Raw genomic sequence first — 177,760 nt, 5'->3', positions numbered from 1 at the left:
TTCGCCGTCATGCGTGGTCTTTCGTCGACGCGGAATCCGCAGACCCATCGGATCGGTTACGAGACAATCCTTTCGCTTTTCGAAGGTGGCGGCGCGGTCGCGGAAATGACCGATTTCGACCGCGCATATCTCTCAGCACTCTACAGCGGCAGCAACGGATTTTCCTTCGATCAGAAGACGCGGCAGATCGCTCAAGAGGTGGCTGCGGAATCCGAGTAGTTGGGCTGGCCCACTTACCGCGACCTCCTGACGAACGCGCTGCACTCGATCCCTGGCCTGTGCGGACTTCGCTATCGGCTTGAACCCGATGTATCTCGCCGACTTATTGATCGACGCCCTTGATCTTGCCCCACTGGCGCGCTGCGGTGTAACCGAGGTAGCCGGTGCCGAATAGCGCGTAGAGCGGCTCGGGCAGACCGCCGAGATAGGAATTCATGCCGGACGCGATATCCTGCGCCATTGCCGGTTTGAACGCGGCGAGCACGCCCATCGGCAGCGCCCACAGGATCATCACATACATCACGTAAAGGAAGCTCGGGCGGGCGCGGCTGGTCCACGGGTCGGCGGAATTGGCTTCTGCGACAATCGCTGTCATCCGCGCCTCGATGGCCTGCAATTCCTGCGTGCCTTCCAGTTGCAGCAATTCCAGTTTGGCCCGGGCGCGGGCTTCCTTGTCGGGGATGATCTTGTCAATGATCAAGGCGATCGGGCGGATAAGCGATTCGAGAATTGGCATTGGCTGCTCCAATAGTGCGATTCGCGCTATCGGATAACCATATCGGTTCGTGTAGGAAAATTGATTAGCCAAACCGCCACGCGATTGTAGCCGTGTATCGGTCTACCCCGCCGGGCTGCGCACTGCGCGCTTCATTTGGGGGGCTTGTAAGCAGGAATTCTTCCACTGGTCGGGACGAGAGGATTCGAACCTCCGACCCCCACACCCCCAGTGTGATGCGCTACCAGGCTGCGCTACGTCCCGAACCGGTGGAGCGGGCGCCTATATGGCGGTTGCTCCGACATGGCAAGGCTCACGAACACGCTGCGTCACGCAGCACCGCTGTCTCGGCGGCTTTGCCGCGTTGCTCTGGCGAAACTAAGGTGCTAGGCGCGCGCTTCTATACGCCGGGAGTGCGGCAGGACTGCAAGAACTTGCGTTTCCTTCAGGCTCTCCCCACCTTGCTGCCTCACGATAAACAGGTTCCTTCGATGATTGATTTTCTTGCCGCAGCTGCCAGCGCAGAAGCGCCGCCTGCCTGGATCCAGTTCCTGCCGTTGGTGGGGATGGGGCTTATTTTCTGGTTCCTGATCATTCGCCCGCAAATGCGCCGGCAGAAAGAACATGCGACCAAGATCGCCGCGATCAAACGCGGCGACCAGGTTATCACCGCGGGCGGATTGCTGGGCAAGGTCGTCAAGGTTGACGAAACCTACGCGGAAATCGAACTGGCGCAGGGCGTCCGGGTGAAGGCGGTCAAGAGCGCCATCGGTGATATCGTACCGCCTGCCGGTTCAGCAGCAAACGACTGAGCGAAGGCACCAAGATGCTCGAATTTCCGCGCTGGAGAAAAATCTGGCTTTGGTCGGTCACCCTGATCGCCATCGCCTGCGCACTTCCGTCGATCCTGTCGATGAGCAATTTGCGCTGGCCCGATGCTTTGCCAAGCCCGACCGTCAATCTCGGTCTCGACCTCGCGGGCGGCAGCCATATCCTGCTTGAAGCCAATCCGGCGCAGGTCGCCGAACAGCGCCTCGAGAACATGGAGGAAGCGGTTCGCAACACCATGCGGCAGGCGGAACCGCGGATCCGCATCGGGGATGTGTCGACCAGTGAAAACCAGCTCGGTTTCATGGTGGAAAGCGCAGCCGACGTCGATCGCGCGCGCGAATTGCTGCTGCCCCTCGTCAACGGCACCGGGCTCACCCGCGAATGGAACCTGTCGGTAGTCGATCAGACGCGCTTCGTGCTCGAACCCACCGCTGACGGCATCAGCAATGCGGTCACTGACGCGATGGACAGCGCCACCGAAGTCGTCCGCAAGCGGATCGATTCGCTCGGCACGCGGGAGCCGACCATTATCCGTCAGGGCGACACACGTATCGTTGTCCAGGTTCCAGGTCTTCAGGATCCGGATCAATTGAAGGCGCTGCTCGGACAGACCGCGAAGCTCGAATTCAAGCTGGTCGACCAGACCGCGCTGCCTTCCGATTTGGAACAGGGCATTGCGCCTCCGGGTAGCCAGATATTCCCTTATGCCGAGGGCAGCGATTTTGCCGGAAGTTCGATCGCCGTTCGCCGGCTCGGCGGGATCAAGGGCGATTCGCTGACCAATGCGCAGCAATCGGTCGATCCCCAGACCAACGAAGCGGTGGTCTCGATTACTTTCGACCAGGCAGGCGGCGCGAAATTCGCCCAGCTGACGACCGAAAACGTGAACAAGCCTTTCGCCATCATCCTCGATGGCAAAGTCCTGTCAGCGCCGAATATCAACGAACCGATCCGCGGCGGCAGCGCACAGATTTCGGGCAACTTCACTACCGAAAGCGCGAACGCGCTGGCTATCTCGCTGCGCTCCGGCGCGCTGCCGGTCGACCTGACGGTGGTCGAGGAACGCACGGTCGGCCCCGATCTCGGCGCCGATTCGATCAAGAAGGGCCTGCTCGCGATGGGCATCGGGTCCTTGCTGGTGATCCTGCTGATGGTCTTCACCTATGGCCGGTTCGGGATCTACGCCACCGCTGCGCTGGTGCTCAACGTGTTGATGCTGCTGGGGATCATGGCGGTGTTCAACACCACTCTGACCTTGCCGGGGATTGCCGGCTTCGTGCTGACGATCGGCGCCGCGGTGGACGCCAACGTGCTGATCAACGAACGTATCCGTGAAGAACGCAAACGTGGCCGGCGTGTGGTCGCGGCGGTGGAAAATGGCTATAAAGAAGCCAGCCGCGCGATTTACGATGCCAACATCACCAACTTCATTGCGGGTGTGCTGCTGTTCATCTTCGGGTCCGGCCCGATCCGCGGGTTCGCCGTGGTGCTGATCATCGGCCTGTTCACCAGTGTCTTCACCGCCGTCACCCTGACGCGCCTGTGGGTAGCCGGCTGGTTGCGCAAGGCACGTCCGCAAGACTTGAACATCTAAGGGGATAAGGGAACATGCGACTGCTGAAACTCGTCCCTGACGATACGAACCTCAAGTTCCTGCGGTACCGGATGCCGTTCTACGTGGTCAGCCTGCTGCTGATCGCGGCGAGTTGGGGCTTGGTTATGACCAAGGGCCTCAATTACGGCGTTGATTTCGCCGGCGGACAGGAAGTCCGGCTGACTTTCTCGGAACTGGAAGAGGCCCCGATCCCGTCGCTGCGCGAACAGATCGGGGCGCTGGGATTCGGCGATCCGGTGATCCAGCGGTTCGGTGACGCCAACCAGGTTTCGATCCGCGTCCGCCTGCCGGAAAATGTCGAGAACACCCCCGGTGCGGCGACCGCAATCGGCAACCAGGTAATCTCGACCATCGAATCCACTTACGAAAACGTGATCCGGGATGGGAACGACACCGTTTCCGGGAAAGTCGCGGGCGAATTTCGCGAGAAGGCGGTGTTGGCTTTGCTTGCCGCGATGCTGGCGATTTCGCTGTATATCTGGGTGCGTTTCGAATGGCAGTTCGGCGTGGGGGCCCTGTTTGCGCTGGTCCACGACGTGTCGCTGACGCTGGGGATGTTTGCGCTGTTCCAGATGGAATTCAGCCTTCAGATCATCGCCGCGATCCTCGCGATTATCGGGTATTCGCTGAACGATACGATCGTCATTTATGACCGTATTCGCGAAAATCTGAAGAAATACCGCAAGATGCCGCTGCCCGAATTGCTCGACCTGTCGGTCAACGAGACGCTTGCCCGCACCGTCATGACATCACTGACGCTGCTGATCGCGCTGGTTCCGTTGCTGCTGTTCGGACCGGCCAGCCTGTTCGGGCTGGTGGCCGCGATTACGCTGGGCATTTTCGTCGGAACTTACAGTTCGGTGTACATGGCGGCACCGATCTTGATCTGGCTGGGGGTGAACTCGAACAGTTTCATCCCGCAGGAAGGTGTTGCGGACAAGCAGGAACGGATCGCTCGCGGCGAATCCTGAGCTGTGCGTCAGGCGCAGATCAGGCGGCGGTAATATTCGGCCAGTGATGCGGCGTTTTCGGTCCAGCTGAACCGCTCGGCCGTTTTCGCCACCGCTTCCCGAGGGGGAGGGTTCGCCAGTATTTGGCGGATGCCTTCCGTTACGCCGGACACGCTACGTTCGACGATCAACCCCGCTTCGGGAACGGTGACCACCTCACGCGCGGCGCCAGCATCGCAGATCACCAACGGAGTGCCGCAAGCCAGCGATTCCACCCAGGCGTTGGCGAGGCCTTCATGCGAGGAAGGCAGGACCATGGCGTCCGCCGCTGAAAGGATGATCGGCAGGAGATCGTGATCCACGATGCCCGCAAAATGCACCCGGTCCGCCACACCCAGCGACCGCGCCTGCGTTTCCAGTCTTTCCCGGCTTTCGCCCGATCCAACCAGCAGCATTTGGACTCCGGGTAGCGCGGGCAGGCTTTCGATCACCAGTCCCTGTCCCTTGCGCGCGGTGAGCGCGCCGACGGTCGCCAGCAACGGCTGGTCGTCCGATAGTCGGAGGCCGAGTTCTTCACCCAGCCGTCTCCTGATGCTGGCGTGATCCAGCGGGCGGAAGCGGTCGCGGTCGAGGCCGGTGCGGTTGAGGACGATCTTGCCGCGGTCCATGCCCAGCCGGACCATGTCTTCGGTCAGCGCGTCCGAAACGGACAGCAATCCCGCCGCCTGATCGCCCGCCGCCAACATGGCGCGCCGCGCGAATTGCCGATGACTCCAATAGGAAATGTCGGATCCCCGCGCCTTGATTGATAAGGGCAGACCGAGATCACTCGCGATGCGCGCTGCAGCGGGACCGTCGGGGAAGAAAAACTGCGCATCCACCAGGTCGAACGGAGACTCCGCGTGAAGCCTTCGCGCAAGGGCGCGCACCGATCGCGCGATGAGGGCGGGATTGAAACGTACGCCGAACCGCGGGATCAACGGGAACGTCGGGCGATAGACCTGCACCCCGCGTTCAGTCCCGTCCACCGCTGCAGCGGCAAGCGCGCGGTATTTCCCGAACGCGACAGGCGGCACCCCGATCGGGTTGATGAGTGTCACCTCCCAATCGCCGCGCGCGGCCAGAGCCTCCAGCGATCGGGCGACGAATGTGCCGAAGCGCGGGGTGTGCGAATTGGGAAACAGCGTCGCGATCGACAGAAGGCGGTTCATAATTTCCGGACCAGCATCTCGGCGACCGCAATCCACGGCGGATCGTCGACCACCTGCTGTTTCTGGCCGGCGCCGGGTGGCAGGACGCCGACCATGGTGCCCTGGCGGTCGATCAGTCGGCCAAATGCAAAGCGGCCGCCTTTGCGCGGGACGAGCACGTCGCGATTTATCGCGCGGGCCGTATCCTCGGGGCCGAGTTGCCGTAGCCAGATCTGGTCGCCCGGGCGATACTCGCCGCTGCTTTCCTCGACACTCAGGACCATTAGCGGACGGTCTCCGCCCAGGTCCGTCGCCAGGATAGCGTCTCTCGGCGCGCGCAGGGCCTCGGCGCCGGATTGGCCCAGCGTGGCCACGACCTGGGGGTGGGCGGCGGCTTCCGACCGGACCAGCAATTCGGGCTCGATCTCCAGCGCGGCGGCAATCCGGTCCATCCATTTGATCGACAGGTTCCGCATCCCGGTTTCCAGCCGGCCGATGGTTTGCGCGGTCGTGGGCGGATCGCAGGCTTCCGCAAGATCGGCGAGGGTCCAGCCCTTTTCTTTGCGGATATCCCGGATACGGTTGATCACGCGAAGTTTCCCTTTTTAACCAGATCGGTTTTTTCTTTCCTACAGGTGGTTCGTTTTGGCAAGCGCGATTTACCGTGATGGTCAAGGGGAACTGCAATGCGCCGACACTTAGCGACTCGCGAATTAACCGCCGAAGGTCCGCGCCGGGGAACCGCGGGTGCGAATGCGCGCACCCGCAGCGTGACCGTCAACCTGGCTGAATCGCCGCTCGCATGGCTGCACGCCCGCGGCCATCTGGACGACCGTCTGTTCGATGCGAGCGAGCGGCTACGCGCGGATTACGAGCGCGCCAGCCTGGGTCCGTCGGTTACAATGCGGTGGGATGCCGTGCGGATCAGGGGGAGCGGAGATAGCGGCCTCAGCGCAACGGAGCGGCAGATTGCGGCCAAGGCGCGCTTCGACGGAGCCATGGCCGCGGCCGGCGGCGGGCTATCCGACATCCTGTGGCGGGTCGCTTGCGGATGCGAGAGCCTGCCCGATGCGGAGAAGGAATTGTCCTGGCCCGCGCGCAGCGGCAAGCTGGTGCTCAAACTGGCGCTGGAGCGGGTGGCGGATTTTTACCGGCTCAGCTGAGTGTCCGGCTGACCATGTTGCGCAGGACCGGCAGCACCTCGGGCTCGAACCAAGGATTCCGGCGCATCCAGATCGTGCTGCGCCACGAGGGGTGCGGCAGCGGCAGGAAGTCGGGCAGGAATTCGGTGAAGCGCCGAATTCGCTCGGTCATGGTCCATTTCGCGGTGTCCGGCAGATAGCGGGCTTGCGCGTAACTGCCGACCAGCACGGTCAGTCGGTCGGATGGCAGCACTTCCATCACGAGGTCATGCCACCTTGGCGCGCATTCGCGGCGCGGCGGCAGGTCACCGCTGGCGCCTTTGCCGGGGTAGCAGAACCCCATCGGGACCAGAGCAACCTGCGACGGATCGTACATCTGCTGTTTCGAAAGTCCGGTCCATTCGCGCAGCCGGTCGCCGCTGGCATCGTCCCACGGGATACCGCTTTCGTGCACCTTGGATCCGGGGGCCTGTCCGATAATCAGTAGCCGCGCGCTTGCAGAAAATTGCGCGACGGGCCGCACGCCGCCGGGCAGGTGGTCCGCGCAAATCCGGCACGCGGCGATCTCCTGCGCAAGTGTACTCACCCTTCGGCCATCTCCGCCAATTCCAGCCAGCGTTCTTCGGCGGCCTCTTTTTCGGCGCGGGCGTTCTCGATGCCCTGGCTGATATTGGCGAATTTCTGGGGGTCTGCGGTGTAGAGTGCCGGATCGGAAAGGATTTCCTCGCCCTTGAGGATGGCCGCTTCCAGCGCCTCGATCCGGGCAGGCAATTGCTCGAGATCGCGCTGGTCGCGGTAGCTGAGCTTGGCGCTTTTGGGGGCAGGAGGTGCGGGCGGGGCTGACGCATCCGACTTGCCGGACTTGGCCTTGCCCGGTTCGCTGCGCTTGGTCCGCTGCGCTTCCCAATCGGCATAGCCCCCGGCAACGATATCCACCGTGCCGCTGCCGTCGAGGCCGAGCGTGATCGTCACCGTCCGGTCGAGGAAGTCGCGGTCATGGCTGACGATCAGGACCGTGCCTTCGTAATCGGCGATGACTTCCTGCAACAGGTCGAGTGTTTCCAGATCGAGATCGTTGGTCGGTTCGTCCAGCACCAGCAGGTTCGATTTGCGGGCAAATTCGCGCGCCAGCAACAGGCGCGAGCGCTCGCCGCCGGATAGCGTGCCGACCTTGGTATCGACGAGGCCCGGGTCGAACAGGAATTCCTTGAGGTATCCCTGCACGTGCTTGCGAACCCCGCGCACGTCGATCCAGTCGCCGCCCTCGGCCACGATGTCGCGGACGGTTTTTTCCGGCTTCATCAGGCTGCGTTGCTGGTCGATCATCACGCCGGTCAGCGTCTTGGCGATGGTCACCGTGCCGCTATCCGGTTCCAATTCGCCGGTCAGCAGCTTTAGCAGCGTGGTCTTGCCCGCGCCGTTGGAACCGACCACACCGATCCGGTCACCACGCTGGATGCGCAGGGTGAAATCCTTGATGATCGGCCGGTCGCCGAAGCTCTTCGAAACCTTGTCCGCGACAATCACCGACTTCGATTTGTTGCTGTCGTCTGCTGAAAGCCCGAGTTTGGCGGTCGCGCCGGGAGTAATCATGGACGCGCGGACGGCACGCATCTTGTACAGCGCCTCCAGCCGGCCCTGGTTGCGTTTCCGGCGCGCGGTAACGCCCCGTTCCAGCCAATGCGCCTCGATCTTCAGCTTCGCGTCCATCCGGTGCGCGTTGCGCGCTTCCTCGGCATAGACCTGCTCTTCCCATGCCTCGTAACCGCCGAAGCCAACGTCCTTGCGGCGGATGGTCCCCCGGTCGAGCCAGATGGTCGCGTTGGTCAGGCGTTTCAGGAAGGTCCGGTCATGGCTGATCACCACGAACGCGCCCTTGTAACGGGTCAGCCAATCTTCCAGCCAATCGATCGCGGCGAGATCGAGGTGGTTGGTCGGCTCGTCCATCAACAACAGGTCGGGGTCCATCGCCAGCGCGCGCGCAATCGCGGCGCGGCGGCGCTCGCCCCCGCTGGCACCGGCAGACGGAGTAGTCATGTCAATCCCGAGTTGATCGGCAATCGCCTCGACCTCGTGCTCCGCAGGTGCATCGCTTCCGCCGAGCGCAAAATCCATCAAGGTTTCATACGGCGCGAAGTCCGGTTCCTGTTCCAGCACCACGATTTTCGTGCCGGGTTTGACCTTGCGTATTCCCTTGTCGGCTTCGACCTGGTCCATGATCATGCGGAACAGCGTGGTCTTGCCCGCGCCGTTACGCCCGATCAGCGCCAGCCGGTCGCGCGGGCCAATATGCAGGTCCAGCCCCTGGAACAGCCAGCGGCCGCCCTGCTGCAGGCCAAGCTGCTCCCAGCTGAGGATCGGGGGTTGGGCCATGGGCGCGGCGCTTAGCGGGGCGAGGCCGTGCGGTCCAGCATACAAACATCAATCAGGAACAACGTGGTGCCCTGGGCAGTTCATTCGGGCGTAATGTGTTGCGTTCCATGCAACCACTTCACAACAGGAGTTCACTCAATGAAGAATTACCTCATCCCCGCTCTGATGCTTGGCGCAGTCGCACTTCCGGCCTCTGCCGCCGAGGTGCAGATCCAGGCGACCGGTCCGGTGGTCGAGCTGTCCGTCAATGAAACGGTGAAGGCGAAACCCGACCTTGCGACGATCAGCGCCGGCGTTTCGACGGAAGCCCCGACGGCAGTGGCCGCGATGCGCCAGAACGCGAGCGAGATGGATGCGGTGATCAAGCGGATCAAGGCGCTCGGAATAGCCGATCGGGATATCCAGACTACCGGCATCAACCTCAGCCCGCGTTACGATTACGACCAGCCGACGCAGCGGCAGGTCTTTCGCGGATATTCCGCATCCAATCGGGTCAGTGTAATCCTGCGCAAGGTCCCTGACACGGGCAAGGTTCTGGATGCGCTGGTCGAAGCGGGTGCGACCGATATCGGCGGTCCGCAGTTCTCGATCGACAACGATACTGCCGCAAAGGCGCAAGCCCGCAAGGCGGCGATGCAGAACGCGCAGGCGCAGGCGATGGAATATGCGAAGTGGGCCGGATACACCGGCGTACGTCTGCTCGAAGTGAGCGAAAGCATCATGTCCAACCAGCCGATGCCGATGATGGAGCAGTCCATCGTAGTGACCGGCTCCAGGATGAAAACACCGGTCGAACCTGGAATGGTCGGCACCGGGGTCAACGTCACCGTGAAGTACGAAATGACCCGCTAGGACGAAAACCGGCTTAACCGCGGCAGCGAGGCGCATTCACACCTTGTTCAATGCCCCAGCCTTAGACAAGGTGGCATCATGACCAAGACACTTGCCCTCCTGCTCGCGGCTACGCTGATGGTAACCGGCTTCACGGCCTCGCCGTCGCTGGCCCAGTCGCGCAACGACCAGGGTGAAGCGCGCAAGGAAATGAGGGCGGGTAATGTTCTTCCGCTGCGGGAAATCGAGCGGCGGGTGGTTACCCCGTTGCAGGCGCAGGGACACGAGTACCTCGGCCCGGCGTACGATTCGACCGCGATGGCTTACCGCCTCAAGTTCATCAAGGACGGGCGGGTCAGCTTCGTCGATGTTGATGCGCGAACCGGCCGAATTCTCCAGCGCAGCCGGTAACTCTTGCCCGGCACCCGGGCAAAAGTCGGCACCATTCATAACCGCGTGAGTTGACGCGTTTCTCACAAAAGCCCACTTAGCGCGAACGCCATTGGGCTCATTATTAGGGGAATTGGTCAGCATGCGGATATTGATTGTCGAGGATGAACCAACTCTCGGCCTGCAATTGAAGTCCACTCTGGAGCAAACCGGCTACGCGGTGGATTTGTCCACCGATGGCGAGGATGGGCACTATCTCGGCAGCACCGAAGATTATGATGCGGTGATCCTGGACCTTGGTCTGCCGGAAATCGACGGACTGACCGTGCTTGGTATGTGGCGCAAGGAAGGCAGGACCTTCCCCGTGCTGGTCCTGACCGCGCGCGACAGCTGGTCCGACAAGGTCGCCGGGCTCGATGCCGGGGCGGACGATTATCTCGCTAAGCCGTTCCAGACCGAAGAATTGATCGCCCGCCTGCGCGCGCTGATCCGCCGCGCTTCGGGCAACACATCTTCCGAACTGATGGCCGGCGATGTCCGGCTCGATACGCGTTCCGGCCGGGTCACGCTGGGCGGCGAGCCGGTCAAGCTGACAGCGCAGGAATACAAGCTGCTCAGCTACCTGATGCACCACAAGGGCAAGGTGGTCAGCCGGACCGAATTGATCGAACATATCTACGACCAGGATTTCGACCGCGATTCCAACACTATCGAGGTGTTCGTCACTCGTATCCGCAAGAAGCTGGGTGCCGATGTGATTACCACCATTCGCGGGCTCGGCTACAGTCTCGACGACCCGGCCGACCAGCCGCGCGCTTCCTGAAGCCGGTTTGCCGATGGGCGCAGACGACAGCCAGCCTGACAGGCCGCGGATTGATCAAAGCGCCACGATAGCCGCGCCGCATACTGGCAGCCTGTCGCGCCGGATGATGCTGATCGCCGCGGGCTGGATCAGCGTGCTGCTGCTCGCCGGCGGGTGGGCGCTCGACCGGACGCTGACCAATCTGGTGGAGGACAATTTCGATTCGCAGCTGGGCTATCTGCTCAACACGATGATCGTGGTGTCCGAAATCGGCCCCGATGACGAAGTTTTCTTCAACCGCCCGATCGGTGAGCCGCGGTTCCTGGAACCCGGCAGCGGCCTTTACTGGCAGATCAGTGCGGAAGGGCGCGAGGGGTTCGGGTCCTATTCGCTCGAAACGAAGCCTTCGCAATCGCTGTGGGACCGGACGCTTGAACTGGGCCCGCATCACGACGACGCCGATCCCCACTTCTATGACAGTTTCCAGTTTCCCGACGAACCGATCCGGATCGTCGAGCGGACGGTGATCCTGCCCGACAGCGACACCCGGTGGACCTTCGCAGTGGCGTCAGCGCGGGAGGAACTCGATTTCCAGATCAGCCGGATCCGCTCGATCCTGGCTTACAGCTTCGCCATTCTCGGCCTGGGGCTGTTCGTGATGGCCATGCTGCAGAGTTATTACGGCCTGCGGCCCCTGCGCCGGGTGAAGGAAGCGATCCAGACCATTCGAACGACCGGATCGAACCGGGTTACCGATCCATTGCCGCTCGAAGTCCAGCCGCTGGTGGAAGAACTGAACGCGCTGCTGGCGCACTCGCAAAAGCAGGCGGAGGAAGCGCGCACCCATGCGGGCAACCTGGCCCATGCGCTGAAAACGCCGCTGACCGTGATCAACAACGCCGCCACCGCCAAGGCCGCCGACCTGCCCGACACCGTCATCCGTGAAGCCACCACAATGCGCCGCCATGTCGACCATCACTTGGCCCGCGCCCGTGCAGTCGGCCGGCGCGCGGTCGGCCATGCGCAGACGCAGGTGTGGGAAAGCGCGGAGGCCGTGCGCCGTGCGGTCGAGCGACTGCATCCCGGCGGCCGCTTCGACCTCGATGGGAACCGCAACGCGCGGGTCGCGATCGAACGGCAGGACCTCGACGAAATTCTTGGTAATCTGATCGAGAACGCGGCGAAATACGGCGGCGGCAGCGTGTTCGTAACCGTGGATGCGGAGCCCGAACGGGCGCAGTGCGTCATCTGGGTCGAAGATGACGGAATGGGCATTCCCGAGGACAGCCGGACCGCAATTTTCGACCGCGGCGCCCGGCTCGACACCGGAAAACCCGGCACCGGGCTCGGCCTCGCCATCGTGCGCGATGTGGCCGAGATTTACGGCGGCGGGGTGGAACTGGACGAAAGCGAAGACCTCGGCGGCTTGCTGGTGAAACTGATCCTGCCGCGTGCGGGGTGATCGCGGGCTACGTATAAACGCCGGTCGCCCAGCGCTTGGCAAAGATCCGGTCTTCACGAACACGGACCTTGCTCAGCCGATCATGTTGCTGGCGGATTTCCTGCAGCGCCTCCGCGCTGACATCCTCTTCGAATGCGAGGCCGACGCACCGCCCGTCGCGGCGCACGATACAGCACAATACGTCGAGCCCCATGCATTGGAGCACGCCCGTCGCGCCCGGATCTACGGCCGCCGCCTCGCAGTGCACCCGCGCGCCGGTCTGGGAGATATCTCCAACTTCGCAGGTATAGCTGCCGCCCAGCAGGATCAGCCTGCCGGGAATGGTCACCCGCAGGCGAGCGGCGGCGCGGCGTCCGGTACGGTTATCGGTGGCGGCCGCTTTGGCCCCGGGGGTTGGATAGGAAAACATGAGGGCACTGTGACCCGTCATGGTGAATCCACAGTGGCGGGCCGGCTAAGTACGAATACCTACGGCGCCAGTCGGTTCGCTTAGTCGCCGCGCGCCTGGTGGTGGTGACGGATCACCTCGTCGATGATGAACCGGAGAAACTTCTCAGAAAATTCCGGGTCAAGCTGCGCTTCTTCGGCTTTCATCCGCAGCCGAGCGATCTGGCGCTCTTCCCGTCCGGGATCGGAGGGGGGCAGGTCGGTCTTCGCCTTGTACGCGCCCACCGCCTGGGTGATGCGGAAACGCTCTGCCAGCATATGGATCAGCGCGGCATCGATATTGTCGATACTGCGCCGGAATGCGGCCAACTGCGGATCAGCCGGAATGGGGGCCGGATTCGCCGCGAGAGGGGTGGTGTTGTCGGTCATCGCCGTTCGCTTATCACGGTCACCGGAAGGAATCCAAGCTTGCCAACCGAGTTTGCCGCCCCCATGTCCCACAGCACTATGATTGCACCCCGATTATGACTGCAGAGATCGTCCCCCTCCCGCGCAAGCAGCCAGGCGGAAGTTCGTCGGATAAACCGACCCTGGACCCGATGCTGGGCCTGACCGCTTCGGGGATGAACGCGGTGAACGCCGTCATTCTCGACCGGATGCAGAGCGAAATTCCGCTTATTCCCGCATTGGCGGGGCACCTGATTTCCGGCGGCGGCAAACGGCTCCGCCCGATGCTGACACTGGCAGCCGCGCAACTGGTCGGGTACCAGGGAAACCGGCATTACAAGCTCGCTGCGTCCGTAGAATTCATCCACACCGCAACACTGCTGCATGACGATGTGGTGGACGGGTCGGACCTGCGTCGCGGCAAGGCGGCAGCAAATATCATCTTCGGCAACCCCGCTACCGTGCTGGTCGGGGATTTCCTGTTCAGCCGCGCTTTCGAACTGATGGTCGAGGACGGCAGCCTCAAGGTCCTGAAAATCCTCAGCAGCGCCAGTGCGGTGATTGCGGAGGGAGAAGTCGACCAGCTTACCGCCCAGCGGCAGATCGAAACCAGCGAAGAACGCTATCTCAATATCATCGGTGCGAAGACCGCCGCCCTGTTCGCCGCAGCCAGCCGGATTGCTGCCGTGGTCGCCGAATGCGACGAGCGCCAGGAACAGGCGCTCGACGACTACGGACGCAACCTCGGCGTGGCGTTCCAGCTTGTCGATGACGCGATCGACTACGATTCCGAAGCTGCCGAAATGGGCAAGGACCAGGGCGACGACTTCCGCGAGGGCAAGATGACCCTGCCGGTGATCTTCGCCTACGCCCGCGGCACCGAAAGTGAGCGCAAGTTCTGGAAAGACGCCATATCGGGCCGCCGGACGAACCACGACGATCTGGCCGAAGCGGTCGAATTGATCGGCAAGTATGACGCGGTCGAGGCCACCCGCGACCGTGCCCGCCATTTCGCCAACCGCGCGATTGGCTCGCTGTCGATCTTCCCCGACGGAAAAGCCCGCGCCGCGATGGCAGAGGCCGCCGAATTCGCTGTCGCACGGGGCTATTGATACCGATGTAAAAAATATTTGACATGAGGTCCGGAGCGATCTAGCAATGTCAAATATCTTTTACATGAGAGGATCATCATGTCGTTTCGCGAAAAATCTGCCTGGACCATGGCCGCGGTCATGCTGGTCGCGGGAGTATTCTATGCCTGGCTGGTGTCGCACGGCCCCGGCGCGCCGGTTATCGGACCGCTCGTTCCCTATGTGATGCTGGTGATCATCCTGTCGGTCGCGGTGCAGATCGTGCTCGCGGTCACTTCGCCCAAGGAAGCGCAGGCCGCTGCCGACGAGCGGGAGCGGTTGATCCTCTGGCGCGCGGGGCAATTGTCGGGGATAGTCCTGGCGGTCGGGCTGGTTGCCAGCGGTGCGGTCTATGTGATGCTGCCATCGGGCAATATGCTGTTTCACCATGTCCTTGGCGCGCTGATCGTGGCGCAGATCGCGGAATACTTGCTGCAGGTCTATTTCTTCCGGCGCGGTCATTAGGGTGCCAAAACGGCCGCCGATCACCAACCGGGTGCGCGAACTGCGCGAACAGCACGGTCAGATCAGCCAACAGGCGCTGGGTGATGCCGTGGGGGTAACCCGCCAGACAATTATCGCCATCGAACAGGGCCGCTATTCGCCCAGCCTCGAAACCAGCTTCCGGATCGCGCGCCAGTTCGGTGTCGGGGTGGAAGATGTGTTCGGGTGGGAAGGCGAATAGCCAGTGGCAGGTAACCTTCCGATCCATGCGGTGCTGCCAGAGGTGCTGGACGCGTTGGCCAACCACGGCGCTACGGTGCTGGTCGCGCCGCCCGGTGCGGGCAAGACCACCGCGGTGGCCCCGGCACTGCTCGATCAGCCATGGTGCACGGGAACGGTGATCCTGCTCAGCCCGCGCCGGGTCGCCGCGCGGGCGGCGGCGGAGCGGATGGCGGAAACGCTGGGCGAGAAACCGGGTGAAACCATCGGCTACCTGACGCGTCTCGATACGAAGCAATCCGCCAAGACCCGTGTGCTGGTGATGACCGAGGCTATCTTCGTGAACCGGATTGTCAATGATCCCGAACTGGCCGGGGTCAGCGCGGTGTTGTTCGATGAAGCGCATGAGCGGCATCTCGACAGCGATCTCGGGCTCGCGCTGGCGCTGGAAACGCGGGCAATCCTGCGCGAGGATCTGCGCGTCTGCGTGATGTCCGCCACCATCGATGGCGCACGGTTCGCGCGGCTGCTGGGCGGCGATGCGCCGGTCATCGAAAGCGAAGGCAAGGCCTGGCCGCTCCGGATCGAATGGCTCGGCGCGAAGCCGGGTCTGCGAACGGAAGATGCGATGGCCACCGCGATCATCACCGCATGGCGCAGCGAAACGGGTGATGTGCTCGCCTTCCTGCCCGGCGTCCGGGAAATCGAGCGGGTGCGCGAACGGCTCGAGCCGAAATTACCGGGCACGCCGATCCTGCCGCTGCACGGCCAAGTCGATCCCGCGGCCCAGCGCAGCGCGATCCGCCGCGACCGCGATGGCCGCCGCCGGATCGTGCTGGCGACGGCGATTGCCGAAACCTCCCTGACGCTCGACGGGGTGTCTGTGGTGGTCGACAGCGGGTTGTCCCGCCGCGCAGAATTCGACCGGGCGGCAGGCACCACCCACCTTGTCACACACCGTTCCAGCCAGGCCGCAGCGGCCCAGCGTGCAGGGCGCGCCGCACGGCTGGGGCCGGGCGTAGCCTATCGGTTATGGGAACAGGCCGCGCACCCCGGGCGTCCACCTTTCGATCCGCCCGAAGTGGAAACCGCGGACCTCACCCCGCTCATGCTGTCTTTGGCGCGGTGGGGCACTGCCGACCCTGCGTCGCTCGCGTGGCTCGACCCGCCGCCGACCGCGTCCGTGGCGGCAGCGCGGGACCGGTTGGCGAAGCTTGGCGCGCTGGACGACAGCGGACGAATTACCGATTGGGGCAAGCAAGTTGCCGCATTGCCGATGGACCCGGTCCACGGTGCGATGGTGCTGTTCGGCGCCAAGGCCGGACAAGCGAAAGACGCGGCGCGGCTGGCGCTGTTGCTGCAGGAACGCGGGCTGGGCGGGCAGGGGGAGGACTTGCTTCACCGGCTGGGCGGGTGGAATGCGGACCGCTCGCCGCGCGCGGCTGCCTCGGCCAAACTGGCGGACCGCTGGGCGCAGCGGGCCAAGGAACTGGTCCGCGGCAACGAGGGCGTGGATCTGAACCCCGGCCTGTTCCTCGCCCGCGCTCTGCCGGACAATATCGCCAGGCGGCGCGATGCGGCGGGGGAAAACTGGCTTTCCGCTGGCGGCCGCGGATATTTCCTCGATCCCGCATCCTCGCTGGCGCGGGCCGAATGGCTGGTTATCGGCGACGCGCAGGGTCAGGCAAAGGGTGCGCGGATCACCGCCGCCGCCGCGTTGACCTCGCAGGAGGTGGAAGAACATCTCGCCGACCTGATCGAGAAGCGCTCGGTGCTGAACTGGAACGGCGCGGAAGCGCGGGTGGAAGCGCGACTGGAACGGCGGCTGGGTGCGATCACGCTCGCGACCGGGCCCGATGCATCGCCGGACCGGGGGAGGGTGGCCGAATTGCTGCTCGCCAAGGCGCTCGAGGATTTGCCCGCCCTGCTGCCCGCCAGCCTGATGGCGCGTGCCGGGCATGTTGGCCTCGCGGCGCTGTCGGCCGCGCATTTGCAGGACAGCGCCGAACAATGGCTCGCGCCCTTGCTTGCTGGTCGCCGCGATCTTGCGGTTCCGGCTGGAAAACTGACCGAGGCGCTGCTGAACCTGCTCGATTGGGATAGCCGCCAGAAGCTCGACCGGCTGGCCCCGCGCGAATTCACGTCGCCCGCCGGAACGCATCATCCGATCGACTATGCCGGGGCTGATGCGCCTTCGGTGGAGGTGCGGGTACAGGCGCTGTTCGGCCTCGACAGCCATCCGGTGATCGGCAGCACTCCGCTGCTGGTCAAGCTGACCAGCCCGGCGGGCCGCCCGCTGCAGGCCACCCGCGACTTGCCCGGATTCTGGCGCGGCAGCTGGCGCGATGTGGTGAAAGACATGAAGGGCCGCTATCCCCGGCACCGCTGGCCGGACGAACCATGGACCGAAAAGCCGAGCCTGAAGACCAAGAACGCCTTTTCAAGGGAGCAAAGCTGAATTAAGGGCCTTCATCATGGCAGCACGTATTTATCAGATCCCGAAAAACGCGATGCAGTCCGGTCGGGCGCGGACCGACAGCTGGATGCTCGAATTCGAGCAGTCCGAGGCACGTTGGCCCGATCCGCTGATGGGATGGACCGGAAGCTCCGACACGCAGTCCCAGGTGCGGCTGACGTTTCCGGACAAGGACGCGGCGAAGGCCTACGCGGAAAAGTACGGCATCGCGGCGCGGGTGTATGCCACTCCGCCCAAGACCCTGAAGATCCAGGCCTACGCCGACAATTTCCGATAGGCCAATTTTCGGAGCGGTCGTTCCGAGGCTTGAAATCATCCGGCAACCCCGCCATATGCCCGCCCGGGAGTCGGGTGGACGTTTGCGTTCGCCAACCTGGTCAGGTCCGGAAGGAAGCAGCCACAACGATTTGCGGCGGGTCGCCCGGCTCCTTCACGATTTTGCCCAATAAATCGCATCCCCCCTTCGACAAGCACGCGGTGACCGCCTACCTACCGGGTAATGGCTGATTCACCCGATCCCGAAATGCACGAAACCGGTCCGACCGCCGAGGAGCTCGAGGCTGCGGGCCAATCGGCGATGTTCGGCGGAGCGGCGGAAACGCCAGCCGTGAAACCCGTGCCCGCGACCCCTTCCGACGCCCAGCCTTACCGCGTTCTCGCCAGAAAATACCGGCCGCAGACCTTTTCCGAACTGATCGGGCAGGAGCCGATGGTTCGCACGCTTGCCAACGCGATTGCGCGCGACCGGCTGGCGCATGCTTTCCTGATGACGGGCGTTCGCGGGGTCGGGAAGACCTCGACCGCGCGGCTGATCGCGAAGGCGCTCAATTGCATCGGGCCGGACGGGAAGGGCGGTCCGACGATCGACCCCTGCGGCGAGTGCGAACCGTGCGTCGCGATCGCGGCAGGGCGGCACATGGACGTGATCGAAATGGACGCGGCCAGCCACACCGGGGTGGACGACGTGCGCGAAATTATCGAGGCGGTGCGCTATTCCGCCGTCTCGGCCCGGTACAAGATCTACATCATCGACGAAGTCCACATGCTGTCCCGCAACGCTTTCAATGCCTTGCTCAAGACACTTGAGGAACCGCCCGCGCATGTGAAGTTCCTGTTCGCGACCACCGAAGTCGAAAAACTGCCGGTCACCGTGCTCAGCCGGACGCAGCGATTCGACCTGCGCCGCATCCATGCCGAGCAGCTGGAAGTGCATTTCCGGATGATCTGCGAGAAGGAAGGCGTCGAAGCGGAAGCGGAAGCGTTGCACATGATCGCCGCCGCCGCCGAGGGTTCGGTGCGCGACGGTCTATCGATCCTCGACCAGGCGATTGCCCATGCCGATCTCGATAAGGCGCATGAGGATGGCGGGAAAGTCACCGCGGCCCGCGTGCGCAGCATGCTCGGGCTGGCGGACAAGACGGCGCAGCGGCGGTTGCTCGGCGATATCCTCGGCGGCGATGCCAAGGCACTGCTGGCGGGCATCGGCGATCAATACGCGCTGGGGGTGGAGCCACTGGCGCTGATGCGCGGGCTGATGGACCTCGTCCACCGGATCACCGTGGCGCAGGTTAGCGGCAGCGAGCCCGCCGCGCCCAGCGCCGAGGAACGTGCCGCCCTGCAGGATTGGGCGGGCCGCTTGTCCGCGGGCCAACTGCACCGGCTGTGGCAATTGCTGCTGAAAGGCTATGACGAAGTGCGCGGCGCGCCCGATCCGCTGGTATCGGCGCAGATGGCCTTGCTCCGTGTGCTCCACGCCGCCGACCTGCCCGACCCCGGGAAACTGGCGAAGAAACTGGAGCAACTCGGCCAGGGCGGCATTCCCGCTCAGGCAGCCAGCGGTGACGGGGGCAACTCTGACGGGGCATCGGGCGCTCCGGCGGCCAAGCTCGATTGGGCGCAGCTGGTCGAACAGGTTTCCCGATCGCGCGCCGCCGGGCACATGCTGCTCGCCAACCGCATGAAGATGCAGGTGCGCGTCGTTTCGCTCGAACCGGGACGGCTGACGTTCCAGCGCGCGGAAGGTTTCTCCGACGATCTCCTGCCGGACATGCGGGCCGCGCTGTCCGCGCTTTGCGGCGAGCGGTGGGAAGTCGAACTTGCCGACGGCGATGCAGCCCCCACATTGGTCGAACAGGCAGAAGCGGGCCGTGCCGCGGACCGGCAGAAAGTGCTCGACGACCCACTGGTCGCCGCGACATTATCCGCCTTTCCGGGCGCGGAGATCGTTTCCGACGACCCCGCGCCGAACGTCAATGAACAGGCCCCTCCGTGGAGCCGCAACGCATAAGGAATCCCCCATGCAATCGATGGAAGAAATGATCCAGGCGGCGCAGAAGGCCGCCGAAACGATCCAGACGCAGATGAACGAAATGCAGGTCAAACTCGACAATATCGAGGTTGAAGGCAGTTCGGGCGGCGGCGTGGTAAAGGTCCGCTGCACCGCCAAGGGCCGGATGCTCGGCGTCCAGATCGACGACAGCCTGATGGTCCCGAACGAAAAGCAGATGCTCGAAGACCTGATCACCGCCGCCTTCAACGACGCGCGCGACAAGGCGGACCGCGTATCGAACGAGCAGATGAAGGAAATGCAGGGCGGCATGGGCCTGCCACCGGGGTTCAAACTGCCCGGGATGTGATGGCGATTTGGGGCTCCGAATTCAGCTTGTGACGAACGTCAGAGACTGGGTGGGGAGCGGAAGGTCGGCTGCGTGACTTGGCAAGCTTGAAGCTGGGTATGTGTTTTAGTTGCAATGCGCCACTGGGAAGGCTCCTTGGCCCGCAGCAACTTCTTTGACGTTCCATCGATCTGAAAGTTTTTCGACGGCAATATCGGCGAAGGCATGTGCGGCCTTGAAATCATTACCGTTGAAGCCGATGACGACCTGGTCCGTTGGCATTCCAAGGTTGCCCGCTCCGAAGCTAAAGTCATCTCCGCGCGCGGCACCAATGTTCACGGTTCTATCATTTAGGGGCACGTTTTCGTTATCCGAGGCAGGAGACTGCAACTCTAGATGCCTATCTCTAAGAGATTGCAACTCGATATGCGTTTCTCTGCTACGATCATAAAATCGCATCTCATGCTCCTTCGCGAGCTCGCGCATAAAGATCGTGAAGGCAGGTATCTCGTTTGGGCTCTCAAGACAGAACTGGATCATACGGAACGGAGGCTTTCCTTCCGCGCATCCACTTATTCCATATACGGTTATCGCTAGGGCCAACATTCGGATGTAGGATCGTGCCATGTAGCTCCTCTAGCCTCGCGTCTGCTTTGCGCCAACTAAACACCTAACCCCGAGCGTCCGCTTCGTCGTCGTTAGCTGCCATAGAAGTTGTGTCCATATGCTTCCAAACGCAGCGGCGCACTTTCCTACACCAAACGCCTGCCTTACATCGATCCGCATGATCAGACAGATGCCCGACCACGTCAGCACAGCGAACGAATATTACGCTCGGCTGCCCGAACATTTTAATTCTCCACAAGGAGAATTCTGTCACCCCGACATCCTCAAACCCGCAGAAATCCGCACTTTTTCACTCCGGACACTCAATGTTGGACATGTCACCTTTGTAACCCTGTCCGCCCATCCACAGCTAAGGGAAGGCACGGCTTGCGGCCTGCGGCCCCCGTTACCATATTGCTGCCAAGCGAAAGCGGCCCGGTGCCGTATAGAGACTGGGTCGCACAAAACTGGATACTGAAACATGAGCCTTTTCCCCCTTCTACCCTTGCGCGATATCGTCGTTTTCCCCGGCATGGTCGTGCCGCTGTTCGTCGGCCGGGACAAATCCGTGGCCGCGCTGGAAGCGGCGATGGAAGGCAACAAGGATATCTTCCTGCTGGCGCAGCTTGACCCCGGTTGCGACGATCCGGAACGGGACGACCTGTACGATACCGGCGTGGTCGCGCAGGTCCTGCAATTGCTGAAGCTGCCCGACGGCACTGTGCGTGTGCTGGTCGAAGGTACTTCGCGCGCGGAGCTCGAACGGCTCCGGCCCGAAGGCGAATTCGTGGTCGCGGAAGTGACCATGAGCGAAGTGGAAACCGTGTCCGGCAACGAGATCACCGCGATGATGCGCAGCGTGGTCGAACAGTTCGGCGAATATGCGAAACTCAACAAGAAGCTGGGTGAGGGCGCGGGCGATGATCTGGGCGAGATCGACGATGCCGGCGCCTTGGCCGATGCCATCGCCGCGTCGATCAACACCAAGGTCTCCGACAAGCAGGCGCTGCTGACCGAGCCGGACCCGCGCAAGCGGCTGGAAATGGTCATGTCCTTCATGGAAGGCGAATTGTCGGTGCTGCAGGTCGAACGCAAGATCCGCGGCCGCGTGAAGCGCCAGATGGAAAAGACCCAGCGCGAATATTACCTCAACGAACAGATGAAGGCGATCCAGAACGAACTGGGCGGCGAGGGTGAAGACGGCGATGAAATGGCCGAGCTTCAGAAGAAAATCGACACGCTGAAAATGTCGAAGGAAGCGAAGGCCAAGGCGCAGTCCGAGCTGAAGAAGCTCAAGGGCATGCAGCCGATGAGCGCCGAGGCTACCGTCATCCGCAATTACCTCGATGTGCTGCTCGGCCTGCCCTGGGGCAAGAAATCGAAGCTGACCAAGGATATCAAGAAGGCGCAGGCAATCCTCGACGAGGATCATTATGCACTCGACAAGGTCAAGGACCGGATCGTCGAATATCTGGCGGTGCAGGCGCGGACCAACAAGCTGAAGGGACCGATCCTGTGCCTCGTCGGCCCTCCCGGTGTCGGCAAGACCAGCCTGGGCAAGTCGATCGCCCGCGCGACGGGCCGCGAGTTCGTGCGCCAGTCGCTCGGCGGCGTGCGCGACGAAGCAGAAATCCGCGGCCACCGGCGGACCTATATCGGTTCGTTGCCGGGCAAGATCGTGACCAACCTTAAAAAGGCCGGTGCATCGAACCCGCTGTTCCTGCTCGATGAAATCGACAAGCTTGGCCAGGATTTCCGCGGTGATCCTGCCTCCGCGCTGCTAGAGGTGCTGGATCCGGAACAGAATTCCAAATTCCAGGACCATTACCTGGAGCTGGACCTCGATCTGTCGGACATCATGTTCGTGACCACCGCCAACAGCCTCAACCTGCCGCAGGCACTGCTCGACCGGATGGAGATCATCCGGCTGGAAGGCTATACCGAGGATGAGAAGGTCGAGATCGCCCAGCGTCACCTGATTGCAAAGCAGGTCGAGGCGCACGGCCTGACCGAAGGCGAATTCGAGCTGACCGAAGAGGCGCTGCGTGACCTCATCCGCTATTACACCCGGGAGGCCGGGGTGCGGACGCTGGAACGCGAGATTGCCCGCCTGGCGCGCAAGAGCCTGCGCAAGATCCTCGAGAAGGACGTCACCAGCGTGACCGTGACGCCGGAAAATCTCGGGGATTTCGCTGGCGTGCGCAAGTTCAAGCATGGCATGAGCGAGGAAGAGGCCGAAATCGGTCTCGTCACCGGCCTGGCGTGGACCGAAGTGGGCGGCGAGTTGCTGTCCATCGAAAGCGTCACCACCCCGGGCAAGGGCGAGGTCAAGACCACCGGCAAGCTGGGCGACGTGATGAACGAAAGCGTCGCGGCGGCATTCAGCTTCGTGAAATCACGCGCTCCCGCTTACGGGATCAAGCCGTCGATCTTCCAGCGCAAGAACATCCATATCCACTTGCCCGAGGGCGCGGTTCCGAAAGACGGGCCGAGCGCGGGCGTGGGTATGGTGACCTCGATCGTGTCCACCCTCACCGGTATCGCGGTGCGGCCGGACGTCGCGATGACCGGCGAGGTTACCCTGCGAGGGCGGGTGCTGCCGATTGGCGGCCTCAAGGAAAAACTCCTCGCGGCACTGCGCGGCGGCATCAAGATCGTCATCATCCCGGAAGAAAACGTCAAGGACCTCGCGGAGATTCCGGAGAACGTGAAGGCCGGGCTGGAAATCATTCCGGTGAGCCATGTCGACCGGGTGCTGGAGATTGCCCTGACGGCCATTCCGGCGCCGATCGAATGGACCGAAGCCGATGATCTGGCGAGCCAGCCGGGCGCTGCGGCAGCGGTCGGGGTGACGACGCCTACAGCCCATTGATTTTGCTGCAATGCAGCGAATCGGTACGGCTTCGAACCGAACTCTCGCCAGCCGTTTGGACAGCGGTTGGCGAGATTATCAGCGGTTGGCCGCAAATTTGCAGATTTTATCGCAATTCAGCGGGATTCGGCCCGAATTGCCTTTGACAGTCGGGGGAAAAATCCCTTCAATCGCCGATCTTCGAAGGGGCGAATCTCAATAATCGTTTCAGCAGGGTATAGGGGTTTTTATAAATGAACAAAAACGATCTGATCAGCGCGGTTGCCGATTCCAGCGGCCTGTCCAAGAGCGACTCAGCCAGCGCGGTCGAGGGCGTATTCGACGCGATCACCAAGTCGCTTTCCGGCGGCGATGAAGTGCGCCTGGTAGGTTTTGGCACGTTCTCTGTTGCAAAGCGCAAGGCGTCCACTGGCCGCAACCCGCGCACTGGCGAACCGATGACGATCAAGGCATCGAACCAGCCGAAGTTCAAGGCAGGCAAGGGCCTGAAGGACGCCGTCAACTAAGGTCGTTCCGGGATAGGGCGCGGTCCGCAATCGGTCCCGCCCTTCACATCGACTTAGAACCCGAAAGCCGCGCTCGCATCCTGCGAGCGCGGCTTTCTTTTGCGGGAGCAATGCCCCTTACGGGGCGATCTTGATGAGCGCGGTCGGCGCGGCCTGGGTGCGCTTGTTGATCGTCCATTCGAGCGCTTTGCCGCCCGACGTTTCAACCGGACCTTCGTCGGTGTTGTTGGCCAGCACTTCACCATCGGTGACGATCCGGAAGGTCCCGCTCAGTTCCGGGATCATCGGCATTTCGTCTTCGCCACTTGACGCTCCCATCCGGGAGAATCCGCTCGCCATCCCTGCCATCATGCCTTGGAACGGGTTGCCTCCCGACTGCGCCGAGAAGCCGGGCGCGTCGACCCGCACCGTTCCGCCGTCACGATTCGCGACAAGGACAAAGAAATTCGACATCGGGAAGCTCTCGATGGTCGGGAACAGGAAATCGTGGTCGAGCCGTCCCTCGATTTTGAACTGGACCACGAACAGGCCGTCACCCCGGTATTCAACCGAGTTCCAACCCTTCTGCCGGCGCAGGCGCTTCGCCAGTTCCTCTGCCGCCGCCGGATCGGCTGGATCGATGCCGCCAAGCATCGCGCTCATCATTTCGGCATCTTTCTTCTGCGAATTGATCCGCCCCTCCAGATTTGCCTCCCAGTCACGCTTCTGCTCTGCGATTTCATCGGTGGTACAGGTCCGCTCTTCGAATTCTTCGTCGGAATAGCAGGGCTGCTCGACGAATTCCTCGTCCGCCAGTTCCGCCTTGTTGCCCATCTCCGCCAGCTTGCTGAGGGCTAAAAGATAGATCTCGCCGTCATAGGAATAAGCGAACGTGCCGCCGTTCCGGAGGTCAAGTTGAGACGTGAACTTGCCGGGCGAGAGCAGACAGCCCGCCAGAAACAATGCCATCACCGCCGCGAAAGTCGCGGTGCCCAGTCGCTTGATCGAAATATTCCCCTGCATTTTTTGGCCCCCCTGACCGTTCAATTTCCCCGTGTAGCTACAGCATAAAGCGCAATTGCTGCCGCATTGGAAACATTTAAACTCTCAATGGCGTCGCCGATCGGCAAGCGAGCGAGTGCGTCGCAGTGGCCGGCGATGTTCTGTCGCATCCCGTCGCCCTCCGCGCCGAGGACCAGTGCAACCGGCCCGGTTGGAAGCGCGTCACCCAAGGTCGTCTCGGCGTCGCCGGTCAGACCGATCCGCCAATACCCTGCTTCCGCCATTTGCTCCATTGCCCGCGCCAGGTTCACCACCCGAACCCACGGCACCACTTCCAGCGCCCCGGAAGCTGACTTCGCGACTACCCCCGATTCGGGCGGGGCATGGCGGTCCTGCGTTACTATCGCGGCGGCTCCGAAGGCCGCTGCCGAGCGCAGGATCGCGCCCACATTATGCGGATCGGTCACCTGATCCAGCACCACGATCACTTGCCCATCGGCCGAATTGAGGACTTCATCGAGGCCCGTCTCTTCCAGCGGCGCGCATTCGAGGACCAATCCCTGATGCGGCGTATCGCGTGTGACCAGCCGGGCCAGGTCGGCAGCTTGGGCGTATTCGACGGTGAAGCCCTCGGGCAATTCGCCGGCGAGACCCGCGATCGCTTCCCGCGTGGCCCACAACTTCCGATGCGAGCGTTCGGGGTTCATCAGGGCGGCTTCTACCGCATGATGGCCCCACAGCCGGACCTGCCCGGTGCTGGCACGCCCGCTGCCCCGGCCGCCCTGCATTCGGCCAGCGCGACCCCGCAATGCCCGTTTGCGGTCTGGATTGGGGCCGGCTTTGCGGTCAGTCATGTCGGGAAACTCCGTGAAATGCTTGTTGTGGCCGCGCCATGCCAGTCGCCCCATTGACAGGCAAGCGCCGCTTCGCCATTGGGGCGCCTCTCGGCCTGAGGGCTCCGGAAACGGGGCCGCCAAATCGCGCGGTCATTCCCGCACATGGCAAGCAAGTGGACAGGTGGCCGAGTGGTTAAAGGCAGCAGACTGTAAATCTGCCCGCGCAAGCGTACGCTGGTTCGAATCCAGCCCTGTCCACCACTTGCCCTCAAGTAAATTTCGTGGCGATACGGCGTCTTAGAGCAGGTTTCGCTGAGTTGATCTATCGACAGGTCTTGCCGCGGTCCTGCCGGACGGATATTCCCCGCTGATGCCCCAGACTTACCATCCCGTGATTTCTTCGACCGGCTTGTTCACCCCCAAGCAAAGCATTTCCAATGCCGAATTGGTCGCCAGCTACAATGCCTATGTGGAACTGCATAACCGGCAACATACCGCGGATATTGCGAGCGGAAAGGTTGAAGCGCTTCAGCCGAGTTCTGTCGAATTCATCGAAAAGGCCAGCGGCATCAAGGCGCGTCATGTCATCGTAAAGGATCCGGTACTCGATCCGGAGATCATGGCACCGCGGTGGCCGGAGCGGGGTAACGACGAACTGTCGATGATGGCAGAAATCGGTGTCGCGGCGGCGCGGCAAGCTCTGGAAGCAGCCGGGCGCGCGCCGGGTGATGTGGATGCCGTCCTGTGCGCCGCCTCCAACATGGAACGTGCCTATCCGGCGATGGCGATCGAAATTCAGCAGGCCTTGGGTATCGACGGGTTCGCTTTCGATATGAATGTCGCGTGCTCCTCGGCGACTTTCGGGATTCAGACCGCCGCCGACTATGTACGTTCCGGCAATGCTCGATCCGTTCTCGTCGTGAGCCCGGAAATCACCAGCGGTCATCTCAACTGGCGTGACCGGGACAGTCATTTCATCTTTGGTGACGTCGCCACCGCAGTGCTGGTGGAAGATGTGTCCATCGCCCCGGCCCGGCATTGGGACATTCTCGGGACCAAGTTGAAGACGGTGTTTTCAAACAATATCCGCAACAATTTCGGTTTCCTCAATCGTGCCGATCCGGGCAAGGCGAACAATCCCGATAAGCTGTTCATCCAGGAAGGCCGGAAGGTTTTCAAGGAAGTCGTGCCGATGGTGGCGAGCATGATCCTCGCCGAGGCGGACCGGCTCGACATCGACGCGGCGGGATTGCGGAGGTTGTGGCTGCACCAGGCAAATGCCGGAATGAACCGGCTGATTGCCCAGCGGGTCCTTGGCCACGAAGCGGACGACGACGAAAGTCCGACTGTGCTCGACACTTACGGCAATACTTCGAGCGCCGGTTCCATAATCGCCTTCCATCTGCATAACGATGACCTGAAGGCAGGCGATGTCGGCCTGATCTGCAGTTTCGGTGCGGGCTACTCGGCCGGGACAGTCTTCGTGCAGAAAGTAGGCTGAGCGGACGTTCTGGCAGCTCGGCTACCATGCGGCGACGCGGTTTTCCGAGGCAATGGCGCTTGAGCGCTTGTCGCATCCGGCACCAACCCCTAGGTATGTGACATGGCCGGAGAACTTCTCGACAACAAGGGCCGGGGCGATGCAGCGTGGCAATGGCCCGCTATCCACCCCGAAGGACGAAAGATTGGCCTGATTGCAACGGCGATCAGTCTGGTGTTTCTGCTCATCTTCGACTGGGAACTGATCGGCTGGCCGCTGCTTGCGCTGAGCGCCGGGGTGTTCGCATTCTTCCGTGATCCGGAGAGGGTGGTGCCGCAAGGCGATAATTGCATCGTCTCCCCGGCGGACGGCCTTGTCTCGATGATTGCGGAGGTCGAACCGCCCGCAGAACTTCAGGGCGACGATGGCACCGGCATGCTTGGCCTACCTCCAGGTCCGGTCATTCGGATTTCGATATTCATGAGCGTCTTCGATGTTCACATTAACCGGGCTCCGATCGGCGGCGTGGTTCGGCGGTTGGTGTACATGCCCGGCAAGTTCATGAGCGCGGATCTCGACAAGGCCAGCGAAGAGAACGAACGTCAGCACATCCTGATGGAGCGCGGCGACGGCGTCGCGATCGGCTTTACCCAGATCGCCGGCCTGGTCGCGCGGCGGATTGTTCCGTTCGTAAAGCCGGGTGACATGGTGGCTGTGGGGCAGCGTGTCGGCTTGATCCGTTTCGGCAGCCGGGTGGATGTCTATTTGCCCGCTGGCACTGACGCGAAAGTCATGGTTGGCCAGAAAATGATCGCGGGTGAGACTGTTCTCGCCGAGGTCGGAAAACAGCAATTGCTGGAAGGTATTGCGCATTGATGGATGACCCGCGGATAGGACCTAAATCCACCGAGGACGAGATCCCCCAGCGGGGCCGCGGTCCGAAGGGGCTCTCGCTACGGGCTGTCGTGCCCAACGCGATTACCGCTGCGGCGCTGTGTTCCGGACTTACCGGCATTCGTTTCGCGATATCGGGCGATTGGCCGGAGGCAATTTACGCCGTGATCCTTGCCGGGGTGCTCGACGGCATCGATGGCCGGATCGCCCGCCTGCTCAAGGCCCAGTCACGATTCGGGGCGGAATTGGACAGCCTGGCGGATTCGCTTTCGTTCGGCATGGCGCCGGCGTTGATCCTGTATCTTTGGACGTTGCAGGATATCCCGCGGATTGGCTGGTTCGCTTCACTTGCTTTCGCGATATGCTGTGCCCTGCGCCTGGCTCGGTTCAACGCCCAGATCGATACCGATGACCAGCCGCACAAATCTGCGGGCTTCCTTACCGGTATTCCCGCACCCGTGGGCGCCGGTCTCGCGTTCCTGCCGTTTTACCTTTGGATGGCCACCGGAGAGGAACTGTTCCGTAACCCTGTTGCGATGAGCATCTGGATGGCGCTGATCGCGTTCCTGATGATTTCGAATGTGGCAACGCTTAGCTGGACGTCCTTGAGGCCGCGCCGCAACGTCCGGCTGGAACTCATCGCACTGGTGGGGATTATCTTCGCCGCCCTGCTGCTCGAACCGTGGTGGACATTGGCGATCATCTCAGCCGGATATATGGTGCTGGTACCTTACGGCGTAATCAAATATGGCCGGATCAAGCGGCAACGCGGAGTTTCGTCTCTCTCCGTCGACCAACAAGCCGCGGTGCCGATCCGCGAGTAATTTCGCGCATCCTGAAAGCGGGTTCGACTTGGGTAAGCTCGAACTGGGCGATCTTGTCCATCACGGAAACATATTGCTCGTCGCAGCGGACCCGCATGCTCAGGTCACGGTAGGCCATCAGGCCCCGCAGACCGCTGTCGGTCAACACAGCCACTGCGAGAACGGCTACTGCAGCGAAAAAGGCGACAATCAGAACTCCGGTCATCGTGATAACTTTCTTTCAAAGCCCTCAGTCGCCGAGGTGAAACCGGCGGACCGACTGTGGATAACTAGTGGGAAACTACGTTATAAAGCTGTTTGTTCCCGATATGATCTATGTTCTATATTTGTTCCGGCGAGTCAAGAGCATTTTGGACCAAGTTTCCCGCTCGGGCGCTTTTTACAGGGTGGCATTTTCGGAAAGTCCCCGCTAAAGCGCCGCGTCCGCCGCGATTCCCTTGCGAAAGTTCGTAAGACCGGGGCGGTCAAATTCACATGGAAAGCGCCACATACCGGTGCCTGACGCGGGAATTGAGGTTCGCCTCGGCCGCAACGGGTTCCAGCTTTCCAGAGGAACAACCGGAAGGAATTATCTTATGGCGGCACCTACCGTCTCAATGCAGCAACTGATCGAGGCCGGATCGCATTTCGGCCACCAGACCCACCGCTGGAATCCGCGCATGAAGCCGTATATTTTCGGCGCGCGTAACGGTGTTCACATCATCGACCTGTCGCAGACCGTGCCGCTGTTCGCGCGCGCTCTCGATTTCGTCACCTCCACCGCCCGTTCGGGCGGCAAGGTCCTGTTCGTCGGCACGAAGCGCCAGGCACAGGATCCGATCGCCGAAGCGGCCCGCCGCAGCGGCCAGCATTTCGTAAACCACCGCTGGCTCGGCGGCATGCTGACCAACTGGCAGACCATTTCCGGTTCGATCAAGCGGCTCAAGTCGCTTGAAGAGCAGCTTTCCGGCGAAACCTCGGGCCTGACCAAGAAGGAAGTCCTGCAATTGACGCGTGAGCGCGACAAGCTGGAAAATTCCCTCGGCGGTATCCGCGACATGGGCGGCATTCCCGACGTGATGTTCGTGATCGACGCGAACAAGGAAGAACTCGCGATCAAGGAAGCCAACGTCCTTGGTATTCCGGTCGTTGCGATCCTCGACACCAATGTCGATCCTTCGGGCATTTCCTTCCCGGTTCCGGGTAACGACGATGCCAGCCGTGCTGTGCGCCTGTATTGCGACGCGATCGCCGATGCGGTCATCGCGGGCAAGGGCGGCGCCGTTGTCGACTCCGGCGTCGATGTCGGCGAAATGGCTGAGCCACCGGCGGAAGCCACCGCCTGAGAACGGCCCGGGCTCCGCTAAGGAACCCGAACCGTCACATTTGCTAATTAGGGCGCCGGACCAGTCAGGAACTGACGGTCCGGCGCTCGAAATCATTTAGAGAAGGATACATCTGATGGCTGCTTACACTGCCGCTGACGTAAAAGCCCTGCGCGACAAGACCGGCGCGGGCATGATGGATTGCAAGAAGGCGCTCGACGAGAACGACGGCAACATCGAAGCTGCGGTTGACGCCCTTCGTGCCAAGGGTCTCGCTGCTGCCCAGAAGAAATCGAGCCGGACAGCCGCAGAAGGCCTCGTTGGTGTCGCCGTTTCAGGCACCAAGGGTGTCGCGGTTGAAGTGAACTCCGAAACCGATTTTGTCGCCAAGAACGAACAGTTCCAGGATTTCGTCCTCAAGACCACCGAAGCCGCACTTGATGTGTCCGGCGATGATGTCGACGCGCTCAAGTCGGCGGCCTATCCCGGCGGCGGCACTGTCGCTGACAAGCTGACCGACAATGTCGCTACCATCGGTGAAAACCAGCAGGTCCGCCGGCTCAAGAGCGTTTCAGTGAACAGCGGCATCGTCGTGCCTTACGTGCACAACGCCGCGGCTACCAACCTCGGCAAGATCGGCGTGCTGGTTGCGCTGGAAAGCGAAGCCGGTGCCGACGTGCTCGAACCGCTGGGCAAACAGCTCGCCATGCATATTGCTGCAGCATTCCCACAGGCGCTGAACGCCGAAGGGCTCGATGCAGACCTGATCGAACGCGAACGCGCAATCGCCGCTGAAAAGGCATCTGAAAGCGGCAAGCCCGCTGATGTGCAGGCCAAAATGGTCGACGGCGCGATCAAGAAGTTCGCCAAGGAAAACGCGCTGCTCAGCCAAGTCTTCGTCATGGACAACAAGACCTCCATCGAAGACGTGGTTGCCAAGGCCGCCAAGGACGCGGGTACCGCGATCACCCTGACCGACTACGTCCGCTTCCAGCTGGGTGAAGGTATCGAGAAGGAAGAAAGCGACTTCGCGGCGGAGGTTGCCGCAGCCGTCAAAGGCTAAGCTGTAGCAAGCACTTGAACGCCAAACGGGCAGGGTGACGCAGGTCATCCTGCCCGTTTTTCGTTTGTGGCAGGAAGGGCGCTGGCAAGAAACATCTGGTTCTCCTGATAGAAGCGCAAATCGACTTGTGCGTCGGAGGGTTTGGCAGCAAATCCCGTTTGATTAGCGGTGGAACCTTTCCGGCCGTGCCATCGGGGTCATTGCGATGCCGGAGTTCATTTCCAACACCCTGCTGATCTTCATCCTCGTCGGCTTCGCGGCGCAGCTCGTCGACGGAGCGCTGGGCATGGCTTTCGGGGTGATCTCCACGACCGTGCTGATCAGCCTGGGGGTTCCGCCGGCAGTAGCCTCCGCCGGGGTGCACGCGGTCGAATGCGTAACAACCGGAGTATCGGGCCTCAGCCACTTGCATCACCGGAACATCGACTGGACATTGTTCCGGCGGCTCGCGATCCCGGGCGTCATTGGCGGTATTATCGGCGCCTATGTGCTGAGCAATGTCGATGCCGCAGTCATCAAGCCGTTCATTCTAGCCTATCTCGCCACGATCGGTCTGGTGCTGGTCTATCGCGGCTGGCGTTATCCGCCGCAGTTGAAGCAGCCGCGCTATGTTGCCCCGCTCGGATTGGCGGGTGGGTTCCTCGATGCCGCTGGCGGTGGCGGCTGGGGGCCCGTGGTTACCTCGAACCTGCTGGTTCAGGGTGCTTCGCCGCGCAAGACGATCGGCACGGTCAACAGTGCCGAGTTCTTCCTGACCGTTGCGATTTCCGTGACCTTCCTGCTGTCACTTGGCTTCGAGGTGGTAACCCAAGCGACGGTCGGCCTGCTGATCGGCGGAGTGATCGCCGCACCACTTGGTGCAGTCGTGGCGAAGCGCATCCCCGCCAAGCCCTTACTGTTATTGGTCGGCGTCATCCTGACAATCACCAGCGGTTACGGGATCATCAAAGCCTTCACGTAACGTGCTTCTTTGACTGCAAAATCTTCCGGCGCAAAAAACCTTCGGTTCGTCTCGGACGCCGAAACCAAAAATCGCGATATCCGTATTTCTCCTGCCTCTTCAAGAAGGTAGAAAGAGTAGGATGTCATGAACAACGATCGTAACCAGTCAAACGAGAACCAGGCAAACCAGGGCCAGGATGGCCAAACCCAGACCGGTCAGAACCAGGCAGGGCAAAACCACTCAGGCCAGAATCAAGCGGGCCAGAATCAGGCTGGTCAGGACCAGCAAGGTCAGAACCGCCGACCGGGCCAAGCTGGTGAGACCGGCCAAAACCAGGGCCAGCAGGAACAGCAGGAACGGTCTAGGCAGCCCGGAAGTCAGGACTCGTCCACTGAAGGTCAGAGTCGCGAGCGTCAGCAAGACTGATACTTGTCAGACCTAAGCAGGAGGCCGCCAGTTTGGCGGCCTCCTTGCGTTCGGCGTATCGCTCTATTTTCCCCGCAGTTCTATCAACCAGATCGTCGGCCGGGTGAACAGCCTTAGCGGCAGCAAGCTTGTGCCAAGGCCTGCGCCGACGACCAGCGTCTTTCCATTTTCGTCCACTCGCCCGCAGGCATAGCGGTTGCCGTAATCGGACATGGTCGCCGGCGCTCCTCCCCAGGGATAAGCGACCTGTCCGCAATGCGTGTGTCCAGCGAGCATCAGCGGCACGCCGCGCGGCACGCGGGGGAAGGGGTCAGGACTGTGGCTCAGGATGATCCGCACGCCCTCCAGTCCCTCCATCGCCGCCAACGTACCTCGCAGGTCGGCGCGTCGAGTGTAGGCATCGTCCAGACCACCGATCGCCAGTGGACCGGCCACCACCGCCTCGTTCGCCAGTAGCGTGATGCCGTTCGCGCCCAGTTCCCGCGCAAGGCCCGGCATGTCGAACCAGTGATCGTGGTTGCCCGGCACCACGAAGGTTCCAAACCGCGAACGCAATTTGCCGAGGGGGGCGACGATCTGCTGCGGAGTATAGATATGCGTGGCGGTTCGCTTTTCGCTGACGAGGTCCCCGGCGATGGCGACTATATCCGGCTCCAGCGCGTTGACCTGCGCGACGATCTCCTCCAGCCGTTCGGGGGGCATATCCGGCCCGGCCACATGGATGTCACTGATGAGGGCGATGCGGAGCGGCGGCGCGTTGGCGGGCAGGCCCCTTATGGTCACGCTGGTGCGTTCCACCTGCGGCGTTGCCATCGTATCCGCCCACGCCTTGCCGCAACCGAGCGCAAACACCAGCGCCAGTCCAATCGCTACGTTGCGCCACCGGAACGGGCGCCGCTTGTTCACTTCCACAGGCTTTCCCTTTGCGCCGTAAGCCTCGTGCGGCTAAGGACAGCGCCCGCACCTACCTCTAACCGGAATGACCTACCCTATGACAGCCCCGCAATACAAACGCATCCTGCTGAAACTGTCGGGCGAGGTGCTGATGGGGGAGCAGGAATACGGGATTGATCCGGCTTATGTCGTGCGGCTTGCGGAAGAAGTGAAGGCGGCCATGGAAACCGGCCTCGAGGTCTGCCTGGTCATTGGCGGCGGCAACATCTTTCGCGGGGTTGCGGGGGCAGCGCGCGGTCTGGACCGGACCACGGGCGATTACATGGGCATGCTTGCCACCGTGATGAACGCGCTCGCGATGCAGAACGCGCTGGAAAAGCTTGGCGTGCCGACGCGGGTGCAGTCGGCCATTCCGATGGCTTCGGTGTGCGAACCCTACATCCGCCGCCGGGCCGAACGGCACTTGGAAAAGGGGCGGATCGTGATTTTCGCGGCAGGTACCGGAAACCCGTTTTTCACCACCGATACCGGCGCGGCGCTGCGGGCGGCGGAAATGAACTGTGATGCGCTGCTGAAGGGCACCAGTGTCGACGGCGTCTATGACCGCGATCCGAAACTGTTTCCAAACGCGGTCCGTTTCGACACAATCACTTATGGCAAGGTGCTATCCGACAATCTGAAGGTTATGGACGCTGCGGCCGTGTCGCTGTGCCGGGAAAACGACATTCCCATCGTGGTCTTTTCAATCCGCGAACGGGGCAACGTGGCCAAGGTGCTCGCGGGCGAAGGCGTTCAGACCATAGTACAAGAGGAATCCTGAGACATGGCAAAATACGACAAAGCCGATATCGAACGGCGGATGCAGGGCGCGGTGGATTCGCTGAAGAGCGATCTTAGCGGCCTCAGGACCGGCCGCGCCAATGTTGCGTTGCTCGATCCCGTGGTCGCCGAAGTTTACGGCGCAATGATGCAGTTGAGCCAGGTTGCGACCGTCTCCGCCCCCGAACCGCGGATGCTGAGCGTCCAGGTGTGGGACAAGGGCAACGTCAGCGCGGTGGAAAAGGGCATCGCCAAGGCGGGGCTGGGCCTCAACCCGATGACGGACGGGCAGACCATTCGCCTGCCGATCCCGGACCTGACCGAGGACCGCCGCAAGGATCTGGCGAAGCTGGCCGGTCAGTATGCCGAAAAAGCGCGGATCGCGATCCGCAACGTTCGCCGCGACGGGATGGAATCCCTCAAGGATGACGAGAAGAAGAAGGAAATCTCCGAGGACGAACGCAAGCGCCTCGAGGACGACGTGCAGAAGCTGACCGATAAATACGTCGCGGACGCCGATGCCGCGGCAACCGCGAAGGAAACGGAAATCCTGACGCAGTGATGCAGCGGCTGGATATATGTTCGCGAGACGAGGCTCTGTGACCAGGGCGAAACACGTCGCCATCATCATGGACGGCAACGGCCGCTGGGCGAAGCGCAAGCATCTGCCGCGAGCGATGGGCCACCAGCGCGGCGTGGAAGCGGTGCGCCGGCTGGTCCGCAGTGTCGAGAGCATGGGGGTCGAGTGCCTGACGCTCTACGCTTTCTCGAGCGAGAACTGGAACCGGCCGGACGATGAAGTGTCCGACCTCATGAACCTGATGCGCAAGTTCATCAAATCGGACCTTCCCGAATTCATTGCCAACGATGTCCGGTTGAAAATTATCGGTGATTGGCAAGGGCTTGCGCCCGATATCGTCCACATGCTCGAAGATGCTCTGGAACAGACCTCGGGTGGTTCCAACATTCTTGCGGTCGCGCTAAATTACGGCTCGCAGCAGGAAATCGCCCGGGCTGCGACAAAGGCGGCGGTGAAGGGTGCTATTACGGCGGAGAGCATTGCCGCTGAACTCGATACAGCAGACCTGCCGCCGCTCGACTTGCTGATCCGGACATCGGGCGAGGTACGGCTGTCGAATTTCCTGCTATGGCAGGCAGCTTATGCAGAAATGAGTTTTACCGACGTGTTGTGGCCCGATTTCACCCCTGAGCATTTGCAGAACGCGCTCGACGATTTCGCTACCAGGGAGCGGCGCTTTGGCGGACGCTGAGATGACTCCCGCAAATGGGACAGCAAAGGGCGCGTCGGATTTGCTTGTGCGGCTGATCTCGGCGGCGGTGATGTTGGCGCTGGCAGGGACCGCATTCTATTTCGGCGGCACGGTCCTTGACACCTTCATCGGCGTCGTGGCGCTGATCGCTTTTGTCGAACTGGTGTTGCTGATCGTGAAGGCGACGGGCAACATTTCGTTCCGGCTCGCCGCGATCCTTGCGGGCGCGGCCTATATCTTCGTCGCGGCGGGGGTGCTGGCGCAGCTTGAATCCTACTACCTGATCGCCGTGCTCGGGGTCGTGATTGCCACCGATACCGGCGGCTACCTGTTCGGCCGGACGATCGGCGGGCCCAAGATCGCGCGGCGGATATCCCCGTCGAAGACCTGGGCCGGCCTTATCGGCGCGATGCTGTGCGCCGGATTGTGGCTGTATCTCAGCGCACAGTTCTTGCTGCCCGCGCGGCTCGACGCAACGTGGGAACAGCCATTGGGCGCCGCGATTGTGGGCGCGGTTCTCGCGGTGATTGCGCAGATTGGCGACTTCTTCGAAAGCTGGCTGAAACGGAAAGCGGGCGTAAAGGACAGCTCGAAGCTCATCCCCGGACATGGCGGAGTGCTCGACCGGGTGGACGGGCTGCTTCCCGTCGCGCTGGTTGTCGGAGTGCTGAGTACGTTGCTATGAGCAAGAGGTCGATTTCCATCCTCGGCGCGACCGGCTCGGTAGGTGCCTCAACCCTCGACCTCGTGCGCCGCAACCCCGAAGCTTGGCGCGTCTCCGCGCTAACCGCGAATTGCAGCGCACAGGAACTCGCGGTGCTGGCCCGTGAATTCAGCGCGGAAATTGCCGTGGTCAGCGACGAGAGCTGCCTGCCGGAACTGCGCGAAGCCCTCGCTGGCAGCGGTGTAGAGGCTGCGGGCGGGGTCACCGCGCTGTGCGAGGCTGCTGCACGCCCGGTGGACGTGACGATCGCGGCAATCGTGGGCTGTGCCGGTCTTGCCCCCACGATGGCGGCGATTGAAACGGGCGGGACAATTGCTCTCGCTAACAAGGAAGCACTGGTATCCGCCGGTGACGTCATGACGGCAGCAATCGCCCGCACCGGAGCAACGCTGTTGCCGGTCGATTCCGAACATAACGCGATCTTCCAGTGCCTGCAGGGCAACGATGTGGCGGAGGTTCGCTGGATCACCCTGACCGCCAGTGGCGGGCCCTTCCGGACCTGGACCGCTGAGCAACTGGCGGCAGCAACGCCGGAACAGGCCGTCGCGCATCCCAATTGGGACATGGGCGCCAAAATCAGTGTCGATTCCGCCACGATGATGAACAAGGGCCTCGAATTCATCGAGGCGCACCACCTGTTTCCCGTCGGCTTGGACCGGTTACGGATCGTGATCCACCCACAGAGCGTGATCCATTCGATGGTCGAGTATCGAGATGGATCGACACTCGCACAGCTCGGCCCCTCCGACATGCGGGTGCCGATCGCATCCTGCCTCGCCTGGCCAAAGCGGATGGACACCCCCTGTACGCCGCTGGACCTGCCGGCAATCGGCGAGCTGAGTTTCTTTACGCCGGACGAGCAGCTTTTCCCCGCAACCCGCTTGGCGCGCGAGGCCGCACGGGCCGGGGGCGCGGCGCCGGCAGTGCTCAACGCGGCGAACGAAATCGCGGTGGCTGCATTCCTTGCCGGTAAGATAGGGTTCACAAATATCGCGGTATTGGTGGAGCAAGCCCTGAATCAAGAAATCCCGCCCGCGCCAGCCACCCTCGAGGATGTGCTGGCCGTGGACCGGCAAGCCCGCCATCGGGCGGCGCAGTTACTGGAGTCCTGCTGAGTGTTCGAATCGCCTCCTTTCTGGATGTACCTGATCGGTTTCCTGCTGCTGCTGGGACCGCTGGTGACGATCCATGAATTCGGCCATTACCTGGTCGGACGGTTTTTCGGCGTTAAGGCCGATGCGTTTTCTATTGGCTTCGGCAAGGAACTGGCCGGGTTTACCGACCAGCGCGGAACCCGGTGGAAACTGTCCGCACTTCCTCTTGGCGGCTACGTCCAGTTCAAGGGCGACATGAACGCGGCGAGTATGCCCGACTCCTCTGTGCGCGGGTCAGCTTCCGAAGAACCTTTCGATGGCAGCTTCCACAAAGCGGAACTGTGGAAGCGGGCGCTGATCGTTTTTGCTGGTCCCGCGACCAACATTATTGTCGCGATCGCAATCTTCGCCGCGTTCGCCATGGCGATCGGCAAGCCGGTGATCGCGCCGGTCGTCGGGGGCTTTTCGGAGCAATCGGTCGCCCGAGACGCCGGTCTTGAAATCGGTGACCGGATTACCGCGCTTAACGGTAAGCCGGTTGGGGATTTCTACGAGGTGGTTGACGAAATCCTGCCTTTCCCCGGCCGCGAACTCGTCATGTCTGTCGAGCGTGACGGCGACATGGTCACGATCCCGATCACCGCCCAAAGCGTTATCCGGACCGACCAGTTCGGTAATGAAGGGCGCGTCGGACAGATCGGTGTGATGCCCAATTCCGGTGAGTTCGTCCAACTCGGACCACTCGACTCCGTCAGCTATGCCGCATCCGAGTGCTGGAAGATCACCACCATGATGGTGAGCGGCCTGGGCCAGATCATATCCGGCGACCGTTCGGTGAAGGAACTGGGCGGCCCCATAAAAATAGCGAAATATTCCGGCGAACAGCTGTCCCTCGGGCTTTTGCCGTTCATCGGCTTTGTCGCGCTGATTTCAATTAACTTGGCATTCATTAACCTCCTGCCAATCCCCGGTCTCGATGGCGGACACCTTGCTTTTTACGCGGCCGAAGCTGTTCGCCGGAAGCCGGTCGGGGCCCGGGGCCAGGATATGGCATTTCGGGTGGGAATGGCGTTGGTGCTTGGACTGATGGTGTTTGTTACGGCGAATGACATCCTCTCGCTGCCGGTTTTCGGTAGCTAGGCGAGGTATTCGCGGGGGATCGAAGTATTTGCGCGGGGGATGGCGCGTTGCACTGCTTGATTGGGGGCGCGGCATCGGGCAGAGGGCGGCAAACTTGTTTCCGCCGTCTCGGTCCGATTGGCCGGTCTGGCGGATGCACTGGTAATTTGTAATTTGGACGGGATACCCGCGTCAATGAATGGACGGACAATGGCAGGCGAACAACATTTGAAACCTGCCGCGCGTCTCGCGCTGGCCTTGCTGGGCGGGACGATACTGGCCGGAATGCCTGCCGCGTTGGCAGCGCAGGACACCTCGGCACCGGCACCCCAACCGGCGACCCCGCAGGTCACGGTTCCGCAATTGACGCCACCGCCGGCCGCGCCGCGCTCGGACATCATCCAGACGATTACCGTCGAAGGTTCGGAGCGGCTGGAGGCCCAGACGATCCTCAGCTACATCCGGCTGCGCGTGGGCGAACCTTATACCCAGGCCGACGCCGACCAGGCGCTGAAAGACCTCGCTGCGACCGAATTGTTCTCCAATTTCAGCGTGCGCAACGATGGCGGCAATGTCGTGATCAACGTCACGGAAAACCCGGTCATCAATCGTATCATCCTGGAAGGCAACAAGCGTATCAAGGACGATAAGATCGTCCCTGAAATCAAGCTTGCCCCCCGTCAGATCTTCACCCGCTCGAAAGTCCGCGCCGACGTTGCGAGGATCATCGAGCTGTACAAGCGGCAGGGCCGGTTTGCCGCAACCGTCGAACCCAAGATGGTCCAGCTGAGCCAGAACCGGGTCGATATCGTGTTCGAGATTTCCGAAGGCCCCAAGTCCAAGGTTCGCCAGATCAACATCATCGGCAACGAACAGTTTTCCGATAGCGATCTGCGCGGTGAAATGGTCACCAAGCAGGCGCGGCTGACCAGCTTCCTCAGTTCCAACACCAGCTACGACCCGGACCGGCTGGCGTTCGACCAGCAGAAACTGCGGCAGTTTTATCTCACCGAAGGATACGCCGATTTCCGGGTTGTCTCGGCCGTTGCCGAATTGACCCCGGACAAGCGCGACTTCATCATCACCTATGTGGTCGAAGAAGGCGAACGCTACAAATTCGGCGATGTTAAGGTCGAAAGCGAATTGCGCGATTTCGACAGCGAGCGGATGACCGAAAACCTCCGGATGAAATCCGGCGACTGGTACGACGCGAAAGCCGTGGAAGACACCGTCGAGCAACTCAGCGAGTTGGCCGGAACTTTCGGCTATGCGTTTGCCGAGGTGCAGCCCGACTTCAGCCGCAACAAGGAAGACCTCACGATGGACATTACCTATGTCCTGAGGGAGGCACCGCGAGTGTATGTCGAGCGGGTCGATGTGAACGGCAATACCCTGACGCAGGACAAGGTTCTGCGCCGGGAGTTCCGCGTCGCGGAAGGCGATGCGTTCAACTCGCTGCAGGTCAAGCGGACAACCAACCGGATCAAGTCGCTCGGGTTTTTCCAGGAAAACTTCGAAGTCGAACAGAAGCCCGGCAGCGAGCCCGACCGGATCATCCTGGAAGCCAACGTCGAAGAACAGCCGACGGGTGAATTGCAGCTGTCAGCCGGTTTCTCCTCGATCGAGAGCTTCATCCTGTCCGGATCGATCCGCCAGCGTAACTTTCGCGGGCGCGGCCAGACGGTCGGTGCCAGCGTCAATTACTCGCGCTATTCGCGCTCGTTCAATCTGAGCTTCGCGGAACCGTACCTGTTCGACCGGAACATTTCAGCCGGGATCGATTTGTACCGGCGCGATTTCAACAGCTTCAATTTTGCCAACAGCGAACGCAACACCACCTTCGAACAGGCAACCACCGGCGCGTCTTTGCGGCTCGGCGTACCGCTGACCGAATATCTTTCGCTGATCGGCAGCTATACCTTCAATTACGATGACGTGTCGCTCGATCAGAACCAGTTCTTCAGTGACCGTGACGGTGACGGAACGCGTACCTGCGACCCGATCCTGGCGGGCCGGTTCCTGTGCGATGCGATCGGCAAGCGGACCAGCTCGATCCTCGGCGCGACATTGGCGTATGATGCGACCGACAGCCGGTTCCGTCCGACGCGCGGTAACTCTGCGTCGCTGGGCCTGGAATTTGCCGGCCTGGGCGGCTCGGTAAAATATCTCCGGGCGCGGGGCAGGGCAGCGCAATACTGGAACGTGTTCAACGGTTTCATCCTGTCCGCCACGGCGGAAGGCGGCTACATCAAGGGCTTCGAGGACCGCGGGCCGGGCAGCGATAATATTCGCCTGAACGACCGCTTTTTCCTGGGTGAGCCCGATTTGCGCGGCTTTGACATTCGCGGCGTCGGCCCGCGCGTGGTTCGCCTCCCGTATGTCGATGACGATGACGATGCGACGACGCCGCCCGTCCTGCTGACCATCGACGAAGCGCGGGAACAGAACACACTGATCGACGACGCCATTGGCGGGAAAGCGTATTACCGTGGCCGCGTCGAGCTTGAAATACCGCTCGGCAGCGGTGCCCGGGAACTGGGTCTGCGTCCCTCGATCTATGCCGATGTCGGCGCGTTGTTCAGTGTGACCGAGCCGATCCTGCAGGATTTCCCGAACGGAATTCCGCAGGTGAATGCCAACGGCGAATTGCTGTATCTGCAACCCGGCGTTAATGATGATGGCGATCCGGTCCAGTTGCCGGTCACCAACCCGATCGCGCCGGACGGTTCGACAAATCCGCAGTTTTTTGATACCAGTCGCCGCTTCCGCGAAGTCTTCGTCGGCGATTCCCCGAGCCCACGTGTAGTGATCGGTGTCGGGGTCAACTGGAATTCGCCGTTTGGGCCGTTCCGGATCGATTTCGCCCATGCGCTGAAAACAGTCGAGGGCGATGACACCAAGAAATTCTCGTTTAACGTAGGAACACAATTCTAATGAAAACTCTTCTCAAGCCGGTCTTCGCGGCCGGACTCATGTTGACTGCCTCGGTTCCCTTCCTTGCCGCGCCCGTTGCCGCACAGCAGGTTGCCCAGGGTATCGGAGTTGTAAACCTTCCGGCCGCGGTCGCAAATGCGAACGCTTTCAAGATCGCGGAGCAGCAGCGCCCGACAACGTACAAGCCGCAAATCGATCAAGCGAACGCGCGCCGTGACCAATTGTCCGCGCAATTGCAGCCGATGATCGACAAATTCCGCGCCGACGAGCAAGCCAATGTTGCGCAGGCGACATTGCAGCAGCAAGCCCAGCAGATTCAGCAGATCCAGCAAGCTGGCCAGCAGGAATTGCAGCAGTTGGTCCAGCCCGTCGCACTCAGCCGCGCCTATGTTCAGGAACAGATCGAAGATCAATTGGACAAGGCAGTTCAGGCGGCCGCGACCAAGCGGAAGATCACGCTCATTCTCGATGTGTCGTCCGGCACCGTGCTGTTCGCCGATGCGAAATACAACATGACGCAGGACGTGATCAACGAGATCGACGCACTTCTGCCTAACGCGCAGCTGGTACCCCCTCCGGGTTGGCTGCCGCGCGAACAGCGCGAACGGCAGGCGGCGGAAAACGCGGCCCAGGCTGCCCAGAACGGTACGGCTCCAGCTGCGACGCCGGCGCCCCAGCAGCCAACCGGCCGTTAAGCCGAATAGCGAGAATGAGGCAGGGCACATGAGTGAAGCAAGCGGCGCGCCCGCTTACGATATCGGGCAGATACTCAAGGCCCTGCCGCATCGCTATCCGCTGCTGCTGGTAGACCGCGTCCAATCGCTGACCATCGGCGAAGAAATCCACGCCATCAAGGCAGTCAGCTTTAATGAGCAGTTCTTCCAGGGTCATTTTCCGGGACGCCCGATCATGCCCGGCGTACTCCAGATCGAGGCGATGGCGCAGGCCGCAGCAATCCTCGCGATCGAAACGCTGGAACTCGCGGGATCCGGCAAGCTGGTCTACTTCATGGCGATCGAGGAAGCGAAGTTCCGCAATCCGGTCGAACCGGGCTGCCTGCTCGACCTGCATGTCGGATTTGTCCAGAAACGGGCACGGGTATGCAAGTTCTGGGGCCGCGCGATGGTTGGTGACAAGATTGCCAGCGAAGTGAAGTTCACTGCGATGATCGCCGATCCTCCAGCGGACGCGAGCTGACGCCGCTAACTTTCCGGTTGTAATTCACGGCGCGCCGCCTTAGAGGCGCGCCTTTCCAATTCACCATCATTGCCAGGCCGGTCGGTACCGGTCACCTGCACGGAGATTTGAGCCATGAAGGCCGATACGCACCCCCAGTACCACACCATCAACGTCAAAATGACCGATGGCACCGAATTTCAGACACGCTCCACCTGGGGCACCGAAGGCGCCACCATGACGCTTGAAATCGATCCGACCAGCCACCCGGCATGGACGGGCGGCAAGCAGCAGATCCAGGAAGGCGGCCGTGTGGCCCAGTTCAACAAGCGTTTCGGCGGGCTCACTCTCAAGAAGTGATCCGGCACCGGGTCAACGCCCGGCAGCATTGCGAAATACGAAAAGGGCGGCCTGCAGGGGCCGCCCTTTTTGCGTCGCCTTACAGAATGGCCTGCCTCAGCCCCAAGGCTTTTCGCGGTACCACTTGGTGATCACGTATTTCACGCCGGAACGGACCTTCATTCCGTGGTGGAGGGTGTTGGGATTGACGCTGCCGTCGGGGCGCCGGTTGTTCCAACAGAGCAACTTTCCTGTCTGGGGCCGGAAAATCTTGCCCAACACCTTGAACCGTGTGCCGCCGCCGCTCGCAACTTCGTTCAGGTAAACCATGAAGGTCCAGCTGCGCTGTCCGGCGACCGAGCAATAAGTGTCGTAATCCCGGCCATCCGGAGCAAAATAGTCGGTGTGCGGCTTGAACTCCTGGCCGATATCGTAGCGCTGGCCTTGCACCGGTTCACCGAACCGCGCTTCGATCCCCGACAGCGCCAGGAGCTTTCGTTCCAGTTCCTGCACCGCCGGTTCGCCCGGGTCGAGGTCGCAGGTCTCGCTTGTGCGGAAATAATGGTCGCCATTGTCGTCCGCGATGGTGGAAGGGCGGCGGCCCGCATCAATCAGTTCGATCAGCGCGCGGCAACTGTCCGTGTCGAGGAAATTCCGCAGCTGGAAAATTTCCAGCTTGCTGGATGGTATGCGCTGCACTCCCGGCACGCGGGTCAGAAGTTCGGCGCTGGATTCGCAAGGCGCTGACATCGCGGACAGAGATGACCCAACCGATGCCGCTGGGCAAGCGTTGTAATAATCTTACGCAAAATCGACTCCGGCGAAGTTTTTACTTCCCAAATGAGGGTAGCTATGCAACAGGCTCGCCCCCTTGCTGGAAGCGACTTGACCGCCGCTTCTGCAAGCGTATCAGCCCCACTACATAGCACGCCATTCGGCAGGCTTTGGGGCATGTGGCGATCGTAGCTCAGTTGGTTAGAGCGCCGGTTTGTGGTACCGGAGGTCGGGGGTTCAAGACCCCTCGATCGCCCCATTTTCCCCAATCTACCCTGCCTGGTCGGGTGCAGCAATCAAGTGCGGCAGCCACCGGCAGTGGGCCCGTGCAACAGCGGGACGGCATCGATGACGGCATTTTGGACCGAAGCGGATTTTGACGACCACGAACTGGTCCAGCTGGTGCGGGACCGCGAGTCCGGCCTGACTGCGATCATTGCGCTGCATTCTACGCATCTGGGGCCTGGCGCTGGCGGCACCCGTTTCTGGCACTACCCCGACAGCAAGGATGCGCTGCGCGATGCGCTTCGCCTGTCACGCGGGATGAGTTACAAGAACGCCATGGCCGGTTTGCCGATGGGCGGCGGCAAGGCCGTGATCCTCGCACCTGCAAGTGGCGGCAAGACTCCCGAACTGCTGGCCGCGTTCGGCGATGCGGTCGAAGCGCTGCATGGCCGCTATGTCACCGCCGAGGATGTCGGCATCGCCGAGGCCGACATGGTGGCAGTTTCGCGCCGCACCAACTACGTCTCCGGCCTTCCGGTCGAAGGCGCCGAATCCGCTGGCGGCGATCCCGGACCGTTCACCGCGATGGGCATTTTTCACGGCATCAAGGCCGCTGTCCGGCACAAACTCAGCAAGGATACTTTGACCGGGGTTCGCGTAGCGGTGCAGGGGACCGGCAGCGTCGGCGGCGGCGTTGCCCGGCTCCTGGCGCAGGAGGGCGCCCGGTTGGTGCTGTCCGATATCAACCGCGACCGCGCGGCGGCTCTCGCCAGCGAACTCGACGCCGAAACAGCCGCGCCCGACGCGGTCATGAGCATTGCCTGCGATGTTTTCAGTCCCAACGCGCTCGGCGCAATCCTCGATGACGAAGGCATTGCGCGGCTGGACGCGGCGATCGTCGCGGGAGGAGCCAACAACCAGTTGGCCCGTGCAGGACACGGGCAATTGCTGGCGGATCGGGGCATCCTTTACGCTCCCGATTACGTCATCAACGCCGGCGGGATCATCAGTGTGACGCTGGAATACCTCGCACGCCAGAAGGGCGAATCCTGCGACATCAACGAAGTTCGCAAGCGCCTCGTCCAGATCCCTGGCCGACTGGAGGAAATCTGGCAGCAATCGGATGAAACCGGTGTGTCACCCGATGTCGTTGCAGACCGGATGGCCCAGAAGCTGATCGGGCGCTAAATCCGGTAGTTTACGCCTAGTTTCCCTTGCGGGGCGTGGTGCGTCCTGCCAAAGCAGCGTCCACACGGAACGCTCAACAATGCATGGCTTTGCAAACCCCAAGCGCTTTCTCGAAATCGCGCGCTGGCTTACCCCGACACTGCTGATCAGCGGACTGATCATCACGGCTGCGGCGCTTGGCTGGGGTTATTTTCGGGTGCCGCCCGACCGGCTGATGGGCGAAACCGTCCGGATCCTGTTCCTGCACGTACCCTCGGCATGGCTGGGCATGGGCGGCTGGACTGCGATTGCGATTTCCAGCCTCGTATTCCTTGTCTGGCGGCATCCGCTGGCCAGCCTCGCGGCACGCGGGGCGGCGGTGCCCGGATTGGTCTTTACCGTGATCTGCCTTGCCACCGGATCGATCTGGGGGCGGCCGACATGGGGCACCTGGTGGGTGTGGGACGGGCGGCTGACCTCGATGCTGGTGCTGATGTTCCTCTATATCGGTTATATCGCGCTAGCGCAGGCGGTCAGCCGTGACGGCGGATCCAGCCGCATCCCGGCGATTTTCGGGCTGGTCGGGGCGGTCAATATCCCCATCATCAACCGTTCAGTAGTGTGGTGGCAGTCGCTGCACCAGCCTCCCAGCATCACGATGGGCAAGAGCGCGATAGATAACGAATTCCTGATTCCGCTGCTCATTGCAGTGCTTGGGTTCTCGCTGCTGTTCGGCGGCGTCGTGCTTGCCCGAATGCGCGCGCTGCTGGCTGAAATCCAGACCGAAGCCCGTTTGCGCCGCAGGGCGCTGGGCGCGGAAGTAGCCTGATGCGCGAAGGGCTGGACCAGCAGCTGTTCGTCGTCGCAGCCTATGCGGCGGGAGTGATCGCAACGCTGGCGCTGGTCGCCTGGAGCTGGCTCGCCATGCGCGCAGCCGAGAAACGCCGTGATGAAGTGAGACGAAAATGACCACCGGACTTAAGGCCAAACATCAGCGATTGATCCTCATCGTGATCGCCTTGGTCGCGCTGGTCGGCGCTGGTTTGCTGGCCGCGTACGCGCTGCGCAGCCAGGCGAGCTATTTCTATGTTCCGGCACAGATGGTTGCCGATCCTCCGACCCCCGGCGATGCGGTGCGGCTGGGCGGAATGGTGCAGGCGGGTTCGCTCAAGACCGAAGCTGACGGCGTGACGTTCTCGTTCGTTGTCGGCGACGGGGAAGCAACCGTTCCTGTGCGCTTTGCAGGCATCTTGCCCGACCTGTTCATCGAGGGCTCGGGCGTCGTTGCGGAAGGTCGGCTCGATCCCGGCGGAACTTTCGTGGCCGACAATCTGCTTGCCAAGCATGATGAGAATTACGTGCCGCGCGAACTTGAAGAAATGACCGAGCAACAAGCGCGCGAAGTGGTGGCGGAAACCTCGGCCGGACCGCAGGATCCCGGCGCGTGATCGCTGAACTCGGACTTGCGGCATTGTGGCTTGCAGCGGCGCTTGCCGCGCTGCAACTGGTCGCTGGCGCACTCGCACAGCGGGAAGGCGGGGCTGAACTGGCACAATTGGTCCGGCCAGCCGCGATCGTACAGGGGCTGCTTGCCGGTTTCTCCTTCCTGATGCTGCTGGTGCTGTTCGCGCAGACCGACCTTTCGGTAAAGCTGGTGGCGATGAACTCGCACTCGGAAAAGCCGATGCTGTTCAAGCTGTCGGGTGCCTTCGGCAATCACGAAGGGTCGATGCTGCTCTGGATCACGGTGATGGCGCTCGCTGGCGCATTGATTGCTGCGGTGGAGCGCCGCCTGCCGGAAAAGACCATGTTGGCGACGCTCGCCGCGCAGGCCTTTGTGGGGATCGGATTCTACGCTTTCCTGCTGCTCAGTTCCAACCCGTTCGAACGGCTGCCGGTGCCTGCCATGGAAGGCATGGGCCTAAATCCGCTGCTGCAAGATATCGGCCTCGTGTTCCACCCGCCAACCCTATACATCGGGTATGTCGGACTTTCAGTCGCGTTTAGTTTTGCAGTCGGCGCCTTGCTCACCCGGCAGGTCAATCCTGATTTTGCGCGCGCTATGCGCCCCTGGGTGCTCGGCGCGTGGATTTTCCTGACACTGGGTATCACCGCAGGCAGTTACTGGGCCTATTACGAACTCGGCTGGGGCGGCTGGTGGTTCTGGGATCCGGTAGAGAATGCCAGCCTGATGCCGTGGCTAGCAGCAACTGCACTGCTCCATTCCGCCAGCGTCCTAGCGTCCCGTGATGCTTTGCGGGCGTGGACAATCATGCTTGGCGTGGTCGCGTTCTCGATGTCGATGGTCGGCACGTTCCTTGTGCGGTCTGGCATCCTGACCAGCGTCCACGCTTTTGCGGTCGATCCGGAGCGGGGCACCTTCATTCTCGGACTGCTTGTCCTGTATATCGGCGGCGCGCTTCTGCTTTTCGCCCTGCGCGCGGGCACGGTGTCGGAAGGCGAGCGGTTCTCTGCGACCAGCCGCGAGGGTGCGCTGGTGTTCAACAACGTGATGCTTTGCGCGATCCTCGGGATTGTGCTGGTCGGCACGCTATACCCGCTGGTCACCGAAGCCTTCGATGTCAGGGTCTCGGTCGGGCCGCCATACTTCAACCCGGTAGGAGCGATCTTCGTGGTTCCGATGCTGATCGTGATGGCGGTCGGGCCGCTGCTGCGCTGGCGGCGGGACAGCCTGGCGCGCATTCGATTGCCGCTTGTGATCGTGGGATCGGTCTCGTTCGCGGCGCTGATCCTGGTGTCACTGCTGACCTCGATTGCGATCCTGCCGCTGCTTGGATTGGTCCTTGCTCTCGGCCTGGCCATCGCCAGCTTCATGCCGATCCGGGGGCGCAAGCTGCGGCTGCTGCCGATTGCGACCTGGGGCATGATGATCGCCCATTTCGGAATCGCCGTTGCGCTGTTCGGTATGGCGAGCGAAACCGCGTTTTCCGAGGAGACGCTGGCCGCCGTTGAAGTGGGCGGGAGTACCGAGGTTGGCCCGTGGACTGTCGTACTGGCGGAAGTCAGGCCGACCGCGGGGCCCAACTGGACTGCGCTGGAGGGCCGCCTGATGGTCAGCTACGACGGCGGAGCCGCCACCGAAACCGACCCGCAATCCCGGAATTTCTGGGCACCCGCTCAAGAAACTACGGAAAGCGCCCTGACCACTCGCTGGAACGGCCAGCTTTATTCGGTCATCGGGCGCCAGGCTGGTGACGGACGCTGGCAGCTACGCTTGTGGTGGAAACCCTTCGTGACCTTCATCTGGTATGGCGGGATGCTGATCGCGCTCGGCGGTGTGCTGGCGCTCATCGGGCGGGTAATGGCCGACCTGAAGCGGCGCAGCATCAGGGCGCGCACGGCAAGCCGGCGAGCGGAGGCGGCCCAATGATCCGCTGGACAGTCTGGGTTCCGCTAGCGCTGTTCATGCTGTTCATTGGCTTCGCGGCCTATCAGCTGACCCAGCCGAAGGATGAATTCATCGCCAGTACCATGATCGGCGAGCCCTTGCCGCAATTCGATCTGCAACCGGCGAGCGTCGACCGACCCGGTCTGACAACGCAGGATTTGCGCGATGGAAAGCCGCGGCTGCTTAACGTCTGGGCCAGCTGGTGTGTGCCGTGTGTCGCCGAGGCCCCCCATCTTGAAGCGCTCCGCCGGCAGGGCGCGGATATCGTCGGTGTGGCGATTCGCGACCGGCCCGAGGATGTGGCGAGGTTCCTGGCCAATTACGGCAATCCCTATAGCCGGATCGGGTCCGACGATCTTTCCGAATTGCAATTGGCGATAGGGTCTTCCGGGGTCCCCGAGACCTTTGTGATCGATGGGCAGGGCATCATTCGTTACCAGCACCTGGGCGATGTCCGCGCGGATGATGTGCCCGTGCTGATGCGCGAACTGGCGGCGGCACAATGATCGCCGTTCGCAGGTTTCTCAAAGTGCTGGCCGTGTGGCTTGCAGCAATGGCAATCCCGGTTGCGGCACAGGATTCCATGCCGCCCGCTCCCTATGCCTACAACCAGCTGGCCGATCCGCAGCAGGAGGCCGCCGCGCAGGATCTGATGGAAACGCTGCGCTGTCTCAAGTGCCAGAGCCAGTCGATCGCCGATAGTGACGCTCCGATGGCAGGCGACATGCGCCACCAGGTTCGGACCCGCATTGCCGCCGGGGAAGAGCCGGAGGCCGTTCGTGCATGGTTGGTCGCGCGTTACGGCGATTATGTCAGTTATGCCCCGACGGTGAGCAAGACGACGTGGCCGTTGTTCGCGGTACCGCTGCTGCTGGTGTTGCTGGCAGGCTTTATTCTTTGGCGCCGATTGAGGACGCGTTCATGATCTGGATCCCCTTGATCGCACTTGCGGTGCTCGCGTTCGTGCTGGCCGCGTTCGTGGTCAAGCTGCCGCGAAGCGGGTGGGCGCTGTTCGGTGCCGCGTTGCTGTTCGGGCTGGCCGGATACGCGCTGCAAGGCTCGCCGGGATTGGCGGGTTCGCCAACTACTCCTTTACCCGAAGCCAATGCCGGCAATCTGGCTTTGGTAGAGGCGCGGCGACAAATGTTCGATCCGAGCCGTCCGCCGAGCCGCTACGTCACCGTGGCCGACGGCTTTGCCCGGCGCGGCCAGTTTGAGGATGCGGCGGGCATTCTCAGCGGGGCCGTGTCGCAGAATTCCAACGATGGCGAGGCGTGGCTGGCACTTGCCAACGCTCTGGTGGAACATGCCGATGGCTCGCTGACGCCCGCTGCCCTGTATGCCTATGGACAGGCGCAGGCCGTGTTGCCGAACCACCCTGGTCCAGCCTATTTCCTTGGCGTGTCGCTGATCCGGTCCGGCCGCCCGCTGGAAGCGCGGAAATTGTGGGCGGAAACCCTGGAACAGGCCCCCGCGGACGCACCGTGGCGGGCGCAGATGGTGGAACGGATGGCGCGGCTCGATGAACTGCTGATGCAGGCTGTCCGCGAGTGATGCCGCAGCGGCAGGGTAGGTTGGCTATCGGTTGCGGGTCCAAAGTGATGCTGCTAATCGCCGCCACCGCCCCTTGCGCCGCTTGAAAGGCAGCCTAGCCATGCGACCTGAATTTCCATTTCTATGAGCGATGCCGCAAATCATGAGATCCGGCCCCCGGCTGGCAAGGAAAGCGCACACGGCGCCTCCACCACGAAGCTGGCTGTGGGTGCCGTCGGTATTGTGTTTGGCGATATCGGGACCAGCCCGCTCTACGCGTTTCGTGAAACCTTCGTCGGGCACCACCCGCTCGCGCTCGACCAGCTGCATGTTTACGGTGTGGTCAGCCTGATTTTCTGGTCGATGACGCTGGTCGTATCGATCCAGTATGTGATGATCCTGCTGAGCGCGGACAACAAAGGTCAGGGCGGCAGCCTGGCACTGGTCGCGCTGATTTCCCGCACAATCGGCAAGACCAAATACGGCTGGTTGACCGTGTTGCTCGGCGTGATGGCGACTTCGTTGTTTTACGGCGACAGCATGATCACGCCGGCGATATCGGTCCTGTCTGCGGTCGAGGGGCTGACGGTCGTGCAGGAAAACCTTGCGCCGCTCGTCATTCCGATAGCCGTCACGCTGCTGGTCATCTTGTTCATCCTGCAGGCGCGTGGAACCCAGAAAGTCGCCGCCCTGTTTGCGCCGGTGATGATGGTCTACTTCGTCGTCATTGCCGGACTTGGGCTGGTGCAGATCGTGCAGAATCCCGGCATCCTGGCCGCGCTCAATCCGTGGTATGCGGTCCAGTTCTTCCTGACCGATGGTTTGCTGGCGTTCCTCGCGCTAGGTTCGGTTGTACTGGCCGTGACTGGTTCGGAAGCGCTGTATTCGGACATGGGCCACTTCGGACGCGGCCCCATGCGTCTGTCTTGGTTCGGCTTCGTCATGCCGTGCCTGCTGCTCAATTATTTCGGGCAGGGCGCAATGATTACCAGTCTTGATGCGGAAGCGGCGGCGCAGGCAATTCAGAGCCCGTTCTACTATCTGGCGCCCGAGATGTGGAGGCTGCCGCTGGTGATCTTGGCGACTTTCGCTACCTTCATCGCCAGCCAGGCCGTCATTACCGGCGCGTTCTCGATCACGCATCAGGCTATGCAGCTCGGCTTCATCCCGCGTCTCTCGATACGGCATACGAACGAGACGGAAGCTGGGCAGATCTACATCCCGGCCATGAACTGGGCGCTGATGGTGGCCGTTATCCTGTTGGTCCTCACGTTTCAGAACAGCTCCAGCCTCGCTTCCGCATACGGCATCGCAGTGACCGGTGCCGTGACGATCGACACATTGCTTATGGCGGTGTTGCTGGTCGGCGTGTGGAAATGGAAATGGTGGTACGCCGCCCCGGTTGTTCTGCTGTTCCTCGTTGTCGACGGCGCCTATTTTGCCGCCAACATGATGAAGGTTCCCGACGGGGGTTGGTTCCCACTGCTGATTGGCGCGATTGCCTTCACCCTGCTGACCACATGGGCCCGCGGACGCAAGCTGATGCGCGACCGGATGACGGAAGTTGCGCTGCCGATCGAGATTTTCGCGAAATCGGCGCATAACAGCGCGACCCGCGTTTCGGGCACGGCGATCTTCATGGCCTCGAGCACGGGCGGGGTTCCGTCTGCGCTGCTGCACAATATCAAGCATAACAAGGTCCTGCATGAGCGGGTCGTGATCCTGACCGTGCAGATTGCCGAAATTCCCTATGTCGACCCCGACTGCCGTTATGAAATCCACGATCTTGGCGAAGGGTTCTTCCGCGCCGTGATCCATTACGGCTTCATGGAAGAAACCGACGTTCCGGCTGCGCTTCGGCAGATGGAAATGTGCGGCGGAAAGTTCGACATGATGCAGACGAGCTTCTTCCTGTCGCGGCAGACGCTGTTGCCATCCGACAAGCCGGGCATGCCGATCTGGCGGGAGAAGATCTTCTCGTGGATGCTGCGCAACGCGGCAACGGCAATGGAGTTTTTCCGCCTCCCCACCAACCGGGTGGTGGAACTCGGCAGCCAGGTACGGATCTAGCTCAGCCCACCGGGGGCGGATTCTGCTCTTCTTCTTCCAGCCCTTCCGCGCCGAGGCCATTTCTCAGCAACATCGGTACCTGGGAAAAGGTGAACAGGAAGGTGAGCGGCATGAACACCCAGAACTTTGCCCACAGCCAGCTTTCGAAGCTGGCGAAAGCAACGATGCTTTCGTTGAGAACGGCCAGAAACAGGAAAAACAGGCCCCAGTTGCGCGACAGGACCAGCCAACCCTCGTCCGAGAGCCCCTCGAATGCGGCTTCGAGCAGAATCTTGAGGACCGCGCGGCCCATCCACCAGCCGATCAGCAAAGCGGCCCCGAATACCACGTAGACGACGGTCGGCTTCGCCTGGATCCACCGTTGGTCACCCGAATAGATCGTGATGCCGCCGAACACGATGATCAGTCCGGTGGACAGCCACAGCATTGGCGAAACCTTGCCAAGCCGCCACTTCGACACCGCGAGCGCGATGATCGCAGCGACCATGAACGCGGCAGTACCCTTGATCGTAGCGGCAATCTGCCCGGCCAGGTTTTCGCCGTCGGGCTTGGACCAGAGGTAGACGCCGAGGAAGACCAGCAGCGGGCCGTAATCGACCAGAACGTTCAGCCAGCCGGAACCCTGGCTTTTCTTTACCGGCGCGGAAGTCGGGGGTGTCTCATTGGGCATCAGGCAATTCCAGCTATGACTTTGGCAACCAGATCCGGGTCGAATGGCCGCAGATCGTCTATCTTCTCGCCCACACCGATCGCGTGGATGGGCAGCCCGTACTGCTGCGCCGCCGCGACCAGCACCCCGCCGCGCGCGGTACCGTCCAGCTTGGTCATGATCAGGCCGGTAACCCCGGCAACCTGCTTGAAGGTTTCGATCTGGGAGAGCGCATTCTGGCCGTTGGTCGCGTCCAGCACTAGGACCACGTCGTGCGGGGCCTCGGGATTGAGCCGGCCGAGGACGCGTCGGATTTTTTCCAATTCGTCCATCAACTCGCGCTTGTTCTGCAATCGGCCGGCTGTATCGACCACCAGCGCATCGATCCCCTGATCCGTTGCCGCCTTCAACGCGTCGAACACGATGCTTGCCGGGTCGCCGCCTTCCGGTCCGCGGATCAGCGGTACGTTTATCCGTTCTGCCCAGGTCGCCAGCTGGCCGATTGCCGCGGCGCGGAACGTGTCCCCGGCTGCGAGCATGACCCCATAATCGTCTTCCTGGAACAGGTGGGCCAACTTGGCGATGGTAGTCGTCTTGCCGCTGCCGTTGACGCCGATCACCAGGATCACCTGCGGACGGGGGAAGGCGGTGATTTCGAGCGGAATCGCGACAGGGCGCAGGATCTCGGCGATCTCTTCCGCGACCGCCTCCTTCAATTCCCGTTCGGTGATATTCAGACCGAAACGCTTGTCTGACAGGCTTGCGCGTATCCGCGCCGCTGCTGCGGGACCGAGGTCGGAGACGATCAGCGCATCTTCCAGATTGTCGAGTGTCGCGTCGTCCAGCCGGGCGGTGCCGACCACCCCGGACAAGTTGCTCGACAACCGTTCCGAAGTCTTGCGGAAGCCGCCGAAGACCCGCTCGGTCCAGCTTGTTTCGCTCATCGGAGCAAACCCTTTTCTTGTGTTTTCGGAATAATGGTCACGATCGTTCCGGCGGCCACGCCGTCCGGCACGGCCACCCGCGCAAAGTCTGGCGCATAGCCAGTTCCATCGCGTTCGGCGAGCACCTGGAGCGGCCTGCCAACATGAGTTTCCAACCATTCTTCGCGGCGCTCCGCCACCTGGGTACGCAATTCGGCGGCGCGGCGTTTGATAACCGGACCCAAAACCTGCGGCATTCTGGCCGCGGGGGTGTCGGGGCGGGGCGAGTAGGGGAAGATATGGCCGTGGACGATGTCCAGTTCCTCGATGATCGACAGGTTTGCGGCATGCATGGCGTCGTCCTCTGTCGGAAAACCCGCGATCAGGTCTGCGCCAATGGCAAGGTCCGGCCTCCGCTGGCGCAACCGGTATACGAGGTCGGCAGCATCGCGCCGCAGATGCCGCCGTTTCATCCGCTTCAGGATTAGGTCGTGGCCGTGCTGCAGCGACAGGTGCAGATGGGGCATCACGCGTGGTTCGGACGCGAACAGTTCGAACAGCAGCGGGTCCATCTCGATCCCGTCGAGCGAAGACATCCGCAGGCGCTGTAACGAAGGGAATTCTTCCAGGATAGCGAGCACCAATTGGCCCAGTGGAGGGCCGCCAGGGAGATCGCCGCCCCATGAGGTTACATCCACTCCGGTCAGGACGATCTCGGCAACTCCGCGGTCCGTGTAGCGAGCGACTTCCTGCAGTGCGCCGGGAATGGTCAGCGAGCGGCTCGCTCCGCGGCCCTGCGGGATGACACAGAATGTACAGGCGTGATCGCACCCGTTCTGGATTGCCACGAAACCGCGGGTATGGGCGGAAGGCACGGCCGGCGAGGCGGCGGGGACATTCCAGGCCCGCGCGTCGAGCTTGTCGGCATTGGCAATGAGCCCGTCGACTTCTGGCATCGCCGACAGCTGTTCACGCTCGATATCGGCCGCGCAGCCGGTAACCAGTAGCCGCGCGCCGGGCTGTTCTCGGCGGGCACGGCGGATGGCCTGACGGGTATGCCGGACAGCCTCCGCCGTGACGGCGCAGCTGTTGACCACCACGAGGTCCGCTTCGCCGGCAAGCATCGCACGAATCCGCTCGCTTTCCGCCAGGTTCAGCCGACATCCCAAGGTAATCACTTCCGCAGGCTTCATGCGTAGTCGCCCCAGTCGAAACTCCCCCGGAAGGATTCGCTTGCCGGCCCGGTCATGATGATCCGTCCGGCATCGTTCCATTCGATGGTCAGCATGCCGCCGGGAAGGGTTATCCGCGTCTCGCGCCCGACCAAACCCCGCCGCATGGCCGCAATCGCCGTGGCGCAGGCGCCGGTGCCGCAAGCGCGGGTCAGCCCGGCGCCGCGCTCCCACACCCGCAAGCGGATTGATTCGGTGCTCTCGACGGTAGCGACATTGACGTTGATCCCGGCTGGAAACAGCGGGTCGGTTTCGATGAGCGGTCCTAGCCGGTCGAGCGGAACAGTGTCGCAGTCCTCCACGAAGAAAACCACATGCGGGTTGCCGACGTTGACACTCGCCGGCTGGACCAGCCACTCCCACGCAACGGGCATGTCCAGCGTGTCCATCGCGTAGGCGAGGGGAATGCTGTCCCACTCGAACTTGGGAACGCCCATGTCGATCCGGGCGCCGTGGCCGACCGGTTCGATCGTGATAATTCCGCCGCTGGTTTCGACCTCCGCTTTTGTCCCGTGGAGCAAGGCGACCGCGCGCGAGGCATTGCCGCAGGCCTCCACTTCGCCGCCATCCGCGTTGAATATCCGCATGGCGAAATCAGCGATATCGGAAGGTTGAAGCAGTATTACCTGGTCGCACCCGATCCCGGTCTGACGGTCGGCCAATGCCGCGGCTACGGAATGGCTGATCGGCGGCAGCGGTTCGGCGCGGGCGTCCAGCATGACGAAATCATTGCCGAGGCCGTGCATCTTGATGAAGGGAACGCGCATGATCAAGCGCATCTATGCGTCCGTGGCCGGATCGTCCAGTTTTGCCTACGCCCAAGCTGGCTCCCCGCGCAATTCCGTTTAGGCGCCGCTGCTGCCCGCTTTAAGCTGAGGTTCGGAAAGATGGCCGTCGAGCGCAGCGGGTTGGGGGAATTCGGAGGGACCGATTGCCTTTGGGGTCCGATAGCGACCCAGCTTGGTCAGCCGTTCCTTTACCTGTTCGCTCGTTTCCGGCAGGCCGTAATGATAGCCTTGGCCCTTGAGCGGTCCCATCTTCTTGAGCATCTCGAGAGTTTCCTCATCTTCGATGCCTTCTGCGGTAATCGGGATCGAGAGCCCGTCACCCAGCGAAATAATCGCGTCGATAATCTTGCTGCCCGATTCGCCGCCGCCCCGTGCCAGATCGCCGACGAAACTGCGGTCGATCTTCAGGCGGTCAAAGGGCAGCGACTGCAATTGCGAAAGACTGGAATAGCCGGTTCCGAAATCATCGAGACTGATACGGATCCCCTGGTTACGCAGGCTGGTGATCATCGAGCGCACCAGCCCAAGGTTTTCGTGGAGGCAAGTCTCGGTGATCTCGATTTCCAGCCGCTGAGCCGGGAAATTGTGCTTTACCAGGAACTTCAGCATCTTTTGCGCAAACCACGGATCGCGCAGCTGGATTGGCGAGATGTTGACGGAAACGGTGATTGTGGGATCCCAGTGACTGGCATCCGACAGTGCTTGTTCGATCAGCTGGTCGGACAAGTCTCCGATCAGTCCCATTTCTTCAGCCACCGGGATAAAAATGTCCGGATTGATGATGCCAAGGTCGGACGAAATCCACCGTGCGAGCATTTCAAACCCTGCGATCTCGCCGGTATGAAGGTCGATCTGCTGTTCGTAATAAGGAACGAATTCGCCATTGCTCAGCCCACGGCGAATGCCTGCTTCCAACTCGTTACGCAGTCGCAGCTGATGCTCCATCCCGGCTTCGAACCAGAAGTAGCGGTTCCGGCCCTGCTTTTTAGCGTGATACATCGCGATGTCCGCGTAATGCAGCAGGCATTTGGCATCCAGCAAGCTGCTGGCGGGATCGGTATTTGTTTCGGTGGTGGAGATGCCGGCCGAAATAGTTATCTCGACCCCTTGTTCGCCGGTCGAAATAGGTTGCGAGACAGTATCGATCAATCGGTTGACCAGTTGATCGACCCGGCACCGGAAGGATTTTTCAAAGCTTATCACGCAGGCGAACTCGTCGCCGCCCAGCCGCGCCAGCAAGCTTCCAGTGGGTAACATCGTCTGGATACGCTGCGCGGTGGTCTTCAGGACCAGGTCGCCGACCTGATGTCCGTTGCAATCGTTGATTTGCTTGAAATTATCGAGATCGAACATGATGAAGGCGGTATGCTTTCCGGCCTGTTTGGATTGTTCGATCAATGCGTCGGTTTCCGGCGTGATGCTGCGACGGTTCAGACAGTTGGTAAGCACATCGGTTTCGGCCAAGAGCCGGGCTGATTCTTCCGCCTTCCGGTGCTGATCCAGTTCTGCCAGCAATTCGCTGTAGCGGCGCCGTCCGAAGATTATCAGCGCAATGTTCAGTAACAGCGCGTTGACGAGCATCAAGTCTGGACCAGATCCGACACCCGCCCAGTTCTTGAAGATTTCCGGCAAGACAGAACTTCCGATCCCGACGAACATCAGGATAGCCGATGCAGAGATGCCGAGCGCAACGAAGTCTCGCCCGGCTGCACACTGCTTATCGCTCATAGGGGCGGTCTTGTCAGTCATCTCTCTCGCGACTTCTGTAGCCTTCAGGACGGAGCTACTTAGTTCAGCATCATTAATACTAGGGGTAATAGCTGCGGCTACTAAACATCGGGTTAATGTCTTATGGTGGTAGAGTAATTGGTCAGGTAACCGCGTGAGGGGAAAGGGGGTTTGAGTATTATCCGCGGCAGGTAGCCGGGCGGTCGATTGGTCGCTATCCCTCCGGTAACCGAACCGATCAATGGAGTGCTTTAATGCCGCGTTACTGGCTGATGAAATCCGAACCCAATGTATATGGCTGGGACGACCTGATGGCAGAAGGCGAAGGGACTTGGGACGGCGTCCGTAATCACCGGGCCAAGAACAACCTTGCGGCGATGGAAGTCGGCGATCAGGTTTTCTTTTATCATTCGAATATCGGTCTGGAAATCGTCGGTATTGCTGAAGTCAGCGAGGCCGGCTTGACCGATCCGACCGATCCGGAAGGCAAATGGGCGGCCGTTCGTATCGTCCCCAAGACCAAGCTCCCGAAGCCGGTTACCCTGAAACAGGTCAAGGCCGAACCGCAGTTGGCCGAAATGGAACTGGTAAAGCTGATGCGCCTATCCGTCAGCGAGGTAAGGCCGGAGGAATGGTCAATCGTCCTGTCGATGGCGGGAATCTGATCGCAGCTTCGGGTGCTACCCGAACGCCGTGCTGCACAATCAGGCTTAATGTCCCGCCATGTGACGAAGCGATATTTTTCCGGGTAATATGGTTAGAACCGGGTTAACACCGACGCATGCGAAAAGCCTTGGTCCTGTCCGACGAATCTGCCCGCCATCCGTTCTTGGCAAGTCTGCCGCCGCATGTGCGAAAAGGTATCGATCCCGGCCCGGCCCGACCTCGCTGGGTGATCAGCCGGGAAGATGTCCGAGGGTTCTTCGGTGCCTATATCGCATGCCTTCTGGCCGTCATGATCTTTATTGCCTGAACCCCGCAGCCGGGTATCAGGCGCAGGTTGCGCGGAGCTCCGACTTGTAGAGCAGGCGTCCCAGCCACGCCGATACCAGGCACATCGCCGCGCTGAGCAGCAGCTGGTCGGTTACATCGACTCCGGCCATGCTCAGGCTGACGGCAAGCAGCGAACCGACCACCATGGCGCCTGAATTGACGATATTGTTCGCCGCGATCGTGCGCGCGGTCTGCGATTTGTCCACGAAGGTAGTCAGAAACGCGTATAGCGGGACCACGAACATCCCCCCGGCCACGGCGATGCCCAGCAGCGAAAGCAAAAGGGGCACGGCAAGCGGCTGGATCACAAATGTGGCGACGTCCATCAGATCGTCTGGCGAGTGCGGCACCCAGCTGCGGCACACAAAATAAAATGCCACCACGAACAGACCCATGACGATTACCGAGGCCGGCGAATAGCGCGCGGATACGGTACCCCTCAACAGTGCGTTGATCGACACCGAGCCGATTGCGACGCCGATGGAAAAAATTACGAGGAACAGGCTGGCCACTTCCTTGCTGGCAGTGAGAATATTCTTGGCGAGTGGAGGGAACTGGATGAATAGCACCGCCCCGATGGTCCAGAAGAAGCTGATCGCCATGATCGCCAGGAACACCCGGCGGTCGTCCATTGTCTTGCGAATGACCTGCAATGAGGAGCGCCACAGGTTCCAATCCAGCGGTTCCGCCTCGATCATCGGCGGTGCAGGAGGAACCTGCCGACCGGAGAAATAGCCAATGATAGCAGTGACGACTACGGCGACCGCAGCCCATTCCACCGCAATCCAGCCGGCAAGGATAGTACCGAACAGGATAGCGATATAGGTTCCGGCCTCGACCAGGCCGGTGCCGGCCAACACTTCGTCCTTATGCAGGTGCTGGGGCAGGATGGCGTATTTGATCGGACCGAAGAACGTCGAATGGACACCCATTGCAAACAAGGCCGCTAACATCAGGGGGATGGCAAGGCTCGCCAACGCGCCACCTTGCCACGCTAGGAACAGACCGGCGCCGCCGACGATCATGATCAGGATTTCGCAGAATTTCACGATCCGGATGATCGCGGCCTTGTCGCGCATATCGGCCAGTTGGCCGGCAAGGGCCGACAGCAGGAAGAACGGCAGGATGAACAGGCCCGATGCAATGGCGCTGAACTGGGCTTCGGCTTCCTGGGAGTTGTAGATGCTGTAAACCACGAACAGCACCATCGCGTTCTTGTACAGATTGTCGTTGAAGGCACCGAGAAGCTGGGTAACGAATAGCGGCAAGAAACGCCGGCTACGTAACAAATGCGTGGTCGTGGTCATATATTCCTGCCGCTGCCCCCAGGCTGCCCCCGAATTCGTGACGCTCTATAGCAATGCATTGCGTGAACAAGGGTAAAGGCAATTGCGCAGCGGAGCTTTGCTGCGGGCGTTTTGCGCGCTAGAGCGGCCGGGATGATGACGTTGCCCAACCTGCTGACCATGTCACGGATCGTGACAATCCCGCTGCTGGTCTTCCTTTTATGGTGGCCCGAATGGCGGCTGGGCTATGCGCTCGCATACGGCCTGTATTGCCTGATGGGCATTACCGATTATTTCGACGGGTATCTCGCCCGGTCGAACGGGGCGGTTTCGAAGCTGGGCCAGTTTCTCGATCCGATCGCTGACAAACTGATGATCGCCGCGGTAATCCTGGTGCTGACCGCGCAGGGATATCTTCGGGGTCCGTATGTCGGTGACATGCATGTTATCGCGGGACTGATCATCCTGATGCGCGAGATCGCTGTGTCGGGCTTGCGCGAATTTCTTGGCAGCCTGCAGATTTCCGTACCGGTCAGCAAGTTGGCCAAATGGAAGACAGCGCTGCAGCTAGTTGCGCTGGGCGGCCTGATCCTGGGCGGCGCAGTCTACGGCTCGCCGTGCCCTGCGTCATCGGATGTTTGCCAGACGTGGCCCGAAAACTGGATCCACCTGGTCAGCCTGACCGCCTTGTGGGCCGCCGCAATCCTCACCTTGATCACTGGCTGGGACTATCTGCGCGTCGGCCTGAAACACATGGACTGACAATAGCGGCAGTCCGGTTCATCCGGCCCGCAATTCTTCGGCGAGCAGCTTGAATTCTTCCGCGCGGGGAGAATTCTTGCGCCAGATTAGGGCAATCTCGCGGCTGGCGTTCTTGGTACTGAGCGGGCGAGCGACAACATCGGTGTTGTCCAGGATACCGGCATCAAGTGCCATCTGGGGCAACATGGTCAAGCCGAGGCCGTTGTCGACCATCTGCACCAGCGTGTGGAGGCTGGTGGCGATCATCGCCGCGCTGGAGCGCAATTCCGGTCGGTTGCAGGCCGCCAGTGCGTGCGCCTTCAGACAGTGGCCGTCTTCGAGCAGCAACAACCGTCCTTCATCGATCATCTCCGGGGGAACGATCGCCGGCGGGTCGCGGGGGTCATTCTTGGGGAACGCCACGAACAGGCGGTCGTCGGAAATATGTTCGTAATCGACGTCGCCTGTGGGGAAGGGCAGAGCAAGCAGCACGCAGTCGACCCGGCCATGATTAAGCGACTCGACCGCCGCATCGCTCGTTTCTTCCCGTAGGAACAGCTGCAACTGTGGTCGTTCGCGGCGCAGGCGGGGTAGCATTTTCGGCAGAAGGAACGGCGCGATGGTGGGAATCACGCTCATACGTAATTCGCCCGACAGCGGCTTGCCCGACGCCTGCACGAGATCGGACAATTCTTCCGCTTCCCGCAGCAGCCGGTGCGCTTTCGCGACCACTGTTTCGCCCAGCGGGGTGAAGCGGACAACCCGGCGGCTGCGTTCCACCAGCGTCACGCCCAGCAGCGATTCCAGCTCACGGATTCCTGCTGACAGGGTCGATTGGGAAACGAAGCTCGCTTCAGCGGCGCGCCCGAAATGGCCGTGTTCGTGCAGCGATACCAGGTACTGGAGCTGCTTGATCGTCGGAAGGTATGTGCTCATTCGGCGGCGTGCTGCGCCGGGAACGGTTCGTCGTCCCCCGGTTGGGCTCCATCGTCGGCGCCGTCGCTATCAACATCTCCCGAGCCGTCCGCCGTGGATCCGCCCGCGCCAAGGTGCGTCATGACCATTTTGCCGTCCTTGACGGTGAACGCCATCCGGCCTTCGACCAGTTCGAGCGCTTCCTTCCCGAACACGTCGTAACGCCAGCCTTCCAGGATCGGGAGTTTGCGAACCCCGGCCGCGAGCGCTTCCAGTTCGTCCGACTTGGTCAGCAGCCGCGAGGCTATGTCGATTTCCCGGCAGCGGATTTTGAGCAGCAATTTCAGCAGGTCGGCAACCAGGGCGCCTTCTTTGCCCAGCGGTGCCCCGCGACCGCCCTTTTCGGGCATTTCAGCCTTGGGCAGCGGTTCTGCGGTTTCCAGCACGTTCATCAGCCGCTTGCCAATGTCGTTGTCCTTCCACGAGTTCGACAATCCGCGCACTTTGGCGAGGTCTGCCTGCTTCTTGGGTGGATGACCCGCGAGATCGGCGAGTGTTTCGTCGCGCATGATCCGGCCGCGAGGAATGTTTTTGTGCTTGGCCTCGTTCTCCCGCCATGCGGCGATCGCTTTGAGGCGTCCGAGCACTTGCGGATTGCGGCCGGCCTGACGGATGCGCATCCATGCCTTGTCACCGTCCGCAGCGTAATTGGACGGGTCGGCGAGCTTCTCCATCTCGGCGTTGAGCCACGCGCCGCGCCCGGTCTTGATCAGCTTCTTGAGCATCTTCGGGAATATTTCGGACAGGTAGGTCACGTCCCCGATAGCGTATTCGATCTGCCGTTCGGTCAGCGGGCGGCGACCCCAGTCGGTAAAGCGCGCGCCCTTGTCGACCGTGATCCCCAGCCAGCTTTCCACCATGTTGGCATAACCGATCTGTTCCGACTGGCTGATCGCCATCATCGCGATCTGGGTGTCGAAGATCGGATGCGGGGTCTTGCCGGTCAGATTGTAGATGATCTCCACATCCTGGCCGCCGGCATGGAAGACCTTGAGCACGTCCTCGTTGTCGCACATCAGGTCGAGGAGGCTGGTCAGGTCGATGCCTTCTGCCATCGGGTCGATAGCCGCGGCTTCGTGTTCGTTGGCGATCTGCACCAGGCACAATTCCGGCCAGTAGGTATTCTCGCGCATGAATTCCGTATCGACGGAAACGAATTCGGATTTCGCGAGGCGTTCGCACAGTTCATCGAGAGCGCCGGTGGTGGTAATCAAATCATGTATTTTCATAACGTTTTTCTTTATGCGGGCGGAGTACCGCCCTCGGGCATGATGGCCCAGTTTCACGAAGCGTTGCCGCACAGCTTGACAAAGCCATGCGGTTCCCCTGTTAGCCCGCGCATCCGCACGGGGTGCGCAGCGCTCCGATTGCTTGCCGGTTATCGCGGCGCACTTAGCGTCATAGCCGCAAATTTGGAAAGATATTAGATGCACGCCTATCGTACCCACAATTGCGCCGCTTTACGCACAGAAAATGTCGGTGAGACCGTCCGTCTGTCGGGCTGGATCCATCGCAAGCGGGATCATGGCGGGGTGCTGTTCGCCGATTTGCGCGATCATTACGGCCTGACGCAGGTCGTCGTGGACGAAGATTCGCCCGCCTTGGCGGTCCTCGACGGCCTGCGGGTCGAAAGCGTTGTCACCATCGATGGCGAAGTGAAGGCCCGCAGCGAGGGTACCGTCAACGCGAACCTGCCGACCGGCGGGATCGAGGTCTACGCCCGTTCCGTAACCGTCCAGAGCCGCGCCGATGAATTGCCAATGCCGGTGGCGGGAGAGCAGGAGTATCCAGAAGAAATCCGCCTGAAGAACCGCTTCCTCGATTTGCGCCGCGACAGCGTGCACGCCAACATCATGCTCCGCAGCAACGTGATCGCGTCCCTTCGCCGCAGGATGGTGGACCAGGGCTTCACCGAAATACAGACCCCGATCCTGTCAGCTTCCAGCCCGGAAGGCGCGCGCGATTTCCTCGTGCCCAGCCGGATGCACAACGGCAAGTTCTATGCGCTGCCGCAGGCACCGCAGATGTTCAAGCAGCTGCTGATGGTCAGCGGGTTCGACCGCTATTTCCAGATCGCCCCGTGTTTCCGCGACGAAGACCTGCGCGCCGACCGCAGCCTGGAATTCTACCAGCTCGACCTCGAAATGAGTTTCGTTACGCAGGACGATGTCTTTGCGGCGTTGGAGCCGGTGCTTGGCGGCGTGTTCGAAGAATTTTCCGGTGGCAAAACCGTAACTCCGTCCGGCAGCTTCCCGCGGATACCTTACCGCGAAGCCATGCTGAAATATGGCAGTGACAAGCCCGACCTTCGCAATCCGCTGATCATCTCCGACGTGTCGCAACACTTTGAGAAATCGGGCTTCGGACTGTTCGAAACCATCGTCGGCAGCGGCGGGATCGTACGGGTCATCCCGGCTCCGGCCACGCATGAGAAAAGCCGCAAGTTCTTCGACGATATGAACAACTGGGCGCGCGGCGAGGGTTTTGCCGGGCTTGGTTATGTCACCCGCAAGGGCGGCGAGTTCGGTGGCCCGATCGCCAAGAACCACGGCCCGGAACTGATGGCGCAGCTGTATGACGAGCTAGGCCTGGGTGAAAACGACGGACTGTTCTTCGCCGCGGGCAAGGAAAAGGACGTCATCAAGTTGGCTGGCGCTGCCCGCACCCGCGTCGCAGAAGAATTAGGCCTGATCGAACAGGGCTGCTTCAAATTCTGCTGGATCGTCGATTTCCCGATGTTCGAATATGACGAGGACGCGAAGAAGGTCGACTTCAGCCACAATCCGTTCTCCATGCCGCAAGGCGAGATGGAAGCACTGGAAACGCAGGACCCGCTGGATATCCTCGCGTGGCAGTACGATATCGTCTGCAACGGGTACGAGCTGTCTTCCGGCGCAATCCGGAATCACCGGCCCGATATCATGTACAAGGCGTTCGAGATCGCCGGTTATTCGCTAGCCGATGTAGACGCGAACTTCTCCGGCATGATCAACGCGTTCAAATATGGCGCGCCGCCGCATGGCGGGTCTGCGCCGGGGATCGACCGGATCGTGATGCTGCTGGCGGACGAACCCAACATCCGCGAAGTCATCGCCTTCCCGCTCAACCAGAAGGGCGAAGACCTGATGATGGGCGCACCCAGCACCGTATCTGCGGCGCAGCTCAAGGAACTGGCGATCCGGATCGTCGAGCCACCAAAACCTGTTACCGCGGCTAAGCCTGCGGAAATCGGCTGATTTTTGTTGTGGGCGCGCACTAGTTTCGTGCATCCCCTTGCCAGCCAGCGTCCGGTTCATTAGGGCGACAGGAAAGTTTCAACCCCCAATTTGAGAGGGATAATATGTCCGATACTGCTGACCGCGTTTCCAAGATTGTTGTCGAACACCTCGGTGTAGAGGCCGACAAGGTCACCCAGGAAGCAAGCTTCATTGACGACCTGGGCGCTGACAGCCTCGATATCGTTGAATTGGTGATGGCATTCGAAGAAGAATTCGGTGTCGAAATTCCCGACGATGCCGCGGAAAAGATTACGACGGTCGGCGATGCCACCAAGTATATCGAAGAGCACAAGGGCTGATTGCCCATCCCGCCACGCTCGTCCGACGCCAGCGTGCTGGGCGGTCGGCGGGGTAACTGACAGGCTCGACCCCCATTCAGGGGCCGGGCCTGTTGCATTTCTGGACTGCCAGACTTTTTAGGCCGGATTTCAGGCCAGGTTTTTTGGAGAGTTTCATGCGCCGTGTGGTGGTAACCGGATTGGGCCTCGTCACTCCTTTGGGGGGCGATGTCGAGACGACCTGGGCGAACATCCTTGCGTCGAAAAGCGGCGCGAGCCGCATTACGCGGTTCGACGCTTCCGACCAGAAATGCCAGATTGCCTGCGAAGTGAAGCCGGCCGATCATGAATACGGCTTTGATCCTGACAAGCGGGTGGACCACAAGGTCCAGCGCCAGGTCGATCCGTTCATCATCTACGGCATCGATGCGGCCGGTCAGGCGCTCGAAGATGCCGGACTGGAAGACATGTCCCAGGAACTGCTCGAGCGGACGGGCTGTTCGATCGGTTCGGGCATCGGCGGTCTCCCCGGGATCGAAAGCGAATCGCTCGTGCTGCACGAACGCGGCCCCGGCAGGGTCAGCCCGCATTTCGTGCATGGCCGCCTGATCAACCTGATCTCAGGACAGGTTTCGATCAAATACGGTTTGATGGGCCCCAATCACGCGGTCGTGACCGCGTGCTCCACGGGCGCACATTCGATTGGCGACGCGGCGCGGATGATCCGTGAAGACGATGCCGACATCATGCTGGCGGGCGGCGCGGAAGGGACGATCTGTCCGCTCGGCGTGGCAGGCTTCGCACAGGCCCGGGCGCTCAACATGTCCTATAATGACCGTCCCGAACAAGCGAGCCGCCCCTATGACAAGGACCGCGACGGGTTCGTCATGGGCGAGGGGGCCGGTGTGGTCGTCCTTGAGGAATACGAGCACGCAAAGGCGCGGGGTGCGAAAATCTATGCCGAGGTGGTCGGCTACGGCCTGTCGGGCGATGCCTATCACGTCACCGCGCCCCATCCTGAAGGCAAGGGCGCAGAACTGGCCATGCGCATGGCGCTGCGCAAAGCCGGGATGGACCCGTCCGACATTGATTACATCAACGCCCACGGTACCTCTACCATGGCCGACACGATCGAACTGGCGGCGGCGATGCGGGTGTTCGGCAGCGACCTGTCCGGTGCTTCCATGTCGAGCACCAAATCCGCAATCGGGCATCTGCTTGGCGGGGCAGGGGCGGTGGAATCGATCTTCTGCATCCTCGCCATTCGCGACCAGATCGTGCCGCCAACGCTCAACCTCGACAACCCCGACGAAGGCACCGAGGGGGTCGACTTGGTCCCTCACATTCCGCGGAAACGGCCAGTCAACGCCGTCTTGAACAACAGCTTTGGCTTCGGCGGCACCAATGCCAGCCTGGTGATGAAGAAGGTCGACTAATATGGTTCGCCGCGGCTGTCTGGTTCTGGCCGCACTGGGCTTGTTGGCGCTGATCGCTGCGGGAGTGTTCGCGTCCGGGTGGTATGGCTCCGCCAATATCGAGGAAGACACGCCCTTTGTCGTTCCCGCCGGTTCGTCGCTGACCAGCGTGGCGCAAAAGCTGGAAGAAGAAGGGCTGATTGCGTCAGCCGACGGCTTCCTGCTGCGGGCCAAGATACTGGGCGGCGGTGATCCGATTCAGGCGGGTGAATTCCTGCTTCCCGCCGGTACCAGTCCGGCGAATATTCTCGAAGCGTTCCAGAGCGGCGATGTGATCCGTCGGTTCATCACCATTCCCGAAGGTATGCCCTCGATCATGGTCCACGAGCGGATCATGGCACAGCCGCTGCTGACCGGTACCGCACCGGTCCCGGCAGAGGGCTCTGTGTTGCCCGACACCTATGATTTCGAACGGGGTGAGAGCCGCGCCGCGGTACTGCAGCGGATGCAGGCGGCGATGGGCAGCACGCTCGCCGAACTGTGGGACAAGCGCGCGCCCGGTATCGCGGTAAAGACGCCGAAAGAAGCGGTCACTCTCGCGTCCATCGTGGAGAAGGAAACCGGCAAGCCTTCGGAACGCCGCATGGTTGCAGGGTTGTATTCCAACCGCGTCAAATCGGGCATGATGCTGCAGGCCGATCCCACGATCATCTATCCCATTACCAAGGGCAAGCCGCTTGGCCGCCGCATCCGCCAGTCGGAGATTTCCGCGGTCAACGGATACAACACCTATACCATGACCGGACTGCCGGTCGGGCCGATTACCAATCCGGGGCGCGTATCTATTGCTGCCGTCCTCAATCCCGCAAAAACCAGCGCATTGTTCATGGTCGCGGACGGGACAGGGGGCCACGTGTTCGGCGATACTCTGGACGAGCACAACGCCAATGTCGAAAAGTGGTATGCACTGCGCCGCCAGCGCGGCGAAATGTGACGACGGAAGCCGGCCGCGCACCGTTCATCGTGACGGCGCTGTTGCCGCCCGATCTCGCCGGCTGGGCCACGCGCCTTCGCACCGAGCACTTCCCGCCGGAACGCAACCATCTCAAAGCCCATGTCACGCTGTTCCACGCCCTACCGTATTTTTGCGCGGACGAAGTGCGCACGGCGCTTGCACAGGAAGCCGCCGAGATGGCCCCGGTGGAGGCGGAACTCATCGGGTTGATGTCCTTGGGAGGTGGAACTGCGCTTAAACTCTCCAGCCCGGCTATGCTCGACCTGCGGGACCGCTTGGCTGAGCGTTTTCATGGACTGCTGACAGGGCAGGACAGTCACCGACCAAGATTGCATGTGACGATCCAGAACAAGGTCAGGGCAAAAGAAGCCAAGGCGCTGCAGGCCGAATTGGAACCGCATATCACGCCGCGCCGCTTCCATTTTTCCGGACTAGGTCTCCACATCTATCGCGGCGGGCCATGGGAGCATGTGCGCGATTTTCCGTTTCGCGGTCGGTCTGCAGCGTTTCGTAGTTGACCCGCGCAAACTCGCGCCGTAAACGCGCCGCCTTGCCCGGGTGTTTGCGCGTCTGCCAGGCGTCCGGTTGCCCCACGGGGCGGAGTAGCTCAGCTGGTTAGAGCAGCGGAATCATAATCCGCGTGTCGGGGGTTCGAGTCCCTCCTCCGCTACCATAATCACACGATGATCGGTTTCCGGGCGTGCAATTTGCCGTAGGCGTTAACGCGACTGTTTCGTAGGGGCATTTTGCGCCAGATCAATTTCAGTTCGGCGTATATCCTATACCTTCAATAACATCGGTTCGGGGAAGGCTCCGGATGTATTGGCGGGAGTGTGACGAAATGAAATCCATCTTGTTCAACGCCTTCTCGGATGAAGGCCATTCAAAGAGACTTGACGTTGCGCTCGATCTTGCACGCAATTTCGATGCCAGTCTCACTGTCGTCAGTGTGGTCCCTTACGAAGTCCTGATCGGGGACGGATTGAGCGATGCCGCCTTTGCCGCGATGATCCCGATCTGGAGAGAGGAAGCTCGCGAGCTTCGCGAACAGACGGAACAGGACCTTGCAAACGAAGGCGTGTCCTGGAGATGGATCGAATCGTCTTCACCGGCAACCGACGCAATCCTCGAACATTCGCCCTTGGCGGATCTGATCATTATCGGCGCGCGAGATCCGCGACGGGGCGGCAGGGTGCCATCCCATACGGCCGGCGATTTGGCGATCCTGGCTGATTGTCCGGTATTGGTGCTGCCCGAAGCGCAATCCCGGTTCGATATCACAGCGCCAGCGCTAGTCGCGTGGGATGGGTCACCGGAGGCTTCGCATGCACTTAAGTCCGCTGTGCCATTCCTGAAAGAAAGCTCGGAAGTTTTCTTTGCATCCGTGAAGGAGAAGAAGGACGCTCGGTTCGATTTGCCGCCAGTCAGCGGCGCGGATTATCTTTCCCGTTACGGCATCCGGTCCGAAATCGTCGAGATTGCCGAAAGTTCGAAAGATGTCGCGACCCAGTTGACTGACGCCGCGCTGGCGCGCCGCTGCGGGCTGATCGTCATGGGCGCTTACGGGCGAATGCGGCTCGCGGAACGCATTTTCGGCGGGGTGACGCGGTCGATGCTGACCGACCTGCAGGTACCACTTTTGCTGCGCCATTGATTGCCGCGAGAGTTTGTATGGCCTCCTTCTCGGCGGGCTTGGCTGGTGACGTGCTGGTGCCCACGTCGTTTCGCAGTCGAGACCTTAGATCACCGGCGGCAACCGGGAACCGATCCATGTCATTGCGAGGCGGTTCGGTTTTTCGAACGAGGCGACATTCGGACGGGCTTTCAAGACCCGGTACAAATTGTCTCCGACGATGGCCTGAAGGGAAGCGGAACGCTGCAGGTCGACCGCCGGAATCGGGGAGCGGAGCGCCGCCGCGATGTCAGCGGAGGGCCAGTCGGCCGCCAATATGCCGGGACATAGTGTCCTTGCGGAGAAGACAGATTGATCGCCGAGATCGAGAAACCCAACAGGGTTTCTTTCCGGCAAGCCGGTCTTTCAACGGCGATCGCGGCAATCGTTCTTCTGCGAACCTACGAGCGAGTAACTGTCGTGGTTCCGTCATCGATCTTTTCCGCCCCCGACATGGAAGGCGAAACGCTGGCTTTCGGCGGGCAGGACAACCCGATCCACAAGGCGCTCCACGATCTCGTCGTACAGGAATGGCCTGGTTTCCTGGTGTGGAAAGACGGTGCGTTTTGCACGGTCGAGCAGCCCGTTGCCCTGATAGATGCCCAGCAATGTCTGATCGCCCTGATGGACCATGGCCGGCTCATAGTGCGCAGCACAGTCACGGACGGGATAGTTCTTCCGCAAATCGGATTGGTCAGAGAACCATGCCTTATCGTCGAGGGATTGCAGCAGGGCGGCCTCGATCTGCCGGTATTGTATGAGCCGAGCGGCCATAGCACTGACTTCAATCAGTACCTTCCCATCGGTACGGGCCGCACGATGGTCCGCTCGCGCCCTGTTACCATGGGTTCTGTCCGTGAGCCGGATTCAAACCCGGACAAGCTGGTCCGGATCCTCGCCGCGCTGGTTCGGGAAGCGACCGAGGGTGATGCGGGGTAAATTCTGCAATCATTGATCCCGCATCACCGTGTAAGTGGTTATATCGGGCTAAACCACGAACGTTCCGTCGATGCGGCGCAGCACGGAGGCGCTTTCGTCCGACAGCGAATCCGGCAGCAACGCTTCCGGCATGTCCTGATAGGAAACCGGGCGCAGGAAGCGGTCGATCGCGAGTGTTCCGACGGAGGTGCTGCGACCGTCGGACGTGGCGGGGAAGGGGCCGCCGTGGACCATTGCATGGGTCACATCGACGCCTGTCGGCCACGCATTCGCGATCACCCTTCCGGAACGCTCCTCGAGGATCGGAAGGAGCTTGGCAGCTTCCGGATAATCGGCGGGTTCCATATGGAGCGTCGTGGTCAGCTGTCCCTCCATCGCCTCGAGGATTTCGGCAAGTTCGGCCAGACTGGCGCAACTTACTATGATCGAGCTGGGGCCGAAGACTTCCTGTTCGAAGGCGGGGTTCTTGCGAAATGCCTCGGCCGATACGGTGTATACCACGGCCCGGCCGCAGGGACCTGAACCCTCGGCGCCTTCTCCTACAAGCTGTGCACCGGCCTGCTGGCTCAAGGTTTGCACGCCCTTGTCATAGGCCCCGTGGATGCTGCTGGTCAGCATGGTCTGGGCGGGTACCTGGGTGAGCGCATCGGCGGCCGCAGCGACAAATCGTTCGAGCGCGCCGCCCGCAACTGCGAGAACGATCCCGGGGTTGGTGCAGAACTGGCCAGCACCCAGCGAGAGCGAGCCGACATAGGCTTTCGCCAGTTCTTCGGCAGCGCTTTCCATGCGGGCAGGCATCAGTACGACCGGGTTGATGCTGCTCATCTCGGCATAGACCGGGATCGGCACCGCACGCGCCGCGGCATATTCCAGCAGCGCGAGTCCGCCCGCGCGTGATCCCGTGAACCCGACCGCAGCGATTCGCGGATCCTTGACTAAGGCTTCCCCGAGTCCGTAGCCGGTACCGTTGAGGAGCGAGAATACGCCGGCGGGAAGGCCGCATTCCGCCACCGCCTCGGCGATTGCGGTCGCGACCATTTCCGATGTGCCGGGATGGGCGGGATGCCCCTTCACGACGACGCAGCAACCCGCTGCAAGCGCCGATGCGGTGTCGCCGCCTGCCACCGAGAAAGCGAGGGGGAAGTTGCTCGCCCCGAACACCGCAACCGGGCCAAGCGGGATCTTGCGCAGGCGGAGGTCCGGCTTGGGCGGAGTCTTCGAAGGATCGGCATGATCGATCCTGAGGGCCTGCCAAGCGCCGTTCTCGACCTCGGCGGCGAACAGTCTCAACTGGCCCACCGTGCGGCCTCGCTCGCCGTTGAGGCGAGCTTCCGGCAAGCCGCTCTCGCTCATCGCACGCTCGGTCAATTCGCTGCCGAGGGCATCGATCTTGTCCGCTATGCTGCGCAGAAATGCTGCACGATCTTTGCGCGGCAAATTCCCGAATACCCGCTGCGCTTCGGCAGCCGCGGCGCAGGCGTCGGCGACATCCTTTGCGGATGCCTCCTGGAACGAGGGTTCGATCGTGTTGCCGCTGGCTGCGTCGTGTGCGCGGAATTCGCCAGTGCCGGTGCGCCAGTCCCCGGCGATCAGATTTTTGCCATGAAGCATGTAGAGTTCCCTTCAGCTTGATTGTTGATGGCGCGAAAAGGCTGCTTGCCTTCGCGCAAATTTCCGTCAAAGGTAGCGCTAACATAATTGGCTGTTGTTGCAACAGTGCAGCCGGGGAGAGGGAATTTGGAAAACACGCGTGGCGACCAGAATATGGCGCTAATCTCTGCAATCGTGGCCGTTGCCACGATTGGCGGATTGTTATTCGGATATGACAGCGGAGCCGTGAATGGCACGCAGCCGGGGCTCAAGGCAGCGTTTGCCCTGAGCGAGGGCGGACTTGGCTTCACGGTGGGTTCGTTGCTCATCGGCTGCTTCATCGGCGCGTTCTTCGCTGGTACGCTGGCCGACAAGATGGGGCGTCGTAACGTGATGCGGATCGCGGCGGTGCTGTTTCTGGTCGGTGCGCTGGTCCAGGGATTGACCGCGGATCATACGATCTTCGTGCTTGCACGCCTGACCGGCGGCATCGCGGTTGGCGCGGCGAGTGTGCTTTCGCCCGCCTATATCGCCGAGGTCGCACCTGCGCACATCCGCGGACGAATGACGACGGTTCAGCAAATCATGATCATTACCGGCCTGACGCTGGCCTTCCTCGTCAACTATGTCCTTGCCGCGGTGGCTGGCGAATCGACCAACCCCCTCTGGGGCGGAATCCAGGCATGGCGCTGGATGTACCTGATGCAGGCGCTGCCAGCGGCGATTTTCCTGGTTGCCCTGTTCTTCATTCCGGAAAGCCCGCGCTATCTGGTTTCGCGTGGCCGCAATGACGAGGCTGCCGGCGTTCTCACCCGCCTTTTCGGCGAGCGGCAATCCAAGATCAAACTCGAAGAAATCCGTGCCAGTTTCTCGGTCGATCACCGGCCGCGCCTGCGCGATGTTCTGGCACCAGAAGGCACCAAGGGCTTCCTCGGCGTCCGCCCGATCGTCTGGGTCGGCATCATGCTGGCGGTGTTCCAGCAACTCGTCGGGATCAACGTCATTTTCTATTACGGCGCTACCCTGTGGCAGTTGGCCGGGTTCACCGAAGGTGATGCACTGCTGATCAACATCGTTTCGGGGGCGGTTTCGATCGCGGCCTGTTTCGTGACCATCGTGCTGATCGACAAGATCGGACGCAAGCCGCTGCTGCTGATCGGTTCCGCCGGGATGGCGGTGACGCTGTTCGTGATGGTCTATGCTTTCAGCCAGGGAGGTCTCGACGCCGAAGGTAACCTGACCTTGTCGGCCGGTCTCGGCACCCTCGCGGTGGTCGCGGCGAACCTTTACGTCATCTTCTTCAACGTGAGCTGGGGGCCGGTGATGTGGGTCATGCTGGCGGAAATGTTCCCCAACCAGATCCGCGGTTCGGCGCTGGCAGTGGCGGGCTTCTTCCAGTGGTTCGCGAACTACCTGATCGCCCAGACCTTCCCGCTGATGGCGGCGGGCATCGGGCTCGCGGCCAGCTACAGCTTCTACGCTGTCTGCGCCGTGATCAGCTTCTTCCTGGTCCAGCGTTTCATTGTCGAAACCAAGGGCAAGGAACTGGAGGAAATGGTCGGCTGATGCAGGGCAGGGCTGGCCGCGCCGGCCCTGCCGCATTAGCAGGATGAATATGGATACCGCAGCCAACAGTCCCGTTCGTGTCGTCGTCCTCGGTGGCGGCACAGCGGGCTGGATGACGGCAGCGGGCATTGCCCGGATGCTTCCCGGCCTGGCCAAGGTCCAACTGGTCGAAAGCGAAGATATCGGCATCGTCGGGGTGGGGGAAGCAACGCTGCCCCACATCCGCAGTTTCGTCGAGAAGCTGGGGATCGACGAAGCCGCCTTCATGAAGGCCACGCACGCCACCTTCAAACTCGGGATCGATTTCCGCGATTTCGGGCGCATCGGCGAAAGTTACATCCACCCGTTCGGATCTTTCGGTGAAGAACTGAAAGGCGTGGGATTTCACCATTACTGGCTTGAATTGCAGCGGCAGGGCCTTGCTCGCCCGCTTGGCGATTACTCGCTTGCGGTCACTGCGGCGCTTGCCAACCGGTTCCGTCCTCCGGCGCAGGACGACACGCTCGGCTCGACCTATGGCTATGCCTATCAGTTCGACGCCACGCTGTTCGGTCCGTTCATGCGCGAATTCGGCACCTCGATCGGGGTCGAACGTCATGAAGGGCTGGTGACCTCGGTCGAACGCGACAGCGAAAGCGGGGACGTAACTGCCCTGTGCCTGAACGATGGACGGCGCATCGAAGGCGACCTGTTCATCGATTGCTCGGGCTTCCGGTCGCTGCTGCTGGGGCAGGAATTGGGGGCCGGCTGGGAAGACTGGACCCATTGGCTGCCGTGTGATCGCGCTGCCGCAATGCCCTGCGCTCATGCGACCGACGATATCCGCCCCTATACCACCGCGACCGCGATGCCCGCCGGGTGGCGGTGGCAGATCCCGTTGCAGCACCGGATGGGCAATGGCTACGTCTTTTCCAGCGCGCATCTTAGCGAGGACGAGGCGTGCGAGACAATCCGTGCCAGCGCCGAAGGCAAACCGCTCGCCGATCCGCGCATCCTGCGGTTCCGGCCCGGCCGCCGCACGCAGTCGTGGAGCCACAACGTTATTGGCGTCGGGCTCGCCAGCGGATTCCTCGAACCGCTCGAATCCACTTCGATCTATCTCGCGCAGATGGCGATCACCTATCTGATCGAACTGTTCCCCATCGGCGGCGGGATCGATTCGCGCGACCGGGATGAATTCAACCGGCTGGTCGACATGGAATACGACCGGGTCCGTGACTTCCTGATTTTGCATTACAACGCGACCACGCGCGACGACTCCGACTTCTGGAACCATGTGCGGACAATGAAAGTGCCCGACAGCCTGGCCGACAAGCTGGAACTGTGGCGTAGGGCGGGCCGTATCGAGAAATACTCCGACGGCTTGTTTTACGATGCCAGCTGGATCGCCGTGTATGTCGGACAGGGCCTGCTACCCGAACGCTATGATCCGCGGCCAGCACTGGCCGACCCGCAGAACCTGTCACGTGCCGCGGAACAATTGCACGCGGCGATTGCGCAAGAAGTGGCTGCCATGCCGCAGCACCGCGAATTCCTGAACCAGGAGGCGGCCCGCATCGCGCAGGCGGCATGACCGAGCCACGTGAACCGCTACGCCGGATCGTCATTGTCGGCGGCGGACAAGTAGGGGTGCTCGCCGCCATCGCGATGCGCCGCGCTTTGCCATTGTGCGAGGTGATTGTAGTCGGGCAGATGCCGTCGCCTGCATCCTTCGCCGACTGGTCGCCCGGTGCGCTGCCGATGACGAACAAACTGCATGATCGTTTGGGGATCGGGGAACAGGACATCGTCCGCCGGGCTGGGGGCAGCCACCGACTGGTCACGCGCTATACCGGTTGGGGCGAAGGCGGGCAGGACGGGGTCTTATCCTTCGGCGAATCGCTTGATCCGGCCCTCAAGACGGCGTTCGCGCGGGAATGGGGCGGCGGACAGCGCCATACTGCGGGTCCGCGCAGCGCCGGGTCGATCGCAGAAGTATTGGCCGACGCGGAGCGCTTCGCCCCACCGCCGCAAGACCAGCCGACCCCGATTTCGAATGTCGATTTCGCGCTGCGCTGGAACCCGATAGCCTACCGTGCCCTGTTGATCGAACACGCGCAGGCATTGAAAGTGCAGTATGTCGAGGGCGAAATTGACGCGGTGGAACCCGGTGAGGTAAATACTTTCTCGGCGGTCCGGATCACTGGACAGGGCCGGATAGAGGGCGATCTGTTCATCGATTGCAGTGGTCCTGCCGCCAGCCTGCTGGCTTCGCATCCCAAATTCGCAATGACCGACTGGTCTGCGACGCTGCCGACACGGCAGATATTCCTTTCCCGGCCCGGCTCGCCCGTAATTTCGCTCGCCGACCGCTTCAGCGTGGTTGGTGCAGGGTGGATGAGCGAAGTTTACGGCCGCGACGGCATGCAGAGGATGCTCGGGGTCGGGGCGAATACCGACCGCAATACTGCCCTAGCGGCGCTCGGCGCGCCTGCTGCCGCGCTTGTTTCGCTAGCTCCGGGGCGGGTTGCCGCGCCGTGGCTCGGCAATGTCGTCGCGATCGGTGATGCGGCTGCGCGGTTCGAACCGCTTGGCCCTTATCACCTCGATCTAGCGCACCGGCAACTCGCCCTGCTGCTGGAAATGCTTCCCGGACGAGAGATCGAACCGCTCGAGCGTGCCGAATACAACCGCCGCTCGGTGCTGATGATGGAAGGGTTGCACGAGGTGCTCGCAATGCATTTCGCCGCCGCGGGCGCAAAGCGGGTGTTCGGCGACCTCCCGCTTCCGAACAGCTTGGAACAGGTGCTCGACCAGTTCATTCGCCGCGGCCGGATCCCGTTTCGGGAGGAAAGCCCGCTCGCTCCGCAGGAACAATTTGCGCTGCTGGTTGCGCTCGGATTTGCGCCGGGCTCACCGCCTGCATCGCGCGCAGGCGGCGGCGGATCACAGGAAGCCGCCCGGGCCGACTTTGCTGCCCGTGCCGAGCATGCGCTCCAGTTCGCGCCGCCTTACGAGCAATGGCTCGCCTCGGCGCTACAGGCTCAGCGCATCAACTGACGGATCATCTCGTGCATTTGTGCGAACAGCGCCGGAGAAGGCGGACCGAGGACCCCCTTGGCATGATCGGGGAGATGCGCAGCGGGATCGCCCTGCTGTTCGAACACGTAGTAATTCACCATCTCGCGCCACACGTCGCGCTGTTCCGGCGGGAGGTGCTTGAACGTGAGCAATGCGTGAAGCAGACCGACATAGGGGCTGGTCAGGCCATCAGGTACGTCCTGCGTCCACCAGTAATTGACCAGGATGCTGACCGGTTCAAGCGATTCGACGCCGTGCCACCAACCATAGGGGATATAAATTGCATCGCCCGGATCCAGCGTGGCCTGTGCCGCATGACGCCAGGCCTCGGCAAATCGCGGGTGCGCTTCCTCGTCAGGTTCGGCTAAGTCGACCATGCTCACCGGAGTGCCCGCCGGGGTCAGTTCAAACGGTCCGGGGTAGAGATTCCCGATCTGATCGGGCGGAAATAGCGTGAAGCGGCGCCGCCCCGCCACGCAGCAGGCGACGTTCTCCTTCCCGTCGTAATGCGGGGCGACGCGAATGCGGTTACCGATCCAGATCTTTGGTGCGACTTGCGGCAGGATCGCGAGCCGGTTTTCGTCGGCGAACCGTGGCAGCAGACTGGCGATGTCTTCGGATTGCACCGCCATGGCCGGTGGGTCCGATACTTCGGCGGCGCGCAGCAAATCTTCGAGAAACATTTCCAGCCGGCCCTGTCCGCTGACAAAATTGAGGCCGGTAAGGTCGGGCGTGTAGAAGAAACGTCCGCCTTCACCGGGCGATGCTGCAATCGCGGATACCGGCCGCGCGCTACCGATCTCGCCGAGGTAGCGCACGATCGACGCATCACCCTGCCGCCCCGCTTCCACGGCCGGCCAGTCACCGACCAACTGCCGCATTATTACCGGGCGGACGTTTCGCCGGATCTCTGCAAAGCTCGCGGCATCAATCGCGGCATCGGCATCGGGAATTGTGTTGGGCGCGGCTCGGTCAGTCACGCGGTCAGCCGTTCGCTGGCGGCAATCGTTCCGCCGCGCTCGCTCAGGAAGTCGGACTGGGAAGGCAGCTGGTCGGCAGTGTTGCGAATTGCCCCGCGAATATTGCCGAGGCGGGCGAGCGTCTCCGCGTCGTCGAGCAATCTGGCCGCAGGATGATACCGCTGCGGGCTGATCCCCTGACTGAGCATTACCGAAAGCCAGCTGGCCTCCGTGAAAAGCTCGTTATGTTCCCGGAATATCCGCCCGGAACTCCGAAACATTTCGATCTTTTCGGCCAGTCCGTCGGTCGGTTCGAGGTTACGGCAATAGCGCCAGAATTCGGAATCGTCGCGCTCGGTCGCCGAGTAGTGAAGCAACAGGAAGTCGCGGATGTCGACATATTCCCGCTCGGTCTCGTCGTTGTAACGCCCGATTTCAACCTCGCTGAAACCGCTGTCGGGAAACAAGGATAACAAGCGGGCGATGCCGGATTGGACGAGATGTATCGAAGTCGATTCGAGCGGTTCCAGGAAGCCGCCGGCAAGCCCCAGCGCTACTACGTTTTTTTCCCATGCCCGAGCCCGGTGGCCCGCAGTGAAACTGAGACGGTTCGGTTCCGCCAGCGGCTTGCCGTCAAGGTTGGCAAGCAACATGTCGGTCGCCGCTTCGCCGTCCATATGCGCCGAGGAAAACACATGCCCGTTGCCGATGCGATGTTGCAGCGGAATGCGCCACTGCCAGCCCGCCGAGCGCGCGGTGGAACGAGTCAGCGGTTCGTTCGCCCCGCCAAGTTCGCACGGGATCGCGACCGCGCTGTCGCACGGCAACCAGCGTGACCAATCATTGAACGGGACGCCCAGTGTCTGGCCCAGGAGCAGCGAACGGAAGCCGGAGCAGTCGATGAACAATTCACCTTCTACTTCCGTTTGGTCATCCAGCTTCAATCCAGTGACAAAGCCGCTTTCGGGATGCTGAAGAACCTCCACCACGCGCCCTTCGACCCGGCGAACACCGGCCTGTTCGGACAGACCACGCAAAAACTTCGCGTAACGTCCGGCATCGAACTGGAAGGCGTAGGACAGCTTTGAAAGCGGCGATTTGCGGTTGTCGGGCTGCGGCCACGTGAATTTACCGGACTTCCCGGCGACCGCAGCGATCGAGTAACTGTCGATTGCCGCGGTATCGCCCAGTTCCCGTCCGCGCAGCCAAAAATGCTGGAATTCGATCCCCAGCATATCCAGACCGAACGAACCAAAGGGATGGACGTAGGAATGGCCCGGCCGTAGCCAGTCGACGAATTCGATGCCCAGTTTGTAAGTTGCCCGGGTTTCGCGCATGAACGCCATCTCGTCGAGACCGATCAGGCGGTTGAACGCGGTAATTTGCGGAATGGTGGCTTCGCCGACTCCGACTGTGCCGATCGCTTCGCTTTCGATCAGGGTAATACTCAGCCCCGGAAGCGCGCCGAGGACCCGCGACAGTCCCGCCGCCGCCATCCAGCCCGCGGTGCCGCCGCCCACGATCACGACCTTGCGGATTGGCGAATTTTTCATCGCGCCGCAGCCTGGGCGGCGAATGGTCCGGGGGAAGGGGGCTGGGCTGTCGGTGCGTCGTGCCACCCGCCTGATTGGCGGATGAATTCTTCGTGGGTCGGCAGCTTGGCCGCGATATCCCGGTAGGCGTCCCGCATCTGTTCCATCGCAGCCGCCACCTTCTGTTCGTCGAGGGTGTCGGCGATCGGATCGTACGCTTGCGGCCAGATGTTCTGTCCTAGCATCACGGCGATCCAGCTGGGGGCGACGAACAATTCGGCATTCTCGCGAAATATCCGCCCGTGCAGCCGCCACAACTCGATCTTGCGGGCAAGAGACGCGGGTACTTCCATGTCCCGGACATAGCGCCAGAACGCGGTGTCGTCTCGCTGCGTAGCCTTGTAATGGAGGATGATGAAGTCCCGTACATCCTCGTAGAGTTCCTTCATCCCGCGATTGTATTCGTCGCGTTCTATCGGACTGATCGGATTATCGGGGAAAAGCGCGAACAGCCGCGCAATGCCGTTCTGGATCAGGTGGATACTGGTCGATTCCAGCGGCTCGATAAAGCCCGATGAAAGCCCGAGGGAAATCACGTTGTGGTTCCATGCCTTGCGCCGCATGCCAGTAAGGAAGCGAAGTGTGCGCGGTTCCTGCAGCGGTTCGCCTTCAAGATTGGCCAGGAGAACATCGCGGGCTGTGTCTTCGTCCATGAACCCGCTGGAGAAGACGTGGCCGTTTCCGGTCCGGTGTTGCAGTGGAATGCGCCACTGCCAGCCCGCGGCATGCCCGGTGGAGCGGGTGAAGGGATCGGGGGAGCCAATGTTCGCAGTCGGCACCGCAATGGCCCGGTCCATGGGCAACCAGTGACTCCAGTCGTCATACCCCGTTTCGAGCGCTTCCTCGATCAGCAAGCCGCGAAAGCCGGAGCAGTCGACGAACAATTCGCCTTCGACAAGCCTACCGTCTTCCAGCTGGACGGAAGTGACGTCGCCGCTTTCGCCGTCGCGGTGGACTTTCACGATCCGCCCCTCGAGACGCACGGTTCCCTGACGCTCGGCCAGTTGGCGCAAGTGGGCCGCATAGAGGCTTGCGTCGAAATGATAGGCGTAGGCGATCTGCGAAACCAGCGACTGCGCGCCCGCCGAAGGACGGGCAAACCGGCCTGCGTGCGCCGCCATGGTGCACATTGAGAAATGCCCGATATCAGGGCTGATGCCGTTCGTCCCTGCCGCTCTTGCCGCTTCCCTCAGGAACAGGTGGTGGAACTGGATACCGTGCAGATCTTGACCATAACCGCCGAATGGATGGAAGTAACGGTCACCTTGTCGGCCCCAATTCACGAACTCGATGCCCAGTTTATAAGTGCCCTTGGTGGCGCGGAGAAATTCGTTCTCGGGAATATCGAGCATCGCGTTGAAACTGCGAATGGGCGGAATGGTCGCTTCGCCGACGCCGACGATCCCGATCGCGTCCGATTCGATCAGCGTTATCGTTCGCTGGCCATCGTTGAAGAAACGGGACATGGCAGCCGCGGCCATCCAACCCGCGGTACCGCCACCGACAATGACGACGCGCGAAATGCGTTTCGCGGTACCGATACCATTTATCCCTGCCATCTCGCTCCCCCGACTACCCCATATATGTTCTGTGGGCAATTTGTCACAGCCCACAGCTAAACCCGGAAGTTCCTCTTGCCAAGGAAACTACGTGCCGATATGCCTTGTTTCAAAGCAAAGACAAGCTACCCGCCTAAATGTGGTAGCGCTAACATGGGAGGGGTGATCTTATGATCAAATCAGCGTTTAATCGTTCGGGGACTGGCGGGGGGTGTGACCACCTGCTGAAAACGTTGTTGCGGACCAGTGTGTCGGCCATCGTGGTCACCGGGTTCATGGCTGGGCAGACAGCCCATGCGCAGGATGCGCAGCCGGCCGGTACCGAAGAAGCCGAGCCGGCTTCGGACGATCTCGGTAACGTCATTGTCGTCAGCGGCATCCGCCAATCGCTTGCGAAGGCCCAGGATATCAAGCGTGATGCCGACACCGTCGTCGATGCTATCACTGCCGAAGACATCGGCGCACTTCCTGACCGTTCGGTGACCGAGGCGCTGCAGCGCGTTCCCGGGATCGCGATCAACCGCTTCGCTGGTTCGAACGATCCGGACCACTTCTCTGTCGAAGGTTCCGGTGTTGTCGTTCGCGGCCTCAACTTCGTTCGCTCGGAATTCAACGGCCGTACGGCCTTCGCCGCTGGTGTCGGCGGGCAAGCGCTGAACTTTGCCGATGTTCCCTCCGAACTGCTCGGCTCGGTGGTGATCTCGAAGAACTCGACCGCCGACATGATCGAAGGCGGGCTCGCCGGGACGGTCAATCTCAACACCCGCAAGCCATTCGACAACAAGGGCTTCAAGATCGCGCTCAGCGCGGAAGCCAACTACGGTGATATGGCCAAGGAATGGACTCCGACCATTTCGGGCCTGATCAGCAACCAGTGGGACACCGGAATTGGCCGGATCGGCCTGCTGGTCAGCGGCGCCTATTCACAGATCAAGAGCCGCGCCGACGGTTTACAGATCGCGAACTACCAGATTCGTGACGGACAGTCCGTGCGGGCGGCCAACACCGGCGACCGTTTCATTTGCCGCAATCCCTTGCCATCGGGTTCCGACACCACGACCCTGCCGCCGCCAAATGCGGCCTGCGGTAATTTCGGCGCTGCCGGCGCAGACGGTTTTGCCGATTATGCCGACTTCCGCGTCGCTCCTGTGGGCGGCCAGTTCCGTACGCAGGAATTCAACCGCAAGCGTGACGGTATCGCCGTCTCGGCGCAGTGGGAAAGTCTCGACGAGCGCACCATGGTCACGGCGGAATTCATCCGCTCGCACACCACCAACGCGTGGGGCGAATATACCTATGAAGCCGCGCCGGACCTTACCGAATATTCGACTTATCCGATCGGCTGCCAGCAGAACGCCAACGGCCCGAACGTGGTCGACAGCGGCGGCGTAATCGATCCCAACGACGAAACTCCGCCGCGCGCGCAGTGCCCGGTCGGTGGTTTCACCGATTTCGTCTATGACGAGAACAACGTCTTCCAGTCCGGCTATATCGTTGACGCCAGCAATGGCTGGCGCGGCGATCCGGCGGCGTCACCATTCGTTCCCATCGGCGGTTCGCAATACTCGCTGGCTCGCCGTCAGGTGCTGGATGAAACCACCAACACCGATTACAGCCTCCGGTTGGAGCACCAGTTGACGGATCGGGCGAAAATCACGCTCGACGGCCAGTATGCAAACTCGCGCAAGGAAAATCTCGATTTCAGTGTTTTCGGTTCGAGTTTTGCCGATTCCGAACTGGATATCTCGGGCGATCTGCCCATCGTGATCCCGCACAAGCCGCAGTTCCTGGGATACGACTGGTCGACACCGGGTGCTGCACTGGCAGGAGCAACGGATGCGGAATACTTCACCGATCCGCGGTTCCAATTCTGGCGCGCGGCGATGGATCACGCCGAAGACAGCAAGGGCGATCAGTTCGCGTTCCGGGCTGACCTCGATTATGAATTCGACGAAGATTCCTTCATCCGCCGTGCCAAGTTCGGCGCGCGCTACCAAGGCCGCGAGCAGGAAGTCCGCTACACCACGTACAACTGGGGTATGCTCAGTGAAGTGTGGTCGGGCAGCCGTCCGGTCAATTTTGGCGATACCGAAGCTGATGGACAGCAAGAGCGCTACGAGTTCCCGGACTTCTTCCGCAATCAGGTTCCCGGACCTCCGGGGGCATTCTATTACGCCGGTGACCTGATCGGTGATTACGAAGGTTCGGTGGATTATTTCCAATCGGTCCAGGACCGTGCGCGGGCACTGGGTGCCTCACCAAGCTGGAACCCGCTTGCCGCGCGTGGTGGTACGGTTGACGGTTCGCCCTACCTGCCAACCGACATCCAGACGGTGAAGCAGTACGATTCTGCTGCCTACGCGATGCTCAACTTCGGCAGCGACGACTTGTTCGGTGATGTCCGCCTGACCGGCAATATCGGAGTTCGCTGGGTCAAGACCGACGTTCGCTCGCAAGGCGTTCGTTCGCCGGGCACAGTAGGCGGTCTGAACATCGCTGATCCGTTCTCCGTACGCTGCGCGCCCCGTAACCGGCCGCCAGCGGCTGGCGGCGGCACCGCAGTACCGGGCGGCATCTGCAACATCGGCGAGGCGGCTTATGTCTCGCTGCAGAATTTCGTCGATGGCAGTCTTGAACAGACCAACGTCAAGCACAGCTATGATTATCTGCTGCCAAGCCTGAACGTGAAGTTCGGCCTTAGCGACGAGCTCATCCTGCGCTTCGCCGTATCGAAGGTGCTGACACGGCCAGACAATGGCTACATCCGGAACTACTTCACATCCAGCATCGATACGTCGGGCAACTTCACCGGTACGGCGGGCGATCCTACGCTTGATCCGGCGACAGCCTGGCAGTTCGACGCCAGCCTCGAATGGTACTTTGCGCCGGTCGGCTCGCTCACGTTCAACGCCTTCTACAAGAGCATCGATAACTTCTTCTTCCAGTCGGTGCGGACGGAACAAATCACCAACGGCAGCGGCGAAACCCGCGATGTCACGGTGCGCGGTCCGGCCAACTTCGACGGTACCGGCAAGGTCAAGGGCTTTGAAGTTGCCTACCAGCAAACGTTCGACTTCCTGCCGGGCTTGCTCAACGGCCTCGGTGGTTCGGCGAACTACACCTATATCGACAGTTCGGGTCTCCCGAACACGTTCCTGAACGGCGGGGCGGTGCCCAATGACTCTACGGTTCCTCCCGGCAACTTGCCACTGGAGCAATTGTCGAAGCACAACTTCAACGTCAGCGCGTTCTATGAAAAGGGTCCGATTTCACTGCGGGCCGCGTATAACTGGCGGTCACGCTTCCTGCTCACCGCATCGGACGTGATCTTCCCGTACTACTCGATCTTCAACGAGCCGACCGGACAGTTGGACGCCTCGGTGTTCTTCAACCTCACGGAAAATATCCGTGTTGGTGCGCAGGGTGTGAACCTGCTCAACGAAGTCACCAAGACGACCCAGGCCTACAGCGGCGATCCCGACCAACTGGTGCCTCGTTCGTACTTCATGAACGACCGTCGTTTCTCGCTCATCGTGCGTGCGAACTTCTAACTTCTCTGGTTCAAGACAGGGGCTGCGGGCCGTTCCACCGAAAGGGGGAGCGGCCCGTCTGCATTTGCATCTAGGGCACGTCGAAAAACGCGCAGGTTTGCAGGCGCGGGGCTAGGCATCGTCCCAAACGCAGTGCAGCCCCGCTTTCCAGCGGGGCTGCAAGGGCTTCCGGTAATTGAAATCCGGTCAGGCGGTCAGGGACGCCGCGATCGCATCGCGCATCGGCTTGGGACGATAATCGGAATCATACGGTGTCCCGCGGACTTCCAGGCCGTCGGGCCGTTTGGCGGGGTCGAAACCCTGCAACCAGTTGAACTTGTCGACCATCCCCCAGGCGAGGATGTCATCGAGATGATCGCCATGCTCCAGCATCAAGTCGAAATAGCGCCGGGTGAATTCGGCGACTTTCTGGTCGCGTATTGCGATGTCAGCCGGGAGCGCCTTGTCCTTGACGTCGAATTCGGTGATCAGCAAACGGTATCCCATGCCGGTAACTTCATCGAGGAATTGCCGCCATTCGCGCTCGGCATAGGGGCCGACGCCGGTTGCGGGATCGATCGAGAACATCTCGATATGCGATTGGATACCGAGCGCATCGACCGGAGTGCCGCGCTTGCGGAACCCTTCGAGCAGCCGCAGCACGTCGTCACAATGAGCACGGTGCGCCGGTTCCCAGCTCATGTAGTCGTTATAAACCAGCTGGCCGTCCGGCAATTCCTCGCGGGCGGTGCGAAACGCGAGATCGAGCACCGCCTCGGGGCTGCCCATCGCACGGCTGAGGCTGGTTTCGATGGTAGCGTTGCGATCATGGTCGATCGCTTCGTTGACGACGTCGTAACTCGAGATCACGCCGCGGTAACGGCGCGTTACGGTACGGATATGCTCGGTCAGGATCCGTTCGGCTTCCGCAACCGGATTGGCGCCAAAATCATAGGTGTTGAGCCAAGCGGGGAACCACTGCGGCCGGTGCCACAGCAGGGTATGCCCGCGAACTGCAACGCTGTTCGCCTGCGCCCACGCCACTATTTCGTCCATTCGTCTGAAATCATAGGCGTCGGCGCTTGGCCGCACGGCCTGCCACTTCATTTCGTTTTCGGGCACCACGATGCCGCATTCGCTTTTGACGATGTCGGTATAGCGGGAATTCTGAACTGAAGCGGCTTCGCTCCGGCCCGGGGCCGAGGCAATCGCGGTGCCGAACTTGCGGCTGCCGGGGACGGCGAGCGTGTTCAAACCGGGCTGCGGCAAACCGACCGGACCTGGCGGAGGGGGAGGGGCGGAAACCGGGGGCGAGGCACCCGGTCCGCTTTGACCGCCGCCGCCGCACGCAGCCAGAGACATCGCGGCGAGCCCCGCAAGCGTGCCCCTGCGATCAATTTCGAAACCCTTGGTCATGTCATGCGATCTCCACGTCGACGGATTTGAGGCTGGCGCTGCTGCTGCCAACCGATAGCTTGACCGGACCCGGTTCGTTGACTTCCGCCATGTCGCGGTTCCAGATGGCAAGGTGCCGCGGTTCGATCAAGAACCGGACTCTGCGCTCCTCGTTGGGGGCAAGCGTGACGCGTTCGAACCCCTTTAGTTCGAGGACGGGCCGGGTGACCGAAACATCGGTCCGCGTGATATACAATTGGACCACTTCGTCGCCCTCGCGGGAGCCCGTATTGCGCACCGTGGCCGAGACCTCGATAGGCTCGTCTCGCCGGAACGACCGTTTCGCCGGGCGCGGCTCGGAAATAGCAAAGCTGGTGTAGGACAGGCCGTGGCCGAAGGCGAACATCGGTCCCTTGTCGTCGAATAGGTAGCCGCGCCGGGCGCTCGGCTTATGGTTGTAGAAATAGGGGATCTGGCCTTCGTTGCGAACCACGGTAACCGGCATTTTGGCACCGGGATTTACGATTCCAAACAAAGCTTCCGCCACGGCGGTGCCACCTTCCTGGCCGGGGTACCAGCATTCGAGAACGGCATCGGCCTTCTCGACCACATTGGGCCAGCTTGGCGGGCGGCCATTGTAGGCTGCCACGATCAGCGGTTTGCCAAGTTCGGCCAGTGCATCGACCAACGCGTTCTGTTCTCCGACGATATCGATGTCGGTGCGGTCGCCCAGATGGTTGGCAGCAAAACCTTCGCGGCTGGTCTGTTCTGTATCGCCGATGGCAACGATGATCGTGTCAGCGGCGCGCGCGACTTCGACCGCTTCGGCTATCAGCCGCAGGTTCTCTTCCCGGTCGGCAAGCGTGATGATGTCCTGCGAACGGTCTTCGCTGGTGGTAATGAACACGCCCTGCGCGGTGACGAAATCGACCCCGGGAGCGATCTGGCGCAGACCCTCGATCAGGCTTACGGTTTGCTTGGGAATGCTCGAATATCCGCCCAACCGCGCGATGGCATGGTTAGGACCGATTACTGCCACCCGGCCGACCGCTTTGCGGTCCAGCGGCAGTGTATCGTTGCGGTTGGTCAGCAGGCACAGCCCCTTGCGAGCGGCCTCAAGCGCCAAGGCGCGGGCTTCAGCATTGCCGGTAATCCGGCGGGTCAGGTCCCAGTCGCCGTACGGGTTCTCGAACAATCCGGCCCGGAACTTGAGCGTCAGCATCCGTGCGCAGGCAGTGTCGATCAGCGACTGCGGAATCCGCCCTGCGCGAACCGCATCCGTAAGGGTCGCGAATGCCATCCCCTCGGGCAGTTCACTATCGACGCCGGCCTCGAGCGCTTGCCGTGCGGCATCTTCAAGATCGGTAGCGACCTTGTGCAGTGTCGCGAGTTCGTGGACGCCGCCGTAATCGCTGGCGATGATCCCGTCGAAGCCCCACTCGCCGCGCAGGACACTCCCCAGCAACCACGTGCTGGCGTGGCTCGGCATCCCGTCGATCTCGTTATAGCTGGGCATTACCCCGCCTACCGAGGTCCGCGCGACGATTTCGCGGAACGGGGGGAAGAAATTCTCCCGCAATTCGCGTTCGGACAATTGGGCAGGGGAAATATTGTTGCCGGCTTCGGGCTGGCCGTGACCGGTCATGTGCTTCAGCGTGGCGAAGACCTTGCCTTCCGGCAGTTTCTCGAACTTGCCGGGACCTTGCAGACCCTCGACCGCGGCGACGCCCATTTCGCCGACGAGGTAGGGATCCTCACCCCAGGTTTCCTCGATCCGGCCCCAGCGTGGGTCGCGGACGATATCGACCACCGGGCTGAGGACGAACGAGACACCGCGGGCCCGCACTTCGCGCGCGATGACCGACTGGACCCGCCGCATAAGGTCGCTGTCGAAGCTCCCGGCGAGGGCGATTGCCTGCGGGAACATGGTCGCCTCGGTGGCCATGTATCCGTGGAGGGATTCTTCGTGGACCAGCACCGGAATGCCGAGCGTGGTATCCTTGGTCGCCCATCGCTGCAGGGCGTTGATGAATTCGACCGTTTCCTTCGGGGTGCGCCAGCGCGCCGCGGTGCCGCCTGCAGCGCCGCTGATGCCCGGAACGCCGCGCTTGTCACTGGGGCGGGTGACGTGGCCGATGCCGTCGGGGAACGCCGCGCTGGCCTTGGTGGGATCGAAGGCGAGGCCGTCAATCATGTCACCCTTGGCTGCCCACGCCGTGCGCAGTTGCTCGACCTTTTCTTCCAGCGTCATCCGCGCCATCAGGTCGGCCACGCGCGCGGCCAGCGGCGCCGACGCGTCCTTGTAGCGCGCGGCACCCGCCTGAGCGAAGGCGAGAGGTGACTGCGCCAGCGCGAGCGCCGACAAGCTGCCGCTGGCCATCAGGCGGAGTGCCTCGCGCCGCTTCATGGCGCGACTGTCAGCTTGGTTTCGGTCAGGTCCTGCGAGTTGGGGCCGACCATGATCGTGAATTCGCCCGGTTCGACCACGCGTTCCATGTCGCGGTTCCACAGCATGAAAGCATCGGGCCGGATCGGTATATCAACCTGCCGAGTTTCGCCCGGTGCCAGCGTCACCCGCTCAAATCCAACCAGTTCCTTCACCGGCCGGGTGACGGAGCTGATGTCGTCACGCAGATAGACCTGCACCACTTCGTCGCCCGCCATCTTGCCCGTATTCCTGACCGAAACCCTCACGGTCACGCCGTCGCCCGGTTTGATTGTGGCGGAGGACAAGGTCGGCGCGCTCAAGCTGAAGGTGGTGTAGGACAGGCCGTGCCCGAAGGGGAACAGCGGCGTCACCTCGTCGAACAGATAGCCGCGCCGCGCACTGGGCTTGTAATTGTAGAAGTTCGGGACCTGGCCCACATTGCGCGCGGTGCTGACGGGCATCTTGCCGCCCGGATTGACCTGGCCGAACAAGGCCTTGGCGATGGCATTCCCCTGCTGTTCCCCGGCGTACCAGGTTTCGAGGATGGCGTCGGCCTGCTCGGCGACGACCGGGTAACTGGGCGGCCGGCCATTGACCAGCACCGCCACCACCGGCTTGCCGAGCGCCTTTAGCGCGAGGAACAATTCATTCTGTTCGCCGACCAGGTCGAGGCTGGTGCGGTCGCCCAAGTGGGCATCGGCCCAACCTTCGCGGCTGGTCTTCTCGGTGTCGCCGATAAACAGCAGGATGGTGTCGGCGTCCTTGGCCACTTCGACCGCTTCGGCGATGCGCCGCCGGTTTTCGGCCGGATCGCCGAGGATAACTTCGTCATCCCACCAGTCGCTGTCGCCCTTGACGATTTCGACGCCCATCGACGACACAATCGTAGCCCGGTCACCGACCAATTGCCGGATACCCTGCAGCGGTGTCACGCTGGCGCGCGGTTCTCCGTAATAGCCGCCTAGCCTGGCCACGTCGGCGTTGGGACCGATGACCGCAATCACCGGCTTCTTTGCGCCTGCGCGCGGCAGTTCGAGCGGCAGGACCCCGTCGTTCTTGAGGAGGACGAGCGATTTTTCCGCAGCCTTGAGCGCGAGCGCCACGCCTTCTGGACCGTTGGAGGTCATCGCCGTCTGCAGATCCGGCCAGGGATTATCGAACAGGCCGGCATGAAATTTCGAAGTCAGGAAACGGCGGGCTGCCTGGTCGACGGCGGCGACGGGTACGGTGCCGTCCTTTACGCTAGCAACCAAGGTTTCGAACCCGGCGCCTTGCGGCAGGTCGACATCGACCCCGGACATCAACGCCAGCGCGCCCGCGGCCTTGTAATCGGGGACAATCTTGTGAAGCCGTGCAAGGTCCTCGATCGCGTAATAGTCCGACACCACGGCACCGCGGAAACCCCATTCGCCGCGCAGCACGTCGTTGAGCAGCCAGCTGTTGGAGTGCGACGGGATGCCATCGATCTCGTTGTAGCTCGCCATTACCGCGTCGATGGCGGTCCGTTTGACTACCTGTTCGAACGGCGGGAAGAACATTTCGCGCAGTGTGCGCTCGCTGATTTGGGCAGGGCCGACATTGGTGCCGCTTTCGGGCTGACCGTGGCCGGTCATATGCTTGAGCGTAGCCAGGACCTGGCCCGGCTGCAGCGTGCGGTCGGTACCGACGCCGGTCAGACCTTCGACCGACGCAACGCCCATTTCACCGACGAGAAACGGGTCTTCGCCAAAGGTCTCCTCGATCCGGCCCCAGCGCGGATCGCGCGCGACATCCACCACGGGGGAGAGAACCTGGTGGACGCCGCGCGCGCGGACCTCACCGGCAATCAGGTCGTTGATCTCGCGGACGAGATCAGGATCCCAGGTGCTGGCGAGGCCGATCGATTGCGGAAAGGACGTTGCGTCCTTGGCCGCGAAGCCGTGCAGTGATTCCTCGTGAAACAGGACGGGAATGCCGAGACGGGTGTTCTCCATCGCCCATTTCTGCGCGTCCACGACATAGCGGACACTGTCTTCGATATTGCGGCGCGGGACGACACGGGGGCTGGAGGGGCCGGCACGGTCGGAAGGGCGAGCGACCTGGCCAATCCCATCGGGATAGCGGGTCGAAGCCTTGGCAGGATCGAAATCATCTCCATCGCCCTGGATTGCGCCTTTACCGTCCCACACCGTGATGATCTGCGCGACCTTTTCTTCCAGCGTCATGCGCGAGAGCAGGTCTTCCACCCGTTGTTCGACCGGGAGGTTGGCATTCCAGTAAGGCGCATCGGGCATTGCCCGTTCGACCGCGACCTGCTGCGCTGCGAGTGGGGCGATGGGAGCCAATTGCAGCGCTGCCAGGCAAACACCGATAGCCAGCGCGTTCCGCTTCATACGTCGCATAAAAATGTCTCTCTCCCTGAGCGCGGCTTGACTAGCGCGCCTTCTGTGGTAGCGCTACCATGATGAGAGGGACCAAACTTGTCAACCGGCTTGCCGCACGATTCACCGTATTGGTCGTAATTGCCCTTTCGGCAACGCCATCCTACGCAGAAGACGGGTACGATCTGTGGTTGCGGTTCGCCCCGCTGGACGGAGTTGCTGCCGCTAAGTTGAAGAGCCAGACGCCGGTCGTCGCACCCATTTCGGAGGGCGATCGTAGCTCCACCTTGGACGTGGCGGTGGAAGAGTTGGAGCGCGGGCTGACCAGTTTGCGGGGGGAGGGCGATCCCCCGCCGGCACAGAACCCGGTCCAGATCATCCTCGATTGCGGCACCGAGCCCGGCACCGGCCAGTCCGGGTTCAGCCTGACACCGCAACTTGAGGCGGAGCGCCCGACATTCCGAATCGCTGCGCAGGACCATATCGGTTGCCTTTACGGCAGCTATGCCCTCCTGCGCGAACTGGCTGCGGGTCGCGGTCTGGGCGAAATAAGTCTCATCGACGCACCAGCCATGCCGCTGCGGCTGCTCAACCATTGGGACAATCCCGATGGGCATGTCGAGCGCGGCTATGCCGGACGCTCGATCTTCGATTGGTGGAACCTGCCTGGACGGCTGGATCAACGCATGATTGACTACGCTCGGGCGAATGCGTCGATCGGTATCAACGGCGCCGTGGTCAACAATGTCAACGCCCGCGCGTTCATGCTGGAGCCGCGCTATATCGCCAAGCTCAAGCGGCTGGCCGATGCGTGGCGGCCGTATGGCATCAGAATTTACGTATCCGCCCGTTTCAGTGCTCCGCGCGACATCGGCGGGCTCGACACCGCCGACCCGCTCGACCCGGCGGTTCGCCAGTGGTGGCAAGCCAAGACCGACGAGATCTACGCTTCCATTCCCGACTTCGGCGGCTTCCTGGTCAAGGCCAACAGCGAAGGACAGCCGGGCCCGCAGGACTATGGCCGCAGCCATGCGGACGGGGCGAACATGATGGCGGAGGCCGTGGGGGATCGCGGGACGGTGATCTGGCGCGCGTTCGTTTACTCGGCAGAGGACGACACCGATCGCGCCAAACAGGCGTATGACGAATTCAAGCCGCTCGATGGACAATTCGCGGACAATGTAATCGTCCAGGTCAAGAACGGCCCTATCGATTTCCAGCCGCGCGAACCGTTCCACCCGATGTTCGGGGCGATGCCGAAGACCCGGCTGATGCTCGAATTGCAAATTACCAAGGAATATCTCGGTTTTGCCAGCCATCTCGCTTTCCTCGGTCCGATGTGGGAGGAAGTGCTCACCGCCGACACCGGCGGCGAAAAGTCGGTTGCCGATGTTATCGTGCCTGTCGGTATGGCGGGTGTCGCCAACACCGGATCGGACCGGAACTGGAGTGGTTCGGTGTTCGACCAGGCAAACTGGTACGCGTTTGGCCGGCTGGCATGGAATCCTTCAATGTCCAGCGATGCAATCGCGCGCGAATGGACGGCGCAAACCTTCACCCGCAAGCCGGCGGCGCTTGAACCCATCGTGCGCATGATGCTGGAAAGCCGCGAAGCGGTGGTGCAGTACATGACGCCTCTGGGCCTCGCGCACCTGATGGGTACCGGCCATCACTACGGACCAGCGCCGTGGGTATGTGACTTGGCGCGGCCCGAATGGAACCCGTGCTATTATCACCGGGCGGACCGGGATGGCATCGGGTTCGACCGGACGCCCAGTGGATCGAACGCGATTAGCCAATACGATCCCGCCATCGCCGCACAGTGGAGCGATCCCGCTGCTATCGACCCGAAGTTGCTCCTGTGGTTTCACCGCGTCGATTGGGATCACCGAATGGCGAGCGGACGGACCCTGTGGCACGAGCTGGTCGCGGAATACGACCGCGGCGTGGCAAAGGTGGACGGGTTCGCAGCTACCTGGTCTGCCCTGGAATCCGAGATCGATCCGGAAAGGTTTCGCGCAATTTCCGAACGCCTCGCCATCCAGCAAACCGAAGCCCGCTGGTGGCGCGACGCCTCCATAGCCTATTGGCAATCGGTCAACGGCCTGCCCCTGCCGGAAGGCACGGCAAAGCCGCCCTTTTCCGTCGAATATTACCGTAAGCTCGAATTTCCGGAGGCACCCGGCCAATGAACGTACTTGCTGGACCTTCGGCCATGGTTCTATGGCGATGAAGATGGACACCAAGGAAGATATCCGGCCATTAATCCGGAAACGCAATTCTCGCCGCAGCAACGCGGCTCCCACGATCGCAGACGTCGCGCGTGAAGCCGAATGCTCACCGATGACGGTTAGCCGGGTAATCAACGGTGAAGAAAACGTCCGGGCCGGCACGCGTGAGCAGGTTCTGGCCGCCATTGATAAGCTCAACTATGTGCCCAACCGCGCGGCGCGCTCGTTGGCGGGCGGAGCGCAGCTCAGGATCGCCCTGCTGTTCGATAACCCCTCGGCATCCTATCTCAGCGAGTTCCTGATGGGTGCGCTCGAAGAAGCGAGCAAGCGCGACATCCACCTGGTTGTGCAGAGCTGTGAGACTGTACCGGAAAGCAAGACGCTGATCAGCAAGCTGGTCGATGGCGGGATTGTCGGTTTCATCCTGCCGCCGCCGCTGTGCGACGATCAAAGCGTGCTCGACCAGATCCGCGATTCTGGCGGAATTGCAGTTGCCGTCGGACCCGGCCGCGCAACCGGATCGCATGGTGCCGTGCTGATCGACGAATTCCAGGCGGCCTTCGACATGACCCGCCACATCATCGGGTTGGGCCATAAGCGGATCGGGTTCATCATCGGCAACCCGGAACAGATGGCGAGCGGCCAGCGGCTCGAAGGTTACCGCGCCGCGATGAACGAAGCCGGTCTCGAAATCAGTGACAGCCTGATCGCCCAGGGTCAGTTCACCTATCGCTCAGGCATGACCGCAGCCGAGCGCCTGCTATCGGTCGACCGACCGCCAACTGCCATTTTCGCCTCGAACGATGACATGGCCGCCGCAACCGTAGCTATGGCCCATCGCAGGCATCTCGATGTCCCCAACGACATTACCGTATGCGGCTTCGATGACACCGAGCTTGCCAGTTCGATCTGGCCCGAACTTACGACCATTCGCCAGCCAATCCGGGAAATGACGGCGCAGGCCGTGGCGATGATTGCCAAGGTCTACAAACAGAAGACACCCGCATCGAGGGCCAAGTGCGAACAGGTCACGCTGGCCTACAAGCTGGTGCGGCGCAATTCCGACGCGGGGCCCAGTCTCGCTCCTTCACTAATGCATCATACGGATAAAAAATGACCTCAGATTCCGGCGGTCGCCGGCTGCGTTCGCGCGACTGGTTCGACAATCCCGACCGCATGGACATGACCGCGCTCTATCTCGAGCGGTTCATGAACTACGGCATCACGCCTGAAGAACTGCGCAGCGGCAAGCCAATCATCGGCATCGCGCAAAGCGGGAGCGACCTCTCGCCGTGCAACCGGATCCATATCGAACTGGCCAAGCGGACACGCGACGGCATTCGCGACGCAGGCGGCATCCCGATCGAATTTCCGGTCCATCCGATTTTCGAGAACTGCCGCAGACCCACCGCCGCGCTCGATCGCAATTTGCTGTATCTCGGCCTCGTCGAACTGCTCAACGGCTATCCGCTCGACGGGGTGGTCCTCACCACCGGCTGCGACAAGACCACGCCCAGCCAGATCATGGCGGCAAGCACCGTCGATATTCCTGCAATCGTGCTCAGCGGCGGCCCGATGCTGGACGGCTGGCACGAAGGCGAGCTCGTCGGTTCCGGTACGGTAATCTGGCGCAGCCGCCGCAAGCTGGCGGCGGGCGAGATCGATGAAGAGGAATTCCTCGCCCGTGCCACCGACAGTGCGCCGAGCGCCGGACATTGCAATTCTATGGGGACGGCCAGCACCATGAACGCGGTGGCCGAAGCGCTCGGCCTGTCGCTAACCGGCTGCGCGGCGATCCCGGCGCCCTACCGTGAGCGCGGCCAGATGGCTTACCGCACCGGGCAGCGGATCGTCGAAATGGTCCACGCAGATCTCAAGCCGTCCGATATCCTGACGCGTGAGGCCTTTTTGAACGCGATTGCGGTCGTCAGCGCTTGCGGCGGATCATCCAATGCGCAGCCGCATATCCAGGCAATGGCGGCCCATGCCGGGGTCGAACTGCCGCTCTCGGCGTGGCAGGATCATGGCTACGAACTGCCGCTGCTGCTGAACATGCAGCCGGCGGGCAAATATCTCGGCGAGCGGTTCCACCGCGCGGGCGGCGTGCCGGCGATCATGTGGGAATTGCTTCAGGCGGGGCGCCTGTACGGAGACTGCCCGACCTGCACCGGCAAGACCATCGCGGACAATCTCGGCGGCCGGGAGAGCGGTGACCGGGAGATGATCCGGCCGTTCGCCGATCCGCTGATGGATAACGCCGGATTCCTGGTGCTGTCGGGCAATCTGTTCGACTTTGCCATTCTCAAGACCTCGGTCATCAGCGATGATTTTCGGGCACAGTATCTCTCGCACCCCGGCGCGGAAAATGTGTTCGAAGCCCGCGCGATCGTGTTCGATGGGTCGGACGATTACCATCACCGGATCAACGACCCGGCCCTCCAAATCGACGAAGACTGCATTCTAGTCATCCGTGGTTCCGGCGTAATCGGCTGGCCCGGCAGTGCCGAGGTCGTCAACATGCAGCCGCCCGACGCCATGATCCAGCAAGGCAAGCAATGGCTGCCGACGCTGGGCGACGGACGTCAGTCCGGTACCAGCGACAGCCCCTCGATCCTCAACGTTTCGCCCGAGAGCGCGGCGGGCGGTGGATTGGCGTGGCTGCGAACCGGTGACCGGATCCAGGTCGACCTGAACCATCGTACCTGCAACGCTCTCGTCGACAATGCGGAAATTGCGCGCCGACTGGCGGACGAACCCCCGCCGCCGATCCCGCCGAGCAACACGCCTTGGGAAGAGCTGTTCCGCGAAAAGACCGGCCAGCTGGGCGAGGGCGGGGTAATGGAATTCTCGCTCAAATACCGGGGGACCGCCCGCAAGCTACCGCGCCATAACCACTAGATGAGGGCGCTAGGTACCTGCGGTTATGCGCAGCGTGAGACCGGCTGATTGTCCGGGAGCCAAAGTAATCATGTCGTCCGGGCGCTGATTCAGCGCGTCGGGTAAGTGGGTCACCGGTTCCAGGCATAGAAAATCCGCTCGCGGGGGCGCGTAGACATGCAGGCACTTTGCGCCCGAAGTGTGCAGTTCGATCGATCCCAGATCATCCTCGATGCGGGCGTGACCATCCCATCCGGCAAAGCTATGATCGATCAGCTGGTCCGGCAGCTCCGCTCCGGCCGAAAAATCGCCAAACAGTGCAGCCTCCGCTGTCTCGCCTGTCGGTATCTGGTCTTCACCCACCAGGACTATCGTATTGGAATGGAACGTTATCCGGGTTTCCGGCCGGCGTCGAAAATAGGGATGCAGACCCAGCCCTGCGGGCATCGGCGTGTCAGAAGCATTCGTGACTTCGAGAGTGATTGCTGCGCCGCCAGGTTCGAGATGCACAGTCTGCGTTGCGCGGTAGGCCCAGGGCCATTGGCGGATGGGGGTTCGGAGCGGCAGCGGACCGAGGCACGAGTGATCGTGCACAAGGGTGCAGAAATCTTCGCGTTGTTCGGCAATCCGCCAAGCGCTTTGCCAGCCCATGCCGTGGATGGACGAGGTTTCCGGCGGAAAATTATGCGGCAGCTTCACGTCTGATCCATGCCAAGCAAACCTGCCTCCGCGAACCCGGTTGGCATAGGGAACGAGCGGAAATCCGGCGCTGTCCAGCGGACTTCTTGCTCCCGCAGACATCGTCCGCAACACCTCTGTTCCGCCAGAAGCAAGCGATGCCATGATGCCGCCTTCTGCCGGGCGGAGTGTTGCGCGCCAGCCCCCGCCGTACAGGTTTACCTCGGCCATCAACACATCAACTTGCGGAAATGCCGGCTGCATGGCCAGAGACGAGCGCCAGCATCGCGCGGTCGGTGTCGAAATTACCGTACCACCCCTGCGGCTCGTGCGGAGGGTCGCCCATATAGGTTCGGTCCCCGTCCACGAACCGGAAATCGTCATGCTGCGCGCGCGCTTCGCCATTCCACGCCCAGAAATTGCTTCCCTGCAATGGCCCACCTTCGCGCCAGCTTGATTCGACGGCGTCATAGATCATGCGATAGAATTGTTCGCGGAAGCGGGTGGTAGTCCCGGGCGCGTATGTTTCGCCGTCGCGGGGAAAGCCAAATTCTTCGATCAGCAGCGGCTTGTCGAGATCGCGCGCCATGCTGGTGTGCGACGCCAGATATTCGGCGACTTTCTTGCGGCCTTCCGGCCAGGTTCCGGCCAAGTCCTCGCCATCGACCCAGCTCCAGTTGAGCGGCCAGATATGCGCCGTGAGATAATCGACCTGCTCGTGCGCAGCCTTGACCAATTCTTCGCTACCGTTGGTCGCCTGCGTACCCTCCTGTCCCAGCGAGACGAGGTGGTTCGGTGCAAGCGTACGGAGCAATTCAGCGGTCGACGCGATCCACCCGAGATACGCCTCGCGGTTCCGCGCGATCGCGGCCTCGCTGCCGCCGGGCCGCGGTTCGTTGGCAAGCTGCCAGCTCATTACTGCCGGATCCTGGGCGTAGAGTATTCCGGTGACGGTGTTGGTTCTGCCGACGATGTTGCGCAGGTGCGCGCGATACGATTCGAGCGCGCCGGTGTTCTGATAGAATTTGGCGGTGGCATCGGCAAAGGCGGGCCAGGGATGGGCGGGGTCGCCCATGTCGATGTATTCACTCGTATTGCGAAACAGCAGGGTCTGGAGCCCGCCCGACCATTCCCAGAAATTCGACAGGACCAGCACCGCGGTCATGCCGCGCCGGGCAATTTCGGCCATGGCGAAATCTAGCCCTTCGAACAGCGCAGCGTTGTCGCTGCCGTCGGTGCGGGTGAAGCCGGGCTTGATCGAATTTTTTAGCGGGCCTTCCTCAGCCGCGGCCATGATCCGGAGGTTGTTCAGGCCGAGCGCCTGCAGCCGGTCGAGTTCGCGGACAAGGCGCCCGCGGTCGCCATAGTCAGTGTCTGCGCCCAGCCATGCCGCGTACCACATGTTTGCGCCGACAATTCGGTACGGCTCGCCGCCGCGCAGCAGGCGGGTGCCTTGGCGGGTAACGAAACCGGACTTGCGCCCGCGTGGAATGGAAGCGCACCCCGGCAAAGCGGCGAAACCGGCAGTGGCGGCAGCACCGGCGAGCAAGGTTCGCCGGCGTAGTTTCACTGCGCAATCTCGAGTTCGAAGCCCGGGATCGGCATGCCGCGCCCGTCGTAAAGGTTCACGATCGGAGCATCGGCCCACGCATGACGGACGCGCGTGGCCGGCTTGCCGTCTGCGGGGATAACCATCGAACTGCCGGTCAGCTGGGGGGTAACGAAACGGCAGCTGTCCTGTGTTTCGCCGCACAGCTCGACGCCAAGCGCAGTCGCGCCGCCAAGTGCCACGAGGCCGCCTTCGATGCCAGTAAAGGTCACGGTTACACTACCTCCAGCTAACGAGGCGCTGTCCGGCATCGGCAAGGGCTCTCCGGAAAAGGCGCGGGCAAGCCGCTTGCCCAAATCGTTCTTGTTGGCGGGATGGATGTCGCTCGGTTCGCCAATGTCGATTGCTGTGACCAGGGCCGCGTTCGCATCGGCCTCAACCGCATCGATTTGTTCCTGCCGCAGTTGCGCCCATCCCGAAGCAGCGGGTTCGCTGGTCCGCGTGCCGTAATCGGCAAGCTGGACCACCATCATCTTTGCATCGCTGCCGAATTGTGCGCGCCATCCGGAGAACAATTCGCGCAGCTTGTTGTCGTAATCCGGTTGACCGACATCGGACTCGCCCTGGTACCACGCGACCCCCGCGAGCCGCATCGGGCCGATGGGGGCTACCATCGCGTTGTGCATCACGCCGATTCCGGCGTTGGCATCCCACGGTGCGCGCGGCGGCACACTGGTGACCGCGGATTTCGAATATTCCCAATCCGCCCCTAGCGGAATCGCGTCGCCGCTGCTCCCGGGCGTGAAGAACAACCGGTCGGGCCCGCCAAAAAAGCCGCCGGTGTCCCACATGTTGTTGGCAGCGATCAGGATTTCGTTCTCGCCCGCGCGCAGGAATTCGGCCGGGATCCGGTATGTACGCTCAACGCCCCAGCCAAACGTGTAGCCGACCGGATTTCCGTTAACGAACGTCAGGTCCATATCGTCGATCGCGCCGACTGACAGCGATCCGGCCTGCGTGGCCTGGTCGGCAGTCAGCGTGAACGATTGGCGCAGCCACACATTTGCGCGTGGTTCCTTGTCCAGCCCAGTGCCGGTCCATTCGTTCCAGAAAGAAAACTTCGGGATCGGTTGCCAATCCAGCGTGTCCGGATTCTTCCAGGGCTCCCGACCGCCGTCTTCCTTGCGCCACCAATCGAACCACTGCGGGACGAATTCCTGGGTGGCTGCGAACGGATCGCGCGAATAAGTCTGCAGCAGGGCGAGTGCTTCTTCGCCGTAAAGTGAGCGCACCCCCGCAGGGGTTAGCCATGCACGCGCAGCGCTGCCGCCCCAATTGGAGTGGATAAGGCCGATCGGCACGCTCTTGTCGCGCCGACGGAGTTCTTTCGCCATGTAGAAACAGGCTGCGGAAAACTCGGCCACCGTGTCGCCGGTCGCGGCCTGCCATTCCGGCCGATCCGCGAAATCGGATTCCGGCACCGGCGCTGTCGTTTTCGCGATTTTCAGCAACCGGATCCCGTCGTCCGCCGCAACCCGCAACTGGTTCGACGTGTCGAGGGCGCGGGTTACCGGAAGCTCCATGTTCGACTGGCCCGAACAAAGGAACACGTCTCCCACCAGCAGATTGTCGTAGGTGGTAGACCCCGACGCGTCGGCAATTGTCAGCGATTGGGGTGATCCGGATGCGGGCCGCGCGGGCAGAGTAATCGTAAAACGGCCCTTGTCGTCGGCGCGCGCGCGTGCGGTGTCGTCGCCGAGTTCGGCCGAGACAGCAATCCCTGGCGATGTCTGACCTTGGAGCACGACCGGCTGCCCGCGCTGGAGCACCATGTCATCACCGTAGGCCGGCCCAAGTGTAGGCGCCGCGGCGGCCATGGCCGGGGCCAGCAGGATGAATACGGTTCCCGCTGCGCGGATCACCCGAGCTTCGCCCGCGTCTGGGCAAAGCCCGCAACGGGTGCTGCGAAACCGAACAGGCTTCCCGCTTGCGGATAACTTTCCATGTCGGCGGGTTTCATATCCTTGGTGGCGCTGGTGACGAAGCCGGTGCGCAGGTCCTTGCCGCCGAACGCCATCTTGGTGATGTCCCGTGCGGGGATCGCGATCGTGGCGGCGAGTTCGCCATCCGGGGTAAATCGCGCAACGCGGCCGCCCAGATACAGGCCGGTCCAGACATGATCCTCGGCATCGACGACAGGGCCATCGGGATAGGCATCGGAAAACAGCGCGCCAGTGTCGGCAAAAGGCCGCGCTTCGCCGACCCCTGCCGGCGAGAGATCCGCGACCATGATCTTCTGTGCGGTGGTGTCGGTGAAATAGATACGGTCGCCTTGCGCATTCACGGCGGGGCCATTGGTTATGGCGATTCCGCTAGGGCCTGCGGCGCGGATTTCGCCGCGGTCGAAAACATAGAACCTGCCCGATGCAGAGCCCTCGCTGTCGTCCATCGATCCGAACCAGACCCGGCCCCAGGGATCGGTGCACGCGTCGTTGAGCCGGTTGCCCGCCGGTTCGCCCGGAACGGCCATCAGCTTTTCGAAATGCTCGGTTTCCGGGTCGAAAGTGTACAGGCCGTCCTTCAGCCCGCACAGCAGCAGATCGCCGTCTGCAGGAATGGCCCAGCCGATCTGCCCGGGCGCCTCGGCATGCGCGTTGCTGCCGGTTTCCGGGTCGTAATGCCACAGGAAATGGCGCTTGATATCGACGAACCAGACAACCTCGCGCTGGGCGTCCCACAACACGCCTTCACCGAGTTTGCTGTCAGATGGCAGCAATTGGCGCACGTTCAGTTCTATCTCCATCCGGCATCCACCCAGTAATTGTGCGCGGTGCAATACCGCGCGTCATCCGAAGCGAGGAACAGGGCCATCGCAGCAATATCGACCGGCTGGATACGCCCATCCAGACATTGCGCGGCGACAATCTCGGCCTCTCCCTCGGGAGTATACCATTTCATCTGGCGCGGCGTCTGCACATTGCCGGGAATGATCGTGTTCACGCGGATATTTGCGCCACCAAGTTCGCGCGCAAGGCTGCGCGTCAGCCCTTCGATCGCGGCCTTGGCCGTCTGATAGATGGCGAGATCTTCCAGCCCGAGGTGCCAGCTGATCGAACCGAGATTGATGATCGATCCTCCGCCTGCCTGCCGCATCGCGGGAATGACTGCTTTGGCGGCAAAGAACTGGTGCTTGAGATTGACCGACATGCGCTGGTCCCAATATTCGGGGGTAACGTCTTCGATCTTGTGGCGGTCGTCATTGGCCGCGTTGTTGATCAGCACGTCGCAGCCGCCGAGACGGCCGATAATCTTGCTGATCTTTTCGCCGTAATCCGTGGAATCGGTTACATCGCAATGCACGAATTGCGGCGCGATTTCAGCGTCCGCCAGGCGGGCGATCAGGTCTTCGCTCGATTCCTGTTGAAGATCGACAAACGCCACGGCGGCGCCTTGCCGGGCGAACGCTTCGACGATGCCTTCGCCGATGCCCGATCCGCCACCGCTGACGATAATTTTTCGGCCTTTTAGGCTGGGATAGGTCGCTGAGTTTTCAGCCGGACCGTTCGATTGCGACATTATAATTATATCCCCACTCCGTTGCCGCGCCGACTTGATGCACAAGCGGCGTCATGCGTCAAATTTTGTCGACCAACCCTCGGCTGGCCAGATTGCTTACGAAAGCGCCGATGCCCATGGTCCAGGCTGGCGCATCGCGAGAAGTCGTCACGCTGTTCGTAAGTGTGCCGATCTTCTGTGATCGTATTGTCACGCTGTCGCCGACCTTGTGCGTGAAACCGGCACCGGCCACGTCCCGGTCCTGCGTCGGCGCGAACATCGTGCCGCAGAACAGCACGAAACCGTCAGGATAGTGATGTTCGGACAGGCATTGCGCCACCAGGTCCGTCGGATCGCGGCTGATCTGCGCCATCACGTTGCGCCCTTCGAGGCGGTAGCCGTCGGGGCCTTCGATAATTAGTTCCACGTCCGCATTGCGGATATCGCCAAGGGTGAAACTGTCGTCGATGAGGCGGATGAATGGACCGATCGAACAGCTGGCCGTGTTGTCCTTCGCTTTTGACAGCAGCAGCGCAGAGCGACCTTCGAAATCACGCAGATTGACGTCATTGCCCAGCGCCGCACCGACGATTTCGCCATGAGCATCGCAGACGAGCACGATTTCGGGTTCGGGATTGTTCCAGCTCGAATCGGAACGCACCCCGATCTGAGCGCCGGATCCGACCGACGACAGTACCGGCGACTTGGAGAATATCTCCGCATCCGGACCGATCGCGACCTCGAGATATTGCGACCACATGCTTTCTTCGATGAGGAGGGCCTTGAGCTGAGCCGCTTCTTCGCTGCCCGGCACGACCGAGCGAATGCCCGATCCGATCTTGTCTTCCAGCTGTTCGCGAATCTTCGCCGCGACGCTCGCATCGCCCCGGGCGCGCTCCTCGATCACCCGTTCGATCGCCGAAAGTGCAAAGGTGACCCCGCTAGCCTTGATACATTGCAGGTCGATCGGCGACAGGAGTGTCCACCCTTCGGGCAGGCCATCTTCCACCGGGCCAATCTTTTCGCCGCCAGCAAAGGTCCGTCGGGCAATGGCCCCTGACACAGTCGCGACTACGCCGGTAAGATCGAAAATCTCACCGCGTTCGATAGAAATCACACAGGGACCGGCAGGCGACTGCGCGCGGCCGACGAATTTGCCCGAGGCGTAGTCCGCCGGCAGAATATCCAGAATTGTTTTGGCCATTACTGGCTCTTGCCCTCCCAACTGATAGCGCTACCATAGACATGCATTAACTGGCGGACAAGCCCTAAGCGTCGCTAGATCGGGAGAGTGATATGAAATATTTTTCGGCACTGATGGCTGGTGCCTGCGCGTTTGCTGCGTACCATCCGGCGGCGATTGCAGCGCCAACAGCCACGTTCGACTATCTGGAATATCGGGCAACTGGAGATACTGGTCCGGTCGCTCCGGAAACCTTCCGGAATCCCGTTCTGCCCGGATTTCATCCTGATCCCTCGATCGTGCGGGTCGGTGACGACTTCTATGCGGTAACCTCGACCTTCAGCTGGTTTCCCGGCTTACCGATCTTTCAAAGTACCGACCTCGTAAACTGGCGATTCGTCGGCAACGCTATCGACCGTCCGGAACAGGTGGACTTCTCCGGCCTCGGCACCAACCGCGGCCTGTTTGCGCCCGCGATCACGCATCAGGGTGGCAAGTTCTGGATCGTCAACACCTGCATTGATTGCAAGGGCAACTTCGTGATTACCGCGGACGACCCGGCGGGGCCGTGGTCCGATCCCGCTTGGCTTGATTTCGGCGGGATCGATCCGTCGCTGTTCTTCGCGGAGGATGGCACGGCATGGATCGTCTACAACGATGCGCCGCCGGGCGAGCCGCGATACGAAGGGCACCGCGCGTTATGGCTGCAGCAATTCGATCCGGTGGCAATGAAGATGCTGCCAACCCGGACCCTGTTGGTCGATGGCGGGGTCGATCCTTCGAAGAATCCGATTTGGGCCGAAGGTCCGCACATCTACAAGATCGAAGACTGGTATTACCTCCTGACGGCCGAAGGCGGGACGGCGGACCAGCATTCGCAGACGATCTACCGGTCGCGAGAATTGCAGGGCCCTTATGCGCCCGGACCTTTCAATCCGATCCTTACCCAGCGTGACTTGCCCGCCGATCGGCCGGATCGGGTGGAAGCGACCGGCCACGCGGATATCGTGCAACTGGACGATGGGACCTGGTGGGGCGTTTTTCTCGCCACCCGGCCATTCGCAGGGCAATCGACGCTGATGGGGCGGGAGACGTTCCTTTTGCCGGTCCGGTGGATCGACGGCTGGCCGCGTTTCCTGGATCAGGGTGAAGCCGTGCCGATGGAACCGGCGCGGCCCAATCTTCCACCGGCCGCCGATTTCGACCTGCGCAGTTGGCGGGAAGACTTCGATGAAGGCCTTTCGGGAGAATGGATCAGCCTCCGCACACCCGGACCGGTGCAGTCGCGCATGGTCGACCCGGATACCGGGCGGCTGCAGGTGATTGCGGGGCCCGACGCGGCGGGAAGTCTCGGCAATCCCGCATTTGTGGGACGGCGTCTGCGTCATCATGATGCGGACTTCACGACCCGCCTGCAGTTCGACCCTGACCAGCCGGGCGACTTTGGCGGATTGCTCGCCATCATGGACGAGAGCCATTTCCTGGCGTTCGGGATCGAACAAGGCCGGCTGGTGGCACGATTGCGGACCGATCCCGCCCAGCCGGAGTTCGGCGAAGTCGTCGCCGAGCAAGCAATATCGGCAAACGGTCCGGTCGAACTGCGGCTGAGTCTGCGTGGAGGATCGGCCACAGTGTCATGGCGCGAGCGGGCGGGCGGCGCGTGGCAAGATCTAGGCGCTCCGATAAATGTCGAACCGCTGGCTTCGGTTCATGCCGGTCTGTTCACCGGGCTTGTCGTAGGACCTTACGCCTACGCGCCGCGATAGGTTTCATTCTGCCTTGAATACATAAACCGGGCCGATATCCACACTTTGAACGGCGGTCGCGAAATGCAGTGCGACCGCCGCTTCACCCGGGCCGAAGCTGCGCGTCGCAGTGACCGGAATGCGGACCATCTGCCAGCGGTCGCCGACCGTGAAGGCCTTGTCGCCGAAGCCGTCATAGGGCGGGGCGGTGCCTTGCAGGCGGACCGCGACGAGGCCCTTGCCGTTGGTGGTTTCGGCCGACTGCGTGCGTGCCACGACGGCAATGACCAGCCGGTCCCCTTCGGCAATGGCGGTAGCGATAGGTATATTGGTCCCGAGGTCCCACGGGTTTGCCCCGACCGAGGTGGTTGTGAAGCGCGTTGCCTTGCCTAGCCAGATGGCGGGCTCGTCCAGTTCTTCCCAGCGGCCTCCGGCGCCCGAGTGGCCCCACGGACGCGCAGCCGGGTTGTTGATCAGGCGGCCTGCGCTGCGCAGCGGATCAGGCATCTCGATAGAAGCGGCGTCAGGCACAACGGCGGCAGTTACGGTTGCAACGGGCGCTGCAGCCTTAGGCGCAGGGGGCGCGGAGATGATCGACGCCGCACCCTTGACCACGATGGCTTGGCCGATTTCGATAACCTGCTTGGCGCCGGCGAGTTGGAGGGCGACCGTCGCATTCGCGCGTTTGATCGGGCTGGCGGCGGTACCACTGACTTCGTACCATTTCCACTCGGAGCCGACCGAAACGACCTGGTCGGCAAATCCGGAATATGGCGCAGCATTTTCCTGCACCCGGACCCCGATCGTGCCCTGACCGTCCGCCGCGCCGGAGGCGACGGTGCGCGCGTAGAAACCGACGGTAACCACCTCCCCGCGTTTGATTTCTGCGAGCAGCGGGATCAGCGTCTGCGCTTCCCAGACATCGGCACCCTTGGCAGCAACCGAGTATCGCCGCGCGGCACCCCCGCCGGGGATGCTCGCATCCTGAACACCCTCGGCTTCGAGCCCCGTGCCCTGTGTCAGCCACACCAGATCGGTCGGGTCATTGATGAGGCTACCGGGCACTTGCGCGTCGAAAGCCTGTAGTTCGGGGGAAAGTTCCTGCCCGATCGCGACATTGACGGGCCAGGCCAGGACGGTTCCGGCGAGGAATGCGGTGAGTAAGCGGCGATGCATGGTGCTATCCTTCCGTGGTCAATCCTGTTCCGGCAATCCGACGGCGGCCAGCATGCCCGGCAGCCAGCGCCCGGCTTCGCGGTCCCAGAACGGGAACGTATTTGCATAGGCCCAGTTGCACATACCAATGCCGGTCGGCGCGAAGGCTTCGCGCAGCATCCGGTGGTACGTTGCGCGGTCCGCGGTTGGGATATGTTTGTCGTAAGCGCCGACTTCACCCATGAACGGCGTCTTGCCGGTTCGAGCGATGTAGGCCTGGATTTTGGCGACGTCCTGCTTCAGCTTTTCCCGGTCTTCCTCCGTCGGAAATTTCCGTCCGACCGGCGGCACGTCCGGCGCGGTCCAGCTGGCCCCCTGATGGGTGTAGAGGAACGGGTCGTAATAGTGGAACGTCGGGTGGATGTTCGCATCATCGGGCAGCGGCAACGTGGCAAGCGAATCGATGCCGCTCCAGTTCTCGCCCCCGATGATGACCGCGCGGGTCGGGTGCGTCGCCCTGACCGCTTCCAGTGCCGGGGTCAGCGTTTCGAGCAAGTTCGTATGGTTGAAATTCTTGTGCGGTTCGTTTTCGAGTTCGAACCACAAGGTTTTCTCAGGATAACCTCTGAACCGTTCCGCGATCTGTTTCCACACAGCACCGTGCCATTCCGCAACGGCGAGCGGCTGGTCATGGATCGGGTCGAAGTGGTGACTGTTGAGTATGACATTGAGATCGGCAGCCAGGGCTTGGTCGACGACTGTCTGGACGCGGTCCATCCACGCTTTGTCCACTGGCCACGGCGCCTTATTGGTGGTCTTGTTGTGCCACCGAACGGGAATTCGTACCGTCTCGAACCCGGCCGCCTTGATCCTGGCGAAATCCTCCGCAGCCACGGGCGCACCGCCCCAGCTACCTTCCTGTTCGGGCTCGAGCGTGTTGCCGAGATTGATGCAGGTTCCGACCGGCAAGGCCGGGGTGATTTGAGGGGCGGCGGGCGACTGGGCCATGACGCCGCTTGCGGCCAAGGACAGTACAGACAGTCCCACGGTAAGTGAGCGGATCATCAGGCATCTCCCTCTGCCGATTCTGGACGACCGGCTAGTTCGCGTTAGCGCTAACATGAAGAGGAGGTGACGGTAAAGTACCGATCTAAACTGGTCCGTCAGCGGACGTTAAGTATCTGCGCCAGGAAACGGCGGATCATCTCGTCACGCTGGGGCGAGGGCGGCCCCGTGACTGTTCGGGCGTGCGGCGGAAGGTGGTCCGCTGCTTCCTTCGCATCCGGTCCAAACACGAAATGGTCGAACCATTCGCGCCACGCGTCGCGCTGACCATCGGGCTGGTCCCGGATCGCCAGGATCGCGTGGATCAGGGCGAGAAAACCGCCCCCATGGGGAGCGTCGTTGTGCCAGTAATTCACCAGGATATTGATCGGTGCCGTGGCCTGAACATGGTGCCACCACAGGGTCGGAATGTAGATTGCATCACCCGGTTCGAGTTCGGCAAACTGGGCCTTGGCCAGAGCGTCGGCGAAGCGCGGGTAGCGCTCATGATCGGGGGCAAGCGGATCGACCATGCTGACCGGTTGTCCGGCGAGAGTGACGTCGAACGGTCCGACATACAGATCGGCGGTGGCCTCGGGCGGGAACAGCGTGAAGCGCCGCCGGCCCAAGGCCACGACCGCGAAATTGTCCGACAGGTCGAAATGGGTCGCCACCTGGGTCGCATTGCCGAGCCATACCCGCGTGGTCGCGCCAGTTTCCGGCCCGGCTAATGCGAAGGGATTGTCCGCCTCGAAACCTGGCAAATGCGACGCGGCAGAGGTCGCTCCGGCGTAAATTCCGATCGGTTCCGCCTGTTCCGCAATCTGGCGCAAATGGTCGGCCAGCTGCGAGATGGTCGCCTGTTCGCGCCGGAAATTGAAGGCCCGCATATCCGGACTGTAGAAGAAACGGCCCTTTTGGTCCGGCGGGGCGATCATCAGCATCGTCGGCGCGCCGCTGTCGAGACCTTCGAGATAACCGAGAGCCTCGTCAGCAGAGCGATTGCCCGCCGCGACAACCGGCCAGTCACGCGCCGCGCCGCGTATCACCACCGGGCGATACAGCGGGCGAATGTCGCGCTCGAACGTGGTACGATCGGGTGCGGCGATTTCTTCGACGGGGCTCATCGCCCAGGTCCTAGCACATCAGGAGCGGGTTCAGGAACAGGGCAGGACCACTTGTGCGTCTGTGCCCAGCCGTACTTCTCCGATTGCGTAATCCGCTTGGCCCACGGTGTTCAGCACGAACGGCTCGGTCAGATTGGTGACCTCTGCCCCTTTCTGGCGCAAGCACTTGAGCGGAATGCCGTAGCGTACCCATTCTCCGCTGGCAGGCATCGCGAAGTTAGCAAATCCGCGGGCGTTGGGGCCGATCGCGCCGATCCTTGCGCTGTCGGGCGCGTCCCACACCTTGATGGTCGCCAGCAGCAGGATGTCCGCGTTGGTTTCCTTGTCCACATTGACCGCTTCGAAGTTACGGAGCGCGACATTGGCGGTGCCGCTGTCGATCGTGAAGCGCCGTGCGCCTTCCTGGACCACGAAGTTTTCCGCTGCGATGCGCACTCGTCCGCCGAGCGCCTCGGCGGGGACGGTGGTGACGCGGGTCTGGTCACCGGTGGTCTCGCCGTTCACTAGCAGAGACCAGCGCGCGGCTGGCGAACCGGCGCTGAACCATAGCCGGCTGTCACCCGCCATTGCGCTGGCGTCCAGTTCGGCCAAGGGTGTCCACGCGGAGCGCGGGCTGCGGTACGTCAGCCCGTCACCGAATTTGAACAATGCGCCATCCGCCATGTCGACGGTGCGCGGCCACGCGGTGGGCAGCTTGCCCACGAAATCATGGCGCGGGCTGCCTTCTGCGCTGCCAACCAGCACGTCGGCGATCCCGCCGCCCTCGGTGCCGGGAAGCCAAGCGACCACGAAGGCGTCGGCGGAATTGAGAGCCGGGTTTACGTACAGCGGCCGCCCGGTGATCATCAACGCGACAACCGGAATTCCCTGCGCCTTCAAGCGGCGCATAGTTTCGTAGGGAGCGGTAAGTTCCGGATCGAGCGCAAGCACTGCGCGGTCACCCTGAAATTCGGCATACGGCGTTTCGCCGAAGACCACGACCGCAGCATCCGGGCGCTGGGAGAACTGGCCATCAGGCGCAAGTTCCGCGCTTCCTCCGCCCGCTTCCACGGCTTGTTTCAAACCGCTCCAGATCGACGTAGCTCCGGGAAAATGGCTGTTGTCGACCCCGGTGCCCTGCCAGGATAATGTCCAGCCCCCGGACTGCCGAGCAATGTCGTCAACTCCTTCTCCAGCGACCAGCAGCCGCCCGCCCGGAGCGATCGGCAGCACACCCTGGTTCTTCAGCAGTACAAGCGACTTTCGCACCGCTTCGCGCGCGACTTCACGGTGTTCCGGCGCGCCGAGCAATTCATACTGGCCCGAATACGGCCGATCGGAAGGCTTGCCCGCTTCGAACAGCCCCAGCCGGCCCTTGACCCGCAAGATTCGCGTAACGGCATCGTCGATCCGGTCCATCGGGATCGTGCCGGCCTTGGCGCGGGCCAGCGTGTCTTCGTAGATCGGTTTCCAGGTGTCCGGGGCCATGTACATGTCTAGCCCGGCTGCCAGTGCCTGCGGGCAGCTGTCGTTGGTGCAGCCTTCGACCTGGCCGTGGGCATTCCAGTCGGACACGACGAAGCCGCCGAAATCCATCCGGTCTTTCAGGACCCCGGTAATGAGCGACTTGTTGCCGGTCATCTTGACGCCCTGCCAGCTCGAGAAACTGACCATGACCGTCGATACACCCTCGGCAATCGCGGGGCCGTAAGGCGTGCCGTGAATGTCGCGGAGTGCTTCCTCCGTGATCGAGCTGTCACCTTGGTCGACACCCTTGTCGGTACCGCCATCGGCAAGGAAGTGCTTGGTCGATGCGATCACGTAGGGCCCGGCAAGGAGATTATCATTGGTGGGCGGGCCCTGCAGGCCGCGAACCATCGCGCCGACATAGGAAGCGACAAGGTCCGGGTCCGAGGAATAGCCTTCGTAGGCGCGGCCCCAGCGGAAGTCCTGCGGCACCGCAACGGTCGGCGCAAAGGTCCACTCCTGCCCGGTGACGCGGATTTCCTTCGCCGTGACGTGCCCAATACGTTCGATCAGTTCCGGATCGCGCATTGCGCCGAGGCCGATGTTGTGTGGAAACACGGTTGCACCGATAATGTTCGCATGCCCGTGAACTGCGTCGGTACCCCAGACAACAGGAATGCTTACCCCGCCGTCGGAATCGTCGACCGACGCGAGGTAGAAATCGTCGGCGGCCTTGAGCCAGTCTGGCGCGGGCGAAAGATCGTTTCCGTTCGGGCCACTGTTACCGCCCACCAGGATCGAGCCGAGATTGTAGGTCTTCACATCTTCCGGAGTAACGCAGCAAAGATCCGCCTGGACCAGCTGGCCGACCTTTTCTTCCAAGGTCATAGCGGCGAGCAGGCGGGTAATGCGCGCTTCATCGTCTGCCTGCAGCGGGACGGGATAGTTGTAGGCAGGCCAGATTTCGGGATTGGCGATACCCGCAGCGGCGACCGAGGCTTCGGTTCCACCAGCTTGTGCGGTGGGGACAGTATTGGCCCCGGTTGTCGTGCACGCAGCGAGCGCGGTTCCTGCCAATAAGGCGAATGTCCTGCCGAACGCGACCATGATCCCAATCCTCTCTCACGCAACCGTCGTTCGGTCGCTGTCCCACGCGCTTTCCCAATTGGGAGCGCTATCATCCTGCTATGAAATGCGGTGACGCATGTCAATCGCGGCAGCCTTGCCTTCTGGCGATTGTGACCGTAGCGTGTGCGGACAAGCGCATGAAAAGAGCGCGGGAGGGGACATCGGAATGCGGGCATCGGCTTCTTTGGTAGCGATATCATTATTCACCGTCGCCGCGTTTCCCACCGGGGTGCGGGGAGAGGTCATGGCGTTTGGTGAAACAGTTCCGCAAGTCATCGACCGGCCCTCTCCAGAGGTCGCTTCGCCTGATCCATCGCCCATCCGGTTGGATATCGATTCGCTGATCGAAAGGATGACGCTGGCGGAAAAGATCGGCCAGTTGGTTCAGCGCATGGGGGGGCGTTCCAAGGCGCTCAATTCCAGACTTGGTCCCGACGAACTCGAGAAAGTCCGACGCGGCGAAGTTGGCTCTTACCTCCACGTTGCCGGTGCTGCGCCGCTGCGCGAGCTGCAGCGGGTGGCTGTCGAGGAAAGCCGCCTCGGCATCCCGTTGCTGTTCGCGATGGACGTCGTGCATGGCTACCGCACGATCTTCCCGGTTCCGCTGGCCATGTCGGCAAGCTGGGATCCGCAAGTCATGGAAGACCATGCACGGATCGCGGCGCGCGAATCCGCCGCTGCCGGACTCCATTGGACTTTCGCGCCGATGGTCGATGTCGCGCGCGATCCTCGGTGGGGCCGTATCGTGGAAGGCGCGGGCGAGGACGCGTATCTCGGCAGCCGGATGGCGGAGGCGCAAGTTCGCGGGTTCCAGGGCAGCGATCTTGGCGCGGCGGACACGATCATGGCCGGAACCAAGCATTTCGGGGCCTACGGCGCTGCCGAGGGTGGGCGGGATTATGCCGGTGCCGAAGTCGGCATGCGCACCATGCAGGAAGTCTATCTCGCGCCCTTCCGCGCCGCCGCCGAAGCGGGCACCGCAAGCTACATGACCGCCTTCAACGCGCTCGACGGCGTTCCGACCACCGGTAACGAAGCGCTGCTGCGCACCATGTTGCGGGACCAGTGGGGCTGGGAAGGGTTGTTGCTGTCGGATTGGCGTGCGGTCGAGGAACTGCTGGCGCACGGGGTGGCGGGCACCCGTTCCGATGCCGCCGGACTGGCCCTGCGCGCGAGTGTCGACATGGATATGGTCGCCGATGTTTATGCTGCCGACCTCGCCGCAGCTATTGCTACGGATCCGGCGCTCTTGCCGATGCTCGATCAGGCGGTCCGGCGTATCCTGACGGTGAAGCGCGATCTCGGACTGTTCGACGACCCTTACAAATATCACGACACACAGCGGGAGGCGGCGGTGATGCTGTCCGCCGATCACCGCGCTGCGGCGCGGGCCAGCGCCGAGCGGTCGATCGTGCTGCTGAAAAACGAGGGCAACGTGCTTCCGCTGGCGCGTGACGCAGGACGGATTGCGCTGATCGGGGCGCTGGCAGACGACGCCTTGTCGCAGCTTGGATCATGGCGTGCGCGCGGGCAGGCGGAAGACGTGGTGACCCTGCGCGCCGCGCTGGAAGCCGCGCATCCCGATGTGCGCTATGTTCCCGGGGCCGACAGCCGGTCGGACGATCCGTCAGGCATTGCCGCAGCGGTTGCCGCCGCCCGGCAGTCGGACATTATCGTTGCGGCGCTGGGGGAAGATTTCGACTGGTCCGGCGAAGCGCGCAGCCGCTCGTCGCTCGATCTGCCGGGCCGACAGCGCGAATTGCTCGCGGCGCTGGCGGCGACCGGAAAGCCTTTGGTGGTTGTGCTGATGGGCGGCCGTCCACTCGCCATCCCCGAAGTCGATGCGCAGGCCGATGCCGTGCTCGCCACGTGGCTACTGGGTGTCGAGGCTGGGCCCGCAATCGTCAACACCCTGTTCGGCGACAACAATCCCGGCGGCCGGCTGACAGCGAGTTTCCCCCGCTCGGTCGGGCAAGTGCCCGCCAATTACGATCACCTTCCTAGCGGGCGCCCGGCAGACCCCGACATCGCCAAAGACACCGCGCGGTATATGGATCAACCGATCACTCCGCTGTACGCTTTCGGGCACGGACTGAGCTATACCACCGCGGGTTACGGGCCGATCGCATTGTCGGGCAAATCGATCGCTGCCGCGGGCGGCACGGTCACCGTGACGGTGCCGGTGACCAACACCGGGATCCTTGCGGGCGACGAGGTCGTCCAGCTCTACATGCGCGATCCGGTGGCGAGCGTCTCCCGCCCCGTCCAGCAATTGCGCGGCTTTGCCCGCATCCGGCTTGAGCCGGGTGAGAGCAGGTCTGTCAGCTTCACCCTGACGGCGGCCCAGTTCGCCCTGTGGAGCGCGGCGGGCGAATGGCAAGTCGAGCCAGGCGAAATCGAGCTGATGGTCGGGAGCGCGTCGAACGACATTCGCGCGCGCACCACGGTCACCATAACCGGCTCCGCGCCCGGCACGATCGCGCCCGCTGCCATCCCCACGGTAGTCGCCGTTCGCTGAGGATTAGCCATGAAATTTTCCGCCGCGCTAGCTGTCCTGATCTTTGTGACGTCCCCAGCGCTGGCAGGGGAGATGCGGCAGGTCCCGCACGGCATGGTGGTTACCACCGACAGCGGGGAACAGGTCCGCGTGCTCGCCTTCGCCGATGGCACGTTGCGGATCACCAACGGCGCCGATGCGCTTCCGGAAGCGCCCTCCACGGCGATGGTCGACAAGGAGCCGGACGGCCTGCCGCTGGTGTCGTTGGAGGGCGACCGGGCAATTCTGAAGACTCCACAGGGTTCTGCGTCGATTGCGCTCGGCAACGGGCAGTTGACCTTTCGTGATGCAGAAGGCGCAGTGTTGCTCGACGAACATGCTCCGGCGCGGCGGATTACACCGGTGGAAATCGAGGGGCAGCCGTGGTTTGCGACCCGTATCCAGTTCAACCGTGGCACTGATGAAGGGCTGTACGGGCTGGGCCAGCACCAGAACCGGCAGATGAATTACAACGGAGAGGATGTCGAACTCGCGCAGCATAACATGGCGATCGCGCTGCCCTATCTGGTGTCGACGCGCGGGTACGGCCTGCTGTGGGACAATGCGTCGATCACCCGCGTCGGTAATCCGGACCCGTATGAAAAGCTCAGCCTCGATTGGCAGGCGAAGTATTTTCTCGGTGATCGACTGGTCCTGACCCGCACCGAGCAGGTCATCGATTACCAGTATCTCGAGGACCAGGCGCGCTGGCCCGAAGAAGCGAAGGCCGCGGTCGAGGCGGCGACGACCGGACAGAATACACAGGGCAACGCGGTCCAGACGCAGCGGGTGGTGTGGACAGGAAAATTCACGCCGGACGCGGACGGGATGCACAAGTTCCGTCTGTATTCCTCCAGCTACGTCTCGGTCTTTGCCGATGGGAAGCCGGTGCTCGAACGCTGGCGGCAGAACTGGAACCCGTGGTATCACAATTTCGAACTGGAGGCGAAAGCGGGGAAGGCGGTCGAACTGCGCATCGAGTGGCAGCCAAACCAGGGTTACATCGCGCTTGAACATGCCGATCCGCTGCCTCCGCTGGACCGTCATTCGGTCAGTTTCGCAAGCGAGGCGGGAAAGGCGATCGATTATTATATCGTCCCCGCTCCGACCATGGACGAGGCAATCGCCGGATACCGCCGTTTGACCGGCGAGGCCCCGATGATGCCGCGCTGGGCCTATGGGTTCTGGCAATCGCGCCAGCGCTATGAAACACAGGCGCAGTTGGTCGAAGTGATGCAGACCTACCGCGACCAGGAAATACCGATCGACGCCGTGGTGCAGGACTGGTTCTATTGGCCGGAAGACAGCTGGGGCTGCCACTGTTTCGATCCAGCACGTTTCCCCGATCCCAAGGCGATGGTGGAACAGGTTCACGCGCTGAACGGGCGGATCATGATTTCGGTCTGGCCAAAATTCTATCCCGGCACCGACAACGGGCAGGAGCTGCGGGAAAAAGGGTATCTATACGAACGGCCGCTGGCGGCGCAGCAGCGTGATTGGGTCGGACCGGGTTATGCCAACACGTTCTACGATCCCTACGCGAAGGAAGCGCGCGATATCTATTGGCGGCAAATGCAGGACGCGCTGTTGCCGCTTGGCTTCGATGCGTGGTGGATGGATGCGACCGAGCCCGACTGGCATTCCAACCTTTCAGCCGAGCAGCGCAAGTTCCAGATGACCTCACCAGCCACCGGAGAACCCGGCGCAGCGATCTTCAATTCCTACCCGCTGGTCCATGCGGAGGGCGTGTTCGACGGGCTTCGCGCCGCACAGCCCGATACGCGGCCTTTCATCCTTACTCGCAGCGGTTTCGGCGGTGTACAGCGGACATCCTCTGCGCTGTGGTCCGGCGATGTCGCCGCGCGCTGGGACGATCTCCGTGATCAGATCAGCGCCGGGCTGAACCTGAGCGTCGCCGGAGTTCCCAACTGGACCCACGACATCGGCGGGTTCGCGCTGGAAGATCGCTACAGCCGCGAAGACCCCGCGCATGTTGCCGAATGGCGGGAATTGTATCTGCGGTGGTTCCAGTTCGGAGCGTTCAGTCCGCTGTTCCGCAGCCATGGCGAATTCCCGCGGCGCGAAACCTATCTGATTAGCGAGGGCGATCCAGCGATGCGGGAAGGGCTGATGGACTATCACCGGCTGCGATACCGCCTGATGCCGTATATCTACTCAGTCGCAGCCAGCACCCATTTTCATGATGGCACCATGATGCGGCCGCTGGTGATGGATTTCGAAGGCGACCGGCGGACCTGGGAAATTGACGATCAATACATCTTCGGCCCCGCGCTTCTGGTCGCTCCGGTCAGCGAGTTCGGAGCCCGCAGCCGCGAGGTCTACTTGCCGTCCGGGTCCGACTGGTACGATACCCGCAGCGGCGAAAAACTGACCGGCGGGCAGCGCGTGGTCAGTGCTGCACCGCGCGAATCCATGCCGCTGTTCGTCCGCTCGGGCGCGATCATTCCTACGGGGCCGGACGTCCAGTGGACCGGCGAAAATCCGCAAGGACCGCTGACGGTGCACGTCTTCGCGGGGGCAGACGGTGCCTTCACGCTGTACGAGGATGAAGGCACTGACATGGGTTACACGCGCGGAGAATTCGCCCGCCTTCCGATGCGGTGGGACGATGCCAAGCGCCAGCTTACAGTCGGCGCGCGGGAAGGGTGCTTCCCCGGCATGGCCGACCAGCGCCGGATTACGATCATCCTCCATGACGGCGCGCAACGTGGCGAAATATTCGATCGCACCGATGGACAGGTGCTGGATTACGACGGGAATGCGGTCACGGCGACGTTCTGAGGCTCGGTTCCCCCGTCTTTGGCGGGGACAAGAATACAAGGGAGAGGAAGTCATGATGCGATTTACCAGCTTGCTTGCCGCTGCGATCCTGGCGCTGCCAAGTTGCGCTACTATCGATCCGCTGCAAACAGAACGGTCTCAGTCTGGGCCGCTGGCCGCCCCCACCGGCAGTCCGGTTGCGCGGCATGGCGCCTTGGCTATCGTCGGCGGCAAGATCGTGGGCGAAGACGGCAAGCCGGTCACGCTGCGGGGCATGAGCTTGTTCTGGTCCCAATGGGCACCGCAATACTACTCCGCCGAGACCGTCACTTGGCTGGCGCAGGACTGGAAAGTCAGCGGCGTGCGGGCGGCCATCGCGGCGCGCGGCGAAAACAGCGCGATCACCCATTTCGACCGCGAACTTGAGAAGGCTTCAACCGTGATCGAAGCGGCACGGGCGAACGGCATCTACGTGATCGTCGATTGGCATGCGCACACCGCACATCCCGAAGAGGCCGAGCGATTCCTCACGGCAATCGCGCGCCGCTATGGCCATCTGCCCAACCTGATCTACGAACCGTTTAACGAACCCTTGCGTGAAGGAGTCGACTGGTCGCGCGACATCAAGCCCTATCACGAACGGATCGTGGCAGCGATCCGGGCGGTCGATCCCGACAACCTCATCATTCTCGGATCGCCCAGCTGGAGCCAGGATGTCGACATCGCGGCACGCGATCCGGTTGCCGGCACCAACATCGGCTATACGCTTCATTATTACGCTGCCACCCACAAGGAAGGTCTGCGCGCTAAGGCGGACGCAGCGCGGCGCGCGGGACTGGCGCTTATGGTCACGGAGTTCGGACTGGTCGAGGCGACGGGGGACGGCGCGATCGATCTCGCTTCATCCAACGCCTGGTGGGACTGGGCGGAGGAAAACCACGTGTCGTGGTTCAATTGGTCGATCACGGACAAGGACGAAAGCAGCGCAGCGCTGAAGCCGGGCGCTGGGCCTTCAGGCTGGACGGAAGACGATCTGACCGAAAGCGGAAAACTGCTCCGCGGTCGCCTCCGTTCGGCCGCTGCGGCAGACGCCCGGTAACAGGCTGCCCGTGATGCTTGCCGCAATTACTCAGCGAGCGTATGGTAGCGCTATCAAGGGAGAGGAACCGTGATGTTGGGGAATAGAACCGCTGCCCGGCGAGAGCGCGCTTGAACGCGCCCGTGTCGAACGAGGCGAAATCGGTTTCCGGTTTCATCAAGCCCTTGGGACGTTACCGCTGGGGCATCTGCGCGCTGCTCTTTTTCGTCATCACGATTAACTACATCGACCGCCAGATCATCGGCGTGCTCAAGCCGGTCATCGAAGTCGAGATGGGCTGGAGCGAAGTCGACTACGGCAACATCGTTACCGCGTTTCAGGCGAGTTACGGAATCGGCCTGCTGGTAGTGGGGCGCTGGCTCGACCTTGTCGGCACCCGCAAAGGCATGGCGATCGCCATTTTCCTGTGGAGTCTCGCCGCCGCCAGCCATGCGTTTGCCAAGGGAATCCTGGGCTTCGTGTTGGCGCGGATAGCGCTGGGTCTGGCCGAAAGTGCAGCTTATCCCGGGGCAGTAAAGTCGGTCGCTGAATGGTTTCCCAAGCGGGAACGTGCGTTGGGGGTGGGCATCCTCAACGCCGGGGCCAATGTCGGGGTGCTGCTGACGCCGATCATCGCCATCGGAATTGCCGGAGCGTATGGCTGGCGCGCCGCGTTCCTTGTCACTGGCCTGCTCGGGTTCGTGGTCTTGTGGGGCTGGCTCCGGTTCTTCCGCCAACCCGTCGATCATGTCGAGGTCACCGACGAGGAGCGCGCGTGGATCGGGCAGGACGGCGAAGACGCTGCCGGGCCGCCGCTCGGCTGGAAGGACGCCATCCGCCAGCGGCAGGCGTGGTTCTTCATCTGCGGCAAATTCTTCACCGATCCGGTGTGGTACCTGTTTCTGTTCTGGCTGCCCGATTTTCTCGCCAAGACGCAGGGAATGGAGCTGTTTCCCAAGGGCGACAGCGGCATTTTGGCCACGATCGGCCCGGCTCTGATCGTGGTCTATCTGCTCGCCGATATCGGTTCCATCGCTGGCGGCTGGTTGTCTTCGCACCTCGTCAATCGCGGCTGGTCGGTCAACCGCGCCCGCAAGACCACGCTGTTCGTTGCGGCCCTGTTCGCCTTGCCGCTGGTCACCGTAGCGAGCGTGCCGGAGCCGTGGATGGCGGTGCTGCTGATCGGGCTGGGGACGGCCGCGCACCAGGCGTTCAGCTCGAATATCTTCACCATGATCGCCGACATGTACCCGCGCCGCGCGGTCGCGACGATCGCCGGGATGGGCGGAGCGGCGGGAGCCATTGGCGGCATCTTGATCGCGCAGGCAACCGGCTGGACCCTGGAACTGACCGGTTCCTATGTCCCGATCGTGATCTATGCCGGCCTGGGCTATCTGATCGCGTTCGCCGTCATCCAGATGCTGGTGCCGCGCATGACGCCCGCGACCATGCAACTGGATCCCGTTGCCGGACCGGAGACAGCGGCGGCCTGACCTAGACCGCGATATCGACCTTTACTACTGCGCCATCGGCATCGGCGCTGGCATAGCAGGCCTCCATCAGCTTGAGGTCGCGAAGGCCCATTTCGCCGGGGGTCCGGTGCGGGGTGTTGGCCCGCGCAGCGAGCGAGAAACCGTCCACTTGGGCGGCAAATTGCTGCATCGGATCGCCCGCACGGTAGGTGCGCGGGGGATGTTCGCCGCCTTCGATCATGATCTGGTTATCGCCGTAGGTGGTCGCCGGCTGCATCTCGATGCTGGCCTTGCTGCCGAAATAGCGCTGGCGCGAAACGTAGGGGTTCCAGCAATAAGAGGATGAGCCCTGCACGTTGATCCCGCTCGCCATGCGAAAACGGTAGTCGATCGCGCCTTCGACTTCGGTAAAGCGCGGATCACCGGCCGGTGTGGCGTAAGCAGCGGACACCGAAACCACGCGGTCACCCGGCAGCATCATCAGCGAGGTGTTGACCCCGTAAACCCCGATATCCCACATGGATCCGCCGCCGCCCAGTTCCTTCTCCAGCCGCCATTTGTGCGGCGGATAGTCGGGGTTCGCGGAGAAACCATGATCGGCCGAGATATAACGCATTACACCTAGGTCACCGTTGGTGATCCGCTCCAAAGCGTGGACATTGTTGGGTTCGAAATGCACCCGGTAGGCCGCGCCAAGCTGGCGGTTCGCGGCGCGGGCAGCATCGACCATCGCCTGCGCTTCCGCCGCGCTCGATGCCATCGGCTTTTCGCACAGCACGTGCTTCCCGGCTTTGAGCGCGCGGATTGTGTATTCGGCGTGGAGGCCGACCGGCAGCACAATGTAGACACAGTCGATCTGGTCATCATCGGCGATCCGGTCGAAATTGTCGTAGCCGTAGAACCGGTCCACTTCGTAGCGCGCGCCGAGATCACGGGCCTTCGCGGCGTTGCCGGATACGAACGCAGTCATTCGCGAATGGCGGGCGTCGGCGAAGCCGGGGATGACTTGTCCAACTGCGAAGGAGCCCAGCCCGACTATCGCCCAGCGCATCCGCTCGCCTGGAACGTCTGGCAGTTGCGGATTGCCGATCAGGGGTTGCCCTTCGGCGCGCTGTGCCGCCGCCTTGCCGGAAGTGGCGGCGAGTGCGGCCGCCGCGGCTCCATACGTCAGGACCTGGCGGCGAGTGGGTTTATCCTGAGGGTCGAATCCGGCCATGCTGCTCTCCAATGGTAGCGATACCACAGGGATAGTCCGCCTCGAACCAAAACGGAAGCGCGCAAAAGGCCGATTATTTGAACGCGGGATGATGCTGGCAATCTCTGGGATATTCAGGGATACGGAGACCGCAAAATCATAACAGAACCTGTCCGAACGGACTTGGGAGGAATTGCCGACATGCCCGACGCCTATATCATCGACGCCGTCCGAACGCCTCGCGGGATTGGCAAACCCGGCAAAGGCGCTCTGTCCCATCTGCATCCGCAGCATCTGGCGGCCACGGTGCTGGCCGCGATCAAGGACCGCAACGATCTCGATACCGCGACGGTCGATGATATCGTCTGGTCGACCTCAACCCAGAAAGGCAAGCAGGGCGGTGATCTCGGCCGCATGGCTGCGCTGGCGGCAGGTTACGATACCGCAGCATCCGGTACTACGCTCGACCGGTTCTGCGGCGGCGGAATTACCTCGGTCAACCTCGCCGCGGCGTCGGTGATGTCGGGTATGGAAGACTGCGTTATTGCGGGCGGCACTGAAATGATGAGTTACACCGCGCAATTGGGCGCTGAAGAGGCGAATGCCGGAATGCAGCCGATGGGCATGGGATCAGGCAACCGCGATCTTGATGAACTCCACCCGCAAAGCCACCAGGGGGTTTGCGGCGATGCGATTGCTGCCAGCGAGAACATTGACCGCGAGGCACTCGATGCGCTGGCGCTGATCAGCCAGCAGCGCGCTGATCGTGCGATCCGTGAAGACCGCTTCAAGGGATCGCTAATCCCGGTCCTCAACCCCGACGGTTCGGTCGCGCTGGATCACGAAGAATTTCCTCGCCCCGAAACCACGATGGAAGGGCTGACCGCACTTCGGGCCAGTTTCGACGGAATGGCGGATTTCGATCTCGGCGGCGGGATTACGTTCCGCAAGCAGATAACCCGGCGTTATCCCGACCTCGAATGGAGGGGCGTGCATCATGCGGGCAATTCATCCGGCGTGGTCGACGGGGCAGCCGCGATCCTGGTCACCAGCAAGGATTATGCGGACCGACACGGCCTCAGACCACGCGCCCGCATTGTAGCCTATGCCAACCAGGGCGACGATCCGACACTGATGCTGAATGCCCCAGTGCCGGCGGCTGAGAAGGTGCTCGCGAAGGCCGGCCTTTCCAAGGACGACATCGACGTGTGGGAAATCAACGAGGCCTTCGCGGTCGTTGCCGAGAAGTTCATTCGCGATCTCGATCTCGACCGCGAGAAGGTCAACGTCAACGGCGGGGCGATTGCGCTTGGACATCCGATCGGCGCGACCGGCTCGATCCTGATCGGAACCGCGCTCGACGAGTTGGAGCGGACCGGCGGGCGTTACGGACTGGTCACCATGTGCGCCGCGGGCGGAATGGCCCCGGCGATCATCATCGAGCGGCTCTGAACCTTGGGCCCGGCGGCGGCAATTTTACGGGTCGAAAACCCCAATGTATGACATGCTCGGCGGCCTGACTGTCATCGAAGCGTCGTCCTTCGTGGCATCGCCTACGGCGGGGCTGTATTGCGCGCAGTTCGGGGCCGAAGTGATCCGCGTTGACCAGATTGGCGGCGGACCGGACTACCATCGCTGGCCGGTGACTGCTGACAATTCGTCGCTGTATTGGGAAAACCTTAACCGCGCCAAGAAGTCTGTCGCGCTCGATCTGTCCCGGCCAGAGGGGCGTGAGTTGCTGCAGGAACTGGTGGCTGCAACCGGGCAGTTCATCACCAATTTTCCGGCAGAAGGGTTTCTCTCCCACGCGGTCCTGGCGAAGATGCGTCCGGATCTGGTGACGGTGCGGGTGATGGGCTGGCCCGATGGTTCGCCGGCGCTGGACTATACCGTCAACAACGCCGTCGGATTTCCAATGCTGACTGGAGCGGGGCCGGAACCGGTCAATCATGTGCTTCCGGCCTGGGATTTGCTCACCGGCGCCTATGCCGCCTTCGCGCTGCTCGCCGCAATCCAGCGGCGCAGCGCGACGGGGGAGGGCAGTGAAGTGCGCGTTCCGCTGTCGGATGTTGCAATTGGCACCGCCGCAAACCTCGGCGGAATTGCCGAGGTGCTGTATTCGGGCGAGAACCGTCCACGCTTGGGCAATGCGGTTTACGGCCTGTTCGGGCGCGATTTCTTCACCGCTGACGGCCACCGCGTTATGGTCGTGGTGGTTACCCACCGGCAATGGGCAAAACTGCTCGCAGCGTTAAGTCTCGAAGATAACGTTGCCGCGCTCGAGGCCGAACGCGGTGTGTCCTTTGCGGCGGACGACGGTCTGCGCTTTAGCCACCGCGACGCACTCTATCCGCTGTTCGAAGCCGAATTCGCGCGCCGCCGCCATGCCGAGTTGGCCGCAACGCTGGACGCTGCGGGGATCGTCCACAGTACCTATCGCACGATGCTCGACGCGGCGCAGGATCCGGCCATGGTGACCGAGAACCCGATGTTCAGCCAATCCGCAGACAATCCCAGCGGTTTCACCTATCCTGCCGCCGGTGCGTTCGGCACGGTCCCGCAAATGGAACGCGGTGGGCCGCTGGCGGCCCCGCGCAATGGCGAGCATACCGAGGAGGTCCTTACCCGCCATCTCAACTTGTCTTCGGGCGATATCGCCCGTCTTGTCGATACCGGAATTGCAGGAATATGTTCATGACCCTACGCCGCGCCGCCATAGTTTCCCCGATCCGCACCGCCGTCGGCCGGTTCGGCGGTAGCCTTGCACCGCTGACCGCCGGGCAACTCGGCGCGGTTGTCCTGAAGGCGCTGATGGAGCGGACAAAACTCGATCCGTCGCGGGTCGACGAGGTGATTTTCGCACAGGGTTACGGCAGCGGCGAAGCGCCCTGCATCGCGCATTGGTCCTGGCTGCTCGCCGGGTTGCCGGAGGAAGTGCCCGGCTACCAGCTCGACCGGCGCTGCGGTTCGGGCCTGCAGTCGGCCGTAAACGCGGCGATGATGGTCCAGACCGGGGTGTCCGACGTAGTCGTCGCGGGTGGCTGCGAATCCATGTCGAATGTCGAACATTACACCACAGATGTTCGCGGCGGCGTGCGTGCGGGCAACCTGACGCTCCATGACCGCCTGACCCGCGGGCGGGTTATGAGCCAACCGGTAGAACGCTACGGCGTGATCTCGGGCATGATCGAGACGGCGGAAAACCTCGCCAGCGACTGGGACATCAGCCGCGAAGCCTGCGATGCCTATGCTGTCCGCAGCCATTCGCGTGCAGCGGCGGCATGGGACAAGGGCCTGTTCGATGACGAAATCGTGCCGGTCGAGGTACCTCAGAGGAAGGCTGATCCGGTCGTATTTGCCAGGGACGAAGGCTTCCGTGCCGACGCCTCTATGGAGACACTCGGCAAATTGCGGCCGCTGGAAGGCGGCGTCGTCACGGCGGGCAACGCCAGCCAGCAGAACGACGCCGCCGCGGCCTGCCTGGTGGTGGCGGAAGACAAGCTTGAAGAACTTGGGCTCGAGCCAATTGCCTTCTTCCATTCGTGGGCGGCAGCAGGTTGCGATCCGGCGCGGATGGGCTTTGGCCCTGTCCCGGCGACGGAGCGATTGTTCGCACGCAATGGCCTGTCATGGGACGACATCGGCTTGATCGAACTGAATGAAGCCTTCGCGCCGCAGGTGCTCGCATGCCTCAAGGGGTGGGGCTGGGCGGACGATGACAGCCGTCACAATATCCTGAACGTCAACGGCTCCGGCATTTCGCTGGGCCATCCTATCGGCGCCACTGGCGGCAGGATCCTCGCCAATCTAACTCGCGAGATGCAGCGTCGCGATGCAAAATACGGTCTTGAAACCATGTGTATCGGCGGCGGTCAGGGGATCGCCGCGGTGTTCGAGCGGGCGGATTGATACGGTGACCGAGAACGAGGATGTTACTGAAATCCGCCGCGCGGTCCGGGCGCTGTGTGAGGAATTCCCCGGCGAATACTGGCGGGCGAAGGACCGGGCTCGGGATTATCCCGCCGAGTTCGTCGATGCGCTGACCAAAGCAGGTTTCCTTGCCGCACTGATCCCTGAAGAATTCGGCGGCAGCGGGCTCAAACTGGACGCGGCGGCGGTCATCATGGAGGAAATCCAGGCGTCCGGCTGCAATGGCGGCGCGGCCCATGCCCAGATGTACATCATGAACACGCTGCTGAGGTATGGCAGCGATGCGCAGAAGGCCGAATATCTGCCCCGCATCGCGAGCGGCGAACTGAGACTTCAGGCCTTCGGGGTATCCGAACCGGCGAGCGGAACGGACACGTTGTCGCTGCGCACTGTCGCGGTCAGGGACGGCGACGATTATATCGTGAACGGCCAGAAAATATGGACCAGCCGCGCAGAACATTCGGACCTGATGTTGCTGCTCGCCCGGACTACCCCGCCCGAAGAAGCGGCGAGCAAGACCGAAGGGCTATCGATCTTCCTCGTCGACATGCGGGAGGCCCGCGACGCCGGCGGCATGTCGATCAAACCGATCCGTACGATGATGAACCATTCGACCACGGAAGTGTTCTTCGACGCCATGCGCATCCCCGCCTCCAGCCTGATCGGGGAAGAGGGCAAGGGCTTCCGCTACATCCTGTCCGGCATGAACGCGGAACGCATCCTGATCGCTGCCGAATGTGTCGGCGATGCCAAATGGTTCATCGAGAAAGCGGCGGCCTATGCGAAGGATCGCACCGTCTTTGCGCGGCCGATCGGCCAGAACCAGGGCGTGCAGTTCCCGATCGCCCGCTGCTATGCGCAGATGCGCGCGGCGGAGTTGATGGTCCATCACGCAGCCGCCGCATACGACCAGGGCGGCAACGCGGGCGAGGAAGCCAACATGGCCAAGCTTCTCGCATCGGAAGCCAGCTGGGCCGCGGCCGATATGTGCGTACAGACCTTCGGCGGTTTCGGTTTCGCGGAAGAATACGATGTGGAGCGCAAGTTCCGCGAGGCGCGGCTGTATACGGTTGCGCCGATCAGCACGAATTTGATCCTGTCCTATCTGGCGGAACACGTTCTGGGACTGCCGCGCAGTTACTGACGCAGTCTGCCGCGCTGGGCGTTGATTCAATCCGCGATCCGTCGCAAGCTGCGGTTCTCGGGCGCAGGCAGCCCGGTCGGGCCATTGAAACATGATCTTCGACACATTTCTGATTGATGGCACACCCGTCTGCATCCGCGGCGTTAGGCAGGATGACGAGCAGCGACTTCGCGACGGGATTGCCCGGCTGTCCCCAGAGTCGCGCTATCTCCGGTTCTTTTCCGGGCTTACCGAGCCGCCACAACGGGTGATCGACGACTTGCTCGACGTGGATGGACATGATCACATCGCGTGGGGTGCGATCCGGACGGATATTGAGGAGCAACCGGCAATCGGCGTGGTCCATGCTTTTCGTGAAGGAGACGATCCCCGGACAGCCCAGTTCTCGGTTGCTGTGACCGACGAATACCACGGCCTCGGTCTCGCTCGTTTGCTGACAGCGGTGCTGCTGCTCGATTGCCAGCGGGAAGGGATCGAGCGATTTACCGTCGACATTCTCCCGGAAAACCGGCCCGCGATCGCCCTGACCCGTTCGCTTGGTGGTAAGCGGACCGAACAGAGCCGCGAGGTCGCCGAATTCGACATCGATATCGCCAGTGCGCTTATCTCGCTCAGGGCAGAGAGCGATGTTCCCGGTATGCCGGCAATCTTCGCGCAATTCGCGGAGCGTGATGGCGGGTAGCGGCTCCTTGCTTATCCGGCTCCGGGTACCTACTCTCGGTCAATGAGCTTCGAAGTCATCTTCGCCATCGCCTGGGCCACGATCCTGGCAGCCGGAGGCGGCGCTCTGACGAAAATCGACGAATGGTATTACAACCTGAAGAAGCCGTCTTGGCAGCCGCCTAACTGGCTGTTCGGGCCAGCGTGGACGATCATCCTGGGACTGGCGGCATGGGCCTTCGTAATCGCGTGGCGCAGCACTGACGACGCCGGTGATCACGGGATCCTCATCACGCTCTACGCGGTCAATTTCGTGTTCCACTTCCTCTGGTCGCCGCTGTTTTTCAAGGCCAGGCGCCCTGACTGGGCACTTGTGGAAGTGCCCTTTCTGTGGGCGTCCGTGCTCGCGCTAATTATCGGACTGGCACAATGGTCATCTTTCGCCGCGTGGCTCATTGCGCCCTATTTTCTCTGGGTGACCTTTGCGTCGGCTCTCAATGCAAAGATCGTTACGCTGAACCGTCCGTTCGGCACGCCTCATGCAGATGAACGGGAAGCCGGGACTTAACGGCGCAGGCCGAGGAATCCGAACGCGTCGCCGTCGAACTTGACGCGCAAGGCTGCGAACACGCCCTTGTCGGTGTTGCGCGCGGCGGAGAAGTCATCGTCGCGGAAGCCGGAAACATTGTATCCGACCGTGAGCAGCATGTTGTCCGCCGGAGTGAATCCGATTTGCGGGCCGATCGCGAAGCTTGTCGTCCCGTCGCTGATGTTGCTTCGAACGGTTGCTGTGCCGCCTACTTCGAAACGCTCGCCCACCGCCACGCGCGCCTCGAGTCCGCCCAATACGCTCCAGCCGGCAAGGTCGAACCCTTCGTAGCTGTCGAAATTGTAACGGGCACCCACGAAAACTCCGATTTCAGCGGCTTCCCGGGTGTATCCGCTGCGGGTGTCCTCGTTGCGCTTGGCGATGGGGTGCCAATTGGTTGAAAGGCTGCCGATCAGGCGGCGCGACTGGGCGTCTCCGGTGACGGTCAACGCGGTGCGGCCGGATGCGTCGGTTTCGCCTGCAACCGCGTTTACAGCCCGGTCGCTTCGGTACTCCAGCTTGGTGAGGAAGGCGAACTCGCCTTCCTCCGGACGATGGGCAGCGGAGATCGCCCCATCAAAGATTTCGGTGCTCTGGCCGGTATCGCTTTCCGCGCGGGTCCAGGCAAAGCCCGAGCCGACGACACTGCCTTCACCCAGCTGGCGGATGGCGCCAAAGGTGAACCCGGTGCGGTCGGCCAGTTCGCCATCGCGGAGTTCGGCCCGTGCCGTCGCCGCCCATGGGCCCTTGCGCCATGCAGTTCCAAGCGTGACGGCAGTGAAATCCTCGAACAGATTGCCGGAACCGGAAATCTGTCCGCCGCTGGCCGCGGGCTGCGCAGGATTGACCAGCTTCGATGCATCTCCGCCGCTCAGCGTGCGGTTGCCGTCCAGCGTGGCGTCGAGCGCCAGTTCGGATGAGACCTGGAACGACTGCGCCAGCCCGAAGGCGGCGAAGCTGCGTTTGCCGAATTCCGAGATATCCTGCTGCCCGAGGGACGAGACGACCCTCCCGCCGGTCCACGGGGTCACTTCGATCCCGCCGCGCACGGTCCGCGCTTTCAAACGCTCACCCTCGGCGATTTCGTAAGCCCCGATCAAGCGGACGTTGCTGGTCAGGGCGTATCGGGCGCCGAACACGTAGCTGGAGGGCAGGTCGATCGCTTCCGCCGTGCCGAGCGCGATGCTGCTGTTGGCGCTAAGTTCAAGCTGGTTATCGAGCAGGCGCTGGGTAGCACCCGCTTCCAGCACGGTCGAATTGGCGCGTTCGCCGGTCCCGAGCCGGTCCGAGAAATGCGAGACGCCGAGGCGCAGGTCGGTATCGCCCGAAGTGTAGGTCGATAGCAGCTGGACTGCGCGGCGGCTGGTTGTGTCGGTCAGGCTGTCATCGTTCCAGATGCTGCCGGTCACGGTCAGCTGTTCGGTGACGGCGTAGCGACCATCGAGACCGACCTTGCGCCGTCCGCGTTCGCCGGAGTTTTGCTGGCCGGTGCCGTAGTCGCTGTCGATCGAGCGTGCATACGCGAGAATGTCCAGGTCGCCCGTGTGGTGTTCGGCTTCGACCTGCCACGCCATGTCCGTCAGACCAACCGCGCGGCTGGCCCCGAGTTCGGCGCGCAATTCGGTTGTCTCGCCAAGGCGGGCGAGGACGTCGAGCGCCGCCAGATTGGTGCGCGCCGCATCGCCCTTGTCGGTGACTAGGGTAACGCCGACCCGCACGGTTTCGCTGGCGTTGGTGATGTTGGCCCGCAGTCCTGCATTCCATTCGCCGCCTGAAGACAGTAGATCAACTTCATAATCAATTACAATGAATTGTGGATTGAAGTTGAAGTCACGACTTAGCACCGGCTGGGCGAATGTGATCGTGCCGGACAGCAGGTCTATGTCGTAATCGACAAAGCGGGTTAGCTGCCGTTCGCTGACGATCAGCTCCGAACGGAACCGGTCGCGGATCTGCAGGACCACGCGTTCGCTGTTAGCGATGATTGCGCGGCTCGACAGGCTGTAGGGTCCGGTAAGGCCGTTGCCCTGGATTTCGTCGCGTCGGTAACGGGTAGCGATCTCGGCGGCGAAGCCCTGTACCTGGACCGCACCGAAATCGCCCTCGGCTTTGACGCCGGTGGCCGAGCGGACATAACGCGCGAGGTCGGTCTGGTCGAAGCCGGTTTCGAAATCGCCATACAGCGCGTAGAAGCGCGCGCTTTCGATCCGCACATAGAGTTTTTCCCGCGATGCCGCGTCGAACCGGCGATCGGAACCATCGGCGAAGATGGTGTAATAGGCGTTGGGATCGATCGCGCCGAACAGCGGCTGGTCCGCGCGCTGCTTGGCGCTGTCATAGGCGGCGGTGAGGAGGTACTGCCCCAGGATGCGGCCCTTGGCGTAGAAAGCGACGCGGGCGTTGTTGCCAAGATCGCTGTCGAAATTGCCGGCGCGTTCCATATTGTCCGCGATCTCGCGGCTGCCAACTGCACCTTCGGCGAGGCCGACCAGCGTCCACTTCATGTCGCCGGGAACAATCCATGTTTCGAGGGTCTGCTGGCGGGTGATCTGGTCTTCCACGAAGTTGAAATCGAGATGCAGCGGCCCGCTGACCATCGTCGGAGCGAGTTCGATCAGGGCAATGCCGTTATCGCCCGTGACGGTCCAGGTTGGGGCCGTTCCGCCAGAGTTTGACAATTGGCGAAGCTGCATCGTGTCGAGGGCCTGCGCGCTTTCGTAAGGGGCCTTGATGGCAACCTGGCCGGAGATGCCGTCGCGCAAAGGGCGTCCATGCCGATCGGTCATCCGCACCGCAACAACCGGGCGGGTTTCGCCGTCCGCGACAAGTTTCGAAGATGCGGCGATCAATTCGGCGCGGGCCGGCACGGAGGTGAAGAACACCGGACGCGTGAGCACCGCGGTTTCACCGCCCTTAGCATCGAGGATACGTGCGCTCAGACGGGTGGTTTCGGTCTTCAGCGGTACGCCGCGCCAGATGCTGACCGCGTATTTGCCGTTGGCATCGGTGCGGGTGCCTTCGAAAGTCAGCGGATCGACCCGCTTGCCCTCGGCAGAGAGTTCCACAGTGCTGCCGGCGCGGTGGCGGATTACCGCCCGGATGGCAGGGGCGCGCGGATTATGGTCGATCGCGGGAAACAGGAAATCGTCAGGTCCATCGCCCAAGGTCAGCCAATCGGTCTCGGCACCGGCGGCATCGCGATAGGTTTCTTCCGGTTCCGGCAGGGTTTCCGCCTTCAGCCAGCCTTCCGGCAGCGTCGCGGCAAAGTCCGCGACGACGAGGCTGCCGCCCTGACCAATCACGAACCGCGAATTTAAGCTGCCGGCATTTCGGGTGGAATTGCTGCAATCGATGAAGCGTGATCCCTCTGGAAGGGTCTGCCCCGCGGCTTGCACCACATGGGTGCCGGGGACGATCCCCTCGAAATGGTAGCGACCTTCGCTGTCGGTAATCGCAAAGCTGCCGTCTTCGAGCATGACCCGCACGCCCGGTACGCCGAGGCGTGGTCCGTCCAGCAGGCATTCGCCTGCGGTAATCCGGCCGATGATGGTCATGCGGTTCGACAGGATATCGCGCTCGATTTTAAGGACGGCGCTAGCCTTGGCGATATTTCCGCGCGAATCGACGCTCTCTGCCAGGTTGACCGCGTCACCCGGAGGTGCGTCGGCGCGAACAGTCATGGCGTAGGTTATGGTATGGCGGGCGGCGGGGGCAATATCGCCAAGACGGACCGCGAATTTGCGTCCATCCGGGCTTACGCTAAGCGCTCCTGCTGCCTCGGCACCGTCGATCCGCACGGAATCCTGCCGCAAGCGCAGCCACGTGGACGGGGTATCGGTCGCCACCACGCCGGATTTGCCACGGGCGTTGTCGGGGTTCGTGACCGTTACGGTATAGAACACGACGTCGCCCGGAACCGCAGACGCTCGTGAGGCTGTCTTGGTCAGGCCAACCGCAACACTTGGCCGGTCGAGGGGTATATCGATCCGTACCGGCACGATTGAGACAAGGTCGAAGCTCTGGCCGTACGAACCACTACCGATCGTGAACGCCCCGCCGTCGGGCCGTGTCAGGTTGGCCAGTTGGGCTGCGGCAACCACCGATGGCGCGCTGTAGGGGGAGGGCGGCGTGATTTCGAGCCGGTACTGGCCCAGCGACGTCAGCGGGAAGCGGTATTCTCCGGGCCGCATGGGGTAGACAGTCCCGCCGCTATCGGTAACCGACTGGCCGGAAATAACGGTCGGAGGCCAGCTGGTGATCCCGTCATCGGCAAAGACTACCGCGGGAAGACCTGTTGCAACATCGATCAGCGTTACGGTCGCGCCCGAAACCGGGGTTCCGTCCTCGCTATCGAACACGAGCCCGTATGGGTCTGCCAGTATGTTGACGGTCGTCGCCGCAATCACTGCGGCGAGGCCTACACGCCGGCCCTCGATCGTTACAACATCGCCTTGGCCGGAGCTGAGTCGGCAGTCGCCGGCAACCGGGGCCGGGGGAATGGTGACGATCCGGATCGCACCGACAAACGACCCGGTATTCGCCCCGGTTTCGAAAATCTCGAGGGTTTCCCGGTCGCCAGAGGTGTTGGTGAGCACCGCTTCGAGCCGGTCGACGGCGTTTGGATCAAGGTTGGCGGCCGCCGCGATGATCTCGAACACCAACATATCGCCGGTGGAAAAATCGCGGCTGGTGTTGACGGTGATCGGCGCGTTACCGGTGCCGCCGATGGCCAGCGGCGCTCGCGGGTTGCCGCACAGCGAAGGAGTGAAATTGACTGTAGTCGGCCCGCCCGGGGCGAGCCGGAATGTTTCGATAATCGCCGCATTCGGGGCAATATCGAAGCTGACCTCGTTTGACCGGATCGAGAAGTCCTGCCCGCCAGAATTCCAGCGAGCTTCAGCGATGTTGGTGATGGTCTGCGCCTGCAGGCTTCCGCCCAGCATCATTGCCACCGCGGTGAGCAGCGAAGCCAGGGCAAGCCTAAAGGAGGGCAAGCACATCACGAACGGTCTACAGCGAGTACGGGGCGGCTATTGAGTGCCGCCCCGAACCCAAGGTTCAGCTCGCGTCGATGGTGGCGCGGAAAACGAGCGTCAGCGCGTCACCAGCGTCGAGATCATTCAAGGTACCCGACACTTCGCGCCCCGGACCATCGTATGCGCCGGCACCGGCACCAGCGGTGCAGGTATCGTCGGTCGTGTCGCCCGCCGTGCCGTTGTTGTCATAAGTTCCGTTGATCAGCACGCCGAAAGCCGCGAGATATTCAACTTCGACCGGCAGGACGTCGGTGATTGTGATATCTTCGGCAGTGGCCCCCGCGCTGTTGCTCACGGCGATGCAGTATTCGACTACCGCGCCGGGGATCAGCTTCGGATTGGTGGCGCCGTTGACCGGATCGCTGATCACCGAGCTGATTTTCACAACCGAGAGCGCCGCAGCCAGTACCGTATAGTCGTCCTTGGCCGAGAATGCGCCGTCATACTGGGCATCCGTAGCACCGGCGGCGTCTGCCAGAACCGTTTCCACGCTGGTGGTGTTGGCACCGGCCGAGGATACCAGTTCAGCGCCGAGCGAACCGGAAGCGCCCGATTCGTGAGCGTTTGCCGTCAGGGTGACAGCCGCAACATCGTCGGTTGTGACATTACGGACCGGCGAACCGGTCGTCAACGGAACGGTGGCGACCACCAGCACGCGAACGGTCGCGTCTGCAGCCACTTCGTCGAGATAGGTTACCTCGGTGTTCGTGCCGTCATAAACGCTCGGAGTGCCGCCATCGTCGAGGTAGATTCTGACGTTGGTGACGTCGAACGTGTCGGTGTTGGAATGCGCGCCGGCACCGCCGGTTTGCTGCGCCACCGACAGTGCGAAATCGATGGTCGCGTTCGACAGGTTGGTAACATCGAAGGTAGTTACGGCCTCGATCTGGCCGGGCGACACCGAAGTGGTGGTGTTGCCGACTTCTGAAATCGTCACGTTGACCTTGCGATCGACTACGAAGGTGTCAGACGCCTGCACAGCGGTCTGCTGCGCGGCGCCAACCCGGTAATCGACGGTTACGGTGTTCTGAATCGAAGCACCGGCGGTTACGCCGGCAGCCTGGGCCTGGGTAGAACTCATGGCAATCAGCGCGGTCGCGCTTACTGCCCCCATTATCTTTCTGGTACGTGTCATGGAATTGGTCCCTTCAACTTGATCTTCGTAACTTCTTGTGGTTGTTAATCATTTTGGCCCTTTCCCCTTCCTGGGGTCAGCGCACAAAAGCCTTGTAAGTCAGTGTTCCGCTATCGCCGGGCGCGACCACGTCGAGCGTCCAGCAGATATGGGTCACGTCTGCGGCGACTGCCGGGCGGTCACCCTCCGGTTCCACCGCCACCTTGAGCGAGGAAAGCGTCCCGAACGTCTTGCCGCCATCGACCGAGACGTTGAGAACCGCCGCGGATGCATCGGACAGCGCGACGGCCGCGGGGATCGGGTTGGTCACCACGAAATCCTCGACCGGCTCGGCGCCGCTGTTGCGGTAAGCCGTGTTGAAGACGATGAGGTCCCCCGGCACGACAGTGTCGGTCGGCAACTGGACAGTTTTTTCAGCGCCATCCTCGATGACCGTCTTTTCGACAAACGCTGTTCCTTCAAAGGACAGGGCTTCTTGCGCCGCGGCGACTGGTGCGAGGCATGCAGCGCCGAGACCGATCGATGCGGCAGCGAGTATCTTGAGCAGGAAATTCTGTTTCATCGCAAATCCCTCAATCGATGATCACATCGAACGTGATGTTGAAGCTGTCGCCGGCCGAAGCGTCGCCAATGGCGACATCGATACCCGCGGCGGAAGCGCTGCCGATGTCGCCGTCCACCGCATCGGTGAGCGGTGCGGCGTCGAGCGCGAGGCTGTCGCTTCGGTAAGACGTGCCGGCCGGGATCGCGTCGGTGACATCGAGCACTTCGATGGTTCCGGTTCCCGAAACGGTTGTCAGCAGGGTGTAGGTTATGATCGCGCCGGGAACAGGCTGCGAACCGCCGAACGGATCGACAACCGTTGCCGACTTGGAGATGGCGACCGCAATGGCGCGGACCACTACCGTCGCATCGTCATCGTCATCGGCACCGGTAGCGCCGGCTACGGCGTCACCGCCGCCTTCGCCTTGGCCCGCGAAGACTGTCCCCGGTGCACCGGTGCCGGTCACCGCCTCGGCCAGCAGGTTCACGACGGCGGTGTCGGTATCGGCGGCGGTGCCGGGAACGGTTACCAGCACAAACACTATCAGCGATACGTCCGGATCGAGCAGGCCGGTCGGAGCCGATGCTCCCAGGATCTGGTCAACGCCGGGATCGTAGACCCCGTTGCCATTGGTATCGACGGCGATCCCGTCGACCACCGGAGTGAAATCGTTGCCGGGGGTATCGGGGTTTACCGTGAGGTTGAACGCTTCGGGACCGTTACCCGTGTTGGTGATGGAAAAAGTGAGCACGGCAGTCGGGCCGGTAGCCGGCACCGGTCCGCTGTCTTGCGATGCCACCGTGACGTCCAGCAATTCATCAACCCGCAGCACAACGGTGTTGGAATCGGCGCCTAAATTCTGCGCGCCGACGCGGTAAGTGGCGGACGCCGTGTTTTCGATCAGTGTGCCAGCGGCAATGCCGCCGGCGGCCGCCGGGGACGAAAACAGGACAGGGGCGGATAGGGCGATAACGCCGGCGCTAAGGGCTTTTACATAGGTCATTCCCGCCGCTTACGCCGAAATGGTTAACGGTCCGTAAGTAGAGATGCATAGAGGTCGGTGCGAGAGAACCATGCAATGGCCATTGCCCGCCGATCATCAGGGTTAACGAAATGCGCCAGTGCATGGAAATTCGTATTCCTGTTTGATTGGTGGCCTGTTGTCCGTAAGATTGCCGGACATGGGCTATACTTCGCATCTCCTCCCGCCGCCTTCACTGGCCGAACTCACGGCCGCGCGCCCTGTCGCCCTGTTTCTCGATTTCGACGGGACCCTGATTCCGATCGCCAGCGGGCCCGATACCATCGTGGTTCCGCCGGATCTGCCCGACACGCTGGCGGCCTTGTCCGAGCGCCTTGCGGGTAGACTAGCCCTGATCAGCGGGCGCTCGCTCGAAGACCTCGCGCAGTACCTCGGAAATCCGCCGATCTTCCGTGCCGGATCTCACGGTGGCGCGCGCTGCGATCCGGAAGGTTCATCGATCGGCGAGCCTCCAGAAGCGATTCCACCCGCCGCGATGACGGCGCTGGAGGAGTTCGCCGCCGCCGAAAGCCTCGCTTTCGAACCCAAGACGCACGGCGCTGCGCTGCATTTCCGCTCGCGGCCCGAACTTGCCGCCCGCACGCACGCATTTGCCCGGGACCAGGCGAAAAGGCACGGCCTTCAGGTGAAGAAAGGCAAGGCGGTTGTGGAACTTGTGCGGGCCGGTGTCGGTAAGGATGGTGCGGTCAGGGTTTTCATGGCCGAACCGGTGTTTGCTGGAGCAATGCCGGTCTTCATCGGGGATGACGTGACAGACGAGGACGGCTTCATCGCGGCGACGGACTTTGGCGGCTTTGGCATTGGTGTAGGTGAGAGAGAATCTAGTAATGCAAAATACTGCCTTGAAAATGTGAAGGATGTATATGAATGGCTGAAGCCTTGAGCGCTGCCGAAATGAACCAGAAGGATGCCCTGCATGCGTCGAACCTGGAGCTCTGGCCAATTGGCAATTGCCAGGTCAGCGGCCTCATCGACCGGTACGGCGCGCTGGTCTGGGGTTGCGTGCCGCGCGTTGACGGTGACCCGGTGTTCTGCGCGTTGCTAAACGGTGACAGCCGAGAAGCAGGTGTCTGGCGGTTTGAACTGGAAGGGCAGGTTTCCGAAAGCCAGGCATACGAGCGTAACACCGCAACCTTGGTCACGCGGCTTGAGGCGGCTGACGGTTCCGCAGCGGAAATCCGGGACTTCTGCCCGCGTTTCGAACTGTCCGGCAGGATGTACCGCCCTGTCGCTTTTGCGCGCATCGTCCGTCCGGTGGCCGGAACGCCGCGCATACGCGTGGTCCTGCGCCCGATGACCGATTACGGTGTCAAGATCGCCGAAACGACGAGCGGGACCAATCACATCCGCTACCTGATCGGGACGCAGGCGATGCGGCTCAGCACCGACGCTCCCATCGGCTATATCCATGAGGCGCGCTTTTTCCGGCTAGAAACCGACCACCATTTCTTCCTCGGCCCCGATGAGCCGTTTTTCGGCAATCTCCGGTCCGAACTGCGGCGGATGGACCAGCTGACTACAAAATACTGGAAACTGTGGGTGCGCGGTTTGCATATCCCACTAGAATGGCAGGAGGAGGTCATTCGCTGCGCCATCGCGTTGAAGCTATGTCAGCACGAAGAAACCGGCGCTATCGTGGCAGCGCTCACCACGTCCATCCCCGAAGCCGCGAACAGCGAGCGTAACTGGGACTACCGATACTGCTGGATCCGCGATTCCTATTATACCGTGCAGGCGCTCAACCGCCTCGGTGCGCTGGACGTGCTGGAAAAGTATCTCGGCTACCTGCGAAATATCGTCGATGGAGCGAGGGGCGGGCAGATCCAGCCCCTGTATTCCGTGATGGGCGAGGGGGAATTGGACGAGACAACCGCCGCGCACCTCGCCGGATACCGCGGGATGGGGCCGGTCCGCCGGGGCAATGCGGCCTACAAGCAGGTCCAGTATGACTGCTACGGCCAGATCGTGCTGCCTACGGCGCAGGCCTTCTTCGACCGGCGGCTGCTAAGAATGGCCGACGACCACGATTTTGCCGCGCTGGAAGAGGTCGGCGACAGCGCCTGGGCCATGCACGACCAGCCCGACGCGGGGCTGTGGGAATTTCGCACCCGCAAGGAAGTGCACACCTATTCAGCCGTCATGTGCTGGGCGGCCTGCGACCGGCTCGCCAATGTCGCGGGCGCAATCGGCAAGCCTGACCGGAAGCAGTTCTGGACCGAGCGCGCCGAAGTCATCCGGGCGAAGATCGAGGAGGAAGCTTGGGTCGAAAACGGCGAAGATGGCGGCCACTACGGGGCGTCGTTCCAGAGCGATTATCTCGACGCCAGTTTGCTGCAGATGGTGGAACTGCGGTTCCTTGCACCGGACAATCCCCGGTTCCAGTCAACCTTCGCCGCGATCGAGAAGACTCTGCGGCGGGGCGAACATATGCTACGATACGCGGCAGAAGACGATTTCGGAGCGCCGGAAACCGCGTTCAACGTCTGCACCTTCTGGCTGATCGAGGCGCTGCACCTGGTTGGCCGCGATGACGAAGCCCGTGTCCTGTTCGGCGCGATGCTCAGCCATCGAACGAAGTCGGGCCTGCTGTCCGAAGACCTCGACTACGACAGCGGGGAGTTGTGGGGTAATTTCCCACAGACCTATTCCCTCGTGGGCGTGATCAACTGCGCTGGCCTGCTGTCGAAACCATGGAGTACAGTCAGATGAGCCGCCTTGTTGTGATCTCCAACCGCGTTGCGGTGCCCAAGGCTCGCGGCGTAGCGGGAGCGCAAGGAGGCCTCGCCGGAGCGTTGAACTCGGCCTTGAAGCGGAACGGCGGCATCTGGTTTGGGTGGTCCGGCGACGAAGTGGCGGAATTCACCGGAGAAATCTCGATCCAGCGGGCGGAAGGCGTCACCACCGCCACCATCGATCTCGCCGCGCAGGACGTCGAGGAATATTACAATGGGTACGCAAATTCGACCCTGTGGCCGCTGTTCCATTATCGAATTGACCTGACCGAGTATGAGCGCGAGTTTGGCAGGGGATATGAACGGGTTAACGAGCATTTCGCAGAAAGTGTGAGACCATTGATCGAACCCGACGACCTTGTCTGGGTGCACGATTATCATTTGCTGCCATTGGGTGAACGGCTGCGCTCGCGCGGGGTGAAGAACCGGATCGGGTTCTTCCTCCACATTCCGTGGCCGCCCACCCGGCTGTTCGTCTCGCTACCTTACCATGACCGGTTGGTACGCACGATGCTGGAATACGATTTGATCGGTTTCCAGACCCGCGAATGGCTCGAAAGTTTCCTGCATTACTGCCAGAAAGAATTGGGCGCGGATGTCGACGAAGACACTGGCCGCATTACACTCGGGGGCCGCACGGTCCACGCCCGGGCCTATCCCATCGGGATCGATTACGACCATGTGATGGACCAGGCGGGTACTGGCGATGCGCGGCAAGCGGCGCAGCGGCTGCTTGCGAGCACCCGCCACCGGACCGCGATGCTGGGTGTCGACCGGCTGGATTATTCCAAGGGCCTGCCCGAGCGGATCGACGGCATCTCGCGGTTTTTCGACCAACATCCCCAGCATGTCCGTGATTTGGTCTACATCCAGATCGCGCCGCCGAGCCGGGAGGATGTCGAATCCTACCAGAAAATCCGCACCCAGCTGGAACAGAAGACCGGGCAGATCAACGGCGCGCGGTCGGAGGTCGACCTGGTCCCCATCCGCTACGTCAACAAGGGACATTCGTTGGCCGAATTGTGCGGTTTCTACCGTGCGGCCAAGATTGCACTGGTCACCCCGCTGAGGGACGGGATGAACCTGGTGGCGAAGGAGTATATCGCGGCGCAGGACCCGGAAGATCCCGGCGTCCTGATCCTCTCGCGCTTTGCCGGGGCCGCGTTGCAAATGCCCGAGGCGGTACTGGTCAATCCGCATAGTCCCGACGAGCTCAGCCATGCGATAAAGCAGGCGCTCGACATGCCGCGGGAAGAGCGCAAGGAGCGGTGGGACGCGCTGATCAAGACCGTACGCGATGACAATATCCAGCGGTGGACGGAAAATTTCACCGGCGATCTGGCCTCGCTGCCGATCTCGCAGCAAAACTCGGATGGCTGACCCGCGAACCTCGTGATTTTTGTTCGTCGCGCCTTGGCGGGGGTTGTCCCCTGCAACGACGGCTGGCAAGCGGCTGACCATGAACAAAAGCGCCGAAGACCCGTCACGTGTCCTGAACTTGTCGGGCGTGCATAATTTCCGCGACTACGGGGGATATGCAGTTATAGGCGGCGGTGCCGTAAAACGCGGAATGCTGTTCCGCTCCGGCCAGCATTCCGGCGCGAGCGACGCCGATCTGGAGGCTATTGCCGCGCTCGACCTCCGTTACATCATCGATATGCGCGGCAACGGCGAGCGGCAGTCGTATCCCTGCCGCCGGCATCCTGAATTTGGCGGCGAGGTCGTGTTTTACGACGGAGAGACGGCGGCCTTGGCGCCTCATGTCGAAGCCGCGCGCGATGCGCTGGACGAGACTGCAGCACATGCCAAGATGGAAGCGCTTTACGCCAACCTCCCGTTCCGGGCGCCGCTCATTGTAATCCTGAAACGGTATTTCGAGGCCTTGGCGACTGGTGAGGGGCCAAGCCTGGTCCACTGCCTGGCGGGCAAGGACCGGACCGGCATGGCGGTTGCACTGCTGCATCACGCACTGGACGTTCATCCCGACGACGCGATGGAGGATTTCCTTCTCACCAACACCGCGGGCGACCTCGATGCTCGCGTGGCCGCCGGGGCGGAGACTATTCGCGCAAAATGGGGACCTATCGCGGATTCTACCATCCGCATCCTCATGGGGGTCGACGCACGCTACCTGTCGGCGATGCGCAAATCTGTGGAGAGGGAGCACGGCTCTCTCGACGCGTTCCTCGCGGATGTGCTGGAGGTTGACGGCGCGCGGCGCGACGCCTTGCGCTTGCATCTGATCGAAGCGTAACCAGATTCCGCTCTCGGAACACAACACGGAAATAAAGCACACCATGGCGACCCATCACACCCGCATGCTGATCATCGGCTCCGGCCCCGCCGGGCTTTCGGCGGCCATTTACGGTGCCCGCGCGGCGCTCGAGCCGATTGTCGTGCAGGGATTGCAGCCGGGCGGGCAACTGACGATCACCACCGATGTCGAGAATTATCCCGGATTTCGGGATGTGGTCCAGGGGCCATGGCTGATGCAGGAAATGCAGGCGCAGGCCGAACATGTCGGCACGCGCATGATGTGGGACACGATAGTCGAAGTCGATCTCGCGAACGGTCCGCCCTACAGGGCGATCGGTGACAGCGGCGATATCTATATCGGCGATACGCTGGTCATCTCGACCGGGGCGCAGGCCAAGTGGCTAGGCGTACCGGGCGAACAGGAACTGGGCGGCAAGGGCGTCTCGGCCTGCGCGACGTGTGACGGATTTTTCTATCGCGGCAAGAAAGTCGCGGTGATCGGCGGCGGCAACACTGCGGTCGAAGAGGCGCTGTATCTCACCAACCATTCCGACGATGTGACCCTGATCCACCGACGCGATACGCTCCGCTCGGAGAAGATCCTGCAGGACCGGTTGTTCGGAAATGAGAAGATCACCCCGATGTGGAACAAGGCGGTCACCCGCTTCCTTGGCGATCCGCTGGCCGGCGGGCTGAAAGCGCTCGAGTTGCAGGACACCGTAACCGGCGAAATCAGCCAGCTTGAGGTCGACGGGGCCTTCGTGGCGATCGGCCACGCCCCGGCAACCGAGCTGTTCAAGGGCAAGTTGCCGATGGATGAAAGCGGTTATCTGGTTGTCGAACCGGGCACCCCGAAGACAATCCTGCCCGGAGTGTTCGCTTGCGGTGACGTGATGGACCATACCTATCGGCAGGCGGTTACTGCCGCGGGCACAGGATGCATGGCCGCGCTCGATGCGGAGAAATTCCTCGCGACAATGGAATTCGCGAAGAAAGAAGCGCGCGAAGCGGCCGAGTAGTCCGGCCACCCAGCGGCGCTAGAACACCGACAGCGCTGCGTGCAGGATCAGCGCCATCAGCACCAGGCTCGACAGGGCGAACAGGACAAAGCGCACCAGGACGCGATTTGCCGTCGCTTGTACCAGTGAATGGGTAACCCGCAGGCCCGTGTAGATCCACCCGAGCAACGCGTTCATCCCGTCACCCTGGCCGATCACCGCCAGCACGATGGCGACCGCGTAGAACACGGTCGGCGCTTCGTGCAAGTGATTGTAATTGTCGGCCTTCCAACTCACACTACTCGGCAATTTGGCGCGGAGGTCAGCCCCGGTGCTACCCACCAGCTTGCCCGGCGCTTCGATATCCGGCGCCCGGGACATGGCCGGAATGCGGGTGGCGTACATCCACACCCACATCACCATGGTCCAGATCATCAGGGCGACGACCGGCTGGAGGATCGCCGCGCCGATCATGACAGGGCTGCCGGATTGGCGAACAGGGTAGCCATAACTGCACGAATGGCGAGGATTGTCAGCGCGATGGTCGACACCAGGAACATCAGGAAACGGACCGGAACCTTGTTCACCGTCGCCTGCCAGATCGAATGAATGATCCGCATCCCGACATAAATCCATGCGAGCAGGATATCGAGGCCTGTGCTTCCGACCAGCGCGAGGATGATCACCGCCGGATAGAAGATCGTCGGCTGTTCCATCAGGTGGGTGTAATTATGGGCTATCCAGTTGACCCTGTCGGGAATGCGGCCCTCAAGATCCTGGCCCCGTCCGCCAGGTTTCGCCGCGCCAAGCCCGCCTTCCATCTTCTTCATCGCCGGTCCGCGCGTAGCGGCCATCCAGTAAAGCATGACCAGCGACCAAAGTACGAGTACGGCTGCCGGCGCGAGCATTTGAGCCTGCATTGAAAATCCCCTCCATATTTTCCAGGAAACTGGCGCGGCGCCAGTCAATTGTCAATTGCAACCTAATTTCCGCTGGTCAGCACCATTGCGAAAGCCGCCGGATCGACATTTCCGCCCGTCAGCATGATCACGCTGTTGGCATCGAGCGCGACCTTCCCGGCGAGGCCCGCCGCCAGCGCCGCGGCACCGCCCGGTTCTAGTACCAGTTTCAAACGGGCGAAGGCGAAGCGCTGGGCCCGCCGGACTTCGAATTCCGACACGGCGAGGCCAGCCTCCGCACGGCCATTAAGAACTGCGAAGTTGACCGGCGCCGTCACCGGCGTTTGCAAGGCGTCGCAAGCGGTGGGAGGCGGGTTGAGCCCGACCGGCAGGATTTTGCCCGTCGCAAGGCTGCGTGCCAGATCGTCCCAGCCTTCCGGCTCCACCGTTACAATCCGGCTTTCCGGACAGGCGAGGGCGAGGCCTGCCGATAGCCCGCCGCCACCGCAGCAAGCGATGATTGCGGACGGTTGACGCCCCAGTTGCGCGGTGATCTCGATCCCGGCGCTGCCTTGCCCTTCGATCACCCACGGATCGGCATAAGCATGGACCAGCACTGCGCCGGTTTCTTCGCACAGCTGATTGGCCACGGCATCGCGGTCCTCGCCCGGCCTTTCGTATAGCACAACGTCCGCGCCGAGCGCCCGGGTCGCTTCCAGCTTCATCTGCGGCGCGTCGCGCGGCATGACGATGGTCGCGGCAATACCAAGCTTCCGCGCCGCCCAGGCCACCCCTTGGGCATGGTTTCCGCTGGACACGCCCACGACGCCGCGCACCCGCTCTTCCGCGGTCAGGTCGCTCATCCGGTGCCATGCGCCGCGGATCTTGAATGCGCCGATCGGTTGCAGGTTTTCCGCTTTGACCCAGCATGTCACCCCGTCGATTTCCACCGGCAGCAAGGGTGTTGGCGGCAGAATTGCGCCTATTTTCGCGGCTGCGCGGTGAACTCCGTCATTTGTCGGAGCGCGGGGGCTTTCTTGAAACATTGTTACCGCCTAATGCGTTGCCAGAAAAACACCAATATTCTGGAGTAAACATGTCTACAGTTCTGGTTATCGGCGCAGGCGGCGTCAGTTCGGTCGCGGTCCACAAGATGGCCATGAATGCGGATATCTTCAGCGATATCCATCTGGCGAGCCGCACGAAGAGCAAGTGCGACAGTATCGCCGCCAGCGTGAAGCAGCGCACAGGGCGCGACGTGGCGACCTATGAAATCGACGCCGAAGAAGTGCCCGCGATGGTCAATCTTATCCGCAAGGTGCGGCCTTCGCTGGTGGTCAATCTGGCGCTGCCGTATCAGGACCTGCCGATCATGGATGCCTGCCTGGAAGCCTGCGTCAGCTATCTCGATACCGCGAATTACGAACCCAAGGACGAAGCGAAGTTCGAATATCACTGGCAGTGGGCCTATCACGACCGGTTCAAGGAAGCGGGCCTGATGGCGCTGCTGGGGTCGGGTTTCGATCCGGGCGTGACCAGCGTGTTCACCATATGGCTCAAGAAGCACAAGCTGAAAACCATCCGCCAACTTGACATCCTCGATTGCAACGGCGGCGATCACGGGCAGGCGTTCGCGACCAACTTCAATCCGGAAATCAACATCCGCGAAGTGACCGCGCCGGCACGTCATTGGGAGAACGGCGAATGGGTCGAAACCCCCGCCATGCAGATCAGGACCGAATTTGACTTCGAAGGCGTCGGCAAGAAAAACGCCTATTTGATGTATCACGAGGAGCTTGAAAGCCTTGCCAAGTTCGTTCCCGAACTGGAGCGGGCACGGTTCTGGATGACTTTCGGCGATGCCTACATCACCCATCTGACGGTTCTGCAGGCCGTCGGCATGACCAGCATCGAGCCGATCAAGTACCAAGGCCGGGATATCATCCCGCTCCAGTTCCTCGCCGCGGTGCTGCCCAAGCCGGAATCGCTGGGCGAAACCACCAAGGGCAAGACCAACATCGGCGTCATTGCAACCGGAGAAGCGCTGGACGGTTCGGGCGAGAAGACGTTCTATATAAACAACATCTGCGATCACGAGGATGCCTATGAGGAAACCGGCAACCAAGCGGTGAGCTACACCACCGGCGTTCCCGCGATGATCGGCAGTGCAATGATGTTGACCGGCAAATGGTCGGGTGACGGCGTGTTCAACATGGAGCAGATGGACCCCGATCCGTTCATGGAAATGCTCAACGCGCACGGCCTGCCGTGGAAGGTCGAGGAACTGGATGGGCCGGTCGAGTTCTGACCATGGCTGAGCCACGGGTTTCCCTCATTACTCTTGGATCGCGCGATTTGGAAAAGTCGCGCCGTTTCTATGTCGACGGCTTCGGCTGGAAACCGGTGTTCGAAAATGACGAGATCATTTTTTACCAGCTAAACGGCCTCATCCTGTCGACCTTTGCCGATACCTCTTTGCAAGCGGACATGGCGCGCGGCGAACTGCTCCGGCCAGGAGCCTTCGCGCTGGCGCACAATGTTCGCGCTGAAAGCGAGGTGAAGGCACTGATGAATGATCTGGTCGCGGCCGGCGGCCGAGTGCTGCGGCCCGCCGACGCTCCGCCGATTGGGGGGCTTCGCGGGTATGTTGCCGATCCCGACGACCATGCTTGGGAAATCGCCTACAATCCCGCATTCTCCATCGATGACGATGGCAACATCGTGTTCGGTACCTGACCGCCATGGAAACGAAAGCCGGTGATCCGGGCGCCTTCGCCCATTTTGACCTTTCCCGTATCGACAGTCCCGCGTTCGTAGTGGACGCGGCAAAACTGCGGTCCAATCTCAAAATCCTGGCGGATATCCGCGATGCGGCGGATATCAAGGTGCTGGCGGCGCTGAAGGCGTTCTCCATGTGGTCGGTCGCGCCGATCATCGGAGAATTTCTCGACGGCGTTTGTACCTCCGGCCTGTGGGAAGCGCGGCTGGCTTCGGAATTCTACGACGGCGAGATTGCGACCTATTGCGCGGCGTACAAGCCGGACGAGTTGGAGGAAATCTGCCGCCTTTCCGACCATGTCATCTTCAACTCGCCTGGCCAGATGGAACGGGCCGCGCTGATCATCGACCATGCCCGCAGCAGCGGCCAGGGCTTCGATATCGGGCTGCGGATCAATCCGCAGGTCGCGACCGGCGAAGTACCCCGCTATGATCCTTCCAGCCCCGGATCGCGGCTCGGCTTCCCGCTCGAACAGCTCACCGAAGAGCATATGGAGGGCGTTGAGGGCATTCATTTCCACAATCTGTGCGAACAGGACCTCCAGCCGCTCAAGGACACCTGGGATAAGGTGTTCGACGCGATCGAACCGTATTTCGGCCAGCTCAAATGGATTAACATGGGCGGTGGCCACCACATTACCCGTGCGGATTACCAGCGGGAGGAACTGGTCGAATTTCTCCGTGACGCGAAGGAAGATACCGGCTGCGAAATCATGCTCGAACCCGGAGAGGCGGTTGCGCTCGATGCGGGAATCCTGGTGGGCACGATCCTCGACAATGGCGTCAACGGAGTGCCGCTGGCGATTACCGACATCTCCGCCACTTGCCACATGCCCGACGTGATCGAAGCGCCGTACCGCCCAGCGATGCTGCATGAGGAACAGGGGCAGGGCCAACCCGTGCGCCTGGGCGGTCCGTCCTGCCTCGCGGGTGATGTGATCGGCGATTACCGCTTGCCGGTGCCGTGCGAGCCAGGACAGCGGATCGCGTTCCTCGATCAGGCGCACTATTCCATGGTCAAGACCAACACCTTCAACGGGGTCCAGTTGCCGTCAATCTATCTGTGGGACAGCGACACCGACAACCTCGATCTGATCAAGAGCTTCGGTTACGAGGATTTCCGGGATCGCCTGTCCTGATAGTACTTTGCTGATATCGCGCCGCGTTTCCGATCGGTCCGGCGAGATTGATGACGGGTCATGAGGAAAAACCGGTTCGTTCCGGCTCATTGAGAGATTGGGCAAGTTCCGCAAGCCGCGCAAACTGGTCGATTGTGGTCGCAACCAGCCGGCGGTCGTCCACCGCCTCGATTGAGCCGCTTTCAAACAGGTCTCCGCAATTGAGCGCGATTACCAGATCGCCGCCGGTAAACAGGGCGCATATGTCCTGTCCGCTGAAGGCCTGTTCGATAGCGATCAGCCGCTCGACATATTCGGGGTGTACCAGGTAGCGGGCCTCGACCTGGTCGTTGGTATAAATGTCGAACATATCCTCGAAGCCGGGATGGACCATATCGACGTAATCGAGCCTGTGGCCTCCCAGCTTTACCATGTCCCTGGCCCCGCCGAACAATTTCGAGTGCGATCCCGAGCGCGATACCAGCGTTGTGCCGTGGAAATTCCGGCTGAACCCGATAGTCAGGATCGATCCCTGAAACACCTTGACCCAGCGCGTATTCTTGCCCGATCCGCGCTTCTCCTCCAGCCTTGCTTCATGCAGCACGAACGGGTGTCCACCGGTGTGGCCGCTCCACATATCATCGAAACTGGCGCGGTCGTGGTTCGGGAGCATCTTGAACGTCTTGGCGTTTTCGAACCCCAGGCCAGGTTCGAGATCATGGACGTAGGAAAGGTCCAGCGCCTGCGCGATGGCTTCGTTGATGCCGGTCTTGACCTGTTTCACCGCCTTGCGTTTCGGAGCCTGCGACCAGTACCAGACCGCCGCGGCGACGCCAAAACTGACGAAGAGTTTCATCTCTATCGGAATTGATAACAGTATCCAGACGAAAACCAGAACGAATACCCCGGGCAAACTTGCCTTGAACAACCGGTTATTCGCGTCGACCTTAGCCTTTTCGCGAACGACAGCCTGTTGTTCCAGCCAAAGACCAAGCGGGCCGGCCAGCAATTTGTCTGCGGTTGGAAATTCAATCATTCATAAAGCCATTTCCATCATTGGCGGGACTCTATACCAATCAGCATCTGATACATCGGGGGTTTAGTCCATGTTCGAAATGATTGTCATTATCGCAGTGCTTGCGGGCGTCGCACTGTTGGTCATCGTGATTTACAACCAACTGGTTGCCCTACGGCAGAACGTTAATCAGGGCGTCGCCGATATCGATGCCCAATTGCGGCAGCGACATGATCTTGTTCCGAACCTGGTCAGCACGGTCAAAGGCTATGCCGCGCATGAGCAGGATACGCTCGATGCCGTGATCACCGCGCGCAACACGGCAGCGCAGGGCACCATGAATTCCGCGGATGAAGCACAGTTGAAGCTTTCGCTGGACCGCTTGCTGGCGCTGGCGGAGAATTATCCCGATCTCAAGGCCAACACCAATTTTCAGGCACTGCAAGGCGAATTGGCGAACCTTGAAGACAAATTATCAGCGGCGCGGCGGGCCTTGAATGCCGCCGTATCTCGCTATAATACGGGTATGGAGAGCTTCCCGGCGGTACTGTTTGCGAACCTGCTGGGCTTCAAGACCGCGGATTTCAGCCGGCTCGACGATAGCGAAAAAGGCGTCGTCGATCAGGTGCCGAATGTCAGTTTCTGAATTCAGCGTGCTGAACGCTGTGGCCAATTTCAACCGTTAAATCAGTTCACGCCCGCCAGGAGCCCAATTTTCAGTTGAAATTCATAATGCGCACGATATATCGCCCCTTCGCTGCCCCATGGGGACTTCCAAACCGCAAGGCAGCTGTGTTGGAAACTATTGTCCTGGGGGTCCCTTGAGTTGCACCATTATCCTGACGCTGCTGCAGTAGTCCGCGCCTTGGCGCCGGACGAACCGGTCATCCTCAACCGCCCGCTTGCTGCTGCGCGCGCTGCCCGATTCTTCGTCGAGAAGTTTCCGGGTAAGTCGCTGTATGCAGTCAAGGCGAACCCATCACCCGACCTGCTGCAAATCCTGTGGGACAACGGCATCACGCATTACGATGTGGCGTCGATCGGCGAAGTGCGGATGGCGCGGGCTGCGCTGCCCGGGGCGACCCTATGCTTCATGCACCCGGTCAAGACCGCGCGCGCCATTTCAGAAGCATATCACGAGCATGGTGTGCGCACGTTCAGCCTCGACACCATCGAAGAGCTGGAAAAGATTGTCTCTGCGACCGCTAGTGAAAATGGCGAGCCAGCGGCTGATCTGCGGCTTTGCGTCCGGCTGCGGGTATCGTCGGAATATGCCGAGTTGAGCCTCGCGTCGAAGTTCGGAGTCGATCTGGTCGATGCTGCGCCGCTTCTCCAGGCGACTCGCCAGGTAGCCGACTGGCTCGGCTTGTGCTTCCACGTCGGTAGCCAGGCGATGACGCCGTTCGCATACGTCCAGGCGCTGGAACGCGTGCGTGCCGCGATTGCCGATTCGAGCGTGGTTATCGACATGATCGATGTCGGCGGCGGATTTCCGTCGATCTATCCCGGCATGGAGCCCCCGCCGCTGGAAGATTACTTCCACATTATCCACCGGCATTTCGAAGCGCTGCCGATCGCCTACAACGCCGAATTGTGGTGCGAGCCCGGCCGTGCGCTATGCGCCGAATACAGCAGCCTGATCGTGCGCGTGGAAAAGCGCCGCGGGGATGAGCTGTACATCAATGACGGTGCCTATGGCGCCCTGTTCGATGCGGCACATGTTGCTTGGCGCTTCCCGGTCTCGGCACTCGAGGACGACCTGATCGAAGGGCTTGACGAGTTTTCCTTTTATGGCCCGACCTGCGATGACGCCGACTTCATGAAGGGTCCCTTCATGCTGCCCGCCGACATACAGGCTGGCGATTTCATCGAGATCGGGATGTTGGGCGCCTATGGCGCGGCGATGAAGACCGGGTTCAATGGATTCGGTGCTGCGGAAGTGGTGATTGTACAGGATGAGCCCATGGCCAGCCTGTACCGCGGTGACCGGATCGATCCGCGTGAAAGCGACAACGTCGTCAGCCTTCGCTGAACCTCGCAAACCGAGGGCACAAAAAGCCGCCGCGAGCTGGTGGGTAGCTCGCGGCGGCGCATGCGGGACGGAGGATCCCACTTGGGTGGTTCGACCGAAATCGGCTACCCGCGCCACGCCAACAGCGTCAGATGCCTTTCCGGAAGCAATCCGATTCCCTAGTGACAGGAATATGCGGTATCGGGGCGAGTGCGAAAATACGGACTTTAGGCTGTGGTCCGGGCCTTCCGGAGGCTAAATTCCCGCCTCGACTGCCAGCCGGATCAGATCGGCGCTGGTGCGTAGTTCCAGCTTTTCCATGACCAGACCGCGGTGCATCTTTACGGTCTTTTCCGCCAGTCCGAGTTGAAATGCGATTTCCTTGTTGCGCAGCCCCTGGGCGACCAATCGGGTCACTTCAAGCTGCCGCGGGGACAGTGTCTTCATCGACTGGGCCGCGCGGCTCCTGCGGGCAGTGAAAACGCCTTGCTGCCCTTCGTCCACCTCAACTTGGCTTCCAAGGAAATAGAGCAATTCGTTAAGCTCGTCGTAGATGGGCGCAATCAGCACCGCGTTGCGAAAAGGACTCCCGTCACGTTTGTAATTGAGTATTTCAACCAACACTGGCCTGTGCCCGCGAACGCCCTCGCGGATGAGTTCGGTCAGCCACGGCTCGGTACCGGTCCCCGCAAGGAAGCGGCAATTGCGTCCAATTATCTCGCATTCGGGATAGCCGGTCAGTTCGATGAAGGGCGAGTTGACCGCCACGATCGGGTTGTCCTGCAGGCGCGGATTTGAAACTACGGAAGCGATCGGGCTCGACGCGATCAAGTCTACCACCCAATCTGGCGGAGATATGTCCGCACTAGGGGCAAAAGGTTCCGCTGCCATCGTCTCCGATGTCAGGACCTGATCTGAGAGACGTTCGACCACAAGCCCAATATCGGCGTTGCTTGGCTGGATTGCAAATATTGACTTTTCTGGCGGGGTCTGGAGCAGGTTGGGCTTACGCCGCTTCAGGCGGCTTGGCGCAGATCCAGACGGTCCCAGATTTCAACCAGCGCCTTGGTGAGTTCCGTCATCATCTCGTTGGTATGGGCCGGACCGGGAGTGAACCGCAGCCGCTCCGTTCCGCGCGGCACCGTCGGGAAGTTGATCGGCTGCACGTAGACGCCGTATTCCGCCAGCAGGATATCGCTGATCCGCTTCGCGCGCACCGGATCGCCGACCATCAACGGGACGATATGGGTAGTCGATTCCATGACCGGCAGGCCGGCATCGCGGAAATGTTTCTTGAGTGCAGCGGCATTGGCGTGCTGCGCATCGCGCTCGACCGACGATTCCTTGAGATGGCGAACCGACGCCAGCACGCCGGCGACCAGGACCGGGCTGAGCGAAGTCGTGAAGATGAAGCCGGGCGCATAGGACCGGATCACGTCGATGATCTTCCTGTCCGCCGCGACATATCCGCCCATGACGCCGAACGCCTTGCCCAGCGTACCTTCGATGATGTCGATCCGGTGCGCCGCTTCGTCGCGTTCGGAGATGCCGCCGCCGCGCTTGCCGTACATGCCCACAGCGTGGACCTCGTCGATATAGGTCAGCGCGTTGTACTTTTCCGCGAGGTCGCAGATGGCGTGAATTGGCGCGATATCACCGTCCATCGAATAAACGCTTTCGAATGCTATCAGCTTCGGCGTTTCGGGATCTTCGGCCGCCAGCAATTGTTCGAGATGGACCACGTCATTGTGGTTGAACACCCGCTTTTCGCAGCCTGAATTGCGGATGCCGGCGATCATGCTGGCGTGGTTCAGGCTGTCCGAAAAGATTACGCATCCGGGCAGCAATTTGGCGAGCGTGGACAGGGTTGCATCGTTGGAGACGTAACCACTGGTAAACAGCAGCGCACCTTCCTTGCCGTGCAGGTCGGCCAGTTCGTTTTCGAGCTGGACATGGAAATGGGTGTTACCGCCAATATTGCGGGTGCCGCCGGAACCAGCGCCAACATCATGCAAGGCGTCTTCCATTGCGGAGATCACCTTGGGGTGCTGTCCCATCGCGAGGTAATCGTTAGAGCACCACACCGTAATCGGTTTGGGGCCGTTGTGGCCATGGAAACAGCGCGCGTTGGGGTAGGCCCCCTTGTTGCGCATAATCTCGATGAAGACGCGGTAACGCCCCTCGGAATGCAGGCGGTCGATAGCCTGGTCGAAGATCTGGTTGTAGTTCACACCGTAACCTGCGTCCTTGCGCCGGTTTGCCCCGGCTGTTCACGACGCGATTTAGGCGCTCCAGAGCGATATTGCCACCGCGATCTTTGCGAACGATTCTCGATTAGAAACGGTCGAACCGGTGGAGGCCGAATTCTTCCAGCGCCCCGCGCAAGCTCTCGAGATATTCGGCTGAACCGGTAGTAATTGCCCGATCTGGCCCGCTCCGGACAAATTCCTGCCCGCTGGTCAAGTCGGCGATCCGCCGCGCGATGCCCCCGGCCCCGTCGATCAGGGCCACCTCCGGCCCGAACTCGCGGCCCAGTTCCTCGCGCAGCAGCGGGAAATGTGTGCAGGCGAGAACCACCGCATCCAGCGACTCGCCGCCAGGCTGGCTGCGCAATCCGGCGACCGCAGCGTGAATGGTGGCGCGGTCGACCGGCTCCCCGCGCAACTTGGCTTCCGCAACATCGACCAGTTCCGGCGCTGCGTGGCGCAGCAAGGTCTTGCCGCCGGCAAATTCCCGCTCGAGGTTGTCGACATAAGCCTGCCGCACTGTCGCTGCCGTGCCGAGCAGCCCGATCACTCCGCTGCTTGTGATCGCGGCGGCGGGCTTGATCGCCGGGACGGTGCCCACAATCGGCACCTCCAGCACTTCGCGAACCATGCCCAGCGCGATGGTGGAAGCGGTGTTGCAAGCGATGCAGACAAGGCGCGGGCGGTACCGCTCGCTCATCCGGCCAAGCAGGCCTGCCACCCGCGTCGCAATCTGGACCTCGGTTTTTGTGCCGTAGGGTAGCCCCGCCTGGTCGGAAGCGTAGATTACCGGAGCTTGCGGAAGGATTTTCCGTAGTTCCCCCAAAACCGAAAGACCGCCGACACCGGAATCGAACAGCAGGATTGGCGCGTCAGGCTGCAAATTAAACTCCGCTTCGGTTCGGCCCGCGCTTGTCGAAGGGCGCGATTTACTCCATCGGGATTAGGAACATGTCTGCGCATCGGCAAGCTCGGCGCGCATGGTAACTGAGGGTAATATGGATAACATCTGGGCCGCCTTGCTGGGTTACGTGCTGGGTTCGATCCCATTCGGTCTGATCCTGACCCGGGTTGCCGGTCTCGGCGATGTGCGAAATATCGGTTCCGGCAACATCGGCGCAACCAATGTCCTGCGCACCGGCAACAAGGGGCTGGCGGCGGCGACCCTGCTGCTCGACCTGTTCAAGGGATTCCTGGCGGTATTCCTGACGTGGCGCCTCTTCCCCGAGGCGGCGGGCTTTGCCGCGGTGGGCGCGGTAATCGGACACTGTTTTCCGTTGTGGCTCAAATTCAGGGGCGGCAAGGGCGTCGCGACGCTTGCTGGCGTCTGCTTCGGCCTCGCCTGGCCCATCGGAGCGTTTTACGCGCTCGCCTGGCTTGGGATGCTGGCGATCTGGCGGTTCAGCTCGCTTGCCGGAATGACGGCGGCGGTGGCGGCTCCGGTGGCCGCCTATCTGACTGGATGGCCACAATTCGTGCCGTTCCTTGCGGTTATCGCCGCTTTGATCCTGTGGCTCCACCGGGCCAACATCGGCCGCCTTAAAAACGGTACGGAACCGAAAGTGGGCGGCAGCAACGCGTGACCGAAGGAGCACTGAAGCCACCTGTTCTGGGGCAGGAAGAGGCTTTTGCCCGCATCCGCTTGCTGCGATCCCCGAACATCGGCCCGGTCAGCTACGCCCAATTGCTGCGCCGGTTCGGCAGCGCCGTGGCCGCGTTGGATGGACTGCCCGATCTCGGAAAGCGGGGAGGGCGGCAATACGCGCCGGCCCCTTCGGCGCGGATCGAGGCGGAAGTAAACGCCGTTCGTCAAGCCGGCGCGCGGTACCTGTTCCACGATTCTCCGGAATACCCCGCCTTGCTGCGCGAATTGGAAAGCGCACCGCCGATCCTCACCTACCGAGGCGATATTGCGCTGGCGGCGAAACCCTGTGTGGCGATGGTCGGCGCGCGCAATGCCTCTGCCGCAGCGGTGAAGCTGGCCCGTGATTTCGCGCTGGCTCTCTCGGATGCGGGGTTGGTGGTGGTATCCGGTCTTGCCCGGGGCATAGACGGCGCCGCCCACAAGGGCGCGTTGCCCATAACCATCGGGGTAATCGCTAGCGGGATCGAGATTGCCTATCCGCCGCAACACGCCGAATTGCAGAAGCAGATCGCCAGCGAGGGCCTGCTGATTGCGGAGCAGCCCCCGGGCACGGAACCGCGCGGCAGCCATTTCCCCAGCCGCAACCGGATTATTGCGGGGTTGGCTGCCGGAACTCTGGTGGTCGAGGCGGCACCGAAATCCGGATCGCTAATCACGGCGAGGCTGGCGGGGGAGGCCGGGCGCGAAGTCATGGCGATCCCTGGCAGCCCGCTCGACAGCCGGTCGCAGGGCTGCAATCAGCTGATCCGTGACGGCGCCGTGCTCGTCCAGTCTCCGGAAGATGTGGTGGAATTGCTGTCCGGCTTCGACGGCAATCCCCGCTCCCGTTTCCGTGAAGCCCAGCCGTGGACTTACGATCCCGGGGAGGATTTTGCGAGTGAGGAACCGGCAGACATCGAACAGCTCCTGACCACCGCGCCAATTTCCGTGGACGAACTGATCAGGCAATCCGGCACCAGCACCGCCTCGGTGCAACTCGCGCTGCTGGAACTGGAAATTGTCGGACGCCTGACCCGGCACGCAGCGGGCAGGGTGAGCCTGGTAGGCTGAATTCGGCGCCGCCCGCATTGAAACGACACAAATCCTAGCCACTTGACGAACCGTAATCTACGGCCCCACCCTCGCGTACACGTACACGTAAGGACTTTCCGAACTTCCCATGCAGTTAGTTATCGTCGAATCGCCAGCCAAGGCGAAGACCATCGAGAAATACCTCGGCAAGGACTTCAAGGTTCTCGCCTCCTACGGCCATGTCCGTGACTTGCCGCCCAAGGATGGCAGCGTGCGGCCGGACGAGGATTTTGCGATGGATTGGGAAGTCTACCGCGACAAGACGTCCCGGATGAAAGAAATCACCGACGCGGCGAAGAAGGCCGACCGGCTGATCCTCGCGACCGACCCTGATCGTGAAGGCGAAGCGATTTCGTGGCACGTCCAGGAATTGCTGGCCAAGCGCAAGGCGCTACCCAAGGTGGTCGACCGGGTGACCTTCAACGCGATCACCAAGGCCGCCGTGACCGAGGCGATGACCCGGCCGCGCGGTCTCGACACCGATCTGATCGACGCGTACCTGGCGCGCCGCGCGCTGGATTATCTGTTCGGATTCACCCTTTCGCCTGTTCTGTGGCGCAAGCTGCCTGGCGCGAAAAGCGCGGGCCGGGTGCAGTCCGTTGCGCTCCGGATCATCGTCGACCGGGAACGTGAGATCGAAGCGTTCCGCGCGCAGGAATATTGGTCTGTCGTCGCCAAGATGGAGCAGGACGGGACCGAGTTCGACGCCCGCCTGGTCAAGTTCGATGGCGAGAAGCTCGACAAGCTGACCCTCGGCAACGAAGGCAGCGCGATGGCGGCAAAGACCGCCGTCGAGAACGGCCGCTTCACGATCGAGGACGTCGAAACCAAGCCGCAGAAGCGCCATCCCTCGCCGCCGTTCACGACCTCGACATTGCAGCAGGAAGCCAGCCGCAAGCTTGGTTACTCCGCGAGCCACACCATGCGGCTGGCGCAGAATCTGTACGAGGCCGGCGCGATTACCTACATGCGGACGGACGGCGTGCAGATGGATCACAGCGCTATTTCTGCAGCGCGGGCGGCGATTTCGGACCGTTACAACGGCCATTACCTGCCGGAAAAACCCCGCCATTACGCCACCAAGGCGAAAAACGCGCAGGAAGCGCACGAGGCGATCCGGCCCACCAGCTTTACCCAGGACAAGGTCGGCAGCGGTGACGAGGCGAAGCTGTATTCGCTCATCTTCAAACGCGCGATGGCCAGCCAGATGGCTTCGGCCAGCCTCGAGCGCACCACGGTAACGATGCGCGATCCGACCGGCCGGCACGAATTGCGCGCTACCGGCCAGGTCGTAAAATTCCCCGGTTTCCTCGCTGTGTACGAAGAGAGTTTCGACGACGCGGCGGACGACGAATCCGGACTGCTGCCGGTCATGAAAAAGGGCGATAGCCCTGTGAAGAAGGCAGTTAATGCCAACCAGCATTTCACCCAGCCGCCGCCGCGTTTTTCCGAAGCCAGCCTGGTCAAACGGCTGGAGGAACTGGGCATCGGCCGTCCATCGACCTACGCCTCGACCATCCAGACCCTGCGCGACCGCGACTATGTCCGGATGGAGAAGAACCGCTTCTTCGCCGAGGAGAGCGGGCGTCTGTTGACCGCATTCCTCGAACGGTTCTTTGACCGCTACGTGGCCTATGATTTTACCGCCGGCATGGAGGATGAGCTCGATATCGTCTCCGACGGCAAGGCTGAATACAAGGCGGTGCTCGCCAATTTCTGGAAGGATTTCAAACCGAAATCCGACGAGGTTATGGAGTTCAAGCCGTCCGAAGTTTCCGAGAAGCTTGACGAATTTCTGTCCGACTACCTGTTCCCGGCGAAGGAAGATGGCGGCGATCCGCGCCTGTGTCCCAAGTGCGGGGAAGGGCGGCTGGCGCTGCGCGGCGGCAAATACGGTGCCTTCATCGCCTGTTCGAATTACCCCGAATGCAAGTTCACCCGCCGTTTTGCCCAGCCGGGCGGAGAGGCGGACGAGGGCGGCGAAGACGAATCGATGGGCAACGATCCCGTCACCGGATTGCCGGTCGAGCGCAAGACGGGCCGCTTCGGACCGTACATCCAATTGGGTGAGGGTGCGGACGCCAAGCGCGCGAGTATCCCCAAGGACCTCGACGATTTCGATCTGGAATGGGCGCTGAAATTGCTCGACCTGCCGCGTATTGTCGGAACCCACCCCGAAACCGGCAAGGAAATTGAAGCCAACATTGGCCGTTACGGGCCGTACCTCCGTCACGACGGAAAATATGCGAAGCTGACCTCCACCCGCGATGTGTTCGACACCGGAATGAACGCGGCGGTAACGCTGCTTGCGGAGGCCGCCAACCGCAAGGGCGGTACACGGGCGGCGGCGGAACCGATCAAGGTTCTCGGCAAGCATCCGACCACCGACGCCGAAATGAAGGTGATGCCGGGACGCTACGGTCCCTACGTTACCGATGGCACCAACAACGCGACCATCCCGAAGGACGTGAAGCCCGAAGATCTGACCGATCAACAGGCAATCGAGCTAATCGACGCTCGCATCGCGAAGGGACCGCCGAAGAAAAAGGGCCGCAAGGCGCCGGCAAAGAAGAAAGCCGGACCGAAGAAGAAACCCGCAGCGAAGAAGAAGGCTCCGGCTAAGAAGGCTCCTGCGACGAAAGCTGCCGAATAGTGGCGAAGGAACATTTCGAACGCCACAAGCAGCCCTGGAACGCCGAAGAGGCCGGAAAGCTCCGCCTCCTCGCCGGGAAGGGTCACGGCATCAAGGCCATCGCCAAGGCATTGGGCCGAAGCGAGGAATCGACCAAGGATTTCGCCAAGAAGAACAAGGTGATGATCGTCAAGAAACGCTGACGGCCCGGGTGGCCGCCAGCATTATCCGGTTGCGCATCACCGACCCCAATCGAGTCCGATTTCCTCGTAGATTTCCTTGTCGTCGGCCCATTTCTCGTCGACCTTGACGTGCAGGAACAGATGCACCTTCACCCCTAGCACTTCGGACAATTCGTTACGGGCCGCCTCGCCGATGCTCTTGATCATAGAGCCGCCTTTGCCCAGCACGATAGGCTTCTGGCTTTCGCGGCCGATTACAATCTGCTGGCGGATTTCCACACTGCCATCGCCGCGCTGGAGATAACTCTCCGGTCGCACCGCGCTGTCATACGGGAGCTCGTCATGCAGCTGTTTGTACAGCTGTTCACGGGTAATTTCCGCCGCCATCAGGCGTTCGCTGGCGTCGCTGACCTGGTCCTCGGGATAGTGCCATTCGCCCTCCGGCATCAAATTTGCCAGATGCGCCTTCAATTCGGGCACACCGTCTCCGGTGTAGGCGGAAATGAAGAACACCTCGTCAAAATCGACTTTTCCGGTCAGTTCCTGTGCCAATTCCAGCAGCGGTTCCTTTGCCGCCTTGTCGACCTTGTTGAGCGCCAACAGCTTGCGTTCCGGACGCTTCGCCAGCGCTTCCAGCAGCGGTTCGAGTTCGTGTCGCCGCTTCTTCAGCGGATCGACCACCAGCAACACCGCATCGGCGGCGGTGGCGCCTTCCCACGCGGCGCTAACCATGGCCCGGTCGAGGCGGCGCTTTGGCGCAAAGATGCCCGGGGTATCCACGAGGATGATCTGCGTCTTGTCCGCCAGTGCAATCCCGAGCAGCCGGGCGCGGGTCGTCTGCGCCTTGGCACTGGTGATAGCGACTTTCTGGCCGACCATCTGGTTCACCAGTGTCGATTTGCCCGCGTTAGGTGCGCCAATTACGGCCACTACGCCGCATTTTGAAGTTTTGTTGCTCATCCGAACCGCTCCATGAATAGCCGGGCCGCTTCGGTCTCCGCCTCTTGTTTGCTGCTGGCCGTCGCTTCGGCCTCTCCGACGTTCTTCACGCTCACGCGGACCGTGAATTCTGCCATGTGGTCGGGGCCCGACCGGTCGATAATCGCGTATTCGGGACCTTTGCGCCGGTTGCCCGCCGCCCATTCCTGTAGCGCGCTTTTGGGATGTTTCGAAGCCCCGGCGCCGCCTGTGATCCGGCTGTCCCATATGGACCGGATCAAATCGCTCGAAGCCTCGAAGCCCGCTTCGACGAAATTCGCGCCCAGCAGCGCTTCCATCACGTCGCCAAGGATATTGTCGCTGTCCGCCGCACCGTCGTCCCGCGCCTGTTTCCCGAGGTTGAGATGCCGCGCCGCGCCGATTTCCCGCGCGACAGCGGCGCAGGTGGACCGGCTGACCAGCGCGTTGAGGCGCTGCGCCAGGGCGCCTTCCGCGGCTTGCGTCCGTTCATACAGCAGCGCCGCGACGGTCAGACCGAGGACGCGGTCGCCGAGAAATTCGAGCCGCTGGTAATCGCGCGCATTTCCGGTGCTGCCGTGGGTCAGAGCCTCGTACCACAGATCCTCGTCCCGGACCGCGAACCCTTTCTCCAACAGCCATTCGCGCGCATCCGCCGGCAGTCCCGCTTTCGCGCCCGCCTTGGCGACATTCCCTGATTTCGCCGCGTTCATAGCGTGTTTCCGATCCGCTCGGCGCGCAGTGCCGTGAACCATGTCCATGGCAACAACCATTCCGCGCTGCCATCGGTCGACCACATCAGCACGGTCGCGCGGGCGACGAGATTTTCTTCCGGAACGATACCGATCCCTTCGGCGGCGGCAGCGGGGAAACGGCTGTCGAGCGAGTTGTCGCGGTTATCGCCCATGGCGAAGAACTTACCTTCCGGCACCACGACCGGACCGAAATTGTCCTGTGGCATCGCGCCGAAATCAAGGACGTTATAGGAGACCCCGTTGGGTAGTGTTTCGCGGAATTGCTGGTAACGGCAGGCCTCGGACCCGTCCGGCAGGGTGAAAATTTCCGAAAAGGCGTGACACAGAGTGTTGTCGGACTGCGGGATGATGAAGTCGTCGACGCGGACCTTGGGTACCGGCTCGCCGTTGAGGATGATCTGACCTTCGCGCATCTCAACCGTATCGCCGGGGACCCCGATGGCTCGCTTGATGTAATCGGTGCCGTCGATCGGATGCTTGAAGATCACCACGTCGCCGCGTTCCGGTGCCGATGCGAAAATACGGCCCGGGATCAGCGGGAAGGAATTGCGGCTATAGCCATAGGGCCATTTTGCCGCGAGCAGCTGGTCGCCGTTGATCAGCCCCGGCATCATGCTTTCGCTCGGGATATTGAACGGCGAGAAGATGAAGCTGCGGAAGATCACCACGATCAGCACCAGTTTCAGCAAGAAGACGAAGAAGTTTCCTTCTTCCTTCCCGGCCTTCGGCTCGACCATGTCAGGCGCAGCGACCTGATTCGCCGGAGTTGCGTCGGTCATGGCGTGGTCTCGGCTTGGGTATGCGCAAGGGCGTGCGGGGCGGGATTCGAGCGGATGGTCAACATCGCGGTCCGAAAATCGTATGCGGAAGGGTGTGGAGGGTTCCAAATCATCGCCGCAGTCCCTACCCGCGTGATGCAGGCCTAGGAAAGGATTTTCACGTGAATGATGCAGTTGCCGCAGTGTGGACGAAACTGGAGGCCACCCCGCGCCGGACACTGACCCAGCTGTTTTCCGATGGTGACCGGCTGAAATTGCTGTCGGACCGCCTGGAATGGGGCGAGGAAGTCGATCGCGGCGAGATGCTGTGCGATTGGTCAAAGACCCACCTCGACGCGGAATTGCTTGGCCTGTTCGAGGAACTGGCAGCCGCCGCTGGTTTCGATGCAAAGCGTGAGGAACTGTTCGCCGGTGCAAAGATCAACAAAACCGAAGACCGCGCCGCCGAACATACGGCGCAGCGCGGCGTGGGCGACGAAGCCTCGGTCGAAGAAGCGCAGGCGCTGCACCAGCGGATGAAAATGCTGGTCGACGCCATACACGTAGGGGCGCTGGGTCCGGTAAAGCACTTGATCCATATCGGCATTGGCGGTTCGGCGCTCGGCCCCGCGTTGGCGGTGGATGCCCTGTCGCGCGACCTTGCGTTGGTCGATGTGCATGTTGTTTCCAACATCGACGGGGTCGCGCTGGAAGCGGCGTTTGCGGCCTGCGATCCGGCGACGACGATGATCGCAATTGCGTCCAAGACGTTCTCCACCATCGAAACCATGACCAACGCTCAAAGTGCGCTCAAATGGCTGGGTGATAACGGCGTGTCCGATCCCGGAGGCCGGGTGGTCGCGCTGACCGCCAACCCTGATGCCGCGGTCGAGTGGGGCGTCGATGAGACGCGGGTCCTACCATTTCCCGAAACGGTCGGGGGCCGGTATTCGCTTTGGTCCTCGATCGGCTTTCCGGTCGCTGTTTCGGTCGGATGGGACGATTTCGCCGAGATGCTGGCGGGGGCCGCAGCGGTCGATCGGCATTTCCGTGATACCGACGGCGCCGCCAACCTGCCGCTACGCGCGGCGTTTGCCGACCAGTATTATACACAATTGCGAGGCTGCCAGACCCGTGCGGTGTTCGCCTATGACGAGCGGCTCGGCCTGTTTCCCGATTATCTCCAGCAGCTCGAGATGGAGAGCAACGGCAAGTCGGTGACGGCCGAGGGTGAGCCGGTTATTCGCCCGACCGCGCCGATCACTTGGGGCGGGGTTGGCACGGACGCCCAGCACGCGGTGTTCCAACTGCTGCATCAGGGTACGCATCTGATCCCGGTCGACTTCATCGCCAGCATTGCTCCGGGCGACGACCTCGACCCCGAGCATCACCGCATCCTACTGACCAATTGCTTCGCGCAGGGTGCCGCGCTGATGGCGGGACAGGCAAGCGATGATCCGGCTCGCAGCTTTGCGGGAGACCGGCCCAGCGCGACTTTCCTGTGCGACGATCTCGATGCGGCGACATTGGGCGCACTGATCGCATTCCACGAACACCGCACGTTTGCCAACGCCGTGCTGATGGGGATCAACCCGTTCGACCAGTTCGGCGTGGAACTGGGCAAGGCAATCGCGAAGAAGATCGAGGCTGGCGGTAACGAATTCGATGCCAGTACCGAAGCCCTGCTGGCTGCCGCAGGACTTTGACATTTGACGCCCCGCTGGCTCGTGTGGTGACGGCGAGATACACCCGAAAGGTTCTTTGAATGCCCGACTACGATTACGACCTCTTCACGATCGGAGCCGGTTCCGGCGGTGTGCGGGCTTCGCGCGTCGCGGCGGCGCACGGTGCAAAGGTGGCAGTTGCGGAGGAGCACCAGGTTGGCGGCACCTGTGTTATTCGTGGTTGCGTACCCAAGAAGATGCTCGTTTACGGCGCGCATTTCGCGGAGGATCTGGAGGACGCGCAATCGTTCGGTTGGACTGTCGGCGAGTGCACCTTCGATTGGGTCCGGCTTCGCGATCACGTGCTGAAAGACGTCGCGCGGCTGAGCGGTCTCTATACCGAAACGCTCGAGAACCACGATGTCGAGATTTTCCACGAGCGGGCCGAGATTACCGGCGACCACGAGATAACACTGGCCAGCGGCAAGGTCGTGACCGCGAAATACATCCTGATCGCCACCGGCGCGCGACCATCGCAGCCCGATTTTCCCGGCTGCGAACACGCGATCACCTCGAACGAGGCGTTTCATCTCGACAAGTTGCCGGAACGGGTGATCATCGTCGGCGGGGGCTATATCGCCAACGAGTTTGCCGGGATTTTCAACGAATTCAGCAGCAAGGTGTGCATCGTCAACCGCTCCGACACCCTGCTGCGCAGTTATGACGAGAGCCTGCGCGACCGGCTGCTCCAGATCAGCCTGATGAAAGGCATCGATTTCAAGTTCAACACCAGCTTCAAATCGATCGAGAAGCAGGATGACGGCAAATTCCTCGCCAAGTTCGACGGGTGTGACGACCAAGTGGTCGACCTGATCATGTTCGCCACTGGACGCGACCCCAATGTCGAAGGGCTGGGGCTGGATGCCGTGGGCGTTGACGTGGGCGAGAAGGGAGAAATCGTGGTCGATGAATATTCGAGGACCAACGTCGATTACATCTACGCCGTGGGAGACGTGACGAACCGTGTCCAGCTGACCCCGGTGGCCATTCGCGAAGGGCAGGCGTTTGCCGACACGGTCTTCAACAACGACCCCAAAACGGTTGATTACGGCTGTATCCCCAGCGCCGTGTTCAGCCATCCGCCCATCGCCGCAGTCGGCATGACCGAGGGTGAGGCGCGCAACAAGCTGGGATCGATCAAGGTCTACATGTCGGACTTCCGGCCCATGAAGAACGTGGTCGCGGGCCGGAACGAGCGCGGCCTCTACAAGATGATCTGCGATGCGGCGAACGACCGGATCGTGGGAATCCACATGATCGGTCCGGAAGCTCCGGAAATCATGCAGGGCGCGGCGGTGGCGGTGAAGGCCGGTCTCACCAAGGCCGATTTCGACGCGACCGTGGCCATCCATCCCACGATGGCGGAAGAACTGGTGCTGATGAAGTAAGTTGCCGCCTGCAACCGTTGGTCCTACTCCCGGATAATTAGGGAGACACATCATGGCGGGCACGGTCCTGGTTACCGGCGGCACGGGGTACATCGCCGGCGAATTGATTGATCAATTACTGGCGCGCGGCTGGACAGTGAACACCACGGTGCGTTCGCGAGCAAAGAACGAGACCAGGCTGCACACCCGTTGGCCCAATGCCGGCAACCGGTTGAAGGTGTTCGAGGCCGATCTGCTGGCCGACGCCGGTTGGGCAGAGGCGAACAAGGGCTGCACCCACGCTGCCCACGTTGCGTCGCCATTCCCGCTGGCGGTGCCGAAAAACGAGGACGAGCTTATCGTCCCGGCTCGCGACGGCACCTTGCGTGCCTTGCGTTTCGCCCATGCGGCGGGAGTCACGCGGTTCGTGCAAACCAGTTCCGCCGCCGCCATCGCTTACGGCCATCCGCCCAGCCAGACCCGCTTCGACGAGAGTGACTGGACCGACGTCGATAATCCGGCGACCGCAGAGTATCCCAAGTCAAAAACCGTCGCCGAACGCGCAGCCCGGGACTGGGTGGCCGAGTATGCGCCGGAGATGGTGTTTTGCAGCGTCAATCCGGTTGCGGTGCTTGGTCCGGTGCATGACGATGACCTCTCGACCTCGATCGAGTTCGTGAGAAAGGCGCTCGATGGATCGATGCCGATGATCCCGAATGTCGGCGTCGGAATTGTCGATGTCCGCGATGTTGCCGCGCTGCACGTGCTGGCGCTCGAAGCTCCGGACCATCTGGTTCGCGGAGAGCGGTTTGCTGCGTCCGGCCCGTTTGTCTGGCTTGCCGATATCGCCCGGACGCTGCGCGAGAACCTGACGCCGCTTCACGCGCGCAAGGTGCCGACGCGGCGGATGCCCGATTTCCTCGTGCCGGTGCTCGCGTTGTTCATGCCGGAAATGCGCCAGCTGCGAACAGAGATGGGCCGTGTCCGCGAAATCGATGCCAGCAATGCCATGAAGACTCTCGGCTGGACGATGATCGACAGCGAAAAAACCATCCTCGACACGGCGCGAAGCCTGATCGATCAGCGGATTGTGAAACTGTAATGGATATCAGGGACAAGGCGATCCTGCTGACTGGCGGGACCGCGGGGATCGGCGCTAAACTGGCGAGGCAGCTGGCTGCCAAAGGGGCGCAGGTCATCGTCACCGGACGATCTGCGACTGGCCTCGAAAACGCGCGGGAGCAAGGCTTTGACGCTATTGCAGCCGATCTGTCCGGACCCGGCGGGACAGCGGCAATTCTGGATGCCTTGGGGGATCGCACCATCGATATCTTGATCAACAACGCAGGGCAGGGCGCCGATCATGACTTTCGCAAGGCGGCACCGGACCTGGAGGCTGCGGACGATTGCATCTACGCCAATTTCAATTCGCCTGTTCGCCTGATCGCTGCCCTGTTGCCGCGGCTGAAGCAGCGACCTGAAGCGGCGATTGTCAACGTGACCAGTGGCCTCGCGATTGCCCCGAACACCGGATCGCCGGTCTATTGCGCGACCAAGGCAGCGCTGCGCAGCTATACGCAGGCGCTTCGAGCGCAATTGTCCGGCTGCAATGTTCATGTGGTTGAGGCGCTGCCACCGGTCGTGGCGACCCAGATGACCGCAGGGATGGGCGGGATCAAGATGCCGCCCGAGGAATGCGCCGCGCAGATTATCCGCGCAATCGAGAAGAACGACCACGAAGCCAATATCGGCATGGTCAGGATCCTTCGCGGGGTTCATTCGCTGTCACCTAAACTGGCGGCCTGGATGATGCTGCGGTTTTGAGTTCGTGCATTCCTATGCACTAGGCTATCCGAATGTATAGAAACCCTGTTCGCCCCGCACTTGACCCTACAGGTAGGGCATGGCTAGGCACGGCCACGCAATTCGAGGGACCTGAATGTCAGCCAATATCGCCGAAATGGAACGCCGCCGCGAAGCTGCCCGGATGGGCGGCGGGCAGAAGCGGATTGACGCGCAGCATGCTAAGGGCAAGCTGACCGCGCGCGAGCGGATCGACGTCCTGCTGGACGAGGGCAGCTTCGAAGAACTCGACATGTTTGTCGAACATGACTGCGCTGATTTTGGCATGGCCGACCAGAAAATCCCGGGTGACGGCGTGGTCACCGGCAGCGGTACGATCAATGGCCGGCTGGTCTACGTCTTCAGCCAGGATTTTACCGTTTTCGGCGGCAGCTTGTCGAAACGTCATGCGGAGAAGATCTGCAAGGTTCTCGAAAACGCGATGAAAGTCGGTGCGCCGGTAATCGGCATGAACGACAGCGGCGGCGCGCGTATCCAGGAAGGCGTGGCTAGCCTTGGCGGTTATGCCGATGTGTTCCAGCGCAATGTGCTGGCCAGCGGCGTGGTCCCGCAAATCAGCCTGATCATGGGGCCATGCGCGGGCGGCGCGGTGTATTCCCCGGCGATGACCGACTTCATCTTCATGGTGAAGGACAGCTCCTACATGTTCGTGACCGGACCTGACGTGGTCAAGACGGTGACCAACGAAGTAGTGACGCAGGAAGAACTTGGCGGCGCGGTGACCCATACCACCAAAACCAGCGTGGCCGACCTGGCGTTCGAAAACGACATCGAAACCCTGCTGGCGACGCGTAATTTCTTCGATTACCTGCCGCTGTCGAACCGCGAGCAGGTGCCCGAACGGCCGACCGACGATCCCTTCGACCGTGAGGAGCCGAGCCTCGACACGCTGATCCCGGATAACGCCAACCAGCCGTACGACATGCACGAAGTGCTCCGGAAGGTGCTCGACGAAGGTGAATTCTTCGAAATCCAGCCAGCCCATGCGGGCAACATCCTGTGCGGCTTCGGCCGGATCGAAGGCCGCACCGTAGGCGTGGTGGCGAACCAGCCGATGGTTCTGGCGGGCTGTCTCGACATCAATTCGAGCAAGAAGGCCGCGCGCTTTGTGCGGTTCTGCGATGCGTTCGACATTCCGATCCTGACCTTCGTGGATGTCCCCGGTTTCCTCCCCGGCACTTCGCAGGAGCATAACGGGATCATCAAGCATGGCGCGAAACTACTGTTTGCCTATGCCGAGGCGACTGTGCCCAAAATCACCGTAATCACCCGCAAGGCGTACGGCGGTGCTTATGACGTCATGGCGTCCAAGCATTTACGCGGCGATTTGAACTACGCCTGGCCGACCGCCGAAATCGCCGTGATGGGTGCGAAAGGCGCGGTGGAGATCATTTTCCGCGGCAAGACCCCGGAAGAAATCGCCGAACGGACCAAGGAATACGAAGACCGCTTCGCCAACCCCTTCGTCGCCGCCAGCCGCGGTTATATCGACAACGTGATCTACCCGCATTCGACCCGGCGCCGAATCGCGATGGGCCTGCGGAAACTGCGCGGCAAGGTGCTGGAGAACCCGTGGAAAAAGCATGACAACATTCCTTTGTGAGAATTGAAATGAAACTAGGCCGCCTCAACCACATCGGTGTCGCAACGCCGTCAATGGACGAAAGTCTCAAATTCTACCGCGAGGTGATGGGCGCGACGTCGGTCGTCGAGCCGTTCGAACTGGCCGATCGCAATCTGCTGGTGGCGTTTGTCGATACGCCGACAGAGTCCGGAATGAACGGGACGCAGATCGAACTGATCCAACCGTTGCCCGGTGACACCGCCTTCACCAATTTCCTCGCGAAGAACCCGCAGGGGGGGCAGCATCATCTGTGCTACGAAATGGCCGATATCCACGCGGCGCGGGAATGGTTCGAGGGACAGGGCAAACGCATTCTCGGCCCGACGCGCCCTGGCGCGCATGGCACGCCGATCTTCTTCCTTCACCCGAAGGACATGATGGGCCAGCTGACCGAAATCATGGAAACGCCGAAGAGCGGGCATTAACTCGGCCGTCATTTCGGACGAATTCTGGAAGGTTATACTTTGGCTTACGAACACATCCTCGTCGAAACGGCGGACGACGTTACCACGATTACCCTCAACCGGCCCGAGCGGCTGAACGCCTGCCCGCCGGACATGGCGGCGGAAATCCGTGATGTGCTGGCCGATCCGGGCGAGGCGCGGGCGATCCTGATTACCGGCGCGGGCCGGGCGTTTTGTTCGGGTGCCGATCTGGCAGGCCGCGGAGACCAGTCGATTGGCGGTGGACGCGGAGCCTACGATTCGCTTTCGCGCAGCTACAACCCGATGATGATGGAGTTTACCCGCTGCCCGGTGCCGATCGTCACCGCGGTAAATGGACCGGCGGCCGGAATCGGCTGCTCCATCGCGCTTGCAAGCGACTTCGCCATCGCGGGCAAAAGTGCTTATTTCCTGCAGGCGTTCGTCAATATCGGCCTCGTGCCCGATGGCGGCGCGAGCTGGATGCTGCCCCGAATGGTGGGAAAAGCGCGAGCAACGGAAATGATGCTGCTCGGCGAGAAAATTCCCGCGGACAAGGCCGCGGAATGGGGGCTGATCTACAAGAGCGTCGAAGATGCCGGCCTGCTTGCGGATGCGCAGGCGCTGGCTCAGCGGCTCGCCAAGGGACCGACCCTTGCCCTGGGCGTCATGCGCCGGAACATCGCGAAGGCGCTCGAAATGAGCTATGCCGTGGCCTTGCACAGCGAAGCCGAGGGCCAGCGGATCGCCGGGGACAGCAAGGACGCGGTTGAAGGCGCGGTATCCTTCCTGCAAAAGCGCAAGGCCGAGTTCAAGGGGGAGTAACGCCCTCGATTACCCCTTCCGACTGAACCCAACGGATACTGTTTAGGCTATGACCGAAAAACCGACCAAAACCGACTGGCAGACCCTTGCCGACAAGGAGGTCAAGGGCGCCGACCTGACGTGGAACACGCCCGAAGGATTCCCGATCAAGCCGCTGTATACCGCGGAGGATGCGCTGGATCCAGGCCTACCGGGCTTCGCCCCGTTCACTCGCGGTGTGAAGGCCACCATGTATGCCGGCCGCCCTTGGACGATCCGGCAATATGCGGGCTTTTCCACTGCCGAGGAATCGAACGCTTTCTACCGCCGCAATCTGGCAGCGGGTCAGAAAGGCCTGTCGGTCGCTTTCGATCTGGCCACCCATCGGGGTTATGACAGCGATCATCCCCGCGTTGTCGGCGATGTCGGCAAGGCGGGCGTGGCGATCGACACGGTCGAGGACATGCAGATTTTGTTCGACCAGATCCCGCTCGATACGATGTCCGTTTCCATGACCATGAACGGCGCGGTGATCCCGATCCTCGCGTTCTACATCGTTGCGGGCGAGGAGCAGGGGGTTGGAAGCGAGAAACTGTCCGGCACCATCCAGAACGATATCCTCAAGGAATTCATGGTGCGCAACACCTACATCTATCCCCCTGCGCCGAGCATGCGGATCGTGTCGGACATCATCACCTACACTTCCGCCCATATGCCGCAGTTCAACAGCATCTCGATCAGCGGTTATCATATGCACGAAGCCGGGGCGACGGCGGTGCAGGAACTCGCGTTCACCATTGCCGACGGCAAGGAATACGTGAAATCGGCGATGGCCACCGGGCTGAATATCGACGCCTTCGCCGGGCGGCTCTCGTTCTTCTTCGGCATCGGCATGAACTTCTTCATGGAAATCGCCAAGCTGCGCGCGGCTCGCACCCTGTGGTACAAGGTGATGGACGATCTGGGCGCAAAATCCGAACGCTCCAAGATGCTGCGTACCCATTGCCAGACTTCGGGTGTCAGTTTGCAGGAGCAGGACCCGTATAACAACGTCATCCGCACGACCGTGGAAGCGATGGCGGCGACGCTGGGCGGCACGCAGTCGCTCCACACCAACGCGCTGGATGAAGCGATCGCACTGCCGACCGATTTCAGCGCCCGTATCGCGCGCAACACGCAATTGGTGCTGCAGGAAGAAACCGGCATCACCAATGTGGTCGATCCCCTTGGCGGCAGCTATTATATCGAAGCGCTGACTGCGAAGCTGGTCGAGGAAGCAGAAGCTTTGATGGCCGAGGTGGACGCGGCTGGCGGCATGACCAAGGCGGTTGCCTCGGGAATGCCCAAGCAGCGGATCGAGGAAGCAGCCGCTGCCAAGCAGACCCGCGTCGACCGCGGCGAAGACGTGATCATCGGGGTCAACAAATACCGTCTTGGCACCGAAGATCATATGGACACGCTCGACATCGACAACCACGCGGTGCGCGAGGGCCAGATAACGCGGCTGGAAAAGAACCGCGCGGGTCGTCACGAGGCCGCGTGCAAGGCGGCGCTGAAGGCCCTGACCGAAGGCGCGAAGGGTGGCGGCAATCTTCTGGCTCTCGCAGTCGACGCGGCCCGCGAGCGCGCTACCCTGGGCGAGATTTCTACGGCTATGGAGGCCGTTTTCGGCCGCTACGATACCGTTCCGACGCCGGTAAAGGGCGTTTACAAGACCGCCTACGAATTCGACCAGCGCTGGGCGCAGGTGCTTGACGGCGTCAATGCTGTGGAACGCCGTCTTGGCCGCAAGCCAAAGATCATGGTCGCCAAGATGGGCCAGGATGGCCACGATCGCGGCGCGAATGTGATCGCCAGCGCTTTCACCGACATGGGTTTCGAAGTGGTTTCCGGTCCGCTGTTCCAGACCCCCGAAGAAGCCGCCGCGATGGCACTGGAAAAAGATGTCGACGCGATCGGCGCCAGCAGCCTCGCCGCCGGGCATAAGACACTGATCCCCGAACTGGTCCGCCTGCTGAAGGACGCGGGCCGTGCCGATATCAAGGTCGTCGCGGGCGGCGTGATCCCGCCGCAGGATTACGAATTCCTCCGCGAAGCCGGAGTGCAGGGCATCTACGGCCCGGGCAGCAACGTGGTGGAATGCGGCGCGGATATGCTCCGCCTGCTTGGCCATAATATGCCGCCTGCTGGCGAAACCTTGGAGGCCGCAGAATGACCGAGATCCGCACCGATTGGTCCCGCACTGAAATCGCCTCGCTGTTCGACCTTCCGTTCACGGAGCTGCTGTTCCAGGCAGCGTCCATCCACCGCCAGAATCACCCTGCGGATCAGGTGCAATTGTGCACCTTGCTCAGCATCAAGACCGGCGGTTGTCCGGAAGATTGCGGCTATTGCAGCCAGTCGGTGAAGGCGGACAGCGGGGTCGAAGCGACCAAGCTGATGGATGTGCAGGCGGTGTTGCAGTCCGCGGCGCAGGCCAAGGACCACGGCAGCCAGCGTTTCTGCATGGGCGCGGCATGGCGCAACCCCAAGGACCGCGATATGCCCGCGATTGTCGAGATCGTGAAGGGCGTGCGCGCCATGGGTCTCGAAACTTGCATGACGCTTGGTATGCTGACTCCGAAACAGGCGGGCATGCTGGCGGACGCTGGCCTCGATTATTACAACCACAACATCGACAGCAGCCCGGAATATTACGAGCGCGTCATCACAACGCGTACGATGGGCGAGCGGCTCGAAACGCTGGATCATGTGCGCAAGTCGGGCATCAACGTGTGCAGCGGCGGGATTGTCGGCATGGGCGAAACGCGGGAAGACCGGGTCGGCTTCATCCACACGCTCGCCACGCTGCCGCAGCACCCCGAGAGCGTCCCGGTCAACGCCTTGGTGCCGGTCAAGGGCACCGTGCTGGGCGATATGCTGGCCGATACCCCCTTGGCCAAGATCGACGATATCGAATTCGTCCGCACCGTCGCGGTCGCGCGGATCACGATGCCGCTGAGCATGGTGCGGCTGTCTGCCGGGCGCGAAAGCATGTCCGACGCGGCGCAGGCGCTGTGCTTTATGGCGGGCGCGAATTCGATCTTCACCGGCGACAAATTGCTGACCGCGCCAAATGCCGGCGACGATAGCGATGCGGCATTGTTCGCGCGCCTCGGCCTTACCGCATTGCAGGGAGAAGAACCGCTCCGCGCCTGCAAAGTGGCGGAACCGGCCGAGTGAGCCTTGGCTTCTCCGTCGATGAATTACTGCCCCGCGCCCGCGGCGGCGGCCAGCTCAAGATGGGGCTGGTCAGTCTGTCGGAAGATGAGTGGTTGCAGCGCAATCCAGACCTCTCGGCGCGCAAAGCCGGGTTTGCCGCGCATCCCGGCGGCATTCTATTGACGCGTGAAGCCGATGCGCCGGGCGAGGAACTCGCGCAAATGCTGGGCCTAAACGGTTCGCTACCCGAAGCGGCGATGGCGCACCACGAGGACATGTGCCTGCTCACCCGCCGCGCGGACGAGGATGAATACCGCCTCATAGGTGCAGCCGTTGCCTGGCCCACCGATTGGCACCCCAAGGACAAGATGGGCCTGCCGCTTTCCGCGATGCACGCGCCGATTCAGGGCTATGCACAGCAATTGGCCAGCGGGGTCGATCATTTCATGGCAAAACTGAAGCCCGGTCGCATTTTCGGGCGGTGCAACTGGTTCATCACCCCGACGTCGGACATGCGCTGGATCGCGGACAGCGCGCCGGACGTCGCCTTCAGCCACGTCACCGCGGACAACGCTGGCGATACGCTGTTCATCCGTAGTGAGCGCCAGACCTTGCGGCGCCTTCCCGAAACGGGCGCGATCCTGTTCACCATCGGAGTTTATGTCGCCCGTCTCGGCAGCCTCATGCAGTCCAATGTTTCGATTCTAGCCGCTGCGATGGAATCACTGCTGCAAGGCGAAGGCGACCGGCGCGGTGCGCCCCATTACGCCGCTGCCCTGACAGGTTTCGCCGCGCAGCGCGAAGGTAATGCCGCATGATTGCTTTGCTGCCACTATCTCTGATGGCGAGCGAACCTGCGCCCGATTGCGACAATGCGATGACGCAGATGGCGATGAACCAATGCGCGCATCAAGACTACAAGGCAGCCGATGCCGAACTCAACGCGCAGTGGAAAATCACCGCTGCGGAGATGAAGCAGCGCGACGCGAGTCTGGGCCGCGAATACGACAGCCGTCCCGGCTATTTCGAAACACTGCTGGCGGCCCAGCGCGCCTGGCTGGCCTACCGTGACAATCACTGCCGGAACGAGGGCTATTTCGCACGCGGCGGCAGCCTGGAACCGCTGCTCGTATCGGGCTGCCTGGCACAACTGACCCGGGCGCGAACCGCCCAACTGGCTGAATTGGTGGAAACATACTGATGTTCAAGAAGATCCTGATTGCCAACCGCGGCGAAATCGCCTGCCGCGTGATCAAGACCGCGCGCCGGATGGGGATCGCCACCGTGGCGGTCTATTCCGACGCCGACGCGCGCGCTCCGTTCGTCAAGATGGCGGACGAGGCCGTGCATATCGGTCCTTCGGCGGCATCGGAAAGCTATCTGGTGCCCGAAAAGATCATCGCGGCGTGCAAGCAGACCGGGGCCGAGGCGGTCCACCCGGGTTACGGCTTTCTGTCCGAACGGACCAGCTTCGCCGAAGCGCTGGCCAAGGAAGGCATCGAGTTCATCGGCCCGCCGGTAAACGCGATCGCCGCGATGGGTGACAAGATCGAAAGCAAGAAGCTGGCTCTGGAAGCCGGTGTCAACGTCGTGCCTGGGTTCGTTGGCGAGATCGACGATACCGAGCACGCGGTGCGGATTTCGGAAGAAATCGGCTACCCGGTGATGATGAAGGCCAGCGCGGGTGGCGGCGGCAAGGGTATGCGGCTCGCCTATAATGAGCAGGACGTCCGCGAAGGGTTCGAGGCGACCAAGCGGGAAGGGCTGAACAGCTTCGGTGACGACCGCGTGTTTATCGAAAAATTCATCCTCAACCCGCGCCATATCGAGATCCAGATCCTCGGCGACAAGCACGGCAATATTCTTTACCTCAACGAACGCGAATGCAGCATCCAGCGCCGCCATCAGAAAGTTGTCGAGGAAGCGCCGTCGCCCTTCGTCACGCCAAAGATGCGCAAGGCAATGGGCGAGCAATGCGTCGCCCTGGCAGCGGCGGTCGGCTATCATAGCGCAGGCACCGTCGAACTGATCGTCAGCGGCGCGGACCCTAGCGGGGAGAGCTTCTACTTCCTGGAAATGAACACCCGGCTGCAAGTCGAACATCCCGTGACCGAGGCGATTACCGGCATCGACCTGGTCGAACAGATGATCCGTGTCGCGGCGGGCGAGAAGCTGGCAATGGCGCAGGACGATATCGGGATTGATGGCTGGGCCATCGAGAACCGCGTCTATGCCGAGGACCCCTATCGCGGGTTCCTGCCCAGCACCGGCCGATTGGTGCATTACGAACCGCCGGTCGAACCATGGGCCGATGACGGTGCGGCAAACGGTCGGCGCGGAGTGGAAGGCATCCGGGTCGATGACGGCGTCTTCGAGGGCGGCGAAGTCAGCATGTTCTACGACCCGATGATTGCCAAGCTGGTGACCTGGGGCGAAACGCGGGACGAAGCCGCGAACTTGCAGGTGCAGGCGCTCGATGCGTTTCGGATCGAAGGCCTGGGGCATAACGTCGATTTTCTCAGCGCGATCATGCAGCATCCGCGCTTCCGTTCCGGCGAACTCACCACCGGCTTTATCGCCGAGGAATATCCCGACGGCTTCGAAGGCGCGGCGACATCGGACCATCTCAAGCGCGCACTGGCTGCAATTGTAGGGGTGATCGCCACCGCCAACGCCGACCGCGCCCAGCGGATCGACCAGCGGCTGAATGGCCGCACTGCGCCCCCGGGCGATTGGGTGGTGACATTGGACGGCCGTGATTATGCAGTCAGCCTCGAGGAAGAAGGCGTCACCGTCGATGGTGTCCAGATCGAGCTGGAAATGGAATATACGCCGGGCGACGTAATGATCGATGTCGATGTCGAAGACCCTTCGGGAGGCGCTGGACAATCAGACGCGCTAACCATCCAGCTGGCACCCACGCGCTCAGGCTACACCATCACGACGCGCGGCGCGAAACATGCGCTGCGAATACTCCCGGCCCATATCGCGCATCTTGCGGGCCACATGATCGAGAAGATCCCGCCCGATCTCTCCAAGTTCCTGATCTGCCCGATGCCCGGCCTCCTGATGAAGCTGCATGTCGAGGAGGGCGAGGAAGTCCAGCCCGGCCAGCCGCTCGCCACTGTCGAGGCGATGAAGATGGAAAACATCCTTCGTGCCGAAAAGGCCGGAGTGGTGGCGAAAATCAACGCAGCTCAGGGCGAAAGCCTGGCCGTGGATGCGGTTATACTGGAGCTGGAATAGGAACAGCTAACCCGCCAGCAATTGCTCGTCCAGAAAAGCGGAGACATCGATCAACGCGACTTCGCGGTCGAGGAATGCTGCACCGATGCTGCGCAGCAAAATGAACGGCAGGGTACCGGCATCCATCTTCTTGTCGTGCATCATGTGGTCGGCCAGCGCGGTGCCGGTGCAGGTAAGGCCAAGCGTCGAAATTTCGGTTTGTAGCCCGGCGGCCGCGATTGCGGTCGCGACCCTCGCCGCGTCGTCAGGCGCGATGAGTCCGCGGCGCGCAGAATAGCGCGCGGCCAAGACCATGCCCAGCGCAACGCCCTCTCCGTGAAGCAGGCGGTCCGAGAAACCGGTTTGCGCCTCCAGCGCATGGCCGAATGTATGTCCAAGATTGAGCAACGCACGCGCGCCGGTGGTTTCGCGTTCATCCTCCGCCACGATCCGCGCCTTTGCGGCCACGCTGCGGGCAACGGCCTGTTCGAGCAGGTCCGTGTCGCCAGAAATAGCCGCATGGCCGTTTCTTTCACACCAGTCGAAAAATTCTGGATCGCCCAGGATGCCGTATTTGATCACCTCGGCAAAACCGGCGCGCATTTCGCGCTGGGGCAGGGTGCCAAGCGCGTCGAGGTCCGCCAGCACCAGCGACGGTTGGTGAAACGCACCGACCAGGTTCTTGCCCGCGGGGGTGTTGATCGCGGTCTTGCCGCCGACCGAGGAGTCGACCTGAGCCAGCAGAGTGGTCGGCAACTGCACGAATCCGCAGCCGCGCTTCAAAATTGCAGCGGCAAAGCCGGTCAGATCGCCCACTACGCCGCCCCCGAGCGCGAGAATATGATCGCCGCGTTCCACCTCTTCGGACAGCAGCCAGTCGACGGTCCTGGCGAGTTCGGTCCAGCTCTTGGCCCGTTCACCGGCGGGCAGCACATGCCAGCGGGCTTCGTGCCCTGCGGCGGCGAGGGAGCGCTCTACGGGCTCGCGCCAATGCTGCGCAACATTCTCGTCCGTGATCACCGGAACCCGCGTCTTGCGAAGGAATGGCGCGCAGTGCGTAGCGGCGTCGGCCAGCAGACCGCTTTCCACGCGCACTTCATAGGACCGGCCGCCCAGGGCCACGGGAATTACAGCCATCTGTCCACTGCCTCGATTATCGCCAGTGCGGTGTCCTGATGCGGGCCGTTCCGGCTGCTCACCGTCACCGGTGCCTGGGCGTAGAAATCCTTGCGTTCGCGGTACAGCCGCGCGAGTATCTCGCGCGGATCGCCGCCGAGTAGCAGGGGCCGGGTCTTGCGCCGCCCGGTGCGTTCGACCAGCGTGTCGATATCGCAATCGATCCACACCGCGATCGCCTCGTCCAGGATCAGCGCGCGGGTTTCGGCGTTGCAGAACGCACCGCCGCCTGTGGCGATGACGCCGCCCCTTTCGCGGGTGCAATCTTCAATCAATCGGGCGATCACACGGCGTTCGCCGTCGCGGAAGTAGTCTTCACCGAATTGTTCGAAGATTTCGGCGATGGACATCTGCGCCGCATCCTCGATCGCATCATCGGCGTCGAGAAATTCAGTGCCGAGCATTCCGGCCAGGCGGCGGCCGATGGTCGATTTCCCGGCCCCCATCAGCCCGACAAGCACGATAGGACGCGTAATCCGCACGGCAACCGCCCGGATCGCTGCGGTATCGAGCGGCCTGGTGTGTCCCACGGGGATCGAAGGTTGATCGTCCATATTCATTGCCGCTTCGCCTATAGATGCGCTAGGCGGGGCGCAACTATGGTTCACTATCGGTGCAGACAGATTTCATCATGTCCTCTAAACGGATTCTAGCGTTGTTGGCCGCGGTGGTCGCGGCGGTCCTGGCCTATGCTTGGATCGATGGCGGGGAAGAATCCTTGCGTCCGATCGCCGAGCCCGTATCAGTCCCTGACCAACCACCTGCCCAATTGCCGGAGCCTGCGCGATGAGCGGAAAACCAGAAAAATCCGCGATAGTGCCGCTGCGACGGGCCCTGTTTGCCGGAGCGGGTGCACTGGCGTTGTGTTCGGCGCTGGCCATTGCACAGGCTGCGCCGACATCCTTGTTGCCGCCGGGTTTCGACGATCCCGCTCCTACTCCGTCGCCCGCGCCCCGTCCGTCCCCGACGACGCGCGCACCTACTGCACCGGTCACACCTCCGGCGGACGGAACACCGGTCGTCCAGCCGCTGCCATCGCCAAGCGCGCCAACCAGCCAGGAACCCATCGACGTCCCCGACGGCTTGCCATCGCTGAGCGAACTGGAGTCGATGGACTCCGATGAACTGGACGAATTGCTCGGTCTCAAACCGAAGTTCGATATCCCGCCTGCAGCGCGCCGTTCGCTGTCGCGGGTGGGGATACTGAGCGCGGAGGAAGGCGGACTGCCGCCGGTGGCCTTGGCGAACCAGCCCGCTTCGATCGTTCGGGCTGCGTTGGCAGGCACCAAGGGGCCAGTGGTATCGCGCTGGGGGCACATCATGCTGCGCCGCGCGTTGGCCAGTCGTCTGGCAGCGCCGCAAGGGATGGACCCGGTCGAATTTGCGGCCCTGCGCGCGAATGCCCTTAACCGCTTGGGAGAGTTCTCGACCGCGCGGACATTGGTCCAGGATGTTGACACCAGCAATTGGGACAAGCGGCTGACTGACACCGCGCTGACGGCCTATATCGGTACAGCGGATCTCGTCGGCGCATGTCCGGCGATCAAGCTGCAGGGCGGCGAACGCGAGGACCCGCAATGGCGGATGCTCCAGTCGATCTGCGATGCGTATTCGGGGCAGGGTGCGCGTGCTAATTCGCAGCTTAACCGTGCCCTCTCGCGGCAGATCGCGCCCGACATCGATGTGCTGCTTGCCCAGCGCTATGCCGGGGCTGCCGGACGCGGACGCCGGGCGGTGACGCTTGAATGGGATACCGTGGAGGACATGACCCCTTGGCGCTTCGCGCTGGCGACCGCCGTAGGCGCGGAGGTACCCGCCAGCCTGCTGGAAAATGCCGGGGCGTATTACGACCGGGTGTCCGCAGTCGCCCCTATGCTGGCTTTGCCGCAACGTATCGCCGCGTCCGGGCGCGCCGCGAGCGAGGGCATCCTGTCTTCGGCGGCCTTGGTCGATCTGTACTCGCAGGTCTACGCAATCGACGATTTCGAAGGCTCCCCCGCACAAACCGCCGAGCTGCTGCAAACTGCTTATGTCGGAACCAGCCCGGGAGACCGTCTGGCCGCAATGAAGTCCATCTGGAGCGGGGAGGGGCCTGCGCCTTACAGCAGATCGGTGCTGACCGCCTATGCTGCCGCCCGGATGCCACCCAGTTCCGATTTCGAGGCTGATGCCGGGCAATTGATCGCCTCGATGCTCGCGGCCGGGTTGGACCGCAACGCTTTGCGCTGGGCCTCGGTAGTGGAGCCGGGAAGCCAGGGTTGGGCACTGCTCGCGCTTGCGCAGCCTCAGCGGGACAGTTCGGTTGATACGGGCGCGCTCGACAGCTTTTTCGATGACGATACCAGCGCAGAGCAGCGCAAGTCGCAATTCCTGCTGGCAGGATTGGCCGGGCTCGGCCGGATTGAGCAGTCGGCAATCTCCGACCTTTCTGGCCGCGTGTCCGTAAATCTCGGGCGCGAATCCAAGTGGAGCCGCTTGATCGACCGGGCGGCAGAAGTCCGCAACCCGGCCCTGGTCGCCTATTTGGCCGGTGTCGGCATGCAGGGCGAGGGGTGGGACAAGATGACCGCGATGCACCTGTACCATATCGTCTCGGCCCTCGACCGCGTCGGGATGTCCGCCGAAGCCCGCATGATCGCTGCGGAAGCGGTCGCGCGCGGGTAATTCCGGCGTGAAGCATGGCAGAAAGGAAGCCTCGCCATCTCTGGTGAAATCGACAGCTTCCTGGCGATGCTTGCCGCCGAACGCGGCGCCGCCATCAACACGATGCTGGCCTATCGCCGTGATCTCGAAGGTGCGCAGGAACGGATTGGCGACTTGGCCAGCGCGCAAGCCTCGGACCTGGCCAAGCTTGGCCCCGCATGGTCCGACCTCGCACCGTCCAGCCTGGCCCGGAAAGCCTCGGCGCTGCGGCAGTTCTACGGGTTCCTCATGGATGAAGGTGTCCGCGCCGACGATCCCTCTGCCGCCCTGCCGCGAGCGACGCCGCGGCGACCGCTGCCGAAAATCCTTTCGCACAGCCAGATTTCCGCCCTGTTCGGTCAGGCGGAACTTGAAGCTTCCAGCGGAAAGCCGGCTGCGGTCCGGTTATTGGCGCTGCTCGAGATGCTTTACGGTTCCGGCTTGCGCGCGACCGAACTGGTGTCGCTGCCGCTGTCAGCGATCCCGCGCGACGCCCCGCTACTGACGGTAAACGGCAAGGGCGGACAAGCCCGCATGGTGCCGGTCAGCAAGCGGGCGAGGGCGGCGCTGGCGGATTGGGCGGCGCTGAGGGGTAATAAAGCGCGGCCCGGCAATAAATTCCTGTTCCCGTCCCGCGGTAGCCATCTGTCGCGCGTTCGCTTGTTCCAGATGCTGAAAGACCTTGCCGTCCGGGCCGACCTGCCGCCGGAAAAGATCAGCCCGCACGTCCTGCGCCACGCATTTGCGACCCATTTGCTGGAGGGCGGGGCGGACCTTCGCGTGCTCCAGACATTGCTTGGCCATGCCGATATTGCCACCACGCAAATCTACACCCACGTGGACAGCGCGCGGCTCGTTGCGCTGGTCAACGAGCGGCACCCCCTGGCGCGCCAACGGGATAAAACGAGAGTCCGCCCCCTTGCCGATCGCAGCGAGTAGGACTAGCGCGGCGCAATGATTGCATACCTCGAATTCGAGAAGCCGGTTGCCCAGCTTGAAGCCCGTATCGCAGAACTGCGTCTCGCCGCAGAGGGGGACGATGTCGATATCTCCGGTGAATTGAGCCGTCTCGAGAAAAAGAGCGCCAGTTTGCTGGCCAGCACCTATGCCGCGCTGACTCCGTGGCAGAAGACGCAGGTCGCGCGGCATCCGTCGCGCCCGCATTTCCGGGACTTCGTCGAACATGCTTTCGAGGAATTTGTCCCCCTTGGTGGTGACCGCCTGTACGGCGAAGACGAAGCGATCCTGGGCGGTTTCGCCAGCCTCGGCGGACGGCGCGTAATGCTGATCGGCCACGAGAAAGGCCACGACACGCAGTCGCGTATCCGGCACAATTTCGGCATGGGCAAACCCGAAGGTTACCGCAAGGCCATCCGCTTGATGGAACTGGCTGGGCGGTTCGGACTGCCGGTGGTGACGCTGGTGGATACCTCGGGCGCATTCCCCGGCGTCGAAGCGGAAGAACGCGGCCAGGCCGAAGCCATCGCTCGTTCTACAGAGGCTTGCCTCGCACTGCCGGTACCGATGGTGGCGACGATCGTCGGCGAAGGCGGTTCGGGCGGCGCGGTTGCGTTGGCCAGCGCCGAACGTGTGGTGATGTTCGAACATGCGGTTTACTCGGTGATTTCGCCGGAAGGCTGCGCCTCGATCCTGTGGCGCACTGCCGAAAAAGCGCCTGATGCCGCCGAAGCGATGAAGGTCACCGCCCAGCAATTGCTCCAGTTGAAGATCATCGACCGGATCGTGCAGGAACCCAAGGGAGGCGCCCACCGTGATCCGGTGGAAGCCGCGCAATCTCTCGGCCGGATCATTGGTGAGGAGCTGGACGCACTTTCAGGTAAGACCTCCGCAGAGTTGCGCCAGCAGCGCGAAGAACGTTATTTGCAAATTGGTACACTCTGACACCGGAACAAAGTGGCTACTCCACTGGTTTTGAACTCGATACCAGGCGGTGACCGGCTTTGAACCCTGTGCCGCGTCCATTCGGGGAGAGAATTCCACCATGCCAAATTTCAAACAGACTGCGTTTATTTCCACGGCGATCGCATCGCTCGCGCTAAGCGGCTGTACCGCGATGGGCGGCGGGGCGATACCCAGCACGTCCGCGCCGATCACGTCGAACGAAGCGCAGCAGGGGGCCGAAGCCCATCCACAGTTCCTGCAGGAATTCGGCGGCAGCTACCAAGGACCCCAAGCGGCATACGTCGAACAGGTCGGCAAGAATATCGCTGTCCAGTCCGGTCTCGGCAACGCGCGGGAAAGCTTCACGGTTACGCTGCTCAACAGCTCGGTGAACAACGCCTTCGCGATCCCTGGCGGCTATGTTTATGCGACGCGCCAACTTGTCGGCCTGATGAACAACGAGGCCGAACTTGCCGGGGTTCTCGGGCACGAAGTGGGTCATGTGGCAGCCCGCCATTCGCAGCGCCGCCAGTCGACCGCGCAGCAGAACAGTATCATCGGCGCTGCCGGAGCGATCCTGTCTGGGATCCTACTCGGCGATAGC

155 protein-coding genes, 4 tRNA genes and 1 other RNA gene (1 of these 160 running past the window's edge) are annotated in these 177,760 nt (G+C 62.0%); 104 read left to right on the top strand and 56 right to left on the bottom strand.

Annotated features, from left to right (window positions below):
* The coding region (locus tag GRI65_RS15230) for a hypothetical protein (RefSeq protein ID WP_232843928.1) at positions 1-219 on the top strand (219 nt) is incomplete at its 5' end.
* Between the two features lie 103 nt (positions 220-322).
* On the opposite strand, the gene GRI65_RS05855 is transcribed toward GRI65_RS15230, so the two are convergent.
* Both GRI65_RS05855 and GRI65_RS05850 read right to left on the bottom strand, forming a co-directional pair.
* Positions 323-736: a holin family protein gene (locus GRI65_RS05855; protein ID WP_160755522.1), complete on the bottom strand. Its 414-nt coding sequence runs from the start codon at positions 734-736 to the stop codon at positions 323-325.
* A 166-nt stretch (positions 737-902) separates the two neighbouring features.
* Positions 903-979, bottom strand: a tRNA-Pro gene (locus GRI65_RS05850).
* A gap of 227 nt (positions 980-1,206) precedes the next feature.
* Between GRI65_RS05850 and yajC the strand changes: the two genes are divergently transcribed.
* The 3 genes from yajC to secF are packed head-to-tail and all read left to right on the top strand — an operon-like array spanning position 1,207 to position 4,132.
* Positions 1,207-1,527 (top strand): preprotein translocase subunit YajC, encoded by a 321-nt coding sequence (gene yajC / locus GRI65_RS05845; RefSeq protein ID WP_160755521.1) that lies wholly within the window; start codon positions 1,207-1,209, stop codon positions 1,525-1,527.
* A 14-nt stretch (positions 1,528-1,541) separates the two neighbouring features.
* Positions 1,542-3,140: a protein translocase subunit SecD gene (secD, locus tag GRI65_RS05840; protein WP_160755520.1), complete on the top strand. Its 1,599-nt coding sequence runs from the start codon at positions 1,542-1,544 to the stop codon at positions 3,138-3,140.
* Positions 3,141-3,154: 14 nt separating this feature from the next.
* The gene (gene secF / locus GRI65_RS05835; protein WP_160755519.1) at positions 3,155-4,132 is read left to right on the top strand and encodes a protein translocase subunit SecF; all 978 of its coding nucleotides are present in this window, start codon (positions 3,155-3,157) and stop codon (positions 4,130-4,132) included.
* An 8-nt stretch (positions 4,133-4,140) separates the two neighbouring features.
* Here the strand turns inward: secF and GRI65_RS05830 are convergent, their stop codons facing one another.
* Positions 4,141-5,322, bottom strand: coding sequence for a glycosyltransferase (locus tag GRI65_RS05830; protein WP_160755518.1), 1,182 nt, complete (start codon positions 5,320-5,322; stop codon positions 4,141-4,143).
* Complete coding sequence (locus GRI65_RS05825) at positions 5,319-5,891, bottom strand: helix-turn-helix transcriptional regulator (protein ID WP_160755517.1); 573 nt, start codon at positions 5,889-5,891, stop codon at positions 5,319-5,321. Before GRI65_RS05825 ends, GRI65_RS05830 begins: the two co-directional genes overlap by 4 nt.
* Before the next feature lie 96 nt (positions 5,892-5,987).
* On the opposite strand from GRI65_RS05825, the gene GRI65_RS05820 reads away from it, so the two are divergent.
* Positions 5,988-6,464 carry a DUF6456 domain-containing protein gene (locus tag GRI65_RS05820; RefSeq protein WP_160755516.1) on the top strand — a complete coding sequence of 159 codons (477 nt, stop codon included), beginning with the start codon at positions 5,988-5,990 and terminating at the stop codon, positions 6,462-6,464.
* On the opposite strand, the gene GRI65_RS05815 is transcribed toward GRI65_RS05820, so the two are convergent.
* Together GRI65_RS05815 and GRI65_RS05810 are read right to left on the bottom strand one after the other, a co-directional pair.
* On the bottom strand, positions 6,457-7,029 hold the full coding sequence (locus GRI65_RS05815) for a uracil-DNA glycosylase family protein (RefSeq protein WP_332872606.1): 573 nt from the start codon (positions 7,027-7,029) through the stop codon (positions 6,457-6,459). The genes GRI65_RS05820 and GRI65_RS05815 overlap by 8 nt on opposite strands.
* The gene (locus tag GRI65_RS05810) at positions 7,026-8,816 is read right to left on the bottom strand and encodes an ABC-F family ATP-binding cassette domain-containing protein (RefSeq protein WP_160755515.1); all 1,791 of its coding nucleotides are present in this window, start codon (positions 8,814-8,816) and stop codon (positions 7,026-7,028) included. The genes GRI65_RS05815 and GRI65_RS05810 overlap by 4 nt, the downstream gene beginning before the upstream one ends.
* 138 nt (positions 8,817-8,954) lie before the next feature.
* Between GRI65_RS05810 and GRI65_RS05805 the strand changes: the two genes are divergently transcribed.
* The 4 genes from GRI65_RS05805 (at position 8,955) to GRI65_RS05790 (ending at position 12,301) form a co-directional block, all read left to right on the top strand.
* Entirely contained in the window at positions 8,955-9,668 is a 714-nt protein-coding gene (locus GRI65_RS05805) for an SIMPL domain-containing protein (RefSeq protein ID WP_160755514.1), read from the top strand.
* Between the two features lie 78 nt (positions 9,669-9,746).
* Positions 9,747-10,058 carry a PepSY domain-containing protein gene (locus tag GRI65_RS05800; RefSeq protein WP_160755513.1) on the top strand — a complete coding sequence of 104 codons (312 nt, stop codon included), beginning with the start codon at positions 9,747-9,749 and terminating at the stop codon, positions 10,056-10,058.
* Between the two features lie 121 nt (positions 10,059-10,179).
* Complete coding sequence (locus tag GRI65_RS05795) at positions 10,180-10,860, top strand: response regulator transcription factor (RefSeq protein ID WP_160755512.1); 681 nt, start codon at positions 10,180-10,182, stop codon at positions 10,858-10,860.
* Between the two features lie 13 nt (positions 10,861-10,873).
* Entirely contained in the window at positions 10,874-12,301 is a 1,428-nt protein-coding gene (locus GRI65_RS05790) for a sensor histidine kinase (protein WP_160755511.1), read from the top strand.
* A gap of 7 nt (positions 12,302-12,308) precedes the next feature.
* Here the strand turns inward: GRI65_RS05790 and GRI65_RS05785 are convergent, their stop codons facing one another.
* The gene (locus tag GRI65_RS05785; protein WP_160755510.1) at positions 12,309-12,731 is read right to left on the bottom strand and encodes a PilZ domain-containing protein; all 423 of its coding nucleotides are present in this window, start codon (positions 12,729-12,731) and stop codon (positions 12,309-12,311) included.
* Between the two features lie 59 nt (positions 12,732-12,790).
* Entirely contained in the window at positions 12,791-13,117 is a 327-nt protein-coding gene (locus GRI65_RS05780) for a chorismate mutase (protein WP_202391121.1), read from the bottom strand.
* A 95-nt stretch (positions 13,118-13,212) separates the two neighbouring features.
* Between GRI65_RS05780 and GRI65_RS05775 the strand changes: the two genes are divergently transcribed.
* The 8 genes from GRI65_RS05775 to GRI65_RS05740 all read left to right on the top strand — a co-directional run bounded on the left by GRI65_RS05775 (position 13,213) and on the right by GRI65_RS05740 (position 20,040).
* The gene (locus GRI65_RS05775) at positions 13,213-14,247 is read left to right on the top strand and encodes a polyprenyl synthetase family protein (RefSeq protein ID WP_160755509.1); all 1,035 of its coding nucleotides are present in this window, start codon (positions 13,213-13,215) and stop codon (positions 14,245-14,247) included.
* A 78-nt stretch (positions 14,248-14,325) separates the two neighbouring features.
* Positions 14,326-14,730, top strand: a complete 405-nt coding sequence (locus GRI65_RS05770; RefSeq protein ID WP_232843927.1) for a hypothetical protein — start codon at positions 14,326-14,328, stop codon at positions 14,728-14,730.
* 1 nt (position 14,731) lies between these two features.
* Complete coding sequence (locus tag GRI65_RS05765; protein ID WP_160755508.1) at positions 14,732-14,950, top strand: helix-turn-helix transcriptional regulator; 219 nt, start codon at positions 14,732-14,734, stop codon at positions 14,948-14,950.
* Between the two features lie 3 nt (positions 14,951-14,953).
* A complete protein-coding gene (gene hrpB / locus GRI65_RS05760; protein ID WP_160755507.1) occupies positions 14,954-17,386 on the top strand; it encodes an ATP-dependent helicase HrpB in 2,433 nt (810 codons plus the stop codon).
* Positions 17,387-17,402: 16 nt separating this feature from the next.
* Entirely contained in the window at positions 17,403-17,681 is a 279-nt protein-coding gene (locus tag GRI65_RS05755) for an ETC complex I subunit (protein WP_160755506.1), read from the top strand.
* Between the two features lie 63 nt (positions 17,682-17,744).
* Positions 17,745-17,839: signal recognition particle sRNA small type (gene ffs / locus GRI65_RS05750), an RNA gene on the top strand.
* A 64-nt stretch (positions 17,840-17,903) separates the two neighbouring features.
* Complete coding sequence (locus GRI65_RS05745) at positions 17,904-19,691, top strand: DNA polymerase III subunit gamma/tau (RefSeq protein ID WP_160755505.1); 1,788 nt, start codon at positions 17,904-17,906, stop codon at positions 19,689-19,691.
* Between the two features lie 10 nt (positions 19,692-19,701).
* A complete protein-coding gene (locus GRI65_RS05740; protein WP_160755504.1) occupies positions 19,702-20,040 on the top strand; it encodes a YbaB/EbfC family nucleoid-associated protein in 339 nt (112 codons plus the stop codon).
* Between the two features lie 105 nt (positions 20,041-20,145).
* On the opposite strand, the gene GRI65_RS05735 is transcribed toward GRI65_RS05740, so the two are convergent.
* Entirely contained in the window at positions 20,146-20,559 is a 414-nt protein-coding gene (locus GRI65_RS05735) for a hypothetical protein (RefSeq protein WP_160755503.1), read from the bottom strand.
* Between the two features lie 547 nt (positions 20,560-21,106).
* On the opposite strand from GRI65_RS05735, the gene lon reads away from it, so the two are divergent.
* Complete coding sequence (gene lon / locus GRI65_RS05730; protein WP_160755502.1) at positions 21,107-23,497, top strand: endopeptidase La; 2,391 nt, start codon at positions 21,107-21,109, stop codon at positions 23,495-23,497.
* A 233-nt stretch (positions 23,498-23,730) separates the two neighbouring features.
* Positions 23,731-24,003, top strand: coding sequence for an HU family DNA-binding protein (locus GRI65_RS05725; RefSeq protein WP_160755501.1), 273 nt, complete (start codon positions 23,731-23,733; stop codon positions 24,001-24,003).
* 117 nt (positions 24,004-24,120) lie between these two features.
* Here GRI65_RS05725 and GRI65_RS05720 read toward each other — a convergent pair whose 3' ends face one another.
* Both GRI65_RS05720 and rlmB read right to left on the bottom strand, forming a co-directional pair.
* On the bottom strand, positions 24,121-25,005 hold the full coding sequence (locus GRI65_RS05720) for a hypothetical protein (RefSeq protein WP_160755500.1): 885 nt from the start codon (positions 25,003-25,005) through the stop codon (positions 24,121-24,123).
* 20 nt (positions 25,006-25,025) lie between these two features.
* Entirely contained in the window at positions 25,026-25,838 is an 813-nt protein-coding gene (rlmB, locus tag GRI65_RS05715) for a 23S rRNA (guanosine(2251)-2'-O)-methyltransferase RlmB (RefSeq protein ID WP_232843926.1), read from the bottom strand.
* 157 nt (positions 25,839-25,995) lie between these two features.
* Between rlmB and GRI65_RS05710 the strand changes: the two genes are divergently transcribed.
* The 7 genes from GRI65_RS05710 (at position 25,996) to GRI65_RS05680 (ending at position 32,346) form a co-directional block, all read left to right on the top strand.
* Positions 25,996-26,081 (top strand) — tRNA-Tyr (locus GRI65_RS05710).
* A gap of 109 nt (positions 26,082-26,190) precedes the next feature.
* A complete protein-coding gene (locus GRI65_RS05705; RefSeq protein ID WP_160755499.1) occupies positions 26,191-27,321 on the top strand; it encodes a beta-ketoacyl-ACP synthase III in 1,131 nt (376 codons plus the stop codon).
* Between the two features lie 102 nt (positions 27,322-27,423).
* Positions 27,424-28,176: a phosphatidylserine decarboxylase gene (locus GRI65_RS05700; protein ID WP_160755498.1), complete on the top strand. Its 753-nt coding sequence runs from the start codon at positions 27,424-27,426 to the stop codon at positions 28,174-28,176.
* Positions 28,176-29,018 (top strand): CDP-diacylglycerol--serine O-phosphatidyltransferase, encoded by an 843-nt coding sequence (pssA, locus tag GRI65_RS05695; RefSeq protein WP_160755497.1) that lies wholly within the window; start codon positions 28,176-28,178, stop codon positions 29,016-29,018. Before GRI65_RS05700 ends, pssA begins: the two co-directional genes overlap by 1 nt.
* A 575-nt stretch (positions 29,019-29,593) precedes the next feature.
* The gene (gene rpsB / locus GRI65_RS05690; RefSeq protein WP_160755496.1) at positions 29,594-30,343 is read left to right on the top strand and encodes a 30S ribosomal protein S2; all 750 of its coding nucleotides are present in this window, start codon (positions 29,594-29,596) and stop codon (positions 30,341-30,343) included.
* Positions 30,344-30,458: 115 nt separating this feature from the next.
* Entirely contained in the window at positions 30,459-31,385 is a 927-nt protein-coding gene (gene tsf, locus GRI65_RS05685; protein ID WP_160755495.1) for a translation elongation factor Ts, read from the top strand.
* Positions 31,386-31,590: 205 nt separating this feature from the next.
* On the top strand, positions 31,591-32,346 hold the full coding sequence (locus GRI65_RS05680) for a sulfite exporter TauE/SafE family protein (protein ID WP_160755494.1): 756 nt from the start codon (positions 31,591-31,593) through the stop codon (positions 32,344-32,346).
* A gap of 222 nt (positions 32,347-32,568) precedes the next feature.
* On the opposite strand, the gene GRI65_RS05675 is transcribed toward GRI65_RS05680, so the two are convergent.
* Together GRI65_RS05675 and GRI65_RS05670 are read right to left on the bottom strand one after the other, a co-directional pair.
* On the bottom strand, positions 32,569-32,748 hold the full coding sequence (locus GRI65_RS05675; protein WP_160755493.1) for a hypothetical protein: 180 nt from the start codon (positions 32,746-32,748) through the stop codon (positions 32,569-32,571).
* Between the two features lie 69 nt (positions 32,749-32,817).
* Positions 32,818-33,660 carry a metallophosphoesterase gene (locus tag GRI65_RS05670; protein ID WP_332872605.1) on the bottom strand — a complete coding sequence of 281 codons (843 nt, stop codon included), beginning with the start codon at positions 33,658-33,660 and terminating at the stop codon, positions 32,818-32,820.
* A gap of 85 nt (positions 33,661-33,745) precedes the next feature.
* Here GRI65_RS05670 and pyrH point away from each other — a divergent pair, with 85 nt between their 5' ends.
* The 10 genes from pyrH (at position 33,746) to rpmE (ending at position 43,145) form a co-directional block, all read left to right on the top strand.
* Positions 33,746-34,468, top strand: a complete 723-nt coding sequence (pyrH, locus tag GRI65_RS05665; RefSeq protein ID WP_160755492.1) for a UMP kinase — start codon at positions 33,746-33,748, stop codon at positions 34,466-34,468.
* A 3-nt stretch (positions 34,469-34,471) separates the two neighbouring features.
* Entirely contained in the window at positions 34,472-35,029 is a 558-nt protein-coding gene (gene frr / locus GRI65_RS05660) for a ribosome recycling factor (RefSeq protein WP_160755491.1), read from the top strand.
* A 16-nt stretch (positions 35,030-35,045) separates the two neighbouring features.
* Positions 35,046-35,738: a polyprenyl diphosphate synthase gene (gene uppS / locus GRI65_RS05655; RefSeq protein ID WP_160755490.1), complete on the top strand. Its 693-nt coding sequence runs from the start codon at positions 35,046-35,048 to the stop codon at positions 35,736-35,738.
* A gap of 1 nt (position 35,739) precedes the next feature.
* Positions 35,740-36,423: a phosphatidate cytidylyltransferase gene (locus GRI65_RS05650; protein ID WP_160755489.1), complete on the top strand. Its 684-nt coding sequence runs from the start codon at positions 35,740-35,742 to the stop codon at positions 36,421-36,423.
* A complete protein-coding gene (locus GRI65_RS05645) occupies positions 36,420-37,577 on the top strand; it encodes a 1-deoxy-D-xylulose-5-phosphate reductoisomerase (RefSeq protein ID WP_160755488.1) in 1,158 nt (385 codons plus the stop codon). Before GRI65_RS05650 ends, GRI65_RS05645 begins: the two co-directional genes overlap by 4 nt.
* Positions 37,578-38,696, top strand: coding sequence for an RIP metalloprotease RseP (gene rseP / locus GRI65_RS05640; protein WP_332872603.1), 1,119 nt, complete (start codon positions 37,578-37,580; stop codon positions 38,694-38,696).
* A 189-nt stretch (positions 38,697-38,885) separates the two neighbouring features.
* Positions 38,886-41,609: an outer membrane protein assembly factor BamA gene (bamA, locus tag GRI65_RS05635; RefSeq protein WP_232843925.1), complete on the top strand. Its 2,724-nt coding sequence runs from the start codon at positions 38,886-38,888 to the stop codon at positions 41,607-41,609.
* On the top strand, positions 41,609-42,304 hold the full coding sequence (locus GRI65_RS05630) for an OmpH family outer membrane protein (RefSeq protein WP_160755486.1): 696 nt from the start codon (positions 41,609-41,611) through the stop codon (positions 42,302-42,304). The genes bamA and GRI65_RS05630 overlap by 1 nt, the downstream gene beginning before the upstream one ends.
* Before the next feature lie 28 nt (positions 42,305-42,332).
* Positions 42,333-42,806, top strand: a complete 474-nt coding sequence (gene fabZ, locus GRI65_RS05625) for a 3-hydroxyacyl-ACP dehydratase FabZ (RefSeq protein ID WP_160755485.1) — start codon at positions 42,333-42,335, stop codon at positions 42,804-42,806.
* A 114-nt stretch (positions 42,807-42,920) separates the two neighbouring features.
* A complete protein-coding gene (rpmE, locus tag GRI65_RS05620) occupies positions 42,921-43,145 on the top strand; it encodes a 50S ribosomal protein L31 (protein ID WP_160755484.1) in 225 nt (74 codons plus the stop codon).
* A gap of 96 nt (positions 43,146-43,241) precedes the next feature.
* On the opposite strand, the gene GRI65_RS05615 is transcribed toward rpmE, so the two are convergent.
* Positions 43,242-43,874, bottom strand: coding sequence for a prolyl hydroxylase family protein (locus GRI65_RS05615; RefSeq protein WP_160755483.1), 633 nt, complete (start codon positions 43,872-43,874; stop codon positions 43,242-43,244).
* Between the two features lie 206 nt (positions 43,875-44,080).
* Between GRI65_RS05615 and GRI65_RS05610 the strand changes: the two genes are divergently transcribed.
* The 10 genes from GRI65_RS05610 to GRI65_RS05570 all read left to right on the top strand — a co-directional run bounded on the left by GRI65_RS05610 (position 44,081) and on the right by GRI65_RS05570 (position 52,302).
* Positions 44,081-44,157 (top strand) — tRNA-His (locus GRI65_RS05610).
* A gap of 89 nt (positions 44,158-44,246) precedes the next feature.
* The gene (locus GRI65_RS05605) at positions 44,247-45,311 is read left to right on the top strand and encodes a Glu/Leu/Phe/Val family dehydrogenase (RefSeq protein ID WP_160755482.1); all 1,065 of its coding nucleotides are present in this window, start codon (positions 44,247-44,249) and stop codon (positions 45,309-45,311) included.
* A gap of 79 nt (positions 45,312-45,390) precedes the next feature.
* Complete coding sequence (ccmC, locus tag GRI65_RS05600) at positions 45,391-46,119, top strand: heme ABC transporter permease CcmC (RefSeq protein ID WP_160755481.1); 729 nt, start codon at positions 45,391-45,393, stop codon at positions 46,117-46,119.
* Positions 46,119-46,259 carry a hypothetical protein gene (locus GRI65_RS15100; protein WP_202391120.1) on the top strand — a complete coding sequence of 47 codons (141 nt, stop codon included), beginning with the start codon at positions 46,119-46,121 and terminating at the stop codon, positions 46,257-46,259. Before ccmC ends, GRI65_RS15100 begins: the two co-directional genes overlap by 1 nt.
* Positions 46,256-46,738 carry a cytochrome c maturation protein CcmE gene (gene ccmE, locus GRI65_RS05595; protein ID WP_160755480.1) on the top strand — a complete coding sequence of 161 codons (483 nt, stop codon included), beginning with the start codon at positions 46,256-46,258 and terminating at the stop codon, positions 46,736-46,738. Before GRI65_RS15100 ends, ccmE begins: the two co-directional genes overlap by 4 nt.
* A complete protein-coding gene (locus GRI65_RS05590; protein ID WP_160755479.1) occupies positions 46,735-48,681 on the top strand; it encodes a heme lyase CcmF/NrfE family subunit in 1,947 nt (648 codons plus the stop codon). Before ccmE ends, GRI65_RS05590 begins: the two co-directional genes overlap by 4 nt.
* Complete coding sequence (locus tag GRI65_RS05585; RefSeq protein ID WP_160755478.1) at positions 48,678-49,205, top strand: DsbE family thiol:disulfide interchange protein; 528 nt, start codon at positions 48,678-48,680, stop codon at positions 49,203-49,205. Before GRI65_RS05590 ends, GRI65_RS05585 begins: the two co-directional genes overlap by 4 nt.
* Positions 49,202-49,624: a cytochrome c-type biogenesis protein gene (locus GRI65_RS05580; RefSeq protein ID WP_160755477.1), complete on the top strand. Its 423-nt coding sequence runs from the start codon at positions 49,202-49,204 to the stop codon at positions 49,622-49,624. Before GRI65_RS05585 ends, GRI65_RS05580 begins: the two co-directional genes overlap by 4 nt.
* Positions 49,621-50,253, top strand: coding sequence for a tetratricopeptide repeat protein (locus GRI65_RS05575; protein ID WP_160755476.1), 633 nt, complete (start codon positions 49,621-49,623; stop codon positions 50,251-50,253). Before GRI65_RS05580 ends, GRI65_RS05575 begins: the two co-directional genes overlap by 4 nt.
* Positions 50,254-50,364: 111 nt before the next feature.
* On the top strand, positions 50,365-52,302 hold the full coding sequence (locus tag GRI65_RS05570; RefSeq protein WP_408609030.1) for a potassium transporter Kup: 1,938 nt from the start codon (positions 50,365-50,367) through the stop codon (positions 52,300-52,302).
* Between the two features lies 1 nt (position 52,303).
* On the opposite strand, the gene GRI65_RS05565 is transcribed toward GRI65_RS05570, so the two are convergent.
* The 5 genes from GRI65_RS05565 to GRI65_RS05545 form a co-directional block, all read right to left on the bottom strand.
* Complete coding sequence (locus GRI65_RS05565; protein WP_160755474.1) at positions 52,304-52,972, bottom strand: inner membrane-spanning protein YciB; 669 nt, start codon at positions 52,970-52,972, stop codon at positions 52,304-52,306.
* Entirely contained in the window at positions 52,972-53,895 is a 924-nt protein-coding gene (gene ftsY, locus GRI65_RS05560; protein ID WP_160755473.1) for a signal recognition particle-docking protein FtsY, read from the bottom strand. Before ftsY ends, GRI65_RS05565 begins: the two co-directional genes overlap by 1 nt.
* On the bottom strand, positions 53,892-55,067 hold the full coding sequence (locus GRI65_RS05555; RefSeq protein ID WP_160755472.1) for a MiaB/RimO family radical SAM methylthiotransferase: 1,176 nt from the start codon (positions 55,065-55,067) through the stop codon (positions 53,892-53,894). Before GRI65_RS05555 ends, ftsY begins: the two co-directional genes overlap by 4 nt.
* On the bottom strand, positions 55,064-55,873 hold the full coding sequence (dapF, locus tag GRI65_RS05550) for a diaminopimelate epimerase (protein ID WP_160755633.1): 810 nt from the start codon (positions 55,871-55,873) through the stop codon (positions 55,064-55,066). Before dapF ends, GRI65_RS05555 begins: the two co-directional genes overlap by 4 nt.
* A gap of 78 nt (positions 55,874-55,951) precedes the next feature.
* Positions 55,952-57,622: a putative bifunctional diguanylate cyclase/phosphodiesterase gene (locus tag GRI65_RS05545; RefSeq protein WP_232843924.1), complete on the bottom strand. Its 1,671-nt coding sequence runs from the start codon at positions 57,620-57,622 to the stop codon at positions 55,952-55,954.
* 254 nt (positions 57,623-57,876) lie between these two features.
* Between GRI65_RS05545 and GRI65_RS05540 the strand changes: the two genes are divergently transcribed.
* Complete coding sequence (locus tag GRI65_RS05540; protein ID WP_160755470.1) at positions 57,877-58,287, top strand: EVE domain-containing protein; 411 nt, start codon at positions 57,877-57,879, stop codon at positions 58,285-58,287.
* 324 nt (positions 58,288-58,611) lie between these two features.
* On the opposite strand, the gene GRI65_RS05535 is transcribed toward GRI65_RS05540, so the two are convergent.
* Entirely contained in the window at positions 58,612-59,922 is a 1,311-nt protein-coding gene (locus GRI65_RS05535) for an MFS transporter (protein WP_160755469.1), read from the bottom strand.
* 132 nt (positions 59,923-60,054) lie between these two features.
* Here GRI65_RS05535 and pgsA point away from each other — a divergent pair, with 132 nt between their 5' ends.
* Complete coding sequence (pgsA, locus tag GRI65_RS05530) at positions 60,055-60,663, top strand: CDP-diacylglycerol--glycerol-3-phosphate 3-phosphatidyltransferase (RefSeq protein WP_160755468.1); 609 nt, start codon at positions 60,055-60,057, stop codon at positions 60,661-60,663.
* Between the two features lie 18 nt (positions 60,664-60,681).
* Here the strand turns inward: pgsA and GRI65_RS05525 are convergent, their stop codons facing one another.
* Both GRI65_RS05525 and rnd read right to left on the bottom strand, forming a co-directional pair.
* The gene (locus GRI65_RS05525) at positions 60,682-61,578 is read right to left on the bottom strand and encodes a hydrogen peroxide-inducible genes activator (RefSeq protein ID WP_160755467.1); all 897 of its coding nucleotides are present in this window, start codon (positions 61,576-61,578) and stop codon (positions 60,682-60,684) included.
* On the bottom strand, positions 61,575-62,846 hold the full coding sequence (gene rnd, locus GRI65_RS05520; RefSeq protein WP_160755466.1) for a ribonuclease D: 1,272 nt from the start codon (positions 62,844-62,846) through the stop codon (positions 61,575-61,577). Before rnd ends, GRI65_RS05525 begins: the two co-directional genes overlap by 4 nt.
* 198 nt (positions 62,847-63,044) lie before the next feature.
* On the opposite strand from rnd, the gene aspS reads away from it, so the two are divergent.
* The 8 genes from aspS to GRI65_RS05480 all read left to right on the top strand — a co-directional run bounded on the left by aspS (position 63,045) and on the right by GRI65_RS05480 (position 70,214).
* Positions 63,045-64,853: an aspartate--tRNA ligase gene (gene aspS, locus GRI65_RS05515; protein ID WP_160755465.1), complete on the top strand. Its 1,809-nt coding sequence runs from the start codon at positions 63,045-63,047 to the stop codon at positions 64,851-64,853.
* 104 nt (positions 64,854-64,957) lie between these two features.
* Complete coding sequence (locus GRI65_RS05510; protein WP_160601236.1) at positions 64,958-65,194, top strand: acyl carrier protein; 237 nt, start codon at positions 64,958-64,960, stop codon at positions 65,192-65,194.
* Between the two features lie 155 nt (positions 65,195-65,349).
* Entirely contained in the window at positions 65,350-66,609 is a 1,260-nt protein-coding gene (fabF, locus tag GRI65_RS05505) for a beta-ketoacyl-ACP synthase II (protein ID WP_160755464.1), read from the top strand.
* A 1-nt stretch (position 66,610) separates the two neighbouring features.
* Positions 66,611-67,582, top strand: a complete 972-nt coding sequence (gene mltG, locus GRI65_RS05500) for an endolytic transglycosylase MltG (protein WP_160755463.1) — start codon at positions 66,611-66,613, stop codon at positions 67,580-67,582.
* A complete protein-coding gene (locus GRI65_RS05495; protein ID WP_160755462.1) occupies positions 67,579-68,121 on the top strand; it encodes a 2'-5' RNA ligase family protein in 543 nt (180 codons plus the stop codon). Before mltG ends, GRI65_RS05495 begins: the two co-directional genes overlap by 4 nt.
* 78 nt (positions 68,122-68,199) lie before the next feature.
* Positions 68,200-68,276 (top strand) — tRNA-Met (locus tag GRI65_RS05490).
* 168 nt (positions 68,277-68,444) lie between these two features.
* Entirely contained in the window at positions 68,445-69,257 is an 813-nt protein-coding gene (locus GRI65_RS05485; protein ID WP_160755461.1) for a universal stress protein, read from the top strand.
* A gap of 330 nt (positions 69,258-69,587) precedes the next feature.
* A complete protein-coding gene (locus GRI65_RS05480) occupies positions 69,588-70,214 on the top strand; it encodes a hypothetical protein (RefSeq protein WP_160755460.1) in 627 nt (208 codons plus the stop codon).
* A 48-nt stretch (positions 70,215-70,262) separates the two neighbouring features.
* Here GRI65_RS05480 and GRI65_RS05475 read toward each other — a convergent pair whose 3' ends face one another.
* Positions 70,263-71,825 carry an aldehyde dehydrogenase (NADP(+)) gene (locus tag GRI65_RS05475; protein ID WP_160755459.1) on the bottom strand — a complete coding sequence of 521 codons (1,563 nt, stop codon included), beginning with the start codon at positions 71,823-71,825 and terminating at the stop codon, positions 70,263-70,265.
* Between the two features lie 153 nt (positions 71,826-71,978).
* Between GRI65_RS05475 and GRI65_RS05470 the strand changes: the two genes are divergently transcribed.
* From GRI65_RS05470 to GRI65_RS05460, 3 genes are read left to right on the top strand one after another with little or no spacing between them, the layout of a single operon-like run.
* Complete coding sequence (locus GRI65_RS05470; RefSeq protein WP_160755632.1) at positions 71,979-73,370, top strand: sugar porter family MFS transporter; 1,392 nt, start codon at positions 71,979-71,981, stop codon at positions 73,368-73,370.
* 49 nt (positions 73,371-73,419) lie between these two features.
* Positions 73,420-74,943 carry a tryptophan halogenase family protein gene (locus GRI65_RS05465; RefSeq protein ID WP_160755458.1) on the top strand — a complete coding sequence of 508 codons (1,524 nt, stop codon included), beginning with the start codon at positions 73,420-73,422 and terminating at the stop codon, positions 74,941-74,943.
* Positions 74,940-76,409: a tryptophan 7-halogenase gene (locus GRI65_RS05460; protein ID WP_160755457.1), complete on the top strand. Its 1,470-nt coding sequence runs from the start codon at positions 74,940-74,942 to the stop codon at positions 76,407-76,409. Before GRI65_RS05465 ends, GRI65_RS05460 begins: the two co-directional genes overlap by 4 nt.
* On the opposite strand, the gene GRI65_RS05455 is transcribed toward GRI65_RS05460, so the two are convergent.
* The 3 genes from GRI65_RS05455 to GRI65_RS05445 are packed head-to-tail and all read right to left on the bottom strand — an operon-like array spanning position 76,394 to position 80,540.
* Positions 76,394-77,410, bottom strand: coding sequence for a cupin-like domain-containing protein (locus GRI65_RS05455; protein ID WP_332872602.1), 1,017 nt, complete (start codon positions 77,408-77,410; stop codon positions 76,394-76,396). The genes GRI65_RS05460 and GRI65_RS05455 overlap by 16 nt on opposite strands.
* Positions 77,407-78,942: a tryptophan halogenase family protein gene (locus GRI65_RS05450; RefSeq protein WP_160755456.1), complete on the bottom strand. Its 1,536-nt coding sequence runs from the start codon at positions 78,940-78,942 to the stop codon at positions 77,407-77,409. Before GRI65_RS05450 ends, GRI65_RS05455 begins: the two co-directional genes overlap by 4 nt.
* Positions 78,939-80,540, bottom strand: coding sequence for a tryptophan halogenase family protein (locus tag GRI65_RS05445; RefSeq protein WP_160755455.1), 1,602 nt, complete (start codon positions 80,538-80,540; stop codon positions 78,939-78,941). Before GRI65_RS05445 ends, GRI65_RS05450 begins: the two co-directional genes overlap by 4 nt.
* Positions 80,541-80,815: 275 nt before the next feature.
* Between GRI65_RS05445 and GRI65_RS05440 the strand changes: the two genes are divergently transcribed.
* Complete coding sequence (locus tag GRI65_RS05440) at positions 80,816-84,091, top strand: TonB-dependent receptor (RefSeq protein ID WP_160755630.1); 3,276 nt, start codon at positions 80,816-80,818, stop codon at positions 84,089-84,091.
* Positions 84,092-84,277: 186 nt separating this feature from the next.
* Here the strand turns inward: GRI65_RS05440 and GRI65_RS05435 are convergent, their stop codons facing one another.
* The 3 genes from GRI65_RS05435 to GRI65_RS05425 are packed head-to-tail and all read right to left on the bottom strand — an operon-like array spanning position 84,278 to position 90,274.
* Entirely contained in the window at positions 84,278-85,486 is a 1,209-nt protein-coding gene (locus tag GRI65_RS05435; protein ID WP_232843922.1) for an endo-1,4-beta-xylanase, read from the bottom strand.
* 1 nt (position 85,487) lies between these two features.
* Positions 85,488-87,872, bottom strand: a complete 2,385-nt coding sequence (locus GRI65_RS05430; RefSeq protein WP_160755454.1) for a glycoside hydrolase family 3 N-terminal domain-containing protein — start codon at positions 87,870-87,872, stop codon at positions 85,488-85,490.
* Positions 87,869-90,274: a glycoside hydrolase family 3 N-terminal domain-containing protein gene (locus tag GRI65_RS05425; RefSeq protein ID WP_160755453.1), complete on the bottom strand. Its 2,406-nt coding sequence runs from the start codon at positions 90,272-90,274 to the stop codon at positions 87,869-87,871. Before GRI65_RS05425 ends, GRI65_RS05430 begins: the two co-directional genes overlap by 4 nt.
* A 62-nt stretch (positions 90,275-90,336) precedes the next feature.
* On the opposite strand from GRI65_RS05425, the gene GRI65_RS05420 reads away from it, so the two are divergent.
* From GRI65_RS05420 to GRI65_RS05410, 3 genes are read left to right on the top strand one after another with little or no spacing between them, the layout of a single operon-like run.
* Entirely contained in the window at positions 90,337-92,445 is a 2,109-nt protein-coding gene (locus GRI65_RS05420; RefSeq protein ID WP_160755452.1) for an alpha-glucuronidase, read from the top strand.
* Between the two features lie 31 nt (positions 92,446-92,476).
* Positions 92,477-93,601, top strand: coding sequence for a LacI family DNA-binding transcriptional regulator (locus GRI65_RS05415; protein WP_232843921.1), 1,125 nt, complete (start codon positions 92,477-92,479; stop codon positions 93,599-93,601).
* Positions 93,598-95,382 carry an IlvD/Edd family dehydratase gene (locus tag GRI65_RS05410; protein WP_160755451.1) on the top strand — a complete coding sequence of 595 codons (1,785 nt, stop codon included), beginning with the start codon at positions 93,598-93,600 and terminating at the stop codon, positions 95,380-95,382. The genes GRI65_RS05415 and GRI65_RS05410 overlap by 4 nt, the downstream gene beginning before the upstream one ends.
* Before the next feature lie 9 nt (positions 95,383-95,391).
* On the opposite strand, the gene GRI65_RS05405 is transcribed toward GRI65_RS05410, so the two are convergent.
* Genes GRI65_RS05405 through GRI65_RS05380 form a run of 6 tightly spaced genes read right to left on the bottom strand, consistent with a single transcriptional unit; the run spans position 95,392 to position 102,347 of the window.
* Positions 95,392-96,270, bottom strand: a complete 879-nt coding sequence (locus GRI65_RS05405) for an aldose 1-epimerase (protein WP_160755450.1) — start codon at positions 96,268-96,270, stop codon at positions 95,392-95,394.
* A gap of 7 nt (positions 96,271-96,277) precedes the next feature.
* Positions 96,278-97,609 (bottom strand): glycoside hydrolase 5 family protein, encoded by a 1,332-nt coding sequence (locus tag GRI65_RS15435; RefSeq protein WP_160755449.1) that lies wholly within the window; start codon positions 97,607-97,609, stop codon positions 96,278-96,280.
* Positions 97,606-99,510: a sialate O-acetylesterase gene (locus GRI65_RS05395; protein WP_332872601.1), complete on the bottom strand. Its 1,905-nt coding sequence runs from the start codon at positions 99,508-99,510 to the stop codon at positions 97,606-97,608. Before GRI65_RS05395 ends, GRI65_RS15435 begins: the two co-directional genes overlap by 4 nt.
* A complete protein-coding gene (locus tag GRI65_RS05390; RefSeq protein WP_160755448.1) occupies positions 99,507-100,391 on the bottom strand; it encodes an SMP-30/gluconolactonase/LRE family protein in 885 nt (294 codons plus the stop codon). Before GRI65_RS05390 ends, GRI65_RS05395 begins: the two co-directional genes overlap by 4 nt.
* Entirely contained in the window at positions 100,382-101,164 is a 783-nt protein-coding gene (locus GRI65_RS05385) for an SDR family NAD(P)-dependent oxidoreductase (protein ID WP_160755447.1), read from the bottom strand. Before GRI65_RS05385 ends, GRI65_RS05390 begins: the two co-directional genes overlap by 10 nt.
* 58 nt (positions 101,165-101,222) lie before the next feature.
* Positions 101,223-102,347, bottom strand: a complete 1,125-nt coding sequence (locus GRI65_RS05380) for a fumarylacetoacetate hydrolase family protein (protein ID WP_160755446.1) — start codon at positions 102,345-102,347, stop codon at positions 101,223-101,225.
* 92 nt (positions 102,348-102,439) lie between these two features.
* On the opposite strand from GRI65_RS05380, the gene GRI65_RS05375 reads away from it, so the two are divergent.
* Positions 102,440-104,092 (top strand): glycoside hydrolase family 43 protein, encoded by a 1,653-nt coding sequence (locus tag GRI65_RS05375; protein ID WP_160755445.1) that lies wholly within the window; start codon positions 102,440-102,442, stop codon positions 104,090-104,092.
* Between the two features lie 3 nt (positions 104,093-104,095).
* Here GRI65_RS05375 and GRI65_RS05370 read toward each other — a convergent pair whose 3' ends face one another.
* The 4 genes from GRI65_RS05370 to GRI65_RS05355 all read right to left on the bottom strand — a co-directional run bounded on the left by GRI65_RS05370 (position 104,096) and on the right by GRI65_RS05355 (position 109,950).
* Positions 104,096-105,247 (bottom strand): carbohydrate binding domain-containing protein, encoded by a 1,152-nt coding sequence (locus tag GRI65_RS05370; RefSeq protein ID WP_160755444.1) that lies wholly within the window; start codon positions 105,245-105,247, stop codon positions 104,096-104,098.
* 18 nt (positions 105,248-105,265) lie between these two features.
* Positions 105,266-106,291: a glycoside hydrolase family 5 protein gene (locus GRI65_RS05365; RefSeq protein WP_232843920.1), complete on the bottom strand. Its 1,026-nt coding sequence runs from the start codon at positions 106,289-106,291 to the stop codon at positions 105,266-105,268.
* Positions 106,292-106,389: 98 nt separating this feature from the next.
* On the bottom strand, positions 106,390-107,397 hold the full coding sequence (locus tag GRI65_RS05360; RefSeq protein ID WP_160755443.1) for a cupin-like domain-containing protein: 1,008 nt from the start codon (positions 107,395-107,397) through the stop codon (positions 106,390-106,392).
* A gap of 30 nt (positions 107,398-107,427) precedes the next feature.
* Complete coding sequence (locus GRI65_RS05355) at positions 107,428-109,950, bottom strand: glycoside hydrolase family 3 protein (RefSeq protein WP_160755442.1); 2,523 nt, start codon at positions 109,948-109,950, stop codon at positions 107,428-107,430.
* 97 nt (positions 109,951-110,047) lie between these two features.
* On the opposite strand from GRI65_RS05355, the gene GRI65_RS05350 reads away from it, so the two are divergent.
* From GRI65_RS05350 to GRI65_RS05335, 4 genes are all read left to right on the top strand, one after another.
* Positions 110,048-112,489, top strand: a complete 2,442-nt coding sequence (locus GRI65_RS05350; protein WP_232843919.1) for a glycoside hydrolase family 3 N-terminal domain-containing protein — start codon at positions 110,048-110,050, stop codon at positions 112,487-112,489.
* A gap of 9 nt (positions 112,490-112,498) precedes the next feature.
* Complete coding sequence (locus GRI65_RS05345) at positions 112,499-115,309, top strand: glycoside hydrolase family 31 protein (RefSeq protein ID WP_160755441.1); 2,811 nt, start codon at positions 112,499-112,501, stop codon at positions 115,307-115,309.
* 52 nt (positions 115,310-115,361) lie between these two features.
* Positions 115,362-116,387, top strand: coding sequence for a glycoside hydrolase family 5 protein (locus GRI65_RS05340; protein ID WP_202391119.1), 1,026 nt, complete (start codon positions 115,362-115,364; stop codon positions 116,385-116,387).
* Between the two features lie 110 nt (positions 116,388-116,497).
* Positions 116,498-117,859: an MFS transporter gene (locus tag GRI65_RS05335; protein ID WP_232843918.1), complete on the top strand. Its 1,362-nt coding sequence runs from the start codon at positions 116,498-116,500 to the stop codon at positions 117,857-117,859.
* Between the two features lies 1 nt (position 117,860).
* On the opposite strand, the gene GRI65_RS05330 is transcribed toward GRI65_RS05335, so the two are convergent.
* Entirely contained in the window at positions 117,861-119,054 is a 1,194-nt protein-coding gene (locus GRI65_RS05330) for a Gfo/Idh/MocA family protein (protein WP_160755440.1), read from the bottom strand.
* A gap of 180 nt (positions 119,055-119,234) precedes the next feature.
* On the opposite strand from GRI65_RS05330, the gene GRI65_RS05325 reads away from it, so the two are divergent.
* From GRI65_RS05325 to GRI65_RS05300, 6 genes are all read left to right on the top strand, one after another.
* Positions 119,235-120,485, top strand: coding sequence for an acetyl-CoA C-acetyltransferase (locus GRI65_RS05325; protein WP_160755439.1), 1,251 nt, complete (start codon positions 119,235-119,237; stop codon positions 120,483-120,485).
* A gap of 43 nt (positions 120,486-120,528) precedes the next feature.
* A complete protein-coding gene (locus GRI65_RS05320; protein WP_160755438.1) occupies positions 120,529-121,731 on the top strand; it encodes a CoA transferase in 1,203 nt (400 codons plus the stop codon).
* The gene (locus GRI65_RS05315; RefSeq protein WP_160755437.1) at positions 121,728-122,942 is read left to right on the top strand and encodes an acetyl-CoA C-acetyltransferase; all 1,215 of its coding nucleotides are present in this window, start codon (positions 121,728-121,730) and stop codon (positions 122,940-122,942) included. Before GRI65_RS05320 ends, GRI65_RS05315 begins: the two co-directional genes overlap by 4 nt.
* A gap of 4 nt (positions 122,943-122,946) precedes the next feature.
* A complete protein-coding gene (locus tag GRI65_RS05310; protein WP_408609025.1) occupies positions 122,947-124,107 on the top strand; it encodes an acyl-CoA dehydrogenase family protein in 1,161 nt (386 codons plus the stop codon).
* A gap of 91 nt (positions 124,108-124,198) precedes the next feature.
* Complete coding sequence (locus tag GRI65_RS05305) at positions 124,199-124,789, top strand: GNAT family N-acetyltransferase (RefSeq protein ID WP_160755435.1); 591 nt, start codon at positions 124,199-124,201, stop codon at positions 124,787-124,789.
* A gap of 42 nt (positions 124,790-124,831) precedes the next feature.
* Positions 124,832-125,335: a TspO/MBR family protein gene (locus tag GRI65_RS05300; RefSeq protein ID WP_160755434.1), complete on the top strand. Its 504-nt coding sequence runs from the start codon at positions 124,832-124,834 to the stop codon at positions 125,333-125,335.
* Here GRI65_RS05300 and GRI65_RS05295 read toward each other — a convergent pair.
* The 4 genes from GRI65_RS05295 to GRI65_RS05280 all read right to left on the bottom strand — a co-directional run bounded on the left by GRI65_RS05295 (position 125,332) and on the right by GRI65_RS05280 (position 133,074).
* The gene (locus GRI65_RS05295) at positions 125,332-130,299 is read right to left on the bottom strand and encodes an isopeptide-forming domain-containing fimbrial protein (RefSeq protein ID WP_232843917.1); all 4,968 of its coding nucleotides are present in this window, start codon (positions 130,297-130,299) and stop codon (positions 125,332-125,334) included. The genes GRI65_RS05300 and GRI65_RS05295 overlap by 4 nt on opposite strands.
* 115 nt (positions 130,300-130,414) lie before the next feature.
* A complete protein-coding gene (locus GRI65_RS05290; RefSeq protein ID WP_160755432.1) occupies positions 130,415-131,527 on the bottom strand; it encodes a DUF11 domain-containing protein in 1,113 nt (370 codons plus the stop codon).
* A gap of 76 nt (positions 131,528-131,603) precedes the next feature.
* Positions 131,604-132,089, bottom strand: a complete 486-nt coding sequence (locus GRI65_RS05285; protein WP_160755431.1) for a DUF11 domain-containing protein — start codon at positions 132,087-132,089, stop codon at positions 131,604-131,606.
* Positions 132,090-132,099: 10 nt separating this feature from the next.
* Positions 132,100-133,074, bottom strand: coding sequence for a hypothetical protein (locus tag GRI65_RS05280; protein WP_232843916.1), 975 nt, complete (start codon positions 133,072-133,074; stop codon positions 132,100-132,102).
* Between the two features lie 157 nt (positions 133,075-133,231).
* Here GRI65_RS05280 and otsB point away from each other — a divergent pair, with 157 nt between their 5' ends.
* From otsB to trxB, 5 genes are all read left to right on the top strand, one after another.
* The gene (gene otsB, locus GRI65_RS05275) at positions 133,232-133,996 is read left to right on the top strand and encodes a trehalose-phosphatase (RefSeq protein WP_160755430.1); all 765 of its coding nucleotides are present in this window, start codon (positions 133,232-133,234) and stop codon (positions 133,994-133,996) included.
* On the top strand, positions 133,981-135,822 hold the full coding sequence (locus GRI65_RS05270; RefSeq protein WP_232843915.1) for a glycoside hydrolase family 15 protein: 1,842 nt from the start codon (positions 133,981-133,983) through the stop codon (positions 135,820-135,822). Before otsB ends, GRI65_RS05270 begins: the two co-directional genes overlap by 16 nt.
* Positions 135,819-137,225 (top strand): alpha,alpha-trehalose-phosphate synthase (UDP-forming), encoded by a 1,407-nt coding sequence (locus tag GRI65_RS05265; RefSeq protein ID WP_160755429.1) that lies wholly within the window; start codon positions 135,819-135,821, stop codon positions 137,223-137,225. Before GRI65_RS05270 ends, GRI65_RS05265 begins: the two co-directional genes overlap by 4 nt.
* 79 nt (positions 137,226-137,304) lie before the next feature.
* Positions 137,305-138,099 (top strand): tyrosine-protein phosphatase, encoded by a 795-nt coding sequence (locus GRI65_RS05260; protein WP_160755428.1) that lies wholly within the window; start codon positions 137,305-137,307, stop codon positions 138,097-138,099.
* A 43-nt stretch (positions 138,100-138,142) separates the two neighbouring features.
* Complete coding sequence (trxB, locus tag GRI65_RS05255) at positions 138,143-139,120, top strand: thioredoxin-disulfide reductase (RefSeq protein ID WP_160755427.1); 978 nt, start codon at positions 138,143-138,145, stop codon at positions 139,118-139,120.
* Positions 139,121-139,138: 18 nt separating this feature from the next.
* Here trxB and GRI65_RS05250 read toward each other — a convergent pair whose 3' ends face one another.
* The 3 genes from GRI65_RS05250 to GRI65_RS05240 form a co-directional block, all read right to left on the bottom strand.
* Positions 139,139-139,573: an MAPEG family protein gene (locus GRI65_RS05250; protein WP_160755426.1), complete on the bottom strand. Its 435-nt coding sequence runs from the start codon at positions 139,571-139,573 to the stop codon at positions 139,139-139,141.
* The gene (locus GRI65_RS05245; RefSeq protein WP_160755425.1) at positions 139,570-140,019 is read right to left on the bottom strand and encodes an MAPEG family protein; all 450 of its coding nucleotides are present in this window, start codon (positions 140,017-140,019) and stop codon (positions 139,570-139,572) included. Before GRI65_RS05245 ends, GRI65_RS05250 begins: the two co-directional genes overlap by 4 nt.
* A gap of 62 nt (positions 140,020-140,081) precedes the next feature.
* Complete coding sequence (locus GRI65_RS05240; protein ID WP_160755424.1) at positions 140,082-141,044, bottom strand: threonine ammonia-lyase; 963 nt, start codon at positions 141,042-141,044, stop codon at positions 140,082-140,084.
* A gap of 50 nt (positions 141,045-141,094) precedes the next feature.
* On the opposite strand from GRI65_RS05240, the gene GRI65_RS05235 reads away from it, so the two are divergent.
* Genes GRI65_RS05235 through GRI65_RS05225 form a run of 3 tightly spaced genes read left to right on the top strand, consistent with a single transcriptional unit; the run spans position 141,095 to position 143,915 of the window.
* Entirely contained in the window at positions 141,095-142,306 is a 1,212-nt protein-coding gene (locus GRI65_RS05235) for a saccharopine dehydrogenase family protein (protein ID WP_160755423.1), read from the top strand.
* Positions 142,307-142,308: 2 nt separating this feature from the next.
* Positions 142,309-142,734 carry a VOC family protein gene (locus tag GRI65_RS05230; protein WP_160755422.1) on the top strand — a complete coding sequence of 142 codons (426 nt, stop codon included), beginning with the start codon at positions 142,309-142,311 and terminating at the stop codon, positions 142,732-142,734.
* Positions 142,735-142,739: 5 nt separating this feature from the next.
* A complete protein-coding gene (locus GRI65_RS05225; RefSeq protein ID WP_160755421.1) occupies positions 142,740-143,915 on the top strand; it encodes a carboxynorspermidine decarboxylase in 1,176 nt (391 codons plus the stop codon).
* 58 nt (positions 143,916-143,973) lie between these two features.
* On the opposite strand, the gene GRI65_RS05220 is transcribed toward GRI65_RS05225, so the two are convergent.
* Complete coding sequence (locus tag GRI65_RS05220; protein WP_160755420.1) at positions 143,974-144,930, bottom strand: DUF3137 domain-containing protein; 957 nt, start codon at positions 144,928-144,930, stop codon at positions 143,974-143,976.
* Positions 144,931-145,000: 70 nt separating this feature from the next.
* Between GRI65_RS05220 and GRI65_RS05215 the strand changes: the two genes are divergently transcribed.
* Positions 145,001-145,555, top strand: a complete 555-nt coding sequence (locus GRI65_RS05215; protein ID WP_202391118.1) for a LemA family protein — start codon at positions 145,001-145,003, stop codon at positions 145,553-145,555.
* A gap of 180 nt (positions 145,556-145,735) precedes the next feature.
* Positions 145,736-146,941, top strand: coding sequence for a type III PLP-dependent enzyme (locus GRI65_RS05210; RefSeq protein WP_160755419.1), 1,206 nt, complete (start codon positions 145,736-145,738; stop codon positions 146,939-146,941).
* A gap of 234 nt (positions 146,942-147,175) precedes the next feature.
* Here GRI65_RS05210 and GRI65_RS05205 read toward each other — a convergent pair whose 3' ends face one another.
* The 3 genes from GRI65_RS05205 to murI form a co-directional block, all read right to left on the bottom strand.
* Positions 147,176-147,811, bottom strand: a complete 636-nt coding sequence (locus GRI65_RS05205; protein ID WP_160755620.1) for a LuxR C-terminal-related transcriptional regulator — start codon at positions 147,809-147,811, stop codon at positions 147,176-147,178.
* Between the two features lie 125 nt (positions 147,812-147,936).
* Positions 147,937-149,151 (bottom strand): 5-aminolevulinate synthase, encoded by a 1,215-nt coding sequence (gene hemA / locus GRI65_RS05200; protein ID WP_160755418.1) that lies wholly within the window; start codon positions 149,149-149,151, stop codon positions 147,937-147,939.
* 103 nt (positions 149,152-149,254) lie between these two features.
* Positions 149,255-150,049 carry a glutamate racemase gene (gene murI / locus GRI65_RS05195; RefSeq protein ID WP_160755417.1) on the bottom strand — a complete coding sequence of 265 codons (795 nt, stop codon included), beginning with the start codon at positions 150,047-150,049 and terminating at the stop codon, positions 149,255-149,257.
* Between the two features lie 115 nt (positions 150,050-150,164).
* Between murI and plsY the strand changes: the two genes are divergently transcribed.
* The 4 genes from plsY (at position 150,165) to GRI65_RS05175 (ending at position 154,717) form a co-directional block, all read left to right on the top strand.
* Positions 150,165-150,749 carry a glycerol-3-phosphate 1-O-acyltransferase PlsY gene (plsY, locus tag GRI65_RS05190; protein WP_160755416.1) on the top strand — a complete coding sequence of 195 codons (585 nt, stop codon included), beginning with the start codon at positions 150,165-150,167 and terminating at the stop codon, positions 150,747-150,749.
* Positions 150,746-151,861 (top strand): DNA-processing protein DprA, encoded by a 1,116-nt coding sequence (gene dprA / locus GRI65_RS05185; RefSeq protein ID WP_160755415.1) that lies wholly within the window; start codon positions 150,746-150,748, stop codon positions 151,859-151,861. Before plsY ends, dprA begins: the two co-directional genes overlap by 4 nt.
* 109 nt (positions 151,862-151,970) lie before the next feature.
* Positions 151,971-154,535 carry a type I DNA topoisomerase gene (topA, locus tag GRI65_RS05180; protein WP_160755414.1) on the top strand — a complete coding sequence of 855 codons (2,565 nt, stop codon included), beginning with the start codon at positions 151,971-151,973 and terminating at the stop codon, positions 154,533-154,535.
* The gene (locus GRI65_RS05175; protein WP_160755413.1) at positions 154,535-154,717 is read left to right on the top strand and encodes a hypothetical protein; all 183 of its coding nucleotides are present in this window, start codon (positions 154,535-154,537) and stop codon (positions 154,715-154,717) included. Before topA ends, GRI65_RS05175 begins: the two co-directional genes overlap by 1 nt.
* Positions 154,718-154,753: 36 nt before the next feature.
* Here the strand turns inward: GRI65_RS05175 and era are convergent, their stop codons facing one another.
* Genes era through lepB form a run of 3 tightly spaced genes read right to left on the bottom strand, consistent with a single transcriptional unit; the run spans position 154,754 to position 157,187 of the window.
* A complete protein-coding gene (gene era, locus GRI65_RS05170) occupies positions 154,754-155,656 on the bottom strand; it encodes a GTPase Era (protein ID WP_160755412.1) in 903 nt (300 codons plus the stop codon).
* Entirely contained in the window at positions 155,653-156,366 is a 714-nt protein-coding gene (gene rnc / locus GRI65_RS05165) for a ribonuclease III (RefSeq protein ID WP_160755411.1), read from the bottom strand. The genes era and rnc overlap by 4 nt, the downstream gene beginning before the upstream one ends.
* The gene (gene lepB, locus GRI65_RS05160) at positions 156,363-157,187 is read right to left on the bottom strand and encodes a signal peptidase I (protein WP_160755410.1); all 825 of its coding nucleotides are present in this window, start codon (positions 157,185-157,187) and stop codon (positions 156,363-156,365) included. The genes rnc and lepB overlap by 4 nt, the downstream gene beginning before the upstream one ends.
* Positions 157,188-157,348: 161 nt before the next feature.
* Between lepB and pgi the strand changes: the two genes are divergently transcribed.
* From pgi to GRI65_RS05100, 12 genes are all read left to right on the top strand, one after another.
* Positions 157,349-158,872 carry a glucose-6-phosphate isomerase gene (pgi, locus tag GRI65_RS05155; protein WP_160755409.1) on the top strand — a complete coding sequence of 508 codons (1,524 nt, stop codon included), beginning with the start codon at positions 157,349-157,351 and terminating at the stop codon, positions 158,870-158,872.
* Positions 158,873-158,931: 59 nt separating this feature from the next.
* Positions 158,932-160,278, top strand: a complete 1,347-nt coding sequence (gene gor, locus GRI65_RS05150; protein WP_160755408.1) for a glutathione-disulfide reductase — start codon at positions 158,932-158,934, stop codon at positions 160,276-160,278.
* Between the two features lie 52 nt (positions 160,279-160,330).
* Positions 160,331-161,359 (top strand): NAD-dependent epimerase/dehydratase family protein, encoded by a 1,029-nt coding sequence (locus GRI65_RS05145; protein WP_160755407.1) that lies wholly within the window; start codon positions 160,331-160,333, stop codon positions 161,357-161,359.
* Entirely contained in the window at positions 161,359-162,081 is a 723-nt protein-coding gene (locus GRI65_RS05140; protein WP_160755406.1) for an SDR family oxidoreductase, read from the top strand. The genes GRI65_RS05145 and GRI65_RS05140 overlap by 1 nt, the downstream gene beginning before the upstream one ends.
* Positions 162,082-162,196: 115 nt before the next feature.
* Positions 162,197-163,723 carry an acyl-CoA carboxylase subunit beta gene (locus GRI65_RS05135; RefSeq protein ID WP_160755405.1) on the top strand — a complete coding sequence of 509 codons (1,527 nt, stop codon included), beginning with the start codon at positions 162,197-162,199 and terminating at the stop codon, positions 163,721-163,723.
* Positions 163,724-163,731: 8 nt separating this feature from the next.
* The gene (locus GRI65_RS05130; protein ID WP_160755404.1) at positions 163,732-164,169 is read left to right on the top strand and encodes a VOC family protein; all 438 of its coding nucleotides are present in this window, start codon (positions 163,732-163,734) and stop codon (positions 164,167-164,169) included.
* A gap of 39 nt (positions 164,170-164,208) precedes the next feature.
* Positions 164,209-164,991 (top strand): enoyl-CoA hydratase-related protein, encoded by a 783-nt coding sequence (locus GRI65_RS05125; RefSeq protein ID WP_160755403.1) that lies wholly within the window; start codon positions 164,209-164,211, stop codon positions 164,989-164,991.
* Positions 164,992-165,040: 49 nt separating this feature from the next.
* A complete protein-coding gene (scpA, locus tag GRI65_RS05120; protein WP_160755402.1) occupies positions 165,041-167,185 on the top strand; it encodes a methylmalonyl-CoA mutase in 2,145 nt (714 codons plus the stop codon).
* The gene (gene bioB, locus GRI65_RS05115; RefSeq protein ID WP_160755401.1) at positions 167,182-168,192 is read left to right on the top strand and encodes a biotin synthase BioB; all 1,011 of its coding nucleotides are present in this window, start codon (positions 167,182-167,184) and stop codon (positions 168,190-168,192) included. The genes scpA and bioB overlap by 4 nt, the downstream gene beginning before the upstream one ends.
* Positions 168,189-168,989: a heme-dependent oxidative N-demethylase family protein gene (locus GRI65_RS05110; protein WP_160755400.1), complete on the top strand. Its 801-nt coding sequence runs from the start codon at positions 168,189-168,191 to the stop codon at positions 168,987-168,989. The genes bioB and GRI65_RS05110 overlap by 4 nt, the downstream gene beginning before the upstream one ends.
* A gap of 23 nt (positions 168,990-169,012) precedes the next feature.
* The gene (locus GRI65_RS05105) at positions 169,013-169,372 is read left to right on the top strand and encodes a lysozyme inhibitor LprI family protein (RefSeq protein WP_202391116.1); all 360 of its coding nucleotides are present in this window, start codon (positions 169,013-169,015) and stop codon (positions 169,370-169,372) included.
* A complete protein-coding gene (locus GRI65_RS05100; RefSeq protein ID WP_160755398.1) occupies positions 169,372-171,417 on the top strand; it encodes an ATP-binding protein in 2,046 nt (681 codons plus the stop codon). The genes GRI65_RS05105 and GRI65_RS05100 overlap by 1 nt, the downstream gene beginning before the upstream one ends.
* 6 nt (positions 171,418-171,423) lie before the next feature.
* On the opposite strand, the gene aroB is transcribed toward GRI65_RS05100, so the two are convergent.
* Together aroB and GRI65_RS05090 are read right to left on the bottom strand one after the other, a co-directional pair.
* Positions 171,424-172,533, bottom strand: a complete 1,110-nt coding sequence (gene aroB, locus GRI65_RS05095; RefSeq protein WP_160755397.1) for a 3-dehydroquinate synthase — start codon at positions 172,531-172,533, stop codon at positions 171,424-171,426.
* Complete coding sequence (locus GRI65_RS05090) at positions 172,524-173,126, bottom strand: shikimate kinase (RefSeq protein ID WP_160755619.1); 603 nt, start codon at positions 173,124-173,126, stop codon at positions 172,524-172,526. The genes aroB and GRI65_RS05090 overlap by 10 nt, the downstream gene beginning before the upstream one ends.
* Positions 173,127-173,358: 232 nt before the next feature.
* Between GRI65_RS05090 and GRI65_RS05085 the strand changes: the two genes are divergently transcribed.
* The 4 genes from GRI65_RS05085 to GRI65_RS05070 form a co-directional block, all read left to right on the top strand.
* The gene (locus GRI65_RS05085; protein WP_232843914.1) at positions 173,359-175,236 is read left to right on the top strand and encodes a hypothetical protein; all 1,878 of its coding nucleotides are present in this window, start codon (positions 173,359-173,361) and stop codon (positions 175,234-175,236) included.
* Positions 175,237-175,272: 36 nt separating this feature from the next.
* Positions 175,273-176,193, top strand: coding sequence for a tyrosine recombinase (locus GRI65_RS05080; protein ID WP_160755617.1), 921 nt, complete (start codon positions 175,273-175,275; stop codon positions 176,191-176,193).
* A 15-nt stretch (positions 176,194-176,208) separates the two neighbouring features.
* Positions 176,209-177,156: an acetyl-CoA carboxylase carboxyltransferase subunit alpha gene (locus GRI65_RS05075; RefSeq protein WP_160755396.1), complete on the top strand. Its 948-nt coding sequence runs from the start codon at positions 176,209-176,211 to the stop codon at positions 177,154-177,156.
* A gap of 100 nt (positions 177,157-177,256) precedes the next feature.
* A protein-coding gene (locus GRI65_RS05070) for a M48 family metalloprotease (RefSeq protein WP_160755395.1) crosses the window boundary here: on the top strand, positions 177,257-177,760 show its beginning. 966 nt of this gene lie beyond the right edge of the window; only the first 504 of its 1,470 coding nucleotides appear in the window; its start codon is at positions 177,257-177,259; its stop codon lies beyond the right edge, outside the window.

This window comes from Allopontixanthobacter sediminis, assembly GCF_009828115.1.
Taxonomy (GTDB): domain Bacteria; phylum Pseudomonadota; class Alphaproteobacteria; order Sphingomonadales; family Sphingomonadaceae; genus Allopontixanthobacter; species Allopontixanthobacter sediminis.
The sequence above is the reverse complement of the archived record's forward strand: the minus strand, read 5'-3'. Positions and strand labels throughout refer to the sequence as shown.

Coding starts and splice junctions, on each gene's coding strand:
- GRI65_RS05250 (WP_160755426.1), bottom strand. CDS start 139,573: ATGATCGGCGCGGCGATCCTCCAGCCGGTCGTCGCCCTGATGATCTGG.
- GRI65_RS05790 (WP_160755511.1), top strand. CDS start 10,874: ATGGGCGCAGACGACAGCCAGCCTGACAGGCCGCGGATTGATCAAAGC.
- GRI65_RS05085 (WP_232843914.1), top strand. CDS start 173,359: ATGAGCGGAAAACCAGAAAAATCCGCGATAGTGCCGCTGCGACGGGCC.
- rnc (WP_160755411.1), bottom strand. CDS start 156,366: ATGAACGCGGCGAAATCAGGGAATGTCGCCAAGGCGGGCGCGAAAGCG.
- GRI65_RS05470 (WP_160755632.1), top strand. CDS start 71,979: ATGGCGCTAATCTCTGCAATCGTGGCCGTTGCCACGATTGGCGGATTG.
- GRI65_RS05855 (WP_160755522.1), bottom strand. CDS start 736: ATGCCAATTCTCGAATCGCTTATCCGCCCGATCGCCTTGATCATTGAC.
- ftsY (WP_160755473.1), bottom strand. CDS start 53,895: ATGAGCGAAACAAGCTGGACCGAGCGGGTCTTCGGCGGCTTCCGCAAG.
- GRI65_RS05100 (WP_160755398.1), top strand. CDS start 169,372: ATGTTCAAGAAGATCCTGATTGCCAACCGCGGCGAAATCGCCTGCCGC.
- topA (WP_160755414.1), top strand. CDS start 151,971: ATGCAGTTAGTTATCGTCGAATCGCCAGCCAAGGCGAAGACCATCGAG.
- uppS (WP_160755490.1), top strand. CDS start 35,046: ATGTTCGCGAGACGAGGCTCTGTGACCAGGGCGAAACACGTCGCCATC.
- GRI65_RS05565 (WP_160755474.1), bottom strand. CDS start 52,972: ATGCCCAATGAGACACCCCCGACTTCCGCGCCGGTAAAGAAAAGCCAG.
- secD (WP_160755520.1), top strand. CDS start 1,542: ATGCTCGAATTTCCGCGCTGGAGAAAAATCTGGCTTTGGTCGGTCACC.
- GRI65_RS05370 (WP_160755444.1), bottom strand. CDS start 105,247: ATGCATCGCCGCTTACTCACCGCATTCCTCGCCGGAACCGTCCTGGCC.
- bioB (WP_160755401.1), top strand. CDS start 167,182: ATGACCGAGATCCGCACCGATTGGTCCCGCACTGAAATCGCCTCGCTG.
- GRI65_RS05535 (WP_160755469.1), bottom strand. CDS start 59,922: ATGACCACGACCACGCATTTGTTACGTAGCCGGCGTTTCTTGCCGCTA.
- yajC (WP_160755521.1), top strand. CDS start 1,207: ATGATTGATTTTCTTGCCGCAGCTGCCAGCGCAGAAGCGCCGCCTGCC.
- GRI65_RS05145 (WP_160755407.1), top strand. CDS start 160,331: ATGGCGGGCACGGTCCTGGTTACCGGCGGCACGGGGTACATCGCCGGC.
- rpmE (WP_160755484.1), top strand. CDS start 42,921: ATGAAGGCCGATACGCACCCCCAGTACCACACCATCAACGTCAAAATG.
- GRI65_RS05270 (WP_232843915.1), top strand. CDS start 133,981: ATGGCTGAAGCCTTGAGCGCTGCCGAAATGAACCAGAAGGATGCCCTG.
- secF (WP_160755519.1), top strand. CDS start 3,155: ATGCGACTGCTGAAACTCGTCCCTGACGATACGAACCTCAAGTTCCTG.
- lepB (WP_160755410.1), bottom strand. CDS start 157,187: ATGACCGACGCAACTCCGGCGAATCAGGTCGCTGCGCCTGACATGGTC.
- GRI65_RS05105 (WP_202391116.1), top strand. CDS start 169,013: ATGGCGAGCGAACCTGCGCCCGATTGCGACAATGCGATGACGCAGATG.
- GRI65_RS05705 (WP_160755499.1), top strand. CDS start 26,191: ATGCCCCAGACTTACCATCCCGTGATTTCTTCGACCGGCTTGTTCACC.
- GRI65_RS05225 (WP_160755421.1), top strand. CDS start 142,740: ATGGAAACGAAAGCCGGTGATCCGGGCGCCTTCGCCCATTTTGACCTT.
- pgsA (WP_160755468.1), top strand. CDS start 60,055: ATGATGACGTTGCCCAACCTGCTGACCATGTCACGGATCGTGACAATC.
- GRI65_RS05405 (WP_160755450.1), bottom strand. CDS start 96,270: ATGGCCGAGGTAAACCTGTACGGCGGGGGCTGGCGCGCAACACTCCGC.
- GRI65_RS05410 (WP_160755451.1), top strand. CDS start 93,598: ATGACCTCAGATTCCGGCGGTCGCCGGCTGCGTTCGCGCGACTGGTTC.
- GRI65_RS05745 (WP_160755505.1), top strand. CDS start 17,904: ATGGCTGATTCACCCGATCCCGAAATGCACGAAACCGGTCCGACCGCC.
- GRI65_RS05450 (WP_160755456.1), bottom strand. CDS start 78,942: ATGAAAAATTCGCCAATCCGCAAGGTCGTGATCGTGGGCGGCGGCACC.
- GRI65_RS05355 (WP_160755442.1), bottom strand. CDS start 109,950: ATGGTCGCGTTCGGCAGGACATTCGCCTTATTGGCAGGAACCGCGCTC.
- GRI65_RS05650 (WP_160755489.1), top strand. CDS start 35,740: ATGACTCCCGCAAATGGGACAGCAAAGGGCGCGTCGGATTTGCTTGTG.
- scpA (WP_160755402.1), top strand. CDS start 165,041: ATGACCGAAAAACCGACCAAAACCGACTGGCAGACCCTTGCCGACAAG.
- GRI65_RS05135 (WP_160755405.1), top strand. CDS start 162,197: ATGTCAGCCAATATCGCCGAAATGGAACGCCGCCGCGAAGCTGCCCGG.
- GRI65_RS05720 (WP_160755500.1), bottom strand. CDS start 25,005: ATGCAGGGGAATATTTCGATCAAGCGACTGGGCACCGCGACTTTCGCG.
- GRI65_RS15100 (WP_202391120.1), top strand. CDS start 46,119: ATGCGCGAAGGGCTGGACCAGCAGCTGTTCGTCGTCGCAGCCTATGCG.
- GRI65_RS05615 (WP_160755483.1), bottom strand. CDS start 43,874: ATGTCAGCGCCTTGCGAATCCAGCGCCGAACTTCTGACCCGCGTGCCG.
- GRI65_RS05380 (WP_160755446.1), bottom strand. CDS start 102,347: ATGGCCAAAACAATTCTGGATATTCTGCCGGCGGACTACGCCTCGGGC.
- GRI65_RS05325 (WP_160755439.1), top strand. CDS start 119,235: ATGCCCGACGCCTATATCATCGACGCCGTCCGAACGCCTCGCGGGATT.
- GRI65_RS05440 (WP_160755630.1), top strand. CDS start 80,816: ATGGCTGGGCAGACAGCCCATGCGCAGGATGCGCAGCCGGCCGGTACC.
- GRI65_RS05360 (WP_160755443.1), bottom strand. CDS start 107,397: ATGAGCCCCGTCGAAGAAATCGCCGCACCCGATCGTACCACGTTCGAG.
- GRI65_RS05800 (WP_160755513.1), top strand. CDS start 9,747: ATGACCAAGACACTTGCCCTCCTGCTCGCGGCTACGCTGATGGTAACC.
- GRI65_RS05340 (WP_202391119.1), top strand. CDS start 115,362: ATGATGCGATTTACCAGCTTGCTTGCCGCTGCGATCCTGGCGCTGCCA.
- plsY (WP_160755416.1), top strand. CDS start 150,165: ATGGATAACATCTGGGCCGCCTTGCTGGGTTACGTGCTGGGTTCGATC.
- era (WP_160755412.1), bottom strand. CDS start 155,656: ATGAGCAACAAAACTTCAAAATGCGGCGTAGTGGCCGTAATTGGCGCA.
- GRI65_RS05415 (WP_232843921.1), top strand. CDS start 92,477: ATGGCGATGAAGATGGACACCAAGGAAGATATCCGGCCATTAATCCGG.
- GRI65_RS05390 (WP_160755448.1), bottom strand. CDS start 100,391: ATGGAGATAGAACTGAACGTGCGCCAATTGCTGCCATCTGACAGCAAA.
- GRI65_RS05770 (WP_232843927.1), top strand. CDS start 14,326: ATGTCGTTTCGCGAAAAATCTGCCTGGACCATGGCCGCGGTCATGCTG.
- GRI65_RS05740 (WP_160755504.1), top strand. CDS start 19,702: ATGCAATCGATGGAAGAAATGATCCAGGCGGCGCAGAAGGCCGCCGAA.
- GRI65_RS05555 (WP_160755472.1), bottom strand. CDS start 55,067: ATGAAGCCTGCGGAAGTGATTACCTTGGGATGTCGGCTGAACCTGGCG.
- dapF (WP_160755633.1), bottom strand. CDS start 55,873: ATGCGCGTTCCCTTCATCAAGATGCACGGCCTCGGCAATGATTTCGTC.
- rnd (WP_160755466.1), bottom strand. CDS start 62,846: ATGAAAATACATGATTTGATTACCACCACCGGCGCTCTCGATGAACTG.
- GRI65_RS05215 (WP_202391118.1), top strand. CDS start 145,001: ATGTTCGAAATGATTGTCATTATCGCAGTGCTTGCGGGCGTCGCACTG.
- rlmB (WP_232843926.1), bottom strand. CDS start 25,838: ATGACTGACCGCAAAGCCGGCCCCAATCCAGACCGCAAACGGGCATTG.
- GRI65_RS05795 (WP_160755512.1), top strand. CDS start 10,180: ATGCGGATATTGATTGTCGAGGATGAACCAACTCTCGGCCTGCAATTG.
- GRI65_RS05305 (WP_160755435.1), top strand. CDS start 124,199: ATGATCTTCGACACATTTCTGATTGATGGCACACCCGTCTGCATCCGC.
- GRI65_RS05430 (WP_160755454.1), bottom strand. CDS start 87,872: ATGAAGCGGCGCGAGGCACTCCGCCTGATGGCCAGCGGCAGCTTGTCG.
- GRI65_RS05320 (WP_160755438.1), top strand. CDS start 120,529: ATGTATGACATGCTCGGCGGCCTGACTGTCATCGAAGCGTCGTCCTTC.
- GRI65_RS05420 (WP_160755452.1), top strand. CDS start 90,337: ATGAGAGGGACCAAACTTGTCAACCGGCTTGCCGCACGATTCACCGTA.
- rpsB (WP_160755496.1), top strand. CDS start 29,594: ATGGCGGCACCTACCGTCTCAATGCAGCAACTGATCGAGGCCGGATCG.
- GRI65_RS05245 (WP_160755425.1), bottom strand. CDS start 140,019: ATGCAGGCTCAAATGCTCGCGCCGGCAGCCGTACTCGTACTTTGGTCG.
- GRI65_RS05315 (WP_160755437.1), top strand. CDS start 121,728: ATGACCCTACGCCGCGCCGCCATAGTTTCCCCGATCCGCACCGCCGTC.
- GRI65_RS05140 (WP_160755406.1), top strand. CDS start 161,359: ATGGATATCAGGGACAAGGCGATCCTGCTGACTGGCGGGACCGCGGGG.
- GRI65_RS05330 (WP_160755440.1), bottom strand. CDS start 119,054: ATGGCCGGATTCGACCCTCAGGATAAACCCACTCGCCGCCAGGTCCTG.
- GRI65_RS05510 (WP_160601236.1), top strand. CDS start 64,958: ATGTCCGATACTGCTGACCGCGTTTCCAAGATTGTTGTCGAACACCTC.
- GRI65_RS05475 (WP_160755459.1), bottom strand. CDS start 71,825: ATGCTTCATGGCAAAAATCTGATCGCCGGGGACTGGCGCACCGGCACT.
- pyrH (WP_160755492.1), top strand. CDS start 33,746: ATGACAGCCCCGCAATACAAACGCATCCTGCTGAAACTGTCGGGCGAG.
- GRI65_RS05240 (WP_160755424.1), bottom strand. CDS start 141,044: ATGTTTCAAGAAAGCCCCCGCGCTCCGACAAATGACGGAGTTCACCGC.
- mltG (WP_160755463.1), top strand. CDS start 66,611: ATGGTTCGCCGCGGCTGTCTGGTTCTGGCCGCACTGGGCTTGTTGGCG.
- GRI65_RS05460 (WP_160755457.1), top strand. CDS start 74,940: ATGACCGAGCCACGTGAACCGCTACGCCGGATCGTCATTGTCGGCGGC.
- GRI65_RS05265 (WP_160755429.1), top strand. CDS start 135,819: ATGAGCCGCCTTGTTGTGATCTCCAACCGCGTTGCGGTGCCCAAGGCT.
- bamA (WP_232843925.1), top strand. CDS start 38,886: ATGGCAGGCGAACAACATTTGAAACCTGCCGCGCGTCTCGCGCTGGCC.
- GRI65_RS05075 (WP_160755396.1), top strand. CDS start 176,209: ATGATTGCATACCTCGAATTCGAGAAGCCGGTTGCCCAGCTTGAAGCC.
- GRI65_RS05605 (WP_160755482.1), top strand. CDS start 44,247: ATGACGGCATTTTGGACCGAAGCGGATTTTGACGACCACGAACTGGTC.
- GRI65_RS05350 (WP_232843919.1), top strand. CDS start 110,048: ATGTCAATCGCGGCAGCCTTGCCTTCTGGCGATTGTGACCGTAGCGTG.
- GRI65_RS05525 (WP_160755467.1), bottom strand. CDS start 61,578: ATGAGCACATACCTTCCGACGATCAAGCAGCTCCAGTACCTGGTATCG.
- GRI65_RS05785 (WP_160755510.1), bottom strand. CDS start 12,731: ATGACGGGTCACAGTGCCCTCATGTTTTCCTATCCAACCCCCGGGGCC.
- GRI65_RS05725 (WP_160755501.1), top strand. CDS start 23,731: ATGAACAAAAACGATCTGATCAGCGCGGTTGCCGATTCCAGCGGCCTG.
- pssA (WP_160755497.1), top strand. CDS start 28,176: ATGGATGACCCGCGGATAGGACCTAAATCCACCGAGGACGAGATCCCC.
- GRI65_RS05735 (WP_160755503.1), bottom strand. CDS start 20,559: ATGATCCAGTTCTGTCTTGAGAGCCCAAACGAGATACCTGCCTTCACG.
- GRI65_RS05485 (WP_160755461.1), top strand. CDS start 68,445: ATGAAATCCATCTTGTTCAACGCCTTCTCGGATGAAGGCCATTCAAAG.
- aspS (WP_160755465.1), top strand. CDS start 63,045: ATGCACGCCTATCGTACCCACAATTGCGCCGCTTTACGCACAGAAAAT.
- GRI65_RS05280 (WP_232843916.1), bottom strand. CDS start 133,074: ATGACCTATGTAAAAGCCCTTAGCGCCGGCGTTATCGCCCTATCCGCC.
- GRI65_RS05295 (WP_232843917.1), bottom strand. CDS start 130,299: ATGCTGGGCGGAAGCCTGCAGGCGCAGACCATCACCAACATCGCTGAA.
- ccmC (WP_160755481.1), top strand. CDS start 45,391: ATGCATGGCTTTGCAAACCCCAAGCGCTTTCTCGAAATCGCGCGCTGG.
- GRI65_RS05365 (WP_232843920.1), bottom strand. CDS start 106,291: ATGATCCGCTCACTTACCGTGGGACTGTCTGTACTGTCCTTGGCCGCA.
- aroB (WP_160755397.1), bottom strand. CDS start 172,533: ATGGCTGTAATTCCCGTGGCCCTGGGCGGCCGGTCCTATGAAGTGCGC.
- GRI65_RS05375 (WP_160755445.1), top strand. CDS start 102,440: ATGAAATATTTTTCGGCACTGATGGCTGGTGCCTGCGCGTTTGCTGCG.
- GRI65_RS05300 (WP_160755434.1), top strand. CDS start 124,832: ATGAGCTTCGAAGTCATCTTCGCCATCGCCTGGGCCACGATCCTGGCA.
- GRI65_RS05290 (WP_160755432.1), bottom strand. CDS start 131,527: ATGACACGTACCAGAAAGATAATGGGGGCAGTAAGCGCGACCGCGCTG.
- GRI65_RS05285 (WP_160755431.1), bottom strand. CDS start 132,089: ATGAAACAGAATTTCCTGCTCAAGATACTCGCTGCCGCATCGATCGGT.
- lon (WP_160755502.1), top strand. CDS start 21,107: ATGAGCCTTTTCCCCCTTCTACCCTTGCGCGATATCGTCGTTTTCCCC.
- GRI65_RS05645 (WP_160755488.1), top strand. CDS start 36,420: ATGAGCAAGAGGTCGATTTCCATCCTCGGCGCGACCGGCTCGGTAGGT.
- GRI65_RS05820 (WP_160755516.1), top strand. CDS start 5,988: ATGCGCCGACACTTAGCGACTCGCGAATTAACCGCCGAAGGTCCGCGC.
- gor (WP_160755408.1), top strand. CDS start 158,932: ATGCCCGACTACGATTACGACCTCTTCACGATCGGAGCCGGTTCCGGC.
- GRI65_RS05575 (WP_160755476.1), top strand. CDS start 49,621: ATGATCTGGATCCCCTTGATCGCACTTGCGGTGCTCGCGTTCGTGCTG.
- GRI65_RS05805 (WP_160755514.1), top strand. CDS start 8,955: ATGAAGAATTACCTCATCCCCGCTCTGATGCTTGGCGCAGTCGCACTT.
- GRI65_RS05385 (WP_160755447.1), bottom strand. CDS start 101,164: ATGTCGCAATCGAACGGTCCGGCTGAAAACTCAGCGACCTATCCCAGC.
- GRI65_RS05445 (WP_160755455.1), bottom strand. CDS start 80,540: ATGGCAGGGATAAATGGTATCGGTACCGCGAAACGCATTTCGCGCGTC.
- GRI65_RS05465 (WP_160755458.1), top strand. CDS start 73,420: ATGGATACCGCAGCCAACAGTCCCGTTCGTGTCGTCGTCCTCGGTGGC.
- GRI65_RS05090 (WP_160755619.1), bottom strand. CDS start 173,126: ATGGACGATCAACCTTCGATCCCCGTGGGACACACCAGGCCGCTCGAT.
- trxB (WP_160755427.1), top strand. CDS start 138,143: ATGGCGACCCATCACACCCGCATGCTGATCATCGGCTCCGGCCCCGCC.
- GRI65_RS05580 (WP_160755477.1), top strand. CDS start 49,202: ATGATCGCCGTTCGCAGGTTTCTCAAAGTGCTGGCCGTGTGGCTTGCA.
- GRI65_RS05235 (WP_160755423.1), top strand. CDS start 141,095: ATGTCTACAGTTCTGGTTATCGGCGCAGGCGGCGTCAGTTCGGTCGCG.
- GRI65_RS05345 (WP_160755441.1), top strand. CDS start 112,499: ATGAAATTTTCCGCCGCGCTAGCTGTCCTGATCTTTGTGACGTCCCCA.
- GRI65_RS05700 (WP_160755498.1), top strand. CDS start 27,424: ATGGCCGGAGAACTTCTCGACAACAAGGGCCGGGGCGATGCAGCGTGG.
- fabZ (WP_160755485.1), top strand. CDS start 42,333: ATGAGTGAAGCAAGCGGCGCGCCCGCTTACGATATCGGGCAGATACTC.
- tsf (WP_160755495.1), top strand. CDS start 30,459: ATGGCTGCTTACACTGCCGCTGACGTAAAAGCCCTGCGCGACAAGACC.
- GRI65_RS05585 (WP_160755478.1), top strand. CDS start 48,678: ATGATCCGCTGGACAGTCTGGGTTCCGCTAGCGCTGTTCATGCTGTTC.
- GRI65_RS05810 (WP_160755515.1), bottom strand. CDS start 8,816: ATGGCCCAACCCCCGATCCTCAGCTGGGAGCAGCTTGGCCTGCAGCAG.
- GRI65_RS05775 (WP_160755509.1), top strand. CDS start 13,213: ATGACTGCAGAGATCGTCCCCCTCCCGCGCAAGCAGCCAGGCGGAAGT.
- GRI65_RS05780 (WP_202391121.1), bottom strand. CDS start 13,117: ATGACCGACAACACCACCCCTCTCGCGGCGAATCCGGCCCCCATTCCG.
- GRI65_RS05425 (WP_160755453.1), bottom strand. CDS start 90,274: ATGCGACGTATGAAGCGGAACGCGCTGGCTATCGGTGTTTGCCTGGCA.
- GRI65_RS05680 (WP_160755494.1), top strand. CDS start 31,591: ATGCCGGAGTTCATTTCCAACACCCTGCTGATCTTCATCCTCGTCGGC.
- GRI65_RS05220 (WP_160755420.1), bottom strand. CDS start 144,930: ATGATTGAATTTCCAACCGCAGACAAATTGCTGGCCGGCCCGCTTGGT.
- fabF (WP_160755464.1), top strand. CDS start 65,350: ATGCGCCGTGTGGTGGTAACCGGATTGGGCCTCGTCACTCCTTTGGGG.
- GRI65_RS05545 (WP_232843924.1), bottom strand. CDS start 57,622: ATGAGCGATAAGCAGTGTGCAGCCGGGCGAGACTTCGTTGCGCTCGGC.
- frr (WP_160755491.1), top strand. CDS start 34,472: ATGGCAAAATACGACAAAGCCGATATCGAACGGCGGATGCAGGGCGCG.
- ccmE (WP_160755480.1), top strand. CDS start 46,256: ATGACCACCGGACTTAAGGCCAAACATCAGCGATTGATCCTCATCGTG.
- GRI65_RS05435 (WP_232843922.1), bottom strand. CDS start 85,486: ATGACCAAGGGTTTCGAAATTGATCGCAGGGGCACGCTTGCGGGGCTC.
- GRI65_RS05540 (WP_160755470.1), top strand. CDS start 57,877: ATGCCGCGTTACTGGCTGATGAAATCCGAACCCAATGTATATGGCTGG.
- GRI65_RS05830 (WP_160755518.1), bottom strand. CDS start 5,322: ATGAACCGCCTTCTGTCGATCGCGACGCTGTTTCCCAATTCGCACACC.
- GRI65_RS05755 (WP_160755506.1), top strand. CDS start 17,403: ATGGCAGCACGTATTTATCAGATCCCGAAAAACGCGATGCAGTCCGGT.
- GRI65_RS05205 (WP_160755620.1), bottom strand. CDS start 147,811: ATGGCAGCGGAACCTTTTGCCCCTAGTGCGGACATATCTCCGCCAGAT.
- GRI65_RS05630 (WP_160755486.1), top strand. CDS start 41,609: ATGAAAACTCTTCTCAAGCCGGTCTTCGCGGCCGGACTCATGTTGACT.
- GRI65_RS05130 (WP_160755404.1), top strand. CDS start 163,732: ATGAAACTAGGCCGCCTCAACCACATCGGTGTCGCAACGCCGTCAATG.
- GRI65_RS05230 (WP_160755422.1), top strand. CDS start 142,309: ATGGCTGAGCCACGGGTTTCCCTCATTACTCTTGGATCGCGCGATTTG.
- GRI65_RS05260 (WP_160755428.1), top strand. CDS start 137,305: ATGAACAAAAGCGCCGAAGACCCGTCACGTGTCCTGAACTTGTCGGGC.